This is a genomic window from Streptomyces sp. NPDC104371, from assembly GCF_055583785.1.
Genome location: NZ_JBVJNF010000006.1, coordinates 113,182 through 343,049, shown reverse-complemented (window position 1 = coordinate 343,049; position 229,868 = coordinate 113,182). Strand labels below are relative to the sequence as shown.

Here is a 229,868-nt window from a genome sequence, read left to right as displayed (position 1 = left end):
AGCGGGAGGGTGTGGGTCCACGCTGCCCCTGGTAGCGCGAACCGTACCGCTCACTGCCGTACGGGTACTCGGCCGGCGAGCTGAGCCGGAACATGCAGAGCTGCCCGATCTTCATGCCCGGCCAGAGCTTGATGGGGAGGGTCGCGAGATTGGACAGCTCGAGCGTCACATGCCCGGAGAAGCCGGGGTCGATGAACCCGGCCGTGGAGTGGGTCACAAGCCCGAGCCGCCCGAGGGAACTCTTCCCCTCCAGCCGCGACGCGAGGTCGTCGGGCAGGGTGATGACCTCGTACGTACTGGCGAGGACGAACTCCCCGGGGTGGAGGATGAAGGGCTCGTCGCCCTCCGGCTCGACGAGCCGCGTGAGGTCGGCCTGCTCGACGGAGGGGTCGATGTGGGGGTACTTGTGGTTCTCGAACACCCGGAAGTAGCGGTCGAGCCGCACGTCGATGCTCGAGGGCTGCACCATGGTCGGATCGAACGGGTCGATCTGGACCCGCCCCTTGTCGATCTCGGTCCGGATGTCCTGATCTGAGAGAAGCACCCCCCGAGAATACGCAAGGCGCGCGGAGCCACCACAATCGTGACGACTCCGCGCGCCCGCACCGCTATGTCGCTACTGCTTCTCCAGCGTCACCGGCACCGCACTGCGGAGCCGGGCACAGCGCGGACACCGGACGAGCCGACCGGGCCCGAGACGGCCGGCCTGCTGCATCGGGAACGAAGCGGTAGTGAACACGTGCCCCTCGGCACAACGGACGACGGTGCGCTCCATCAAGTCCTCAGAGTCCCTTCCCCAAGAGCTTTCGTCCCACTGGCGTGACGGACGATGAAAGCCACATTACGGGAACAAAGGGACGAGTCTCCAGGGGGCACTCCGACCCCGCACGACCCCTCTGCCGAACCCCCACCGTACGCCCCAACTCCGGCCCCCCGCAGGCCGATCCACCCCCCGAAACAACACCGGACCCGACGGCTTCGACACCGGGGGTCCGACATGGGGTACAGTGAGCGAACATCGCGACGCCAGCTCCACAAGGCGTCTTACGCGGGTGTAGTTTAATGGTAGAACATCAGCTTCCCAAGCTGAGAGCGCGAGTTCGATTCTCGTCACCCGCTCCATGCGAAACCCCCAGGTCATCGACCCGGGGGTTCTTTGTTGTCTAGGCCTGTCGGGGCACCGTCTCATCCAGGCCGGTGGCGACCTCACTCGTCATACCCAGGTATGACACCGGGCACTCCGGTACATCCCGAGTCTGCCCCGGAAACCGGGATTTCGGCTTACCAGTTGGCGCGATCGAGGCCTGAGCATGGAAGTCAGTCCTCACTCGTCGCACCAAGCAGGAGCGCCATCCCGTGACCACCACCCCTTACGCCGCCCGCGCCACCGCCGTGGCCGCCCGCGCCTCGGAACTCTCCAAGGTCTACGGACAGGGCGAGACCCAGGTGGTCGCCCTCGACCGCGTCTCCGTGGACTTCCGGCAGGGCGAGTTCACCGCGATCATGGGCCCCTCGGGCTCCGGCAAGTCGACGCTGATGCACTGCGTGGCGGGGCTCGACAACTTCTCCAGCGGTTCCGTGCGCATCGGTGACGTCGAGCTGTCCACGCTGAAGGACAAGCAGCTGACCAAGCTGCGCCGGGACAAGATCGGCTTCATCTTCCAGGCGTTCAACCTGCTGCCGACACTGACCGCCCTGGAGAACATCACGCTGCCGATGGACATCGCGGGCCGCAAGCCCGACAAGGAGTGGATGGAGCAGGTCATCTCGATGGTGGGGCTCTCGGACCGTCTGAGCCACCGCCCGACCGAGCTGTCCGGCGGTCAGCAGCAGCGCGTGGCCGTCGCCCGTGCGCTCGCCTCGCGGCCCGAGATCATCTTCGGTGACGAGCCGACCGGCAACCTGGACTCGCGCTCGGGCGCCGAGGTCCTCGGCTTCCTGCGCAACTCCGTGCGCCAGATGGGCCAGACCGTCGTCATGGTCACGCACGACCCGGTGGCCGCCTCGTACGCGGACCGCGTCATCTTCCTCGCCGACGGGCAGATCGTCGACGAGATGGTGCAGCCGACCGCGGACCGCGTCCTGGACCGGATGAAGGACTTCGACGCCAAGGGCCGTACCAGCTGAGGCCGTTGAGGCCCCCACCCGCTCTTTGAGACCTCACCACCAGGACGCGTAGACCCATGTTCCGTACCGCCCTGCGCAACGTACTCGCGCACAAGGCACGGCTGTTGATGACCGTGCTCGCCGTCATGCTCGGCGTGGCCTTCGTCTCCGGCACCCTCGTCTTCACCGACACCTTCGGCAACGCCTACAAGAACAAGTCGGCCAAGAGCTTCGACCACGTCTCGGTCGCCATGACCGCCCACGGCGGCTCCTACCTCGACGACGGCACGCAGAAGCCGCCGCTCACCGACTCCGTCCTCAAGAAGGCGCAGGCGCTGCCCGGCGCGGGCGACGTACTGGGCGGGGTGACCGGGTTCACGGCACTCGCCGGCAAGGACGGCAAGCTCGTCGGCGGCAACTGGGGCACCACCGGCGCCAACTACTTCCCCGGCAAGGACGGCAAGGACCCGCGCTACACCTTCACGTCCGGCCGGGCCCCCAAGGGCTCCGATGAGATAGCCCTGGACAGCGGGACCGCCGACCGTACCGGCTACAAGGCCGGCGACTCGGTCCGCTTCTCCACCGACGGCCCCGTCAAGACCGCACGGATCAGCGGCCTCTTCGACACAGACGACGGCAGCGTCACGGCGGGCGGCAGCATGGTGCTGTTCGACAACGCCACGGCCCGCGCGGTGCTCGGCAAGACCGGCTACGACGAGATCGACATCAAGGCGGCGCCCGGCACCTCCGAGTCGGCGCTCATGACCCAGGTCGACAAGATCCTGCCGGACGACGCCCAGGCGTCGACCGCCGCCACCCTCAAGGCGGACCAGGACCGGATGATCTCCGAGCAGACCAGCTCGATGAGCCAGGTCCTGCTGATCTTCGCCGGCATCGCGCTGTTCGTCGGCATCTTCATCATCGCCAACACCTTCACGATGCTGGTCGCCCAGCGCACCAAGGAGATCGCCCTGATGCGCGCCGTCGGCGCCTCGCGTCGGCAGGTGACCCGGTCCGTGCTGATCGAGGCGGGCATCGTCGGCGGCATCGCGGCCGTGACGGGCTTCGTGCTCGGCATCGGTGTGGCCGTGGGACTGCGCTCGCTGATCAACGCCGGCGGCGCTTCGCTGCCCGAGGGCCCTCTGGTCGTCGCCCCGACCACGGCGGTCGTGGCCTTCGTCATCGGTGTGGTCGTCACGATGCTCTCCGCCTGGCTGCCCGGCCGCCGCGCCGCGAAGATCCCGCCGGTCGCCGCGATGAACAGCGTGCACGCGACACCGACGACGCGCGGCCTGGTCGTGCGCAACACCATCGGCTCCCTCATCGTCGCCTTCGGCGCGGCCCTGCTGTTCCTCGACGACAACTACGCGAAGGCGGGCGGCGCGGGCGTCATGCTCGTCGGCGTCATCGTTCTCACACCGCTCCTGTCGCGGCCGTTCATCGCCGCGTCGGCACCACTGCTCAAACCGTTCGGCGTCACCGGCAAGCTGTCGCGCCTCAACTCCCTGCGCAATCCGCGCCGCACGGCGTCGACCGCGGCGGCCCTGATGATCGGCCTCACCCTGATCACGGCGATGACAGTGATCGCCACGTCCATGGGCTCCGCCATCAACAAGATGGCCGTGGGCTCGATGAAGGCCGACTACATCGTCTCGATGGCGAACTACCAGCCGCTGACCCCCGAGGTCCGCACCAAGCTGGACGCGCTGCCCGAGGTCGAGACGTCGAGCCCGCTGCGCGACGTCTCCGCGGAGGTCTCCGGCTCGTACACGCCCGTCTCCGGCGTGGACGCCAAGGCCCTCGGCAAGCTGTTCTCCCTCGACTTCACCAGCGGCTCGATGGACGCGTTCAAGGGCAAGTCGGTGCTCATCGACAAGAAGACCGCCGACAAGGAGCACGTCACGGCGGGCGACACCGTCCCGGTGAAGTTCTCCGAGGACGACAGGACGGAGCGCCTGAAGATCGCCGGTGTCTACGAGGGCAACGCCATGATCAACGGCCTGTTCGCGCCGACGTCCGTCGTGGACCCGCACCTGACGAAGGTCGCCGACAGGCAGGTCCTCGTGAAGATGAAGGACGGCCCGTCCGAGAAGGCCGAGGACAGCATCGTCAAGGCTCTCGGAGACAACCCCGCCATCAAGATCCAGGACAAGCAGGGGGTGAGCGACGAGATCGGCGGCGCCATCAGCATGATGCTGAACATCCTGTACGGGCTGCTCGCCATGGCCGTCCTGATCGCGGTCCTCGGCGTCATCAACACCCTCGCGATGTCGGTGTTCGAGCGCAAGCACGAGATCGGCATGCTGCGGGCCATCGGCCTGGACCGCGCGAAGGTCAAGCAGATGGTGCGCCTGGAGTCGATCGTGATCTCCCTGTTCGGCGCGGTGCTCGGCATCGGCCTCGGCCTCTTCCTCGGCTGGGTCGGCGGCCGCGGCTTCGGCGAGCAGATCAGCACCTACTCCATGGAGATCCCGTTCGGCCGGATCGTGACCTTCCTGGCCGTCGCGGCCCTGGTCGGCGTCCTGGCCGCCCTGTGGCCGGCCCGTAGCGCGGCGCGCCTGAACCCGCTCATGGCCATCAAGAGCGAGTAGCCGCCCACGAGTCGGGCCCCGGACGCGAAGTCTGTGCGTCCGGGGCCCTTCGCGTATACACGGTGGGTGCGGACAAGCCGTCCTACGACGGCCGGCGTCCGCCCTGGACCAACGCCCACGCGTGGGCGAACAGCTCGGGCAGCGTGCGGGTGGGAAGGGGAGGCGGGTTCTCCAGTCGGCCGTTGTACGAGCGTCTCACCCCGAGCAGTTCCGCCTTCCACGCCTCCATGGGCTGGTAGGGCTTGCGTGCGTGGATCCACTCGCCCGGCAGGAAGAGTCGCCGTCCCGCCCGGGGGCGCTTGTCCTCGACGACCAGGCCGCGCTCGACCAGCACAGCGCCGGCCTTCTGCTGCCGGGCGGCCGTCCAGCCGTTCCACATGCGGATGTTCCGGTCGCTCGGCGCGCGCAGGGTGAGCAATTGCAGATAGAGCGCTGCCGCGTCCTCGTCCATGCCGAGCGCGTCGACGACCTGACCCACGACGTCGGGCGCGGAGAGCACCGGGTTCGTCTCGTACGCCCCCGCGGGAAGTGAAGAGCCCTCGATCCTCTCGACGACGCGCGCGCAGGTCGGCCCGCGCAGCCAGTCGATCATCTCGACCTCGGGGTCGTAGGGGGAGCCCGCTCGGGCCGCCAGCAGCGTCCGGCTGCGGTCGTCGTCGCCGTAGAGCGCCGGGCGGAAGTAGAGCCGGGGCTGGGATCGCACGCCATAGCGGTCGACGATGCTGTCCACGACCACGGTCAGCCCGTCGTCGACGCTCGCGACGTCCAGCGGCTCCGGGCCCGCGTAGGGACGCGAGCCGAACAGGTGGTGCACATCGGCCACCGCACGCCCCACCCCACTGCTGAGCACGCCGCCGTCCAGCAGCAGGCCCGGGTGGTCCAACCGCTCCCGCAGCGCCCGTACGAGGCCGGGTGTTCCGGCGCGGACCGGGTCACCGGCGGGAAGCTCCGCGTAGGCCCAGAAGAGGTTCGGGACGACGGAACGCAGGGTGTCCTTGAAATCGACCAGGTCCCAGCCCTCGGCGGTCGCGAAGGCCCCGAAGTCGCTGTTCCGCACCCAGGTGTCGAGGTTCGACCCGAGACCGCGGATCACCGCGTGGTCGGTGAACGCCGCACAGAACCGGCCCGCCGACATGAGGGGCAGCAGGTGCAGGTCCAAGGCGGCGTCGAAGGTGCGCTCCGGAACCACGGTCCGTCGGCCGTACCGCTCCCGCCACGCCTGCGCGATCCGCTCCGCGACCGTGCGCATGCCCTGCGGCTCCCACAGTTCGGCGGGGTCCTCCGGAAGCACGTCCGCCACCAGGTCGAGGCGGTCCCGGGGGCTCATCCGGCCGGGCTCGTGGGCGCCGTCCTCGGCCTCGGCCACCTTGAGCCGGTGGATCTTCCGCTCCCGGTCGTCGAGGCGCGGGAGGTACCCGACCGCGAGCATCCCCGCCAGCGCGAAGGACGCCGCCGCCCGGCCCATCCCCGTACCGTCCCTCAGCACGGCCACCGCGTCGAGGTCCCACGGCACCGGCCCGCGCTCCTGGACGAGGTCGACCAGTCGGCGCACCTGCTCGGCACTGCCCCATCCCTCGCGCGGGACCTCGGCCACCTCCTCGATCGCCCCCAGGCTCGGCGGCTCCCCTTCCCCTGTGCGCAGGTCGACGAACCTCCGGAGGTCGCCCTCGGCCCAGCCGACGACGACGGCCGCCCCTCGCTCGTCCCGGACGGCCGTGGGGGCTCCCTCGGCTATGCGCACCACACCGGTACGGATCCGGGACCGCGGATCGGCGAAGGGGCTGTCCGCCCAGATCCGCAGCAGCGTGAGCAGTCGTCGGCGCCGCTCGTCGCGCGTGGGCTCCACCGCGGCACGCAACGCCACCGCCCCGATACACCCCATGAACCGCGTCCAGGACCCCTCGCCCCCCATTCCCGGACCTTCGTCCGGCGTGGCCGGACCCCACGTCCCGGCCAGATAGCGCCCCGTCCGCTCGATACCGGCCAGCGACCCCTCGCGGCTCCAGTGCCCCAAGCCGTTCACGAGCCCGTCGAGCGCGACCCCCACCGAGTGATCGTCCAGGGCCGCGACCTCGGCCCGCGCCGTCATCAGCTCGCCTGCCGCCACCCGCTCGTCTGCCGCCATCCTGTCCCCCCGTACCCGCACGAACGACCTATGCGGAGATCATCGCGTACGGGTCTGACAACGAAGCGTGACGTCCACCCGTCATCGATGCCGGGCCCCACCCGGTAGTGCGCGCACCCACAGACCCGGCCGACGCGCAAGTCGGTACGGGCAAGTCACTCGTTCGGCCTAATGGCGCTGTTGGCCGCATGCCCCGAGGAGTCGGCTCAGGGCCGCTCCAGGAGGGGCTTTCGCCGTCGTCGGAGTTGCGCGGCGCTCTGACGTCGCGCGACATAGGAGTGAGACCCGTCCATGGGTCATGCAAGGAGGAACTATGCGTCGCACGACAATCGGTGCTCTCCTGTCCGTCGCTCTCCTCGCGGGACCCGCGGCGGTCACCGCGGAGGCGCAGGCACAGCCGGTGGCCCGGACAGCCACCGTGCAGGCCGCACAGAGCCAGACCCAGAACCCGACACAGGTCGACCGCAACAAGGACGATGGCGGCGGAGGTTGGGGGCTTTGGGGACTCGCCGGTCTTCTCGGTCTGCTCGGTCTCGTCCCTCGCGGGCGGAAGGGCGGCCACGACACGGGGACCTATCGGGGCACAGGAGGTACCGGAACCGGCACGCGCACAGACCGTCCTTGAGCCGTCGCGTTCCGCCTTCCTTGCTGGCAGCAGTGTCGAGTGGGCGGTGCACCCCGCCGAGGGGTGCACCGCCCGACTGCTGACACCCCGCTGACGTACTTGTCCGAACAGCCCCCTGCGGCGCCGTCGATGGGCACACTTGGGGCATGTCCCGACAAGACGATCTGGCACAGGAGATCCGCGCACTCTCCGAAGCGGAGGCGGTGCGGGCGCTGGCGGTACTGGTGGAGGACCGGGGGCTGCTCGCCTCGGCCGCGGGGATGCCCGTGACGGACGACGAGTTACGTGTCGCCCTGGGTGCGGCTGGGGTCGTGGGGAGCCTGTCCGCGCCGGAGGGTTCTTCGGTCGGCGCGGGGGAGGTCGCGCGGGATGCGCTCCAATACGCCGCAGCCCAGGAGGACTTGGCGGGCGTGGTCGGTGAGGCCGTCGAGTATGCGCGGTCGCCGCTCGATCGGTTCGACCCCGTGGCCGTCTCCGTCGGTGTTCTGGTCGTCACGCTGCTCCAGACGGAGGTCATGGTCAAGCGGGACCCCCGTGGCAGATGGAGTCTGACCGTCCACAAGCGGGCCCTCGGGGACTCCTCGCTCGGGCGTCTGCTGGCGACGCTTCTCTCCCACCTCACCAACGGCAAGTAGCGCGGGGGTACTTGACGTGTCGGTGTCGGTGAGGGCGCCCTACTCGTGGCGCTGCGAAGCGTGTGACAGGCAGTGCCAGGTTCCGGTGTGGCGCGTCGTCGACGGACGTGAGCGCGCCGATGTGCTGGAGGGGCGCGGTACGCCGCCGGACGGGTTCGAACCCGGTCTGTGCTGGGTGGACTGCCCCGGCTGCGGCAGCCGGGCACCGATCGAGGCGCCGCTGTTGGTCCTGCGGCCCGACGCGTCCGTACCGACGCTGTTCGCGACCTCCGTCGCCGAGCTTCAGCAGGACGCCACGGCGACCGCGGCCGACCTGGTGGCGCAGGCGGCGCGGGCCGGTGCCTTCGACGGCGCCCCTTTCGGCGGGCAGGTGATCCCGCTGCCCCGCAGGCTGCTGCCGCACGTACTGAGCCGCGACACCGACCGCGATCTGGCCGATCCCGAGGCCGCCTTACGGGAGTTGACGGCGCACGGGCCGCCGACGGTCGCCAACTACCGGTACTTCTTGCGGTCCGTCGCCGAGAACCAGGACGAGGCACGCCTCGGGGAGCTGCTGCACACCATTACGGTGACCCCGCCGGATCGGCTGGCCGAACTGGTCCGTGCGCACCCCGAGTTCACCGACAGCAGCCGCGTACACGACGCCGGTGAAGAGGAGTTGCGCGCGGCTCTCGGTACCCCGCTGGAAGCGACGCTGCGCCTACGCCAGCAGCTTCTGGAGGATCTGTGCGGCGGCCGTATGCCCGTCCGTACGGCGATCGACCGCTATGCCGCGTCGCTGGGCGCCTTCGCCCACGACCTGCGGGCCCACCTGCACACGATGTACGCCACCGTGCGTGCCGCCGACGACCTGGGCGTGATCCCCCTGGCCCGCGAGGCGTTCGAGCTGGCCGGGCAGCTCGGCGAGGAGGGGATGGAGACGGAACTGGCCGCCCGGCTCGGCGAGCGTCTGGTGGTCGCCGTACGCACCGGGCTCGACGCCGATCTGTCCGAGGCGCTGCGCGTCCTGGAACACGCCCTGGCCCGGCTGCCCGAAGGCAGCCTCCAGTGGGCCGAGGTGGCGAACAACCTCGCCGCCGCCCAACATCTTCGCGACGACGGCGACCGCCTCGAGTGCTGGGAGACCGCCCGCGACCTGCTCGCCCGCGCCACCGCGCTGGACCGCCGCGCCCAGCCTGAATCCTGGGCGCGGATCCAGACCAACTACGGGCTGCTGCTCGCCGAACGGCCCGGCGGCGACCGTACGGATCTCACCCTGGGCATCGACCACGTCAACGCCGGACTGGCGGAACGCTCCCCCGAGCGGAACCCGGTCGACTGGGCGTACTCCCTGCTCAACCTGGGGCTCCTGCTGTTCCGGCGCGCCGAGCCGGACGACTTCGCGCAGGCGGAGCGGTGCTACCGGAACGCCCTGCGCCGTCTGCGCCCGGACGACGACCCCGTGCTGTGGTCGCAGATGCGGTGCAACCTGGCCGATCTGCTGCTCTCCCGCGAACCGGCGGACCCGCGTGGCGCTCGCGAAGTGGCCGTCCCCGTGGTCGAGTTCGACGCCGTCCGTCCGGGTCTCCTCGACACCGGACGCGCCACCTGGCTGCTGGCCAGAGCCGCCGACCTGCTCGACGGTCCGGGCAGCGCCGAGAGCGTACGACTGCGCCGTGCGGCCCTGGCCGCCGCACCGCCGCGTGTCGCGCCGTCCCTGCATCTCTCCATCGCCCGGGAAGCGGTCAACTCCCTTGCGGCGCACGGGGACTGGGACGGCGCGGCGGAGGTCGCGTCGGGCATGCTGTCCGCCGTCCACGCGCTCTACGACGCCCAGGTCACCGCCGCCGGTCGCCGGAGCGTACTCGCGCAGGCGAACGGGATCGCCCGCCGGGCCGCCTTCCTGCTGGCCCGCGCGGGGCATCCGGAGCGTGCGGTGGAAGCGATCGAACGTGGCCTGGCCTGCGAGTTGTCGGTGACGACCGGGCGGGACACGGTGGATCTGGAGGCGCTGGAGCGCGTCGACCCCCTGCTGGCCCAGCGCTATCGGCGGGCGCGCGAGCGGTACCGGGTCCTGGTGGCGCAGGCGCCTGCGGGCCCGGACGGCGGTACGTCCGCGGGGCCCGCCCTCGGGGCGGCGGCGGCCGAGCGCGCCGTGCGCCAGGTGGTCGAGGAGATCCGTACGATCCCCGGCTTCGAGGGCTTCCTGCGCACCACGGAGCTGGCGGACATCGTCCGGGCCGCCGGTGGCACGCCGCTCGCCTACCTGGTGAACGCGCCCTGGGGCAGCTACGTCCTCGTGATCCCCCGCGACGTGGACGCGCTCGCGCGGCCTCGTGTGCACGCCTTCTTCGTCCCCGAGGTGAGCAGCACCTCGATCGTCCGCCTGCTGACGCTGGACCCGGACGTCGAGGGCGCGGGACTGCTTCTGGTCCAGCAGGCCGGTGTCCTCAAGCGGCGTCGGCTGCTCCCGGCGGCCGTGGACCGTCTCCGGGGTCTCGCGCCGCTGCTGCGTCCCGTGGCCCGGCTCCTGGCGCGGGACCCGAGGCACGAGGCGGTCGTCGTGCCGACCGGTCTGCTGGGACACGTCCCGCTGCACGCCGTACCGCTCGGCCCGGAGACGGATGCCGCCGTACCGCTCGGCCCGGAGACGGACGCCGTACTCGATGACACCGGCACGCTGACGCTCGCCCCGTCGGCAGGCGTGTACGCCGCCTCGCGCGCGGCTGCCGCACGGCCGCCGCTGCCGGTGCCGCGCCTGGTCGCCGTCACCGACCCGGACGGTTCGCTTCCCGGCGCCCGTAGCGAACTGGCCGAGCTGCGCGACCTGTTCGCGCCGCAGGGCGAGACCTGCCACGCGATCGGGTCCGATGCCACCGTCGGGTGGCTGCTCGATCACCTCGCCGACGCCTCGCACCTTCACCTGAGTTGCCACGGCAGGGCGGAGTTCGCGGGCCGGGGAGGCTCACTGGCCCTCGCGGACGGGCAGTTGGACCTGGACACCGTGGTGCGCCGCCGACTCCCGTCCTGTCGACTCGTGGTGGCGAGCGCCTGTCAGTCCGGTCACTACGAGATCAAGGAGGCGCCCGACGAGTTCATCGGCCTCCCGGGCGGCTTCCTTCAGGCCGGGGCCGCCTGTGCGATCACCAGCCTGTGGCAGGTGAACGACATGGTGACCGCGCTGCTGATGACACGCCTGTACGAGCTGCTCGCCCCCGCGGGCCCCGCGCCGGGCGAACCGCCCGCGTCCGCGCTGCGCCGCTCGCGGACCTGGCTGCGCGGTCTGACCTGGGACGACCTGGCGCGGTACGCCGCGGCCCACCCGCATCTCGCGGACCTGATCGGACAGTACGGACCGGCCGCCCGGCCGACACCCGACCGGGACGAGCGTCCGTTCGCCTCGCCCGTCCACTGGGCCGGGTTCACCGCGTGGGGGGCGTGAGCGGTCGCTCAGCTTCTGCGCGTCGGGCCCATCGCGTCGAGCGTGTAGTGGGCGTAGGGGCTGACGGGCGAACTCGGTGCGCTGACGTCCATGACCGTGTAGCGCCCGCCCGCCAGCCCTGAGACGGTCACCGTGGCCGGGGTACTTACTTCGTGGCCGTTGACGCAGCTCGGCTCGCAGACCACCTCGACCAACGACCCCCGAGCGGTGGCCGAGGGCTCTCCCCACGCGGTCCAGGTCAGATTCTGGAGCGTGGCGGCGCCGTCACCGCAGGCGATCAGGAGCCAGTCCGGCTCGCTCAGGGCCTTCCCCTCGCAGTCGGCGATCGCGCCGGGCTGTCTGGTCTGCCGCGTGGTGACGGAGGTCGGCTCCTGATCGGCGGCCGTCTCCTGCTCCGTGGCCTGGCCCTCGTCCTCGTCCTGGCTTCGGCCCTCGTCCTGGTTCTGGTCCGGAGCCGGTGGCCGTGGCGCCTCGCTGGGTGTCGCCTCACGCGTCGGCTCACTCGGTGTCGACTGGATCGACGGGGGCGCTTCGGCGATGTCGGTGTCGGGGTCGCTGTCGTGGTGCGGCACCGTGATGACCAGGGCCGTGACGATCGAGCTGACGACGGCCACGGCCCCGAGAAGGGCGACGCGGCGAGGCCATGTACGCCTGGGCGGCAGGGACTCCGTTCCGGTCGGAGGGACCGGTGGCGGGGTGAGGTCGGTCACGTCCGTCCGGGTGGGCGGCGCGTCAGCAGGCGTACCGGTCAACGCCTCGGCCCCAGAGGCCAGTTGCGGACTCTCGACCTGTCTGCGCGCGATCAGCTCGTCCACCTCCGGCGGCCAGGTGCGCGGTGCGGGCACGAGCGGGCCGATGGCGTCGAGCAGTTGGACGGTGGTCGGCTGGCCGCCCGGCTCCTTGGCCAGACACACGCCGACGACTTGGCGCAGCCTTACGGGGAGGTTGCTGATGTCGGGCTCGCCTGACCCGGCGTGGGCGCCTCTGCCGGTGTACGCGGTGACCAGCAGCAGTCCGAGGGCGACCAGGTCGGCGGACGGTTCGTACGGTCGGCCGGTCTGCCCCGGCTGACGGGCCGAATCACCTTTGCCGAGCGCCCTGTTGGCGTCGGAGTCGGCCAGCCGAGGACCGCTCTGGGTCAGCAGCACGCTGGCGAGCTGGATGTTGCCGTGGGCGAGGCCCGTCTGATGCAGCCCCGACAGCGCGACGGCCAGCCCCGCCGCGATCCGGAGCACGGACTCCTCCGGAAGCGCGCCGACGGCGTCCACGATCTCCGCGAGCGAGAGCCCGGAGGCGGGTCTCTCCACCGCCGTGCCGGTGTCCTTGCGGAGCCTGTTCCCGAAGCGGGACGTACCGACTGCCTTCGTGTTGTCTCCGGCCCAGCGCTTCATCCTGTCCCCTTCGCCAGAAGAAGTCCCAGGGCAGGCCCGAGCGGCTCCGACCCCGCGACAAGACGTCGCTCGCAACTGCGTCGAACGTACACCGCGAACCCCCTTGCCCACAGGCGTCTTTGCCCCATGTTGTCCGGCAGCCGTTGATCGTTTCGCCGTGTGTGTCCGCAAGAGCGGCCGGGCTTCGGCAGCTCAGGAGCGCTACCGCCACGTCGGCGTCGTTACCCCCCACGGGTATATTGGCGACACACCCGTTGATGACCTCTTCGAGCGCGGACGGAAGCATGACGACAGCCGAGGGAAGAAGGGGCGCCGCAGGCGCCGTCCTTCGCGGTACGCGTGCTGCCGTCCTCGTCCTGGTCGCGGTGCTCGCCGTGCTGGCGCACCACGAGCTGGTCGCGCCGATGGTCCATGTCCCGGCCGCACGGACGGTCGCCGCCGCCCCGGCAAGCGACATGACCGGCATGGATCACGGGTCCGTCCCGCTGATCGGCGCCTCGGACTCGGTCGCCATGGACCTCGACGGCGCCTGCACCGGCGTAGGAACGCACCACTGCACCGCCGCCGGTGTCGACACGGTCAAGACGGTGCCTCCGACCGAGGTCGCCGTCGGCGACGCTCCGGCCGTCCCCTCGCACGCCGTCGCCGGGCGGGACGTCCCCGGAACCGTCGGCCGGGCTCCACCCGATCTCTCCCTCCTCTCCCGGTTGCTGCTGTAGGCCGCGCCCACGGTCGCGCGTGTTCTCGTACGCGCGCTGCCGTTCCCGCACGCCGTATTCGGCACTCAGCGTGAACAACCGTGAGATGAGGACTACTTCGTGAACACCGTGAACCGCCGATCCGTGCTCCTGGCCGGACTCGGTATCGCAGGCGTGGGCGCGCTCGCCGCGTGCGGCACCGGCTCCGACGCCGCCCCCGCCCTGGTCGACCCGTCCGGCTCGGCGGTCGCCGCGGCCGAGAAGAAGCGCGCCCGGACCGGCAGGACCCATGAGACGACCTTGGTCGCCGCCCCGGCCACGGTGGAGCTGGGCGCGGGCATCACCGCCAAGACCTGGGCGTACGACGGCCGGACCCCCGGCAAGGAGCTACGCGTCTCGGCGGGCGACCGGATCGCCGCCACGCTCTCCAACCAGCTCCCCGGCAACACCACCACCTCCGTCCACTGGCACGGCCTCGCCCTGCGCAACGACATGGACGGCGTCCCACCGGCCACCCAGGCCGCCGTCAAGGCCGGGCGCACCTTCACCTACCGCTTCCTCGCCGACGCCCCCGGCACCTACTTCTTCCACCCCCACGTCGGGGTGCAGATCGACCGCGGTCTGCATGCCCCGCTGATCGTGGAGGACCCGAAGGAGCCGCTGTCGTACGACGAGGAGTGGGTCGTCATGCTCGACGACTGGCTGGACGGTGTCACCGGCACTCCTGACGAGGTCCTCACCGAACTGTCGCGGGGGATGGGCGACATGCACCACGGCGGCCATGACATGGGGCACATGGGCGGCATGGAGATGGACGGCATGGACATGAGCGGCGGCTCGGGCGGCTCCGCGTCCGCCTCGCCCTCCGATGGCGGCATGTCGATGAAGTTCATGATGATGGGCGCCCGGAGCGCGCTGCTCGGCGGCGACGCGGGCGATGTGAAGTACCCGTACCACCTGGTCAACGGCCGGGTCGCGACCGATCCGCAGGTGTTCCGCAGCAAGCCGGGCAAGCGGGTCCGGATCCGGCTGGTCAACGCCGGGGGCGACACCGCGTATCGCGTCGCCCTCGGCGGGCACCGGCTGACCGTCACCCACACGGACGGCTTCCCCGTACGGCACCAGGAGGCCGACGCCCTGCTGATCGGCATGGGGGAGCGCTACGACGTCCTGGTCACCCTCGCCGACGGTGTCTTCCCGCTGGTCGCGTCGGCCGAGGGGAAGAACGCGAGCGGTATGGCCGTGGTCCGCACCGGCTCCGGGGGCCGTCCCGAGGCGACCGTCCGCCCGAAGGAACTGGACGGCGAGATCATGTCCGCGGCGCGGCTGAAGGCGGCGGACGACGTGCGGCTGGCGGCGCGGAAGACGGACCGGGTCCACCGCATCGAGCTGACCGGCAGCATGGCGGCGTACGACTGGTCCATCAACGGCAAGCGGTTCGACATGAGCGACCCGGCCGCCGATCCGATCATGGTGGAGCGAGGTCAGCGCGTCCGGCTGGACTTCGTGAACAACACGACCATGTGGCACCCGATGCATCTGCACGGTCACACGTACCGAATCGGCGGCGACGGGCCCCGCAAGGACACCACGATCGTGGTGCCCCGGCAGACGGTGTCGGTCTTCTTCGACGCGGACAACCCCGGCCAGTGGATGCTCCACTGCCACAACGCGTACCACGGCGAGGCCGGGATGATGGCGCTGGTGGCCTACCCGGCCTGAGCCGTCGGTCCACGGGCCCACGGGTCCCTCGGCAGTGCGCCGGTCAGGAGTGCGAGGGCACCCGGCAGGCGCAGGGACCCGTCCGGCCCGGGGAGTTGCCCGCCTGGCCGAGATACGAGGCCATGGCTTGCAGCACCGCCGCGGTGACCACCTGGGTCAGCGGGTGGGTAACTCCCTTGCGGAATCGGGTCCATGAGGTCCCTCGTACGCTCTGCGGTCCCGCCTGGTCCGGCAGTTCCGGTGGGTACGTCATGACCGTGCTCCCTTCGGTACGGACGGGTCCGCCCGAGGCTCGACGGCCTTGCTGAGCCGTCGAGCCTCGGGCGATCCGCTGGGCCGGGTCTGCGTCGAGCGCTTACCGGTCGGTGGGCTGGAAGCCGCGCAGTCGCAGGCTGTTGCCGACGACGAAGACGGAGGAGAAGGCCATGGCGGCTCCGGCGATCATGGGGTTGAGGAGGCCGGCGGCGGCCAGGGGGAGGGCGGCGACGTTGTAGGCGAAGGCCCAGAACAGGTTGGCCTTGATGGTGCCCAGCGTCTTGCGGGACAGGCGGATCGCGTCGGCCGCGACGCGCAGGTCTCCGCGGACCAGGGTCAGGTCACCGGCCTCGATCGCGGCGTCGGTGCCGGTGCCCATGGCCAGGCCGAGGTCGGCCTGGGCCAGAGCCGCCGCGTCGTTGACACCGTCACCGACCATCGCGACCGAACGTCCCTCACCCTGAAGGCGCTTGATCACCTCGACCTTGTCCTGCGGCAGCACTTCGGCGATCACATGCTCAGCGTCGATCCCCGCCTCCGCCGCGACCGCCTCGGCCACCTTCTTGTTGTCACCCGTCAGCAGGATCGGGGTGAGACCGAGGGCGCGCAGGCGGCGGATGGCCTCGGGGCTGGTCTCCTTGATCGCGTCGGCGACCTCGAGGACGGCGCGTGCCCGGCCGTCCCAGGCGACCGCGATCGCGGTCCGCCCGGCGGTCTCGGCCTTCGCCTTCGCTTCCCGCAGATCGGCGGGCAGTTCCATCGCCCACTCGGCGAGAAGCTGTTCGCGGCCGACCAGGACCGCGTGTCCGTCCACGATGCCCTGCACGCCCAGCCCTGCCAGGTTCGCGAAGTCCTCCGGCACGGGCAGGGTGCCGACACGGGCGGCGGCGCCCGCGGCCACGGCCTGGGCGATGGGGTGCTCGGAGGAGTGCTCCAGCGCACCCGCCAGCCGCAACACCTCGGCCTCGCTGGTGTCCTCGGCGGTGTGGACGGCCAGCAGCGTCATCTTGCCGGTCGTGACCGTACCCGTCTTGTCCAGCACGATGGTGTCCACCTTCCGCGTGGACTCCAGCACCTCAGGACCCTTGATCAGAATGCCGAGCTGCGCACCACGCCCCGTGCCGACCATCAGCGCGGTGGGTGTGGCCAGGCCCAGCGCGCAGGGGCAGGCGATGATCAGGACGGCGACGGCGGCGGTGAACGCGGCCGTCAGACCCGCGCCGTTGCCCAGCCAGAAGCCCAGCGTGCCCAGCGCCAGCGCGATCACGACCGGGACGAACACCCCGGAGATCCGGTCGGCCAGCCGCTGGGCCGCGGCCTTGCCGTTCTGCGCGTCCTCGACCATCTTCGCCATCCGCGCCAACTGCGTGTCCGCACCGACCCGGGTGGCTTCGACGACCAGGCGTCCGCCCGCGTTCAGGGTCGCGCCGGTGACCGCGTCACCGGCCCCCACCTCGACCGGCACCGACTCACCCGTCAGCATCGAGGCGTCCACCGCGGAGGAACCCTCCACGACCGTCCCGTCCGTCGCGATCTTCTCGCCCGGACGGACCAGGAACCGGTCTCCGACCTTCAACTCCTCGACCGGGACGAGCACTTCACGCCCGCCACGGATGACGGTGACTTCCTTCGCGCCCAGCTCCAGCAACGCCTTCAGCGCCGCACCCGCACGCCGCTTCGAACGCGCCTCGAAATACCGGCCCGCCAGGATGAACGCGGTCACCCCCGCGGCGGCCTCCAGATAGATGTTCCCCGCGCCGTCACCCCGCGCGATCGTCAGCTCGAACGGATGCCGCATCCCCGGCATCCCCGCCGACCCGAAGAACAGCGCCCACAACGACCACAGGAACGCCGCCGACGTTCCCACCGAGATCAGCGTGTCCATCGTCGCCGCGCCGTGACGGGCGTTCGTCCAGGCCGCCTTGTGGAACGGCCACGCGGCGTACGTGACCACGGGCGCCGTCAAGGTCAGGGACAGCCACTGCCAGTAGTCGAACTGCAACGCCGGGACCATCGCCAGAACGATCACCGGCACCGCCAGCACCACCGCCGTGACCAGCCGCTGCCGCAACGGCACCAGCTCATCCACCGGCTCGCCGCGGCCCGCCTCCGGTTCAGCGCGTACCGGCTCCGGCTCACGCGCCGTATAGCCCGTCGCCTCCACCGTCGCGATCAGATCCGCCACCGACACGGCCGCGTCGAAGGAGACCTTCGCCTTCTCCGTCGCGTAGTTGACCGTGGCCTCGACCCCGTCCATACGGTTCAGCTTCTTCTCGATGCGCGCCGCGCACGAAGCACAGGTCATCCCGCCGATAGCAAGCTCGACCTCAGCGGCACCAGACGTAGCGGTGGTCATGTCTGCTCCTCGCAGCTCACGGACAGGGCGGGCGAAGAGGATGCTGCTCCCTCGCAGGCTCCCTCTCATACCCCCTAGGGGTATCCCTTACCTCATGTATACCCCTCCCCCGTACGGGACGCAAGGCGATGCACCGTTTGATACCCCACAGGGGTATCCGCAGGACGGAGATCCGCGCACCGGACCCACGCACGGCCATCACCCGAACGGCGCAACATGACTCAGTGCGCCGGGCTCTCAGGGGGTTTGCTGGCTCAGAGGGCGTCCGTCCTGGGAGGCCGGTCATGTATGAGATGTGCGTAGGCCCCGACGGGGCAGGCGAGACGTTGGTGTGGCACGTGATGGCCAAGCAGGCCACCACCACTCTGTGCGGGCGGCAACTCGACGAACGGATCGAGGCGTCCGGTGCCGAGCGGGCGGAGCACTGCACGCCCTGCATGGCCTCGTTCGCGAAGCTGATGGCGGACGCCCGGCCCTGAGGCGCGCGGAGCGGGTCCTCGCGCTCACACGTTCAGGTGAACGTCGTTGATCGTCCTGTGGGCGTGCGCCCCGGCGCCCTATGCAGTGACGTATGGATCAACTCCGTACCCCGGACAGTCATCAGCCCTTCTCCCGGCGGCAGTTCACCACCGTGGCCGGTACGGCCACCGCCGTGACCGCGCTCGGTCTCGCCGCGCCGGAGCCCGCCGCCGCCGCGCCCGCCGCACCCGTCCTTCCCCGCCAGGCCGCCCCCTGTCCGCCGAGATCCACCGCCGACTGGGACACCTGTCTCGCGGTCGCGCGGGCGCTGCTGGTCGTGGACGACCACGACGCGTCCCTCGTCCCCGCCTACCAGAAGATCCTCGACTCCGGGCTGCCCCGCGCCAGGTCCACGGCCGCCAAGAAGATCCTGGTGGTCGGCGCCGGACCGGCCGGTCTCGTGGCCGCCTGGCTGCTGAAGCGGGCCGGGCACCACGTCACGGTGCTGGAGGCCAACGGCAACCGCGTCGGCGGCCGGATCAAGACCTTCCGTACGGGCGGGCACGAGCACGCGGCCCAGCCGTTCGCCGACCCCAAGCAGTACGCCGAGGCCGGGGCCATGCGGATCCCCGGCAGCCATCCGCTGGTGATCGGCCTGATCGACCGGCTCGGCGTCCAGCGGCGGCCGTTCTACCTCGTGGACGTCGACGGCGAGGGCAAGCCCGTCAACCACGCGTGGCTCCATGTCAACGGCGTCCGGATGCGCCGCTCCGACTACGCGAAGTCGCCTCGCAGGATCAACCAGTCGTTCGGCGTCCCGAGCAAGTACCTGGACAAGCCCTCCTCCCAGATCCTGCGCGAGGCCCTGGACCCCGTACGCGACGAGTTCAGCACGGTCGGCGCGGACGGCAAGCGCGTCGACAAGCCGCTGCCCGAGCGGGTGCGGGGCTGGGCCCGGGTGATCCAGCGGTACGGCGACTGGTCCATGTACCGCTTCCTGAGCGAGCAGGCGGGCTTCGACGAGCGCACGCTCGATCTCGTCGGCACCCTGGAGAACCTGACCTCGCGGCTGCCGCTGTCGTTCATCCACAGCTTCATCAGCCAGTCGCTGATCAGCCCGGACACCACGTTCTGGGAGCTGGTCGGCGGCACCGCGACGCTGCCGGACGCGCTGCTGCGGAAGGTCGAGGGCCTCGTACGCCTGGACCGCCGCGCGACGCACATCGAGTACTGGTCCCCCGACCGGCACGGCAGCGACGACACCTCGCAGGTCCGCGAGGGCGGTCCGCACGTATGGATCGACACGGTGTCCGAGGGGCGCGACGGCAAGGTCGTCCGCGAGCAGTTCACGGGCGACCTGGCGATCGTCACCGTGCCGTTCTCCGGGCTGCGGCAGGTGCAGGTCAGCCCGCTGATGTCGTACGGCAAGCGGCGTGCCGTCGCGGAGCTGCACTACGACAGCGCGACCAAGGTGCTGCTCGAATTCAGCCGCCGCTGGTGGGAGTTCACCGAGAGCGACTGGAAGCGGGAGCTGGAGGCGGTGCGCCCCGGGCTGTACGAGGACTACCGGCGGGGCAAGGCGCCCGCCGACGGAAGCCTGCTCGGCGCGCACCCGTCGGTGCCGCGCGGGCACATCAGCCCGGCGCAGCGCGCCCACTACGCGGCCAACCGCTGGGCCACCCGCGACCAGCCCGAGGCGGCGCACATCGTCGGCGGCGGCTCGGTCTCCGACAACTCCAACCGCTTCATGATCCAGCCCTCGCACCCGGTGCCCGGCAGCAAGGGAGGCGTCGTCCTCGCCTCCTACAGTTGGGCCGACGACGCCTCCCGCTGGGACTCCCTGGACGAGGAGGCCCGCTACCCGCACGCGCTGCGGGGGCTACAGCAGGTCTACGGGCAGCGCGTCGAGGTCTTCTACACGGGCGCCGGGCGCACACAGAGCTGGCTGCGTGACCCGTACGCGTACGGCGAGGCGTCCGTCCTGCTCCCCGGCCAGCACACGGAACTGCTCGCGTCGATCCGCACCCCCGAGGGCCCGCTGCACTTCGCCGGGGACCACACCTCGGTGAAGCCGTCGTGGATCGAGGGCGCCGTGGAGTCGGGCGTCCGGGCCGCGCTCGAAGCGCACCGGGCGTAGGCGCCCGCGGACGGACGGTCCGGCGCCCCTTCTTCGGGGCGCCGGACCGTCCGTCCCCTTACATGCCCCCGGACTCGTCGCACTTCTCCGGCGGCTCCCGGTTGTGGCGGCGCGGTTCGGCGGCCTCGACGAGCAGATGGGCCAGGTCGGCGGGCAGCGAGAGGTGCTTCTCCAGCCCCGCGGCGTCCATGCCGTGGACGGCCAGCACCCAGGCGGCATAGACACGGTCGGTGGGCGGCGCGCCGGGGGCCCTCAGGCGGGCGCGGACGGCGGCCTCGGGGAAGCCGTCCAGCGTGTGGGTGGTGAACCACGACGCGTCCACCGGCTCGGCCGCCCTGCCTCGTGGGCCCCGGAACCGCCGGACGCGGCCCTGCCGTGCCCGCGTGCCGATCACGAGGGCGAGGGCGGCGAAGGCCAGGACGGCGGCGGCCACGCCGGGGCGAGTGGCGAGCGGGACCGTCCTCCAGACCGGCGGTATGCCGAGGGCCATCAGGTACACGCAGAAGTGAGGGTGCAGGGTTCGCATCGCGTACCTCCCTCCACTCCTCCATCCTCACGCCGCACCCACCGCTGTCGAAAGGCCGTGCGGTCAAGATCCGTTAGTCTGACTGCCGGCCGCGCCCGGACACGTGCGGTGACCCAGGGGGAGAGATGTTCAGCAAGCAGCGACTGCTGGTCGCCGGGGTGACGGCGGTCCTCATGGCCGGGCTCGCCGCGTGCGGTGGCGGAGGGAACAGCGACGCCGCGGGGTACAAGGGCGGCACGGGTCCCGGCAGCGGGAACGTCAGCACGCAGTCCCCCGCGGACCCGGACCGTGTCGTCGGGCTCCGGGACAGCGTCCGCCATGTCTCCCGCAAGACCGTCCGGGACACCCGGCCGCATCTGGTCAAGGAGTGCACGCCCGCCACCAAGCGGGTCAAGCACACCCAGCGCACGGGAACGGGCACCCGGAAGAAGACGCGCACCTGGTACACCACCGAGCGGTACCGCGACTGTCACAAGGTCCGCCAGGGCACCGAGAGCTACCGGCGGGTGGTCCGGCAGGAGCGGTGGTGCGTGATGCTGGACGACGTGAACGGCGACACCGCGCGGGACGACGTCTGGTACCGGGTCACCAGCACCACGTACCACGAGGCCCTCGGCATGGAGCCGCAGGCGCGGATCGAGTTCGTTCCGACCGGCCTCGGGTGCTGAACCGGAGACCATGATCGAGCCGGGTCGCGGCGGCCAGTAGGCTGGGACCCGCTGCGGCACCCCCACCATCACCCGCCCCGGCGAGTCATGGCCGACAGCGGCCGAGAGGTCTCACGGCATTCGTCGTACGGATTCGTCTTTCGGCGTGCGCCTCAACGGCGTTCGCCTCGCGGCATGAGGATGTAACAACAGGTGCTGATCGCGGGCCGGTACGAGCTGCACACTGCCATCGGGCGCGGCGCGATGGGGGAGGTCTGGGCTGCCTACGACCAGATGCTCGGCCGCCCCGTCGCCGTCAAGGTGCTGCGCACCGAGAACACCGATCCCACCGCCGAGTCCCGGTTCCGGCTGGAGGCCCAGACGGCGGGCCGGCTGCATCACCCCCATGTCGTGGGCGTCCTCGACTTCGGGGAGCACGAGGGCCGGCTGTTCCTGGTGATGGAGCTGGTGGACGGCGACAGCCTCTCCGGGGTGCTCTCCGACGACGGGCCGCTGCCCGCCGAGCGGGTCGCCCTGATCGCCGCGCAGGCGGCGGCCGGGCTCGCCGTCGCCCATGAGCAGGGCATCGTGCACCGCGACATCAAGCCCGGCAATCTGCTGCTCGACGCGGACGGCACGGTGAAGATCGCCGACTTCGGTATCGCCCGCTTCATGGACGACCCGTCGGCGGCGCTCACGGCGACCGGGCAGATCGTCGGTACGAGTCTGTACATCGCGCCCGAGCGGGCCCTCGGCAAGCCCGCGGGACCGCCCAGCGACGTGTACTCGCTCGGGTGCGTGCTCTACCAACTCCTCACCGGACACCCGCCGTTCCGCGCGGGCACCCCGATCGCGATCCTGCACCAGCATCTCGACGCGGCCCCCGTGCCGCCGCGCGAACTCGGTGTCGACCTGCCGCCCGCCTTCGAGAACTACCTGCTCAGCCTGCTCGCCAAGCGGCCCGAGGACCGGCCCTCGGCACGGCAGACCGCCGACTGGTTCGGCTCCGGTTCCTGGCGGGGCCGCGCCGAGCCGCTCCCGACGGCGACCCCGGCACCGCCACCCGTCGCCCCCGCCCCGCCCCGTACCGAGACGGGCCCCGCGACGACGTACAAGCTCCCGACCGCGGCCGGGGGCACGGGGCACCGGGCGGCCCACCGCCAGCGGCCCGCCCCGGCCGTTCCCCGCGAGCGCGTGGCCTCCGGGGGCCGACGCGGCCGGGCGGCGCCGACCGGGGGCGGGCTCGACCTGCGCGCGCTTCTCGCGCAGCGACCGCGCGTGGTGGGGATCGCCGCCGCGACGGTGCTGTTCGTCGTGGCGGTGTTCGTGGGCATGGCGCTGTTCTCCCCGGACGACAGCTCGGCGGAGACCCCCACGGAGACCGAGCAGTCGAGCCCGGCCGATCCGACGCCCTGACCGCGCCCAACGGCCAGTGTTCTACGGGTCGTTGAGCGCCGGGCCACCCAAGGCGCGCCGTCGGCCGGGCGCCGGGGCCCCTCGAACGGTCCCCCACCGCTGGCCCCCGGCGGTCCGCGCGCCAAAGCTGGCCCCATGGACGCCGCGCCCCCTGACGGACTGCCGCCCTTCGAGGACCGGACCGACATCGAGAACGCCGACCGGGGGTTCGTCGCCGCCCTCGCCCCCGGGGTGGTGAGCGCCGAGGACGGGCGGGTGCTGTGGGACGGGGACGCGTACGGGTTCCTCGCCGAGGCCTGTCCCGGCACCGCGCACCCGAGTCTGTGGCGGCAGTCGCAGCTCTGCGCGCGGCAGGGGCTGTACGAGGTGGTCGAGGGCGTCTACCAGGTGCGCGGGCTCGATCTCTCCAACATGACGCTGATCGAGGGCCAGGACGGTGTCCTCGTCATCGATCCGCTGATCTCCGCCGAGTGCGCGGCGGCGGCCCTCGCCCTCTACCGGCACCATCGCGGACAGCGGCCCGTCACCGGGCTGATCTACACCCACTCCCATGTCGACCACTTCGGCGGCGCCCCCGGGGTGCTGCCGCGCGACGACGCGACCGTGCCGATCCTCGCGCCCGCCGGGTTCCTGGACCACGCGGTCAGCGAGAACGTCTTCGCCGGGCCCGCCATGGCCCGCCGCGCCGACTTCGTGTTCGGCACCCGGCTGACCAAGGCGCCCGACGGGCACATCGGCAGCGGGCTCGGCATGGCCCGGTCCACCGGCACGGTCGGCCTCGTCCCGCCGACCGTCGACATCACGCACACCGGGCAGACGGAGACCGTGGACGGGATCCGCATCCTGTTCCAACTGACGCCCGGCGCCGAGGCACCCGCCGAGATGAACTTCCTCCTCCCCGAGCAGCGCGCCCTGTGCCTCGCCGAGAACGTCACGCACACCCTGCACAACATCCTGACGCTGCGCGGCGCCCTGGTCCGCGACGCCCACGCCTGGTCGCGCCATCTCGGCGAGGCCGTCGACCTCTTCGGCGACTCCTACGACGTGGCCTTCGCCTCGCACCACTGGCCGACCTGGGGGCACGACAACGTCGTCCGGCTGCTGGTGGAGCAGCGGGACCTGTACGCGTATCTGCACGACCAGACCCTGCGCCTGCTGAACAGCGGTCTGACGGGCCCGGAGATCGCGGAGGAGCTGCGGCTGCCGCCCGCCCTGGAGCGCGTCTGGCACGCACGGGGCTACTACGGGTCCCTGAACCACAATGTCAAGGCCGTCTACCAGCGCTACATGGGCTGGTACGACGGCAACCCCGCCCATCTGTGGGAGCATCCGCCGCGCGCGCTCGCCGAGCGGTACGTGGAGGTGGCGGGCGGTCCGGAGGCGACGCTCGCGGCGGCCCGGCGGTACGCGGACGCCGGGGACCCGCGCTTCGCCGCCACCCTCCTCAACCACCTCGTCTTCGCCGACCCGGAGAACGAGGAGGCGAAGGAGGCGCTGGCGGGCGTGTACGAACGCCTCGGGTACGGCGCGGAGAACGGGCCCTGGCGGAACATCTATCTGACCGGCGCGCTGGAGCTCCGCAAGGGCGCGGGAGCCCATGACCCCACGGACACCAGCGGGATGACCTCGGCGCTCACCGTGAGCATGCTGCTGGACTCGATCGCGATCCGTGTCGACGGGCCGCGCGCGGCCCGGGAGCCGCGGATCATCATCGACCTGGTGCTGATCGACGAACAGCGCCGCCACCGGATCAACCTGGAGCACGGCGCGCTCACCCACCGCAGCCTGCCGCTGCACCGCACCCCGAAACAGCACGCGGGCCTCACGCTCACGCTGACCCGCGCCGAACTCCTCGGGCTGCTCGCGGGCAAGGGCCTCGCGGGCATCGAGACGGAAGGGGACCGGGCGCTGCTCAAGCGACTGTTCTCGTACGTCACCCAGCCGGACCGGGGCTTCGCGATCGTCACCCCTTGAGCGGCCGGGCGGTCGTCGTACGGACCGCTCCTACAGCGGCGGTTGAGCCGGGGCGGGGCCGAGGGTCGTCGTGCCGGGGGCCGTGCGGTGGCCGAGGCCCGTGCGGTACGCGTCCAGGGCCGCCTCCACCCGGCCCGTACGGCGCAGCAGATCGCCGAGCAGCCGGCACAGGTCCGCCAGGTCACCGGCCGCGCCCGCCCGCTCCAGCAGGCTCAGCGCGCGGACGTAGTGCTCCTCGGCGGCCTCCGTGTCGCGGGCGTCCTCCGCGATGATGCCGAGGAGACGGTGAGCGCCCGCGGAGTGCACGGCGCCGCGCTCGGGGCCGATGTCGCCGAGGACGCCGCGCAGCAGCCCGGCGGCCTCCTGGGACTTCCCGCGGCGGTGCAGCACGTCCGCCAGCTCCACGGCGACCTGGCTGCTGTAGAGGGCGGCCCGCTGCTCGGAGAGCATGGTGAGCGCCTCGCGCAACTCCCGCTCCGCGCATTCCAGTTCGCCGTTCTGCACATACAGGTACCCGCGCATCCAGTGGCAGTTGGACAGCTCGGTGCGTATCTGGAGCTGGCGGTACATCTCGGCGGCCTTGGCCAGGGAGGCGTCCGCCTCGGCGATCCGGCCCTCGGCGATCAGCGTGCGCGCCACCGACCGGTGCATGCGCGCGACCAGCGCCGGGTCGCCCACCTGGGGCGCGAGCGCCAGCGCGAACTCGGCGGCCTGGGCCGCGCGCGCATGGGCGCCCATGTCCATGTACGGGCCGATCGCGCTCGCGTAGAGCAGCAGCAGGGCGTCCGGGTCGTGCAGTCCGGAGCGGTTCAGTTCGTCGAGGGTCGTCTCCAACAGGTAGCAGGCGTAGCGGAGTTCACCGGCGAGGTAGTGGGAGACGGCACGGCCGCGCAGGGCCGGGACGCGGCTGGTCAGCGGCGCGTCCCGCAGATGCTCCTCCGAGCGCTCGAAGTGGCGCCGCCCGGTGATCAGATCGCCCCGCTCCAGGGCGCACTCGCCGAGCCCGAGCAGCGCGGCGGCCTGCTCGCCGACGAGCCCGTGCTCCTCGGCCTCCGCGAGCAATGCGCCGTACTGTTCGGCGGCGGCCTCGGCGTCGCCGGTCGCGAGGGTGCGCTGGGCGTCGGTCAGCCTGAGGCGCAGGCCGGTGGCGAGATGGGGCGGGCGGCCGGTCAGCAACTCCTCGTAGGCGATGCCGAGTTGCTCCGCGATATGCCGCAGCGCCGGTTCGGAGGCGCGGACCCGGCCCGCCTCCACGGTGGAGATGTACGCGGGCGTGTACGCGGGTTCGGCCAACTGCTTCTGGGTCAGCCCGCGTTCGGTCCGCAGCCGCTGCACCCTGCGTCCGATGGTCTCCGGATCGTCACGCTCCGCCATGTATCAAGCATGCCATCAACTGCACTTATCTCCCTGCCCAGTTGCGCGGATTCCCCGCGCCTCCTGAAGCACAGCGCACTTGACGCAGGTGGGCGCGGACCGGGAACCTCCGCGCACCCCCTTGCACCACCCCTCGGGACGGCCTACGTTAAGCCGGACGTTAAGCCCACTTAACAAGCCGCTGATGCGAGGCGAGGTCGCCGTGCTCCGACGAACAGCCGCCCGCTACTCCCGAAGCGTCGCCGCCGCCCTGATCGCCGTGGCCGCCCTGACCATGGCCGCCCAGCTCGGCCCGGCGGAGACCACGGAGTCGGGGAACCCGTCGTACGTCCCCTCGGCCAGCCCCTGATCGGGCGTCTACCCCGGCACGTGCTGGGTCTGCCTCAACTCCTCCAGCCGCATGCGCACATGCCGGAGCGCGCCCTCGCGGCGGCCCGGCACCCGCGCGCGCAAGTCCGCCAGGGCGGGCCCCAGTTCGCAGGCCAGGGCCGGATCGCTCAGGCGGCTCCACTGGTGGTGGGCGCGGTCGACGGCGGCCTCCACGGCCGGGTCCTCGGGGTGCTGACCGGCGTCCAGCCGGGCGGCGGCCACCGCCAGCCAGGCCCGGCAACTGCGACCGGCGTCCCCCGCGAGCATCGCGAGGTCGGCGCCGACCTCGCCCCAGTGCAGCGCCTCCTCGGAGCCGGGCCCGCGCTCGCGCACCGCGGCCTCCTCCCACCGCGCCGCGAGCGCCGCCGCGTCGGCGTGCCGACCCTCCCGGACGGCAGCCGTGAGGGCGCTGTGCGGGTCTGGGGGCGTGGACGGGGGCGTGGCTGGGGGTGACGTCCGGGAGGAGGCCCAACTCCCGTCCGTCGCCTGCTCGTCGGGGCTGAGGATCAGCTCGTCGGGCGTGCGGCCCTTCGCGAACGCCCGTGCCAGGGCCTGGCGGTGGAGGGCCGCCGGTTCCGGCCGATGGCCGCTGCGCAGGATCGTCGCCAGCGCCTTCGTGTACACCGGGGTCGCCCGCGTGCGGCGCGGTGGCGGCGGGCCGAAGCGGCCGTAGAGGGCGACCCCGGGGCCGCAGTCGAGGGAGAGCGCGTGCCGGGCCCGCCAGGTCTCCGCGTCCGCGTGCAGATCCGCGAACACCATGGTCGTACCGGGCGTACGCAGCCGCAGTTCCTCCCGGAACCAGTGCCAGGGGAAGCCGGTGCAGCGGACCGTGGCCGGGGTGGTGCGGGCCAGCGCCAGATGCGGCAGACGCTGGCGGCGGTCGAGCTGGAGCTGCCCGGTGAGGAACACCGTCAGCGGGCCGGGGGCGGTCGCGGCGCTCCGCAGCCAGGTCAGAACGGCCTGCGGCTCCAGGGGGTCGGCGAGTGCGACCACGTTCGCCGTGTCGGTCCCGGACAGCACGGGCGGGGTGACCGCGGCGAGCACCGGGAGCACGGACGTCGCGTCCACCAGGCTCCCCTTGCCCGCCGGTGACGCCGCGAGCAGCAGCACGGTTCCGGGCATCGTTGCCTCCCCGATCGACCACGTACATCAGCACCGTAACCGCTGCGTCTGTGCGCTCACTCGCCTCCGTGCTCACTCGCCTCCGCTGCTCGGGATCGGCGTACCGCGAGGATCGCCGTGTCGTCGTCGAGGTAGCCCGCGCAGTGCCGCAGGGTGCCGTCGCGGACGAGGCGGACCAGCGGGCCCGGCTCGACGGCCCGCGGGTCCTCGGCGACCGCTTCGGCCACCCGTTCCAGCAGCGGGAAGAACTCCCCGGCGGCGTCGCGCGCCTCGGAGACCCCGTCCGTGACCAGCAGCAGCGTCTCGCCGAGTGCGAGCGGTACGCGCCGTACGGGCGGCAGTCCTTCGTCGCTCAGGTCGGCGAGGCCCAGCGGCAGCCCGTCCCCCGGCGGCAGCGGCCGTACGCCGTCGGGGGCCACCACCAGCGGCGGTTCGTGCCCGAAGTTGACGACCTCCACGTACGAGCTGTCGGCCGGGGGGAAGGCGACCAGCACGAGGGTGGTGAAGCGCGGGTCGTCCTGGTAGCCGAGGCCCACGCGGTAGCGCACATGCCGCTCCATGCGCAGCTCCAGCCGCTGGGCGAGCACGTCGAGGGCGGGCTCGTGGTACGCCGCCTCGCGGAAGGTGCCGAGCAGCGCCAGGGCGGCGGTGACGGCGCCGAGCCCCTTGCCCTGGACGTCGCCGAGCACGACCCGGGTGCCCTGCGGGCCGGGCTGGATGTCGTAGAAGTCGCCGCCGACGCGGGCGACGCTGTCGGCGGCGAGGTAGACCGCGGCCTGGTCGAGGCCGCCCCAGCCGTCCGGCAGCGGGCGCAGCACCGTGTGCCGGGTGATCTCGACCAGGTCCTGCATATGCACCATGCGCCGCTCGCCGCGCACCCGGACCACGCAGGCCAGCACGGCGAGCGCGCCGCCCACGACGACCAGGATGAAGCCGGGCAGCCCGGTCCGCAGCTCGTGCGGCCAGGTGTGGTCCTCGACCTCGTAGACGGCGGCGGCCAGCACGGCGGCGCCCACCGTGCCCCACACCCCGCAGAGGGCGGCGGCGATGGCCGGGGCCAGCACGACCCAGGAGATGGTCCGGAACCCGCCGGCCATGGTCCAGTCGAGCAGCGCGATGATCAGAAGCAGCGCGAGCGGCAGGAGCCAGGTGACGCTGTGCCCACGGTCCCGTCCTGGCTGCGGTCCTCGGGCCGGTCGTGCGGTGATCGACAGATGGGCACCCGGCGCCGCCGTTCATCAGGACGCGCCCGGCACGCGGGCGCGTGGAGCCGTCGCCCCGAGCAGCTCGATCCTCATGTGCCCCAGCGAAACACGGCCCCCGTGGCCCCGCATCCCGACTTGCCGACCGCCCCGGCCAGGTGTGCTCTGGAGGGCGGGAACGAGGAGAGAGGAGTGCTCTCATGGCTCACGCGGCACGCGCCTCGGGGACAGCACGCACACCCGTCACCAGATCCCCCGGCAGGGTCACGAGATACCCCGGCATGACCACGGCACAGCGCCCGCCCGACCTCTTCGACCGGCGGACGCACGCCGTCGGGCGGTTCGCGGTGCCCGTCGTCCTCGGTCTCGTCTACGGCTACTGGGCCGCGACCACCCGGCGCCACGGCGGCCCGCTCACGGGCTGGAACATCCTCTTCGGCTTCATGACCGCGCTCGTGTTCGCGGTGGTGAGCATCGCCCTGTTCTTCGCGACACGGCATATGCGACGCGGACAGCACGCGCTGCTGTGGGCGATGTTCGCGGGCATCGCAATCGGCTTCCTGTTCAGCCAGAGCGGCCACAGCGTGTTCAGCACGGTGGGCCTGGGACTCGTGATCGCCGCGGCCGTGTTCCTGCTCAACTACTACCGCTACTACACGCACGAGCCGAAGAGACCGGAGGAGCGGGCGGGTTGGCGCGCGGCGCGGTGAGTTGCCCGTCGGGGCCGGTGGTTGCCCGTCGGGTCCGGCGCACGAGACCCCGGCGTATCGGCCGAGCCGACGTCGGGGCCTCATGCGTCTCCCTCACTCACCCGCCCCGGGACCCGCTCCCGGGGACCGGCAGCCCTCCCCTCACCAGGTAACACCCGTTCGGGTGAAGCCTCCACCGGAGAGCGCGGCGGGCCCTGTTCGCCACCCCCACCCGTTTGCAGGCGATCGGCTCGCCGGTCGTGGGGCGGCGCGATTCGCTGAGGGCGTGTCCCAACGTGTCCGGAGCGTGCTCTCCGCCGTGCTCGTCGGCCTCGCCTGTCTGCTCGCACCACTGGGCGTCCTCGCCGTGTGGTCGACGTACGGCATCGAGGACGGCGCGCGCTACGCCGCCACCACCGAGCCGCTGGTCTCCGACGCCGGGGTCCAGGACGCCATCGCCGCCGCCGTCACCGACGGCATCATGCGCGAAGTGCACGTCGGGCAGCCCCTCCAGGGCTCCGTGCACGCCTTCGTGCACGACGCGGTGCGTTCGTTCACCGACACCGACGCCTTCCGCAGCGCCTGGGACACCGCGAACCTCACCGCCCACGACGCCGTGATCCGTGCCCTGCGCGGGGACGACGACCACCCGGTGATCATCGACCTCGCTCCCGCGACCGAGCGGCTGAAGCGCCGACTGACCGACGACCACGTGCCGTTCGCGGGCCGTATCCCCGTGGCGCACACGGAGATCACCCTGCTCGAGGCCGAGGATCTGACGAAGCTGCGGAAGGGGTTCCACGTGCTCGAGGTCACCGGCTTCTGGCTGCCCGGCGCGGCGGTCGGCTTCGCGCTGACCGGCATCCTCGTCGCCGTGTGCCGCCGCCGGGCGGTGCTCGTGACCGGTCTCGGCACGGCACTGGGCGCCGGGCTGCTCGTCGTCGCGATCGAGGTGGGCCGCCGGATGACGCTCCGGGACCTCCCGGCGGGCGTCTCGCAACCGGCCGCGGGGGCGGTCTACGACGCGCTCACCCACTCCCTCCGCACCGTCTCCTGGCTGCTGTTGGCGCTCGGCCTCGCGGTCGCCCTGGGCGCCTGGGTCACCGGCCTGATCCTCCGCCGACGGCGCGCGGCGGCGGGGGACGACGCGGTCGCGACGGAAGGGACGGAGGGGACGGAGCGCGTACAGGCCTGACCGGCCTGCCGGGTCCGGCAACCCTCTCCCCGCCCGCCCCGTCCTTGGGGGAAGATGCGGACCCCAGGCCACCGAGGGAAGGCGGTACGTACGTGGAGACGGCGACCGCGCAGGGGACCGAGCCGACCACTACCGGGCACCGGTCCCGGGGGCGGACCGTGGCCGCCTGGTTCGCCGGGGTGCTGCTCGCGGGGGTGAGCGCCGTCGTCGGCTGTCGCGCCGCCGACACCGACGCGATCAGCCCCGTCCCCCAACTGCTCGCGTTCCTCCCCTGGTTGATCGCCCCGGTCGGCGTCGCCCTGCTGTTCGCCCTGCTCGCCCGCTGGCGCACCGGCCTGGCCTGGGGCGTCCTCGTCCTCGCGCCGCTCGCGTGGTTCATGGAGCCGTACGGCAAGAGCGACGAACCCACCGGCACGCCGCTCGCCGAGTTCCGCGTGCTGACGTCCAATGTGCAGTACGGCCGGGGCACCGCCGCTCTCGTGACCGCGATCCGCCGTGAACGCCCCGACATCGTGTTCGTCGAGGAGTGCGAGCACCACTGCTCGGCCACGCTGCGACAGACCTTCGGCGGCCCGGACGGCGTCTACCGCTACCGGCAGGCGGTCGAGGGCGCCGGTTCCGACGGCTCGGTCCTGCTCAGCCGGTTCCCGCTGAAGGCCGCGTCCGGCGTGCCCGGCACCATGGGGATGCCGGGCGCCGTCGCCGACGTCCGCGGACACCGCGTACGCCTCCAACTCGCGCACCCCATGCCTCCGCTGATGGGTCAACTGGCGCTGTGGCACCGCGAGTTGGGAGCACTGCGCTCCTACGCTGCGGCCGGTGGCGACACCCCGACGATCCTCGCCGGCGACTTCAACGCATCCCAGGACCATGCCGAGTTCCGCCGCATCCTCGACACCGGCCTGCACGACAGCGCCCGGATCACCGACAGCGCCCGTACGCCCTCCTGGCCCGCCCACGTCCCTTCGCCGTTGGGCGTGCAGATCGACCATGTCCTCGTCTCGCGCGAGGACTTCTCGGTGAACTCGGCCCGCTTCCTGGACATCGCCGACACCGACCACCGCGCGCTGCTCGTGGATCTGACGCTACGTCAGCGCGGGTAGGCGTTCGGCCTGCTGGGGGCGGGGGGAGTTGCGCCGAAGAGGTGGCAGCGGTGGCCTCGGGGGCGGCGGGAGGGAGTGCGAGATCGGCGGTGGCGGGATCGTGGTGTTGACATCGGGCGCTTCCGATGGTTGGACCCTGCCCAAGATCACTGCCCGTGGCCGCTAACCTTACGTGTCCGTCCTGGCCAGGGATTGACGGGCTTCACCTCATGCGAAGGGTTGCGCACATGGGCATTCTCACTCTCCTGCGGAACGCGTTCGGCCGCTCACGCAAGGGTCGCGCCGCCGAGGGGGAGCCCTCGGAGGAGCCGACCACCTCGCCGGTGGCAACGGCAGAACCGGAGCCGCCCGTCACGGAGCCCGCGGCCGACATCCCGGAACAGTCGCCGGAGTCGGAGGCGGAGGCGCCGGGGGCGCAGGAACACGAGCTGGTGAAGGCGGCCTTCGAGAACGTGACGGTGCCGCGCCAGGCCTCGCCTGCGACGGATCCGGAAGCCACGGTTGAACCGCAGCCCGAGCCGCAGGCAGACGTCACCCCGGAATCGGAGCCCGAGTCTGAGTCCAAGGCCGGCCCCGAACGGGAGGCCACGGGACCGCAGTCCAAGGAAGAGACCGAGCCCGTAACCGAGGCCGACCCGGAACCGGAGACGAGCGCGGACCCCGAGCCGCAGCCCAAGGCCGAGGAGAGCCCGAAGCCCGAGGCCGACGTCGCCCCCGAGCCGCAGGCCACGGCCCCGGAACCCGAGGCCACCCAGCCTGAGACGCAGACGACGGCCACCGCGGACGAACCGCAGACCGAGGTCACGGCCACGCCGGAAGCCGCCGTTGAACCGCAGGCCGAGACCACCCCGGAGCCGGAGGCCACGAACCCGCAGCCCGCGGCGGAGACGAGCACCGACCCCGAGCCGCAGCCCACCGCTGAGGCCATGGCGGAGCCCGAACCGCAGACGACGGTCACCGCAGAAGCCGAGCCCGAAGCCGCGGACGAACCGCAGGCCGAGCCCACCCTGGAGTCGGAGGCCACGGCAGAGGCGAGCCCGGAGCCCGAGCCCGCATCCGAACCGGAGACGGCGAACACCCCGGAGCCGCAGCCCACCGCCGAGGTCTCGGCGGAGCCCGAACCCCAGATCGACGTCACCCCCGAGTCGGAGCCCACGGACCCGGAACCCGAGGCCACCCAGGCACCGGAGACCACGACCCCGCAGCCCGAAGCTGAGACCAACGCAGACCCCGAGCCGCAGCCCGAGCCCGAGGTGGCGGACGCACCGGAGCCCGAGCCCACCGCTGAGGTCACGGCCGACCCCGAGCCGCAAGCCTCGACCGAGACGACCCTCGAACCCGAGCCCGCCACGGACGCCGCGCCGCAGCCCACGGAGCCGGAGCCCACCCCCGAGCCCGAGCCGCAGGTCACGGCCGACGTGGCAGCCGCGCCCGAAGCTGAGCCCCAGCCTCAGAGCCCCGTCGCGGACGGCGCGGCTCAGCCCGCCGTCCCCCACGACCGCGTCACCTCCCTCGCCCCCGGGCTCGCCACCGCCTACCAGGCCGCCGGTGCCGTGCTCGGTCGGCGCGAGTTCGCCGGTGCGCGGGCCAAGGTGTACCTCGTGCTGGACCGTTCCGCGTCCATGCGCCCGTACTACAAGGACGGCTCCGCGCAGGCCCTCGGTGAGCAGGCCCTCGCTCTCGCCGCGCACCTCGACCCCGAGGCCTCGGTCCACGTCGTGTTCTTCTCCACCGACCTGGACGGCACCGGCGAACTCACCCTCGCCGCGCACGAGAACAAGATCGACGAACTCCACTCGGCCCTCGGTCGCATGGGCCGCACCAGCTACCACGCGGCGGTGGACGCGGTCGTCGCCCACCACGAGCAGTCCTCGGACCCGGCCCTGCCCGCCCTGGTGATCTTCCAGACGGACGGCGCCCCGGACACCAGGACGCCCGCCACCCAGGCGCTCACGGCCGCCGCGAAGAACCACCCCGCCGTCTTCTTCTCCTTCGTCGCCTTCGGTGACCCGGAGCACAAGGCCTTCGACTACCTCCGCAAGCTCAAGGCCGCCAACACGGCACACTTCCTCGCCGGCGAGACCCCCCGGGAACTCACCGACACGGAGGTCTACGAGGGCGTACTGGCGAACTGGCGCCCGTGAGCCCGTAGCTCGTAAGCCCTCGGCCATACGCCGCCCGCGTCCCACCCCCAAGGCCTCCTGAGGCAGCCGTACAAGCCCCCTCAGGAGCGCCGGGCTTCTCAGCTCATAAAACGGGACGCGGGCGGCGTACCCATGTCGGCTACGATTTCAAGGTTCGTAGACGATCCAGCCGACCCGAAAATCCGATTGATCGTCACCCCGCGTAGCGACTTGGGAGCAGCCCGCGATGGCTCGACACCTCATCACCAGCGCCCTTCCGTACATCAACGGGATCAAGCACCTGGGCAACATGGTGGGGTCCATGCTCCCGGCGGACGTGTACTCCCGGTACCTCCGCCAGCGTGGCCACGACGTCCTGTACATCTGCGCGACGGACGAGCACGGCACCCCCGCCGAGCTGGCCGCCAAGGAGCAGGGCATCCCGGTGGACACGTTCTGCGCGCAGGCCCATGACGCCCAGAAGGCGGTCTACGACGGCTTCGCGCTCTCCTTCGACTACTTCGGCCGCAGCTCCAGCCCCGAGAACGTCGAGATCACGCAGCACTTCGCCCGCAAGCTGCACGAGAACGGCTTCATCGAGGAACGCTCGATCCGCCAGGTGTACTCGCCCACGGACGGCCGCTTCCTCCCCGACCGCTACGTGGAGGGCACCTGCCCCCACTGCGGCTACGACAAGGCCCGCGGCGACCAGTGCGAGAACTGCACCCGGGTCCTCGACCCCACGGACCTGATCGACCCGCGCAGCGCCATCTCCGGCGCCACGGACCTGGAGGTCAGGGAGACCAAGCACCTCTTCCTCCTCCAGTCCAAGCTCCAGCACGAGGTGGAGGAGTGGGTCGCCCGCCACGAGCGGCACTGGCCGCACCTGGCCTCCTCGATCGCCCGCAAGTGGCTGACCGAGGGCCTGCACGACCGGGCGATCACCCGCGACCTGGACTGGGGCGTCCCGGTCCCCGCGGACACCTGGCCGGAGCTGGCGGCGGAGGGCAAGGTCTTCTACGTCTGGTTCGACGCCCCGATCGAGTACATCGGCGCGACGAAGGAGTGGTCGGACCAGGCCCCGGAGAACCGGGACTGGAAGTCCTGGTGGTACGAGGCGGACGACACCGTCCGCTACACGCAGTTCATGGCGAAGGACAACGTCCCGTTCCACACGGTGATGTTCCCGGCCACGCAGCTCGGCGTGCGCGAGCCGTGGAAGAAGGTCGACTACGTCAAGGCCTTCAACTGGCTGACGTACTACGGCGGTAAGTTCTCCACCTCCCAGAAGCGGGGCGTCTTCACCGACCAGGCCCTGGACATCCTCCCGGCCGACTACTGGCGCTACTTCCTGATCGCCAACGCGCCGGAGTCGGACGACTCGTCGTTCACCTGGGAGCACTTCACGGCCACGGTCAACAAGGACCTCGCCGACACCCTCGGCAACTTCGTCAACCGCGTCCTGTCCTTCTCCAAGAAGCGCTTCGGCGAGGAGGTCCCCGACGGCGGTACGCCGGGCGAGCCGGAGGCGAAGCTGGGCGAGGAGATCGCGCGGCTCCTCGCCGAGTATGAGGAGCACATGGAGGCGCTCCAGTTCCGCAAGGCGGCGGCGGCGCTGCGCGCGCTCTGGTCGGCGGGCAACTCCTACCTGGAGGAGAAGGCCCCCTGGCTGGAGATCAAGACCGACAAGGACGGCGCGGCCCTCACCCTGCGCACGGCGATGAACCTGATCCACCTCTACGCGGTGGTCTCCGAGCCGTTCATCCCCGCCACGGCGGCGACGATGCGCGCGGCGTTCGCCCTGCCGGACGACACGGCGAGCTGGGTCACGCCCGACGAGGCGAAGTCCCTGACCGCGGTGGCCCCCGGCACGCCCTTCACGGTCCCGCCGGTCCTGTTCGCCAAGCTCACGGACGAGGACCTGGAGACGTACAAGGAACGCTTCGGCGGCACCGAGGGCTGACCCTCAAGAGCGGCAGAGCTCTCGCGCCGAGGAGTTCGCGAGCCGAAGAGTTCTTGATGAGTTCTTCATCGGTTCTTCATAGCCGCGGTTCTACCGTCGTCGTCGCCGGGCCGGAGCAGGCCCGGCGGCGACGGACGCGGGGAGCCGATGGTGATGAGCGCATGGGGGCGGGCCCGGAGCCGGGTGTGGCTGGCGGGGACGGCGGCGGCGGTGGCGCTGGCCGTGGCCGGTTGCGGGAGTGGCGGCGGGGGTGATGACGAGGTCGCGTCCGCGGGGAGCCGCAAGCCGTCCGCCGGATCGTCCGGGAACTCCTCCGGCGAGCTGTCCGACTACATCGAGGCACAGCGCAAGTGGGTCGGCTGTCTGCGCGGCGCCGGTCTCGACGCACCTGACCCGGACGCGCACGGCAGGGTCGACCTCGGCGACCAGTCGAAGTGGAAGCGGGATCCGAAGGCGCTCAAGGCCCAGGAGAAGTGCGCCGAGTTGAGCGTGCCGGTCCCGGAGAGTGTGGAGCGGGCCCAGCAGCCGGAGCTGTCCAAGGACGAGATCGGCAAGAACGAGAAGTACGCCTCCTGTATGCAGGAGCACGGCGCTCCGGACTTCCCCGACACCGACGAGACCGGTCACTTCCGGGACGTCACCTGGGACTCGACGTCGGCGGGCGCCAAGCGGGCCACGCGCGCGTGCGCGTCGATCATCGGTGTGCCGGCCGACGCCCCGACGCCTCAGGGCTGACCGGCCGGGGCGATCGATGGACGTCACGAAGAACACGCACACCGGCACCCCGGAGCCTTCGGCGGAGCGCGGACGGCGCGGTCCGCTCCTCGTCATGGTCGGCTTCCTGCTGGTCGCCGTGGTGAGCACGATCGGTGCGCTGGGCCTCGGCGGAGGCGGCGGTGGAGACGACAAGGCACCCGGTCGCGGCGGACGGACCGTCCAGGTCACGCGGGCCACGCTGACCGACCAGACCGAGATCGACGGTCAGCTCGGCCACGGCCCGGAGGTCCCGTTCCCCGTCAAGGCGCAGGGAACGGTGACCGAACTGCCCGCCACCGGCAGCGTCGTACGACGGGGCGGCACCGTACTGCGCGTCGACGACCGGCCGGTGGTCCTGCTCTACGGCAGCCTGCCGATGTACCGGGGGCTCGGGGTCGTGGCGCCCCCGAAGTCCCCTGATGCGACGAAGACTTCGGAGTCCCCGGACTCCCCGGACTCCTCGAAGTCGACGAAGGCCCCGGAATCTTCGGACTCCCCGGCGCCCCCGGCGCCGACGCAGGCCCCCGCCCCGGCGACGCCCCTGCACGGCATGGACGTCAAGCAGTTCGAGACGAACCTCAGCGCGCTCGGCTACTCGGGCTTCACCGTCGACGAGTCGTACACCGAACTGACCGCGAACGCGGTCAAGCGCTGGCAGAAGGACCTCGGGCTGCCGCAGACCGGCCGGGTCGGCGTCGGCGACGTCGTGTACGCGCCCGGCCCGGTCCGGATCGCCGGTACGAGTGTCCGGGTCGGCGACGCGGTCTCCGGCAGTCCGGTGACCTACACCAGCACCTCGCGCATGGTCACCGTGAACGCCCGCGCGGACGAGACGAGTTGGGCGCGGCGCGGCGGCAAGGTCACCGTGGACCTGCCGGACGGGCACACGGTTCAGGGCACCGTGGCGAGCCTGGGTTCGGACGCCACCGCGTCCGGTACCGACGGCGCCGAGGGCGGGAAGCCCGCCGCAGGTGGCGACAGCGGGTCGGACGGCGGCGGATCGGACGGCAAGGTGGCCACCGTCGCCGTGGTGATCACCTTCGGTGAACGGGCCTCGCTGGGCAGGCTCCAGAGCGGTCCGGTCACCGTCCGCTACACGGTCAAGCAGCGCAAGGACGTCCTGACCGTCCCGGTCGCCGCCCTGACCGCGCTCGCCGAGGGCGGCTACGGCCTGGAGCCCGCGGGTGAGGGGAACGGCGGCCGGAGCGAGGGCGAGCCGGGCCGCTTCGTGGCGGTGAAGACCGGTCTGTTCGCGGCCGGCAAGGTCGAGGTGAGCGGCCCCGATCTGCGCGAGGGCATGAAGGTGAGGATCCCCGAGTGACGGCAGACGCAGCCGCGGCGGACACCCGTGGACCGGTCGTCGCGTTCGCGGGGGTGGCCAAGGCGTATCCCGGCGGGGTGAGAGCGGTCGACGGGGTCGATCTGACCGTCCGGTACGGCGAACTCGTGTGTGTGGTCGGGCCGTCCGGGTCAGGCAAGTCCACGATGCTGCATCTCATGGGCACCCTCGACCGCCCGTCCGCGGGCCGGATCGCGATCGACGGTCACGAGGTCGCGGAGCTGTCCGACCGCGAACTGTCCGCGCTGCGCGCGCAGCGCATCGGGTTCGTGTTCCAGCAGTTCCATCTGGCCGTCGGCGTACCGGTGTTGGACACCGTCGCCGACGGGCTGCTGTACGCGGGCGTCCCCTTGCGCGAACGGCGACGACGGGCCGCGCGGGCCCTGTCCCGGGTGGGGCTCGACCACCGGCTCGGCCACCTTCCGCATCAACTGTCCGGCGGCGAACGGCAGCGCGCCGCCGTCGCCCGTGCCGTGATCGGCGAACCGACGCTGCTGCTCGCCGACGAGCCGACGGGCAACCTCGACTCGGTCTCCGGCGCGGCCGTGCTCACCCTGCTGCGCGAACTGCACGCCTCGGGCACCACGGTCGTCGTCATCACCCACGACCGGGAACTGGCCGGGGCGTTCGACCGCCGGGTGGAGATGCGGGACGGCCGGATCATCGCCGACACCGCGGTCCCCGCCGCGTCCCCGTCGTCCTCTGCGGGAGGCCTCGGATGAGCCGACGGCAGCGGAGCGCGCTGCGCCCGGCCCGGCTGCGGCCCGCCGACTTCCTGCGCCTCGGCGGCACCGGGTTGCGTACCCGGCCCCTTCGGGTGTTCCTGTCGGCGCTGGGCATCGCCATCGGGGTGGCCGCCATGGTCGCCGTCGTCGGCATCTCCAGCTCCAGCCGCGCCGAGGTCGACCGCAGACTCGACGCGCTCGGCACGAACATGCTGCGGGTCGCGCCCGGCCAGGCCCCGGACGGTACGACGACCCGGCTGCCGCAGGAGGCGGCGGCGATGATCCGCCGTATCGGCCCGGTACGGCAGGTGGCGGCGGTCGGCGAGGTCAAGGGCGCCGCCGTCTACCGCAACCGCCATATCCCCGCCGGACGGACCGGCAGCGTGGCGGTGGCCGCCGCGGATCCGGGGCTGCTGCCCGCCGTGGGCGGCACGGTCCGTATCGGCCGCTGGCTGGACCCGGCCACGCAGACGTACCCGGCGGTGGTGCTCGGCGCCCAGGCGGCCCGCAGGCTCGACGTCTACACCCCAGGGAACCGGGTGTGGCTGGGCGGGCAGTGGTTCTCCCTGGTGGGCGTCCTCGAACCGGTGGCGCTCGCCCCGGAGCTCGACAACTCGGCGCTGGTCGGCCGCGGGGCGGCCCGGACGTACCTGGGCTTCGACGGCCGCCCGTCCACCGTGTACGTACGGGCCCGCGACGACCGGGTCGGTGCGGTCCGCGCCGTCCTCGCCGCCACGGCCAACCCGGAGAAGCCGAGCGGGGTACTGGTCTCCCGGCCCTCCGACGCGCTGGCCGCCCGCGAGGCCACCGAGTCCACGCTGACCGGGCTGCTGCTCGGCCTCGGCTCGGTCGCGCTCCTGGTGGGCGGGGTGGGGGTCGGCAACACGATGGTCATCTCGGTGCTGGAGAGACGCCCCGAGATCGGACTGCGTCGCGCGCTCGGCGCCACCAGTGGCCAGATCAGGGGCCAGTTCGTCGCCGAGTCGCTGCTGCTGTCCGCGCTGGGCGGACTCGGCGGCACCGTACTGGGCACAGCGATCACCGCCGCGTTCGCCGCCGTACGGGACTGGCCGACCGAGGTGCCGCTGTGGGCGACCGCGGCCGGTGTCGGCGTCACGCTGGCGATCGGCGCGCTGGCGGGCCTGTACCCGGCGGTGCGGGCCGGCCGCCTGGCCCCGACGCAGGCCCTGGCCGGTCCCTGAGGTCAGCCGTCGGCCACCGGCTCCCCGGCCGCGTCGAGCGTGACCGTGAACGTCGTCCCCACCCCCACCGTGCTGCGTACCGCGATCGTCCCCCCGTGGTCGGTCACGATCTGGCGGGCGATCGACAGGCCGAGGCCGCTGCCGCCCGTGGCGCGGCCCCGCGAGGGGTCCGCCCGCCAGAAGCGGTCGAAGAGGTGGGGCAGATCGTCGGCGGAGATCCCCTTGCCGGTGTCACGGACCTCGACGACGGCGCGGGCGCCGCGCCGGACGGCCGCCAGGGTGACGGTGCCGCCCCGCTCGGTGGCGCGCAGCGCGTTGCCGACCAGGTTGCCGAGGACCTGCCGCAGCCGGTCGGCGTCCGCGTCGACCGGGACGGGGCCCGCGCTCTCCACCCGGAGCGTCACGCCCGCGGTGTCGGCCTGGCCACGATGCGCCGTCCGGCACGCCTCCAGCAGATCGCCGAGGTCGACCGTGGCCCGGTGGTAGGTGAGCGCGCCCGCCTCGGCCAGCGCCAGGTCCCTGAGGTCGTCCACGATCCGCTGCTGGAGCAGGGCCTCCTCGTGCAGCGAGGCGAGCAGCTCGGGGGTCGGCTCCACGATGCCGTCGACCATGGCCTCCAGATAGCCGCGCACGTTGGCGAGCGGCGTACGCAGCTCATGGGCGATGTCACCGGTCAGCCTGCGCTGCCGTTCCTCGGCGGCCTGCAAGGAGTCCGCCATCCGGTTGAAGGCGCGGCCCAGTTCGGCGATCTCGTCCCGCCCGGACACGGGGACACGCCGCTCCGACTCCCCTTCGCCCAGCCCCCGGGCGGCCGAGGTCAGGGCGCGGACGGGGCGCAGCACGGCCCGGCTCAGCAGCAGCGCGCCGCACAGGGCGACGAGGGCGACCCCGGCGGCGACGGCCACGGTGGGCGCCGCGGCGAGGGTGGCCGGTGACTCGTCGCGGACGCCGAGGCGCACGGTGAGCCGGGGCGGCGCGACCGAAGCGGTCCGCTCGGTGAAGACCCGTTGCAGACAGGCGGTGAAGCGCTGTTCCTTCTCGCACACCGCCGCGGCCTTGTGGTCCGCACCGGTCCGCGGATCGTTGCTCGGGTCCGCCTTCGCGCACTGCGCCGAGCGCGGGGCGGCGCGCACCACGGGCAGGCCGAGGGGGTCGGCCTCGGCGCTCACCCGGGCACCGGCCCGGGTGAGACAGGCGGCGTAGGCGGCGGTGGCGCGGTACTCGGCGATCGCGGTCACCGTGCGCTTGACCGAGGCCAGCGGCACCTGGCCGGACGGCAACCGCAGCACGGGGCGCGGGTCGACCAGGACGGGGGGCTGCCCGCTGACGACCCGTGGCGTACGGCCCGCCAGGGCGTCGGAGTCGACGAGGAGCACCTCGGTCTCGGTGGTGACGCGGATCCGCTGCCCGGTGTCCTTGGCCAGTTCGCCCACCGTGGGGCCCAGCCCGTCCCAGGTGCCGTGCGCGAAGCCGTACGCGTGCAGTTCGCCGGTGATCCGGGCGACCTCCTCGCGCCCCGCGGCGACGGAGTCCCGTATCTGACTGGTCGCCTGACGGAGCGTAAGCCACGCTGTGGCGGCCGTGGCGGTGACGGCGATCAGCGCGAGCAGACCGAGCACGCGTAACCGGAAGCTCATCGCCCGGCGCCGTCCGCCGCGAGCCGGTACCCGCGCCCGTACACGGTCTCGACATAGCGCGCGCCCGGCCGGCCCTTCTCCAACTTCCGCCGCATATGCATGACATGGGCGTCGACCGTGCGCTCCAGTACGTTCTGGTCGAAGCCGAAGACGCGGTCGATGATCTGCGCCCGGGTGAAGACCCGTCCGGGTTCCTGCGCGAGCAGCGCGAGAATCGCGAACTCCTTTCCGGTGAGGGGTACATGGCCGCCCGCGACCCGTACTTCGAAGCGGGCCGTGTCGATCTCCAGGTCGCCCGCGGTCAGGACGTCCGCCCGCGCGCCCTCGGCGGCGCGCGAGCGCCGCAGCAGGGCCCGGACCCGGGCGGTCAACTCCCGTGGGCTGTAGGGCTTGGTCATGTAGTCGTCGGCCCCGAGGTCGAGGCCGAGCAGCATGTCCTCCTCGGTGGAGCGTGCGGTGAGCAGCAGGATCGGCACCTGGGACTCGGCGCGCAGGATCCGGCAGACGTCGAGACCGTCGACGTTCGGCATCATCACGTCGAGCACGATGAGGTCGGGCCGCGTGCTGCGGGCCCGCTCGATCGCGGAGCGCCCGTCGGCCACGACCTGGACGTCATTTCCTTCGCGCGCCAGGTAGATCCGAATGAGCTGCGCCTGTTTCACGTCATCCTCGGCGACGAGTATCCGAGCGGGCAACGCGACTCCTTCGACTGGGATTCCGCAGGCTGCCGGAGGCGTTCGGGGACTTCAGGGATCGGAATTCCGGAATCCACCGAAGGCGCGTGGTGGAATTCGGCCAACTCCCCGTCTTCTACGGATGGTTGTACGGCCCGCCGGAATCACCCCAGGAATGTCCTGTTCCCCCATCGATCCAATTCTGGCCGAACACGAATCAGAAAGAGACATCCATGTCGGAATCATTTCTTCAGTTCGATTCGCTCGAAATCGTACTCGTGCCACTCACGCACCAGGCACCGCGGGGCGCTGTGTGGCCGGACACGACACAAGAGCATCGATGATGGGGGATCAATGAAGCGTAGATTCGCGGCGGTTGTGCCGGCGCTCGTGGCGGTGGCCGCGAGCATTCCGATCGCGCTCGCCACCACCCCGGCGTCGGCAGCCGCCTCGTGCGGCACCGGCGTCTCGGACAAGGACGGCAGCGCCTGGAACAAGACGGCCGACGGGGCCAACATGCGCAGCGGCTCCAGCACGAACTGCGCGATCAACGGCATCGCGTACAACACGCACCGGCTCGACTACCACTGCTACACGGTCGCGGGCGACTACACCTGGACCTACGCGCGCAACGACAGCACGGGCGTGTACGGCTGGATCCGCGACGACCTGCTGAGCGACTACGGCAGCGGCGTGCCCTGCTGACGAACGCGGCTTCCTGACGCCGCCGCGCAGGAGCGCGGGGCATACGGAGAGGGACCTGGAATCGGCGCCGATTCCAGGTCCCTCTGCCGGTCGTTCTGTCGCGAGGCCGCTCGACCGCCCTGCTGCCGGGCCTACTTGGCCTGCGGCTTGCGCACCGTCAGGTGCAGCTCCCGCAGACGGGCCTCCTCCAGCTCGGTCGGCGCGCCCATCATCAGGTCCTGGGCGTTGCCGTTGAGCGGGAAGGCGATCGTCTCGCGGATGCTCGGCTCGTCGGCCAGCAGCATGACGATGCGGTCGACGCCGGGCGCGATGCCGCCGTGCGGCGGGGCGCCGAAGCGGAAGGCGCGCAGCATGCCCGCGAACTTCTCCTCGACCGTGTCCCGGTCGTAGCCCGCGATCTCGAACGCCTTGAGCATGATCTCCGGCTCGTGGTTCCGGATCGCGCCGGAGGACAGCTCGACGCCGTTGCAGACGATGTCGTACTGCCAGCCCAGGATGTCCAGCGGGTCCTGGTTCTCCAGCGCCTCAAGACCGCCCTGCGGCATCGAGAACGGGTTGTGCGAGAAGTCGATCTTGCCGGTCTCCTCGTCCTTCTCGTACATCGGGAAGTCGACGATCCAGCAGAAGCGGAAGACGCCGTCCTCGAAGTGCCCGGCGCGCTTGGCGGCCTCGACCCGCACCGCGCCCATGATCTTCGAGACCTCGTCGAACTCGCCCGCGCCGAAGAAGACCGCGTGCCCGGCGGCCAGCGACAGACGCTTGGTCAGCTCGGCGACGTTGTCCTCGGTCAGGAACTTCGCGATCGGGCCGGTCAGCGAGCCGTCCTCGGTCACGCGGACCCAGGCGAGACCCTGGGCGCCGAGCGAGACGGCGAACTCGCCGAGCTGGTCGAAGAACTTACGGGGCTGCGCGGCGACGTCCGGCACCGGCAGGGCGCGTACGTGCTTGCCCGCGAAGGCCTTGAACGCCGAGCCCTCGAAGATGTCGGTGATGTCGACCAGTTCGAGCTTGGCGCGCAGGTCCGGCTTGTCGGAGCCGTACTTCGCCATCGCCTCGCGGAACGGGATACGGGGGAACGGCGAGGTGACGTGCCGGCCGCCGCCGAACTCCTCGAACAGCTCCGTCATCAGCTTCTCGATCGGCTGGAAGATGTCCTCCTGCTCGACGAAGCTCATCTCGACGTCGAGCTGGTAGAACTCGCCCGGCGAGCGGTCGGCGCGGGCGTCCTCGTCGCGGAAGCAGGGCGCGATCTGGAAGTAGCGGTCGAAGCCGGAGATCATCAGCAACTGCTTGAACTGCTGCGGGGCCTGCGGCAGGGCGTAGAACCGGCCGGGGTTCAGCCGGGAGGGCACGACGAAGTCGCGGGCGCCCTCGGGGGAGGTGGCGGACAGGATCGGCGTCGCCATCTCGTTGAAGCCCATGGCCACCATCTTGTGGCGGATGGCCGAGATCACGGCCGTGCGCAGCATGATGTTGCGGTGCATGCGCTCGCGGCGCAGGTCGAGGAAGCGGTACTCCAGGCGCCGCTCCTCGTTGACCCCGTCCTCGGTGTTGATCGTGAAGGGCAGCGGGGCGGCGGCGCCCAGCAGCTCCACCTCGCCGACCTCGACCTCGATCTCGCCGGTGGGCAGGTCGGGGTTCACGTTCTCGGCGCCGCGGGAGACGACCTTGCCGTCGACGCGGACCGTCGACTCCTTGGTCAGCTTGTCCAGGGCGGCGTAGGCCGGGGTGCCCGGACGGGCGACGAGCTGCGTGATGCCGTAGTGGTCGCGCAGATCGATGAAGAGGATGCCGCCCAGGTCGCGCCGATTGTGCAGCCAGCCGCTCAGCCGGACGTCGCTGCCGACGTCAGAGGCGCGGAGCTGGCCGCAGGTGTGGGACCTGTACCGATGCATCGTCGTTCATCCAGTCTTCACGGATCGGGGTCTTTCCGGGGGTGCTTCTCCCCGGCGCCTCCGGGCGGACAGGGCCCGGACCCACCCAGCCTACCGGCCAGGCCAAGATCGCCTCTTCCTCATTCGGCGCCACCGTCCGCGGATCTCGCCCGACGCCACCGAATGCGACCAATATCACCCGAAACCGTCCCCAGGTCACTCTCTTCTTACCTTCGGTGGCACCCAGCGATCACCTCTTCTTACAGTGGGGCAATGCGTACTGCCGAGCCCCTGCCCGCCGTAGGGGACGTCCTGGCCGTTCTCGCGACCGGCCTGTGGCGCTACGACACCGCCGCCGGGCTCGTCACTCTCGACGCCGAGGCCGCGCGGCTGGTCGGACTGCCCGCGGAACCGACGACGCTCACCGAGGCCGGGATCCGCGCCCGCTTCCACCCCGTCGACTGGAACGAGGTCGACGGCGTCGTCCAACTCGCCCTCGCCGAGGGCACGCTCGCCGAGGCCCGGATGCGGATCATGGACGAGCGGGGGCGAGTGGTCCGGGTCGTCCGCAGCCGCTCCAAGCCGTCGTTCCACCCGCAGACCGGGAAGTACGAGCTGGTCGGCACCCTCCAGGAGGTCACCGACCCCGCCCCCGGCGCCACCGCGCACTGCGCCGTCATCGGCGACTGGCGCCGCTCCCGCGAGGCGTTCCTGCTGGACGCGGGCCGCGCGCTGGCCGAGGCGCGCTCCACCCAGGAGGTGCTGCGGGTCGCGGCCGGCCTCTCGATGCCCGGGTTCTCCCCGGACGGCCTCGCGGTCTTCGGCACCGAGGACGAACGGCTGACGGTGGTCGGCCACCACGGCCACCGGCCGGGCGACGAGAGCCCGTTCACCCAGATGCCGCGGGAGGCGGACTACCCGGCCGCCGAGGTCGTCCGCACCGGCCGCGCCGTCTATCTGTCCTCACCGGCGGAGTACAAGAACCGCTACCCCGGCTCCTGGCCGCTGGCCGCGCAGTTCGGCCGCCAGTCCTGGGCGTTCCTGCCGCTCACCGTGGCGGGGCGCACGATGGGCGCGTGGATGGCGGCGTTCAAGCACCCCGTCGCGTTCTCCCCCGACGAGCGCTCGGTACTGACCACGGTCGCCCGCATGCTCGCCCAGGCGCTGTCCCGCGCGGGCGCCGCCGAGACCGAGCGCGAGCTGACGGACGGACTCCAGCGCTCGATGCTGCCCGTCCTCGGCCCCCGGATACCCGGCATGACCGTCGCCGCGCGCTATGTCCCGACCGGCGGCGGGCTCCAGGTCGGCGGCGACTGGTACGACATGATCCAGTTGCCCGGTGAGGGCCGCTTCGCGCTCACCATCGGCGACGTCCAGGGCCATGACGTACGGGCCGCGGGTCTCATGGGCCAGCTCCGGATAGCCCTGCGCGCCTACGCCTCCGAGGGCCACCGCCCGGACGCGGTCCTCTCCCGCGCCTCGCGCTTCCTGCACGGCATGACCTCCGGCGAGGACGGCGCCGACCTGCGCTTCGCGACCTGCCTCTACGTCGAGGTGGACCCCGCCACCGGCACGCTGGAGATCGCGCGGGCGGGCCACCCGGACCCCGCGATCCGCATGGCCGACGGCACGGTCCTGACCCGGCCGACCGCGGGCGGGCTGCCGCTCGGCATCGACCCCGACTCGGACTACCCGACCACGCGCCTCGTCCTGGAGCCCGGCGAGACCATGCTGCTGTGCACGGACGGCCTGATCGAGACCGGCGGGCACGACCTCGACACCGGCTGGCTGCGGCTGCGCCACATCCTCGAACAGCATGACGGCGACCTGGAGAAGCTGGCGGACTCACTGGTCCAGGCCGTCCACGGCCCCTCCTCGCACCACGCCACCGGCCCGCTGACCGACCGGCGCGAGGACGACATCGCGCTCCTGCTGCTGTGCCGGGCGGGCGAGAACTGCGGCTGCGCGGGCCCGCGCACCGGGATACGGCCGACCGTGCGCCGCTCGGCCATGACCGTCGCGCAGGCCGAACCCGAACGGATCGCGGAGGCCCGGCAGATGCTGCGCGAGCTGTTGCACGACTGGTCCGGCGCGGACCAGATCGACTCGGCGGTGCTCCTGACCTCGGAGATGCTCGCGAACGTCCTCGTGCACACCGACAGCGACGCGCTCCTCGTCGCCGAGGTCTCCGGCGCCGCGGACCGCTCCGGCGGACGCCGGATGCGCGTGGCGGTGACCGACGCCAGCGACGATCTGCCGCATCGGCGCCACCCCGGCGAACTGGCCTCCTCCGGGCGCGGTCTGGTCCTCGTGGAGATGCTCGCGGACGCCTGGGGGGTGGATCCGCGCGGCGAGGGCAAGACCATCTGGTTCGAACTAGCCGAGGACTCCGCGCAGGAGCACGAGGAACGGCAGGAGGCCGGGGAACGCTAGAGCGGGCCGCCCGGTACGGACGGCCCGCTCCAGCGGTCAGAACTCCGAGGTCAGTCGCCCTGCGGGCCGGCCTCGGTCATCCCGTGCGCCGCCGGGATCGAGCCGAGGCGCCCCTTCTGGAAGTCCTCGAAGGCCTGCTGGAGCTCTTCACGGGTGTTCATGACGAACGGCCCGTAATGCGCCATCGGCTCGCGGATCGGCTGTCCGCCGAGGAGGAGGACCTCCAGGTCCGGCGTGTGGGAGTCCTGCTTCTCGTCCGCGCGGACGGTCAGCGAGGAGCCCGCGCCGAAGACCGCGGCCTGCCCCAGCTTGATCGGACGGCGCTCGGCGCCGACCGATCCCCGTCCGGCCAGGACGTACGCCAGACCGTTGAAGTCCTCGCGCCAGGGCAGGGTGATCTCCGCACCCGGTGCCACCGTCGCGTGGACCAGGGTGATCGGCGTATGGGTGACACCGGGACCCTGGTGCCCGTCCAGCTCACCGGCGATGACACGCAGCAGCGCGCCGCCGTCGGGGGTGGTCAGCAACTGGACCTGGCCACCGCGGATGTCCTGGTAGCGCGGGGCCATCATCTTGTCCTTGGCGGGCAGGTTGACCCAGAGCTGAATGCCGTGGAACAGACCGCCGGACACGACGAGCGACTCCGGCGGCGCCTCGATGTGCAGCAGACCCGAGCCCGCCGTCATCCACTGGGTGTCGCCGTTGGTGATGGTGCCGCCACCGCCGTGCGAGTCCTGGTGGTCGAAGACGCCGTCGATGATGTAGGTGACGGTTTCGAAGCCGCGGTGCGGATGCCACGGCGTCCCCTTGGGCTCGCCAGGTGCGTATTCCACCTCGCCCATCTGGTCCATCATGATGAACGGGTCGAGATGGCGGTAGTTGATCCCGGCGAACGCACGGCGCACCGGGAAGCCCTCGCCCTCGAAGCCGCTGGGCGCGGTCGTGACACCGAGCACGGGACGGGCCACGGCGTCGACGGGCGCGGCCACACGGGGAAGGGTCAGCGGGTTCTCGACGGTCACTGCGGGCATGGTCGGTACCTCCTTGTGCTCCGACTTTAGTTGACGATTGAACTTTCTGCCACCCGGAACACAGAGAGCCCGGAGGGTATTCCCCCCGGGCTCTCACCAGTACGACGCCAGGCGTGCGGCCTGCGACCGCCGTAGATCCGTCAGCCGTACATCCGGCGCATCGCGAAGTCGACCATCTGCTCGACCGCCTTCGCGTCGAACACCATCCGGTGCTCCCCCTCCATGTCGAGCACGAACCCGTACCCCGTCGGCAGCAGGTCGATCACCTCCGCGCCCGTGATCACGAAGTACTTCGACTCCTTGCCCGCGTACCGCCGCAGCTCCTTCAGCGAGGTGAACATCGGGATCACCGGCTGCTGGGTGTTGTGCAGTGCCAGGAAGCCGGGGTTGTCGCCGCGCGGGCAGTACACCTTGGACGTGGCGAAGATCTGCTGGAAGTCCTCGGCGGACATCGACCCCGTCGTGAAGGCGCGGACCGCGTCCGCGAGCGACGGCGGCGACGGCTCGGGGTAGAGCGGCGGCTGCTGACCGTAACCACCGGGCATCTGCCCGCCCGGCATCGGACCGGGCATCTGCTGCGACGAGGCGTACTGCTGCTGCGTGCCCGCGTTCTGGTAGCCGTACATGTCCCAAAGAGTAGTGGGCCACACATAGGCCACCAGGGGTTGCTTCTTATTACCGACGGGTAGCATCATCGGTGTTACTAGTTGGTACGTGAACCGTTCGCGAGGAGTCAGTGCCTCGCCGATCCCTCTACGGAGCCGTCGCCATGGGGCACTACAAGTCGAATCTCCGCGATATCGAGTTCAACCTCTTCGAAGTACTCGGCCGCGACAAGCTGTACGGCACCGGCCCGTTCGCCGAGATGGACGTCGACACCGCCAAGAGCATCCTCGAGGAGCTGACCCGCCTCTCGGAGAACGAGCTGGCGGAGTCCTTCACGGACGCCGACCGCAACCCGCCGGTCTTCGACCCGGAGACGAACACCGCTCCGGTCCCGGAGTCCTTCAAGAAGAGCTACAAGGCCTTCATGGACTCCGAGTACTGGCGCCTCGGCCTGCCCGAGGAGGTCGGTGGCACCACCGCCCCGCCGTCCCTGATCTGGGCGTACGCGGAGCTGATCCTCGGCGCGAACCCGGCGATCTGGATGTACTCCTCCGGCCCGGCGTTCGCCCGCATCCTCTTCGACGAGGGCACCGAGGCCCAGAAGAAGATCGCCGAGATCGCGGTCGAGAAGACCTGGGGCTCCACCATGGTGCTCACCGAGCCGGACGCCGGTTCGGACGTCGGCGCCGGCCGCACCAAGGCGGTCCAGCAGGAGGACGGCTCCTGGCACATCGAGGGCGTGAAGCGCTTCATCACCTCCGGTGAGCACGACATGGAGGAGAACATCCTCCACTACGTGCTGGCGCGTCCCGAGGGCGCCGGTCCCGGCACCAAGGGCCTGTCCCTCTTCCTCGTCCCGAAGTTCCTCTTCGACTTCGAGACCGGCGAGCTGGGCGAGCGCAACGGCGTCTACGCCACGAACGTCGAGCACAAGATGGGCCTGAAGGCCTCCAACACCTGCGAGATGACCTTCGGCGACCGCCACCCCGCCAAGGGCTGGCTGATCGGCGACAAGCACGACGGCATCCGCCAGATGTTCCGCATCATCGAGTTCGCCCGCATGATGGTCGGCACGAAGGCGATCTCCACGCTGTCCACCGGCTACCTGAACGCGCTGGAGTACGCCAAGGAGCGCGTCCAGGGTCCCGACCTGGCGAACTTCATGGACAAGACCGCGCCCAAGGTCACCATCACGCACCACCCCGACGTGCGCCGCTCGCTGATGACGCAGAAGGCGTACGCGGAGGGCATGCGCGCGCTCGTCCTCCACACCGCCTCGGTCCAGGACACGATCGCGGTCAAGGAGGCGAACGGCGAGGACACCTCCGCCGAGCACGCGCTCAACGACCTGCTCCTGCCGATCGTCAAGGGCTACGGTTCCGAGAAGGGCTACGAGCAGCTCGCGCAGTCGCTCCAGACCTTCGGTGGCTCCGGCTTCCTGCAGGAGTACCCGATCGAGCAGTACATCCGCGACGCCAAGATCGACACCCTCTACGAGGGCACGACCGCGATCCAGGGCCAGGACTTCTTCTTCCGGAAGATCGTCCGTAACCAGGGTGCCGCGCTGAACTCGGTCGCCGAGGACATCAAGGAGTTCCTGGCGCTCGGCACGGGCGGCGAGCAGCTCGCGGGTGCCCGCGAGTACCTGGCCAAGGCCGCCGCGGAGCTGGAGGCGATCGTCGGCGTGATGCTGACCGACCTCGCGGCCACCGAGCAGGACGTCAAGAACATCTACAAGGTGGGCCTGAACACCACCCGCCTGCTGATGGCCTCCGGTGACGTGATCGTCGGCTACCTGCTGCTGAAGGGCGCCGCGATCGCCGCCGAGAAGCTGGAGACCGCCTCGGCCAAGGACCAGGCCTTCTACACCGGCAAGATCGCGGCGGCGCGGTTCTTCGCAGCCAACGTCCTGCCCGGCGTGACCCTGGCCCGCAAGGTCGCCCAGGGCGTGGACCTGGACCTCATGGAGCTGGACGAGGCCGCGTTCTAAGATCCCGCCAAGCCTCCACAGCCTCCTTACGAGGGCCCGCTACCCGGCACGGGGAGCGGGCCCTCGTCCGTCGTTAAGGTGAATCCATGCGCACACGTCCCCGCTTCGACCGCGGTCACACCGACGACCTCATGTCCTTCCTCGCGGCGAGCCCGTCGCCGTACCACGCGGTGGCGAACGCCGCCGAACGGCTGGAGAAGGCCGGCTTCCGGCAGGTGCTGGAGACCGACGCCTGGGACGGCACGAGCGGCGGCAAGTACGTCCTGCGCGCCGGCGCGATCGTGGCCTGGTACGTCCCCGAGGGCGCCGACGCGCACACCCCCTTCCGGATCGTGGGCGCGCACACCGACTCCCCGAACCTGCGGGTGAAGCCGCGCCCGGACAGCGGCGCGCTCGGCTGGCGCCAGCTCGCCGTGGAGATCTACGGCGGCCCGCTGCTCAACTCCTGGCTGGACCGCGACCTCGGCCTCTCCGGCCGGCTGACCCTGCGCGACGGTTCGACGCGCCTGGTGAACATTGACAGACCGCTGCTGCGCGTGCCGCAGCTCGCCATCCACCTGGACCGCTCGGTCTCCTCCGAGGGCCTGAAGCTCGACAAGCAGCGCCATCTCCAGCCGATCTGGGGCCTGGCGGACGAGGTACGGGACGGCGATCTGATCGCCTTCCTGGAGGAGGACCTGGGCCTGACCGCCGGTGAGGTCACGGGCTGGGACCTGATGACCCACTCCGTCGAGCCGCCCGCCTATCTGGGCCGCGACAAGGAGCTGCTGGCGGGCCCGCGCATGGACAACCTGCTCTCGGTGCACGCGGCCACCGCGGCGCTCGCGGCCGTGGCGGCCTCCGACGCCTCGCTCTCCTGCATCCCGGTGCTCGCGGCCTTCGACCACGAGGAGAACGGCTCCCAGTCGGACACCGGCGCCGACGGGCCGCTGCTCGGCTCGGTGCTGGAGCGCTCGGTGTTCGCCCGGGGCGGCTCCTACGAGGACCGGGCGCGCGCCTTCGCCGCCACGGTCTGCCTGTCCTCCGACACCGGTCACGCCGTCCACCCCAACTACCCGGAGCGGCACGACCCGACGCACCAGCCGCGCGTCAACGGCGGCCCGATCCTCAAGGTCAACGTCAACAACCGCTACGCCACGGACGGTTCGGGCCGCGCGCTCTTCGCGGCGGCCTGCGAGAAGGCGAACGTGCCCTTCCAGTCCTTCGTCTCGAACAACTCGATGCCCTGCGGCACCACCATCGGCCCCATCACGGCGGCCCGCCACGGCATCCGGACCATCGACATCGGCGCGGCGATCCTGTCGATGCACAGCGTCCGTGAGCTGTGCGGCGCCGACGACCCGTATCTGCTGGCGAACGCGCTGACGGCCTTCCTGGAGGGCTGAGCCGACGCCCGGTGTGCGAGCCCCCGCCGAGCCGCGGGGGCTCGCGCGGGTCCGTCCCCTCGGCCTATGGGCGGCGTTTGGGACCCGACAGGGGGGAAGGCCTGAGCGTATGAGATTCCAGGTACGCGATCGACTCCTCGGCTTCGGCGACGACTACTGGATCGAGGACCAGCACGGCACCAAGGTGTTCCTCGTCGACGGCAAGGCGATGCGGCTGCGGGACACCTTCCAGATCAAGGACCGGCAGGGGCGCGTCCTGATCGACATCCACCAGAAGATGTTCGCGCTGCGGGACACGATGATCATCGAGCGCGACGGCGACCGGCTGGCCACGATCAAGCGCAAGCGTCTGTCCCTGCTCCGCAATCACTACCGCGTGCTGCTGGCGGACGGGACAGAACTCGATGTCAGCGGCAAGATCCTCGATCGCGAGTTCGCCGTCGACCGCGACGGGGAGCTGCTCGCGCAGATCTCACGCCGCTGGCTGCATCTCCGCGAGACGTACGGCGTCGACATCGTGCGCGACGACGCGGACCCGGCGCTGGTGATCGCGGTGGCGGTGTGCGTGATCCATCTGGCGGAGAAGGAGCGCGAGGACGGCTGAGCGGGCCCTCGCGGGCGGGTGCGGGGGCGCGGGCCTGCCGCCGCCCCCGTCACCGGTCGTCCGAACTGAGCCTGTCACAAGCCTAGTTGGTCACCGCGAACACCCGCAGGAGCGCCGCCGTCAGGTCCTCGTCGCCCTCCGTCTTGATGCGGTCCGCCACCGCGTCCGCCGTGACCCGGCCGCAGGCGAGACGGACGTACGTCTCCCAGTCGAGCGTGAGCGACACGGCGGGGCCCAGCGACGGCGCGCCGTCGATCGAGCCGCGGCCCTCCGCGTCGACCCGGACCGTGCGCAGGAACTCGATCGGGCCGTGGACATCGAGGACGATCGCCGAACCGGCCGGTGCCCCGGCGTCCTTCGCGACGACGTCCGGCAGCGCGGCCAGCAGCTCGTCCCGCGCGATGTGCGCGCCCGGCGAGTCCAGGTTCCCGGGGACGCCGAGCGCCGCGCGCAGGTCCTGCTCGTGCACCCATACGTCGAACGCGCGGTACCGCATGGCCTCTTCGAGGGTCTGCTCGGTGCTGAGCGGGCCGCGCACCTTGGCCTCCGGGTCCCGCGACTCGTTCCGCAACTGGCGGTTGCGGCGGATGATCGTGTACTCCAGCTCGGACGTCATCTCCGGCGCCGTGTGGTGGCGGCGCACATCGACCTGCATCTCCATATAGCGCTGGTGCTCGTTCGTGACGTGGAACAGATCGCGCGGGAGCGAGTGGATGGGGCGCGGGTCGCCGAGCATCTCGCAGTCCAGACCGATGACATGGGAGACCACGTCGCGTACCGACCAGCCGGGGCAGGGCGTACGCCGGTTCCACTCGCTCTCCACGAGCGGCTGCACCAGCTCCGATATCGCTTCGATGGAGTGGGTCCAGGCGTCGGCGTAGGGCTGAAGAGTGGGATGCAGACTCACGGAACGGGACCCCTCAAGCGGTCGGTGCACGGGCGATGGTGACGGCAGTGTCGACGGGAGGCGACTGTCGGCGGGTGTCTTGGAGCGTTAAGTTACGCTGCTGTCAGGCACCCCGGCAGTGCTTTCGTATGACGATCGTAGGCCCGTAGCGTCGGGCCCGAATGCCAGGACGGTGGTAGCGTGCGGGCCTCCCTCATCCAGATCCGGGTAGACGAACAGGAATCGGTCGATTCGCGCAGGCGACGGGCCGCCTCGCTCGTCCGTGAGCAGGCCGGGGCCGATCTGGTGGTGCTTCCCGAGCTGTGGACGACCGGAGCGTTCGCCTACGAACAGTTCGCTGTCGAGGCCGAACCGGTCGACGGGCCGACGTACGAGGCGATGGCCGAGGCCGCGAGCGACGCGGGCGTGTGGCTGCACGCCGGGTCGATCCCGGAACGCTCGGCGCCGGACAGCGGCTCCGCCGCGGGCACCCTCTACAACACGTCGCTCATCTTCTCCCCCTCCGGCGAACTGGCCGCCACCTACCGCAAGATCCACCGCTTCGGCTTCGACGAGGGCGAGGCCGTGCTGATGGGCGCGGGCGACCGGCCGGTGACGGTCCGTCTGCCGGAGACGACCGTCGGCGTGGCCACCTGCTACGACCTCCGCTTCCCCGAGCTGTTCCGGTCGCTCGTGGACGCGGGGGCCGAGACGCTCGTGATCCCGGCGGGCTGGCCGGAGCGCCGCCGGTCCCACTGGACGCTGCTGGCCCAGGCGCGGGCGGTCGAGAACCAGGCGTACGTCCTTGCCTGTGGAACGGCCGGTACCCACGCGGGAGTTCCGCAGGCGGGTCACTCGATCGTGGTGGATCCCTGGGGCGAGGTCCTCGCCGAGGCGGGGCCCGACGAGGAGGTCCTCACGGTGGAGTTCGACCCGGCGAAGGTCGCGACCACGCGCGAGCAGTTCCCGGCGCTGAAGGACCGGGTGCTGGGGCTGGAGCGCCCCCGCCGCTGACGGCGGTGCCCCGCACACGGGACGGGCGGCGCCCTGGCCCGGCACCGCCCGTACGTCTACGTCCGCCCGCGCACCCCTACACGGCGGGCACGTGCACCGTCTCCACCCGGCTCTCCACCAGCCGCTCCCGCTCCCGGCGCGCGGCGCGCCCCCGCAGCCGGAGGATCTGGCTCAGCCCCAGCGCCTGGAGGACGAACACCGCGGAGAACGCCACGCTGTAGTCGTCGCCCGTCGCGTCCAGCAGCAGTCCGATCGCCAGCAGGGTCGTCATGGAGGCGATGAATCCGCCCATGTTGGTGATGCCGGCGCCGGTGCCCTGACGCTCCGGCGGGTTCGCCGGGCGGGCGAAGTCGAAGCCGATCATCGAGGCCGGGCCGCAGGCGCCGAGCACGACGCACAACACGGCGAGCAGCCACATCGGGGCGTGGTCCCCGGGGTAGAGGAGCGTGGCGGCCCACAGCACGGCCGTCGCCCCGATCGTGCCGAGCGCCAGCGGCAGCCGCGCCGTGTGGTGCCGGGCGATGATCTGCCCGTACACCAGGCCGACGGCCATGTTCGACAGCACGACGAGCGTGAGCAGATCGCTGGCGGTGCCCCGCGAGAGCCCCTGCCCCTCGACCAGGAACGGCAGGCCCCACAGCAGCAGGAACACCATCGCCGGGAACTGCGTCGTGAAGTGCACCCACATCCCGAGCCGGGTGCCGGGCTCCTTCCAGGACGCCGCGATCTGGCGCCGTACGTACGCCGATCCGTGGTGCGGGAACGGCTCGGGCTCATGGCCCTCGGGGTGGTCCTTGAGGAAGAGGAGGAGCAGGACGAAGACGACGACTCCGGCGAGCGCGCTGCCGCCGAACGCCGCTGTCCAGCCCACCCCGTGCAGCAGCCGGGCCAGGACGAGCGTGGAGACCAGGTTGCCCGCCATGCCCACCAGACCGGCGAGCTGCGCCACCACCGGTCCGCGGCGGGCCGGGAACCAGCGCTGGCCGAGCCGCAGCACGCTGATGAACGTCATCGCGTCACCGCAGCCGAGCAGCGCGCGCGAGGCCAGCGCCATGCCGTACGAGGCGGAGATCGCGAACCCGAGCTGACCGACCGTGAAGAGGATGCCCCCCATGGCCAGCACCTTCTTGGTGCCGAGCCGGTCCACCAGCAGGCCGACGGGTATCTGCATGCCCGCGTACACGAGCAGTTGAAGTATGGAGAAGGTGGACAGCGCGGAGGCGCCCACATGGAAGCGGTCGACGGCGTCGAGTCCGGCCACGCCCAGCGACGTACGGAAGATGACGGCGACGAAGTAGACCGAGACGCCTACGGACCACACGCCGACGGCGCGCGCACCGCCCGGCGGATCGCCGGGCAGGGACACGGAGCGGGAGCTCATCGCACCTCCCCGCGAGCCAGGTGGGAGAACCAGCTCACGTGCCCGTGGACGAGGGCGACGGCCGCCTCGGTGTCACCGGACCGCAGCGCCTTGAGGATCTCCTCGTGCTCGGCGAGCGTCTTGGCGACCCGGTCGGGGTGGGAGTTCAGCACGGCGACGCCCATCCGCAACTGGCGGTCGCGGAGCTGGTCGTAGAGCCGGGAGAGGATCTCGTTGCCGGCGCTGCGCACGATCGCGGCGTGGAAGGCGCGGTCGGTGGCCGCAGCACCCGCGAGGTCACCGGCGGCGGCCTGCTCCTTCTGCCGCGCGAGCAGCTCCTCCAGGCGGGCGATCAGCGCGGGTGGGGCGGTCACGGCCTTGCGGACCGCGTACTCCTCGACGAGCTGGCGGGTCTCCACCACGTCCGCGATCTCCTGGGCGGAGACCGGCAGGACGAGCGCGCCCTTCTTCGGATAGAGCTTGATCAGCCCTTCCATCTCCAGCCGGAGCAGCGCCTCGCGCACCGGCGTCCGCGAGACGCCGACCTCCTCGGCCAGCTCGCCCTCGGTGAGCAGGGTCCCGCCTTCGTAGCGGCGTTCCAGAAGACCCCGCTTGACGTGCGTGTACACGCGATCGGCGGCGGGTGGTTGCTTGGCGGGCGGCTTCTCGGGGGCAGGGGCGGCGGACGGCGCTGAAGACATGCGTACATCATAGATACAACACGTACACATCGCCGAGGGCAGTCCACGATGCGGACTCCGACTTCCATCGCCGCCCCGCCGGAGGCCCTCACATTCCTCGCCGGATTACCCCCCGGCATCGGTACATCCTTTTGCGTCGCCGACGCGTCTCACCTGAAAGCGGTCCTTCCCTCCGGGCCGCTCATTCAGGGGGATTCAGATGCATCACCGCATCAGAGACGCAATCGGAGCGTTCAACTTGAATACCGGCATTAAGGGCGCACGAGTACGCAAGGCAGCCGCGGCGGTGGTCACCACCGCCGCCGTGCTCACCTCCGCCGCTCTCACCGCAGCGCCCGCGCAGGCCGCGACCAAGCCGTCCATCACGGCCAAGGGCGGCTTCGTGATGAACAACGGCACCGGCAAGAGCCTGTACACCAAGGCCGCGGACACGCGGCTGTCCACCGGCTCCACCACCAAGATCATGACGGCCAAGGTGGTGCTGGCCCAGCCGAAGCTGAACCTGGACGCGAAGGTCACGATCGCCAAGGCGTACAGCGACTACGTCGTCGCGAACAACGCCTCCCAGGCGCATCTGATCGTCGGCGACAAGGTCACTGTCCGCCAGCTGCTGTACGGGCTGATGCTGCCCTCCGGCTGTGACGCGGCCTACGCGCTCGCGGACAAGTTCGGCAGCGGCTCCACGCGTGCCGCGCGCGTGAAGTCGTTCCTCGGCAAGATGAACAGCGACGCCAAGAAGCTCGGCCTGAAGAACACGCACTTCGATTCCTTCGACGGCATCGGCAAGGGCAACAACTACTCGACGCCGCGTGATCTGACCAAGATCGCGAGCAGCGCGATGAAGAACTCGACCTTCCGGACCGTCGTGAAGACGAAGTCCACGAAGCAGAAGGTGACGACCAAGAGCGGTGGCTACCGCTACTACAACTGGTCCAACACCAACCCGCTGCTCGGCGGTTACAGCGGCGCGATCGGTGTGAAGACCGGCTCGGGCCCGCAGGCCAAGTACTGCCTGGTCTTCGCCGCGACCCGCAAGGGCAAGACGGTCATCGGCACGGTCCTCGCGTCCTCGTCGGTCGCAGGCCGCACGGCCGACGCCAAGAAGCTGCTGAACTACGGCTTCGCCGTCTGAGCCGCTTCGACCACATGCCAAGGGGCCGGCCGCTTCGAGCGGCCGGCCCCTTCGCCTTGTGTGTCCGGGCTGCTCAGCCCCAGGTGATCAGCCGCTTGGGCTTCTCCAGGACCGCCGCCACATCGGCGAGGACCTTGGAGCCCAGCTCGCCGTCGACCAGGCGGTGGTCGAAGCTGAGCGCCAGGGTGGTGACCTGGCGGGGCTTGACCTTGCCCTTGTGGACCCAGGGCTGGAGCTTGATCGCGCCGATCGCGAGGATCGCCGCCTCGCCCTGGTTGAGGATCGGCGTGCCCGTGTCGACGCCGAACACGCCCACGTTCGTGATCGTGATCGTGCCGCCCTGCATCGCCGCCGGGGACGTCTTGCCCTCGCGGGCGGTCGCCACCAGGTCGCCCAGCGCCTCGGCGAGCTGCGGAAGCGTCTTGTCGTGCGCGTCCTTGATGTTCGGCACGATCAGACCGCGCGGCGTGGCCGCCGCGATGCCCAGGTTCACGTAGTGCTTGCGGACGATCTCCTGGTTGGCCTCGTCCCAGGACGCGTTGATGTCGGGGTTCCGCCTGATCGCCACCAGCAGGGCCTTGGCGATCAGCAGGAGCGGGTTCACCCGCAGACCCTCGAGGTCCTTGTCCTGCTTGAGTTCCTCGACCAGCTTCATCGTGCGCGTGACGTCGACCGTCACGAACTCCGTGACATGCGGCGCGGTGAACGCCGAGCCGACCATCGCCTGCGCGGTGGCCTTGCGGACGCCCTTGACGGGGACACGGGTCTCCCGCCGGTCGTCGTACGTCACCGCGGGCGCCGGCGCCTGGACGGCGGCGGGCGCCTCGGCCGGGGCCGTGGTCGGAGCCGCCGGGGCCGGAGCCACCGCCGCGTGCACGTCCTCGCGCGTGATGATGCCGTCCGGACCCGAGGGGGTCACGGTCGCCAGGTCGACGCCGAGGTCCTTGGCGAGCTTGCGCACCGGCGGCTTCGCGAGCGGACGGCTCCGCAGGCCGTGCCCGTTCAGCTCGCCCTGGAGCGCCGTGGCCGCGTGGAGCGTGTCGCCGGAGGGCGCCGGGATCCCCTTGCGGGGGCGGCGCTTGGTGGACGACTCGGCCACCCCGTAGCCGACGAGGACGGGCTGGCGGCCCTCCGGCTTCGGCTCCTCCGCGGGCTCCTGCGCGGGCGCGGGCTCCTCCGCCGGGGCGGGCGCCGCCTCGGCCGGGGCGCCCCCGGCGACGTCGACCGCGATGATCGAGGTGCCGACGTCCACCGTGGTGCCCTCGGGGAAGTGCAGCGCGCGGACCACGCCGTCGTAGGGGATGGGCAGCTCTACGGCCGCCTTCGCCGTCTCCACCTCGCAGACGACCTGCCCGTCGGTGACCGTGTCACCGGGCTGGACGTACCACTTGAGGATCTCGGCCTCGGTGAGCCCCTCGCCCACGTCGGGCATCTTGAACTCGCGTACGGACGCGTCAGTCATCGTCGTCACGACCCTCTCCTCAGTACGCCAGGGCGCGGTCGACGGCGTCCAGCACCCGGTCCAGGCCCGGCAGGTACTCCTCCTCCAGCCGCGCCGGCGGGTACGGGGCGTGATAGCCGCCCACGCGCAGCACCGGCGCCTCCAGGTGGTAGAAGCACCGCTCCGTGATGCGGGCGGCGATCTCCGCGCCCGCGCCGAAGAACACCGGCGCCTCGTGCACCACGACCAGGCGGCGGGTCTTCTCCACCGACGCCTGGACGGAGTCGAAGTCGAGCGGCGAGACCGAGCGCAGATCGAGCACCTCGAGGGACTTGCCCTCCTCGGCGGCGGCTGCGGCGGCCTCCTGGCACACCTTCACCATCGGCCCGTAGGCGGCGAGCGTCAGGTCCGTGCCCTCGCGCACCACCCGGGCCCGGTGCAGCGGGTCGGGGATGGCCTCGCGGTTGACCTCGGCCTTGTCCCAGTAGCGCCGCTTGGGCTCGAAGAAGATCACCGGGTCGTCGCTCTGGATGGCCTGCTGCATCATCCAGTACGCGTCCGACGCGTTGGACGGGGAGACGACCTTCAGACCGGCCACATGCGCGAACAGCGACTCGGGCGACTCGCTGTGGTGCTCCACCGCGCCGATGCCGCCGCCGTAGGGGATCCGCACGACGACGGGCATCTTGACCTTGCCCAGCGAGCGGGCGTGCATCTTCGCGAGCTGGGTGACGATCTGGTCGTAGGCCGGGAAGACGAACCCGTCGAACTGGATCTCCACCACCGGCCGGTACCCGCGCAGCGCGAGGCCGATCGCCGTGCCGACGATGCCCGACTCGGCGAGCGGGGTGTCGATCACCCGCTCCTCGCCGAAGTCCTTCTGGAGGCCGTCCGTCACCCGGAACACGCCGCCGAGCTTGCCGACGTCCTCGCCCATCACCAGGACCTTGGGGTCCGACTCCAGGGCCTTGCGCAGCGATTCGTTGATCGCCTTGGCGAGTGCCATCTTCTCCGCCATGTCACCGGCCCCCTTCGCCCGCGGCGACGCCGCTCTCGGTCTCCGTCGCGAACGAGGCCTGGTAGGCCGCGAACTGGGCCCGCTCCTCGTCGACGAGCGCGTGCCCGTCCGCGTACACGTTCTCGAAGATGGCGAAGTGGTCCGGGTCCGGCATGGCACGGACCGCTTCACGCACCCGCCTTCCCAACGCCTCGCTCTCCGCGTCGAGTTCCGCGAAGAACCCCTCGTCCGCGTGGTGCGAGGCCTCGAGGTACGCGCGCAGCCGCGCGATCGGGTCCTTCGCCTCCCAGGCGGCCCGCTCGTCGTCGTGGCGGTAGCGGGTGGGGTCGTCGGAGGTGGTGTGCGCGCCCATGCGGTACGTGAACGCCTCGACCAGGGTCGGGCCCTCGCCGTTGCGCGCCCGCTCCAGCGCCCACTGGGTCACCGCGAGGCACGCCAGGACGTCGTTGCCGTCGACGCGCACGCCCGGGAAGCCGAAGCCCTGGGCGCGCTGGTACAGCGGCACCCGGGTCTGCTTCTCGGTGGGCTCGGAGATCGCCCACTGGTTGTTCTGGCAGAAGAACACCACCGGGGCGTTGTAGACCGCCGCGAAGGTGAACGACTCCGCGACATCGCCCTGGCTGGAGGCGCCGTCGCCGAAGTACGCGATCACGGCCGAGTCGGCGCCGTCCTTGGCCACGCCCATCGCGTAGCCGGTGGCGTGCAGCGCCTGCGAGCCGATGACGATCGTGTAGAGGTGGAAGTTGTTGCTGTTCGGGTCCCAGCCGCCGTTGTTCACGCCGCGGAACATGCCGAGCAGATTGGTCGGGTCGACCCCGCGGCACCAGGCGACGCCGTGCTCACGGTAGGTCGGGAAGACGTAGTCGTCGTCCTTCAGCGCCCGGCCCGAGCCGATCTGGGCGGCCTCCTGGCCGAGCAGCGACGCCCACAGGCCCAGCTCGCCCTGACGCTGGAGCGCGGTCGCCTCGGCGTCGAAGCGCCGGGTCAGCACCATGTCCCGGTACAGGCCGCGCAACTGCTCGGGGGTGATGCCCTTGACGTACGGGTCGTACGTGGGGTTCTTGACCCGCTTGCCCTCGGGCGTCAGCAGTTGGACGATCTCGGGCTCGTCGCCCTTCCTGGGCGTCGTGCTGGTGCGCTTGGTGCCGGTGGTGCTGGCTTTGCTTCCGGCGCTGCGTCGCGGCTTGCGCGCGGCAGTGCTCTCCACGGTCACGTGTGCTCCTCCGTCGGTCCGGCCCCCGGGGTTGCCGGGTGCCTGGGTCCCCCGTACCCGTTCTGGGCTCGGGAGATCGGCTCGCCCGCGGCGCCCGGACTCACACAGGGTGGGTGCGGCCCGATCACAGCAGGCGTGACAGGTGCCCCGGCGAGCGCCCTGCTGTAGGCACGTTACCCAGTGCTCCACATTTCTGTGAAACCCCTCCTGACCTGGGATTTTCCTTGGATTTCCAAGTAAATCGAGTAAGTCGGGCACCACGCGCTGGTCACGGCCTTGCAGGGGGCCGGAACAACCGCACGTTATCCCGCTGACCTGGGGCTCGGGAAGACATCATCCGGGGCCGTTCGGACGACGCGTCGCAGGGGGCTCGGGTCCTGGTCGAAGAAGGGCGGTCAAAGAAGCACACGGCGCCGCACGATCCACCGAGATCGCCCACAGCCCATCATGACCCGGGTCCCGACGACGTGCCCCGCGCAAACGCCACGCGCGCGTGCGGCCCTGGGAACGGGCGCACGCGCGCGTGGCGGTCGTATGCGGACGGTGACGGTCAGGGCGCCGGAGAGCCGCCCTGGTTGTCCCCGCTGGTGCCGCCGTCCGTCGCCGGCGGCTGCTCGGTGTCACCGTTGCCGCCCGTGGGCGGCGTGACCGGCGGCTCCTCCGTGGTCGGCTGCTCGGTGGCCGGGTCGGTCGGCTCCTGCGGCTCCGTCGACTGCTGGAAGGTCGGCTCCTGGGACCAGTTCTGCGTCGGCCGGTACGAGGGCCGGTAGTCCGAGCCGCTGCCCGTCTGCGAGTTGTCGTCGCTGGACTGGTCGCTGTCGTCGGTGGCTTCCTCGGTCGGCTCTTCGCTGGCCTTCTTGTCCTTGTCGGACGCCGTGGGGGAGGGCGACTGCGTCGTGCTGGTCTCACCGCCGGGCTTCTCGTTCCCGCCGTTCATCGCGAGGGCGACGCCTCCGACGATCGCGATGATCGCGAGGACGGCGAAGATCAGCAGCTTGCCCCGGCCGCTGCCCTTGTTGCCGTGCCCCTCGAAGCCGCCGTCGTCCCCGCTGCCGTAGCCCGAGGGCAGGATCGGCTGCGGGATCTGGGTCGTACCGGAGTCGGGGTGCGCCATCGCCGTCGTCTGGGCGAAGCCCGCCGCCGGAGTGTGCCGACCGTCGTGCGCCTCCACCGGACCGGTGTTCCAGGTGCCCGTGTGGCTGCCCTGGTCGTACAGCATCTGGAGGGCGTACTGGACCAGCCCGCGCATCTCCTCGGCGGTCTGGAACCGGTCGTCCGGCTCCTTCGCGAGCGAGCGCATGACAAGCCCGTCCAGCTCCGGGGGCGCCCCGTCCGAGACCTGGGACGGCGGCACCGGGATGTCCTGGACGTGCTGGTAGACCACGGACAGCGGGGTCTCGCCGACGAACGGGGGCCGCAGCGCGAGCAGTTCGTACAGCAGGCAGCCGGTCGCGTACAGGTCGGAGCGGTAGTCGACGGCCTTGCCGAGGGCCTGCTCCGGGGAGAGGTACTGCGGCGTACCCATGACCATGCCGGTCTGGGTCATCGTGGTGGACGCCCCGTGCAGCGCGCGGGCGATGCCGAAGTCCATCACCTTCACCGCGCCGTTGTCGGTGATGATGACGTTCGCCGGCTTGATGTCACGGTGCACGATGCCGTGCTGGTGCGAGTAGGCGAGCGCCTCCAGGACGCCGGAGACGATGATCAGGGCCTGTTCGGGGCCCGGCGCCTCGGCGTTGAGCAGCAGATCGCGGATCGTGCGGCCCTCGACGATCTCCATGACGATGTACGGCACCGCCTGGCCGTTCACCTGGTCCTCGCCGGAGTCGTACACGGCGACGATCGCGTGGTGGTTGAGCCCGGCCACCGACTGGGCCTCACGCGTGAAGCGGGCCTTGGACGTCGGGTCCTCGGCGAGGTCGGCGCGGAGCAGCTTGACCGCGACGGTCCGGCCGAGGCGCACGTCCTCGGCGGCGAAGACCTCGGCCATGCCGCCCCGGCCGAGTCTGCGGGTCAGCCGGTACCGCCCGTCCCCGACCAGTCCGCCGTTGCCCCACGTCTCCGGCGCGTCCGACATCCCGCCGCCAGTCGCCTCGGGGTCGGACGGGCCCTGGGCGCGCTGCGTCTGTGCCATCAGTCCTCGCCGTCGTTTCTGCCCGCGTCTGCGCGGTGGTTGTCACGGTCTTTGACAGGCCACGCTACAGGCTTTGCGCAGGGCCTCGTTCCGGGATGGAGCCCAGAGGGAGCGGCCATCCAACCGTCCACCGAAGGCGGGTGCAAATTCTGTGTACCGGCCGTACGTCCCCCGTAACGCTTCCGCGACGGTTCTTTCGCGAACGGTCACGGAACGGGCACCGAACTTGACCTGTCACCACCCTCGGGCAGACTTGGCCGGGAATAGGCCAGTCGATCACGGAACAATCGCAACCGATCGCCGAAGAGATGACACCGATCACGGACCGCGGGAGCACAGCCAGTCGCTGTCGCCACGCCGATGGGGGACGCAGAACATGAGCCAGGACGGCGCGCAGGGCCGGTACGGGGAGCGTTCGTTCGCCGGTGGCCGCTACCAGTTGCGCGACTTGCTCGGCGAAGGCGGCATGGCCTCGGTGCACCTGGCTTACGACAGCGTGCTCGACCGCCAGGTCGCGATCAAGACACTGCACACCGAGCTGGGCCGCGAACAGGCCTTCCGCGAGCGGTTCCGGCGCGAGGCGCAGTCCGTGGCGAAACTCACGCACACGAACATCGTCTCGGTCTTCGACACGGGCGAGGACGACTTCGACGGGATGACGACCCCGTACATCGTCATGGAGTACATCGAGGGCAAGCCGCTCGGCTCGGTCCTCGACGCGGACATCCACCAGTACGGCGCGATGCCCGCCGACAAGGCGCTGAAGATCACCGCGGATGTGCTGGCGGCCCTGGAGATCAGCCACGAGATGGGCCTGGTCCACCGGGACATCAAGCCGGGCAACGTGATGATGACGAAGCGCAACATCGTCAAGGTGATGGACTTCGGCATCGCCCGCGCCATGCAGTCCGGTGTCACGTCGATGACCCAGACCGGCATGGTGGTCGGCACCCCGCAGTACCTGTCGCCGGAACAGGCCCTCGGCCGGGGCGTGGACGCGCGCAGCGACCTGTACTCGGTCGGCATCATGCTCTTCCAACTGGTCACCGGGCGGCTGCCGTTCGAGGCCGACTCGCCGCTCGCGATCGCGTACGCGCATGTGCAGGAGGAGCCGGTCGCTCCTTCGTCGATCAACCGCTCGCTGCCGCCCGCGGTGGACGCGCTGGTCGCCCGCGCGCTGAAGAAGAACCCCAACGAACGCTTCCCGAACGCCGAGTCCATGCGCGACGAGTGCCTGCGCGTGGCGGCGTCCTTCACGGCCGCGGCGCCGAGCATCGTGCCGGGCGCGCAGACGTCGAGCGGCGCCGGTGTCAGCTCGGTGGTCTTCCCGCCGGTCGACCAGTCGGCGACGGGACCGACGGGCCCGGTGCAGACGCCGTACCAGCCCGGTCCCTACGGCAGCCCCACCCCGGCCCCGTCGGCCCCGTCGCCGTCGTACGGCTATCCGCAGCAGAACGGCTATCAGACGCCGCAGCCGACCTCCGCGTACGCGCCGCAGCAGTACGCGTCGACCCCGCCGCCCTACAGCGCCACCCCGCAGACCGCGGTGCCCGCCACGGGCGACTCGGGCGGTCGGAAGAAGAACAAGGCCGTGCTCATCGGCTCGATCGCGGTCGCCCTGGTCGTGGTGGGCGGCCTGGTCACGGCACTGACGCTGAACAAGGGCGACGGCGGCGGGGGCGGCGGCGGTGACACGAGCCCGTCCCCGACGGTGGTCGCGGGCCACCGGGGCCCGGACACGACGAAGACGATCGAGACGACGGAGTGCACCGAGCCGGAGGAGTCGTACAACGACCCGAAGAAGATCGAGGTGCCGAACTTCACGTACAAGAACCTGGCGTCGGTCAAGTCCTGCTTCCAGGCCGCGGGTTGGACGATGAACGTCGAGCACGAGGACGAGAACACGTTCGGCGAGGACATGGTGCTGCGCCAGTTCCCGTCGGCCGGCACGGATGTCGATCCCGAGAAGATGCCGGACATCACGCTGCGCGTGTCGACCGGCAACCCGCCGTGATCCGGACCTGACCTCCGCTCCCGCACGTGCGAGGGGCCCGGCACCTCGGTGGTGCCGGGCCCCTCGTCAGTAGTAGCTCTGCGGTGCCGGATACGGGCCTGATCCGGAATTGGAGTTACAGATACGGGCCGCCCGCGCGGCCTCCTGCGCGAGGGTCCTCCTCGCCGTCGGGGCCGCCGACGCCCGGCGGGAGGGCGCGGCGCATCTGCTCCAACTGGGCCCGCGCCGCCATCTGCTGAGCGAACAGCGTGGTCTGGATCCCATGGAAGAGACCCTCCAGCCAGCCCACCAACTGGGCCTGCGCGATGCGCAGTTCCGCGTCGCTCGGGGTCGTGTCGTCCGTGAAGGGCAGGGAGAGCCGCTCCAGCTCCTCGACCAGTTCGGGCGCGAGACCGTCCTCCAGCTCCTTCACCGAGCTGGCGTGGATCTCCTTCAGACGCTGTCGGCTCGCCTCGTCCAGAGGAGCGGCGCGCACCTCCTCCAGGAGCTGCTTGATCATGCTTCCGATGCGCATGACCTTCGCGGGCTGCTCCACCTGTTCCGTGATCGGGATCTCGCGCGAGTCGTCGTCCGCGCCGCCGCCGAGAGCCATTCCGTCCTGGCCGACGACCAGGATCTTCTGGGCGTTCTCCGACGACCTCTCGTTCCTCGGCATCTCCATGCCGCCATTCTCTCGCACGCGGAACCTCACCACCCAGGTGCCCTCCAGTCCCCGGCGGACCGGCGTGTTCCGTCGAACGGACGTACCGCCCCCGTGGCCGGGATGCCGGGTGTCAGGGGCCGTGTGAGGCTGATGACGTTGATCTCGCAGCCCGAGCGACGGGAGGGGGTCACCCGCGTGACTCCATGGCTCCGTACACCGTTTCTCATATCCCGCATATCCCGTATATCGCGTACGGCCCGCGCGGCTCCCCGGCCCGGTCCGCCGTGTTCGTTCCGCATACTCCGGCTGGCCGTCCTGCCGCCCGTCCTCACCACGACCGCCGTCATCGGCGCGTGCGGCATGGCCTCCGCGGACGGGGCGCCCTCCGGGTACGGGATACGGTCCGCGCAGGGGGTCCGGCCCGCCGCCTGCGCCGTTCAACCCGCGTACGGCCCCCGGGGCCCGCGCCCGGCCACCGAGCCGATGGACGCTCTGCGGCCGATGTGCCGCACCGCCCCCACCTCCGTCTCGCCGCCCACGGCCCCTTCGCGGCCCCTGGGGCCCACGGCCTCCCCCACGCCGACCCGCGCGTCCGCCGCCGGGCCCACGGCGTCCGCCGTCCCCGCGCGTCCGCAGGCGTCCGCTTCCGCTTCCTCCGCCCGGCCCTCGCCCGACCGCTCCTTCGCCGGCAGCCGAGCCGGTGAGGGACGTACGCGGCCCGGTCGGCAGGAGAGCGCGACGGCCGATCCGCCGTACACCACGCCCACCCCCGCACCCACACCGACGACCTCGCCCGCCGAGGAGCCCGGCACGGGCCCTGACGCCTCCGTGGGCGGCTTCGGCCCCGGGGACGGCTCCCCGACGCCACCGAAGGCCTCCGCCAGCCCCTCCCGGCAGACCGCCGCGTCCAGGCCCGACCCCGAGCTGTTGCCCCTCGGCAGCGGCCTGGTCCTCGTAGGGCTGGGCCTCGGGCTCGCCCTGCTCGCGCTGCGCCTTCGACGGGGATAGCCGAGACGCTCGCGGGGGTGGCCGCTCGCGGGGGTGGCCAACACCCGCTGGGGATACGCGCGCGGGCCTACGACACCAGCAGCACCTTCCCGATGTGCCCGCTCTCGTCCAGCACCCGATGGGCCGTGGCCGCGTCGCGCAGGGGGAGTTCACGGTCGACGACCGGGCGGACATGCCCGGCGGCGATCAGCGGCCAGACATGCTCCCGCACCGCCGCCACGATCGCCGCCTTCTCCCCGAGCGGGCGCGCGCGCAGCGAGGTCGCGGTGATCGCCGCCTGCTTCCGCAGCAGCGTGCCGAGGTTCAACTCGCCCTGCACACCGCCCTGCAGGCCGATGATCGCGAGCCGCCCGCTCACCGCGAGCGCCTGGACGTTGCGGTCCAGGTACTTCGCGCCCATGTTGTCGAGGATGACGTCCGCGCCCGCCCCCGCCGTGGCCTGCCGGATCTCTTCCACGAAGTCCTGTTCGCGGTAGTTGATCAGCACATCCGCGCCCAGTTCCGCACAGCGCTCCAGCTTCCGCGCGCTGCCCGCCGTGACCACGACCCGCGCGCCCACCGCCTTGGCGAGCTGGATCGCCATCGTGCCGATGCCGCTGGAACCGCCGTGCACGAGCAGCGTCTCGCCCGGCCGCAGGTGGGCGACCATGAACACGTTGGACCAGACCGTGCAGGCCACCTCGGGCAGGGCCGCCGCCTGCCGCAGTGCGAGCCCCTTGGGCACGGGCAGTAACTGCCCTGCCGGGACAGCCACCTTCTCGGCGTATCCGCCGCCCGCGAGCAGCGCGCACACCTCGTCGCCGACCGCCCATCCCGAGACCCCCGGGCCGAGCCCGGCGATCCGTCCGGAGCACTCGAGTCCGGGGTACGGGGACGCGCCGGGCGGCGGGTTGTAGTGGCCCTGCCGCTGGAGAAGGTCGGCACGGTTGACGGCACTGGCCGCCACCTCGACGAGCACCTCGCCCTCGGCGGGTACGGGATCGGGGACCTCGGTCCACACCAGCGCCTCGGGCCCACCGGGTTCAGGAATCGTGATCGCGTACATGAGGGGGACGCTACTCCTCGCGGCGACGGCGCTCGGGGCGCCGTCGCCCGGCCCCCGCGAGGGACGCGCCTCAACCCCGGGGCAGCGGGCGGGTGTCCGGTACGTCCTGGGTTCCCGACGTCACCCGTACGATCGTGATCAGACGGTCCGTCAACTGGAGCCTGCCGATGGCCGGATCGTCGTAGCCGAGCACCCGATGGCCGCGTACGACGCTCACCACGAGGTCCTCCGTCTCCCGCACCCCACGGCCCGCCTCGGCCTTGGTGACGGGCCGTTCGACCAGGTCGAGCCCGCTGCCCTGCTGGATGAGGTCCTCCATCACCATGCCGACCGCGGGGCTGAACACGGAGAGCCCGAGGAGCCGCCCGGCGGCGCTGGCGCTGGTGATCACCGCGTCGGCGCCGGACTGCTGGAGCAGCGGCGCGTTCTCCTCCTCCCGTACGGCGGCCACGATCTTCGCCGACTGGTTGAGCTGGCGCGCGGTCAGCGTGACGAGGACGGCCGTGTCGTCCCGCTGGGTGGCGACGATGATCTGCGCCGCCCGGTGCACCTCGGCCCGCATCAGCACATCGCTGCGGGTCGCGTCACCGACCACGCCCGTGTACCCCTTGGCGACCGCCGCGTCGACGGCCTTGGAGTTGGGGTCCACCACCACGACCTGCTCCTTCTTCAGGCCGGTCGCGCACACGGTCTGGATCGCGGACCGTCCCTTGGTCCCGAAGCCGACGACGACGGTGTGATCCCTCAAGGCCACCCTCCAGCGTTGTGACGTACCTGATGCCCCGGCACGGACGCACGAGTGCCCACCCGACGCGCACCGGAACAGGGTCGACCGTATCGAGACAGGCACCGCGTACGAGCACCGCGTCTCAGCAGCCGTGAGCGGCGCGGCCCGCCTCGCCGCCGGGGGCAGCCGCCCTTCCGGCCCGCCGGTCCGGGAACATGGTCCCCAGCAACCCCCCACACGCCACCACCGACCCCGACACGTCACCACAGAGGAAGCGCGGGATGAGCCTCCCCAAGCAATCACTGTCCGACCGGACCCGGCTCCCGATCTTGCAGTCGCTCCGGCAGCGGACACGGACCGACGGCTTCTCCCCCGACGGAGACCAGTCCGTCAAGCTGCCCGCCGGGGTGAGCGTCCCGCCCTTCCGGCAGGTGCTCCGGCGCCTGGCCATGGCCTTGCTGGTGCTCGCCGCCACCACGGTGATCGTGTGGGCGGACCGCGCGGGCTACCAGGACAACACGGGCAACAACGGCGTCGACCTGCTCGACTCGACCTACTACGCGACCGTCACCCTCTCCACGACCGGATACGGCGACATCACCCCGGTCAGCGACTCCGCCCGGCTCACCAACGTCCTGGTCATCACGCCGCTGCGCGTGCTGTTCCTGATCATCCTGGTCGGCACCACGCTCGAGGTGCTCACCGAGCGCACCCGCCGGGAGGTCCGCGTCCACCACTGGCGCACCCGGATCCGGGAACACGTGGTCGTCGTCGGCTACGGCACCAAGGGGCGGTACGCCGTGGAGACCCTGCTGGGCCAGGGGACGCCGAAGGAGCGGATCGTCGTGGTCGACCCGCAGCCCAAGGCGGTCGAGGCCGCGGGCAGTGACGGTCTGGTGGCCGTCCTCGGCGACGCCACCCGCGCCGACACGCTGCGCAAGGCGGAGTTGCAGAGGGCCTCGCAGGTCATCGTCGCCCCGCCGCGCGACGACACCGCGGCCCTGGTCACCCTCACCGCGCGGCAGCTCAACAAGCGTGCCTCGATCGTGGCGGCCGTCCGCGAGGACGAGAACGCCCCGCTCCTCAAGCAGTCCGGCGCCAATACGGTGGTGACCAGTTCGAGCTCTGCCGGACGCCTGCTCGGCGTCTCGGTGGCCAGCCCGAACACCGCGGTCACACTGGAGAACCTCATGACCTACGGCAGAGGGCTGGACCTGGTCGAGCGCCGGATCACCCAGGCCGAGGTGGGGCGTCCACCACGCGAGAGCGAGGACCTGGTGGTCGGCGTCGTCCGCGGCCGGGTGTTCCTGGACTACCGGGCGCCCGAGGTGGAGCTCCTCCAGGCCGGAGACCGCCTGATCACGATCCAGCGGTCCGTGAAGGAGCACGCACCCGAGGAGTGACAGACGGCCCGTGTCGGCCGGGTTGTTTCACGTGAAACGCTCCCCGGTCCGGCTCACCCCACCACGGCCCAGGGCAGATCGAGGAGTTCCACGTCCTCCCCGAGCCGCGCGCCGCCCGGCGGGACGACGGCCAGGCCGTCGGCGGCGGCGATGCCCCGCAGCATGGCCGGACCCTGGTAGCGCAGCGGCACGGCCCGCTCACCTCGTACGACGACGGGGACGAGCCGTGTGTCGTACGGGTGCCCCTGGACGGAGTCCTGCAACGGCAGGACGTACGGCTCCGGGGCCGCCCGGCCCGCGAGGATGCGCAGCAGCGGTTCCGCGAGCGTGAGCAGGCCGGAGACAGCCGCCAGGGGGTTGCCGGGCAGCCCGACGAGGTGCTGGTCCTCGCGGGTGCGGGCGAGCAGCATGGGATGTCCTGGCCGCACCTTCACCCCGTCGACGAGGAGTGCGGCGTCGATACGGCGCAGGGTGGGGTGGACATGGTCGACGGGCCCCGCGGCCGTGCCGCCCGTGGTGACGATCAGGTCGGCCCGGGAGGAGACGACCGCCTGGCGCAGCGCCTCGGCGTCGTCGCCGAGCCTGCGGACGCTCAGCACGTCCGCGCCGAGCGCGCGCAGCCATGGCGGCAGCATGGGGCCGAGCGCGTCCCGGATCAGACCGTCCTCGGGCAGCCCCCGCGTGAGCAGCTCGTCACCCAGGACCAGGACGTCGACCTGCGGACGCGGCAGCGTGCGGAGGGTGTCGTACCCGGCCGCCGCGGCGAGCCCCAGCACGGCCGGGGTGACGCGGGTGCCCGGAGGAAGAAGCTGGTCACCGGCGTGGCACTCCTGGCCGCGGGGCCGGATGTCCTGCCCGTGCGCGACCGTCGAGGTCGTCCCCCCGCCGCGACCGGGGCCGAGAGCCGGGGCAGTGGCGTGCAGCCGCCCCTTGTCGTCCGTGCGCCCGTGTTCGCTGCGCAGGACGGCCGTGGTGTCCGGTGGGACACGCGCGCCGGTGGCGATCCGCGCGGCCTCGCCGTCCCCGAGGGGCGCCGCTTCCGCGTGCCCGGCGAGGATGCCCTCCTCCCGTACGGCCCAGGGGCCGGGTCCCGCGACGGCCCAGCCGTCCATGGCCGAGGTGTCGAAGGCGGGGAGGTCGGTGAGGGCGGTGAGAGGTGCGGCGAGCACCAGCCCGAGCGCGTCGTCGAGGGGGACGGCGACGGATTCGCGTTGTCGCACGGAGTGTGCGGCTCGCTCGGCGGCGGCGCGGGCCTCGGGCCAGGAGGTGGCGCTGTGCCCGGACCCGGTACGGGAGGGGTCGGCCCCGGCCTGTCGCACGTGGACGGAGTCCTCGGCGCCCGCGGCGCGCGGGCCCAGGTTCCGTACGAGGGCGAGGGCCTCTTCGACGTCGAGGTCGTGCTGCTCCAGCACGCGCCGGTCCTCGGACCGGCGGCCGGGGCGGACCTCCTGACGGCCGCGCCCACCGCTGTCGTCGACCACGGCCAGGGCCTCCTCCACGTAGCGTTCCTCGGTGTCCGGGACGTCCGGGCGCCCCGGGACACCTCGACGGGTCATCCGGCGTCCGGCGCGGCCTCGGCGGCGGCCTCGTCCGCCCATCGCCGGGCCAGCGCGGCGGCCTTGCGCACGGCCTCGGCGACCGCCTCGGGCCCGCCTCCGGCCTGTGCGGCGGCGTAGCCGATGAGGAAGGTCGTCAGCGGGGCCGCGGGGCGCGCGACACCGTGCGCGGCGTCCCGCGCGAGATCGAGGAGAGCGGCGGTGTCGACGTCGAGGTCGATGCCCAACTCGTCCTTGGCTGAGGAGATCCATTCATCCAACACGTGCCCATGCTCCCTGATCCGTGATCGGGCGGCGGCGATATCGCCCCAGGTGTCGCAGTCGAAGGACGCGAGCGCGTCGCGGACGCGGGTGAGGTCGAGGCCCGCGACCAGACGCCGCAAGGGGAGACCGGCGAGCCCGCGCCGCCCGATGCCTGTGGCGGGCTCGCCAGGACGGGAACCGCCGGGGTCCGCGGTGGTGAGTCGGTCCAGCTCCCGGCGCAGCGCCGCAGCGCGGTAGGCGGCGACCAGCGGCTGATCGCGCCCCTCGGGATCGGTGAGCAGCGCCCCTTCGGCGTCGCTCGCCCGCAGGGCGTCCGACAGCCGCCGTACCGTCGCCTGTTCCAGGAACGGCAGGTCGGCGGAGAGCACGACCACGTGCGCGGCGGTGGTCCGTCGCAAGCCCGCGTCGAGCGCGGCGACCGGACCGCCGCCCGGCGGCTCCTCGCGGGCCCAGACCACGGCGTGCGCGGTGGGCCGGGGCTCGGCCACGACCACCGTGGTGGCCGCGCCGGAGCACGCCGTCAGTACGCGGTCGAGCAGCGCCCGCCCGCCGACCCGCACCCCGGGCTTGTCGACCCCGCCGAGCCGCCGCGCCGCGCCGCCCGCGAGCACCACGGCGTCGAACTCCTCGGCGCCCGCTGTCCCGTACGACGTCATGCACCGAGTATGGGCGCCCCGTGGATCACCGCCACCCCGCCCCCCTCAGCACCTGTGCTCAGAGCGTGCGCAGCAGCACCGCCGGCTGTTCCACGCAGTCCGCGACGTACCTCAGGAAGCCGCCCGCCGTGCCGCCGTCGCACACCCGGTGGTCGAAGGTCAGCGAGAGCTGCACGACCTGCCGTATCGCCAACTCCCCGTCGTGCACCCAGGGCTTGGGGACGATACGGCCGACGCCGAGCATGGCCGCCTCGGGGTGGTTGATGATCGGCGTGGAGCCGTCGACGCCGAACACCCCGTAGTTGTTCAGCGTGAAGGTCCCGCCGGTGAGTTCGGACGGCGCGAGGGTTCCGGCGCGCGCGGCCTCGGTCAGCCGCGCGCACTCGGCGGTCAGCGCCTCGGCGTCCCGCGTGTGCGCGTCCCGTACGACCGGGACGACGAGCCCCCGCTCGGTCTGCGCGGCGAACCCGATATGCACCCGGTCGAGCCGGACGACCTCCCTGGCCTCCATGTCGACGGTGGAGTTGAGTTCGGGGAACCGGGCGAGCGCGGCGGTGCAGATCCGGGCGAGCAACGCGAGCAGGGAGATCTTGGGCCCCGTCGCGTTCATGGCCGCCCGCGCGCGCAGGAGCTCCGTGGCGTCGGCGTCCACCCAGCAGGTGGCGTCGGGGATCTCGCGCCGGCTCCGGGAGAGCTTGTCGGCGACAGCGCCGCGCACGCCCCGGAGAGGGACCCGGGTGCCTGCGTCCTGCGCGGCCGGGGTGGCGGGTGCTCCCGGTGCACGGGTCCCTGCCGTGTCCGCGGCCTGTCCGTTCCCGTTCCTGAGGGCGCCCTCCACATCCGCCCGCAGGATCAGCCCGTCGGGGCCCGAGCCCGCCAACCGCCGCAGATCCACGCCGTTCTCGCGCGCGAGCCTGCGCACGAGCGGGGAGATCACCGGGACGGGCCCGTCGGGGCGCCTCGGGTCGGCCGCATGCTCCGGGGCGGGCGGGCTGGGTGTGGTGGACATCGGCGTCTCGGCGACCGCCACCGCGGTGGGTTCGTCCGCGCGAGGCGCCCCGTCCGTGAGCCGTGCGCCGGGCTGCGGTGCCCGTACCCGGCGGCGCCGGGCCGAGGGCGCCGATGTGCCGTACCCGACCAGTACGTTCCCGGAGGGCTCGTCGGCCGCTTCGTCGGGGGCGCCGACGGCGACCGTCACCAGCGGTGCGCCGACGGGCAGTTCCGTGCCCTCCTCGCCGAAGCGGGCCGTGACCACGCCCGCGTAGGGGCAGGGCACCTCGACCATCGCCTTGGCCGTCTCGACCTCGACCACCGGCTGGTCGATCGCGACCACGTCCCCGACCCGCACCAGCCAGCGGACGATCTCCGCCTCGGTCAGCCCCTCGCCGAGGTCCGGCAGCTTGAACTCCAGCACCTGAGCCATCAGTTCTCCGCCTCCCACTGCAGGCGTCCCACGGCGTCGAGGATCCGGTCGACCCCCGGGAGGTGGTGGCGCTCCAGCATCGGCGGCGGATAGGGGATGTCGAACCCGGCCACCCGCAGCACCGGCGCCTCCAGGTGGTGGAAGCAGCGCTCGGTCACGCGCGCGGCGATCTCGCCGCCCGGCCCGCCGAATCCGGTCGCCTCGTGCACCACCACGGCCCGGCCCGTCCGGCGTACGGACGCGGTCACCGTCTCGTCGTCGAAGGGCACCAGGGAGCGCAGATCGACGACTTCGAGGTCCCAGCCCTCGGCCCGCGCCGCCTCGGCCGCCTCCAGACAGACCGGCACCGAGGGGCCGTAGGTGATCAGCGTGGCGCTGCGGCCCGGTCGACGCACCACCGCGCGGCCCAGCGGGGCGACCGCCTCGGGCTCCTCGGGGTTCCACGTGTCCTTCGACCAGTACAGCCGCTTCGGCTCCAGGAAGACCACCGGGTCGTCGGAGGCGATGGCGGCGCGCAGCAGCCCGTACGCGTCGGCGACGGTCGCGGGCGTGACGACATGGAGCCCCGGAGTGGCCATGTAGTACGCCTCGGAGGAGTCGCTGTGGTGCTCGACGCCGCCGATGCCGCCCCCGTAGGGGACGCGGATGGTGATCGGCAGCGGCATCGCGCCGCGCGTGCGATTGCGCATGCGCGAGACATGGCTGACCACCTGCTCGAACGCGGGATAGGCGAACGCGTCGAACTGCATCTCCACGACCGGCCTGAGGCCGTACATCGCCATGCCGACGGCGGTGCCGAGGATGCCCGCCTCGGCGAGCGGCGTGTCCGTGCAGCGGTCCTCGCCGAACTCCGCGGTGAGCCCGTCGGTGATCCGGAAGACACCGCCGAGCGCGCCCACGTCCTCGCCCAGGACGTGCACGGACGGGTCGGCCGCCAGAGAGTCGCGCAACGCGCGCGTGATGGCCTGGGCCATGGTGGCCGGCTTGAGGGCAACGGTCGTCATCGTCCGGCTCCTTCCGGCCCCGCGGCCTCGGCGTCCAGCTCGGCCCGCAACTGGGCCCGCTGCTCCAGGAGCTGGGGGGTGGGCTGTGCGTACACCTGGGCGAAGAGCTCCATGGGGTCGAGCACCGGGTCCTGGTTCATCCGCGCCCGCAGGTCCGCCGCCATCGTCTCCGCGTCCTCGCGCGCGGTGTGTATCGCGTCCTCGTCCAGCAGCTCGCGTTCCGTCAACTCCCGCTCCAGCAGCAGGATCGGGTCGTGGTCGCGCCAGGCCTCGACCTCGTCCTCGCCGCGGTAGCGGGTCGCGTCGTCGGCGTTGGTGTGGGCGTCGATGCGGTACGTCACCGCCTCGACGAGCGTGGGGCCGCCGCCCTCACGCGCGCGCCGTACGGCCTCGGCGAGGACCTCGTGCACGGCCGCCGCGTCGTTGCCGTCGACCAGGCGGCCCGGCATGCCGTAGCCGACGGCCTTGTGGGCCAGGGTGGGCGCGGCCGTCTGCTTGGCGAGCGGGACCGAGATCGCGAAGCCGTTGTTCTGGACCAGGAAGACGACCGGTGCCTGCCAGACCGCGGCGAAGTTCAGGGCCTCGTGGAAGTCGCCCTCGCTGGTGCCGCCGTCGCCGACCATCGCGAGCGCGACCACGTCGTCGCCCTTCAGACGCGCGGCGTGCGCGAGGCCCACCGCGTGCGGAAGCTGAGTGGCCAGCGGGGTGCTCAGCGGCGCCACGCGGTGCGTGTAGGGGTCGTAGCCGGTGTGCCAGTCGCCGCGCAGCAGGGTCAGGGCCTCGACGGGGTCCACCCCGCGCGCGACGGCGGCGAGCGTGTCGCGGTAGCTGGGGAAGAGCCAGTCGCGCTCCTCCAGGACGAGCGCGGCGGCGACCTCGCAGGCCTCCTGCCCGGTGCTGGAGGGGTAGACGGCCAGTCGGCCCTGCTTGGTGAGCGCCGTCGCCTGCGCGTTGTAGCGGCGGCCCCGCACCAGGTGGGAGTACAGCCGGCGCAGCAGCTCGGGGTCGGTCCTGGCCGCCGCCTCGGTGCCGAGAACGCGGTGGGGCAGCGCGTCGGGCAGCAGCGGCGCGGGGTCCGTGCGGGGCTGCCAGGCGGGCGGCGGCGTGGGCCGGTAGGCACCCCGCTGCTCCATGACCGTCATGACGGCACCTCCTCGTGGGAGCGGCTTCGACGCGCCACGGGTGTGATGCGCCTCACCTACCGATTGTTCGGTCGACGGCACATTTTGGCTACAGGTGCCTCCAGGCTGTGGACAAACGGTTCTCCACAGCCTGAGATGGACGCAGTACGTCCATGGTAAAGAGGCGGGGGCACATGGCATCTGAACAAATGGCCGAACCTCCTGAGCCGGGCATGGCGCCGCCCGCGCGGCCCCTCGACGGCATCGATCAGGACATCCTCCAGATCCTCCAGGCGGACGGCCGCGCCTCGATACGGTCGGTCGCCGAGCGCGTCCATGTCTCGCGCGCCAACGCGTACGCGCGGATCAACCGCCTCATCGAGGACGGCGTGATCCGCGGCTTCGGGGCGCGCGTGAACCACGAGCGCGCGGGCCAGGGCACGTCGGCGTACATCACGCTGAAGATCGTGCAGAACTCCTGGCGCGCGGTGCGCGAGCAGCTCCGTCTGCTGCCCGGCGCCTCCCATATCTCCCTCGTGGGCGGCGACTTCGACGTCCTGCTGCTGGTGCACACGACCGACAACAGGGCACTGCGCGAACTGGTCCTCACCAAGCTCCAGGCCATCCCCGAAGTACTCAGCACACGCACCCTGCTGGTCTTCGAGGAGGAGGACCTGGACCCGGAGAACTGACCTCGGCGGACGGCCGCCCTCAGCGGCTCCTGTGCAGCCCCGAGAAGACCAACTGCACGACGGCGTCGGCGACTTCCCGCTCACCCATGCCGCGCCCGTCCGGCCGGTACCACTCCACGATCGAGTTGATCATCCCGAACACCAGCCGGGTCGCGAGCCGTACCTCCACATCGCCGCGTACGTCCCCGTCGGCCGCCGCCGCCTTGAGCAGCTCGGCGACGCGGTGGTCGAACTCGCGGCGCCGCTCCAGGGCCCACCGCTCGGTGGCGGTGTTGCCCCGTACGCGCAGCAGCAGCGTCACATACGGCAGTTCGGCCGTGAGCACCTCGACCATGCGCCGGACGACGTACTCCAGCCGCTCCACCGCGCGCCCCACGCGCGCGTGCTCCTCGTCGAGGATGCCGAAGAGGCCGTCCAGCGCCCTGCTGACGGCGCGGCGCAGCAGCTCCTCCTTGCCCGCGACATGGTGGTAGATCGACGACTTGGAGATGCCGGCGGCCCGGGAGAGATGCTCCATGGAGGTGCCGTCGTAGCCGCGGTCGTTGAAGACCTGCACGGCGACCGAGAGCAGGCTCTCCGGGGTGTACGTGTCGCGCTTGGCCGTGGTCATGAGGTGCCCTCCCGGTCCTCGGAGGCGTAGGCGTGACGGTAGAGCGCGAGGGACGGCGCGTACCGGCCGCCGGGGTCGCGCGGGTGCAGGTCCTCGAGCAGGCTGTAGGCCCAGCCGCGGCCGAGCCTGCGGCCCCACTCGAAGGGGCCGAGGGGGTAGTTGACGCCCAGGCGCATCGCGGTGTCGATGTCCTCCTCGGTGGCCACGCCCTTGGCGACCGCGTCGTGCGCCAGGTCGATGATCCGGGCCACCGTCCGGGCGACGATCATGCCGGGCAGGTCCCCGATGACGCTGACGTCCTTGCCGAGTGCCTGGAAGAGCCCGGTGGCCTCGGCGAGCGTCTGCGGGGAGGTGTCCTGGGAGGCGGACAGGGCGATACGGGTGGCCTCGCGGTAGTCGAGCGCCAGGTCGAAGTAGACGACGTCGCGGAACTCGACGGAGGTCTGTCCGTCGGCGAGGACCAGTTGGCCGCCGCTCGGCAGCACCAGGCGCGTCCCGTGGTCCTCCCCGTCCTCGCGCACGGATATGCCCGCCTCACGGATCAGCGCGAGGAGGTCCGCGGCGGGCCCGAGGTCGCCCTCGACGACGACGTACGCGGGCGCCTGCGCCTTCTCCGCGGTGTGCGGCTCGGGGCGCTCGGCGCCGTCCCCGTACGCGTACCAGCCCTGCCCGGTCTTGCGGCCGAGGCGGCCCGACTCGACCAGCCGTCGCTGGACGAGCGAGGGCGTGAAGCGCACGTCCTGGAAGAAGGACTCCCACACCGAGTGGGTGACGGACTGGTTGACGTCCTGGCCGATCAGATCGGTCAGTTCGAAGGCGCCCATCCGGAAGCCGCCCGACTCGCGCAGGATCGCGTCGATGGTGGCCGGGTCGGCGGCCTGTGTCTCGTAGGCCGCGAACGCCTCGGCGTAGAAGGGCCGCGCGATGCGGTTGACGATGAAGCCGGGGGTGTCCGCGCAGGCGACCGGCGTCTTGCCCCAGGCGCGGGCGGTCTCGTACGCGCGCGTGGCCGAGGTGACGTCGGTGGCGAACCCGGAGACGACCTCCACGAGCGGCAGCAGCGGCGCCGGGTTGAAGAAGTGCAGGCCGACGAGGCGACCGGCGTGGCGCAGCGCGCCGCCGATGGCGGTCACGGACAGGGAGGAGGTGTTGGTGGCGAGCAGGCAGTCCTCGCCGACGATGTCCTCCAGCTCCCCGAACAGGCGCTGCTTCACCTCGAGGCGCTCCAGGACCGCCTCGATGACGAGCGAGCAGTCCGCCAGCTCGGTCAGATGCCCGGCGGGCACCAGGCGGGCCCGCGCCGCGTCACGCCCGGCGCCGGTGAGCCGGCCCTTCTCGACGAGCCGGTCGAGGCGGGCGCCGATCGCGTCGGCCGCCTCCTGGGCGCGGCCGGGCGCGGCGTCGTACAGCCGCACGGGGTGGCCCGCGACCAGCGCGACCTGGGCTATGCCCTGGCCCATGGTGCCCGTGCCGACTACGGCCACGGGGCTGCTGAGGTCGAGTGCTGTCATGAACGCGATCCTCCCGCACAGGGTTTTCCACAGATGCGGCGGACCCCCTTGTCCCGACCGATCGTTCGGTTACTCTAACTCTGTCCGGCTGTTCCTGCCCAGGTCACGAGCTTCATGAGAAGAGCTCACAAGACGAGGAGTTGGTCCCCGACATGGCCGCCGAACTCACCGCGCACGAGCTGATCGCCCAGCACCGCCCCACCCTCGACCGGGCCCTGGACGCGATCCGGACCCGCGCGTACTGGTCCCCGCACCCCGAGCATCCCAAGGCCTACGGGGAGAACGGCAGCCTGGACGCCGCGGCGGGCAAGGCCGCCTTCGACGCCCTGCTCGGCACCCGTATGGACCTCGGCCAGCCCGGCACGGACGACTGGACCGGCGAGGAGCTGTCGCCGTACGGGATCGAGCTGGGCATCAGCTATCCCCACGCGGACATCGACGTCCTGCTGCCCGCCATGCGCGCGGGACAGCGGGCATGGCGCGACGCGGGCGCGGAGACCCGCGCGGTGGTGTGTCTGGAGATCCTCAAGCGCATCAGCGACCGGACGCACGCATTCGCGCACGCGGTCATGCACACCAGCGGCCAGGCCTTCATGATGGCGTTCCAGGCGGGCGGCCCGCACGCACAGGACCGAGGCCTGGAGGCGGTGGCGTACGCGTACGCGGAGCAGGTCCGCACGCCCGGCACCGCGGAGTGGACCAAGCCCCAGGGCAAGCGCGACCCCCTGGCGCTCACCAAGGAGTTCACGCCCGTCCCGCGCGGCATCGCGCTGGTCATCGGCTGCAACACCTTCCCGACGTGGAACGGCTTCCCGGGCCTGTTCGCGTCCCTGGCCACGGGCAACGCGGTCCTGGTGAAGCCCCACCCGCGCGCGGTGCTGCCGCTCGCGCTCACCGTGCGGGTGGCCCGTCAGGTCCTGGCCGAGGCGGGCTTCGACCCGAACCTGGTGGCGCTGGCCGCCGAGCGTCCCGGTGAGGGCATCGCGAAGACCCTGGCCGTGCGCCCGGAGATCCGGATCATCGACTACACGGGCTCCACGGCGTTCGGTGACTGGCTGGAGGCCAACGCCCGCCAGGCCCAGGTCTACACGGAGAAGGCCGGCGTCAACACGGTGCTCGTGGAGTCCACCGACAGCTACAAGGGGATGCTGTCGAACCTCGCGTTCTCCCTGTCGCTGTACAGCGGCCAGATGTGCACCACCCCGCAGAACCTCCTGATCCCGCGGGCGGGCATCACCACCGACGAGGGCCCGAAGTCGTACGACGACGTGGTCGCGGATCTCGCGCGGGCGGTCGGCGGCCTGCTCGGCGACGACGCGCGCGCGAACGGTCTGCTCGGCGCGATCGTGAACCCCGACGTCACGGCCCGCCTGGAGGCGGCCACCGGTCTCGGCGAAGTCGCCCTGGCCTCACGGGAGATCGTCAACCCGGACTTCCCGAAGGCGGTCGTCCGCACCCCCCTGATCGTGAAGCTCGACGGCGCGAAGCCGGAGGCCGAGGCCGCCTACCTGAGCGAGTGCTTCGGCCCGGTGTCCTTCGCCGTCGCGGTCGACTCGGCCCAGGACGCGGTGGAGTTGCTGCGGCGCACCGTCAGGGACAAGGGCGCGATGACCGTCGGCGCGTACACCACCTCCGAGGAGATCGAGCGGGCCGTCGAGGAGGTCTGCCTGGAGGAGTGCGCCCAGCTCTCGCTCAACCTCACCGGCGGGGTGTACGTCAACCAGACGGCCGCCTTCTCCGACTTCCACGGCTCGGGCGGCAACCCCGCGGCCAACGCGGCCCTGTGCGACGGGGCGTTCGTGGCGAACCGCTTCCGGGTGGTGGAGGTGCGCCGGGAGGCGTGAGGCCGCTCAGACCGGTGCGCTCCCGGTCATGCTCCAGTGGTACAGCGTCATGGCCACGCTGGTCGCGAGGTTGTAGCTGGAGACTTGGGGGCGCATCGGCAGCGACACGAGATGGTCGGTGCGGGCGCGCAGGTCGGCGGACAGGCCGGTGCGCTCGGAGCCGAACGCGAGCACGGCGTCGTCCGGCAGCTTCAGCCCCCGGATGTCGTCGCCCTCCGGGTCCAGCGCGAACACCGGCCCCGGCGGCAGCTCGGTCACGGCCAGCCGCTCCACGGCGGTGGCGAAGTGCAGCCCGGCGCCGCCGCGCACGACCGTGGGATGCCAGGGGTCGAGCGTGCCGGTCGTGACGACTCCGGTCACGCCGAAGCCGGCCGCGAGCCGGATCACCGCCCCCGCGTTGCCGAGGTTGCGCGGGTTGTCGAGGACGACGACCGGGGCGGTGCGGGGGATGCGCCGGAGCGTCTCCAGGGCGGCCTCACGCGAGGGGCGCACGGCCAGCGCGGCGACCCCGGTGGGATGCGGGCGCGGCACCAGCGCGCGGTACGTGGCCTCCGGGACCTCCGTCAGGAGCGCCTCCAGGGACTCCCGTACGTCGGGGGCCAGTTCACCGGCCAGGGCGAGCGTCGCCGCCCGGTCGGTGGTGACGGCGACGGGCACGCGCGCCGCGAAGCGCAGCGCGTGCTTGAGCGCGTGGAAGCCGTCGAGCAGGACCGAGGCGTCGGCGAGCCGGTGCCACAGGCTCAGCGGGTCGGTGCTGCGGGACGGATCCATCATGCAGTGCAGCCTACGGGGCTCAGACGGCCGAGCCCACCTGCGCGGGGTCGGCCTGCGCGGAGTCCGCCGCCTCCTCGGCCTGCGGCTGCGGGCCGCCGGGCCGCTCACGGCGTACGAGCGCGGCGACCGCCCGTCTCCTCACGCGCGCCGTCCAGCCGCCCAGCCGTCGCAGGAAGGACGTCGGCAGGAACACGGCGTCCGCCGCGATCATCGTGAGCGAGAAGAACGGCAGCCCGAGCACCACGGCGATCACCAGGTGCTCGGTCATCAAGAACGCCAGCAGCACGTTCTTCACCCGCCGGTTGAACAGGGTGAACGGGAAGGCGACCTGCGCGACGACCGTCGCGTACGTCACCAGCAGCACCATCACCCCGTGCGAGGACAACAGGTCGGACAGGGCGGGCCAGGGCGAGAAGGCGTCGAGGTGCAGCGGGTAGTAGACGGCCGTGCCGTCCTGCCAGCGCGAACCCTGGATCTTGTACCAGCCGGCGGTCGAATAGATCAGACAGGCCTCGGCCATGATCATCAACAGGGCGGCGTTGTGGACGAGGTTGCCCACGATGTCCAGCAGGATCCGCGGCTCGGCGTGCGGCGCGCGCCGAGCGACGTACCACCACAGGGCCTGCACGGCCCACAGCCCCCAGAAGAGAGTCAGCCAGCCGCCGCTCATCCGGCCCGCCACCGTCGCCAGGGCCAGCACACAGCCGAGCATCCCCCACAGGGCCGGTCCGACCCGGTCGGGACGGAGCCGCTCGTCCCCCGCGCGGGCCCGCCGGGCGCGCCGCTCGTCCAGCGACCACACCTGCCCGCAGCGCGTGAACACCAGATAGATCGACATCAGGTGGAGGACGTTGTCGCCCCCGTCTCCCATGAAGACGCTGCGGTTCTCCAGCGACAGGACACCCACCATGAACAGCACGGACATCGTGCGGGTGCGCCAGCCGACCAGCAGCAGGGCGCTCGAGAGCAGGGCGAGGAAGTACACCGCCTGGAACCACACCTGGCTGTCGGACCACAGCAGGACCGTGAACGCGTGGTTGCCGGCGACGAGTTGCCGGGCCAGGTCCCAGCTCCAGGGGCCGTCGGGCCCGTACATCTCCTGCCGGTGCGGGAACTCGCGCAGCAGAAACAGCAGCCAGGTGGTGGCGAAGCCGATGCGGACGACCGCGCTCTGGTACGGGCCGAGGGGCGCGTCGGTGAGACGGCTGATGCCGCGTGCGGCGGAGCGGACGACGCGGTTCACCGGGCACCCGCCCCCGTCCCGTCGTCGGCGGGCAGCGGCCACCAGGGCAGATGCCGGTACACGGGCGCGGTGGGCACTCGCTCGTCGCTCCATCGAGGGGAGGGCACGTTGGTGGTGCGGGAACGGACCTGGACGCGGTCGACGGTCTCGCCGGGGCGCAGGGCGCTGCGCTCACGGTCCAGACGCAGCAGGACGACACGGCGCAGATAGCTCTCGGAGAGGGCACCGCGCGGGCCCTGGGGCCGGTTCCGGCCGTCGTGCGAGGTGACGTAGAAGTCCCAGGCGCGGCGCAGTTCGTTCTGCTGGGTGTGGCTCGGCAGGAGGTTGCCCGCGATGGCCTCGCCGTCGCGCGCGGACAGGTCGTACCAGCCGGTCGTCCGCCCGCCGCCGTCCGGGGTGAGCACCTCGGCGCGGACCTGGACGTCGATGTTCTGCTGCAGGGGATTGGGCGCGAACAGCTTCCAGTTCTGCTCGAACTCCGGGTAGATCCAGTCGTCGATCGCCTTGCTGTGCTGCTTGGTGACGGTGTTCGGGGGCGCGACGTGCAGGAACACCATGCCGAGGTGCACGGCGGAGACGGCGGCGATGGCCACGAGCGCCAGCGCGGCGGCGACGCGGTAGTGCGGGGACAGGGCGGCTATACCGGTGCTCCCCTCCCGCGGACCCGCTGAGTGTTCACCCGGCGGGACCGGGGGGACGTCGCGCGCACCGTCCTCGGGCGGCGGGGGCACCGGGGCGTCGGAGCCGTCCGGCTCGGCCTCCCGGGCGCCCGGTTCCTCGTCGTACGCGTCCATCCCGTCCCGTCTTTCGAGCTTCCCCGCCCCGGCGCCGTCGGCCCGGGTCCGTCCGCCGTCTCCGCCATGGGCGGCGCGGTCGGCCCCCGCCTGTGCGCGGTTCCCACCACGGTGTCCGCACCGGAACGGTACTCAGCCCCACCCGCCCCGCACAGCCGGATGGACACAGCGGCCCAACAGGACTCGGAGGTTATCCACAGCGGTTGACACCCTACGTGGCTCACCGCACCATGGAATCGACCGGACCGAACGATCGGTCGGGAGACAGAGAGTGGTCGAGGGGGACCGCATGGCGTCAGCAGCAGCCCACCGCACGGCCCGCGTGGACGGCGCGGTACCAGAGGCCGACACGACGGTGTACGAGGCCGTCTTCGACGCCGCCGTGGCCGCCGACGAGCGCATCGAACCGCGCGACTGGATGCCCGATGCCTACCGCTCCACCCTGGTCCGGCAGATCGCCCAGCATGCGCATTCCGAGATCATCGGCATGCAGCCGGAGGCCAACTGGATCTCGCGCGCGCCCTCCCTGCGCCGCAAGGCGATCCTGATGGCCAAGGTCCAGGACGAGGCGGGCCATGGGCTGTATCTCTACAGCGCCGTGGAAACGCTCGGCGTCAGCCGCGAGGAGCTGCTCGACAAGCTGCACACCGGCCGCCAGAAGTACTCGTCGATCTTCAACTACCCGACGCTGACCTGGGCCGACGTCGGCGCCATCGGCTGGCTGGTGGACGGCGCCGCGATCACCAACCAGGTGCCCCTGTGCCGCTGTTCCTACGGCCCGTACGCCCGCGCGATGGTCCGCGTCTGCAAGGAGGAGTCGTTCCACCAGCGCCAGGGGTACGAACTGCTGCTGGCCCTCAGCCAGGGCACCCCCGAGCAGCACGCCATGGCACAGGACGCCGTGGACCGCTGGTGGTGGCCGTCCCTGATGATGTTCGGCCCGCCCGACGACGAGTCCGCGCACTCCGCGCAGTCGATGGCCTGGAAGATCAAGCGGCACTCGAACGACGAGCTGCGCCAGCGCTTCATCGACATCTGCGTCCCCCAGGCGAAGTCGCTGAACCTCACGCTCCCCGACCCCGACCTGCGCTGGAACGAGGAGCGCGGGCACTACGACTTCGGCCCCATCGACTGGGCGGAGTTCCGCGAGGTCATCAAGGGCAACGGCCCCTGCAACGACCAGCGGATATCCCAGCGCAGGAAGGCCCACGACGAGGGCGCGTGGGTACGGGAGGCCGCCGCGGCGTACGCGGCGAAGCACAACGGCGCGACAGGCGCGGCCGTCGAACCGTCGGCGGACACGGCCGACATGAACGGGAAGGCGTGACGATGACGACCGAGCAATCGCCCCTGTGGGAGGTCTTCGTGCGCTCGCGCCGCGGCCTCTCGCACACCCACGCGGGCAGCCTGCACGCCCCCGACGCGGAGCTGGCCCTGCGCAACGCCCGCGACCTGTACACACGGCGCGGCGAAGGCGTCTCGATCTGGGTCGTGCCGTCCACCGCGATCACCGCGTCCTCACCCGACGAGAAGGACGCGTTCTTCGAACCGTCCGCCGACAAGCCCTACCGGCACCCGACGTTCTACGAGATCCCGGAAGGGGTGAAGCACCTGTGACCGTCACCGCGCACACCGGGGCCGCTCTGGCCCTCGGCGACGATGCCCTGGTGCTCTCGCACCGCCTGGGGGAGTGGGCAGGACATGCCCCGGAGCTGGAGGAGGAGGTCGCCCTCGCCAATATCGCGCTGGATCTGCTGGGCCAGGCGCGAGTGCTGCTGTCCCTGGCGGGCGACGAGGACGACCTGGCCTACCTCCGCGAGGAACGCTCCTTCCGTAACCTCCAGTTGGTCGAGCAGCCCAACGGCGACTTCGCCCACACCATCGCCCGTCAGCTCTACTTCTCCACTTACCAGCGCCTGCTCTACACCCAACTCGCAGCGCAGGAGAGTGAGTTCACGGGCCTGGCGGCCAAAGCGGTCAAGGAGGTCGCCTACCACCAGGACCACGCCGAGCAGTGGACCCTGCGGCTCGGCGACGGCACGGCGCAGAGCCATGAGCGGATGCGCCGCGCCTGCGACGCGCTGTGGCGGTTCACCGGAGAGATGTTCCAGCCGATCGAGGGCGTGGAGGTCGACTGGGCCGAGATGCAGGCCGCCTGGCTGGCGTCGGTGAGTGACACGCTGCGCCGCGCCACCCTGGAGGTCCCCGAGGGTCCGCGGTCCGGGGCGTGGACCGCGGGCGCGGGACGGCAGGGGCTGCACACCGAACCCTTCGGGCGGATGCTCGCGGAGATGCAGCATCTGCACCGCAGCCACCCGGGGGCGTCATGGTGACGGTCACGGCTCTCGAAGAGGAACTGCTCCGGCTCGCCGGTTCCGTCCCCGATCCGGAGCTGCCCACGCTCACGCTGGCGGACCTGGGCGTCGTACGGGCCGTCCACGCGCGCGGTACGGACGCGGTGGAGGTAGAGCTGACCCCGACCTACACGGGCTGCCCCGCGGTCGAGACGATGTCCCAGGACATACAGCGGGTGCTGCGTGAGCACGGCATGCGCGAGGTCGTCGTGCGCACGGTACTCACGCCCGCCTGGTCGACGGACGACATCACCGCCGAAGGCCGCCGCAAACTGCGGGAGTTCGGGATCGCGCCCCCGCGCCCGAACCGCCCGCAGGCGTCCGGACCGGTGGCGGTGCGACTGGGCCCGACGCATACGGTCGCCGCCTCCCCCGAGCCGGACGGTCCCGTGTGCTGCCCGCACTGCGGGTCCGCCGAGACCGAACTGCTCAGCCGCTTCTCGTCCACCGCGTGCAAGGCCCTGCGCCGCTGTCTGACCTGCCGCGAACCGTTCGACCACTTCAAGGAGCTGTGATGGCTCGGTTCCACTCGCTCCCCGTGGCCGCGGTCGACCGGCTCACCGAGGACTCCGTGGCCCTGACCTTCGCCGTGCCGCCCGGCCTGCGCGAGGAGTACCGGCACGCGCCCGGCCAGCATCTCGCCCTGCGCCGCATCGTCGACGGCACGGAGATACGCCGCACCTACTCGATCTGCTCCCCCGCACCGACCCCGGACGAGGAGGGCCCGCGCACCCTGCGGGTCGGGGTGCGGCTGGTGGAAGGCGGCGCCTTCTCCCCGTACGCGCTCAAGGAGATCGCGGTCGGCGACGAGCTGGAGGTGATGACCCCGGCCGGAGGGTTCACGCTGGAGCCCGCACCCGGGCTGTACGCGGCCGTGGTGGGCGGCAGTGGGATCACGCCCGTGCTGTCGATCGTGGCGACCCTGCTGGACCGGGAGCCCGGGGCGCGGTTCTGCCTCGTCCGCAGCGACCGGACGTCCGCCTCGACCATGTTCCTGGAGGAGGTCGCCGATCTGAAGGACCGATTCCCCGACCGGTTCCAGTTGGTGACCGCGCTCTCCCGGGAGGAACAGCAGGCAGGCCTGCCGACCGGGCGGCTCGACGAGGAGCGGCTGTCCGGGCTGCTGCCGACGCTGCTGCCGGTGGAGAGCGTCGCGGGCTGGTTCCTGTGCGGGCCGTTCGGACTGGTGCAGTCCGCGGAGCGCGCGCTGCGGGGGCTCGGGGTGCGGCGGACCCGTATCCACGAGGAGATCTTCCATGTGGACGACGGCTCCGTGGCCGCACCGCCCGTACCGTCCCTCGCGCACAGCACGGTGACCGCGCGGCTGGACGGACGCGGCGGAACCTGGCCGGTCGACGACGGTGAGTCGCTGCTGGAGACGGTGCTGCGCAACCGCCCTGACGCGCCCTACGCCTGCAAGGGCGGGGTGTGCGGGACCTGCCGGGCCTTCCTGGTCTCGGGCGAGGTGCGGATGGACCGCAACTTCGCGCTGGAGCCGGAGGAGACCGAGGCGGGCTATGTACTGGCCTGCCAGTCGCATCCGCTCACGGAGACGGTGGAGCTGGACTTCGACCGGTAGGACCCGCGACCGGAAGGACAAGGACGCGCTCGCTGCGGACACCGGTCGGGCCCCTCCGGGAGGGGCCCGCGGGCCGGGCTACAGCACGATGCCCGGCGCACCCTTGTCGTCCAGGACAGGGCGGCCCGCGGCGGCCCAGACCTGCATGCCGCCGTCGACATTGACCGCCTCGATGCCCTGCTGGACCAGGTACATCGTCACCTGGGCCGAACGGCCACCGGAGCGGCAGATCACATGGACCCGGCCGTCCTGCGGCGCGGCCTGGGTGAACTCGCCGTAGCGCGCGGCGAATTCACTGAGGGGAATGTGCAGCGCCCCCTCGGCATGACCCGCCTGCCACTCGTTGTCCTCACGGACATCCAGCAGGAAGTCGCCGTCCTTGAGGTCCGCGACCTCGACCGTGGGCACACCAGCTCCGAAACGCATACCCCCGACGCTACCCGACACCGCGACCGACGGACCCGGCCCCGACGGACCTGGCCCTGGCCGAGGCGCACGGTGCACGGCCTCTCAGCCGCGCAGCGCCGCCAGCTCGGCTTCCTTCTGCGCGACCTGGACCAGCAATTGCTCCGCGATCTCTTCGAGGAGACGGTCGGGGTCGTCGGGGGCGAGCCGGAGCATCGAGCCGATCGCGCCCTCCTCCAGCTCGCGGGCGACGACGGAGATCAACTCCTTGCGCTGGGCGAGCCATTCGAGGCGGGCGTACAGCTCCTCGCCGCGGCTCGGCCCGCGCACCTCGGGGGCGGGCCCGGCCTCCCACTCCTGCGCGAGCTCCCGCAGCAGCGCCTCGTCACCGCGGCCGTAGGCGGCGTTGACCCGCGCGATGAACTCGTCGCGCCGCTTGCGCTCGTCCTCGCCCTGGGCGAGGTCCGGATGGGCCTTGCGGGCGAGTTCGCGGTAGAGCCTGCGGGCCTCCTCGCTGGGGCGGACGCGCTGCGGGGGCCGTACGGGCTGGTCGGTCAGCATGGCCTGGGCCTCCGGGAACAGACCACCGGAGTCCATCCAGCCATGGAACAGCTCCTCGACGCCCGGAATCGGCATGACCCGGGCGCGTGCCTCGTGGGCGCGGCGTATGTCCTCGGGGTCGCCGGTACGGGCGGCCGTCGCCTCGGCGATCTCCGCCTCCAGCTCATCGAGGCGCGCGTACATCGGCCCGAGCTTCTGGTGGTGCAGCCGCGAGAAGTTCTCGACCTCGATGCGGAAGGTCTCCACGGCGATCTCGTACTCGATCAACGCCTGCTCGGCGGCCCGTACGGCCCGCTCCAGCCGCTCTTCGGGGCGCGTCTCCGCGCCGTCCGCTCCGGTGTCCCCGGCGTCCCCCGGGCCGCCGCCGACCGGCTCCTCGACGGCGGACACGGATTCGCTCTGCTCGGCTTCGGGCGTCGTCACCGGACCAGCGTATGACACGGCGCGGAGGGCCGACGCGCGCGTACAGCCCTCTGCGACAAGCGGAGTCAGAGGCGTCACCGTGCCGACGCACGCGGTGGCTGGAACACCGCGCTCCGTGGCCGATTGTCGCTCAACGTAATGCCGTGGCGAGACGGCGGATGACATCATCTGCGGACAGTCGCTGCCGCCCCGGGCCATGGGTCCGCAGCGCGAGTGCCGGGCCGCACACGCCAAGGGGGAGCCCGGCTCGCCCTCCGCCTGCCCGAGGGCCCACCCGTCCATGCATGACTTGGGGCCGTTCATGACCTGGAATCACCACGGCTGGCTTGCCGGTTACGTGTTACCGGCCGCTCTCGGCGCCGGCCTCGCGTGGGTCGGTCTGGCCCGCAATTCCGTCGGCAAGGGCCGACTCCTCGGCAGTTGGCGATCCGCCGGCCTGACCTTCCTGGTCCTCGCGCTGACCGGCGCCGTCGGCGTCGCCGCCGGGCTCGCGCTTCCACACCTGGCGAAGCTGCCTCCGGCCGCCGCCGGCCTGGCCACCGGTGTCACGACCATGCCGCGCAAGAGGCCCGACGACACGACCCAGCCCTACGTCAAGTACATGACGCTCGGCCTCGCCTGGTTCAGGGAACGCCTCGAGTACCGCATGCAACTCGACGCCCGCACCTGGTCCGACCGGTTCCTGGAAGGCTTCGAGAGGACGACACATCTGCGTGTGTTCGTACACGAACTCAAGAACTATCTGATGGACCGGCATCCCACGCGCGTCAAGGCGATCGTCGGCCTCTTCGAAGAGGCGGACCGGGCCATGGTCCACGCCCTTGATGTGCAGACGAGGACCGACGAGGCCTGCGGGGACCTCCGCAGCGGCTGGATGCGCAAGCCCACCGCCGAGGAGGTCTATCAGTGCCGCAGCGCTCTCGGCGAGGCCTTCAACCGCTGTGGAGACCTGTTGCTGTTCGCCTATGTGCACGGTCGCCGTACGGAACAGCCCGAACTCGAGACCCTGCGCGCCAAGTCGCTGTCCGACGACGCCTTCCACAGCTCACCGCTGCCTCGGCAACGCCGACGGTTCGGCCTCCGTCGCGCCTCATCGACGCGTAGCGACGCCGCTTCCACGGAGCGGCGTTGACTCTCCGCGGCTCGCGGAAGGCTCATCCGCGGCACAGGGAAGGCGGGGAGAGAACCTGATCTCGACGTCGGCCCCCAGCGCTTCCGCGGCCGCGGCCAAGGTGCGCACCGTCAGATTCGCGTCCCCCGACATGATCTGACTGACCCGACCGGGGCTCACGCCCATCGCTTTGGCAAGGTCCGTACGCGACTTCCCGAGCCCTGCCAGCAAGCCCGCGAGAGAGGCCGACGCCTGCCGTGCCAGATACCCACCGGCCGGCTCGGCGTTGCTCTCGCTACGAGCGAAGATGCTCATGACATGACCCCCAACTCACGTCAGGGCAACGGTTGTTGCCGCTGCCTCAAGGATGCCACCTTTAGCTCTAGCTAAAAACTCGGTTGCCGCAAAATCTGTGGGTGCGGCGTTGCGATCTGATCCGTCGATGTGCCGGTGACCTGCGACTTGTCGGCTTCTGACGGCAACCGATGCCTGGCTGGAGCGCGTACCGCAATGGAGCAGGGACCGACCCCCGACGACGGACGCCGAACACCTGATGGACGACGACTGACGACGGACGCCCGATGGACGTCGGACACCGGACGCCGCCCGAGCACGCTTCGTGAGATAGCTCACGGCCGACTTCGCCGCCGTCGCCACTCTCCGCCTCCGCCGCACCCGCCTTCCGGCTGTGCGATGACTCACATCTGCGGGCATACGAGAAACGGGCCCCTGTCGTGACTTCCGTCACGGACAGAGACCCGTCTCGTGTGGTGCGCGAGGGGGGAGTTGAACCCCCACGCCCTTGCGGGCACTGGAACCTGAATCCAGCGCGTCTGCCTATTCCGCCACCCGCGCATTGGGTGTGTCTCCGGCTCCTGCCCTTGCGGTGCTGGCGCCTTCCGACATCGAGAACATTAGCACGGTGGACAGGGTGACTTCACATCCCTTTTCCCGCCCGCCCCCCTCGCCCGCCCCGCCCATCCCCGGCCCGACCAGCGACGACCCGGCAGCAGGGGCCCACGGCCGGGGAGGGACGGGCCCTCGGACCCGGTCCCGGGAGCCGCCGGGTGCGATCAACGCCCCCTACGACCCCGGCCACGGCGGCCCCGCCACCGCTCTTCACTCCCCACCCCACGCCACAACACCGCACACCACACCGCCGCACACCCCACACGCAACAGTCCGGCAACGACTCGACGTGAACCGGTTCACGTATCAACCTCGTACCGGTCCAGCTCATCTCTACAGATGACGGGCAGGGCCCGCACTCCGGTGCGGGACACTGGTCTCCGGCCGCCTCTACGATCCATGCCAGGACTACGTGCACAAGGAGTTCGAAGGGGGCCTGTGGAGGGAACTCCGCAGGCGTCGACACCCTTCGACAGGGCCGACAGGGGGAACCAGCCGATTTTCCGGCGCGTAGATACGATCAGTGAGCAGTACCAGGTAAGCAGTACGCAGGACGGCAACGAAGGAGGAGGTGCCCCATGGGAGTCCTGAAGAAATTCGAGCAGCGTCTCGAAGGTCTGGTCAACGGCACCTTCGCCAAGGTGTTCAAGTCCGAGGTCCAGCCAGTGGAGATCGCCGGAGCGCTCCAGCGGGAGTGCGACAACAACGCGACCATCTGGAACCGCGACCGGACCGTCGTCCCCAACGACTTCATCGTGGAGCTGAGCGCCCCGGACTACGAGCGCCTCAGCCCCTACTCCGGCCAGCTCGGCGACGAGCTCGCCGGCATGGTGCGCGACTACGCCAAGCAGCAGCGCTACACCTTCATGGGCCCCATCAAGGTCCACCTGGAGAAGGCCGAGGATCTCGACACCGGCCTGTACCGGGTGCGCAGCCGTACGCTCGCCTCCTCCGCCGACCAACAGGCTCCCCAGTCCGCCTCTCCGGCCGGACGGCAGAGCCCCGGCGGCTACGGCTACCCCCCGGCCGCCTCGCCCGCGCCCACGGGCGCGGGTGCCCCTCCCCTGCCGTCCACGCCGCCACCCGGCGGCGGACGTCCCGGCGCCGCCCCCTACGGCCAGCGGCCGCCCGCCGCACCGACGAGCGGCGGGCGCACGCGCTACTGGATCGAGATCAACGGCACCCGCCATCAGATCTCCCGCCCGACGCTGGTGCTGGGCCGCAGCACCGACGCCGACGTGCGGATCGACGACCCCGGCGTCTCGCGCCGGCACTGTGAGATCCGGACCGGAACGCCCTCGACGATCCAGGATCTCGGGTCCACCAACGGCATCGTGGTGGACGGGCAGCACACCACCCGCGCTACGCTCCGCGACGGCTCGCGGATCGTCGTGGGCAGCACCACCATCATTTACCGGCAAGCCGAAGGGTGAAGCGGGGGCAATGTCAGAGCTGACCCTCACGGTCATGCGGCTGGGTTTCCTGGCCGTACTGTGGCTGTTCGTGATCGTGGCCGTGCAGGTCATCCGCAGCGACCTGTTCGGAACGCGTGTCACACAGCGCGGCTCACGCCGGGACGCGGGGCGGCCCCAGCAGGCCGCCCGGCAGAACCGCCAGGCGGCGGCACCCCCGCAGCAGCGCCAGCAGTCGAGCGGCGGCCGTCAGCGCCGTGGTGCCCCCACGAAGCTGGTCGTCTCCGAGGGCTCCCTCACGGGCACCACGGTCGCGTTGCAGGGCCAGACGATCACGCTCGGCCGCGCGCACGACAGCACGATCGTGCTGGACGACGACTACGCCTCCAGCCGCCACGCCAGGATCTACCCCGACCAGAACGGCCAGTGGATCGTCGAGGACCTCGGGTCCACCAACGGCACCTACCTCAACCGGTCCCGGCTGACGACCCCCACACCGATTCCGCCGGGCGCGCCGATCCGCATCGGCAAAACCGTCATCGAGCTGCGGAAGTAGTACGACAATGAGCGAGCGGAGCGAGCACGCGGCAGCGGCCCAGACGACGGGCCTCGGCGCGCTCCCGACCGGAGGGTGGGCACCGTGCGGATGTACCCGGAGCCGACGGGCGAGGTGCACATGAGTCTGTCACTGCGCTTCGCCGCCGGATCGCACAAAGGCATGATCCGCGAGGGCAACGAGGACTCCGGCTACGCCGGTCCGCGCCTGCTCGCGATCGCCGACGGAATGGGCGGCCAGGCCGCCGGTGAGGTCGCCTCCTCCGAGGTGATCTCCACCATCGTCGCGCTGGACGACGACGTCCCCGGATCCGACATCCTCACCTCGCTCGGCACCGCCGTGCAGCGCGCCAACGACCAGTTGCGCGCCATGGTCGAGGAGGACCCCCAGCTCGAAGGCATGGGGACCACCCTCACCGCCCTGCTGTGGACCGGCCAGCGACTCGGGCTCGTCCATGTCGGCGACTCCCGCGCCTATCTGCTGCGCGACGGCGTCCTGACGCAGATCACCCAGGACCACACCTGGGTGCAGCGGCTCGTCGACGAGGGCCGTATCACCGAGGAAGAGGCCACCACCCACCCGCAGCGCTCGCTCCTCATGCGCGCGCTCGGCAGCGGCGACCGCGTCGAACCCGACCTGTCGATCCGCGAGGTGCGCGCCGGTGACCGGTATCTGATCTGCTCGGACGGCCTGTCCGGCGTGGTCTCCCACCAGACGATGGAGGAGACCCTCGCCAGCTATCAGGGCCCGCAGGAGACCGTGCAGGAGCTGATCCAGCTCGCGCTGCGCGGCGGCGGCCCCGACAACATCACCGTCATCATCGCCGACGTCCTCGACCTGGACACCGGGGACACCCTCGCGGGGCAGTTGTCCGACACCCCCGTCGTGGTGGGCGCGGTCGCCGAGAACCAGCAGTACGCGCAGGACAACGGCATCATGCAGACCCCCGCGGGCCGCGCCTCCGGCCTCGGCCGCCCCGCGCCCGGACAGGGCGGCGGAGGCGAGTTCGGGCCCCCCGGCAGCGGCGACGGCGCGGATTACGACTCGGCGGGCAGCTTCGACTCCTACAGCGACGAGGACTTCGTCAAGCCGAAGAAGGGCCGCAAGTGGCTCAAGGGGTCGCTCTACTCGGTCCTGGCGCTCGCCCTCGTCGGGGGCGGGCTGTACGGCGGCTACCGCTGGACGCAGACGCAGTACTACGTCGGCGCCGAGGGCGAGCACGTCGCGCTGTACCGCGGCATCAGCCAGGACCTGGCCTGGGTGTCGCTGTCGAAGGTGCAGAAGGACCACCCGGAGATCGAACTCAAGTACCTGCCGCCGTACCAGCAGAAGCAGGTCAGGGCGACCATCGCCCAGGGCAACCTCAAGTCGGCCCAGTCCAAGGTCACCGAGCTGGCCGTGCAGGCGTCCGCGTGCAAGAAGGACGCCGAGCGCCGGGCCACGGAGGACCGGACCGCCAAGTCCAAGGCCACCCCGACCAAGACCCAGACCGCACCCACGTCCACACCCGGCCCCACCCTCTCGGAGGAAGAGCAGAAGGTCGTCTCACTGTGCGGTAAGCAGTAAGCGAGCCGTGAGAGGGCCTGTCACACCCATGAGCAGCAGCACGAACTCGACGACGCACCACACGTCCACGATCGGCGCGATCGGCGCGCCCAGCCGCCGCAACACCGAGCTGGCGCTGCTGGTGTTCGCCGTCGTCATCCCGGTGTTCGCCTACGCCAACGTCGGCCTCGCCATCAACAACACGGTGCCGCCCGGCCTGCTCAGCTACGGCCTCGGCCTCGGTCTGCTGGCCGGCGTGGGCCATCTCGTCGTACGGAAGTTCGCCCCGTACGCGGACCCGCTCCTGTTGCCGCTGGCCACCCTGCTCAACGGGCTCGGTCTGGTGGTCATCTGGCGCCTCGACCAGTCCAAGCTGTTGCAGCACATCCACCAGGCCGGCAGCGCGGCGCCCCGCCAGCTTCTGTACACCGCGCTGGGCATCGGCCTGTTCGCGGTCGTACTGGTCTTCCTCAAGGACCACCGGGCCCTCCAGCGCTACACGTACATCTCCATGGTCGGCGCGCTGATCCTGCTGCTGCTGCCGCTGGTACCGGGCCTCGGCGCCGACCTCACCTACGGCGCCAAGATCTGGATCTCGGTCGCCGGATTCTCCATCCAGCCCGGTGAGTTCGCGAAGATCGTCCTGGCGATCTTCTTCGCCGGCTATCTGATGGTGAAGCGGGACGCGCTCGCGCTCGCCAGCCGCCGCTTCATGGGCCTGTACCTGCCGCGTGGCCGCGACCTCGGCCCGATCCTCGTCGTCTGGGGGATCTCGATCCTCATCCTGGTCTTCGAGACCGACCTCGGTACGTCGCTGCTGTTCTTCGGAATGTTCGTCATCATGCTGTACGTGGCGACCGAGCGGACGAGCTGGATCGTCTTCGGTCTGCTGATGTCCGCGGCCGGTGCCGTCGGTGTGGCGAGCTTCGAACCGCACGTGAAGTCGCGTGTGCAGGCCTGGCTCGACCCGATGCACGAGTACCTGCTCAGCCGGTCCGGGGTCCAGGACGGCGTCATGCACTCCGAGCAGCTCCAGCAGGCCCTGTGGGCGTTCGGCTCCGGCGGCACCCTCGGCTCCGGCCTCGGCCAGGGCCACTCCGACCTCATCCGGTTCGCCACCAACTCCGACTTCGTCCTCGCCACCTTCGGTGAGGAGCTGGGCCTGGCCGGCCTCATGGCGATCCTGCTGGTCTACGGTCTGATCGTGGAGCGCGGCGTGCGCACCGCCCTCGCCGCCCGCGACCCGTTCGGCAAGCTGCTGGCGGTCGGCATGTCCGGCGCCTTCGCGCTCCAGGTCTTCGTCGTCGCCGGCGGTGTCATGGGGCTCATCCCGCTGACCGGTATGACGATGCCCTTCCTGGCCTACGGCGGATCCTCCGTCATCGCCAACTGGGTGCTGATCGGCATCCTCCTGCGCATCAGCGACACGGCGCGCAGACCCGCCCCGTCCCCCGCTCCCAACCCCGACGCCGAGATGACCCAGGTGGTCCGCCCGTGAACAAGCCCGTGCGCCGAATCGCGATCTTCTGCGGCCTCCTGGTCCTCGCGCTGCTCGTCCGCGTCAACTGGCTCCAGTACGCCAAGGCCGACAGCCTCAAGAACGCCACCGACAACCGTCGCGTCAACATCACCCGCTACGCCTCGCCGCGCGGCGACATCATCGTGGGCGGCTCCCCGGTCACCGGGTCGGTGGAGACCAAGACCGACGCGCTCAACGACCTGAAGTACAAGCGCACGTACAAGGACGGCCCCATGTGGGCGCCCGTCACCGGCTACGCCTCGCAGGTCTACGGCGCGACCTTCCTCGAGGGCGTCGAGGACGGCATCCTCACGGGCACCGACGACAAGCTCTTCTTCCGCAACACCCTGGACATGCTCACCGGCAAGCCGAAGCAGGGCGGAAACGTCGTCACCACACTCAACGCCGCGGCGCAGAAGGCGGCGTACGACGGGCTCAAGGGCCACGGCAAGGGCGCCGTCGTTGCCCTGGAACCGTCCACGGGCAAGATCCTGGCGCTGGCCTCCTACCCGTCCTACGACCCCGGATCGATCGCCGGTAGCAACGACGGCGAAGCCTGGCAGGGGCTGCAGAAGAAGAACAACTCCGACGACCCGATGCTGAACCGGGCGCTGCGCGAGACCTACCCGCCGGGCTCCACGTTCAAGGTGGTCACCGCCGCCGCCGCGCTGGAGAACGGCAAGTACTCCTCGGCCGACCAGCACACCGACTCCCCGCTGCCGTGGATCATGCCCGGCACCACCCAGCCGTTGCCGAACGAGGGCAACCTCCCCTGCGAGAACGCCAGCATGCGCGAGGCGCTGCGCGTTTCCTGCAACACCGTCTTCGGCAAGATCGGCGCGGACCTCGGCAACGACAAGATGCTCGAGGAGGCGGAGAAGTTCGGGTTCAACAAGCAGCAGTTCGTCCCGACCCGCGCCGACGCCTCCGTGTTCTCCAAGGACATGAACACGTCGCAGACGGCCATGTCCTCCATCGGCCAGTTCAACACCGCGGCGACCCCGCTCCAGATGGCCATGGTCGTCTCGGCGATCGCCAACGACGGCAAGCTGATGAAGCCGTACATGGTCGACAAGCTCCAGTCGCCGAGCGTCGACACCCTGGAGCAGACGCAGCCGGAGGAGCTGAGCCAGCCGCTGTCCTCGAACAACGCCCAGATCCTCCAGTCGATGATGGAGACGGTCGTCAAGAGCGGCACCGGCACGAACGCGCAGCTCGGCAACGGCGTCACCGTGGGCGGCAAGACCGGTACCGCCCAGCACGGCGTCAACAACTCCGGCAAGCCGTACGCCTGGTTCATCTCCTACGCGAAGATGAGCGACGGCAGCTCGCCGGTCGCCGTGGCGGTGGTGGTCGAGGACGAGAACGCCAACCGCGGCGACATCTCCGGCGGTGGCCTCGCCGCCCCCATCGCGAAGAACGTCATGAAGGCTGTCATCGACAGCAGGCAGTGACCCCCGTCACGTCCCCTTCACATCGGTGCACGTTGCGATACCGGTCCTGTATCGGGTGGCGGATGTGGCCAGGTCACGCAGAGCGAGCCGGGTAGCGTATGCCCGGACAGCACACCGCCGGACCACACGCGGGTGTGGTCGGGACCGACGGAGAGGGCTGGTAGGAAGCTATGGAAGAGCCGCGTCGCCTCGGCGGCCGGTACGAGCTGGGCCAGGTGCTCGGCCGTGGTGGCATGGCCGAGGTCTACCTCGCGCATGACACCCGTCTCGGCCGCACCGTGGCAGTGAAGACCCTGCGCGCCGACCTGGCGCGCGATCCTTCCTTCCAGGCCCGGTTCCGCCGGGAGGCCCAGTCGGCCGCCTCGCTCAACCATCCCGCGATCGTCGCGGTGTACGACACGGGCGAGGACTACATCGACGGGGTCTCCATCCCGTACATCGTCATGGAGTACGTCGACGGCTCCACGCTCCGAGAACTGCTGCACAGCGGCCGCAAGCTGCTGCCGGAGCGGTCCATGGAGATGACCATCGGCATCCTCCAGGGCCTGGAGTACGCCCACCGCAGCGGCATCGTCCACCGCGACATCAAGCCGGCGAACGTCATGCTGACGCGCAACGGCCAGGTCAAGGTGATGGACTTCGGCATCGCCCGCGCCATGGGCGACTCCGGTATGACGATGACGCAGACCGCGGCGGTCATCGGCACCGCCCAGTACCTCTCGCCGGAGCAGGCCAAGGGCGAGCAGGTCGACGCGCGCTCCGACCTGTACTCGACGGGCTGTCTCCTCTACGAGCTGCTGACCGTCCGTCCCCCCTTCGTCGGCGACTCCCCGGTCGCGGTCGCCTACCAGCACGTGCGCGAGGAGCCCCAGGCCCCGAGCGTCTTCGACCCCGAGATCACGCCCGAGATGGACGCGATCGTGCTGCGGGCCCTGGTCAAGGACCCGGACTACCGCTACCAGAGCGCCGACGAGATGCGCCAGGACATCGAGGCCTGCCTCGACGGACAGCCCGTCGCGGCGACGGCGGCGCTGGGCGCGGTCGGTGCGGGCGGCTACGGCGGCTACCCCGACGAGCAGCCCACGACGGCCCTGCGCCCGGACCCGAGCGGCGGAGCCACGACGATGCTGCCGCCGATGAACCCGGACGACGGCGGCTACGGCTACGACGACCGCCCGGCCCGGCGCCGCCAGAAGAAGTCGAACCTGTCGACGATCCTGCTCGTCGTCTCGGCCGTGCTGGTCCTGGTCGGCGCGGTCTTCATCGGCAAGTGGATCTCCAGCGGCAGCGGAGGCGCGGGCAACGACATGGTGCCGACGCCCAGTTTCGTCGGCCTCTTGCAGAAGGAGGCCGAGCGGCAAGCCGAGAACGCCGATCTGAAGCTGGCCATCACGAAGAAGCCGTGCGAGAAGGAGCGGAAGGGCTACGTCTGCTCCCAGGACCCCGTGGGCAGGACCGAGGTCAAGAAGGGCGACACGATCAAGCTCGTGGTGTCCACGGGCGCGCCGAAGGTCGCGGTGCCCGATGTCGACGGGCAGAACGTCGACGACGCCAAGGCCAAACTCGAGGGCGAGGAGTACGGGTTCAAGGTCGAACTCAAGCCCCAGGAGTCCGGCCAGGCCGCCGCGAACACGGTCCTCGGAACCGACCCCGCGGCAGGCGAGAAGGTGCAGAAGGGCTCCACGATCACGATCACCTACGCCCAGGAGCCGTCCCGGGTCACCGTTCCCGACCTCTCGGGCAAGTCGGCCGACGACGCGCGGACCTATCTCCAGTCCAAGGGCCTCCAGCTCGGCACCCAGACGGAAGAGGAGTCCGGCGACCAGCCCGAGGGCACGATCTTCTGGCAGAGCCAGGGCGCCGGTTCGGAGGTCGCCCGTGACACCACGATCGACGTCAAGATCGCCAAGGCCCCGCAGGAGCAGCCCTTCGCGATGCCGAAGGTGAGCCAGATGACGCTCGGCCAGGCCAAGCAGGTCCTCGCGGGGGCCGGCCTGGAGCTCGAGAAGGCAGTGGGCCCCGGCGCGAACGACGACAACGCCATGGTCGTGAAGAGCGATCCGACGGAGGGCGCACAGGTCAAGAAGGGCGACAAGGTGACCCTCTGGGCCATCGGCACCGGCGGCCCGCAGCAGTAGAACGGCAGTAGGAACTCACCGCGGCCCGCGAAGAGTTCACCAAGGGGCCTGGAATCCACCACGGATTCCAGGCCCCTTGACATGTATCGAGGTCGAGACTGACGGCAGGTCGATGCCGACCGGACTCCGACGTCCACCCGTTATACGAACTTCGACCATATCTTCATACACCCTGGCTCGTTGTACAGGCGGGCGGGAATCGAATCGCTGCCCCATCACTCCGCAACGGCACACACGGAGGGGGCAGTCAGAAGTGATCCAGGAAGCGGCTCTGCTGGAATCGAGGGCTCTGCGCAGCAGCGTGCTCGACCGCACGGATGTACTCGACCGAGTGAAGGCACTGTCGCTGCTACCGGACGGGATGCATGTGACTACGGCGATGGTGGCGGCGTATTTCGGTGTCACGGCCGAGGCCGTCCGACAACTGGTCCACCGCCATCGTGAAGAACTGGAAGTCAACGGCCTGGTCGTACTGCGAGGCTCTGACCTGCGGAGATTCGAGAGTGACAACATGTCACTCTCGCCGGGAAGTTATCCACAGGCCCGTCGAAGCCTCACCATCTACTCCCGGCGAGCCATCCTCAACGTCGCCATGCTCCTACGCGACAGCGAGGTCGCCCGCCAGGTGCGTGCGTACCTGCTGGATATGGAATACCTGGCCCGTACGCGGCCTGTGGACACCCCTGCCCCGGCCGACATCCTCGCCCTCGACGACCACATCGACCAGCGCATCGCCCACATCCTCGGCAAGACCGTCGTCCCCTTGTTCAACGCCCTGATCGAGAGCTCGAGCGAACACCGTCGCGAACTCATCGCTCTCCGCGCCGACATCGAGAACGTCGAGCGCAGACTCTGCTGGCATCACCAACGGCTCAGCGGGCTGGAGGGGAACGAGCCCAGGAACCAGATCAGCGCGTCCGTCGACTCCATGACCTGGCAGGCGTTCGAACGCCACGTCGCCGCCCTGCTGCAACGCGACGGCTGCACCAAGGTCGTCGTACGGCAGTCCCAGAGCGACCGCGGCATCGACGTCACCGCGCGCACGGCCGACGGGCGCACGGTCGCCGTTCAGTGCAAGAAGCTCAACCGTCGGCCGTACGTATCGAGCGCGGACATGCAGAAGTTCGCCGGCGCCGCCCGGACCGTCGAGCCCGCGGACATCGCACTCTACGTCGCCACCTGCGCCTTCTCCCACGAAGCACAGGCGATCGCCCGGCTCAGTGGCATCGACCTCGTGGATCGCGGCGAACTGGAGGCCTGGAGTTCCGGAGTGCGGCTCACGGCCCTCGGTTAGCGTGGCGTGGCAAAGGCCCGAAGTCGCAAGAGGAAGTTGCGGCTTCGGGCCTTCGGCATCCTACTCAGCGCAGCTCCTTCGGCGGTGTGCGCTTGCTGTCCACCTTCTCCACCCGCTCCAGTTCGCCCCACACGATGTACCGGTACTCCGACGTATAGATCGGCGTGCACGTCGTCAGCGTGATGTAGTGGCCCGGCTTCTTCACGCCCGCTTCCTTCGGGACGGCGGTGAGGACGTCCACGTTGTACTTCGAGGTCTCCGGAAGGGTCGCGAAGACCTTGTAGACGTACCACTTGTCCTTCGTCTCGAAGACGATCGGGTCGCCGTCCTTCAGCTTGTGGATGTTGTGGAACTTCGCCCCGTGTCCGTCCCGGTGCGCGGCCAGCGTGAAGTTGCCGTTCTTCCCCGTCGTCGGCAGCGTCGCCTTGACCGGGTCCGTGTAGTACCCGGCCACACCGTCGTTGAGGATGCTCGTCGACGTGCCCTTCTCGACCAGCACCTCGCCGTTGTGCATCGCCGGCACATGCAGGAAGCCGATGCCGTCCTTGGTGTCCAGGGCGCCGGGCCCGCCGTCCTTGCCCGCCGCCCAGTGGTCGCGCACCTTGTCGCCCTGCCGGTCGGCCTGGCGGTCCGCGAGTATGTTCGTCCACCACAGCGAGTAGACGACGAACAGTCCGAGCACCAGGCCCGCCGTGATCAGCAGTTCGCCGAGGAAGCTGACCGCCAGCGCGATCCGGCGCCGCCCTCGACGCCGCGGCACCGAGGAGGGGGCGAGGCCCGGTGACGGCGCGCCGTTCTGCTCGTCCTGGTCGGTCGTCACTCCCACTGCGTCTGCCCCGCCTGTTCCACGTGCTCGTGCGTCCACATGCCCTACCGAATGAGCGCGTCCGGTTTGCCCTTGCTGCGCGGCCGTTCCTCGACCATCTTGCCCCAGACGATCAGCCGGTACTTGCTGGTGAATTCAGGCGTGCAGGTGGTCAGTGTGATGTAACGGCCCGGCTTGGTGAAACCCGACCCCTTCGGAACGGGATCGAGGACGCTCGTGTTCGCCGGTGATGTCACCGGAAGGAGGGACGTCATCGTGTAGACGTAGTACTCCTCCTGGGTCTCCACCACGATCCTGTCCCCCGGCTGCAGCCGGTTGATGTACCGGAACGGCTCCCCGTGGGTGTTGCGATGGCCCGCGAGCCCGAAGTTGCCCGTCCTGGCGTCCGGCATCGCCGTCTTCAGGCCCTCCTCGCCGTAGTGCCCGACCATCCCCTTGTCGAGCACCGCGGACTTGCTCGTGCCCTCCGCGATCGGCACGGCCACGTCCAGCTTCGGGATGTGCAGGATGGCGAAGCCCTGCCCCGGCTCGAACTCCCCCGGCTCCCGCTTGCCGCTCGCCCAGTCCTGCTGGAGATGCTGAGCGGCTCGGTCCGCCTGCTGGTGCGCCCGTACGTTCGACCACCAGAGCTGGTAGGTCACGAACAGCAGCATCAGGACACCGGTGGTGATGAACAGCTCGCCGAGCACCCGGCTCGCGATGACCCCCGCGCTGGGCTTGCGCGCCCGTGCGGCCCGTCGGGCCTCCACCCGGGACAGGGGCGCGCCTTCCGCGCTCCCAGCTGGCTTCTCGGCCGTCTGTGGCCTGCTTGCGCGCCGTCCCTGCCTCTTGGCCGCCTTGCGCCGGGCGGCCCGGCCGCCGAGTGGCGGCCCGAAGGACTCGCCGGGACGCTCTGCGGCCCGCGACATCTCCGCGATATCCACGGTGCGCAGCGCGACGGTCTCGCTGTCCCTGGGCGCGGAGGCGCCCCGCCGGTCCGGTGCCTCGTACGTCTCGGGGCCCCCGTGGCCGGAGAGGACGGGAAGGACCGCCGTCGCCTCGTACGACGACTGCGGCGCCTGCTGCTCGTACGACGCCCGGTCGCGCCCCGCGCCCGTGCCCGCGTACCCCTGCCGCCCTTGCTGCCCCTGCCATGGGCCGAAGCCCTCGTACGGCTGCTCCCCGTACGGGGCCCCGTCGTCCGTGGCACCCCCAGGAGCCGCGCCGCTGTCGCGCTCGGGGCGCAGCGCGGTCACGCCGTGGCCCTGCCCACCACCGGGGCAAGCCCCGTCGACCTCGCCACGGCCTCCTGGTCGCCGCACTCCGCCAGCCAGTTGGCCAGCATCCGGTGGCCGTGCTCGGTCAGCACCGACTCGGGGTGGAACTGCACGCCCTCGACCGGGAGTTCACGGTGCCTGAGCCCCATGATGATCCCGTCGTGCGTCCGCGCCGTGATCTCCAGTTCGGCCGGCACCGTCTCCGGTGCGGCGGCCAGGGAGTGATAGCGGGTCGCGGTGAACGGGGAGGGCAGCCCGGCGAAGACGCCCTTGCCCTCGTGCTCGACCGGTGAGGTCTTGCCGTGCAGCAGCTCGGGCGCCCGGTCGACGACACCGCCGTACGCCACCTGCATCGACTGCATGCCCAGGCAGACACCGAAGACGGGGACGCCGGTCGCGGCGCAGTGCCGCACCATCTCGACGCAGACGCCGGCCTCCTGCGGGGTCCCGGGGCCGGGGGACAGCAGCACGCCGTCGAACCCTCCGCCCTGGGCGTGCGCCGTCGACACCTCGTCGTTGCGCAGCACCTCGCACTCGGCGCCCAACTGGTACAGGTACTGGACCAGGTTGAAGACGAAGCTGTCGTAGTTGTCGACGACGAGAATGCGCACACTCACTGGTTGTCCACCGTCACATCGTTGAAGGGCAGCAGCGGTTCGGCCCACGGGAAGACGTACTGGAACAGGACGTAGACCACGGCCAGCGCCAGCACCACCGACAGCAGCGCCCTCACCCACGCGTTCCCCGGCAGATGCCGCCAGATCCAGCCGTACATGCCGTCCCTTCCGTCTCACCACGGCACCGGACTCACGCCGTACTCCACCAGACTAACGGCGCCGAGCCGCCTGTTTCGTGGTTCCGGTATCGGATCGACAAAGGCCCGTACAATTCCGCCGGACCGTCGGGGCCGCCCTACTGCACGGGCTGCGCGTAGTGCAGATCCACCGTGCCCGTGTAACCGGGAAGGGTCACCGTCCCGTCGTCGGTGACCTTCCAGCCGAGGCCGTAGACGTTGACGTAGACCATGTAGTTCTGGATCGCCGGTGAGTCGGTGAGCGCCTTCTTGAGCTTCTCCGGGTCCCCGACCGCGGTGATCTTGTACGGAGGCGAGTAGACGCGGCCCTGGAGGATCAGGGTGTTGCCGACGCAGCGCACGGCGCTGGTGGAGATCAGCCGCTGGTCCATGACCCTGATGCCCTCGGCGCCGCCCTGCCAGAGGGCGTTCACCACGGCCTGGAGGTCCTGCTGGTGGATGACCAGGTAGTCGGGCTGGGGCTCGGGGTAGCCGGGGAGCTTGGCGGTCGCGTTCGGCGGGGCGTCGTTGAGCGTGACGGTGATGGCCCTGCCGGTGAGCTTCCGGGTGCCCGCGTTCTTCTCCAGCGCCGCCAGCCGCGCCTGCTCCGCCTTGCCGGTGTTGCCGCCGGTCCGCTTGGCCAGGCCCTCGACGTCGTCACGCAGCGCGGCGTTGGACTCGTCGAGCCGGGCGTTCTTGTGGCTGCGCTCGTGGATGAGGTCCGAGAGCTTCAGCAGCGAGGAGTCCGTACGGATGTTGGTCCCCTTCGCCGTGTCGAAGCTCGTGAAGAAGATGAGCCCCGCGAGCGCGAAGACACCCACCGTGAGCACGCGCACGGGCCGGAACCGGTGCCCGGAGGAGAACGTGGACTTCGATTCCGGCGAACCGGAACCCCCCTGGGGGGAGTCGGCCGTATCGCTCACGTACCCTTATCTCCTTCGGCGCCTCGGAAGCACTACGCTAACGGACGCCCGGGGGAGCGCCGGTGTCCCCTTGTACGCTGCCCCGGAACGCGCCCCCGTTCCCTGCGTGGCCACGCAGCGCATCGACAGGAGAGACTCTCGTGCCGAAGTCACGTATCCGCAAGAAGGCCGACTACACGCCCCCGCCGTCCAAGCAGACGACGACCGTCAACCTGAGCAGTCGCCGCTGGGTCGTACCGGTCATGCTGGCGATGTTCGTCATCGGGCTCGCCTGGATCGTCGTCTTCTATGTGACCGACGGTTCCCTGCCGGTGGACGCGCTGGGCAACAAGAACATCATCGTGGGCTTCGCGTTCATCGCGGCGGGCTTCGGCGTCTCCACGCAGTGGAAGTAGCGGCCTAGTTATCCACAGCCCTGTCCACAGGAGGGTGGGGCGGTGGAAAAAGAACGACGATCTGTGGATAACTCATGGGGGTCGTGACGTCGGTATGACGGAATCACCGGGCCTCGTAAATCTGTTCGCCCCCTGTCCCACCTGGGAAAACTCCAGTCGGTGACAGGGGGCACGCGTGTTCTCCGCACTGTGCACAAGATCATCTGCGGGCTGTGGACAACACTGGGTACAACCTCGGGCTACGGCGTGTGCACACCCGCCACTCAGGTGAGCTGGGCGGTCCTCACCAGGGTCATGACGATCACCGCGGCCAGCACCACCGCGCAGGTCCCGTACTGCACGAGCGTCCGCCGCTCGCGGGGCGCGTGCACCATCGCGTATCCGACCACGACACCGCCGACGAGGCCGCCGACGTGCGCCTGCCAGGAGATGTTGAACCCCGGGCTGAAGGTGATGATCAGGTTGACCGCCAGCAGCGCGAGGACCGGGCGCATGTCGTAGTTGAGGCGGCGCAGCAGCACGGCCGTGGCGCCGAAGAGCCCGTAGATCGCGCCGGAGGCCCCGAGCGACGGCTGGTTGGGCGCGACCACCAGGTAGGTGAGCGCGCTGCCCGCCAGTCCGGCGCTGAAGTACAGCGCGAGATAGCGGGCGCGGCCCAGGGCCGCTTCCAGCGGAGCGCCGACCCACCACAGGCTGAGCATGTTGAACAGGATGTGGAAGTAGCTCTGGGGGTCGTGCAGGAACATCGCGGTCAGCAGCCGGTACCACTCGCCCTGCGCGACACCCACGATCTCGCCGTGCTGCCAGTAGGAGGCGGCCCGGCCGAAGAGTTCGAATCGCTCGGTGAAGCGGTCACCCAGGGAGAGCTGGACCAGGAACACGGCCAGATTGACGCCGATCAGCAGCTTCGTGAGCAGCCTGGGGTCGGCGGTGATGGCACCGCCCGCGAGCGTACGGGGCCGGTTGGCGGCCGGGGAGTGGCCTGTGCCGGAGCCGCCGCTGACGCACTGCGGGCACTGGAAGCCCACGGCGGCGTCGACCATGCACTGCGGGCAGATGGGGCGCTCACAGCGGGCGCAGCGGATGCCGGTCTCGCGGTCCGGGTGCCGGTAGCAGACCGGCAGCTCCCGGGCGCCGTGCGGACCCTGGCTCTGCGGGCCCTGCGGGGTGCCTGGCGCCTCGTCCATGCGGTTCCCTCACTTCTCCGTACGACGGGGTGCCCCGCCCTTCCTTGTACGGACGGGCGGGGCCGATTTGTTCCCTCGTGCGGTGTCCCGCGGGACTCAGCCCTCGCGGGTCTCGACGACGACGGACTCGATGACGACGTCGTTGACCGGACGGTCCGTGCGCGGGTTGGTCGGGGCCGCGGCGATGGCGTCCACGACCTTCGTGCTGGCCGCGTCGACGACCTCGCCGAAGATGGTGTGCTTGCGGTTCAGCCAGGCCGTCGGAGCGACCGTGATGAAGAACTGCGAGCCGTTGGTGCCGGGGCCGGCGTTGGCCATGGCCAGCAGGTAGGGCTTGTCGAAGCCGAGGTCCGGGTGGAACTCGTCCCCGAACTGGTACCCCGGGCCACCGGTGCCGTTGCCCAGCGGGTCGCCGCCCTGGATCATGAAGCCGCTGATCACCCGGTGGAAGACCGTGCCGTCGTAGAGCTTCTTCGTGGACTTCTCGCCGGTCGCGGGGTGGGTCCACTCACGCTCGCCCTTGGCGAGTTCGACGAAGTTACGGACCGTCTTGGGCGCGTGGTTCGGCAGGAGCCGGATCACGATGTCGCCGTGGTTGGTCTTCAGGGTGGCGTAAAGCTGCTCAGCCACGATCTGCCTTCCGTTGTCCTCTGTGACTCCCCGATCCTCGCACGGGACGGGCGGTGCGTCGTCCGGCTACGACCGAGTCGTCCCGCTCGCGGGGCGCGGTGCGACGATCCATGGCATTGTCGTCGGAAAGGGGCTTGTTGCCCCGAATCATCCCTGAAAGCTCCTATGACCCGGATGCCCGCGCTCGCATGCCCGCGAGCGCTGCCCGAGGCATGATCCGTTCAAGGCTGGAAAGTCGAAGTTCTGTACGCCACCGAGGAGGAGGAAGCCGTGACCCGCATCGACAGCGTGCGCGCCGCGACCGGCTCGGCGAGGGACAGCGTGCTGCATGCCGCGGAAGTGGTGGCGCCCTACGCCGACATGGCCAGGACCAAGGCAGCACAGTATGCGCGCGAGGCAGGTGTCCGTCTCGCGCCGAAGATGTCGCAGGCCGCCGACCAGGCCCGCGTCCAGTACGGCACCTATCTCGCCCCCCGCCTGGTGCAGGCGCGCTCCCATGTGCCGCCCAGGGTGGACCAGGCGGCCCAGAACGCCGCCAGAGCCTATCGTCAGGCGGCCGAGTACTCCCGGCCGATGATCGAGCAGGCGATGGCCGTCGCCGGCCCCGCGCGAGAGGAGGCCGCGGCTCGTAGCACCGCCGCACTGGCGGCCCTGCGCGGCCAGGTCACCCCGAAGCAGATCCAGAAGCTGGTACGCCGGCAGCAGCGGCGGGCCACGGCCGCTCGCGCCGTGAAGGGCCTGGCGTTGCTGGGTGTGCTGGCCGGCAGCGCGTGCGCCGCCTGGAAGTGGTGGGACAAGCAGACCAACCCCGACTGGCTGGTCGAGCCGCCTGCCGCGACCGAGGTCCCGCAGGGGGACCGTCTGGCGTCGGTGGACGGCAGCGGCGCCAACCCGCTGGATCCCGACGTGCAGACGATGCGGGCCGACGACGAAGGGGAGGACGGCGGCCGTCGCGGCCGTCTCTGAGCGTTCCCCCATCACCGCTGTGGGGCAGAGGACTTGAGGTCTTCTGCCCCACAGTCATGTTTCACGTGGAACACCGCGCCCCTCGCGGGAGCGTTTACGCACACGCCCCTTGATGACGTTTGCAATGCGCCAACTGTGCGGGTTCGGTGGAGACTTCCCCTACGGGATGCGTCATCTCGTGCACACATACCCGGACATACTCACCCAGACTTGACCTCTTACGTCACCGCACATCACTCTGCGACCACATCGGACGCCTGCGCGAGGGCCGTGAATCCCCCGGCCGTCACGAGTGTTTGCGCAAAGAAGTGCAACGCCTGCAAAGGGTTTGATGTGACATGGGTCACCGCATACGAGAAACCGGCCAGCCGCCGCGTGGGCACCTGACCGGTCCGAGGTGTGGAGCCTAGGGGAGTCGAACCCCTGACATCTGCCATGCAAAGACAGCGCTCTACCAACTGAGCTAAGGCCCCGGAGGACTGCGTCCGACCGGCGGTGAAGCGGACCGGCGGGCGCTGCGGACCAGCGTACCGGGTCTTCGGCTGTATCTCACAAAAAGAGGGGGGTCCCGGTGGACAAACACTCTCCGTAAGATGCTCGTCGTGGTTCGCTACAGCGAACCGCGGTATTTGGGGAAGCGATGGGGAGACGCAATGGACACCGCACAGCAGGAAGCCACCGCAAGAGCGCGGGAGCTTCAGCGGAACTGGTACGGGGAGCCGCTGGGGGTGCTCTTCCGCAAGCTCATCGACGATCTCGGTCTCAACCAGGCCCGTCTCGCCGGTGTACTGGGGCTGTCCGCTCCGATGCTGTCGCAGTTGATGAGCGGTCAGCGCGCCAAGATCGGTAATCCGGCGGTGGTCCAACGGGTGCAGTTGCTGCAGGACTTGGCGGGCCAGGTCGCGGACGGCAGCGTGAGCGCGGCCGAGGCGACCGAGCGGATGGACGAGATCAGAAAGTCGCAGGGGGGCTCGGTGCTCAACAACTCCACGCACGCGACGATCACTTCGGGCGCTCCCACGGTCAAGCGCGTGGTCCGCGAGATCCAGTCGCTGATGCGCTCGGTGGCGGCGGCGGGCGACATCATCGAGGCGGCGGACACCCTCGCCCCGACCCACCCGGAACTGGCGGAGTTCCTCCGGGTCTACGGGGCCGGCCGCACCTCCGACGCGGTCGCCCACTACCAGTCCCACCAGAGCTGATCCGACGCCTCGACCACCGGGGACTCCCGCGCCCGGGGCACGCGGGAGTCCACCCTCGGTGACGTCGTCACCCACAGCACACCGGGAACACCGTCCGGCATTCCCGAGCCGTACCCGGCCCGGGGATCCGGACGGACCGTAAGCCCCCTGCGAGCCCCCACGGGCCGCGCGGCCGCAGAAGAGGGCGCGGCACCACCACAGCCCCGTCACACGGCCTCCTGGCCCCCGGCACACCCCGCCCACGGCCATGACCGAGCAGTCGCTCACCCGCCCCGCGTCGGCAGGGAACACAAAGCCCCGACCGCCACTGCGATCGGGGCCTGCTCTGAATCTGCTGTCTGTCGACTCAGGAACTCGTGGGCACGGAGTCAGTCGCCTCCGTCCACAGATCCTGCTCGGCGCGATCCGCCTGGATCTGGCGGTACACGAGGAGCCCGCCGATGGCGGCCAGTGCGACCAGGAGAAGCTTCTTCACCGCGCGACCTCGTCTTTCCTTGACGTAGGGGACCTCTGGCGCCCGACTATACACACCGATCGATATCGATCGGTGACCTGGATCGGCTTCCCAACTCCGGTCCTGGGCAGGGCGATACGGCCCGAATCGACCAGAGGGCGCCGCTCCGGACCGTCGGCGACCACGGCACCACAGAATGTGACGTTCGCCGCTCTCCGGCCCATTTCCCGAGTTTTCCGGGCTCTCTGCGCCCATCCGAGTGGTGTTCATCCGAAGATCGATGCGCCACGGCCGTAGGTCCACCACTTCCGGGTCCACATACACATCATGAGCAAAGTACGCAAATCGCCCAACCCGAAAGTGAGGGGCCATGGCCGAGAACAAGGTCATGACGCTGTGGACCGCTATCGTCACCGCCTTCCTTGCTCTGTGCACCGCGCTCGGACTCATCACCCCGGCCGCCGCGGCGGCCGTACCTCAGCCCCAGCCGGAGCACAACAGCAGCACGCGCCTGACGCCGCCGAAGCAGAGGCCCCTGCAGCGCAGAGCGGCCCGCGAACGGTCCCTGCCCCCCACGATGAAACAACGCATCCACGCGGAGGCCCACAACACCTCCCCGTCCTGCCGCCGCGACCCGCTCATGGATCTCATCGCCGCGGACCCGCTTCCCCCCTCGGTCCCCCGGCCCCGTACCGAACCCATGGCCCCGCACAAGGGGACCACGCCCCTCCAGAGCTGATCCGGCCCCTTCTGACCTCACCGCTCCCCTGGGGAGCCCCCATCACTCCAGCGGCGAACTTGCGTACCAAGCCCCGCACGAGAACACGAGAACGGCCCGGCACCTGTCCACGGTGCCGGGCCTTCGCTGTCCGTCTTCGTCACACTCACGCGGTTCCGGTGTCCTCCGGCCGCTCCCCCTCCGCCTGGGACGGCTCGGTCCTGGGGACGTCCGGATGCTCCTCCATGGCCGTACGCGCGGCTGGTTCGTCGCGTTCGCCCTCGGCCTGGGACGGGGTGTGGGAGTACGGCGAGCTGTCGTAGCCCGAGGCTCCGGTTCTCATGATGGCCTCCCTCGGTCGCTCTCCTCCCATGCTGCTCCCCGTACGGCAGCAGGGCGAGACCAAGCCGGCGGACGGCTACGCCCCCGCTCCACCCCACAACGCGGAGCGGGCGCTTCCCACCAGGGGAAACGCCCGCTCTCTGCGATCTTCATCTGTGGGGCTAACAGGATTTGAACCTGTGGCCTCATCCTTATCAGGGATGCGCTCTAACCAACTGAGCTATAGCCCCGCCGCGCTCTGCGGTGTGTGTCCCGCGCGCTGACTCCTGAAGATTAGCGCACGACGTGGGAAGTCCCAAAATCGATAACGGCGCCGGGCTCCGGCCCGCCGGGAACGATCCGGGCACGAGAAGAGCGCACCCCGGGCCGGGATGCGCTCTGTCGTACGAAGTCGCTTTCAGAGCAGGCCAGTTGGGCCGCCCCTGGGTCGCTACTCGTCCTCCGCCAAGGTCAGCTCGACACCGCCGACGAAGCCCGCCGAGATGTTGTAGATGAACGCGCCCAGGGTCGCGAGAGCCGTCGCCAGGACGACGTCGATGACCGCGATGATCGTCGTGAACGTCAGCACACGCGGCAGGGACAGGAACGACTGGAGATCGAATCCCTTCGAGTCGGTCGAGCCGGTGGCCTCCGAGATCGTGTCGCCGACCGTCGAGAAGACGCCCATCGCGTCCATGACCATCCACAGCACCGCCGACGCGACGATCGTGCAGATACCGAGGGCTATGGAGAGCAGGAAGCTGACCTTCATCACCGACCAGGGGTCGGCCTTCGACACCCTCAGACGGGCCTTGCGGGTGCGCGGTGTGGTGCTCGCGCCGGTCCGGGGGCGGCGCACGCCACCCGTCGACGGCTGCGCCTGATAGGCCTGCGGCGGGTGGTAGGGGCCCGCGGGCTGCTTCGGGCGCTGGCCCGGCAGCGGAGAGGCGGGCGCGTCGCCCGCCTGTGCCGCGCTCGGCTGCGCGCCGGCGGCGGCCGGGCCCGCTCCAGCCGCGTACTGCTGCTGCGGGCCTCGGGTGTCCGTCACAGTTCCCCCCTGGGATCCATGAAAGTCATGGGAGTGCGTGGCGGAGCCACGGCCGCCGCCGTCCGTGTCCGTACCGGTCGATCCGGCGCCCGTGGCTCCGCTCACGCTGACTCACTTCCTAGTGCTACTCGGCGGAGGGCGCCTCGCCCTCGTCCGTGCTGGTGCTCGCGGCACCTTCGGCGGTCTCGTCCACGGCCTCGTCGCCGTCGACTTCCTCCGCCTCGCGCCCCGCCTCGGCGTTCCGCGCGATGCCGACCACGGCATCTCGCTTGCCCAGGTTGATCAGTTGGACGCCCATGGTGTCACGGCCCGTCTCCCTGACCTCACTGACCCGGGTACGGATCACACCGCCGCCCAGCGTGATGGCGAGGATCTCGTCGCTCTCCTCGACCACCAGCGCGCCGACGAGCGAACCGCGGTCCTCCACGATCTTGGCGGCCTTGATACCGAGGCCACCGCGCCCCTGGACGCGGTACTCGTCGACGGCGGTCCGCTTCGCATACCCGCCGTCGGTGGCAGTGAACACGAACGTACCGGGTCGGACAACATTCATCGAGAGCAGCTCATCGCCCTCGCGGAAGCTCATCCCCTTCACACCGGAGGTGGCGCGGCCCATCGGGCGCAGGGACTCATCGGTCGCGGTGAACCGGATCGACTGCGCCTTCTTGCTGATCAGGAGCAGATCGTCAGCGGCGGAGGCCAGCTCGGCGCCGATCAGTTCGTCGTCCGAACCGTCTTCCATCTGGCGGAGGTTGATCGCGATGACACCGCCGGAGCGCGGCGAATCGTAATCCTTCAGAGCCGTCTTCTTGACCAGACCGCCCTTGGTGGCGAGCACCAGATACGGCGCGGCCTCGTAGTCGCGGATCGCGAGGATCTGGGCGATCGCCTCGTCCGGCTGGAAGGCGAGCAGGTTCGCCACGTGCTGGCCGCGCGCGTCCCGGCCGGCGTCGGGCAGCTCGTAGGCCTTCGCCCGGTAGACGCGGCCCTTGTTGGTGAAGAACAGCAGCCAGTGGTGCGTCGTGGACACGAAGAAGTGGTCGACGATGTCGTCTTCCTTGAGCTTCGTGCCGCGGACGCCCTTGCCGCCGCGCTTCTGCGCGCGGTAGTCGTCGGTCTTGGTGCGCTTGATGTAGCCGCTGCGGGAGACCGTGACGACGATGTCCTCCTCGGCGATCAGGTCCTCGATGGACATGTCGCCCTCGAAGGGCACCAGTTGGCTGCGGCGGTCCTCGCCGTACTTCTCGACGATCGCCGCGAGCTCCTCGCTGACGATGCCGCGCTGGCGGACCGGGGAGGCGAGGATCGCGTTGTACTCGGTGATCTTCGCCTGGAGTTCGTCGTGCTCCTGGACGATCTTCTGCCGCTCCAGGGCCGCCAGCCGCCGGAGCTGCATCTCGAGGATCGCGTTGGCCTGGATCTCGTCGATCTCCAGCAGGCTCATCAGGCCCCCGCGCGCGACCTCGACGGTCTCGCTGCGCCGGATCAGCGCGATGACCTCGTCGATGGCGTCCAGGGCCTTGAGCAGACCGCGCAGGATGTGGGCGCGCTCCTCGGCCTTGCGCAGCCGGAAGCGGGTCCGGCGGACGACGACCTCGATCTGGTGCGTCACCCAGTGGCGGATGAACGCGTCCAGCGACAGCGTGCGCGGCACGCCGTCCACCAGCGCCAGCATGTTGGCGCCGAAGTTCGTCTGCAGATCGGTGTGCTTGTACAGGTTGTTCAGGACGACCTTGGCGACCGCGTCCCGCTTGAGGACGATCACCAGGCGCTGGCCCGTACGGGAGGACGTCTCGTCACGGACATCCGCGATGCCGCCGATCCTGCCGTCCTTCACCAGATCGGCGATCTTCTGCGCCAGGTTGTCCGGGTTGACCTGGTACGGAAGTTCGGTGACCACCAGGCACTGGCGGTTCTGGATCTCCTCGACCTCGACCACCGCGCGCATCGTGATCGAGCCGCGGCCGGTGCGGTAGGCCTCCTCGATACCCTTGCGGCCCACCACCAGGGCACCGGTCGGGAAGTCCGGGCCCTTGATGCGCTCGATGAGCGCGTCCAGCAGCTCCTCGTGCGAGGCCTCGGGGTTCTCCAGGCACCACTGGGCGCCGGCCGCGACCTCGCGCAGGTTGTGCGGCGGGATGTTGGTCGCCATACCGACCGCGATCCCGGCCGAGCCGTTGATCAGCAGGTTGGGGAAGCGGGAGGGCAGGACGGTCGGCTCCTGGGAGCGGCCGTCGTAGTTGTCCGTGAAGTCGACGGTCTCCTCGTCGATGTCGCGGACCATCTCCATCGACAGCGGCGCCATCTTGCACTCGGTGTAGCGCATGGCCGCCGCCGGGTCGTTGCCCGGAGAGCCGAAGTTGCCGTTGGAGTCCACCAGCGGCATCCGCATCGACCACGGCTGCGCGAGGCGCACCAGGGCGTCGTAGATCGAGGAGTCGCCGTGCGGGTGGTAGTTGCCCATGACGTCGCCGACGACACGGGCGCACTTGTAGAAGCCGCGCTCGGGGCGGTAGCCGCCGTCGTACATCGCGTACAGGACGCGGCGGTGGACGGGCTTGAGGCCGTCCCGGACGTCAGGCAGCGCACGGGACACGATGACGGACATCGCGTAGTCCAGATACGAGCGCTGCATCTCCGTCTCGAGCCCGACGGGCTCGACACGCATCGCGAGTTCGCCGCCCTCTTCCGGGGTGACGGGGGTGTTCTCGTCGGCCATTGCTGGTGAAGATCCTTCCTGGTGCGGTCAGCCGAGACCGACTCAGATGTCGAGGAAGCGGACGTCCTTGGCGTTGCGCTGGATGAACTGGCGGCGGGCCTCCACGTCCTCGCCCATCAGGACCGAGAACAGGTCGTCCGCCTGCGCGGCGTCGTCCAGGGTGACCTGGCCGAGGACCCGGTGGTCCTGGTCCATCGTGGTCACGCGCAGTTCCTCGGCGTTCATCTCGCCGAGGCCCTTGAAGCGCTGGATGGAGTCGTCCTTGATCCGCTTGCCCTGCTGGCGGCCCTGTTCGACCAGGGCGTCCCGCTCGCGGTTGGAGTACGCGTACTGGAAGTCGTCCCGGCCCCACTTGATCTTGAACAGCGGGGGACGGGAGAGGAACACGTGCCCCGCCTCGACCAGCGGCCGCATGAAGCGGAACAGGAAGGTCAGCAGCAGGGTGTTGATGTGCTGGCCGTCGACGTCGGCGTCCGCCATCAAGATGATCTTGTGGTAGCGGAGCTTCTCGATGTCGAAGTCCTCGTGCACACCCGTGCCGAAGGCGGAGATCAGCGCCTGGATCTCCTGGTTCTGCAGGATCTTGTCGATCCTGGCCTTCTCGACGTTGAGGATCTTGCCGCGGATCGGCAGGATCGCCTGGTACTCCGGGTTGCGGCCGGACTTGGCCGAGCCGCCGGCGGAGTCACCCTCGACGATGAAGATCTCGCACTTGGTGGGGTCGTTGGACTGGCAGTCCGACAGCTTGCCGGGCAGGGACGCCGTCTCCAGCAGGCCCTTGCGGCGGGTGAGGTCGCGGGCCTTGCGGGCCGCCACGCGCGCGGTGGCCGCCTGGATCCCCTTGCGGACGATGTCCGCGGCCTCGACCGGGTTGCGGTCCAGCCAGTCGGTGAGGTGCTCGTAGACCGCCTTCTGCACGAAGGTCTTGGCCTCCGTGTTGCCCAGCTTGGTCTTCGTCTGGCCCTCGAACTGCGGCTCGCTCAGCTTGACCGAGATGATCGCGGTCAGACCCTCGCGGATGTCGTCACCCGTGAGGTTGTCGTCCTTGTCCCGCAGCAGCTTCTTGTCGCGCGCGTACTTGTTGATCAGCGAGGTCAACGCGGCGCGGAAGCCCTCTTCGTGGGTACCGCCCTCATGGGTGTGGATGATGTTCGCGAAGGAGTACACGCCCTCGCTGTAGCCGCTGTTCCACTGCATCGCGACCTCGAGGGACAGGCTCTTGTCCTTGTCCTCGGCCTCCAGGTCGATGACCGTGGGGTGCACCACCTCTCCCTTGCGGGAGTTGAGGTACTTCACGAAGTCGACGATGCCGCCCTCGTAGTGGTACGTGACGGACTTGACCTCGGCCTTCTCGTCCGCCCCGGCCTCGTCCGCCCCGGTGACGGCCTTGGCCTGCTCGCGCTCGTCGGTGAGCCGGATCGTCAGGCCCTTGTTGAGGAACGCCATCTCCTGGAAGCGCCGGGACAGCGTCTCGAAGGAGTACTCGGTGGTCTCGAAGATCTCCGAGTCGGCCCAGAAGGTGACCGACGTACCGGTCTCCTCGGTCGCCTCGTGCTCGACCAGCGGTGCCGTCGGGACGCCCATCTTGTAGTCCTGCGTCCAGCGGTGACCGTCGGTCTTGACCTCGACGGAGACCTTGGACGACAGGGCGTTCACGACGGAGACGCCGACGCCGTGCAGACCGCCGGAGACGGCGTAGCCGCCGCCGCCGAACTTGCCGCCCGCGTGCAGCACGGTCAGCACGACCTCGAGGGCCGGCTTGCCCTCGGAGGGCACGATGCCCACGGGGATGCCACGGCCGTTGTCGATGACGCGTACGCCGCCGTCGGCGAGGATCGTCACGTCGATGGTGTCCGCGTAACCGGCGAGCGCCTCGTCGACCGAGTTGTCGACGACCTCGTACACCAGGTGATGCAGACCGCGCTCACCGGTGGAGCCGATGTACATACCGGGTCGCTTGCGGACCGCGTCCAGACCCTCGAGGACGGTGATCGCGCTCGCGTCGTACGAGGCGGCGGCCTCGCCGCTCGGAGCGACGGCCGCGTCGTTCACGTCGGCATCGGTGGACGGGATGTTCTCGTTGGGGTTGCCGGAATCGGCCACGAAGCGCCCTTTCTGGCACAGCACTAGCCAGGCTCCTGGGGGTGCCCCCTCTGGGGGAGGGTTGCCGGAGCGGCTGCGGCATGTTGCGTTTGGTAAGCCTTGATCAGCGTTGCTCAGCTTTTCCCGGACGGTCCCCACGTTTGGGGCGGGATCGGCTTCCAGTCTACCGGTAGCACTGACAGTGATGGGGGTTTGCCGGTACCTGAGTACGCATGTGCCGCCCTCAACCGGTCTCGCCCGACTCCCCATATGCGGAGCGGGGCTCCAAGAGCCTCTGAGCGGCACTCAGCGCTTCCGCCTGTCAACCCTTGGCTACTTCGGAGTCAGGTCGATCTTCATGGGCGCGCGCGACCGTGCTGACAGGGCCGCCGACGCCCGTTCCAGCGGCCCCGGAGTGATGTCGGTCACCCGTAGGTGTCACCGGGTCCCGTGCTCCCAGGGGCGCGCAAGCGGCCGTAGCGCTGGGTGGGACCGCTGGGGCCCTGGACCTTGAGCAGCCGCACCGTGCCGTGCCCGAGGTCCTCGTTGAGGCGCGCGACGAGTTGCGGGGCCAGCAGCCGCAACTGCGTCGCCCACGCCGTGGAGTCGCACTGCACGGTCAGGACGTGTTCGTCCTCGTCGTACCGCTGGGGAACGCAGTGCTTGGCGAGGTTCTCGCCGACGATCTGCGGCCAGCGCCCCATCACCCCGCCCACCGCGGCCGGGGTCTCCCAGCCGCGCTCGGTGATCAGACGGTTGATGGCCGCCCCCAGCTCCATCGGGTCGCGGCGGTCGGCGCGGGCGCCGGAGCGCAGTCCGCCGCGCCGGGCCTGCCGCTTCTGCTGGGCCGCGTCGCCACGCGCGCGTGCCTGCTCCTTCGCGGCTCTGAGCGCCACGCGCGCGAGGTCCACGCCCGAGAGTTCAGGGGTCTTCGGGGCCGGTGCCGGTTCGTCGGTGCTCATGCGCGTTCCACCGTGCCGTCGGACACGGCGTACCGCGTCCCCGCCAGAACATGCGGTACGTCGTCGTCGACCGCCGCGGTCACCAGGACCTGCTCGCCGGGCGCGACCAGCTCCGCCAGGCGCTCGCGGCGGCGGGCGTCCAGTTCGGCGAAGACGTCGTCGAGGACGAGCACCGGCTCGTTGCCCTCCGCGCGCAGGAGTTCGTACGAGGCCAGGCGCAGCGCCAGCGCGTAGGACCACGACTCGCCGTGGGAGGCGTACCCCTTCGCGGGCAGCCGGCCGAGGCTCAGCAGCAGATCGTCGCGGTGGGGTCCCACGAGGGTGACGCCGCGCTCGATCTCCTGCTTGCGGACGTCGGCGAGGGCGGCCATGAGCTGCTCGTAGAGCGCCTCGCGCGTGTGGGCCTCGCCGGGCGCCGACGGCTTGTAGTCCAGGGTGACCGGGCCGCCGCCGGGGGCGAGCTGGTCGTAGGCCTTCTCCGCGAGCGGCTGGAGCGCGGAGATCAGATCGAGGCGCTGGGCGAGCAGTTCGGCGCCCGCGCGCGCGAGGTGCTGGTCCCAGACGTCCAGGGTGGAGAGGTCCGCCCCCACGCTCGAATCCGCTCGCGCGGGAGGTGCCCCCCGCCGTCCGCCGTGCCGACGGGCCAGCGCGGCCGTCTTGAGGAGGGTGTTGCGCTGCTTGAGGACCCGGTCGTAGTCGGAGCGGACACCGGCCATGCGCGGGGAGCGGGCGGTGATCAGCTCGTCCAGGAAGCGGCGGCGCTCACCGGGGTCGCCCTTGACCAGGGCGAGGTCCTCGGGCGCGAACAGCACGGTCCGTACGATGCCGAGCACATCACGCGGTCTGACCTGCGAGGACCTGTTGATGCGGGCGCGGTTGGCCTTGCCGGGGTTCAGCTCCAGCTCGACCAGTTGCTGGCGCTCGCCCTGCCGGACGGCGGCCCGGACGATGGCGCGGTCGGCGCCCATGCGGACCAGGGGCGCGTCGGAGGAGACGCGGTGGCTGCCGAGCGTGGCGAGATAGCCGACCGCCTCGACGAGGTTCGTCTTGCCCTGGCCGTTGGGTCCGACGAACGCGGTGACGCCCGGGTCGAGGGGGACTTCGACCCGGGCGTACGAGCGGAAGTCGGCCAGCGACAGATGCGTGACGTGCATGGTCGTTTCGCCGATCTCCCCGAGGTTGTGGACCGCCGGGCGGTCCTGTGGATTACTTCTTCTCGACCGCGTGGCCGCCGAACTGGTTGCGCAGGGCGGCGATCATCTTCATCTGCGGGGAGTCGTCCTGACGCGAGGCGAACCGGGCGAACAGCGACGCCGTGATGGCCGGGAGCGGCACGGCGTTGTCGATGGCCGCCTCGACGGTCCAGCGGCCCTCGCCGGAGTCCTGCGCGTAGCCGCGCAGCTCGTCCAGGTGCTCGTCCTCGTCCAGGGCGTTGACCGCCAGGTCCAGCAGCCAGGAACGGATGACCGTACCCTCCTGCCAGGAGCGGAAGACCTCGCGGACGTTCTCCACGGAGTCGACCTTCTCCAGCAGCTCCCAGCCCTCGGCGTAGGCCTGCATCATCGCGTACTCGATGCCGTTGTGGACCATCTTCGCGAAGTGGCCCGCGCCGACCTTGCCCGCGTGCACCGCGCCCAGGTCGCCCTCGGGCTTGAGGGCGTCGAAGATCGGCTGCACCCGGGCGACGTGCTCGGCGTCGCCGCCGTACATCAGCGCGTAGCCGTTCTCCAGGCCCCAGACGCCGCCGGAGACACCGCAGTCGACGAAGCCGATGCCCTTGGCCGCCAGCTCCTCGGCGTGCTTCTCGTCGTCCGTCCAGCGGGAGTTGCCACCGTCCACGACGATGTCGCCGGGCTCCAGGAGTTCGGCCAGCTCGTCGATCGTGGACTGCGTCGGGGCACCGGCCGGAACCATCACCCACACCACTCGGGGACCGGGGAGCTTGCCCACAAGCTCTTCCAGGCTCTGGACGTCGGCGAGGTCAGGGTTGCGGTCGTATCCGATGACGGTGTGGCCTGCGCGGCGGATCCGCTCGCGCATGTTGCCGCCCATCTTGCCGAGGCCGACGAGACCGAGCTCCATCAAGTGTTCCTTAGGTTGCGATGTGGCATGAGAGGCACGTTCGTACCTGTGTCCGAGCGTAAACCCGGGCGGTCATGCACATCCGAGAGCGCGGACGCTCGCTCGCGCACCCCGGTCCACAGCGTCGGTCCCGGGCCTGTGCGATCGCCGATCGCACAGGCCCGGGACACGCTTCGGACGGTCGTCAGCCGCTCAGCCGCACCGGCATGATCAGGTACTTGTACGTCTCGTCCGCCTCGGCGTCCACGGCCGGCTTGCCGCCCAGCAGCGCGGGCTTGGTGGACGTCGTGAACGAGAGCTGGGCCACCGGCGAGTCGATCGCGCTCAGACCGTCCAGCAGGAACGTGGGGTTGAAGGCGATCGAGATGTCGTCGCCCTCGAGCTGGGCGTCGACCCGCTCCACAGCCTGTGCGTCGTCGCTGGAACCGGCCTCCAGGATCAGCACGCCCTGCTCGAAGCTGAGTCGCACCGGGGTGTTGCGCTCGGCGACCAGCGCGACACGCTTGACGGCCTCCACGAACGGGGCGGTCTCGATGGTGGCGACCGAGTTGAACTCCGTCGGGAACAGCGTGCGGTACTTCGGGAGGTCGCCCTCCAGGAGGCGGGTCGTCGTCCGCCGCCCGGCGCCCTCGAAGCCGATCAGGCCCTCGCCCGCGCCCGAGCCGGACAGCGCCAGCGTCACCGTGTCACCGCTCGTGAGCGCCTTGGCGGTGTCCAGGAGCGTCTTGGCGGGCACCAGGGCGACCGCGGACGCGTCGGGGTTCTCCGGCTTCCACAGGAACTCGCGGACCGCGAAGCGGTAACGGTCGGTCGAGGCCAGGGTCACCGTGTCGCCCTCGATCTCGATGCGCACACCGGTGAGGACGGGCAGCGTGTCGTCGCGGCCCGCGGCGATGGCGACCTGGGCGGCGGCAGCGGCGAAGACCTCACCGGGGACCGTGCCCGTCGCGTTCGGCATCTGCGGCAGTGCCGGGTACTCCTCCACAGGCAGGGTGTGGAGGGTGAAGCGGGAGGAGCCGCAGACCACCGTCGCCCGTACACCGTCTGTGGAGATCTCCACCGGACGGTTGGGGAGGGCGCGGCAGATGTCGGCGAGGAGGCGGCCGGAGACGAGGACCGTGCCCTCCTCCTCGACCTCGGCGTCCACGGAGACCCGCGCCGAGACCTCGTAGTCGAAGCTCGACAGGCTGAGCTGACCGTCCTCGGCCTTCAGCAGCAGGCCGGCGAGGACCGGCGCCGGCGGACGGGCCGGGAGGCTGCGCGCAGCCCAGGCCACTGCCTCCGCGAGTACGTCGCGTTCCACCCGGATCTTCACCGTAAGCCGCCTCCTGCTGTTGCCGGCGCTCTCGCCCTGCCTGGCCTTCGTCGTCTGACTGGTGTCGCGGCTCCCGGAACGGGGCAGGACACCGGAACCAGTCTGACGCACCGCACTGACAGTAGGTGCCTCTCGGGGTCAAGTCGTGACGAGGGACAGCCGTGAACCGGAGCGCGAGTTGTGCACAGGCCCCACTTCGAAACGGATTCCCTGCTCTCTCTGAGTGGAAGTAGTAGTAGGGCCTGTGGAAACCGTGGATAACCACGTTGTCCCAGCTCAGCGGCCAGATTTTGTCCACCGACCCTGTGGGTGGAGCCGGTGGACAACCCGGCCTGTCTGTGGAGAACAGAAAGTTCTGCACACCCCATGCACAGGTTGGGCCTAGTTCTCCCCAGCCTTGTCCCCAGATTTCGCGGCCTTTCCCACAGGCCTCTCCGGCACCTTGATGTGACGCCTTTCACTCGCCCCGGTGAGAGGGCACGTCGCGTTGCCGAACAGTGGACAACGATGTGGAGAACCGGGAGATCGCTGGGGACAACCCGCCCCATCCTGTGGGTTGCCGGTGGATAACCCGACGCACAGCCTGTGGATCATCATCTTGTCCACAGCCTGTGGAGATCGTTTGTCCACCGATCCACAGGTGACTGAGCTGGGCTGATCGTCGTTCAACAGCACAGCCTGTGGACACAGTCTGGATAACTTCGCAGTCCCCAGGATGTGGATGGAAGAAAGTCACCGGATCTGTGGAGGACGACCGTAACCCCGGCAAGTATTCGAACACCGGTTGTCGCTGGAGAGCGTCGGAGATCGTGAGGGCGGCGCGGTGAGAGGGGTGGCGGCGGTGCCGAGTGGTCCCGAAAGACGGTCTGCGGGTGCGGGTGCGGGTGCGGCGAGCGAGGGAGAGGGCGAGGGCTCGTGAGGCCGCCATGGGGCTGCCGTGGCGCGACCGCGGGTCCGCCGGGACACCTGCCGGAAACGGCGAGAGCGCCCCTGGGAAGCCTTCCCGGGGGCGCTCTCGGTGGTCCTGCGACCAGGTCCGCCGTCAGCCGTTCTTGATGCGGTTCGTCAGCTCGGTGACCTGGTTGTAGATCGAGCGCCGCTCGGCCATCAGCGCACGGATCTTGCGGTCGGCGTGCATCACCGTCGTATGGTCCCGGCCGCCGAACTGCGCCCCGATCTTCGGCAGCGACAGATCGGTCAGCTCACGGCACAGATACATCGCGATCTGCCGGGCGGTCACCAGGGCACGTCCGCGGGAGGTGCCGCACAGGTCCTCCACCGTCAGCCCGAAGTAGTCGGCGGTGGCGGCCATGATGGCGGGCGCGGTGATCTCGGGCGCCGTGTCCTCACCGCCGGGGATCAGGTCCTTGAGGACGATCTCCGTCAGTCCGAGGTCCACCGGCTGCCGGTTGAGCGACGCGAACGCCGTCACCCGGATCAGCGCGCCCTCCAGCTCGCGGATGTTGCGCGAGATACGGGAGGCGATGAACTCCAGCACCTCCGGCGGTGCGTTGAGCTGCTCCTGCACCGCCTTCTTGCGCAGGATCGCGATCCGCGTCTCCAGCTCGGGCGGCTGGACGTCGGTGATCAGGCCCCACTCGAAGCGGTTGCGCAACCGGTCCTCCAGAGTGACCAGTTGCTTGGGCGGCCGGTCCGAGGACAGCACGATCTGCTTGTTGGCGTTGTGGAGCGTATTGAAGGTGTGGAAGAACTCCTCCTGCGTCGACTCCTTCTGCGCGAGGAACTGGATGTCGTCGACCAGGAGGATGTCCATGTCGCGGTAGCGCTTGCGGAACGCGTCCGCCTTGCCGTCGCGGATGGAGTTGATGAACTCGTTGGTGAACTCCTCGGAGCTCACGTACCGCACGCGCGTGCCGGGGTAGAGGCTGCGCGCGTAGTGCCCGATCGCGTGCAGCAGATGCGTCTTGCCGAGCCCCGACTCCCCGTAGATGAACAGGGGGTTGTACGCCTTGGCCGGTGCCTCGGCGACGGCGACGGCCGCCGCGTGCGCGAAGCGGTTCGACGCGCCGATGACGAACGTGTCGAAGAGGTACTTCGGATTCAGGCGCGCGGTGGGCTCGCCCGCACCGGCCGCCGGCGCGGGCTTCGCGGCCAGCGGGCCGGGGGCGCCGGTGGCCGATCCCGGCCCGGCCGGACCGCCGCGGTGTCCCGAGCCGTCTCCGGCGGAGGACTCGGGGAGTTCGCGGCGGTGCTGGTCGAAGTCGGGGCGCGCGCTCTCGTAGTCCGGGCGCTGCTGCTCGTACGGCGACCGCTCCAGCGACTGCGCGCGGTAGTCCGGCGCCGGTGTGGCGTACGGGTCGCGCTCGGGGAAGCCGAGCCGCTGCTGCTGCCAGCCGTAGTCGTCCTGGGACGCGCGCGGCCAGGCGCCGGGCTCGGGGCGCTGGTACTCGCCCGGGTAGGCGGGGCGGACAGCGGGGAGCTGGTCGCCGGAGCCGGGGGGCAGTTGGTCGGGGCGCGGCGCGCGGTGGTCGTCGGCGCGGTGGCGGCCGTATCCCTCGTAGCCGTTCTGGGGGTCGTACGCGTCACGGCGCGGGGACGCGGAGAGATCGGGCTCGTCGTAGCGCGGCTGCGGGGCCGGGGGCTCGCCCGCGGAGTCGTCGACGGTGATCGCGATACGGATCGGGCGACCGCACTCACGGCTCAGGGTGTCGCTGACGACCGGCGCGAGCCGACCCTCGAGAACGCCCTTCGCAAATTCGTTCGGGACGGCGAGGAGGGCGGTGTCGGCGACCAGCGCGAGCGGCTGGCAGCGCTTGATCCAGTGCTCATCCTTGGCCTCGACCCCGGGCCCGCGCCCTTCACCGAGAAGCTGCTCGAGTACGCGCGGCCACACTGCGGCAAGATCGGCAGGTACGTCAGCCACAGGGCACGCTCTCTCACAGGTCCCGCGAGGGGCTCGCGGAAAGTCGGGGTGGATCGAGGCGGGGCGGAACCGCCGGGTGGGGACAAGGGAACGAATCGGAGTCCGGCCACGGTAGTCAGGGCGACCGGCGTGGTTCAAGTCGTTGTCCCCAGCCTGTGGACAAGTGTCCCTCACGGGGCACGGGTTTGACCGGACGGTGCGGCCCCACGTACCGTAGCGAGGTCGAGTTGTCGATGGCTGCTGCCGCCTGCCTCCGATGGGCGTAGATCACGCACAGTGTCCACCTAGGGCGCATTTCGGTGATCGGAAAGCGGTGCACTCGGGCGTAATGCGAGCTACTCGTGGGCGCACGGTGACAGCCAGGTGACACCCCGCCACCCACCGAATCATTACTGGAGCCCCCGAGTGAGCAAGCGCACCTTCCAGCCGAACAACCGTCGTCGCGCGAAGACCCACGGCTTCCGGCTGCGTATGCGCACCCGTGCCGGCCGCGCCATCCTGGCGTCCCGCCGCAGCAAGGGTCGCGCCCGCCTGTCCGCCTGAATCGCGAACAGGTCATGACGTGCTGCCTACCGAACATCGGCTGAGGCGGCGCGAGGACTTCGCGACCGCGGTACGCCGAGGACGTCGGGCCGGACGCCCGCTTCTCGTCGTCCACCTTCGTAGCGGTGTCACGGACCCGCACGCGCCTGGGGAGAGCGCTCCCCCGACGCGTGCGGGTTTCGTCGTGAGCAAGGCTGTGGGTGGAGCGGTCGTCCGCAACAAGGTCAAGCGCAGGCTTCGGCATCTGATGCGTGACCGAGTCGCCTTGGTGCCCCCCGGTAGCCTGGTAGTCGTACGAGCGCTGCCCGGTGCGGGCGACGCCGACCATGCACAGCTAGCCCAAGACCTGGACGCCGCTCTTCAACGGCTGACGGGAGGAGGGGGCGCGCGATGAAGTACCCGCTGCTGGCCCTGATCAAGCTCTATCAGTGGACGATCAGTCCGCTGTTGGGGCCGGTATGTAAGTACTACCCGTCGTGTTCCCACTACGGCTATACGGCCATCGACCGGCACGGTGCGATCAAGGGGACGGCGCTCACCGCCTGGCGGATCCTACGGTGCAATCCGTGGTCGTTGGGCGGCGTGGACCATGTTCCGCCGCGCAAGCGTCCGCGGTGGCACGAAATGTTGCGTGACGCCTGGCGTGCACGCAAGGGCGGGCCCTCCGCCGCCGAACCGGTCATCGAGGGGAACGTTCCTTCGAGCCCGGCCGCAGAGACCTCGTCCCATGCCCAAGGAGCATGATTAGTGGACACGATTGCCAGCCTCTTCAGTTTCATCACCTGGCCCGTCTCCTGGGTCATCGTCCAGTTCCACAAGGTGTACGGAGCGATCTTCGGGCCTGACACCGGGTGGGCCTGGGGCCTGTCCATCGTGTCCCTGGTGATTCTGATCCGTATCTGCCTGATCCCGCTCTTCGTGAAGCAGATCAAGGCGACCCGGGCCATGCAGACGCTCCAGCCCGAGATGAAGAAGATCCAGGAGCGCTACAAGAACGACAAGCAGCGTCAGTCCGAAGAGATGATGAAGCTGTACAAGGAGTCGGGTACCAACCCGCTCTCCTCGTGCTTTCCCATCCTGGCGCAGTCCCCGTTCTTCTTCGCCCTGTACCACGTGCTCAACGGCATCGCGTCGGGCAAGACCATCGGCGTCATCGACGACAGCCTGCTCGCCAGTGCGCAGAAGGCCCATATCGTCGGCGCACCGCTGGCCGCCAAGTTCACGGACAGCGCGGACAAGGTCTCCCAGCTCGGTGCTTCGCTGACCGACGTGCGGGTCGTCACCGCCATCATGATCATCCTGATGTCGGCGTCGCAGTTCTACACGCAGCGTCAGCTGATGACGAAGAACGTCGACACGACGGTGAAGACGCCGTTCATGCAGCAGCAGAAGATGCTGATGTACGTCTTCCCCATCATCTTCGCCGTCTTCGGTATCAACTTCCCGGTCGGTGTTCTCGTCTACTGGCTGACCACCAACGTGTGGACCATGGGCCAGCAGATGTACGTGATCCACAACAACCCGACCCCGGGGTCCAAGGCTCAGGCCTCCTACCTGGAGCGTCTGCACAAGCACATCACGCACCACGGCAAGACCCGCAACCGGCGTGAGAAGGTCATCGTCAAGGCCATCGTCGCCAAGGGCCGTGACCGCAACGAGTTCGAGCGCAAGTTCATCAACGGTCTGAGCAAGGCGGGTCTCGCGGCCCAGTCCGACGGTTCTGTGATGAAGAGCGACGCCGTGGCCGTCGAGACCGCCGAGGACGGGACGACCACCGCCGCCCCCAAGCGTCAGCAGCCCAAGCGGCAGAGCAAGGCGCAGCGCCAGTCCGGCGGTCCCAAGGCCGCGGATGACTCTTCCGAGAGCGAGTCCGACGAGCCGCAGGAAGCCCAGCAGAAGGAAGCCAAGCCGGCCGGTGGCGCCAAGAAGGCGACGTCCAAGCCCGGTGACGGCACCCGCAGCAGGGCCCAGTCCGGCCAGCGCAAGGGTCCGCAGCGGCCCAAGTCCCCGTCCAAGAAGTAAGAAGGAGTCCATCCCGTGACGGAAGGCACCACCTCCGCCGCTGCCGAGGGCGCAGACACCCTGACTCGCCTGGAGCAGGAGGGTGAGATCGCGGCGGACTACCTGGAGGGTCTGCTCGATATCGCCGATCTCGACGGCGACATCGACATGGACGTCGAGGCCGACCGCGCCTCCGTGTCGATCATCAGTGACACGGACAGCCGCGACCTCCAGAAGCTGGTCGGCCGCGACGGCGAGGTGCTCGAAGCCCTCCAGGAGCTCACGCGCCTGGCCGTGCACCGGGAGACCGGCGACCGCAGTCGGCTGATGCTCGACATCGCCGGCTACCGCGCCAAGAAGCGCGCGGAGCTCTCGAAGCTCGGCGCCCAGGCGGCGGCCGAGGCCAAGAGCACCGGCGAGCCCGTGAAGCTCAAGCCGATGACGCCCTTCGAGCGCAAGGTCGTGCATGACGCGGTCAAGGCCGTGGGCCTGCGCAGCGAGTCGGAGGGCGAAGAGCCGCAGCGCTTCGTCGTCGTGCTGCCCGCCTGATTCGGCCCGTACGCTTCTCCGGCCCCGTCTGTTGCGCAGGCGGGGCCGAACTTTGTCAGCCTGGTAGTTCCTCACGGCTGTGGTCATGGCAGCCGGGAGCCCTGATAGCCCTGGTTCTGCGCTCAGTGCGCTCATGCGGTACGGAAGGACGGTCCCCGTGACGGAAGCAGCAGAGCTTCCCCCTGCTCCCGAGCAGGCGCGCGAGGTGTTCGGTGATCGCTACGCGGACGCGGTCCGCTATGCGGAGCTGCTTGCCGAGGCAGGTGTGCAGCGCGGTCTGATCGGACCGCGGGAAGTGCCCCGTCTGTGGGAGCGGCACCTGCTGAACTGCGCGGTCCTCTCGGAGGTCGTGCCCGAGGGCGTGACCGTGTGCGATGTCGGTTCGGGCGCCGGTCTGCCCGGCATCCCGCTCGCGCTCGTCCGTGAGGACCTGAAGATCACGCTGCTCGAGCCGCTGCTGCGGCGGACCAACTTCCTCACCGAGGTCGTCGAGATGCTCGGCCTCGACCATGTGACGGTCGTCCGTGGCCGTGCCGAGGAGGTCATGGGCAAGATTCCGCAGGTCCATGTCGTGACCGCCCGCGCCGTGGCCCCGCTGGACCGTCTGGCCACCTGGGGCATTCCGCTGCTGCGTCCCTATGGGGAGATGCTCGCGCTCAAGGGCGATACCGCGGAGGAAGAGCTGAAGAGCGCTGCGTCCGCTCTGAGCAAGCTCGGCGCCGTGGAGACGTCCATCCTGCATGTCGGTGACGGGATCGTGGATCCGCTGTCGACCGTGGTGCGGGTGGAGGTCGGAGAGAGCCCCGGCGGTGTGCGGTTCGCGGCGAAGCGGGCGAAGGCGGCTCGGGCCGGACGGGTCCGCCGCCGTCGCTGACGGTAGACGTCCGGGCACGTTCGGGTACTCCACCCCAGCACCCAAACCTGCCCGACACGGAGTGTCGCGGGGGTTCGGTCAGGGCTGCTGTGCATCGTGTTTCACGTGAAACGTCGCTCACTGCTGCACGGCATCATCAGTCGTGGCCGGGCTGCGGCCGAACCCCGTGACCGTAGGCCCCTCGGATCCCTCGAAGAACCATCGCCTCGCGGAGCCTTGTCCCCCGTAGAGGGAACGGAGTTGTCCACAGAGGTGGATTTCTCCACAGAAGACCGGACCTCACTGGTTCACGACCCTGAAGGCATGGGAGGCTCTGATCACTGTGAGCCTGAAGTCGAGGAGAGTGAATCCTTGCGGTCCGACGCCAACATCGCGGGACCGATGACCGATCCGGTCCCCGGCCCCCGTACCGAGTCGATGGGGGAGGGTGTTTCACGTGAAACACCGCCCCTGATGGACGAGACACCCATCGGTCGTGCTGCCCAACGTGCGGTGGACGCGATGGGCCGGGTCGGCGAAGGCCTGCCACGCCCCAGCCAGACCCGTGTCATCGTGGTGGCCAATCAGAAGGGCGGGGTGGGGAAGACCACGACGACGGTCAATCTCGCCGCCTCCCTCGCTCTACATGGTGGCCGCGTCCTGGTGATCGACCTCGATCCTCAGGGCAACGCGTCCACAGCACTGGGGATCGACCATCACGCGGATGTCCCCTCCATCTACGACGTGTTGGTCGAGAGCAAGCCGCTCGCGGAGGTCGTTCAGCCGGTCTCCGATGTCGAGGGTCTCTTCTGCGCCCCCGCCACGATCGATCTCGCCGGTGCGGAGATCGAGCTGGTGTCCCTGGTCGCGCGAGAGAGCCGACTGGAACGGGCGATCCAGGCCTATGAGCAGCCGCTGGACTACATCCTCATCGACTGCCCGCCCTCACTCGGCCTGCTGACCGTCAATGCGCTGGTCGCCGGTCAGGAGGTACTCATCCCGATCCAGTGCGAGTACTACGCACTGGAGGGTCTCGGACAACTGCTGCGCAATGTCGACCTGGTGCGGGGACATCTCAACCCCACTCTGCATGTGTCGACCATCCTGCTCACCATGTACGACGGCCGGACACGCCTGGCGTCCCAGGTCGCAGAAGAGGTGCGCAGCCACTTCAGCGACGAGGTGCTGAGGACGAGCATCCCGCGCTCCGTCCGTATCTCCGAGGCGCCGAGCTATGGGCAGACGGTGCTGACCTACGATCCAGGATCAAGCGGTGCTCTCTCCTACCTTGAGGCGGCACGCGAAATCGCGCTGAAGGGCGTGGGCGTCGCGTACGACGCACAGCACGCTCACAACGGCGCCCAGACGGAACAGAGCATGGTGGAGGGGATGCAGTGAGCGAACGACGGAGGGGTGGACTGGGTCGTGGTCTGGGCGCACTGATCCCTGCTGCCCCGACAGGAGAGAAGTCGGCAGCCGCGGGTGGGCTGGGTGGCGGTGCGTCCGTCTCCTCGACGCCCCTGCTGGCGACGGACCGGGGAGTGGCGGCTGCGAAGGTGGCCACGCTCCCGCCTGTTTCACGTGAAACCGAGGAGTCGTCGGCACACCGCCCCGTGGGGACGCCCGCGCCGCCCGTGGGTGCCCACTTCGCCGAGTTGCCCCTCGACTCCATCACCCCGAACCCCCGGCAGCCCCGCGAGGTGTTCGATGACGACGCGCTCGCCGAGCTGATCACCTCCATCAAGGAGGTCGGGCTTCTCCAGCCCATCGTGGTCCGGCAGATGGGCCCGGGACGCTACGAACTCATCATGGGCGAGCGGAGGTGGCGAGCCTGCCGAGAGGCCGGACTCGAAGCCATCCCGGCCATCGTGCGCGCGACGGAGGACGAGAAGCTCCTTCTGGACGCCCTTCTGGAGAACCTGCACCGGGCGCAGTTGAACCCGCTGGAAGAGGCCGCCGCCTATGACCAGCTCCTCAAGGACTTCAACTGCACGCACGATCAGCTCGCGGACCGTATCGGCCGGTCCCGTCCACAGGTCTCCAACACTCTGCGGTTGTTGAAGCTGTCACCGGCGGTGCAGCGTCGCGTGGCCGCCGGTGTCCTGTCCGCAGGACACGCTCGGGCCCTGCTCTCTGTCGAGGACTCGGAGGAGCAGGACAGGCTGGCCCACCGCATCGTGGCCGAGGGGCTGTCCGTGCGGGCCGTCGAGGAGATCGTCACCCTCATGGGGTCGCGCCCCCAGAGCGCCATCCGGTCCAAGGGGCCGCGTGCCGGGAGCAGGGTCTCTCCCGCGCTCAATGAGTTGGCCACGCGGCTCTCCGACCGCTTCGAGACCCGGGTCAAGGTCGACCTCGGTCAGAAGAAGGGCAAGATCACCGTCGAGTTCGCGTCGATGGAGGATCTGAAGAGGATCCTGGGCACGCTTGCTCCGGGCGAGGGGCCGGTCATTCAGCAGGGCCTGGACGGCGGTGTCGAGGAGTCCGAGGACTGAGCCGACGAAGCGTGTCGATGTCCGAACGACCGACCGCCAGGCGGGTCGTGTCCGGTGCACACCGGACACGACCCGCTCTTTGCGTTCAGGCGGTGTCGAGGGAATCGCATCCTGGATACGATGCGATCAGGTAGGGTGCATCCACCCCGGCAGGGCCATGATCGGGGAGGCGGGGCCATGCGAACCGTGAGCCGTGGCGGTCTGGTGACCGCAGGCCTGAGCCTGGGGGCGGTCGGCGGGTTCGTCGGCAGCCTGCTCCGGGAGCGGAGCGCTCTGACAGCCGCCCGCGACGCGGCGGGCGAAGGAAGCGAGGAACTGCCTTCATGGGGCGTCGGCTCGTACCGCTCACGCTGGACAACCTTCCGGACCTCCCCCATCGCTGCGGCTCATGCGTCTTCTGGGAGCTGGACCCGGTCAGTGGCGAAGCCGCGGTAAAGGACGGTACCGCTGCTCTGGAGAAGGAGGCCTGGATCTCCGCCGTGCTGCTGGACTGGGGCTCCTGCGGCCGGGTGGTCTACGTGGCCGACGTACCGGTGGGCTTCGTGCTGTATGCGCCGCCCGCCTATGTCCCCCGCTCCACGGCGTTTCCCACAAGTCCGGTGTCGCCGGATGCGGTCCAGTTGATGACCGCCTTCGTCATGCCGGGCTATCAGGGGCAGGGGCTCGGCCGTGTGATGGTTCAGACGGTTGCCAAGGATCTGCTGCGCCGCGGCTTCAAGGCGATCGAAGCCTTCGGCGATGCGCGCTGGAAGGAGCCCGCGTGCCTGCTGCCCGCCGATCACCTCCTGGCGGTGGGATTCAAGACCGTGCGCCCGCACCCCACGTACCCGAGACTGCGGCTGGAGCTGCGGACCACGCTCTCCTGGAAGGAGGACGTGGAGCTGGCGCTGGACCGCCTTCTCGGAGCCGTACAGAAGGAGCCGGCGCTGCGGCCGTTGTGACCGTCGCTTCTCTTCCGCATGACGATGGGCCAGCCCCGAAGGGCCGGCCCATCCGTGTTTCACGTGAAACATGCCGCCATGCCGAGGCGGCGGTCACCGGGTCACTTGGCGGTGATGAAGTCCTCGAGGTCGCGGACGATCGCGGCCTTCGGCTTGGCGCCGACGATGGTCTTGGCCACCTCGCCACCCTGGTAGACGTTCAGGGTCGGGATCGACATGACGCCGTACTTGGCGGCCGTGGTCGGGTTCTCGTCGATGTTGAGCTTGACGACCTCGATCTTGTCGCCGTACTCGGCGGCGATGGCCTCGAGGGACGGGGCGATCTGGCGGCACGGGCCGCACCAGGCGGCCCAGAAGTCCACCAGGACGGGCTTGTCGCTCTTGAGGACGTCCTGCTCGAAGGAGTCGTCGGTCACGTTCTTCAGGGTGCCGGCCACGGTGGGCTCCTTAACTTCGGTGGTGCGGTGGGGGAAGAGGGGGGTCAGACGGTGGTCTTCTCGGGCTCGGCCTGCTGGTCGCTGTCGGCGAGAGCGGCGAGGAAGCGCTCGGCGTCGAGAGCGGCGGAGCAGCCGGTACCGGCAGCGGTGATCGCCTGGCGATAGGTGTGGTCCACCACGTCGCCAGCGCCGAAGACGCCGGTGAGGTTGGTACGCGTGGAGGGGGCGTCCACCTTGAGGTAGCCCTCCTCGTCGAGATTGAGCTGACCCTTGAAGAGTTCGGTCCGCGGGTCGTGACCGATGGCGATGAACAGGCCGGTCACCGGCAGCTCGCTGAGCTCCCCGGTCTTCAGGTTCCGCAGCGTGAGACCCTCCAGCTTCGGGTCACCCTTGATCTCCGCGACCTCGCTGTCCCAGATGAACTTGATCTTCGGGTCGGCGAAGGCGCGCTCCTGCATCGCCTTGGAGGCACGCAGGCTGTCGCGGCGGTGGACGATCGTCACGGACTTGGCGAAGCGGGAGAGGAAGGTCGCTTCCTCCATCGCGGTGTCGCCACCGCCGATCACGGCGATGTCCTGGTCCTTGAAGAAGAAGCCGTCACACGTGGCGCACCACGAGACGCCGCGTCCGGAGAGCGCGTCCTCGTTCGGCAGGCCCAGCTTGCGGTGCTGGGAGCCGGTGGTGACGATGACGGCCTTCGCCCGGTGGACCGTACCGGCGGTGTCCGTGACGGTCTTGATCTCACCGGTGAGGTCCACGGAGACGACATCGTCCGGAACCAGCTCGGCACCGAAGCGCTCGGCCTGCGCGCGCATGTTGTCCATGAGCTCGGGGCCCATGATGCCGTCCTGGAAGCCGGGGAAGTTCTCCACCTCGGTGGTGTTCATCAGCGCGCCACCCGCGGTGACAGCGCCCTCGAACACCAGCGGCTTCAGCGACGCGCGCGCGGTGTAGAGCGCCGCCGTGTAGCCGGCGGGCCCGGAGCCGATGATGATCACGTTACGAACGTCGCTCACGGCCTGATTCCTCGTCTCTGGAGACTGCTGCTACTGCCGGTGGGAGCCTGTATCAGTACTCTCACCCCACCCAACGGATCCTAAGGGGCACGCATTCCCGGTGTGGCGGGGCACACGAGCGCAGCGGAGGGATGCCTCAGGAGCGGGTGTACGAGTGGGTCAGCAGCACCCGGCCCGGCGATGCCGAGCCCTGCTTCACACATGCCGCGTCGACGAGGTAGGCCGTGACCTTCGAGGTGTCGGAGGCGTCGGGCGTGACCACGAGATAGACAACCGTCCCCTGATACACACCCTTGTCGGCGGCGATCACGGTCTCGTTGCTCCGGATCCCCTGCTCTATGCAACTGGGCACGGGGACGATGGCGCCCTGGGACATCGTGTTCTGCCGCCCGGTCGCGGCCCCCGTCGGGTCGGGATCGGACTCGATACCCCAGGGCTTGGCGCTCCCGGAACGCTTCTCGCTCGGCCTGCTCGCGGCGAGCAGGCCGGCCACCTGACTCTTCAGAGTGCCCTCGGAGTAGGTGTGCGCCGCGTCGGTGTGCTGCCGTGTGGCCGTCGACGAGGCAGCGGTATTCGTGTCGTCGCTCAGCGTCCGCACCAGGAGCGTGCCCAAGCCCAGGGCAGCGGCGGTGAAGACGGCTCCCAGGGCGACCACCCTGCGAGCGCCCCGCCGGGTGCGCTTCGTACGACCCGGCCCGGTGGCCGCACGGGCATGACCCGAGGGGCGATCGGACGGAGAAGAGGGCGATGTTTCACGTGAAACAGGGGCGACGGCAGGATCCTGGGAGGCAACGGTCGCGGTGTCGGAGGAAGGCGCGATCGCATCCGGGAGGGGCTCCGCGGCGAGAGCGGCGTCGATGCGCAGCGCTACGTCGTCAGGCATCCGTGGTGGGTCCGCGAGCGTGCTCATCAGGCCACGGATCTCTGCCAGGGAGTCGTAGACGTCGGCACAGGGGACGCAGTCGCCCAGATGCCGTCGTACGTCAGCGTCGCGGGAAGGCGGAAGGATGCCTTCGCTGAGGTCGGAGAGTTCCTCGACCTCCGGGTGCTCGGCCATGTCGGTCGTGGATGTCACGCTCGCTCACCTCCGCCCTTCGCAGCCGCTGAATCGCTCGCTCCCGCGTCACGTGGTCCCGCCGGGGGTGGGACGGATGCCCCGTGCACCCGGTTCCGTCCGCCGTCCGACGCCCCGGCTTCCTCGCCGCCGTCCGCTGTCCGCAGATGCGTGAGCAGCGGCAGCAGCCTGGCTCTGCCCCGAGCGCAACGGCTCTTCACCGTTCCGGTCGGTACGTCGAGGATGCAGGCGGCTTCCGCCACCGGGTAGCCCTGCATGTCCACGAGGACAAGGGCGGCCCGCTGGTCGGGGGGAAGGGTGCCCAGGGCCTTGAGTAACTCGCGGTGCAGATCATTGCGCTCGGCCGGTGCGGACGCCGATTCGTGCGGCTCCATGAGCTGCTCCAGCCGTTCCGCGTCGTCGACCGGCGAGGTCCTTCTGGACGCGGCCTTGCGGGCGCGGTCCAGGCAGGCGTTCACCGTGATCCGGTGGAGCCAGGTGGTGACGGCCGACCGTCCGCGAAAGGTGTGGGCGGCCCGGTAGGCGGAGACGAGGGCGTCCTGGACGGCGTCGGCGGCTTCCTCGCGGTCCCCCAGCGTCCGCAGCGCCACCGCCCAGAGCCGGTCGCGATGCCGTCGCACGAGCTCACCGAAGGCATCAGGGTCGCCTTCGACATGGCGGGCGAGCAGATCGGGGTCGCTCACGTCGACGTATCCGGTGCCGTCCGCCATCGGCCCCCTCCCCTTCGGTGAGACGTCAGCCCAAGAACTTCACGTCGGTGATGGCCTGCTTGTAACCGGGGTCGGAGTAACTGCTCGGGTCCTGACCGGAGTACGGCACCGCGGTGAGCCATACGAGGACGTGCTGAGTCTTCACCGGCTTGGTCAGCTTCACCGTGGCGGTGGTTCCGCTCGTCGTGACGCTGCCGATCTTCTTCGACGACGTCGGTGATTCGGCGGCGTACAGGTCGACCGTCGTGTGATCGCCTCCGTACCGGAGTCCGATGGTCGCCGAATCCAGCTCCTGCGCCGATCCGAGGTCGTAGACGATCCCGACGCCTGGCTTGTACGGCGCGAGGGTCGGACCGTCCAGGAAGGTGTTGGTCTTCCAGTACGTCGAGGCGTTGCCGTCGTACGTCTTCCCGACGTCATTGGGGTGCTGGGCCTCGCCCTTCGCGACGTACTCCTGCGCGCCGTGGATCTTCAGCGGGGCGGCCTTCTTCTTCTCGTCCCCCGACTTGCCGTCGTCGTCCTGCGTCTGCGTCTGGTTCGTGTCGGACTTCTTGCCCTGCTCCATGAGCGCTTCGGCGAGCTGCCAGCTACCGAGGCCCAGCGCGGCGATGAGCAGCGCCGAGACGGCCCACTTGAGGGCCTTGCCGGTGCGGCTCTGCAGTGGCGGCGGCGGGGTCGGCACCGGCTGTGTGGCGCCGAGCGGGGGCGCGGGGCGGCCGTAGGTGCCCTGCTGGTACGTCGTGCGCTGGTACTCGGGCGGCGCGGTGAACGTGGGCTCCGGCGGGCGGACGCGGGGCATCTCACCGATCGCCTTCACGAGTTCCTCGGGCGTGGTGCACGGGGACTCATGGCGGGAGGCGGTGGCGCCGTCGTTGGCGAGAGCGCGCATGGCCAGTTCCGACAGGCCGCGGTGGATGCCCGCGCGCACCTGGTCGGGCGCGATGAGGCCCACGCCCTTGGGCAGCCCGGACAGGCCGTAGGCGTCGTCCTCGTACGGCCAGCGCTGGGTGAGAGCGGCGTACAGAAGCGCGCCGATGGCTTCCGTGTCGGTGCGCTGCGGGGTGTCGGAGCTGATGCCGCGCAGCGCGGCGTTCACGGCGAGGCCGCGGATGCGCCACTGACCGGTGGAGGCGCGCAGGACGGTACCCGGGTTCAGGCGCAGATGGGAGAGGCCCTCGCGGTGGGCGGCGGCCATCGCCTGGGAGACCTGGGTGACCATCTGGTAGGCGTCGTGGGCCTCCAGGGGCCCGGCAGCGAGCAGCGCGGTCAGCTCGGTGGCGTCGGGCAGCCACTCGTGGACGACATAGACGAGGTCGTCCTCCTCGACGGCGTCCAGGACCTGTACGAAGCGAGGGTCCCCGAGCAGCGCGGAGGCACGGGCCGCGGCCAGCACGGAACGGGCCCGCGCATGGCTCGCGGGCAGGATGTGCACCCCGACGGCGCGGCGGAGCTTCTCGTCCACCGCGCGCCAACTGCTGAATCCGTCCAGACGGGTGACGCACTCCTCGAGGCGGTAGCGCCTGGCGAGCTTGTGGCCGCTGTGCAATTCGGGCGATGAGGCCTCCCCGGGCCGCTCGGGCCCGCCGTTCCCGCGCGCCTCGTCGGTGTCCGTGTCCCGTTCCTGGGCCACCCCGTCGGACGTGGACTGGTCCGCCTTGGCGGTCAGCGACTCATCGCCGCTGGTGTCTGCCACGTCGACGGCAGCCGTGCTCCGTTCCGCCACCGTCGTTCCTGCCTCCCCATCCGTTGCGCGCTCTCCGACGCAGAAACCAATTGTGCCCACAGTCCGTCGGTATGCACGACACACAGCGGCGGACGATGGTTGTGCGCCTACCCCCGCCTCAGCGCCCCAGACGCCCGCGGACCATGCCGACCATCGAGTTGAGTTCCTCGATGCGCATCTTCCGTGCGGCGACGTAGAAGATCCCGAGGAGAAGAACTCCACCGCCGACCAGGGCGGCGAGCGAGCCGCCGACGCCCTGGCCCAGTGTGTGCCCGATTCCGTAGCAGGCCGCGCCGCTCAGCAGCGCGGCCGGTACCGAGGCGATGCACAGCCGCGCGTACGTCCGCAGGACGCGGGAGCCGTCGAGGTCGCCGCCGATCCGCTTGCGCAGGCGGCTCCAGGCGACACCCACGCCGGTGGCGTAGGCGAGACCGTAGGCGGCGGCCATGCCGATCACGGCCCAGCGGGCCGGGAGCAGGAAGTAGCACAGAGCCGAGGCGCCCGCGTTGACCGCGGCCACGATGACCGTGTTGTAGAAGGGCGTCCGGGTGTCTTCGTAGGCGTAGAAGGCGCGCAGGACGACGTACTGCACGGAGTAGGGGATCAGGCCGAGGCCGAAGGCCATCAGCATGTATCCCATGTTGGTGGCCTCGCTGGTGCCTGAGGAGCCGAACATCAGCGTGCACATCGGAACACCGAGCGAGACGAAGCCGAAGGCGACCGGCACGATGGCGACCGCCGTGGTGCGCAGGCCCTGGGAGACGTCGTCACGGATCGCGCCGTGGTCGTTCTCGGCGGCCGAGCGGGAGAGGCGGGGCAGCAGGGCGGCCATCAGCGAGACGGTGATGATGGCCTGCGGCAGGCCCCAGATCAACTGGGCGTTGGCGTAGGCGGCGTAGCCGGTGCCGTCGACGGGCGACTGCTTGCCCGCCGAGGTGGACAGCTGACTGACCACGATCAGGCCGGCCTGGTTGGCGAGGACGAAGAGAAGCGTCCACTTGGCGAGGGCCGCGGCCTTCCCGAGTCCGTGTCCCCGCCAGTCGAAGCGCAGGCGCAGCCGGAATCCGCTCTCGCGCAGGTAGGGGAACATCGCGAGGGCCTGGACGACCAGACCCAGCAGGATGCCGACGCCGAGGAGTTGCTGGCCTTCGGCCGGAATGGTCGACACCTTCATGCCGGAGTCGGCGGCGGTGCCGTACACCCAGATGAACATGCCGAGCGTCACGATGATGACGATGTTGTTCAGGACCGGCGTCCACATCATCGCGCCGAACCTGCCGCGCGCGTTGAGGATCTGTCCCATCACCACATGGATGCCCATGAAGAAGATCGAAGGCACGAAGTAGCGGACGAAGGTGACACCGACCTCGTTGGCCGCCGGATCGGCGGCCACGGACGGGGACATCAGACGCACCAGCAGCGGTGCCGCGAGGACCGCGAGAGCGGTGAGGGCGCCCAGCGCCACCATGACCAGGGTCAGCAGCCGGTTGGCGTACGCCTCTCCGCCGTCCTCGTCCTCCTTCATGGCCCGCACGAGCTGTGGGACGAAGACGGAGTTGAGGCCGCCGCCGACGGTCAGGACATAGATCATCGTCGGCAGTGTGTAGGCGACCTGGAACGTGTCGCCGAGCAGGCCGACCCCGAGTGCGGCGACGACCATCGCGGAACGGACGAAGCCCGTGAGGCGGGAGACCAACGTGCCCGCCGCCATCACCGCGCTGGACTTCAGCAGGCCCGAAGCCCGCCCGCCCTTCTTCGCCTCCGCGGGCGCGGGAGCGGCTGCCGGTGCGGCTTCCGCCGCTGACGGAGGCATGGGGGTGTACGGCGCGGCCGACGCGGGTGCGGGAGCGTAGGCGGGGCCGGGGTAAGGCCCTGGTGCGGGGCCCGAGCCGGGTGCGGACGGCGGCTGCATGGCGTAGGGCTGCCCACCGCTCTGCTGCTGGTCCCGGAAGAGATGAGCGAAGGCGTCCGGTTCGGGGCTCTCCTCACCGGCCTGGGCGGCCGGGCCGTCGACGCCCCCGAACTGCGTCGTACGGGGAGCCTCCCCGTACGGCAGATGCTGCGCGGGACCGGCAGACGTCGGCGGCTGGGTCCATACGCGCGGGTCGTGGGCGTACTGCGGCGTCGGCTGTCCGTGCGACGGCTGCTGCGGCTGGTACGCGCCCGCAGGCGGCGGAGGGGGCGCGGCGTGGTCGTAGAGCGCCTCGGTCACCGGATCCTGCGCGGACAGGTCCTGCGCCCGGTAGGGGTCCTGGGCGTAGGCGTCCTGGACATACGCGTCTGCCGGAGGCGGCCACGGCACCTGACCGGAGCCGTGCGGCGGCGGACCCTCGGGGTAGCCCGAGCTGCCCGCGGCGCCCTGCCCGCGGTCACCGTCGTACGGCGCGTTCATGGTTACCCCACCTCATCGTCCCTGGCCCACCGGCCACGACATCGCTCAACGCTCCACCTTCTCACCCGTGCCGGACGGGTCGGAGCTTCCCGGAGCGGTGTCCGGGGCCGGGTCACCCTGGTGCTCCGGGTCGTCCTCCCCGGCCCGCGCGGCCGATTCCTTCTCGGGTGCCGCCGTGGATCCTGAGGTGTCGTCAGTGTCCACCGCACTGTCCGCGGCCTCGCTCGGCGCCCCGTCCTCCGTCGCGGAGTCCGGGCTCTTGGACTTCTCCTCGGCCTGCCGTGCGGCGATGCGCTTGCGCTGGGTGTACATGCGGAATCCGGCGAGCACCAGCAACAGGACACCGCCGGCGATGACGAGCATCACCGTCGGCGTGATCTCGGTGACGTTCACATCGAAGGTGACGGCGGGACCGTAGGCCTGGCCGTCCTCCGTGTAGAGCTGGGCTACCACGGCGGCCCGGCCGTTGGCGTTGGCCGCCGTGGGGAACTTCACCGACTGGCTGTGCCCGCCCGAGATGGTGATGGGCTGCTCCAGATACGGCCCGTCACCGATCTTCAGCCGGGTCGGCTGCTTCGAGGTGAGCCGCAGGACCAGGTGGTCGACCCCCTGCATGAGGTTGTTCTGCACCGTCACGGGGATCGTGGCACTGCGGCCCGAGAGCTTGGTCTCCGACTTCTCGATCAGCCGGACCCGGTCGGCCAGTACATCGAGGTAGGACTCCACACCTTGGCGGAAGGTGGACGCCTCGGTGGCGTGCCCCCGCCAGGACGTGGACATGGCGCGGTCTATGGCCCGCCCGAAGGGGGTGACGACCCGCGCGGGGTCGGTGAGGATCACCTTGAAGTTGTCGAGCTTGCCCTGCGTGTCCTCGATCTGCTGGAACGCGGACTGCGGCAACTGCGCCTTGCGGAGCGAGGAGGGGTAACCGGACGCGGGCACCTTCGTCGTGGCATTCGGGTCCGGCCTGGCGTCGACGGCCGCGGACAGCTCGTCCGGCTGCGACCAGCCGCTGCTCTGGAGCGCGGTGAGCGCATCGGCCATCGACCGGGCCTGTCCGGCGGACGGCATCCGCTGCGGCGCGACCACGATGCTGCGCTGCTTCTGCGGTTCCTCCAGGCTGATCATCAGGCTCTGGGCCAGGAACTTCTGCACGGCGAGCGTGGAGTCACCGGCCGCGTCCATGTCGCCCTGGAACGCGGTCGAGAGCCGGGCGTCCGCGACCACCGCGGTGGTGCCGCCGCCGATGGGGCGCGCCGCGGTGGGCGTGTAGAACAGGCCGCCCGTCTCCTTGAGGCTGTCGCTGCGGGCGATCACCTTGTCGGCACCCGCGGACGTGGCGACCTTGATGATCGAGGGGTCGACCGCGCCGTCCACGGGCCAGGCGAAGTCCGTGTCCGGTTTCACATGGAGGATGGTCTCCACGGTGCTCGCGGCGACGTTCGTGGCGTCCTTGAGGTGGCTGAGGGAGCCCGTGACGTTCTTGCCGTTGTGGGCGAGCGAGGCCAGGTCGGGGTCGGCGAAGGGGAGGGCGACGACCTCCTTGTGCTGGACCGTCTTCTCGAGGTCGGCGAGCCACTGCTTGGCGACGGCCTGGTGCTTGCCCGCCGTGACGGAGTCGCCCTCTCCCTTGATGCTGTAGCTGTCCGTCATCGCGTCGACGGAGGCGAGCAGATCGGGGTCGACGACCCAGGTGACGTCGAGGTCCTTGCCCAGCGACAGAAGCTGGGAGAGACGGCCGCCGGGAGCGATCTCCTTGGCGAGGTCGTCGTTCTGGAAGACGGGCGTCTGCTCTTGGTTGGGAAGGGTCTCCGAAGCCAGGTGGACCGAGGAGATCAGCGGCCAGAGGTAGGTCGTCTTCGTCTTGGCGCCGGCGTCGCCGGACTGCCAGGGCAGGAACGTCCGCTGGATACCGAGCACCTGCTCGTAGGGCTGCGCGGCCGTCTGGCCGGAGAGCGAGACGCCCAGTTCGTAGACCCCGGCGGAGCCCAGGTCCAGCTCCTTGACGGGCACCGAGATGCTGAAGTCCTGCTTGGCGCCCGGGGCGAGCCGGGCGAGGTCGGTGACGTACTTGCCGCCGACCTCGGGGCCGTCGACACCCGCCAGGTATCCGGTGCGCCGGGTGGCGTCGTCGATGGACGTGCGACTGGTCAGGCGCTGGCCCATGCGCAGCCCCACATGGGCGTCCGTGACCGCCTGCTTGCTCTTGTTGGTGACCGTTCCCGAGACGGTGAGGCTGTCGCCTTCGGTCGGCAGGCTGGGGCTGAGCGAGTTGAGAGAGACAGCGACCGTACGAGAACCGCCGACTTCCGTCACCGCGCTCTGCTCGGCGGCATGGGCCACCGCACCGGTGGGTAGCTGTACGAGACCGGCCAGCAGGGGCGCGCCCGCGAGCAATGCTCCGGTGCGCCGCAGCCACCGGCGGGCAGGTGAGGGACTCATCCCCTGGAAGTCTGCCGCCTCGGCCACGCGCTCGCCCGTCCCTCGTCTTCAGTGGTCGTCGGAATGTGCGTCCCCGCATCGTAACGATGTGCGCGCAGGCGCAGTGCCGTGGTCCGCCCCACAAGATCGAAACGAAGCCCCCGGCCGCCCTTTATTTCCCGTAACAAGCCGTATCAAGCATTTCCGGCACCGAGCCGTATCAAGAGAACCACGGATACGGCATGCACAGGGACGCGTACAGAACGCTTCCACAGGGTTAATGCAGGCGCCCGTGCCCGTCGGGGCCACGTACCCTTTTCTGTTGTGCCGAACGCCAATGAAGACAATCCCAGTGCCCTGAGTCAGGTGCAGCACCGCGCGGTGACGGAACTGCTGCGGGTCTCCCCTGTCGCCGACGACCTCGCCCGCCGTTTCCAGAGCGCGGGCTTCTCGCTCGCCCTGGTCGGTGGCTCGGTGCGGGACGCTCTCCTCGGCCGGCTCGGCAATGACCTGGACTTCACGACCGATGCCCGTCCCGAGGACGTCCTGAAGATCATGCGGCCGTGGGCGGACGCCATCTGGGAGGTCGGGATCGCCTTCGGGACCGTCGGTGCCCAGAAGGACGCTCGCGTCGGCGACGCCGTTCAGCGCTTCCAGATCGAGGTGACGACCTACCGGTCGGAGGCGTACGACCGCACGTCGCGCAAGCCCGAGGTGTCGTACGGCGACTCCATCGAGGAGGACCTGGTCCGCCGTGACTTCACGGTCAACGCGATGGCGGTCGCGCTGCCCGAGAAGGAGTTCATCGACCCGCACGGCGGGCTCGGCGACCTCGCGGCCCGGGTGCTGCGTACCCCGGGCACCCCCGAGGAGTCGTTCTCGGACGACCCGCTGCGGATGATGCGCGCCGCGCGTTTCGCGGCTCAGTTGGACTTCGAGGTCGCTCCCGAGGTCGTGACGGCCATGAAGGAGATGAACGGCCGTCTGGAGATCGTGTCCGCCGAGCGGGTGCGGGACGAGCTGAACAAGCTGATCCTTTCCGCGCACCCCCGCAAGGGGCTGACGCTGCTGGTCGAGACCGGACTCGCGGACCATGTCCTGCCGGAGCTGCCCTCGCTGCGACTCGAGCGCGATGAGCACCATCGGCACAAGGACGTCTACGACCACACGCTGATCGTGCTGGAGCAGGCGATGGCGCTGGAGGAGAGCGGCCCCGACCTGGCTCTGCGGCTGTCCGCGCTGCTGCACGACATCGGTAAGCCGAGGACGCGGCGCTTCGAGAAGGACGGCCGGGTCTCCTTCCACCATCACGAGGTGGTGGGCGCCAAGATGACCAAGAAGCGTATGACGGCGCTGAAGTACCCCAATGACCTGGTGAAGGATGTCTCGCGCCTGGTCGAGCTGCATCTGCGCTTCCACGGTTATGGCACGGGTGAGTGGACGGACTCCGCGGTACGCCGTTATGTCCGTGACGCGGGCCCGCTTCTCGAACGCCTCCACAAGCTGACCCGCTCCGACTGCACGACTCGCAACAAGCGCAAGGCGGCGGCGCTCTCCCGTGCGTACGACGGCCTGGAGAACCGCATCGCCCATCTGAAGGACCAGGAGGAACTGGACGCGATCCGCCCCGACCTGGACGGCAACGAGATCATGGAGATTCTCGATGTTCGCCCCGGTCCGGTCGTCGGCCAGGCCTACAAGTTCCTGCTGGAACTCCGCTTGGAGCATGGCCCGATGGGGCGCGACGCGGCAGTGGCGGCGCTCAAGGAGTGGTGGACCGAGCAGGGGGCCTGAGGCAGAAGCCGCGGCCACGTTTCACGTGAAACATGACCGCGGGAGCACTGAAGGGGCGTTGTTTCACGTGAAACAACGCCCCTTCGGCACATACAGACCAGCGTGTTACTTGTTCGTCTTCAGGCAGAGCACCACGTCGTGGCCGCCGCCGGACTGGAAGTAAGCGAACTCCGCGTCTTCGACAGGCTTGCACTTCTCCTGGTCATCGGTGCCGTCGAACTTCTCGACCACCTTGTACTCGGCGTCGCTGGACGAGCAGTCGACTTCATCAAGGTTGATTTTGTTACCCGTGCCCGTCTTGTGCATGCAGGCGCCCACCGACGTGGTCTCCGCGTCGTTGCGGTTCAGGAACCAGCCCGCGCCGAACTTCAGGCCGAGGACGAGGACGGCGACGATGACCGTGCCAATGATGCGCATGGCCTTCTTGCTGACGCGCTTGCCCGGACCGGCCTGCGGCGGCATCGGCGCGGGCGCACCCTGGTTCGGGAACGGTGCGTACGGACCCTGCGGCGGAACCCCCGGCTGGCCGGGCTGCTGCCCCATGGGCGGGGTGGGCTGCTGGGCGTAGGGATTCTGGCCCTGGGGCGGCGGAGTGGTCACTTTTGGGGGTCCCCCTCGGATACGGGTGCGCGTGACGCAAATTGAGACGCCCGTAAGGTATCGGCTCGTACTGACAACCCAGAAGCCCCGTGAGGCTCCGTTTCCTTGATGTGACACTTACTGGTGTTCGAACCGGGACATAGCCGTAGCAACTGCCGCGTAGATAACGGCGACTGTGACCACCAGCGTGGCTGAGCGGCCGTCAGGCGGCAGCATCAGGGCCGCGACCCCGGCCGCGCCCACGAAGGCGACGTTGAAGAGGACGTCGTAGACCGAGAAGATCCGGCCACGGAAGCCGTCGTCCACGGTGGACTGGACGATCGTGTCCGTGGAGATCTTCGCGCCCTGGGTGACCAGCCCCAGCACGAACGCCGCGACCAGCATCGGGGCGGTGGCGAACGGCAGGCCGAGCGCAGGCTCCAGGACCGCCGCGACCGCGGCGCACAGCGCGATCCAACGGCCGGGACCGAGCCGCTTCGCCATCCACGGAGTCACCACGGCCGCGGCGAAGAACCCGGCACCGGAGATTCCCAGGGCCAACCCCAGCAGGGCGAGTCCCTCCTCCGGGGTCGAGGACAGGGCGTACCGGCACAGCATCAGCACCAGGACCAGGAGCGCGCCGTAGCAGAACCGCATCAGCGTCATCGCCGTGAGCGCCCAGACGGCCTCCCGCCGCGCGGGCTCCGCGAGATGCCGTATGGCCGCCACCAGGTCGCGTGTGGTGCCGACCAGGGCCGTTCTCAGCCGCAGGGGTGGCGATCCCCGGTCGGGCCCCAGCAGATCGGGTGCCAGGCTCAGCGCGGTGAGGGCCGCTCCCAGATACAGGGCCGCGCTCAGCAGCACCACCGGCGCGTCGGAGCCCGTGGCCACCAGGCGCACGGCGAAGGCGAGGCCACCGCCCACGCTCGCGGCGAGCGTACCGGCTGTCGGAGAGAGCGAGTTGGCCATCACCAGGCGCTCGGCGTCGACGACCCGGGGCAGCGCCGCGGACAGACCCGCGAGGACGAAGCGGTTGACCGCGGTGACGCACAGCGCGGCGGCGTAGAAGAGCCAGTCCGGGACCTGGCTCACCATCAGGACGGCCGTCGCACAGGCCAGCAGGACGCGCAGCAGATTGCCGTAGAGGAAGACCTGGCGGCGGCGCCAGTGGTCCAGCAGGACGCCCGCGAAGGGGCCGACGAGGGAGTACGGCAGGAGCAGGACGGCCATCGCGGAGGCGATGGCCACGGCCGAGGTCTCCTTCTCCGGTGAGAAGACGACGTACGCGGCGAGTGCGATCTGGTAGACGCCGTCGGCCCCCTGGGAGAGCAGCCGCAGCGCGAGCAGGCGTCTGAAGCCCTGGAAGCGCAGGAGAACGCGCAGATCACGCACGACGGACATGGCGCACAGCCTCACATACGCGTGGGGTCCCCGGGCACACGGCCCGGGGACCCGTCAGAACCAGGGATCGACGGTCCTAGCGCGCGACCTCGCCGCGGATGAACTTCTCGACGTTCTCCCGGGCCTCGTCGTCGAAGTACTGGACCGGCGGGGACTTCATGAAGTACGACGACGCCGACAGGATCGGGCCGCCGATGCCGCGGTCCTTGGCGATCTTCGCGGCGCGCAGGGCGTCGATGATGACACCCGCCGAGTTCGGGGAGTCCCAGACCTCGAGCTTGTACTCCAGGTTCAGCGGGACGTCACCGAAGGCGCGGCCCTCGAGGCGGACGTAGGCCCACTTTCGGTCGTCCAGCCAGGCCACGTAGTCGGACGGGCCGATGTGGACGTTCTTCTCGCCGAGGTCCCGGTCGGGGATCTGGGAGGTGACGGCCTGCGTCTTGGAGATCTTCTTGGACTCCAGGCGCTCGCGCTCGAGCATGTTCTTGAAGTCCATGTTGCCGCCGACGTTCAACTGCATCGTGCGGTCCAGGATGACACCCCGGTCCTCGAACAGCTTCGCCATGACGCGGTGCGTGATGGTGGCGCCGACCTGGGACTTGATGTCGTCACCGACGATCGGAACGCCCGCCTCGGTGAACTTGTCGGCCCACTCCTTGGTGCCGGCGATGAAGACCGGAAGGGCGTTGACGAAGGCGACCTTGGCGTCGATGGCGCACTGCGCGTAGAACTTCGCCGCGTCCTCGGAACCGACGGGCAGGTAGCAGACGAGGACGTCGACCTGCCTGTCCTTCAGGATCTGGACGACATCGACCGGGGCCTCGGCGGACTCCTCGATGGTCTCGCGGTAGTACTTGCCGAGACCGTCGAGGGTGTGACCGCGCTGGACCGTCACGCCGGTGGACGGGACGTCGCAGATCTTGATGGTGTTGTTCTCCGACGCGCCGATGGCATCGGCCAGGTCGAGGCCGACCTTCTTGGCGTCCACGTCGAAGGCGGCGACGAAGTCGACGTCACGGACGTGGTAGTCGCCGAACTGGACGTGCATCAGGCCCGGGACCTTGGACGCCGGGTCGGCGTCCTTGTAGTACTCGACTCCCTGCACCAGCGATGCGGCGCAGTTGCCCACGCCGACGATGGCTACGCGAACCGAACCCATTCCGGTTGCTCCCTGTGTGTGCGAGGTGAAGCCCCGACTGGACCTCACGCGGTGGTGTCGTCGGACGGATCCGGCCGGGTGCTGTCCCGGTGCCGGGGCAGGCCGCCCGTCTCTCCAGATGTGCTGTTCCGAGTGGAGCCGTCGCCGGCGGAACCCCTGAGGTCCCGTCCGGCCCGCTCGCTCTCGATGAGCTCGTTCAGCCAGCGCACTTCGCGCTCCACGGACTCCATCCCGTGGCGCTGGAGCTCGAGGGTGTAGTCGTCCAGGCGCTCCCGGGTGCGTGCCAAGGAGACACGCATCTTCTCCAGGCGCTCCTCCAGCCGGCTGCGGCGGCCCTCCAGCACGCGCATGCGCACATCGCGGGACGTCTGGCCGAAGAAGGCGAAGCGAGCGGCGAAGTGCTCGTCCTCGTACGCGTCGGGACCTGTCTGTGAGAGCAGTTCCTCGAAGCGTTCCTTACCTTCGGCCGTCAACCGGTAGACGATTTTGGCGCGGCGCCCCGCTCGGGTGGCGGCGAGGGCCTCCTCGGAGGTACTGCCCGATCCCTCGGTCAACCAGCCGTTGGCGACCAGCGTCTTGAGGCACGGGTAGAGCGTTCCGTAGCTGAACGCGCGGAAGACACCCAGTGATGTGTTGAGTCGTTTGCGCAGCTCGTAGCCGTGCATCGGGGACTCGCGGAGCAGGCCGAGGACGGCGAACTCGAGGATGCCGGAACGCCGGCTCATGAGCGCCTCCTTCCTGCGACTGTCTCGTCCACACGGTCATTATGCCGAGCTGATGTATCGACTCGATACATCAAGACGATAGAACGCGCCCTCTGCGGCGACAAGAGGGTCCATGGTGAACGGGGTCACATCGCTGATTCGTAGGAAGCAAGTTGCCCTTTTTAAGACGAAGTTCGGGACTAGGCAGTCTTTGACGGTGCGTAGTCTGTGCGCCATGCACACCACCGGGAACCGAGTGGCGCCTGGGGACGTCCTCGTCCCTGGTGCAGTACGGGTGAGAGCTGACGCGACGCCATCCGTACGTCGGGGGGACCGGAAACCAGCCGCCGTTTCCAGGCGCGCGAGGATGCGCCTGCCCGAGGAGTAGTCGTTCGATGAGCGAGCACCGTCGCAAACCGCCGCAGCCGCAGGGAGGCGGACGTGCCGCGGCCCGACGCGGTCAGTCGGCGTCCTCCGGCCGCCGTGCGGCACCGCGAGGCGCCACTGGATCACCTTCCGACTCCCATGGAGGGGGAGGTGAGGACCGTCCGTACACAGGCCGTGCCGAGGCCCGGCGGGCGGCACAGAAGAATGGAGGCGGCCGTCGCAGAGCGGCCGAGGCCGCGGGACGCGGTCGCGGGCCGGGCAGAGGGCGGGGTGCTCCTCCCGGCAAGAAGCGCTTCATCGACTACCCGCGTGCCGGCAAGGATGGAGTCGGACGCTGGCTTCCTTCCTGGAAGTTGGTGACAGGGCTGTTCGTCGGCTTCATAGGAAGCCTCGTGGCCGTCGCGGGCATCGGGTACGCCATGGTGAGCGTCCCGGACATCAACAAGACGGCGACCGCGCAGAACAACGTCTTCTACTGGTCCGACGGCAGCCAGATGGTCTCCACCGGTGGTGAGATCAACCGGCAGAACGTCAACATCTCCCAGATCCCCAAGGCGATGCGATACGCCGTCATCTCGCAGGAGAACAAGACCTTCGAGACCGACAGCGGCATCGACCCCAAGGGCATCGCGCGCGCCTTCTTCAACATGGCCAAGGGCGGTCAGACGCAGGGTGGATCCACGATCACCCAGCAGTACGTCAAGAACGCGATGCTGAACGACCAGTCACAGACGATCTCGCGGAAGTTCAAGGAGATCTTCGTCGCGATCAAGGTGGGTGCCAAGGTCCCCAAGGACAAGATCATGGCCGGCTATCTGAACTCCGCGTACTACGGCCGCGGTGCCTACGGCATCCAGGCAGCCGCGCACGCGTACTTCGGCAAGGAAGCCGACGAGCTCAACGAAGGCGAGTGCGCCTTCCTGGCGGCGATGCTCAAGGGCGCCGTGTACTTCGACCCGGCGGGCGCGACCTCCGTCGATCCCGCCGCCACCGCACAGGACAACCAGCGGCGGGCCCTGCGGCAGATGCAGGACACCCTCGACAAGATGGTCGAGTACGGCCATCTGGACGCCCAGACGCGGCAGAAGTACACCACCCTGCCCAAGACCGAGAACCCGCGGTCGAACGGCCGGCTGAGTGGCCAGGTCGGCTACCTCGTCGACCTGGCCAAGGCGTATCTGATCCGCAACACGAAGATCACCGACATAGATCTGCAGCGGGGCGGCTACTCGATCTACACGACCTTCGACAAGAAGAAGGTCAACGCGCTCGAGGCCGCGGTCAAGAAGGTCCAGAAGGCCAACATCAAGCCCAAGGAACGCCCGGACAAGGACACACATGTCCAGTTCGGCGCGGCCTCGGTGGACACGCAGACAGGTGCCATCAAGGCCATCTACGGCGGCGAGGACGCCACCAAGCACTTCACCAACAACGCCGACCAGACCAATGTCCAGGTGGGATCGACGTTCAAGCCGTTCGTGCTGGCGGCGGCGATGAAGTGGGGCGTCCGCAACCCCGACCTCGGGGCGGAGCAGACGTTGGACCAGCGCACGATCGTCTCTCCCAAGAGCCTGTTCAGCGGTCAGAACAAGTTCAAGGTCAAGGAGTACAACGGGGCGATCTGGAGGAACGAGAAGGGCGAGGAGTGGTCGCAGACCAATGACGGTAATGAGTCGTACGGCACTCCGCCGGACTATCAGATCGACATCCGCGAGGCGATGAGGCAGTCCGTGAACTCCGCCTTCGTCCAGCTGGCCATGGATGTCGGTCTGGACAAGGTCAAGGAGGCGGCACTCGAGGCAGGTCTGAAGGAGGGGCAGCTCACCGGTACCAGCTACCCCTCGTTCGCGATCGGTACCTCCGACCCCAGCGCGATCCGCATGGCCGGCGCGTACGCCACCTTCGCGACCAGCGGCAAGCAGAACGAGCCGTACTCCGTCGAGAAGGTCACCAGCAAGGACGGGACGGTCTTCACCCACGAGGCCAAGCCCAAGCAGGCCTTCACCTCGCTGGTCGCCGACAACGTCACGGACGTCCTGAAGACCGTGGTGGAGAAGGGTACGGGTAGCAACGCCCAACTGCCCGGCCGCGAGGTGGCGGGCAAGACCGGTACCACTGACGGGAACAAGTCCGCCTGGTTCGTCGGCTACACCCCGCAGCTCTCCACCGCGGTCAGCATGTTCCGGATGGACGACAAGGCGAAGGCCGATTCGCGCAAGTTCCTGAAGATGTTCGGAACGGGTGGCCAGGCGAAGATCCACGGTGCCTCGTTCCCGTCCGAGATCTGGCACGACTACATGGCCGAGGCGATGCGGAACATGCCGGTGAAGGCGTTCCCGACGCCGCAGCCCATCGGTGAGGTCGTCAACGCCCGGCCCACCCCGACGCCGACTCCCACGCCCACCCCGACCGAGGAGACGAGCCCGACACCGACTCCGACGGAGAGCGAGTCGCCCACGAATTCGCCGTCGCCGACTGATTCCTGTGGCTACTTCGACTGGAAGTGCGGCAACGACAACGGTGGACCCGGTGGAAACAACGGACCGGGCGGGAACGGGCCCGGTGGACCTGGCGGCGGCCCCGGCGGAACAGGTGAGGAGACACCACCCTTGCCGACCGATACGGCCGACCAGGGAAATCCCCGGGGTAAGGGCAATGGCCCTGGAGGGATCTTCGCAGGCTCGAACGGATAGCCGTCATTGAGCGTGTTTCACGTGAAACAGGGCGTTTCACGTGAAACACCGATCGTCGAGGGGCCGTCGTACCGACCGGGTACGGCGGCCCTCGGCGTTTCCCCGGGCGGATGCGGCAGGATGACTCTCATGCCCAGTGCAGAGACGACACGAGCGAGCGTGCCCGAGCCGGATCACGTGCGGCCGACCAGGGAGGACGAGGTTGCCGCAGCCGGCAGTGAGCTGATCGGCGGTCCCGTCGGGCGGCGCGCATTGCTCGGGACCTCCTGGTGGACCCCCGTGCGGATCGTGGCGCTCGTCGCGATCGGCATGTTCGCCCTGGGGATGGTCCAGAAGCTGCCCTGCTACGACAGCGGCTGGTTCTTCGGCGCCGGTGCGCAGTACACGCACGCGTGCTACTCGGACATCCCGCACCTCTATCAGGGGCGCGGTTTCGCCGACGGGCTCGTGCCCTACTTCGACAAGCTCCCCGGCGACATGGACTACCTCGAGTACCCGGTGCTCACCGGCGTGTTCATGGAGGTCGCCTCCTGGCCGGTCCTGGGCGGCGGCGCCCTCCAGGACCGTGAGCAGGTGTACTGGATGGTCAATGCCGGGATGCTCATGGTGTGCGCCGCGGTCATGGCGGTGTGCACCGCGCGTACGCACCGTCGGCGCCCCTGGGACGGCCTCCTGGTCGCCCTCGCGCCCGCCTTCGCGCTGACGGCCACCATCAACTGGGACCTGCTCGCTGTGGCCCTGCTGGCCGCCGCGATGCTGATGTGGTCGCGCGGCCGGGCCCTCGCCTTCGGCATCCTGGTCGGGCTTGCCACGGCCGCCAAGTTCTATCCGTTCCTGGTCCTCGGACCGCTTCTCGTCCTGTGCTGGCGGGCGGGTAAATGGCGGGAGTACGGGGTGGCCCTGCTGGGTGCCGTGGGCGCGTGGCTCGTCGTCAACCTGCCGGTGATGTTCCTCGCCCCCGAGGGCTGGGCGAAGTTCTACAGCTTCAGCAGGGAGCGCGGCGTCGACTTCGGCTCGGTGTTCCTGTTCATCTCGCGCTGGTTCGACATCGAGATCACGGCGGACGCGGCCAACGCCTCCGCGATGATCATGATGGTGGCCGCCTGCGTCGCCATCGCCGGGCTCACCCTGACGGCGCCGCGGCGCCCGCGCTTCGCACAGTTGGCGTTCCTGATCGTCGCGGTGTTCATCCTCACCAACAAGGTCTACTCACCGCAGTACGTCCTGTGGCTCGTGCCGCTGGCCGCGCTCGCCCGGCCCCGCTGGCGGGACTTCCTGATCTGGCAGGCCTGCGAGGTGGCGTATTTCCTGGGGATCTGGATGTACCTCGCGTACACGACCAGCGGAGAGGCCCACAAGGGCCTGCCGACGGACGGATACCAGGTGGCCATCGCCGTCCATCTGCTGGGCACGCTCTACCTCTGCGCCGTCGTCGTACGCGACATCCTCCTGCCGGAACGGGACATGGTGCGCCGGGCCGGTGACGACGATCCGTCCGGCGGGGTGCTCGACGGAGCCCCGGACGCCTTCGTCCTGGGCTCCGCCGACCAGCGTCGGCACATGGCGCGGGCCGACGGGCCGCAGGTGGACTGGGGCAGCCGGGACGCGGGGGCCGCAAAGAGCCGTTCGCTCTGAGCGAACGACGTCGAAGGGCGTCAGACGAAAGGCCGTACACAGATGCTGTGTACGGCCTTCGTGCGTCTCCGCGGGTGTCTCCGCGCCGGGCTCAGCAGTCGACGAGGCGGTCGAACTGTGTGGTGGTGTGGCGCAGATGGGCCACCAGTTCGTCGCCCACCTGCGGCTCGGTGGCGTCCGCCGGGACGAAGAGGATCGAGACCTGCATGTGCGGGGGCTCGGCGAACCAGCGCTGTTTGCCCGCCCAGACGAACGGCGAGAGGTTCCGGTTCACCGTCGCGAGGCCGGCCCGCGCGACGCCCTTGGCACGCGGCATCACGCCGTGGAGGGCCTTGGGAGCCTCCAGGCCCACGCCGTGCGACGTTCCGCCCGCCACGACTACCAGGAACCCGTCGGACGCCACCTTCTGCTGCCGGTAGCCGAAGCGGTCGCCCTTGGCGACGCGCGTGACGTCCAGGACGGCCCCGCGGTACTCGGTGGCCTCGTGGTCACCCAGCCACAGCCGGGTGCCGATGCGCGCGCGGAAGTGGGTCTGCGGGAACTGCTGCTGAAGCCGGGCCAGTTCGTCGGCCTTGAGGTGGCTGACGAACATCGTGTGCAGCGGCAGCCGGTTCGCCCGCAACCGGTCCATCCAGCCGATGACCTCCTCGACGGCGTCGGAGCCGTCGGTGCGGTCCAGCGGCAGGTGGATGGCGAAGCCTTCGAGGCGGATGTTCTCTATGGCGGCGTGCAGGTGCGGCAGGTCCTGCTCGCTGACACCGTGCCGCTTCATCGAGGACATCACCTCGATGACCACACGGGCGCCCACGAGGCCGTAGACGCCGTCGATGGACGACACCGAGCGGATGACGCGGTCGGGCAGCGGCACGGGCTCCTCGCCCCGGCGGAACGGCGTCAGGACCAGCAGGTCACCGCTGAACCAGTCCTTGATGCGGGCTGCCTCGTACGTCGTGCCCACGGCGAGAATGTCCGTGCCCAGACGGGTGGCCTCCTCCGCCAGCCGTTCATGGCCGAAGCCGTAGCCGTTGCCCTTGCAGACCGGGACGAGTCCCGGGAACTGCTCCTGCACGTGCTTGTGGTGTGCCCGCCAGCGCGCGGTGTCGACGTAGAGCGTGAGCGCCATGGCCGGTCCCGGAACCTTTCTAGTGGCTGCCGTGTATCAGAGGTCTGAGAGGGAATTGTGACGGATCCGTCGGACCGACGGGTGGTGCCGGGCTGTCGGAACGGCCGGGCACGGGTGATCCGGTCGGGTCAGCGGCGGGACATGTAGATGTCGAGCGCCTTGTGGAGCAGCTTGTTGAGCGGGAAGTCCCACTCGCCGAGGTACTCGGCGGCCTGACCGCCCGTACCCACCTTGAACTGGATCAGGCCGAAGAGGTGGTCGTTCTCGTCCAGCGAGTCGGAGATGCCGCGCAGGTCGTAGACGGTGGCGCCGAGCGCGTAGGCGTCACGCAGCATCCGCCACTGCATGGCGTTCGAAGGCCGCACCTCACGGCCGATGTTGTCGGACGCGCCGTAGGAGTACCAGACGTGTCCGCCGACGACCAGCATGGTCGCCGCCGACAGGTTCACCCCGTTGTGCCGGGCGAAGTAGAGGCGCATGCGGTTGGGGTCCTCGGTGTTGAGGGCCGTCCACATGCGCTGGAAGTACGACAGCGGGCGGGGGCGGAACTGGTCGCGCACCGCTGTGATCTCGTACAGCCGCTGCCATTCCTCGAGGTCGTGGTAGCCGCCCTGGACCACCTCGACACCGGCCTTCTCGGCCTTCTTGATGTTGCGGCGCCACAACTGGTTGAAGTTCTTGTGGACTTCTTCCAGGGAGCGGTTGGCGAGCGGCACCTGGTAGACGTAGCGCGGCTGGACGTCGCCGAAGCCGGCGCCGCCGTCCTCGCCCTGCTGCCAGCCCATGCGGCGCAGCTTGTCGGCCACCTCGAAGGCGCGCGGCTCGATGAAGTCCGCCTCGATGTCGCGCAGACGCTTCACGTCCGGGTTCTGGATGCCCTGCTTGATGGAGGGGGCCTCCCAGCGCCGGATGATCACCGGCGGTCCCATCTTCACGGAGAAGGCGCCCTGCTGCTTGAGGTGCGTGAGCATCGGCTGGAGCCAGTCGTCGAGGTTCGGCGCGAACCAGTTGATGACCGGACCCTCGGGGAGGTACGCGAGATAGCGCTTGATCTTGGGCAACTGGCGGTAGAGCACCAGTCCGACGCCCACCAGGGCGCCGTTCTTGTCGAACCAGCCGAGGCTCTCCGAGCGCCACTCCGCCTTGACGTCTGCCCAGGCCGGAACCTGCATGTGGCTCGCCGCCGGCAGGCTCTGGATGTATGCCAGATGCTGCTCGCGGCTGATCGTCCTCAGGGTCAGGCTCATTCGGGGCGCTCCTCGGGCTGGTGTGTCCCCATGGGTTCAGGGGCTCCGGCTCTCGCGCCGAAGCCTACTGCGCCCTGCGAGCGCCCCGTCTGGCCGTATGGGACCTGTGGGCCCGTCAGGTCGTTCAACAGACCCTTCGGGCCCGCCCGGTCGACGTCGTGTCAGCTGCCGATGAGCCCTCCGAAGAGGCCGCCGTGGGCCATGCCGAGGAAGAATCCGATGGCGGAGGCTCCCAGCCCCAGGATCAGGCCGAAGCGCTCACGGGTCGTGACCGAGACGAGCTGTCCGTACGCGCCGGTGAAGATCCCCACCAGGCCGGCCCAGGAGCTGATCAGATGCAGGTGGTGGAACATCGCCGTGACGAAGGCCGTGATCCCCAGCACCAGAGTCACCGCGAGCAGCGTGGTCTGGAGGGGGTGGGCCTTGCCGTCCGTGGCGAAGAGGGAACCGGTGGTGTTGGGTCGGAATACCTGTGCCATGGGGCACCTCCTGCGGAAGGCGGCGCATCGTAGCGCCGTACACACCCGATGTGTACAGATTGACGGGCCTCACGGGCGGATTTCAACCGGAAGCTCGTGTGCGGGTACTCTGTACCGTCTGCACCGGTGTCTGCCCAGGCTGAGCCGGGGAAACCGCCGACTGGCCTCGATTGTCAGTGGCGGCCGATACCGTTGCGAACGCATCACGACCCTCCTGCCACGGAACGACCGTGGCCGCTGAGTCCAAAGGAGGTGGGTTCCACATGCGTCACTACGAGGTGATGGTCATCCTCGACCCCGATCTCGAGGAGCGCGCTGTCTCCCCGCTGATCGAGAACTTCCTCTCTGTCGTCCGTGACGGCGGCGGAAAGGTCGAGAAGGTCGACACCTGGGGCCGTCGTCGTCTCTCGTACGAGATCAAGAAGAAGCCCGAGGGCATCTACTCGGTCGTCGACCTGCAGGCCGAGCCTGCGGTCGTCAAGGAGCTCGACCGCCAGATGAACCTGAACGAGTCGGTCCTCCGGACCAAGGTCCTCCGCCCCGAGACCCACTGAGCTTCCGCTCAGCGGATCCCGGGATTCGAGTAGCAGCACAAGCAGCCAGCAGCAAACCCGCCGAGAGGTTCCCCCATGGCAGGCGAGACCGTCATCACGGTCGTCGGCAACCTTGTCGATGACCCCGAGCTGCGCTTCACCCCGTCCGGTGCGGCGGTCGCGAAGTTCCGCGTCGCGTCCACTCCCCGCACCTTCGACCGTCAGACGAACGAGTGGAAGGACGGCGAGAGCCTGTTCCTGACCTGCTCGGTCTGGCGTCAGGCGGCGGAGAACGTCGCCGAGTCGCTCCAGCGAGGCATGCGCGTCATCGTGCAGGGCCGCCTGAAGCAGCGGTCCTACGAGGACCGCGAGGGCATCAAGCGCACGGTCTACGAGCTCGATGTCGACGAGGTCGGCGCGAGCCTGCGCAACGCCACGGCCAAGGTCACCAAGACCTCCGGCCGCGGTGGCCAGGGCGGTTACGGCGGCGGTGGCGGCCAGCAGGGCGGCGGCTGGGGCGGTGGCCCCGGCGGCGGTCAGCAGGGCGGCGGTGCTCCGGCCGACGACCCGTGGGCGACCGGCTCTCCGGCCGGTGGCCAGGGTGGCGGCCAGCAGGGCGGCGGCTGGGGCGGCGGCTCCGGCAGCGGCGGCGGCTACTCGGACGAGCCCCCCTTCTAGGCCTTCGGGCCGGGCCTTGCGCCCGGACCAGGTCAAGAGCGGGGCGTATCCCACACTTCTTGATCACACAGGAGAAACACCATGGCGAAGCCGCCTGTGCGCAAGCCGAAGAAGAAGGTCTGCGCATTCTGCAAGGACAAGGTCACGTACGTGGACTACAAGGACACGAACATGCTGCGGAAGTTCATTTCCGACCGCGGCAAGATCCGTGCCCGCCGCGTGACCGGCAACTGCACGCAGCACCAGCGTGACGTCGCCACGGCCGTGAAGAACAGCCGTGAGATGGCGCTGCTGCCCTACACGTCCACCGCGCGCTAAGGGAAGGGTGACGACATCATGAAGATCATCCTCACCCACGAGGTCTCTGGCCTCGGTGCCGCCGGCGACGTCGTCGACGTCAAGGACGGTTACGCTCGCAACTACCTGATCCCGCGGAAGTTCGCGATCCGCTGGACCAAGGGTGGCGAGAAGGACGTCGCGCAGATCCGTCGTGCGCGCAAGATCCACGAGATCCAGACCATCGAGCAGGCCAACCAGATCAAGGCCCAGCTCGAGGGTGTGAAGGTCCGTCTGGCCGTCCGCTCCGGCGACTCCGGCCGTCTCTTCGGTTCCGTCACCCCGGCTGACATCGCCTCGGCGATCAAGGCCTCCGGTGGCCCCGAGGTCGACAAGCGCCGCATCGAGCTGGGCGCGCCGATCAAGACGCTGGGCTCTCACGAGACGTCCGTGCGTCTGCACCCCGAGGTGGCCGCCAAGGTCAGCCTCGAGGTCATCGCGGCCTGATTGCCGCAACTCGGCTTGAAGAGCTGAGAGAAGGGCCGTACCCCTTGGGTACGGCCCTTCTTCGTCGGTGTTCAGGCTGTGAAGGCGGCCCGTGCAACCGTGGTGTTTCACGTGAAACACCACGAATCGGTGTCAGGGGTCGGTGGCTCCGGTCAGCGCGTCGCGCCCGTCACGAGCCAGCGGCCCGAGCGGGTACGCCACCACAGGGTGAGCATCCGTACGGTCATCATCAGCGTCATCGCCGCCCACACGGCGGTCAGTCCGCCGCCGAGGACCGGGACGAGCAGCGCTACGGGGGTGAAGACCGCCAGTGTCAGCAGCATCGCCCAGGCCAGATACGGCCCGTCCCCGGCCCCCATCAAGACCCCGTCGAGTACGAAGACGATGCCGCAGATGGGCTGGCCGAGGGCCACGAGCATCAGGGCGGGCAGGGCGACATGGTGGACAGAGGTGTCGCTGGTGAACAGCGGCAGGTACAGCGGGCGGCTGACGAGGACCAGCAGTCCGAGCACGAGCCCGGAGACGAAGCCCCACTGCACCATGCGGAGGCATGCGGCCCGAGCGCCCCGCGGGTCGTCCGCACCGAGATAGCGCCCGATGATGGCCTGCCCGGCGATGGCGATCGCGTCCAGGGCGAACGCGAGCAGGTTCCACAGCGACAGGACGATCTGGTGTGCGGCGATGTCCGCGTCTCCGAGCCGGGCGGCGACAGCGGTGGCGATCACCAGGATCGCCCGCAGCGAGAGCGTGCGGACCAGCAGGGGCGCTCCGGCCTGCGCGCAGGCCCGTATACCGGCCGCGTCCGGCCGCAGCGAGGCGCCGTGGCGGCGGGCACCGCGCACGACGACGTACAGGTACACGGCGGCCATGCCGCACTGGGCGATGACGGTGCCCCAGGCGGAACCGGCGATGCCCAGGCCGGCGCCGTAGACAAGGGCTGCGTTGAGGACGGCGTTGGCGACGAAGCCCGCGATGGCGACGTACAGGGGGGTCTTCGTGTCTTGCAGACCGCGCAGGACACCCGTCGCGGCGAGTACGACGAGCATCGCCGGGATGCCGAGTGCGGAGATCCGCAGGTACGTTGTCGCGGACGAGGCCGCGTCCGGCGAGGCGCCGAAGAGGTCGACGATCGTGGGAGCCGTGGGCAGGACGAAGACGACGACGGCCGCTCCGAGCAGCAACGCCAGCCAGATACCGTCCATCCCCTGGCCGATGGCGGCCCGCAGATCGCCTGCGCCGACCCGGCGGGCGACCGCGGCCGTGGTGGCGTACGCGAGGAAGACGAAGACGCTCACGGCGGTGGTCAGCAGCGCCGAGGCGACGGCGAGACCGGCCAGTTGCGTGGTGCCGAGATGGCCGACGATGGCGCTGTCGGCTATCAGGAAGAGGGGCTCCGCGACTAGGGCGCCGAAGGCTGGAACGGCCAGTGCCACGATCTCCCGGTCGTGCCGGCGTCGGATGGCGCGGGGTGTCGCGGGAGCCTGTGTCATGGCCTCCAATCTAACCGTCCACAGGTAAGAGATGCAATGGAAGATTGCCCCTTACGTTGCCGCGTGTGGGCCGGAGCACTGTGCACGACTGGCGATGATCTTGATCCTGTCGGGCAAGTTTTTCTTCTACACAGCCAGTGGACGGGAAAGGCGCAGGTCAGAGATGATTCGGGAAAGGGTGTGAGGGCTTGTTCACAGGGCTGTCCACCGTGTCGTGCACAGGTTTTGAGGAGTTGTCCACAGAGTAGGGGCAGTCATCCACATGCCCTGTGGATAACCAGATTGGCTGACGGTGCCGACAGGCCTAACGTGGTCCGGCGTCCGCTCCGCGCGCGTCCATGGAGAACGCGCAGAATCGACGCGTCCGAAATCGGAGATGCGACTCACTTGTCAGTGTCGTGGCCTGGAAACGAGGTGCACGGCGGAGTCCGCCATGGCGGACGGGAGGAGGCGGCCCGGTGAGCATTTCCGAGCCCTTGGACGATCCGTGGGCCGACAGCAGCCCCAACGGTCGTGTACCCGCCTCCCGTCGGCGCCGCGACGGTGATCAGGGCCGCGACGAGCAGCATGACCGCGGCCGGGACAGCGAGGCGTGGAGCGAGTCGGGTGCCTCCTTCGAGCGCGTCCCGCCACAGGACCTGGACGCCGAGCAGTCCGTCCTCGGTGGCATGCTCCTGTCCAAGGACGCGATCGCCGACGTCGTGGAGATCCTCAAGGGCCATGACTTCTACCGGCCCGCGCACGAGACGATCTACCTGGCGATCCTCGACCTGTACGCCAAGGGCGAGCCCGCCGACCCCATCACGGTCGCGGCCGAGCTGACCAGGCGCGGCGAGATCACGAAGGTCGGCGGGGCCCCCTATCTGCACTCGCTCGTGCAGACGGTCCCGACCGCGGCGAACGCCGAGTACTACGCACAGATCGTGCACGAGCGCGCGGTGCTGCGCCGCCTCGTCGAGGCCGGAACGCGCATCACGCAGATGGGATACGCCGCCGACGGCGACATCGACGAGATCGTCAACAGCGCCCAGGCCGAGATCTTCGCGGTCACCGAACAGCGCACGGCCGAGGACTATCTGCCGCTCAGCGAGATCATGGAGGGGGCCCTCGACGAGATCGAGGCGATCGGCTCGCGCTCGGGAGAGATGACCGGTGTACCGACCGGCTTCACCGATCTCGACCAGCTCACCAACGGTCTGCACCCCGGCCAGATGATCATCATCGCGGCCCGTCCCGCCATGGGTAAGTCGACGCTCGCACTGGACTTCGCACGGGCGGCCTCCATCAAGCACAACCTGCCGAGTGTGATCTTCTCGCTCGAAATGGGCCGCAACGAGATCGCGATGCGTCTGTTGTCCGCGGAAGCGCGGGTGGCCCTGCACCACATGCGGTCCGGCACGATGACGGACGAGGACTGGACCCGGCTCGCGCGCCGGATGCCGGATGTGTCGGCCGCCCCGCTCTACATCGACGACTCGCCGAACCTGTCGATGATGGAGATCCGCGCCAAGTGCCGCCGCCTCAAACAACGCAACGACCTGAAGCTGGTCGTCATCGACTACCTGCAACTGATGCAGTCCGGCTCCAAGCGGTCCGAGAGCCGGCAGCAGGAAGTCTCCGACATGTCCCGGAACCTGAAGCTGCTGGCCAAGGAGCTGGAACTGCCGGTGGTCGCGCTCTCTCAGCTCAACCGAGGGCCTGAACAGCGCACGGACAAGAAGCCCATGGTGTCCGACCTGCGTGAGTCCGGCTCGATCGAGCAGGACGCCGACATGGTGATCCTGCTGCACCGCGAGGACGCGTACGAGAAGGAGTCACCGCGCGCGGGCGAGGCGGACATCATCGTCGGCAAGCACCGAAACGGCCCGACGGCGACGATCACGGTCGCCTTCCAGGGCCACTACTCCCGTTTCGTGGACATGGCGCAGACCTGATCCCGCGGTGATGCGTCGGCGATGTCCACGGGCCTGGGAAAACGCTCGACGTGAGGTGCGGGCTCGGGTGGACTGGGGGCATGACGACATCTCAGGAAGAACTGCTTCCCGCGACGCGCCGGGCCCTGCTGCACCGTATCGCCGTGGCGCAGGCAGAGGGGCGGGCGCCGTCGCTGGTGGCGGCGGTCGTTCGGGACGGGCGGACGGTGTGGCACGGCTCGCGCACCTCGGTGGACGGCCACGGCCCGGACGAGAACGTGCAGTACCGGATCGGCTCGATCACCAAGACCTTCACCGCGGTCCTCGTCCTGCGGCTGCGCGACGAGGGCCTCCTGGACCTCGGTGACCCGCTGGAGAAGCATCTGCCGGGCACCGGTGCGGGGGAGGCCACCATCGCCGAACTCCTCGCGCACACGGGCGGCTTGGCGGCCGAGTCGCCCGCGCCCTGGTGGGAGCGCACACCGGGCACGCTGCGTCCCGAACTCTCGGATGTGCTGGGCGAGCAGCCCCTGCGGCACCCGGTCGGCCGCCGGTTCCACTACTCCAACACCGGCTATACGCTCCTGGGCGCGCTGGTCGAGGAGGTGCGCGGGGCTCCCTGGGAGGACGTCCTCCGGCGCGAGGTGCTCGAACCGCTGGGGTTGCACCGCACGAGCGGTCGGCCGCAGGCACCGCACGCCGGTGGCTGGGCCGTGCATCCCTGGGCGGATGTGATGCTGCCGGAGCCGGTCGAGGATCTGGGCCGGATGGCACCCGCCGGTCAACTCTGGTCGACCACAGGAGACTTGGCGCACTTCGCCGTCTTCCTCTCCCGGGGCGACGACCGGGTGCTGAGCGCGAAGTCCGTCCAGGAGATGCGCAGGCCCGCCGCGCCGCCCTCGGCCGCGGATGTGGCGGACGGATACGCCTACTGCCTCGGCCTGGAGACCCGGCACCACGACGGTCGCCTCCTCGTCGGTCACACCGGCTCCCTGCCGGGGTTCCTCGCGGGCCTCTTCTTCAGCGTCGAGGACGACGTCGCGGCCGTGGTCCTCGCCAACTGCACCTCCGGGCCGCAGCTTTCGGCTGTGGCCGCCGATCTCGTCGGCACCGTGGCCGAGGCGGAACCCCGGATCCCCGAGCCGTGGCGACCGCTGCCCGACGTGGACCGGGCGGTGCTGGAACTGGCGGGGCAGTGGTACTGGGGGACACAGGGCTACGCGCTGCGTCTGACCGCGGACGGCGGTGTCTCTCTGGAGCCGTTGTCCGGCAAGGGGCGTCGCTCACGCCTGCGGCCGAACGGAGACGGCACCTGGACGGGGCTCGACGGCTACTACACAGGGGAGATTCTGCGGGTTGTCCGTCGACCGGACGGCTCCGTGAGCCACCTTGATCTGGGGTCGTTCGTGTTCACCCGCCAGCCGTATGACGAAGCGGCTCCGGTGCCGGGTGGCGTGGACCCGGAAGGGTGGAGGGGGCTTCCGTAGGCCCTCCCACTACCGAAAGGGGCATGTTTCACGTGAAACATGCCCCTTTGGGGTGGCTGGTGTCAGAGCGGCAGTTTGAAGCCGACATGGGACGCCTCGAAGCCCAGGCGTTCATAGAAGCGGTGGGCGTCGGTACGGGTGGTGTCGGACGTCAGTTGGACCAACTGGCAGTTCTGGCGCCTGGACTCGTCGACGGCCCACTCGATGAGCCGCGCTCCGAGACCGTTGCCGCGCTCGTCCGCGTGGATCCGCACGCCCTCGATGATCGAACGCGTCGCTCCCTTGCGGGACAGCCCCGGGATGATCGTGAGCTGGAGGGTGCCGACGATCCGCCCTTCCCGTACCGCGACCATGAGGTGCTGGTTCGGATCGCTGCTCAGCCTCTCCAGTGCGCTCAGGTACGGCGCCAGGTCGTCCGGAGACTCGCGCTGGGCACCGAGTGGGTCATCGGCAAGCATGGCGACGATCGCAGCAACATCATCCGCGACCGCGCGACGTATCTCAAGATCTCCCATGTGCGCACCCTATAGCGGCAGTTGAGGGCAGGAATCAGCCGGCGGCCACCGTCACGGGGGCGAAGCGCCGCGTCCAGTCACCGGGCAGGTCCGGGATGCCGTACGCCATCATCGCGTTCAACATGACGGAGGCGAGGCCGCGCTCCTTCAGCCAGGCCAGCAGCTCTTCGTGCCGTACATCGACATCGGTGCGCAGCGGACGGTCGGTGTGGGCGGCCAGGGAAGCGACGAGTGCCTTCGCCGTCTTCGTGTCACGCGCGATGAGCGGGCCCACGACATGGGTGTCCATATTCGGCCAGGCGGCGGCGTATCCGGTGATCTTCCCGTTCTCCTCGGCGACCCGTACCTGGTCGGCGAAGGCGGGCAGCCGCGTGAGCACATGCGTGCGATCGACGCCGAAGACCTCTTCGTCGAGCCGGACGAGGGTGGCGAGGTCCTCGGCGGTGGCGGCGCGCGTGGCGACGGTGGGAGACGGTCCTCCCGCCGTGAAGTGCCCGCGCACCATCTCGGAGTGGCCGATGACCTTGAAGCCGAGTTCTTCGTAGAGGGGGCGGCCGTTCGGCGTTGCGTACAGCGTGAGGGGAGCGGCGCCCATCTCGCTCACCACATGGTGCATCAGCCGTCGGCCGACTCCCTGACGAGCGTGCCGTTCCGCGACGAGCACCATGCCGATGCTCCCCAGCTCCGGACGGTACTGGGGCCCGTACTCGGTGACGACACAGGCGGTCACGAGTCCGCCCTCGGGGTCGTCGATGCCGTAGCCCGTTCCGGCGGCGAGGAGCAGTCCCCACTTGTGCTCCTCGCGGGGCCAGCCCCGATCCTCGGACAGGTCGGCGCAGGCGAGGAGATCGCGGTGCGTCAGACGACGGATGGGAAGAGCAGCGAGAGAAGGTGTCGACACGCTGATCAGGCTGTCTGACAGAGGGCACTGGCGTCCACTCGATTGGAGATCGACATACCGGCTTTTGGCCATGCCGTGCCGCCAAGGAGCGCATGGGCAGGGGTTTCACGTGAAACAACAAGCGGCCCGAGTGTGACCGGTCGGCAGTCGGCAGATGAAAGGTCGCGGCCGGAGATGATCCGGGGGCTCTCTGTACCGATGAGGGGAACAGTCGCTAGCCTCCTCGCCCATGGCGAGACTTCATCTCTTCGATCTCGACGGGACACTGCTGCACGGAAGCACCGCACCAGTGGAGATCTCACGGCAGCTCGGTCTGGAGGCGGAGACCGTGGCACTGGAGCGGGCGCTCTCCGCCGGGCACATCGGCCCCCCGGAGTACGCCGTACAGGTGCACGCCCTGTGGGAGCAGCTCACGGACGACCATGTGGCGGCGGCCTTCGCCGCGGCCCCCTGGCTGTCCCGTATCGAGGAGGTATGGGCAGCGATCCGCGAGAACGGTGACTACTGCGCCGTCATCTCGCTCTCGCCCTCCTTCTTCGTGGAGCGGCTGACGCGGTGGGGCGCGCACGCGGCCTATGGATCGCGCTTTCCCGCACTGCCCTTCACGGAACCAGTGGATCCGGCGAGGATCCTCAGCGCGGCCGCCAAGGTGCGGATCGCGGAGCGACTCTGCGCGGAGTTCGGCGTTCGGTCCGCCGATTGCGTCGCCTATGGCGACTCGATGTCGGACAAGGACCTGTTCGATGCCGTGCCGGTATCCGTCGCGGTCAACGCGGACCATCATCTGGCGGACCGGGCGACCCACTCCTACGCCGGGCGGGATCTGTGGGATGCCTATGAACTGGTGCGGTAGGCCGGGCAGATGAGGGTCGACCGGGCGGCGGTGGGGAGCGGAGCCCTGGAGGGAATCTCCTCCTCCGGGTATCAGCCCAGGTCAGGCGCGTGCATGGCCCGTACGCCCTCGATGTTTCCGTCGAGGTAGTGCCGCAGCGACAGCGGGACGAGATGGACGGACGCGATGCCGACCCGGGTGAAGGGCACCCGCACGATCTCGTAGGTGCCGGTGGGCTGTTCCACCTCCGGGCCGTGCCGTAGATGCTCGTCCATGGACTCGAGGTGGCAGACGAAGAAGTGCTGGACCTTCACACCGGTCGCGCCACCGTCTTCGCCGATGTGCTCGACGGTGTCCACGAAGCAGGGCACCACATCGGTGATCTTGGCGCCGAGTTCCTCGTGCACTTCACGGTGGAGTGCGTCGATGACGGTCGTGTCCGACGGCTCGACCCCACCCCCCGGTGTGACCCAGTAGGGATCGACGCCTGGCTTGGTCCGCTTGATCAGAATCAGGTCGTCGCCATCGAGCAGGATGGCGCGGGCGGTGCGCTTGACCACAGGGCGAACGGTCATGGGTGAAATGTGGCCCAGCATGTTCCACGTGAAACATCGCGTGCCTCACAAGGCGCCGAACCCGGGCAGACCTCGGGCAGTTGCCGATCAACTCCAGTTCGCTGCGGCCCGGAGCAACCACTCGTGCGCCCGCGCGATGTGCGGCATGGCCATCGTGCCGGTGCGGACCACGAGGAAGTACGTCCTCAGCGGGGGCACCGCCGGTTCATGGAGGGCCACCACATCGCCTCGTTCCAGCGCGGGGGTGCAGAGATAGCGCGGCAGCACGGCGAGGCCCGCGCCGGTGGCGGCACAGGCGAGGACCGCGCGCAGATCAGGGACGACGACGGTGCCGGAGGCGGCCGGACGGGAGTCGAAGACAGACGCCCAGTAGCGGGCGACGAACGGCAGCGACTCATGCACCTCGACCACGGGGAAGTCCTCGAGTACACGCGCGCTCATACGGCGCAGTTCGCCGGGGTCCAGGCAGGAGGTCCAGCGCGGGGAGGCGACCAGGATGTGCTCCTCGTCGCAGAGCGGGGTCGCCGTGAGCAGCGCGCCGCGCGGCCGGGCCGTGGTGATGGCCAGGTCATGGTGCCCGGCGGCGAGCCCTTCCAGCGACTCGTCGGCGTTCCCGAAGGAGGCGCGCAGGGCAAGCCCCTGGCCGTCGTCGCCGGTCAGCTCCGCAAGTGCGGGCAGGGCGCGTTCGGCGGTGAATTCGGGCGGGCCCGCGAGATGGAGAGTGCGCGGCGTCGCATGCTCGTCGAGCTCCGTCTCGGCGATCTCCACCAGGGCGTCCAGATGGGGCGCCGCCTTGTGCGCGAGTTCGTCGCCGATGGTCGTGGGGGTCACCCCGCGGGCCTGGCGCAGGAAGAGAGGGCGGCCCAACTGCCGTTCCAGGGTACGGATCTGGGACGTGACGGCCGGCTGCGAGAGGCCGAGCAGCGCCGCGGCGCGCGTGAAGGAGCCGGCCCGGTGCACGGTCACAAAGGTGCGCAGGAGGGCCACATCCATGGTGCCCCTCCCCTCCCCGCACCTTCGGCCGCGCTCAACTATAAATAAGTCGATAGGTCTCTGTCGCTACTGTGATTGGACACTGACATAGAGTCAACTAGCCTTGGTCGCACGGTTCTTCGCGCGCAGAACCGGGACGGTCCGAGCCACGAGGGGGGAGGCTCGGACCGTCTGCTGTGCGGAGAAGGGCTCCCAGGGCGCACGCCGCCCCGTCGAAGGGCGCCTCCCCGCGGCGGTGGTGGCGGCTCAGAGCGTGGCCGACTCGTCCAGCGCCCGCAGCACATCGGCGACCAGGTCCTCGGGGTCCTCGGCGCCCGCCGAGAGACGGACGAAGCCTTCCGGCACCGCGTCGCCGCCCCAGCGCCCCCGCCGCTCGGCGGTGGACCGGACGCCTCCGAAGCTGGTCGCGTCGTCGACGATGCGCAGCGCCTCGAGGAAGCGGTCGGCACGCGCGCGCGTGGGCAACGTGAACGACACCACGCAGCCGAACCGGCGCATCTGCCGCGCGGCGATCTCATGGGAGGGGTCCTCGGGCAGGCCCGGATACCGCAGCCCGCTCACCTCGGACCGGCCGCGCAACGCCTCGGCGATCGCGAGCGCGTTGGCGGTCTGCCGGTCGGCACGCAACTGGAGCGTGGCCAGGGAACGATGCGCGAGCCAGGCCTCCATGGGCCCCGGGATCGCCCCGACGATCTTGCGCCAGCGGCGTACGGCGGCCATCGGCCCGGCGTTCCGGCCCACCACGTAGCCGAGCAGGAGGTCGCCGTGCCCGGTGAGCATCTTGGTGCCGCTGGCCACGGAGAAGTCGGCGCCCAGTTCCAGGGGCCGTTGGCCGAGCGGGCTCGCCAGGGTGTTGTCGACGGCGACCGACGTGCCCTGGGCGTGCGCCGCCGCGACGAGCCGCCGTACGTCGCAGACGTCCAGCCCGGGGTTCGAGGGGGTCTCGATCCACAGCAGCTTCGCGCCGTCGAGGACGCCGAGCTGGGCGTCGGCCCCCGTCGGCGCGGTGCGTACCTCGATGCCGTACGCGGTCAGTTGCTCGCGGACCAGGGGTAGTACCTGGTAGCCGTCGGCGGGCAGCACCGCGATGTCGCCGGCGCGGAGCTGGGAGAAGAGGACCGCCGAGATCGCCGCCATGCCGGAGGCGAAGGCGAGCGTCTCGACGCCCTCCCGGCCGGGCGCCTCGAGCTCGCCGATGGCCTGCTCCAGCCGGGTCCAGGTGGGGTTCTCGTCCCGCCCGTAGGTGTACGGGCCTGTCGGCTCGCCCGGCAGATGGTAGTGGGCGGCGAAGACGGGCCCCGGGAGCGTCGGCTCGTACTTGACCGGCTCGGGCAGCCCCGCCCGCACCGCGCGCGTACCGTCACCCGGCGCGCCGGAGGTGTCGAAGTCCGGTGCCGTCATGCGGTCCTTCCCTTCAGGTGTTCTCTCACCGCGGCGAGCAGGCCCGTACTGGCCGCCTCCACCATCTCGAGGCACTCCTCGAAGCCGTCCGTCCCTCCGTAATACGGGTCGGGAACGTCGAGGTCCTCGTGCGCGGCGGGATCGTACGAGCGCAGGAGCCGGACCTTCGCCGCGTCCTCGGGGCCGGGGGCCAGGCGGCGCAGGGCCTTGAGATGGCCGGAGTCGAGCGCGATCACCAGGTCGAGACGGGAGAACCACGAGGGATCGAACTGCCGCGCGGTGTGATCGCCGGCGTATCTGTTCGCCTCGAGGACGGCGACGGTCCGCGGATCCGCGCCCTCCCCCGCGTGCCAGCCGTCCGTACCGGCGCTGTCGACCTCGACCAGACCGTCGAGGCCAGCCTCCTCGATACGCGCGCGGAAGACGGACTCGGCCATCGGGGAGCGGCAGATGTTGCCGGTACAGACGAAGCAGATACGCCAGGACATACGGCTCACCCGATCAATCCTTGCCGTCCGGCAGGGCCACGTTCAGGGCCCAGGAGACGATCGAGACGATCAGGGCACCCACCACGGCGGTCCAGAAGCCCGAGACATGGAAGCTCAGATCCAGCTTGCCCGCGATCCACGAGGTGAGCAGCAGCATCAGGGCGTTGACGACCAGGGTTATCAGGCCGAGCGTCAAGATGAACAGCGGGAAGGTCAGCACCTTGAGGACCGGTTTGACCAGGAAGTTCACCAGGCCGAAGAGCAGCGCGACGACGAGCAGCGTGCCGATCTTCTTACCGGTGCTGGAACCCGTCAGGGAGATCTTGTCGAGCAGCCCGACGGCTACGGCCAGGGCCCCGGCGTTGGCGATCGTCTTGACTACGAATTGCTTCATGTGTCTGATCGTGGCAGACGGGGCCGACTGCGAGCGAGCAAGGGCGGAACAAGGACGATGAAGGCATTCCGACTGGACGAACTGGACGCGGAGCGCGCCGCCCATGACGGCGCCTACCTTCAGTTCCTACGGGAGCGGAACATGTCGGTGGGCCTGTACGCACTCGACGCGGGCGCCTTGGACCCCCAACAGCCGCACCGCCAGGACGAGGTGTACTTCGTCGTCAGCGGCCGGGCCGCGATCACCGTCGGTACGGAGACCACCCAGGTCGCGCGGGGCAGCGTCGTCTATGTGCCCGCCGGGGTCGCCCACAAGTTCCACCACATCACCGAGGACCTGCGGGTGTTGGTGGTGTTCTCTCCGCCCGAGAGCTGAGGCCCGTCTCGGGGTTCCCTAGGGGGACGATCAGGGGAGGACAAGGGGTGCGGAGCGCCCCGTCCGCCCCCTCGCGCCCCTAGCATCGAAGGCAGGACACCGAAGAGCCCGGAAGCGGAGCCCCCGAACAGGACGCGGGGCGGCGGGTGGAGAGACAAGGACAAGGCGATGCGAGAGATCTTCGCGAGTTTGCCGTGGTGGGTGAAGTGGATCGCGGTGCCGGTCATCGCTCTGGTCGTGTTCGGCAGCGTGATAGCGAGCGTCGTCGGCTTCGTCATCGCGCTCCTCTTCAAGGTGCTGCTCTTCGTCGCGCTGGTCGGCGGACTCATCTACGTCGTACGGAAGTTCATGTCGAACTCCTCGTCCCGCGGTGACTGGTGAGCAAATCGGAGCGCGCCGCGCCCTCGTCGCGCGGGCGGGGAACGGCGCGTCAGGGGCGAGCGGTGACGGCCGGTCGATAACGGGGCGGCGAGGTTCGCTCGGCCGAGGGAAGTTTTCCCCCGAGGGCCATCGGCGGGCGGCGGTGGACCGTTAGAGTCCGAGTTCGGCGCGCGGCCGGCGCCGCGCGTGGCGCATCCACCTCCCGTGTCCCCGCACGGGCGGCCCTCCTCGCGCTTCGGGAGTGATCCTTGGCCACGGCCCGCCCCGCACCCCCAGTTCCCCCCGCCCCGCCCGCACAGCGGCGCACCTCACCGGCGGAGGCCTGCCTCCCGCGCGTGCAGCCGCACTCCACCACGCTCATCGGATCCGTGCAGCGGGCGATGAGGCTGCTGGAGGCCGTCGCCGACCACGCGTACGGGGCGCCCGCCAAGCAACTGGCCCGCGAGGTCGGCCTGGCGCTTCCCACGGCGTACCACCTGCTGCGCACCCTGACCCACGACGGCTATCTGCGCCGCGAGAAGGGTCTGTTCTTCCTCGGCGAGGCGGCCGAGCGGCTGAGCAGCGACGCGGTCCGGCAGAAGACGTCCCAGCACGAGGGATGACGCCCTGCATGGATGCCTTGAGTGAAGGGTGACGCCCTCTGACGTCGACGCCCTCTGATGCCGTCGCACGCCTTCGCATGCCCTCGCACAATGGCGTGATCCGATCGCCTCCGCTGCCTCACATGGTCTACTGCGTCTCCGGCGGAGCGGGATCCAGATCCGCGACGTCGCCTACTCCCCGGGCCGCCCGCCGCCGTCGAGCGGATCGGGTTCCGCAGGGGCATGCCTCCGCGATCGGCCCGTGCCTCTGGTCCCGGCCCGACGAAGCGATCGAATCCGGCCGGGGCCCTGTCGACCGTTACCCCGTTCGGGCGATCCCCCCTATGCGGTACGTGACGTGGCCGTCATGATGGGTCTCTGTCCGCCCGCGCGCCAGGCCAACGACCGCTGCTCGGCGCAGGTAGGGCGCAGGGGGAGGCCGGGAAGGCCTCAAGGGCGCGCGCCTTCTCTATCAGCATCTGAAAACTCACGCCTTGTGATCTGCTGTGCACTTTCAGCAAACTTCCAGCAGGTGTCAGGGGGACGATTCCTGGCCAGTCGACGGCAACTGACGGGGTAGGCGATGCGTGAGTCGGTACAGGCAGAGGTCATGATGAGCTTTCTCGTCTCGGACGAGCTCTCGTTCCGTATCCCGGTGGAACTGCGCTACGAGACATGTGATCCCTATGCCGTGCGGCTGACCTTTCACCTTCCCGGTGATGCGCCCGTGACCTGGGCGTTCGGGCGTGAGCTGCTGGTCGACGGGGTGGGGCGGCCGTGCGGTATCGGAGATGTGCACATCGCACCCGCCGAACCGGACTCCTTCGGCGATGTGCTGATCCGGCTTCAGGTGGGCGCCGACCAGGCCCTGTTCCGGTCGGGCGCGGTGCCGCTCGTGGCGTTCCTCGACCGTACGGACAAGCTCGTACCGCTGGGGCAGGAAGGATCCCTCTCGGGCTTCGACGCCCGTCTGGACGAAGTCCTGGACCGGATCCTGGCGGAGGAACAGAGCGCGGGCTGAGGGCGATCCTGGCGCCGTAACGGTTCGCCTCCCACGGCCCTTCGCGCGGTGCGGGCCGCTTCAGCGCTTGCGGCGGCGCCTCTTCCCGCCGCGTGCCGGTGCCGAGGCGGCGGCGGTCGCCGAGGGGCGGTCGGCCGAGACCACGAGGGCGGCCAGCGCCGTCGTCACCGGCACAGAGGCGACGAGCCCGATCGAGCCGACGAGAGTGCGCACGACCTCCTCGGCGACCAACTCACTGGTGGCGACCGTGGCGACGCTGCTCTGGGCGATCGAGAAGAGCAGCAGCAGGGGCAGCGCGGCGCCCGCGTAGGCCAGGACGAGCGTGTTGACGACCGAGGCGATGTGGTCACGGCCGATGCGGATGCCCGCGCGGTACAGACCGCGCCAGCCCATCGACGGATTCGCCTCGTGCAGCTCCCAGACGGCCGAGGTCTGGGTCACCGTCACATCGTCGAGCACCCCGAGCGAACCGATGATGACACCGGCCAGCAGCAGACCGCTCATGTCGATGTGCGGATACAGCCCGTGGATCAGGCCCGTGTTGTCGTCCGTGTTGCCGGTCAGCGCGGCCCAGTCCATGAACAGCGAGCCCAGGACGCCGATCAGGGACAGCGAGATGAGCGTGCCCAGGACGGCCACGGAGGTGCGCGCCGAGAGGCCGTGGCACAGGTAGAGGGCGATCAGCATGATGGCGCTCGCGCCGATCACCGCCACGAGCAGGGGATTCGAGCCCTGGAGGATCGCGGGCAGGATGAAGAGGCTCAGGATCAGGAAGCTGACCGCCAGCGCGATCAGCGCCATGACGCCGCGCATCCGGCCCACGACGACCACGGCGACGGCGAAGATCCCGGCGAGCAGCGCCATGGGGAACGAGCGGTTCACATCGGTCACCGAGTACTGCAAGTCCCTGGGCGCGGAGGGTTCGTACGCGACCACGACCTTCTCGCCCTGGTGCAACTGCCGTGACTGGTCCGGCCGGACGACCTCCGTGAACGTACGGCCCTTGCCCTCGCCGGTGTCGACCCGGATCGTCGCCTTCTTGCAGTCCCCGGCCTGCTGTTGAGGCGAGGCGCTCTCGGTGGTGGAGGTGCCGCCGGAGCCGGACGCGGGGTCGGTTCCAGGGGCCGTGTTCGCGGACGCGCAGGGCATGTCCGTGACGGTGGTGACGGTGGCCTGCTGGGTCTGCCGGTCGAAGCCGACGCCGCTGCGCGGGTGCGCGGGGAGGCCGTCGGGCCAGAGCACGGCGAGTCCGACGACGACCGCCGCGGTGAACGGGACGAGGACCGCGGCGATGACCCGGCGCAGATGCCGCGACACAGGGGCGGCGGGGCCATGGCTGTGGGAGTGGCCGTGCCCGCCGCCCGATCCATGAGCACGGCCGTCCTCCGGGCCGTGCCCCGCACCCGAGTCAGGTCGGTGTGGTCGGCCCGGACCGGGGACCGGGGACGGCTCGGCGGGTGGGAAGGGCGGCGGATGCTGCGGCGCGGTCATCGCCCGATCATTGCAAGAACGCGCGGCCCCGGACGGCACGGCCCGCGCGCGCCGGACGTACGCGCGCCCGTGCCGGACGTACGCACGCCCGCGCCAGACGTACCGGTACCGCCCTCGGCGGCGGCACCGGCACCGGCGACGGGCGGATGGACGACGTACGTCACTCCGGCCGGTGCTCGGGCCCCCCGAAGTCCGGGCTGGTGAAGTCCGGGCTGCTGAAGCGGGGGCGCGGGCCCGACGTGGGGCCGTTCTCCGGGCTGCTGAAGCCCGGCCGGTCATAGCCGAGGTGCGGCATACGGCTGGAGGTCGGTTCCGGCTCCTTCCGGCTCGTCACGGTCGTGTCCGGGACGACGAGGGCGCGGCGGAGGAACGGCAGGATGCCGCGCTCCCGCAGCGCCTTGTGCCAGGCCTCCCTGGCGCGGGCCACCTCCGCCGCCAACGCCTCCCGGGCCACGGCCTCCTCGGTGGCGGAGCCGTGGCGCAGCGCGGTGAGCAGCAGTCCTGTCGCGGCGACCAGCATCGCCGCCGCGGTCACCGCGCCGAAGACCCACCCGGTGGTCAGGAGGGTCCGGACGAACGTCTCGTCGGGATAGATCATCTTGAGGAGGTAGCCCACGAGCAGGAAGATCGCCGCGGCGGCACCGGCGAGGACGGGGGCGAGCACCGTGACGACAGCACCGGCTCCGGCGCTCGCCGCGGCCTCTCCCACCGAAGCGGCGAGCCCTGGACCGTCCGGCTCCGGGGCCGAGTTCGGGCTCGAGTCCGGGTCCGGGTCCGGTTCGGGAGAGGCGGTGGCGCTCTCCTGGATGCGCGGGGCGGACGGCGTCGGCCGCCGCAGTTCCTCGCGGACCTCCACGTAGTGCTGGTACTCGGTGGCCGCCGCCGCGGTGATCAGAGCGGTGGCGTCCAGCGCCATGGTGCGGAGCTGGTCGAAGGTGAGTCGCTGTCCGGCAACGGTCGGTTCAGGGCGGTGTGCGGCGGAGCGCAGCGCCTCATCGAGGATCCGCTCGTAGTCCTGGCGGTCCTCGCTCAGCAGGTGCTGCGGAACGCTGTTCATGTGCATCCCCCGATGCTCCGTAGGGCTTGGGGCTCGGCATGCTGACGAGCCGTCGGGCAGAAACGGAGGGGAGCCTGCTACGGATAAGCAGATGGTAGAGCGGTGACGCCATAGGGTGACAGGGGGTTTCCGGAAATTGCCCCGGCCGTCACCGTTCTCCGACGGCCGTCACTCCGGGGAATTCCCTACGTCTGAACGCTCAGCCGCCCAGCGGAAGTTGCTGGACCAGCAGCTTTCCGTTCATGGTCACGCCGCCGTCCATCGCGATCGCCAGTCCGTCCGCGTAGACATGCGGACCCTCGACCACCGGACCCGTGTCGTCCTCGCCGTCCTCCGAACCGACCTGGCCCAGCAGATAGGGGATGGGGCTGTGGCCGTGGACGATGCGCGTACCGCCGTAGGTGTCCAGCAGGGACCGTACGGCGTCGGCGCCGCCCTCGTCGCGGAAGGAGAAGCGCTTGGTGAGCTTGCGGAACAGGTCCCAGACCTCGTCCGGGTCATTACGCGTGAGCGTCTCGCGGATGGTGTCGTTGACCGCTTCGATGGAGTCGCCGTAGTCGAGGTAGGCGGTGGTGTCCGAGTGCACCAGCAGATACGTGTCGACCTTCTCGACGGCGTCCAGGCGGGCCATCCACTGCAGATGGTGGTCCTGGAGCCGGTCCATGTCGCTCTTCTGGCCGCCGTTGAGCAGCCAGGCCGCCTGGAACGTGGCAGTGCCCGCACCGGAGTTGACGGGGGTGTCGCCGAACCGCTTGGCGCCCAGCAGCAGCAGCTCGTGGTTGCCCATGAGCGCCTTGCAGTAGCCGCCGGCCGCGGCGGCCTCCGCGGACAGCCGCATCACCAGGTCGATGACGCCGATGCCGTCGGGCCCGCGGTCGGTGAAGTCGCCCAGGAACCACAGCCGCGCCGTGCCCGCGGACCAGTTCCCCGAGGCGTCGATGAGCCCCTTCTCCTGGAGCGCCGAGACCAACTCGTCGAGATAGCCGTGGACATCCCCGACGACGAACAGCGGACCGGGTCCGTCGGAGGTCTGCGGGGCGGGTACGGGCATCGGGTCGACGCTCACCTGGATCGTGTCACCACGGTTGATCACCGGCAGATCGCGCTCGGTGGGCGTGTACTCGGCGGAGTACCCGCGGGCGAACGACTTCTGCGCGGCCACCGGTTCGGCGGCCTCGCCGGGGGACGTGCTCTGTGCGTACGGACCGGCCTGGTGGACATACGCGGGCACCCGGAAGTCACGCACCGTCGCCGTACGCTCCACCTCGGGTCCCTGACCGGCCCCCTGAGTCATCGACCCCTCCACCATCGCGCCGCATCCGCACCGCATCGGACTGCCTGTGCACCGCATCGGACTGCCTGGTCGCAGCGGCCCGCGGTGTCGTGGGCCCATCATAGGAATGCGGATCGCGCCGTGTGATGACCCAGGGGTGGTGAATCGGGGACGGACCAGGGTCCACCGCGGCATTCGCCCCGATTGGGCAGGGCTTTCACCGTCGGGACACCGGTCGTCGTTCCCGGGCGTGTGCGGGTGACCTGTGTGTCCCCCGCGGGTCATCGTCGGCCTATCCCTTCTCCGGCGACCGGGGCGGGCTGATCGTCGTACGGGGCGGACGCCGCTCGGACGACGTACGCACGATCAGCTCCGTCGGTATCACCCGCTCGATGGGCTGCTCCGTCTCGACGCCCTCGATGGCGTCGATGAGGAGTTGCACCACCGCCGTGCCGATCCGACGCGGCTTGAGGGAGAGCGTGGTGACGGGCGGTTCGGTGTTGGCGTACACGGTGGACTCGCTGCAGCAGACGAGCAGCAGGTCGTCGGGCACGCGCAGGCCGTAGCGGCGGGCGGCGGCCAGCAGGTCCGTGCCGTTCGGGTCGAAGAGCCCGTAGACCGCGTCGGGGCGGTCGGGACGGGCCAGCAGCCGGTCGGCGGCGACGGCGCCCGCGCACGGGTCGTGGGCCGGGTAGGCCTCGTAGACAGGGTCCTGCCCGACGCGCTCGCACCACCTCAGGTACGCGGTCGTGGACAGGTGGGTGTACGTGTCCGTCGTGGTGCCGGTCAGCAGGCCGATCCGGCGGGCGCCCGCCTCCGCCAGATGGTCGAGGATGCCGAGGACCGCGGCCTCGTGGTCGTTGTCGACCCACGCGGTGACCGGGAGGGCACCGGCCGGGCGGCCGTCGGAGACGACCGGTAACCCCTGGCGCACCAGCTCGCTGACCACGGGGTCCTGGTCGGACGGGTCGATGACGACCGTGCCGTCCAGGGCGACGTTCGACCACACGTCGTGGCGCGAGGTCGCGGGCAGGATGACCAGGGCGTAGCCGCGGGCGAGCGCGGCCGAGGTGGCGGCTCTGGCCATCTCCGCGAAGTACGCGAACTCCGTGAAGGTGAAAGGTTCATCCCCGTAGGTCGTCACGGTCAGGCCGATGAGGCCCGACTTGCCGGTACGGAGCGTGCGGGCCGCGGCCGAGGGGCGGTAGCCCAGCCGTTCGGCGACCTCGCGGACATGGCGTCGGGTGGCGTCCGGCAGCCGGCCCTTGCCGTTGAGGGCGTCGGAGACGGTCGTGATGGAGACCCCGGCGGCAGCCGCCACGTCTCTGATGCCCGCTCGGCCCGGCCGGTTGCCTCGGCGGGAGGTCTCCGCCTGGCTCACCTGGTGCTTCCCTGCTGCTGTCATGGCGAGCCGATAGTAGGGCGCATACGGTGGCGGGGTGCGGACGCATATGCACCCCTCGGCAGGCACGTTTCTGCATGGTCAACAAGCGTCAAATACCGTGAACAGCAAGGGAATTGAGCGTCCTCGCATCCGTACGCGATGTGTTGGTGCGCGTGCGCCCGCCCAGGCGCCGGGATGCCGACGCGGTCTCAACTCACCTTCACGAGGGATGCGCGCTACGGCGTGAGCCACCCGCGCACACGAAGTGCGGCAATGCGCCCCCCTGGCGTGCCGGTGCGGAGTCGGTTGTCCACAGCCCATTCGCAGCGGCGCCGAATCCTCATAAGGTGAGAAGCATTGGAAGCCGGTGGCGGCCATGAGCCGGCGCGTGTGAGGAGGACTGCGGTGAGCGAGACGAGCCCGAGGCTGCGTACCGAGCTGGAGGGTATCCCCACTTACAAGCCCGGCAAGCCTGCGGCGGCCGGCGGACCGGTGGCCTACAAGCTGTCCTCGAACGAGAACCCGTACCCACCGCTGCCGGGCGTGATGGAGAGCGTGACGGCGGCGGCCCTGTCGTTCAACCGCTACCCGGACATGGCGTGCACGGGGCTGATGTGCGAGCTGGCGGAGCGCTTCGGAGTACCCGAGTCGCACATCGCCACGGGCACGGGCTCGGTCGGTGTCGCCCAGCAGTTGGTGCAGGCCACGAGCGGTCCGGGCGACGAGGTGATCTACGCCTGGCGGTCCTTCGAGGCGTACCCGATCATCACGCAGGTCAGTGGTGCGACCTCGGTGCAGGTGCCGCTGACCCCCGGCGATGTGCACGACCTGGACGCGATGGCGGACGCGATCACCGACCGGACGCGGCTGATCTTCGTCTGCAACCCCAACAACCCGACCGGCACCGTGGTGCGCCGAGCCGAGCTGGAGCGCTTCCTCGACCGGGTGCCCCGCGATGTGCTGGTGGTGCTCGACGAGGCGTACCGGGAGTTCAACCGCGACATCGAGGTGCCGGACGGCGTGGAGCTGTACCGCGAGCGTCCGAACGTCTGCGTGCTGCGCACGTTCTCCAAGGCGTACGGCCTCGCCGGGCTGCGGGTCGGCTTCGCGATAGCCCATGAGCCGGTGGCCGCGGCGTTGCGCAAGACGGCGGTGCCCTTCGGCGTCAGCCAGTTGGCCCAGGAGGCGGCCATCGCCTCGCTGCGCGCGGAGGACGAACTGCTCGGCCGGGTCGGCTCGCTGGTGTGCGAGCGCACGCGTGTGCTCGAGGCGCTGCGGGCCCAGGGCTGGACGGTGCCCGATACGCAGGCGAACTTCGTGTGGCTGCGGCTGGGGGAGCGCACGACCGACTTCGCGGCGGCGTGTGAACAGGCCGGTGTGGTCGTGCGGCCCTTCGCGGGCGAAGGCGTGCGCGTGACGATCGGCGAGACCGAGGCGAACGACATCTTCGTGAAGGTGGCGGAGGCCTTCCACCGGGATCTCTAGAGATCGCCAGGGATCGCTCAGGGGTCGCCCGAGGGATCCCGCGGACCGCCTGTACCGCCCCCAAGATCTTCAGCTCGCGTTGCTGATCTTGGGGGCGGAGTCATGTCCGGGGCCGCGTGAGCCAGGTCGGGACCGATGGCCGCACTTAGGGACCCCCGCCTATCCGGGTCGAAACCACCATGCGTCATAATTTCTTGTGAATGTGAACGCGTTCACAAGCGTGTCCCGGTTGATCCCGCGGTGTGCGTGGCAAAAGGGGCAAGCTGGCCGCTGACCACGGCGAGTAAGGAGAGACGACGTGGACATGGCGTTGGCGCCAGAGACTCTGGCGCGATGGCAGTTCGGTATCACCACCGTCTACCACTTCCTGTTCGTTCCACTGACGATCTCGCTCGCTGCCTTGACCGCAGGCCTGCAGACCGCCTGGGTGCGGACAGAGAAGGAGAAGTACCTCCGGGCGACGAAGTTCTGGGGCAAGCTCTTCCTGATCAACATCGCGATGGGTGTCGTCACCGGCATCGTCCAGGAGTTCCAGTTCGGCATGAACTGGTCCGACTACTCGCGCTTCGTCGGCGACATCTTCGGCGCCCCGCTGGCGTTCGAGGCCCTGATCGCCTTCTTCATGGAGTCCACGTTCATCGGGCTGTGGATCTTCGGCTGGGACCGGCTCCCCAAGAAGATCCACCTCGCCTGCATCTGGATAGTCTCCGTCGGCACGATCCTGTCGGCGTACTTCATCCTCGCGGCCAACTCGTGGATGCAGCACCCCGTCGGCTACCGGATCAACAAGGCCAGGGGGCGCGCCGAGCTCACGGACTTCTGGCAGGTCCTGACCCAGAACACCGTGCTCGTCCAGGTCTTCCACACGCTGTCGGCGGCCTTCCTGACCGGTGGCGCCTTCATGATCGGCATCGCCGCCTTCCACCTGCTGCGCAAGAAGCACATCGCCGTGATGAAGACCTCGCTGCGGCTCGGTCTGGTCACGATCATCGTCGGCGGCATGCTCACCGCGATCAGCGGTGACCGGCTCGGCAAGGTGATGTTCGACCAGCAGCCGATGAAGATGGCCGCCGCCGAGGCGCTCTGGGACGGCCAGCACGCCGCGCCGTTCTCGATCTTCGCGTACGGAGACGTCAGCAAGGGCCACAACACCGTGGAGCTGTCCGTCCCCGGCGTGCTCTCCTTCCTCGCCCACGACGACTTCCACTCCTTCGTCCCGGGCATCAACGACACCAACAAGGCCGAGCAGCAGAAGTTCGGCCCCGGCGACTACCGGCCCATCATTCCCGTCACCTTCTGGGCCTTCCGCTGGATGATCGGCTTCGGCATGGCGTCCTTCGCCATCGGCCTGGTCGGGCTCTGGCTCACCCGGAAGAAGTTCATGCTGCCGGAGCACCTGCGGGTCGGTGAGGACGAAGTGCCCCATCTGGTGCTCTTCAAGAACAAGGCGCTCGGCCCTCAGCTCACCACCTGGTACTGGCGGATCGCGATCCTGACCCTGGGCTTCCCGCTGATCGCCAACTCCTGGGGCTGGATCTTCACCGAGATGGGACGGCAGCCGTGGGTCGTCTACGGCGTGCTGCAAACCCGTCACGCCGTCTCCCCCGGTGTCTCCCAGGGTGAGGTCATCACCTCGATGACCGTGTTCACGCTGCTGTACGCGCTGCTGGCCGTCATCGAGATCAAGCTGCTGCTGAAGTACATCAAGGCCGGCCCGCCCGAGCTGACCGAGGCCGATCTCAACCCGCCCACCAAGATCGGCGGCGACTCCCGTGACGCCGACAAGCCGATGGCCTTCTCGTACTAGGCCGAGGGAGCGCTGACATCATGGAACTTCACGACCTCTGGTTCGTCATCATCGCGGTTCTCTGGATCGGCTACTTCTTCCTGGAGGGCTTCGATTTCGGGGTCGGCATCCTGACCAAGCTGCTGGCCCGCGACCGCACCGAGCGGCGCGTGCTGATCAACACGATCGGCCCCGTCTGGGACGGCAACGAGGTGTGGCTGCTCACCGCGGGCGGCGCGACCTTCGCCGCCTTCCCCGAGTGGTACGCCACGCTCTTCTCCGGCTTCTATCTGCCGCTGCTCCTCATTCTGCTCTGCCTGATCGTGCGCGGCGTCGCGTTCGAGTACCGGTCCAAGCGCCCCGAGGAGCACTGGCAGCGCAACTGGGAGACGGCGCTCTTCTGGACCTCGTTGATCCCGGCGTTCCTGTGGGGTGTGGCCTTCGCCAACATCGTGCGGGGCGTGAAGATCGACAAGAACCTGGAGTACGTGGGCAACGTCTGGGATCTGCTCAACCCGTTCGCCCTGCTGGGCGGCCTGGTGACACTGACCCTGTTCACCTTCCACGGAGCGGTGTTCACCGCGCTCAAGACTGTCGGGGAGATCCGGGAGCGCGCACGGAAGACGGCCCTCATGGTCGGTCTCCTGACCGCCGCGCTGGCGCTGGTCTTCCTGGTCTGGACACAGCTCGCCCATGGTGGCGGCAAGAGCCTGGTCGCCCTGATCGTCGCGGTCCTGGCCCTCATCGCGGCGCTCGCGGCGAACCAGATCGGACGCGAGGGATGGGCGTTCGTGTTCTCCGGCCTCACGGTCGTGGCGGCGGTCGCGATGCTCTTCCTGACGCTCTTCCCGAACGTCATGCCGTCCACGCTCAACCCGGCCTGGAACCTGACGGTGTCCAACGCCTCGTCGAGCCCCTACACCCTGAAGATCATGACGTGGGACGCCGTGATCGCCACACCGATCGTTCTGCTCTACCAGGGCTGGACGTACTGGGTGTTCCGCAAGCGCATCGGCACGCAGCACATCGCCGCTGACGCAGCGCACTGATTCCGGCCGGTGGGTGTGTTTCACGTGAAACACACCCACCTGGAATCGACGAGCACGTTTCACGTGGAACGTGCTCCGTGAGAAGAGAGTGTGTTTCACGTGAAACCGATCGATCCGCGACTGCTCCGCTACGCCCGCGCCACGCGCCTCTTCCTGGTGGCGGTCGTCGCCCTGGGTGCCGTCGGGTCGGTCCTGGTCATCGCCCAGGCGATGCTGATCGCCGACGTGGTGGTCGGGGCCTTCCAGCACCACCACTCGGTCGCCGAACTGCGGACCCCTCTGCTGCTTCTGGTGGCCGTGGCGGTCGGTCGGGCGCTGGTCTCCTGGCTCACCGAACTGGCCGCACACCGGGCCGGCGCGGCGGTGAAGTCCGAGCTGCGGGGGCGGTTGCTGGAGAAGGCGGGGGCCCTTGGCCCCGGATGGCTCAGCGGGCAGCGGACCGGCTCGCTGGTCACCCTGGCCACCCGAGGCATCGACGCCCTCGATGACTACTTCTCGCGCTATCTGCCCCAGTTGGGGCTCGCGGTCGTCGTACCGATCGCGGTGCTCGCCCGGATCGTGACCGAGGACTGGGTGTCGGCGGCGATCATCGTCGTCACGCTGCCACTGATCCCGCTCTTCATGATCCTGATCGGCTGGGCCACCCGCGCCCAGATGGATCGTCAGTGGCGGCTGCTGTCCCGGCTGTCCGGGCACTTCCTCGATGTAGTCGCCGGGCTGCCCACGCTCAAGGTGTTCGGCCGGGCCAAGGCGCAGGCCGAGTCCATCAAGCGGATCACCGGGGAGTACCGCCAGGCGACCATGCGGACGCTGCGGATCGCCTTCCTGTCGTCTTTCGCCCTGGAGCTGCTGGCCACGATCTCGGTGGCGCTCGTCGCGGTGACCATCGGTATGCGGCTCGTCCAGGGCGACATGGATCTGTACATCGGTCTGGTCATCCTCGTGCTCGCGCCGGAGGCCTATCTGCCGCTGCGCCAGGTGGGCGCGCGGTTCCACGCGGCGGCCGAGGGGCTGGCCGCCGCCGAGGAGATCTTCGCGGTACTGGAGACACCGGTGCCCTCCTCCGGCACGGAGCGTGTTCCGCAGGGGGAGATCGCCGTCGAGGGCGTGACCGTGCGCTACCCCGGGCGGTCGAGCGACGCGGTGTCCGACGTGTCGCTGACGGTCCGCCCCGGTGAGACCGTCGCCCTGGTCGGATCGAGCGGCTCGGGCAAGTCGACCCTGCTGGACGTCCTGCTCGGATTCGTGCCGCCCACCGCCGGGCGCGTACGGGTCGGGGGAGTCGATCTCGCCTCGGCCGATCTGGAGGAGTGGCGCTCGCGGATCGCCTGGGTGCCGCAGCGGCCCCATCTGTACGCGGGCACCATCACGGACAACGTACGGCTGGCGCGGCCGGACGCGGACGATGCCGCCGTACGGCGGGCGCTGGCCGACGCCGGAGCGCTGGAGTTCGTGGACGCGCTGCCCGCCGGAGCGGACACGGTGCTCGGCGAGGACGGCGCGGGGCTCTCCGCCGGGCAGCGGCAACGGCTCGCCCTGGCACGGGCGTTCCTCGCCGACCGGCCGGTGCTGCTGCTCGACGAGCCGACGGCGTCCCTGGACGGGGCGACCGAGGCCGAGGTCGTGGAGGCCGTGCGGCGGCTGGCCGTCGGGCGGACGGTACTGCTGGTCGTGCACCGGCCCGCACTGCTCGCGCTGGCGGACCGGACGGTGCGGCTGGACGCGAAGGAGTACGGCACCGAGGACGGCCCGACCCGGAACGTGACCGTGTCGCCGCCCCGCCCGGAAGCGTCGGAGGAGCCCCAGGGCGCCGACGAGCGGATGCCCGCCCTCTCTCCCGTACGACGCGGTGGCGTACTCGCTCGCGTCCGCGCGATGGCCGGTCCCCGACGAGGGCGGCTCGCTCTCGCGCTGCTGCTCGGCAGTCTCGCGCTCGGAAGTGCCGTCGGGCTGATGGCCACCTCGGGGTGGCTGATCTCACGGGCGTCCGAGCAGCCTCCCGTGCTGTATCTGATGGTCGCCGTGACGGCCACGCGGACGTTCGGCATCGGCCGAGCCGTGTTCCGGTACGCGGAGCGGCTCGTGTCCCATGACGCCGTGCTGCGGATGCTGGCCGACACCCGGGTCGCCGTCTACCGGCGTCTGGAGCGGCTGGCCCCGGCCGGGCTGCGCACCACGCGGCGCGGCGATCTGCTGTCGCGGCTGGTGGCCGACGTGGACGCGCTGCAGGACTACTGGCTGCGCTGGCTGCTGCCCATGGGCTCCGCGCTCGTCGTCTCCGTCGGCGCGGTCGGCTTCATCGCCTGGCTGCTGCCCGAGGCGGGTGCGGTTCTCGCGGTCGGGCTGCTGGCGGCCGGTGCCGGGGTGCCCCTGGTGACCGGTGCCGTCGCGCGCCGCGCGGAACGGAGGCTGGCACCCGCCCGGGGTGTGCTGGCGACCCGGGTGACCGATCTCCTCACCGGGACCGCCGAACTGACCGTCGCCGGGGCGCTGCCCGCGCGGACCGCCGCGGCCCGCCGCGCCGACAACGCGCTGACCCGCATCACCTCCCGCGCCGCCACCGCCACCGCGCTCGGTGACGGACTCACCGCGCTCGTCACCGGTCTGACCGTCGCCGCCGCCGCGCTCGTGGGCGCCCAGGCCGTCGCCGACGGGCGGCTCGGCGGCGTGACCATGGCGGTCGTGGTGCTCACCCCGCTGGCCGCCTTCGAAGCCGTCCTCGGGCTGCCGCTCGCCGTGCAGCACCGGCAGCGGGTGCGCAGGAGCGCCGAGCGCGTGTACGAGGTCCTGGACGCCCCCGAGCCCGTACGCGAGCCGGAGCGGCCGCGGCCCGCGCCCGCGTCGCCCTTCCCTCTCGTCCTTGACGGTCTGACCGCCCGGTACGACGGGCAGCGGCGGGACGCGCTCGCCGGGCTCGACCTCGTGCTCGAACAAGGCCGCAGGGTCGCCGTGGTCGGCCCCTCCGGGTCGGGCAAGACGACGCTGGCTCAGGTGCTGCTGCGGTTCCTGGACGCGAGCGCCGGTACGTACACGCTCGGCGGCACGGACGCGTACGCGCTCGACGGCGACGACGTACGGCGTCTGGTCGGGCTGTGCGCTCAGGACGCGCACCTCTTCGACAGCTCGGTACGGGAGAACCTCCTGCTCGCGCGGAAGGACGCGAGCGAGGCGGAGGTGCGCGACGCGCTCGCCGGGGCGCGCCTGCTCGACTGGGTCGACGGGTTGCCCGAGGGCCTGGACACGCTGATCGGCGAGCACGGCGCGCGGCTGTCGGGCGGCCAGCGGCAGCGGCTCGCACTCGCCCGTGTCCTGCTCGCGGACTTCCCCGTCCTCGTCCTCGACGAGCCCGCGGAACATCTCGACCTGCCGACGGCCGACGCGCTCACCGCGGACCTGCTGGCCGCCACCGAGGGGCGTACGACGCTGCTGATCACCCACCGGCTGGCCGGACTCGACGCGGTCGACGAGGTGATCGTGCTGGCCCAGGGGCGGGTGGTCCAGCGCGGTGCGTACGCGGAGCTGGCGGCGGTGGCGGGACCGCTCCGGGAGATGGTGGAGCGGGAGGCGCAGGGAGATCTGCTGGGACAGCGGACGGGACATCAGGGAACGGCGGCCTTGGCCCAGGCGTAGGAGCGTTGCCACGACCGGCCTCAGGGGTCGCCTCGGCAGACCTCAGGGGTGAAGGCCCCGGACACCGCCCGGACGAGGGATGTCCTGGACCATTCGTGGTCGTCCGTTCCCCCAGCCGTACGACCTGAGCAGGACGCCGTGCCGCGCGTGGGCAACGATCGCTGACATGCGCTCACCTCGTCGCAGTCCGCTGCATGTTCCGGTGTTCCTGTGCGCGGTCGCCCTGCTCCTGGCGCGGCCCGCCGCCGCCGACGGCGGGTCGGGCGGCGGTGAGGCGGACTCCGGTGTCAGCGCCCGGGTGGTGCGGCTGTACGAGGACGCCGCCGCGGCGACGCAACGGTACGAGGCGGTGCACCGGGAAGCCGAGAAGCAGCTCGCCGAGGCCCGGCGCTCGCAGCGGCTCCTCGCCCGGGAGCAGAAGCGCATCGCGGGCCTGCACGACGACCTCGGCCGGATCGCGCGCGCCCAGTACCGGCAGGTCGGCGGGGTTCCGTACGCGGCGCAGATCATCCTCGCCGACACTCCGGAGGAACTGATGCGCAGTCAGCATGTGTTCTCGCAGGCGAACCTCGCGGTGGAGACCATGGCCGCCAAGAGCCGCCGGGCGGAGTCCCGGCTCGCCGCGGACCGGGCGCGGTCGTCCGCGCTCTGGCGGGACCTGGAGAAGCGGAACCGCAAGCTGGCCGGGATGAAGAAGGCCATCCAGGCGAAGCTGGACGAGGCGCGCCGGGTGCTCCAGAAGCAGGCCGACGCCTCCGCCGCCGCGGGGACATGCCGCAGCGCCGTCCGCCTGGACGAGGCGTCCCCGAGGACCGGGCGCCCCTGGGTCGCACCGGTACGGGAGTATCGCCTCTCCGCGCCCTTCGGCAGCGGCGGCACTCACTGGGCGAACCGGCACACCGGCCAGGACTTCGCGGTGCCGATCGGGACACCGGTGCGGGCGGTCGGGGCGGGCAAGGTGGTGAAGGTGACCTGCGGGGGCGCGTTCGGCATGGAGGTCGTGATCGAGCACCCGGGCGGGTACTGCACGCAGTACGCCCATCTCGCCGCCGTCACGGTCAACCAGGGCGACCGGGTGGCCACCGGGCAGTGGATCGCCCAGTCGGGCACGACGGGCAACTCCACCGGTCCGCATCTGCACTTCGAGGTACGGGTCACCCCGCAACTGGGGTCGGGCATCGACCCGGTGCCCTGGCTGACGGCGCGGGGCGTGAAGTTGTAAGGGAACCGCCCCGCCCCGGCTCGCTCGGCGAGCCCTACAGCCGCTCGGCGAGGATCCGTTCGATCACCACGGCGACCCCGTCGTCGTTGTTGGCGACGGTCTGCCCGGACGCCGCGGCCAGCGCGTCCGGGTGCGCGTTGCCCATCGCGTACGACCGGCCGGCCCAGGTGAGCATCTCCACGTCGTTGGGCATGTCGCCGAAGGCGACGACCTCCTCCTGGGAGATGCCGCGCTCGGCGCAGCACAGCGCGAGCGTGCTCGCCTTGGAGACGCCGGGGCCGCTGATCTCCAGCAGCGCGCTGGGGCTGGAGCGGGTGATGCTGGCGCGGTCGCCGACGGCCAGCCGGGCCAGCGTGAGGAAGGCGTCCGGGTCCAGCTCGGGGTGGTACGCGAGGATCTTGAGCACGGGATGGTGGGCGCCCGGGGCGTCTCCCGCCAGCAGTTCCTCGGCGGGGGCGCGGAGATCGGGGGTCTCCATGAGGAGCTTCGGGTAGGCCGGCTCCTGGTAGAAGCCGTAGGTCTGCTCGACGGCGTAGGTCGTGCCCGGCGCCGCGTCCCGCAGGAGGCCCACGGTGTCGAGGGCGTTCTCCCGGGCCAGCTCCCGGACCTTGACGAAGCGGTGGGCGCCGGGGCCGCCGTGCAGGTCGACGACGGCCGCGCCGTTGCCGCAGATCGCCAGGCCGTGCCCGTGGACATGGTCGCTGACGATCTCCATCCAGCGCGCGGGGCGGCCGGTGACGAAGAACACCTCGATTCCGGCCTCCTCGGCGGCGGCCAGCGCGGCGACCGTGCGCGCGGAGACCGACTTGTCGTCCCGGAGGAGGGTGCCGTCGAGATCCGTCGCGATCAGCCGGGGCGCGACGGTGCTGGTGGGGGTCTCGGGCTCTCGGGTCGCTGAGGTCACGGGCCCATTCTGGCGCATATGCCCGCACGGGCGTGCGGGAGTCCGCACATCTGAGTGGTGACGCTCCTCACCAGAAGCGTCACGTCCCGTCATGATCAAGCGACCTTCCGCACGATCGGTCCGCGACGCCCGGACCCCTGCCACGATCAGCCGAGCTGCGCCAGGGCCTCCATGGCGATCTGCTCGAAGACCTTCTCGTCCGCCGCGAAGTCCGAGTCGGGGATGGGCCAGTGGATCACGAGGTCGGTGAAGCCCAGCTCCGCGTGTCGCCCGGCGAAGTCCACGAACGCGTCGAGGGACTCCATCGGACGGCCACGGTCCGGGGTGAAGCCGGTGAGCAGGATCTTGTCCAGTTCCGCCGCCTCACGGCCCACCGCGGCGCACGCGTCGGCCAGCCTCTCGGTCTGTGCGCGCAGGGCCAGCCGGGACTGCTCGGGGGTCCCGTGCTCGTACAGCTTCGGGTCGCCGGTCGTCACCCACGCCTGGCCGTGGCGCGCGGCGAGCGCCAGGCCGCGCGGGCCGGTCGCGGCCACCGCGAACGGCAGCCGGGGGCGCTGGACGCACCCGGGGATGGTGCGCGCCTCGTGCGCGGAGTAGTGGTCGCCCTGGTACGAGACGGAGTCCTCGGTGAGCAACCGGTCGAGCAGCGGGACGAACTCGCCGAACCGGTCGGCGCGCTCGCGCGGGCTCCAGGGGTCCTGGCCGAGCACGGTGGCGTCGAAGCCGGTGCCGCCCGCGCCGATGCCCAGGGTGATCCGGCCGCCGGAGATGTCGTCGAGCGAGATCAGCTCCTTGGCGAGGGTGACCGGGTGCCGGAAGTTCGGCGAGGTCACCAGGGTGCCGAGACGCAGTCGCTCGGTGACGCCGGCCGCGGCCGTCAGCGTCGGCACGGCGCCGAACCAGGGGCCGTCGCGGAAGGACCGCCACGACAGATGGTCGTAGGTGAACGCGGTGTGGAAGCCCAGCTGTTCCGCACGCTGCCATGCGGAACGCCCGCCCTCGTGCCAGCGGACGTACGGCAGGATCACGGTGCTCAGACGCAGACTCATGCTCCGAGCGTACGGGGGCGCTCAGTGCGGTTCCGAGAACCGCAGGTAGCGCGGCGGCACGGCCTCGGTCAGCCACACCCCGTTCGCGCTGACGCGGAAGACATGCCCGTCGCGCCGCATGGCACCGGCGTCCACGGCCAGGACGACCGGGCGACCGCGGCGGGCACCCACGCGGGTGGCGGTCTCGCGGTCCGGCGAGAGGTGCACATCGTGCCGGTTCATGGGCCTGAGCCCCTCCGCGCGGATCGCGTCCAGATGGCGGGCCACGGTCCCGTGGTAGAGGTGGGCGGGCGGGGTCGCCGGGGGCAGCCCGAGGTCGATCTCGATGCTGTGGCCCTGGCTGGCGCGGATGCGGGTGCCCTCGATCGCGAAGCGCTTCTTGTCATTGGTGGCGACCACATGGTCCAGCTCGGCGCGCGTGATGCGGAAGCCGTGCGCGCCCGCCGCGGTGAGCAGGGCGTCGATCTCGACCCAGCCGCCCTCGTCCGGCGTGAGCCCGATCCGCTCGGGCTGGTGCCGCAGGTGTTTCGAGAGGTACTTCGACACCTTCACGGTGCGTCTCTCGTCGTTTCCTTCCTTCATCCCTCCAGCGTGCGGGAGAGACACGGATCACGCACCTGAATTGGATTCCGATGTTTGATCCACAAGCAAGTGCGGTTATCCACAGGCAGATTGACGATTCTGTGGACAACTCAGCGCCGAGCTGGGGATGTTGGGCACCGATCGGACGCCGTACGGAGTCATGTAGCTGACAAGTGCACGCCGTACAGCGCCTGTTCGTCGCCCGTTCGTCACAGGGGCGGACGCAGCCGTGCGACCGCGCGCAGCACCCGAGGGGCGAAGCGGGACATCAGCAGGGCGCCGCGCGCCTCCGGGGTGACCGGCACCACGGCCTGATCGCGCGCGACGGCGCGCAGGATCGCCTCCGCGACCTTCTCCGGCGGATACCCGCGCCGCCCGTACAGCCGCGTCACCTTCTTCTGGAGGCGCCTCTCCTCCCCGTGGCTCACGCCCGCGAAGCGAGCGGTCGACGTGATGTTCGTGTGGACGAAGCCGGGGCAGACCGCCGACACCCCGATGCCCCGCTCCGCGAACTCCGCGCGCAGACACTGGCTGAGCATCAGGACCGCCGCCTTGGAAGTGCTGTAGGCGGGCAGCGCCCGCGAGGGCTGGTACGCCGCCGCCGACGCGGTGTTGACGATATGGCCGCCCTGGCCGCGCTCGGCCATCTGCCGCCCGAAGACCCGGCAGCCGTGGATGACACCCCACAGATTGACGTCGAGGACCTTGCGCCAGTCCTCGGCGGTCGTGTCCAGGAAGGAGCCGGAGAACCCGATCCCGGCGTTGTTCACGAGCACGTCCACCACCCCGTACTCGGCGGCGACCTTCTCGGCGAGCTTCTCCATGGCCTGCTCGTCGGTGACGTCGACCGTCTCGGCCCAGGCCTGCGGGGCACCGCTCAGCCAGGCCGTCTCCGCCGTCCGGGTCACGCCCTCGGCGTCCCGGTCGACGGCCACCACGCGCGCGCCGGCCTCGGCGAACGCGATCGCCGTGGCCCGCCCTATGCCGCTGGCCGCCCCGGTGACCAGCACCAGTCGGCCGCCGAACTGTTCCGCGTACCGCCCGCTCGCCGTGGACGGCGCGGGCCGGCCGCCGTCCACGGCGGTCACGAACTCCCTGATCCATGCCGCCAGTTGATCGGGCCGGGTGCGCGGGATCCAGTGGCCCGCGGTCAGCGTGCGCCGCGTCAGCTGCGGGGCCCACCGCTCCAGGTCGTCGTAGAGCCGCTCCGACAGGAAGGTGTCCCCCAGGGGCGTGATGAGCTGCACGGGCGCGTGCGCGTACGCGTCGGGGCGCGGACGGTTCAGCCGCGGCCGTACGTTGTCGCGGTACAGCCAGGCGCCATGGGCCGCGTCCGTGCGCAGCGACGGGGTCGGGTAGCCGTCGGCGGGCACCTTCTCGACGCGTTGCAGGATCTTGGGCCAGCGCTTGCCGAGCGGGCCGCGCCACGCGAGCTCCGGCAGGACCGGGGTGTGCAGCAGGTAGACGTACCAGGACTTGGCGCCCTGGCCGAGCACCTGACCCACCCGGCGCGGGGTGGGCCTGCGGACCCGCTCCTTGATCCAGTGGCCGAAGTGGTCCAGGGACGGCCCGGACATCGAGGTGAAGGACGCGATCCGGCCCTTGGTGCGCGCGACCGTGACGAACTCCCACGCCTGCACCGAGCCCCAGTCGTGCCCCACCAGGTGCACCGGCCGGTCGGGGCTGACCGCGTCCGCGACCGCCAGGAAGTCGTCCGTCAGCTTCCGCAGCGTGAACCCGCCGCGCAGCGGCTTCGGCGCCGTCGAGCCGCCATGGCCGCGGACGTCGTACAGCACGACGTGGAAGTGCTCGGCGAGGCGGACGGCCACCTCGGACCAGACCTCCTTGCTGTCCGGATAGCCGTGTACCAGGACGACCGTCGGCCGCGCCGGGTCCCCCAACTCGGCCACGCACAGCTCGATGCCGCCCGTACGCACCTGGCGCTCGCGCGCCCCCACGACCGTCACTTGTCCTCCACCCAGTGCCGTACCGCCGTGAACACCCGCTGTTCAGGCGGGAGGTCGCCCGTCACCGCCGTCGTCATGCCCTCGCCCGCCCGTCCGCGGCGACCGCGGTGAGGCTGCGGTGATGACTGCGGTACGTGCTCGTAACGTGACACCCGCGAATCTCGCAGTTGTTAGAGCGCGCGTCAATAGACCTGCCCGTGCCTGTGGACAACCCTGTCGGCGACCCCGCTGCCGACCCGCCGTGTTCGACCTCAGGGGGACCCCTAGGGACTCGTACGCCTGGAGTCTGATGCCAAGACTGCTCTGCGGTCTGACGACGTGCGGGGCCCGGCTCACTACCGTCGAGGACGTGACTGTGATCGCGACCGAAAGCCTGAGCAAGCGGTTCCCGAAGGTGACCGCGCTTGATCGGCTCTCCGTGGACGTCGGACCCGGTGTGACGGGGCTCGTCGGTGCCAATGGGGCCGGCAAGTCCACCCTGATCAAGATCCTGCTGGGGCTGTCCCCCGCCACCGAGGGCCGGGCCGAGGTGCTCGGGCTCGACGTCGCCCGTGAGGGCGGCGCCATCCGTGAGCGCGTGGGGTACATGCCGGAGCACGACTGCCTGCCGCCCGACGTGTCGGCGACCGAGTTCGTCGTCCATATGGCGCGCATGTCCGGGCTGCCGCCGACGGCCGCCCGTGAGCGCACCGCGGACACGCTGCGGCACGTCGGCCTGTACGAGGAGCGCTACCGCCCCATCGGCGGCTACTCCACCGGCATGAAGCAGCGCGTGAAGCTCGCCCAGGCCCTGGTCCACGACCCGCAGTTGGTCTTCCTGGACGAGCCGACCAACGGCCTCGACCCGGTCGGCCGCGACGAGATGCTCGGCCTGATCCGCCGTATCCACACGGACTTCGGGATCTCGGTTCTGGTCACGTCCCATCTGCTGGGCGAACTGGAGCGCACCTGCGACCACGTCGTGATCGTCGACGGCGGCAAGCTGCTGCGCTCCAGCTCCACCCGGGACTTCACGCAGAACACCACGACCCTCGCGATCGAGGTCACCGACACCGACGACCACCCGGACGGCACCCGCGCGGTGCGTGACGCGCTCCACGCGCGCGGGGTGACCACACACGACGGCAGCGGACTCCCGGGTGCCGGACACATCCTGCTGCTCACCGCGGAAGGCGACCAGACGTACGACCTCGTACGGGACGTCGTCACCGACCTGGGCCTCGGCCTGGTCCGCATGGAGCAGCGCAGGCACCACATCGCCGAGGTCTTCAAGGACGGCGACGAGCAGCGCAAGGAGGCGGCCGTCCATGGCGGTTGAGCAGCCCGCGGCCCGCGAGGCCGAACAGACCCGGATCCACAACATCGGCTACCGCTCCTACGACGGCCCGCGCCTGGGACGCGCGTACGCCCGCCGCTCGCTCTACTCGCAGTCCCTGCGCGGCGCCTACGGCCTCGGCCGCTCGGTCAAGTCCAAGGTGCTGCCGATGCTGCTGTTCGTGGTGATGTGCGCGCCCGCGCTGATCATGGTGGCGGTCGCGGTCGCCACCAAGGCGAAGGACCTCCCGCTCGAGTACACGCGCTACGCGATCTTCATGCAGGCCCTCATCGGCCTGTACGTCGCCGCGCAGGCGCCCCAGTCGGTGTCGCGCGACCTGCGCTTCAAGACGGTGCCGCTGTACTTCTCGCGCCCCATCGAGACCGTCGACTACGTGCGCGCCAAGTACGCGGCCCTGGCCTCCGCCATGTTCATCCTGACGGCCGCACCGCTGCTGATCCTCTACGTGGGCGCGCTGCTGGCCAAGCTGAACTTCGGCCATCAGACGAAGGGATTCGCCGAGGGAATGGTCTCCGTGGCCCTGCTGTCCCTGCTGTTCTCCGGAATCAGCCTGGTCATCGCGGCGACCACCCCGCGGCGCGGCTTCGGCATCGCGGCCGTCATCGCCGTCCTGACCATCTCCTACGCGGCCGTCTCCGCCGTCCAGGCCATCGCCGACGCCCACTCCGGCAACTCCGCGGCGCTGGTGTGGTCGGGTCTCTTCTCGCCCGTCACGCTCATCGACGGGGTGCAGACCGCCTTCCTGGGCGCGAGTTCCTCCTTCCCCGGCGGGCAGGGCCCCTCGGCCGCGCAGGGAGTCGTCTTCCTCCTCGTCGTCCTGGGGCTCATCGCGGGCAGCTACGGCCTGCTGGCGCGCCGCTACCGAAAGGCCGGACTGTGACAACGCTCACCATCGACCATGTCTCGCGCTGGTTCGGCAACGTGGTCGCCGTCAACGACGTCACGATGACGGTCGGCCCCGGCGTCACCGGCCTGCTGGGCCCGAACGGCGCGGGCAAGTCCACCCTCATCAACATGATGGGCGGCTTCCTCGCACCCTCCACGGGCTCCGTCACCCTCGACGGAGAGCCCGTGTGGCGCAACGAGCGGATCTACCGGCACATCGGCGTCGTGCCCGAGCGCGAGGCGATGTACGACGTCCTCACCGGACGCGAATTCGTCGTCGCCAACGCCGAGTTGCACGGGCTGGACGCCAAGGCGGCCCAACGCGCGCTCGCCACCGTCGAGATGGAGTACGCGCAGGACCGGAAGATCTCCACGTACTCCAAGGGCATGCGCCAGCGCGTGAAGATGGCGTCCGCCCTGGTGCACGACCCGTCCCTGCTGCTGCTCGACGAGCCCTTCAACGGCATGGACCCGCGCCAGCGTATGCAGCTCATGGACCTGCTGCGGCGCATGGGCGCCGAGGGACGCACGGTGCTGTTCTCGTCCCACATCCTCGAAGAGGTCGAGCAACTCGCCTCGCACATCGAGGTGATCGTCGCCGGACGGCACGCGGCGAGCGGCGACTTCCGCAAGATCCGCCGTCTGATGACCGACCGGCCGCACCGCTATCTGGTGCGCTCCAGCGACGACCGGGCGCTCGCGGCGGCACTCATCGCGGACCCGTCGACCGCGGGCATCGAGGTGGACCTCGCGGAGGGCGCGCTGCGCGTCCAGGCGGTCGACTTCGGCCGGTTCACCACTCTGCTGCCGAAGGTCGCGCGCGAGCACGGCATCCGGCTGCTCACGGTCTCGCCGTCGGACGAGTCCCTCGAGTCCGTCTTCTCGTATCTGGTCGCGGCGTAGGAGGCCGAAGATGTACGACCCCACAGTCGCCCGGCTCACCTACCGGGGGCTCCTCGGCCGCCGCCGGGCCCTCATCCTCGGCGCGCTGCCCGCCCTGCTGCTCGTGCTCTCCATCGTCGTACGGACCCTGACCGGCGCCGACGACCAGGTGGCCCACGACCTCCTCGGCGGGTTCGCGCTCGCCACGATGGTGCCGATCATCGGCGTCATCGCGGGCACCGGCGCCATCGGCCCCGAGATCGACGACGGCTCGGTGGTGTATCTGCTGGCCAAGCCGGTGAAGCGGCCCACGATCATCGTCACCAAGCTGATCGTCGCGATCGCGGTCACCATGGCGTTCTCGGCCCTGCCGACGCTCGTCGCGGGCCTGATCCTCAACGGCAACGGCCAGCAGATCGCCGTCGCGTACACGGTCGCGGCCCTGGTCGCCTCCATCGCGTACGCCGCCCTGTTCCTGCTGCTCGGCACGGTCAGCCGGCACGCGGTGGTCTTCGGCCTGGTCTACGCGCTGATCTGGGAGGCGCTCTTCGGATCGCTGGTCTCCGGCGCGCGCACCCTCAGCGTCCAGCAGTGGTCGCTCGCCGTGGCCCACAAGGTCTCCGACAGCGCCCTCGTCACCTCCGACGTCAGTCTGACCACCGGGGTGGTGCTCCTGGTCGTGGTGACCGTGGCCGCCACCTGGTACGCGGGACAGAAGCTGCGGACGCTGACGCTGGCGGGCGAGGAGTGACCGACCGCGCGTGACCGCGCGCGTCCGTCGGCCTTCTTGACCGTGGCTTCATCTCCGCCCGCGCACACTGGAACGGGGGATGCGCAGTGGAAAGGAACAACGGGGATGACAGCGCAGACACCGCAGGGAGAAGGCGGTCCGGCCGAGAGCGGGGGCGACTGGGACGGCGTCGTGTTCGACGAGGACTTCATACGGTCCGCGGCGAACACGGAGCCGTCCGCGCGCGCCCGGATGCTGACCGCGCGCTGGCGGCGGGAGGCCCCCGACCCGCAGCCGTGGCGCTCCGACGAGCCGCCCGCCGGCTGGTTCTTCAGCAAGGCCCGCCGCCGCAGATGGCGCCGCCGGTAACGGCCGACCGCGCCCGGCCCGCGACCGCGGGGATATTCAGTGGCGCCCGATCCGGCGGACGGGGCACAGTGGTCACGTCCACGACGCCGGATCGAGTCGGCGCCACCGTCTGGGAGAGGAGCTGGGCGATGTCCCTGCACGACAGTACGCCGAGCTCCCGACAGGGCAGTCCGCGGCAGACTCCGGAGTAGTCAGCTCCGTCGAGCCCGCCCGCAGGAACTGCCCGGGGCGGCCGCTTCGAGCGCGCGATCCACATCGCGCGGGCCGCCCACCCGGAGGATTGGCCGAGTGGTAAGGCACCGGCTTGCTAAGCCGTGGTCGGGGTCATCCCCCGCGCGCGTTCGATCCGCGCATCCTCCGCGAGACACCACTACCCGAGCAGTCAGCCCTGTCCGAGCAGTCCTTCCAGGACGACGGCGATCCCGTCGTCGTCGTGGGAGAGCGTCACCTCGTCCGCGACCGTCTTCAGGTCCTCATGGGCATCGGCCATGGCCACCCCGCGGGCGGCCCACGTGAACATGGGGATGTCGTTGGGCATGTCGCCGAAGGCGATCGTGTCCGCGGCCTTCAGCCCCAGCCGACGGGCCGCCAACGACAGACCCGTCGCCTTGGTCAGGCCGAGCGGAAGGATCTCCACGATCCCCTCGCCCGCCATCGTCACGCCGACCAGGCCCCCGGCCGCCTGCCGCGCCGCCTCGGTCAGTTCGTCGTCGCTCAGCGTCGGGTGCTGGACGTACACCTTGTTCAGCGGCGCCGACCACAGCTCCGCCGGGTCCGTGACCGGGCGGTACGGAAGCGGCCAGCCGTCGATCCGGTAGCCGGGGCCGACCAGGACCTCGCCGTCCAGCCCGTCCCTCCCGGCGGCCAGCAGCAGCGGACCCACCTCGGCCTCTATCTTCGCCAGCGCGAGGCCCGCGAGCTGCCGGTCCAGCGTCAGCGACGTCAGCAGCCGGTGCTCCCCCGCGTCGTAGACCTGCGCCCCCTGACCGCAGACCGCGAGGCCCCGGTAGCCGAGGTCGTCGAGGACATGCCGCGTCCAGGGGACCGCGCGCCCGGTGACGACGATATGGGCGGCGCCCGCCGCGGTGGCCGCGGCGAGCGCCTCACGGGTGCGCTCCGAGATGGTCCCGTCGGAGCGCAGAAGCGTTCCGTCGAGGTCGGTCGCGATCAGTGGGTAGGGGAATCCGGCGGGCTTGCCCGTGCTCACTTGGCCACGGGCTCCAGCAGCTCCCGGCCGCCCAGGTAGGGGCGCAGCACCTCGGGCACCCGTACGGAGCCGTCGGCGAGCTGGTGGTTCTCCAGGATCGCCACGATCGTGCGCGGCACGGCGCACAGCGTGCCGTTCAGCGTCGACAGCGGCTGCACCTTCTTGCCGTCCCGCATACGGACCGACAGACGGCGGGCCTGGAAGCCGTCGCAGTTGGACGTCGAGGTCAGCTCGCGGTACTTGCCCTGGGTCGGGATCCACGCCTCGCAGTCGTACTTGCGGGACGCCGACGCGCCGAGGTCGCCCGTCGCCACGTCGATGACCTGGAACGGCAGTTCAAGCGCGGTCAGCCACTGCTTCTCCCACTCCAGGAGCCGCTGGTGCTCGTTCTCGGCGTCCTCGGGGGCGACGAACGAGAACATCTCGATCTTGTCGAACTGGTGCACACGGAAGATGCCCCGCGTGTCCTTGCCGTACGTACCGGCCTCACGGCGGAAGCACGGCGAGAAGCCCGCGTAGCGCAGCGGCAGCTTCTCCGCGTCGAGGATCTCGTCCATGTGGTACGCCGCGAGAGGGACCTCGGAGGTACCGACCAGATAGAAGTCGTCCTTGTCCAGGTGGTACACGTTCTCGGCGGCCTGGCCGAGGAAGCCCGTGCCCTCCATGGCGCGCGACCGGACCAGGGCCGGGGGCAGCATCGGGGTGAACCCGGCGGCCACGGCCTGCGCCATCGCCGCGTTGACGAGCGCCATCTCCAGCAGGGCGCCGATACCGGTCAGGTAGTAGAAGCGCGAGCCGGAGACCTTCGCGCCGCGCTCGACGTCGATCGCGCCGAGCGCCTCGCCGAGCTCCAGGTGGTCCTTGGGCTCGAAGCCCTCGGCGCCGAAGTCGCGGATGGTGCCGTGCGTCTCCAGGACGACGAAGTCCTCTTCGCCGCCGATCGGGACGTCCGGGTGCACCACGTTGCCGAGCTGGAGCAGGAGGCGGCGGGTCTCCTCGTCGGCCTCGTGCTGCTCGGCGTCGGCGGCCTTGACGTCGGCGGCGAGCCGGCTCGCCTTCTGCAGCAGTTCGGCCTTCTCGTCACCCGAGGCCTTGGGGATCAGCTTGCCGAGCGCCTTCTGCTCGGAACGAAGCTCGTCGAAGCGGACGCCGGACGACCTGCGCCGCTCGTCGGCGGAGAGGAGGGCGTCGACGAGCGCGACGTCCTCACCACGGGCGCGCTGGGAGGCGCGAACACGGTCGGGGTCCTCACGGAGCAGGCGAAGGTCAATCACCCCTCAAGGCTACCGGTGTCACGTTCCGGCCCACGACACAGTATTTGGATCCGCGGTCCGTGAGCCGTCATGAAGGAATGACGCTGCGTGTCAATTACCCGGCCGGTGCTTCTCGGGAGGGGCAGCCCGGCGGTCGCCGGTTGACTCGACTTCCTTGCGCGGAAGGGGACTTGGGGCGCGCTTGTCCACAGGCATCCACAGCTTCGCAGAGTTATCCACAGGCTGTGTGGAAGGTCTGTGGATGCCGGAGGTGATCATTCCGAATGTCGCGAGCGAACAGAGGATTTCCCGGTCCAAACCCGCACTACACACTCTTTCGGGCGGAAAGGGTTCGCTTCAAAGGGTGGGTCGAAAGAAACAAGTGGACAACTGTGACGGATGTGGCGGTGGACCGGGGGTGGATGCGCGGTGCGGGTTCCCGGCATCCGCCGCGCAATGGTGTCGACTTGTCCCCAGATCGAGAAGCTGACCTGTGGATAACCTGGGTGGGTGGTGAAAATCCGCAGGTAGGACAGGACGATATGACCGGCCCTCCCACAAGCGCTCAGGGCTCCGGGAGAACCGGCCTCTAGAACCGGCCGTCCTGGCAGCGCGCCACCCAGTCCGCCGCGCTCATGAACGTGTCGTCCGACGTACCCGGATGCAGCGCCCGGACATCGGCCGGCGTGATGTCCGCGCGCGGATACGAGCCGAGGAAGCGCACCTCCCGGCAGATCCGCTTGAGCCCCATCAGGGCCTCGGCGACCCGGCGGTCGGAGATATGACCCTCGGCGTCGATGCAGAAGCAGTAGTTCCCGATGCCCGCCCCCGTCGGGCGGGACTGCAGCAGCATCAGGTTGACGCCCCGTACGGCGAACTCGCCCAGCAGATCGCGCAGGCCACCGGGGTGGTCGGTGCGCTGCCACAGGACGACGGAGGTCTTGTCCGCGCCGGTCGGTGCCGCCGGTCGGGCCGGACGGCCGACGAGGACGAACCGGGTCTGCGCGTTCTCCGCGTCGTGGATGTTCGTCTCCAGCGGCACGAGGCCGTAGCGCGCGGCGGCGAACTCGCCCGCGAACGCGGCGTCGTAGCGCCCCTCCTGGACCAGGCGGGCGCCGTCCGCGTTGGACGCGGCCGACTCCCAGACCGCGTCCGGGAGGTTGGCCTTCAGCCAGTTGCGCACCTGGGGCTGCGCGGCCGGGTGCGCGGTGACGGTCTTGATCTCCGAGAGCGCGGTGCCGGGCCGGACCAGGAGCGCGAAGGTGATCGAGAGGAGCACCTCGCGGTAGATCATCAGCGGCTCGCCCGCGACCAGTTCGTCGAGCGTGGTCGTGATGCCGCCCTCCACCGAGTTCTCGATCGGTACGAAGGCGGCCTCGGCCTCGCCGCTGCGGACGGCGTCGAGGGCCGCGGGGATCGAGACCATGGGGACGAGTTCCCGGGTCGCCGCCTCCGGCAGCGTACGGAGCGCCACCTCGGTGAAGGTGCCCTCGGGGCCGAGATACGCATAGCTGGCTGGCATGGCCTCACCCTAATGCGCGGGACCGGACCGGGCCCGCGCTCCAGGACGCCATGGCCCCTGCGGGGGACACGCGCGCCCGCTCACCCCTCCAGCAGCCGCTGCCCCACGTACTCTCCCTTCGCGGCCCCGCCCGGCACCGCGAACAGACCGCTCGCCTCATGGCGGATGTACTGCGACAGCGCGTCCCCCCGGTCGAGCTTGCGCTGCACCGGTACGAAGCCGCGCAACGGATCCGCCTGCCAGCAGATGAACAGCAGCCCCGCGTCGGGCGTCCCGTCCGCGGCGATGCCGTCGTGGTACGAGAAGGGGCGGCGGAGCATCGCGGCGCCGCCGTTCTGGTCGGGCCGGGTGATGCGCGCGTGCGCGTTGAGCGGCACGACCAGCTTGCCGTCGCGGCCGGTCTTCTCCAGGTCCATGGCGGTCGTCTCGGTGCCGCCGCTGAGCGGTGCCCCGGTGGACTTGCGGCGCCCGATGACCTCCTCCTGGGCCGGGAGCGCGAGCTTCTCCCAGTCGTCGAGGAGCATGCGGATCCGGCGTACGACGGCATACGAACCGTTCGCCATCCAGGCCGGTTCGCCCTCGGCGGCCACGAAGATACGCCGGTCGAAGTCGGCGTCGTCCGGCTTCGGGTTGTTCGTCCCGTCGACCTGGCCCATCAGATTGCGCGCCGTCATGGGCCGCACGGTCGCGCCCGGTGAGCGGTTGAAGCCGTTCATCTGCCAGCGGATCCGGGCGGCTCTCCCGGCGTCCTTCTGGATCGCGCGCAGGGCGTGGAAGGCGACCAGCGCGTCGTTGGCGCCGATCTGCACCCAGAGGTCTCCGTTGCTGCGGGACGCGTCGAGCCGGTCGGAGGAGAAGGCGGGCAGCGGGTCCAGGGCGGCGGGGCGCTGCTTCTGAAGTCCCGTACGGGAGAAGAAGCTGTTCCCGAACCCGAAGGTGATCGTCAGGGACGACGGTCCGGCGTCCCGGGCGACATCGGTGTCGTCGTGCGGGGCGCCCTCGCCCGCCATCAGCCGCTCGGCGGTCGCCGACCAGCGGCGCAGCAGCGCGGCGGCCTCCTTGCGGCCCGCGCCCGACGCCAGGTCGAAGGCGACGACATGGCCGCGGGACTGGAGGGCGTCGGTGATCCCGGCCTGATGTTTCCCGTGAAACATCGCCCGGTCCGCGCCGAGCGAGGCCAGCGGTGTTGTGGCCTTCTCGGACGGCGCGGCGGCGTATCCGGTGGCCCCGCCGACGGCCCCGAGCGCGAGCCCGGTGGCGCCTGCGGTCCCGAGGAGCCGCCGCCGCGAGATCCCCGCCGCAGGGGTGGAGCGGTCGGCCTCGGCGGCCGTCGGAGCGTCGGGGACGGAACCGGCGTCCTCGGCGCCTTCGGCCGGGCGACGGCCCCGGCCCTGCTGAGAGGGGACGCTCTCGCGGGACGCGCGGGGCGTGGTCTGGTCAGCCATGGTGATTCAGCCGATCTTCGCGTTCTTGTTCACGGTCACTTGGTCGATGTCGGAGGTGCGGACGGTCACCGCGATCTCCCAGTCGCCCGCCATGGGGATCTGCACACCGCTCTTCGACCAGTGACCGGTGGTGATGTGTTCGGGGGTGATGGGCAGGGGGCCGATGCCCTTCGCCTTGAGCGTGAAGGCGATCTTCACCTCGGGGACGTCGAAGGCCTTGCCGTTCGGCCGCACCACGAAGACATGCAGGTCGTTGCCGCCCACGCGGGCCGGGTCCAGGGTGAGGTCCACCGTGCCCTTGCCGTTCTGGCCGCCCGTGTCGAAGGGGAGGCGCAGCGACACGGGACCCGAGGCCTGCGCGGTGGCGGGGGTGGCCGCCCTGACCGCCTCCTCGGTGCGTCCCGGTTCGGTGCTCGTCAGCACGGTGGTGACGGCGAGCAGGACGACCGCGACGCCCGCCTCGGCGAGTACGGAACGGCGCAGTCCGGAGCGGAGCGGGTCGGCGTCCCGGAGTTGCTTGGTGCGTGCCGCGGCCATGGCGGCCTGCTGCCGGGCCAGTTGGGCGGCGCGCCGGGGATCACGGGAGCCCGAGGCCCCGCCCTTAGGCCGGGCCTTGGCCGCCGCCGGCGCCGACTTGGGGCGTGCCACCTGCGCCGGTTGCTGCGCGAGCTGTGCCGTCCAGCGCCGGGAGATCCGGGCGATGCCGACGAGGACGGCGATCAGGCCGACCTTCGCGAGCAGGAGCTGTCCGTACGTCGTCCCGGTCAGCGCCGACCACGAGCCGACCTGGCGCCACGACTGGTAGATCCCGGTCGCGGCAAGGACGATCACGCTGGTGAACGCGACCTGCGAGAAGCGCCGTACGGCCACCGCGTCGATCGACGGTCCCCGGTACAGCGCCACCAGCAGGGCCGTGAGCCCGCCCAGCCAGGTGGCGACCGCCAGCAGATGCAGGACGTCGACCGGCATGGCGACACCGGCCTGGATCCCCGTCGAGGCGTGCTCGGCCACCGCCCAGGTCGTCGCGATACCGGCCGCGACGGCCGTGCCGCCGAGGGCGAGTCCGAGGGTGAGGTCCCGCTGCTCGACGGTCCCGGAGGCCTCCGCGTCCCGCTTCGCGTACGCCCCGAAGAGCACCGCGAGGAACAGGGCCGCCACCGCGAGCAGCAGCAGCCGGGAGACGAGCGCCGCCCCGGACTTGGTCTCCAGGACCTGTCCGAGCAGGGACAGATCGAAGACGTCGGCCGCCTTCCCTGAACCGGTGTACGAGCCGCGCAGCAGCAACAGCGCGAGCGTCGCCGCGGTGAGCGCCACCCACCCGCCGGCCACGAGCCGTTGCACCGCCCGCACCCCGGCGCCCCGCGGCCAGCAGGCCAGGACGAAGGCCGCGCCGCCGACCAGGACGATGAACCCCGCGTACGCGACGTACCGCGCGAGCCCGTAGAGCCCGCCGACGACTCCGCCGCCCACGGCCTGACCGGAGGCCTGGACCGTGGTCGCGGAGGGGGCGCCGATGGAGAACGTGAAGGCGCCCGCCACCGGATGGCTGTCCGCGGAGACCACCTGGTACGTGACCGTGTAGGTGCCGTCGGACAGCCCCGCGCGCAGCTTCACGCCGTACGTCGTCCCCTTCAGGGCGACCGGCTTGCCCGTGTCGACGCGCCCTCCCTTCGGGTCGAGGACCCGCAGCGAGCTGTCGGAGAACGCGACCTGCTCGGAGAAGGTGAGCGAGATCTGGGCGGGCGCCGTGTCGACCACCGCTCCCTGTGCGGGGTCGCTGCCCGTCAGCGCGGCGTGCGCGGAGGCGGGGGCGGCCCCGCCCAGCAGCGCGCCCGCGACGGCGAGCAGCAGGACCAGCAGCCCGCGGACCGTCCGGAACCGCCGCGGGGGCCGGGTGGCCGCGCGCGCGGTCCGTCGTACGGGGCTGTCGGGAGCGATGGTCGGCGTCACAGCGGTCTCTCCCTCAGTGCCCGGTCTTCGGGGCGTAGGTGGCCGGTTTCACCGGCATGTCGACCGTGATCGTCCCCGAGGTGGCGAAGTGCAGCCGCAGCGACACCTTCTCGCCCTCCTTCGGCTTGTGGGCGAGCATGTCGAACATGAGGTGGTTGCCGCCGCGCTCCAGTCGGAGCGCGCCGTCGGCGGGCACGGCGAACGACTTCTGTTCGCGCATCGCGCCGTCCTCGGTGGAGTGCATCGTCACGTGTTCGGCGAGGTTGCTGGTGACGGAGGTGAGCGTGTCGGCGCCCCCGGAGTTGGTGACGGTGAAGAAGCCGGCCGCCATGTCGCTGCTGACGGGCACGGGCATATAGGCACCGGTGATCTTCAGCTCCGGCTTGTCCGAGGACGAGCCCTCCGCGCTGCCGCAGCCCGCGAGGAGCACCCCCGCCGCCGTGATCGCGGCCGCGCGGCCGAGGAGGCGGTGGTTCACGGCTTCTCTCCCTTGATGATCTTGGGCAGGTCCTTGGTGTAGTCGTCGACGGTGGTGTCCTCGCCGTACACCACATAGCCCGCGTCGGTCTTCGGCGAGAACGCGATGACCTGGGAGCCGTGCATGGAGACGATCTTGCCGTCCTTCTCCTTCTTCGGCGCCTCGATGCTGATGCCGAGCGTGCGGGCGCCCGCCTGGATGGTGGGGAAGTCACCCGTCAGGCCCACCACGTCGGGGTCGATGCCCTTGAGCCAGGTGCCGAGGGCGGAGGGCGTGTCGCGCTGGGGGTCGGTCGTGACGAACACGATCCGCAGCGAGTCCTTCTGGGCTTGCGTGAGCTGCTTGTTCTGCTCCACCGCCTTCTTGGCGACGGCGAGGTTGTTCATCGTCAGCGGGCAGACGTCGGGGCAGTGCGTGTAGCCGAAGTAGATCAGCGTCGGCTTGCCCTTGGTCTCCGCACGGAGGTCGTACTTCTTGCCATGGGTGTCCGTGAGGACGAGATCCGGCTTCTCGAACGGCTGGTCGAGGACCGTTCCGGGCTTGTCGGAGCCGGACTCGGCGGAGACCTGGGTGACCGGACTGTCGCTTCCGCTGTCGGCGCCGCAGGCCGAGACGGTGAGGGCGACGGCGGCGAGAAGGCCGGCCAGGGGGAGTGTCTTCTTGGTGCGCATAGAGAGATGTTCCAGAGGTGAGGGGGCCGGTGGGCGCCGGGGTCGTACGCGCTGCCTCACAGCGGTGGTCGTACGGCCCGGCGCGGGCCCGGGGACGAGTCGGTCGTCAGACGGTGTCGGAGGTACGCCGACGCCCGGCCAGTACGCCGTAGGCGACGCCCGCCGCGCCGATGACGATGCCGACGAGGCCGAGGACCCGGGCGGTGGTGTCGCTGTTGCTGCCTGAGGTCGCCTTGGTGCCCTGGTCCCCGGAGGTGGAGGCGGCCTCGGCGGTGGCGCCGTGCTGCCCGGAGGCGGCGGTCAGTTCGAGCGCCGGGGCGGGGTTGGCGGGTTCGGGCTGGCCCTTCTGCTGCGGCTCGATCCAGCGCACGACCTGGTCGTCGGAGTACGTCTGGAGGGCCTTGAAGACGAGCTGGTCCGTGTTCTCCGGGAGCGGGCCGATCGAGAGCGGGAACTTCTGGAAGTAGCCCGGCTCGATGCCCTTGCCGGTGGAGGTCCAGGTGACCTTGGTGACGGCCTCGTCGATCCGCTGTCCGTGCAGCGAGACCGGCTTGTCGAGCTTGGACTTGGTGACCTCGGCCTTCCAGCCGTCGACCGGCTGCGGCATCACCGAGGGGAGCGGATGGTCGGCCGGGAAGCTGACCTCGAGCTTCTTGGTCGAGGCGTTGTCCCGCTCGTTCGGGACCTTGAAGTCGACCACCGCGTAACCGCCCTTGGTGGCCTCGCCCTCCGGCTGCACGCTCACATGCGCGAACGCGGGCCCGGACAGGACGAGAACGGCCGCCGCGGCCGTGGCACCGACGGCGGCCAGGCGGGACAGCTTCGAGGAGGGCGTGAGGATCTTCAGGGCAGGGCTCTTCATGACAGGGCACTCCACTTCGAGTGAGAAGTCCGTTGACGGAGGAGAAGGACGCGTGCGCGCGGCCCCACCGCGGGAGCGGGCCACGGGTACGCGCGCGTGCCGCACGACGGCGGCCCCTCGGCGAAGACGAGTGGGGTGAGCGGCGCGGCGCGTCAGGCAGCGAGGGCGAGGGAAGTGGAGGACGGCGGTCCGCGACGGACCACCGTGTGCTGCAGCGCGGTCGTCCGCGGCTTCAGGGGTACGAGGAACCAGGCGCGCGGGAGACGCGGCCCCGTCCCGGACCCTGCGGGGAGCCCCGCCAGCAGGGCGCGCACCAGCGCGCACACGGACCGCAGGGACCGTACGAGCGTCCCGTCCGCGATCTCCTGCGTGGACAGCCGGATGATCCGCAGCAGCGCCAGGTCCCCGCGGCGCAGCACCCAGCCGGCCGCGACGCCCGCGAGCACATGGGCGAGCAGCATGGGCACGGACGGCAGCACCGCCGCCCATGAACCGCCCGCGGCGGACAGGGCGTCCGGGTGGTGCGGGGCGGTCGCACCCGTCCCCGTACCGATCCGCGCGTCGGTGAGGATCTTCTGGGCCTGTGCGGGGGAGAGCGTTCCCGCGCCGCACATGATGCGCGCGGCCCGCTCCACCAGCGTGGCGTCGGGCGTGGCACCCGGCGTCATCGGGACGGCCGTGGAGTGCTGCCCCAGCCCGAACAGCATGTGCAGCATCGTCTGGCCCGCGACGAGGAGCGCGGCGATACCCGGCAGCGAGCGCTCGCGTCCCGCCAGCGCGGCGGCGACGACGAAGATCCCGAGGAACCCGGCGCCCAGCGTCCACAGCGGGACGGCGGCGCAGGAGGCGAGCCCGTGCCCGGCCGCGGCCAGCGCGACACAGACCGCGGCGAACACCGCGGCCCGCAGGACCCGGAGATCGCATCCGGTGCGCGCCGTGCGCTGGGGAAGGGCACTCATGGCGGCCTCATCATCCCACTGGCCCGACCGGCTTCGTACGGCAGGTCCACAAGTTGGCGCAGATGCGGTCATCGCACCGCGGGCCCGGAAGATCACGTTCTGGCGGGCCGCCCGTCCATACACCGATCCGGCTCCCGGCACATCCGCCGCACGGGCGGGATCTCCTCGCTCGGGTGATTGCGCCGGGGCACTCGCGGCAATACGTAACGGTATGTCGAGCCACGGCCAGGAGGCTGGAGCATGAGCATCTGGTGGTCACTCCATCTGCCGTGCGAAGCCGCGAGTGTGCCCTTCGCCCGTCGGCTCCTGCTGGGCACGATGGAGTCCGCGGGCGTCGATCCGGACGTCTCCCACGATCTGTCCGTGGCCCTCAGCGAGGCCTGCGCCAACGCGGTCGAGCACGGCGGCGACCCCGCCTGCGGCGAGCGGCCCGAGGTGTACCAGGTCACGGCCTACCTCGACGGCGAGACGTGCCGCATCGAAGTCGCCGACTCGGGCCCGGGGTTCGCCCCCGAAAGATCCCGCCCCGTGTTCCGGCCCGTCCACGCCGACGCCGAGCACGGCCGGGGCCTCGGCCTCATCCGGGAACTCGCCGATCACGTCCACATCGGCAACACACCGGACCGGGGCGGAGCCGTGGTGAGCTTCGACAAGATCCTGAAGTGGGTGGACGGCACCCCCGCGGTGGCCGTCTGAGCAAGGGCGCCCGACCGGGCGGAAGGGCACCGGACACACGTCGGCCGACCGCGGGCGACGTGATCGCCCGCGATCGGCCTCCCCTCATGACGCCGTGGTCATGAGGGCCGTGTCAGCGGAAGTGTCAGCCCTTCAGGGACGCCATCCACGTCTCGACCTCGTCGGAGCGGCGCGGCAGACCGGCCGACAGGTTCCGGTTGCCGTCCTCCGTGACCAGGATGTCGTCCTCGATCCGGACGCCGATCCCGCGGTACTCCTCCGGGACGGTCGTGTCGTCCGCCTGGAAGTACAGACCCGGCTCGACCGTGAGCACCATGCCGGGCTCCAGCGTTCCGGCCACGTAGGTCTCCGTCCGCGCCGCCGCGCAGTCGTGGACATCCATGCCGAGCATGTGGCCCGTGCCGTGCAGCGTCCAGCGGCGCTGCAGGCCCAGCTCCAGGACCCGCTCCACCGGGCCCTCGACCAGGCCCCACTCGACCAGCTTCTCCGCGAGCACGCGCTGCGCGGCGTCGTGGAAGTCGCGGTACTTGGCGCCCGGCTTCACCGCGGCGATACCGGCCTCCTGGGCCTCGTACACGGCGTCGTAGATCTTCTTCTGCAGCTCGCTGTAGGTGCCGTTGACCGGCAGCGTGCGCGTGACGTCGGCGGTGTAGTACGTGTGCGTCTCCACACCGGCGTCCAGCAGGAGCAGGTCACCGGAGCGGACCGGGCCGTCGTTGCGCACCCAGTGCAGCGTGCAGGCGTGCGGGCCGGAGGCGCAGATCGAGCCGTAGCCGATGTCGTTGCCTTCCACGCGCGCGCGGAGGAAGAACGTTCCCTCGATGTAGCGCTCGGAGGTGGCCTCCGCCTTGTCGAGGACCTTCACCACGTCCTCGAAGCCGCGCACGGTCGAGTCGACGGCCTTCTGCAGCTCGCCGACCTCGAACGCGTCCTTGACCAGACGCATCTCGGAGAGGAAGACGCGCAGCGCCTCGTCCCGCTCGGCGGTCACCTTGTCGCGCAGGGCGGCCTCGATACCGGCGTCGTACCCGCGGACCACGCGGACCGCGCCGGTGGCCTCGGCCAACTGCTCCGGCAGTTCGCGCACGTCCGACGCCGGGATGCCGTAGAGCTGCTCGGCCTCGGCCAGCGAGTGGCGGCGGCCCACCCACAGCTCGCCCTGGCCGGAGAGCCAGAACTCGCCGTTCTCACGGTTGGAGCGCGGCAGCAGATAGATCGTCGCCCGGTGGCCGTCCGTCCCGTCCGCGGCGGTCTCCGGCTCCAGTACGAGGACGCCGTCCTCGGTCTGGTTGCCCGTGAGGTACGCGTACTCGACGGAGGCGCGGAAGGCGTACTCGGTGTCGTTGGAGCGGGTCTTCAGATTGCCCGCGGGGATCACCAGGCGCTCGCCGGGGAAGCGTGCGGAGAGGGCGGCGCGGCGGGCCGCGGTCTCGGCGGACTGGGCGATCGGCCGCAGGTCGTGCAGCTCGGTGTCGGCCCAGCCGGACTGCATGTTCTCGGCCAGCTCGTCGGACACGCCCGGGTACAGGCCGTTCTTGCGCTGCTTGATCGGCTCTTCTTCGGCAGTCTCCGGGGTCTCCGGGAGCTCTTCTGCCACGGTCATCCTCCTTGCTACGGCACTGGGCCTTCCCCATCGTACGGTCGTACGGAAGAGGGCCCAGAGCCGGACGGACTGTGACCAAATGATCAAGCGTGGGGCCGGGGACTCACTCGAACCGGGCCGCCAGCAGCACCACGTCCTCGGTGCCGTCCGCCCCGTCGAGCCCGCCCGGCAGCATGCTGTGCAGGACGTGGTCGGCGACGGCTCCGGGGTCGCAGCGCATCGGCCGCGGCACGCTCGCCGCCGCCGCGTGCAGCCGGGCGAAGGCGCGGTCCATGGGGTCGCCGGTGCGACGCAGCAGACCGTCGGTATAGAGGAGCACGGTCTCGCCGGGCTCCGCGGCCAGTTCGATGCTCGGCGCCTCCCAGCACGCGAGCATCCCGAGGGGCGCCGACAGGGAGGTCTCCACGAACTCCGTGCGCCGGGCGCCGATCACCAGGGGCGGGCTGTGCCCGGCCCCGGCGAGGGTGACCTTGCGCAGCGCGGGCTCGCAGTAGGCGAACAGGGCGGTGGCCGAACGGGCGGGCTCGGTGAGCCGCAGCAGCAGTTCCAGATCGGACAGGACGGCGACGGGGTCCTCGCCCTCCATCACGGCGTACGCGCGCAGAGAGGCCCGCAGTCGGCCCATGGCGGCGACCGCGCTGGGCCCGGACCCGGTCACGGACCCGACCGCGAGTCCGAGCGCGGCGTCGGGCAGCGGCAGCGCGTCGTACCAGTCGCCGCCACCGCGCGCACCGCTGCGGCGCCGGGCGGCGAGCTGGACCCCACAGACCCGGGGCAGCCGGGAGGGAAGCAGTTCCGCGCAGATCGTCGTCATGGCCGCGCGAGCGCGCTCGGTCTCGATCAGCCGCGCCAGATGCTCGGTCGCGTAGCGCGCGTACAGACCGACGAGATGGCGGCGGCGGTCGACCGGCTCGGCGGGCTCGTCGTAGAGCCAGACGGCGGCGCCGAGCCGGCCCGCGGCGTCGCTGGACAGGGGCAGCGCGTAGCTCGCGGCATAGCCGAGGCGGGCGGCCACCTCGCGGTGGCGGGGGTCGAGCCCGTCCTCGGAGAACAGGTCGGGCTGGGCGATCTCGCGTTCGCCGCCCGGCAGTCCGTCGAGGATCCTGCCGTACGACAGGGAGCTGCGCGGCACGGTCTCGATGTGCCCGAGGTCGGCGCGGCCCAGGCCGAGGCCGATGGTGGTGTCGGGGCCGAGGCCGTCGCACGGTTCCAGGACGACGAGACCGCGCCGGGCGCCCACGAGGGCGGCTCCGGCGCGCAGCAGTTCCTGGAGCGCTTCAGTGAGGCAGTCGGTGCGCGCGAGGCGTTCGGTGAGTTCGTGCAGGGTCGTCAGGTCGGAGACCCAGCCGGCGAGTCGGTCCTGGACGGCCGCGGGGTCCGCGGGGGCCGATGAGGCGGCCGAGAGGGCGGATGCCGGCGCGACAGTGTGTGCGGGTGAGGGAACCGTTGAATCGATTCCGGCCACTTTCGATGGGTGAGGGGCAGTCATGGCGTCCGGCCTTCGAACCGACGCACAGTGCTCGATAGCATCGCAAAACCCCCATGTCATTCTGCGCCGCGAGCAGTGGCTCCACATGTACACGCACTTGTAAGGGGATGTCCAGCATTGTCCTGCGGGGATTCCTGGTGTCCGTGTGGCGCTCCTGTGTTCTTACAGAGAAGGGAAGTTGGCCGGAAACAGCCTCGGGTGGCGCCCTCTTGCGGTCGACTGACCTTGTTCGACAGAGCGTCACAACGGTCGTGATGGGTACGTACTCGGTGAAGGCCAGGGCGGTTGGGGGTCACCCGGAACCTGGCGCCGGACCCGGGCGTCCTAACCATCGACGGCCGAGCCCCACCCCTCCCGTGACGGAGGCGGCGAGCACGAGCGGGACGGCGAAACGCCAGGTGCCGCCACCCCGCGCCAAGCCCATGTTGCTGATGGGCGCAGTACGGACACGAACGCAGTCACAGCTCGACCTCAGGGGTTCCCCTTGTCCGGCGCAGGGGCGTGATGCACCGGCAGGTACGCACAGCGAAGTGATCGACACATGGTGTGATGTGGCCCTCGGTGTTGCCAGGCGTGCAACGGAAAGGAACGAGCGCTCATGCGCGAGATCCTCGGAAGGCGACGCAGGCTCCTGTCCGGGCGGAACGGCGGGAGACCTGAGGTGATCGGCGCGGCCCTGACCTTCGCGACCGAGTGGCAGTGGCCCGTTCTCCCGGGGGTGGCCCCGAGTACGCGCGGCCGGGCCCGCTGCGGGTGCCCCGACCCGGAGTGCACGGTGCCCGGTGCCCACCCCTTCGACCCCGGACTGCTCGCGGCCACCACCGACGAGCGCATGGTGCGCTGGTGGTGGACCAACCGGCCGACCGCGCCGATCGTGCTGGCCACCGGGGGCACGGCGCCCTGCGCGGTGAGCCTGCCCGCCCTCGCGGCCTCGCGCGCGCTCGCCGCGCTCGACCGTACGGGCATGCGCCTCGGCCCGGTCGTGGCGGCACCGCATCGCTGGGCGATCCTGGTGGCGCCGTATTCCATGGAGCAGCTCGGCGAGTTGCTCTACGCCAAGGACTTCGTCCCCGGGTCGCTGCGCTTCCACGGCGAGGGCGGCTATCTGGCGCTGCCTCCGTCCCGGACGGGGCACGGGGAGGTCCGTTGGGAGCGGGCGCCGCTGCCCGGTTCCGCCGCGCCCTGGGTCCCCGACGTGGAGGCCGTCGTGGACGCGGTCGTCACGGCCCTCACTCGTACGGGTGTGAGCGCTCCGGAGTTCTAGGGGTGTCGGGCGCGCGGCGGACCGGGCGCCCGTGAACGGTCGATATCTTCGGCCCCATGCTGTTTCGTCCTGGTGGGTGCGGGGAGCGGTGTTCGCCGGTTCGCGTCGCCGGTCGGCCCGACCCCCGCAGGGCCCGGCTGCACGCGCTGTTGGGTCTGGTGGCGACCTTGGCCGTGCTGCCGCTCGCCATGGCGTCCGCCCGACCGGCCGACGACGCGGACCGCACGGTCGCCCTCCCGCCGCCGCAGGATGACGCGAAGCTTGCGGTCCTCGCCCCCTCCCGGCCGTGGGGACTCGGTCTGTCCACCACCGTCCGCTGCGGCCCGGAGCTCACCTCTGTCGACGGCGTCGAGGCGCAGACCTGCGTCCTCGTCCAGGGGCGCGACATCTGGGCGCGCGCGTACTACCGCAACGCCACGGGCAGGAAGCTGAGTTCGTATCTGAGCTTCATGGGACCCGGCGGCCGTGCCGTCGAGACGCGGTGCGCGGTGGGCGCGGGGGACGTCCGGGAGATGTGCGATACGCCCCGGCTGCTCATGACGGGCGACGCGGCGCGGTACTCGGCGGTCGCGGAGTTCGCCCGCGGTGACGGCGGCGGACCACTGCTGCTGCGCTCGGGAAGTGACCCGGGCGGGCCGGGCGGGGAGTGATGCGGCGGCCTCGTACGTCAGTTGACGGAGTTCCGTGCCGCACATCGCGTATGGAAAGGCCCGGTTGCTGGCGACGGGGGATGCACCAGCAACCGGGCTAATGGAACGGTAACAAGAGATCGGCTTTTCGCAAATTCGATCTCGGCTATTCGGACACCGGCTCACCTGTCACAGCGGTGCGGTGTGACAGGTCTCACCCGTCCCGGATGCCGTGGGCCGAGGGCGCGGTCGGCCGCGCCGGGCGTCAGCTCAGCGTCACCTGGCGGTTGGTCAGTCCGCCGCGCGCCCGGCGCTCCTCCGCGGTGAGCGGCGCGTTTGAGGCCAGGGCGGTCGCGAGGCGCTCGGCGAACTCGGCCACCGGCTTCTCGAGGTCCTCCGCCACCGTCTCGCCCGGCAGATCCCAGACCGGCACCGTGAGCCCGTGCGCGCGGAAGGAGCCGACCAGGCGCGTGCCCTCGCCGAGGCCGGACTGCCCTGCCGCGTGCAGCCGGGCCAGCGCGTCCAGAAGCCGCTCCTCGGGGTGCGGCATGACCCACCGCAGGTGGTTCTTCTCCGGGGTCTCGCACCAGTACGCCGCGTCCGCGGCCGCGAGCTTCGCGGTCGGGATGGCGGCCTCGTTGGCCCGCTCCAGGGAGGCGGCCACCTCGGGCGTCGCGTTCTCCGGGTCGGGGACCCAGAACTCGAAGCCGCTGTGGACGACCGGCTCGAACGCGCCTTCGGGGTCCAGCAGATCCTGGAGCCGGGGGCCGTCGGCGGGCGCGCGACGGCCCTCCACGGGCGAACCGGGTGCCACGGTGAGGGCGCGCTGGAGCGTGTCCGCGAGGTCGCGGCTGAGGTCGCCCGACGCCGTGTCGTTCTGCAGGCCGAGCAGGACCGAGCCGTCCTCGCGGCGCAGCGCCGGCCACGCCATCGGCAGGACCGTCGCGAGCGTGACGGACGGGACACCCTCGGGGAGGGCGTCCTTGAGCTTCAGCTCGACGGTCGCCGCAGGCACCAGCTCGCGCAGCGCCACCCAGTCGCACTCACCGGGAAGCCCCTCGAACGGGCGCTGCACCAGCTCGGTCACCGCGTGGGCCGCGGCCCGGCCGTGACAGGCCTTGTAGCGGCGGCCACTGCCGCAGGGGCAGGGCTCGCGGGCGCCGACGACCGGAACGGTCCCCTCGGTGCCCGCGGCAGGGGCACCGGTGGCGGGCTGCGGGCGCTTGCCCTTGGTCTGGGGTCGCTTCTTGGCCATCTGGGTGTCTCCCGGTTACGGCTCGTTTCGTACGGGCGCGAGCCTAATGCCTCGTACGGCGGCCGACGGGATCTTGTGGACAACGCTCCGGGGGCGCCCCGGTGAGGAGGCCCGGCTCCGGGCCGTATCGCTTGTCGTACTGCCTGCCGTATCGGTCGCGGTGCCTCAGTCGACCTCGTCGAACGCGTCCGCGAAGTCCAGGTCGGCCGACACGGAGGGCGCCGTCACCCGCGCGGCGAAGTCCTCGCGGCGGTGTGCGGAGCCGAGGTCGTCCTGGACGACGACCCAGACCGTGACCTCGCCGCGCGCGTCGTCGCGGACACCCCAGTCCTCGGCCAGCGCCGTGATGATGTTCAGCCCGCGACCGCCGCGCGCGGTGACCGAGGGGGTCGCCGGGACCGGGCGGGTGGGGCCCCCGCCGTCCGTGACCTCGACCGTGAGCCGGCCCGAGGTGTCGACGCGCCACGCGGCGCGCACATCACCGTCCCCGGCCGGGCGGTCGCCGAGCGGCCTGCCATGTCGGCAGGCATTGCTGAGCAGTTCCGAAAGGATCAGTACGGCATCGTCGATGACCGATTCCGACACGCCACCCGTCCGCAGGTGCGCGCGCATCCGGTGTCTCGCCTCCCCCACGCCCGCAGGACCATGGGGTACGGCCATGCACGACGACGTGGGCACCTCCTGTGCCACCACCAACGCCACCCCCGAGACCTCCTTCGCCCCACGCCACGGTGTGAATGCCCCACCGGACTGGGCCGGAAACCGCCCCCTGTACGTGTGGTGACGCACTAGTGACGGTCGGACACGGACCGAACGCGCCGGTGCACTCCCTGTAGTCATGTGGCCGCATATCGGCCCGTACAGCGGGGTCTGTGGTGGAAGGAGTCGTTCCGCTCAGCGGCCGAGCTGGTGCAGCACCGCGCGCGGGCGGTTGGTGATGATGGCGTCGACGCCCAGCTCGACGCAGAGATCGACGTCCTCGGGCTCGTTCACGGTCCATACGTGGACCTGGTGTCCGGCCCGCTTCAGACGCTGGATGTAACCGGGGTGACTGCGCACGATCCGGATCGCGGGACCCGCGATCCGGACCCCGGCCGGCAGCCGTCCGTCACGCAGCCGAGGAGAGAGGAACTGGAGCAGGTAGACCGTCGGCAGCGTCGGCGAGGCGGCCCGCACGCGGTGCAGCGAGCGCGCCGAGAAGCTCATGATCCGTACCGGCGACCGGTCCGGTGACTGCGGGGCGTCCAGGCCGAATCGCTTCAGCAGGACCAGCAGCCGCTCCTCGACCTGCCCGGCCCACCGCGTCGGATGCTTCGTCTCGATGGCCAGATCGATGGGCCGCCCGGCGTCGGCGACGAGTTCGAGCAGCCGCTCCAGGGTGAGGACGGAGGTGTCCCCCGGGTCCTGCGGCCGGTGCTCCCAGTCGGGCTCCTCGTCGCGGCTCTTCCAGGAACCGAAGTCCAGGCTGGCGAGGTCCGCGAGTTCCAGGGCGGAGACCGCGCCGCGGCCGTTGGACGTGCGGTTGACGCGCCGGTCGTGGACGCAGACGAGGTGGCCGTCCGCGGTCAGCCGGACATCGCACTCGAGGGCGTCGGCGCCGTCCTCGATCGCCTTCCGGTACGCGGCCAGAGTGTGCTCGGGTGCTTCTTCGGAGGCTCCGCGATGGGCGACCACCTGGATCGAATGCTGTCGTGCGTGGCTCACCGCGTCATGGTGTCACCGCAGGGAAGAGCGTGCGGAGCCGGGAGGCGGCGTCGAGGCGTCGGCAAGGTGTCGGGAATGCAGAATTGTGTTCGGAAGGGTCCGATATAAAGGACGGTCAGAGACCCACAGTTACCGCTTACGGTGGCCTGACGTCCTGTGGGAAAAGCTTGACGGCGTACCCCAGCACCATGCACAGCCGAAGCGCGCCCGGCACCGCGCGGAGCGAGCGAGTGCGGCCGAGTGCGATCCAGAACAACCAGCCGTGGAACGAGGAGAAGAGCTGTGAGCACCGAGAACGAGGGCAACGCGGTACCCCCGGCCCCGTCCGCACCTCCCGTGCCGGTGGACGCTCCCGCTCCCGCGCCGGGCGCCGCCGGGGAAGAGCACGCGCCGGCCGGTGGGACGCCGACTCCGGCCGCGCAGGACACCCCGCCCGCGGCTCCGGTCGCGGAGGGCACCACCCCGCCTGCGGCCCCGGCCGTGGAAGGCGCCACTCCGTCTGCGGCCCCGGCCGCCGAGGGCACTCCGCCCGCGGCTCCGCCCGTGGGTAGTGCACCGGCCGCACCGGCAGCGGTGGGCGCGCCGCAGCCGCACGGCGCGCAGGCGGGTCCGGTCCCGCCGATGCCCGCCGCGCAGTCGGGTGGCTTCCCGGCCCCCGAGGCGGGATGGCCGCCACACGCTCCGGTCGGTCCGGCTCCCGCCCCCGGGTACGGGGGCGGAAGTGCGAGCGGTGTGTGGGGCGCGTCGTACTACCAGCCCGCGCCGCAGCCGAAGAAGAGGGGACGTGGCGGACTGGTCGCCGCGATCCTGGTCGCCGCGCTGGTGGCGGGCGGCGTGGGCGGCGGTATCGGCTACCGGTTCGCCAAGAACGACAACGCCGACGGCTCGACGACGGTCTCCGCCGCCACCAGCGGCGGTGACGTCAAGGTCCGCTCCGGCTCGATCGCGGGTGTGGCCGCCAAGGCGCTGCCGAGCACGGTGACCATCGAGGCCGCGGGCAGCAACGGCCAGGGCGGCACGGGCACGGGCTTCGTCTTCGACAAGCAGGGCCACATCATCACCAACAACCACGTCGTCGCCGAGGCCGTCGACGGCGGCAAGCTCACGGCGACGTTCCCCGACGGCAAGAAGTACGACGCCGAGATCATCGGGCACGCGCAGGGCTACGACGTCGCCGTCATCAAGCTCAAGAACGCCCCGTCGGACCTCAAGCCGCTCCCGCTCGGTGACTCCGACAAGATGGTGGTCGGCGACACCACGATCGCGATCGGCGCCCCCTTCGGCCTGTCGAACACGGTGACGACGGGCATCATCAGCGCCAAGAACCGCCCGGTGGCCTCCAGCGACGGCAGCTCCGGCAGCAAGGCGTCGTACATGAGCGCCCTGCAGACGGACGCCTCGATCAACCCGGGCAACTCCGGCGGCCCCCTGCTGGACGCACGGGGCGCGGTGATCGGGATCAACTCCGCGATCCAGTCCACGGGCAGCGGCGGCGGGTTGGGCGGGGGCGGTCAGTCCGGCTCGATCGGCCTGGGCTTCGCGATCCCGATCAACCAGGCCAAGTACGTCGCCCAGCAGCTCATCAAGACGGGCAAGCCGGTGTACGCGAAGATCGGGGCCTCGGTCTCGCTGGAGGAGTCCGCGGGCGGAGCGAAGATCACCGACGAGGCCGCGGGCGGCTCCGCCTCGGTCGAGGCGAACGGACCCGCGGCCAAGGCGGGCCTGAAGCCGGGTGATGTGATCACCAAGCTCGGCGACCGGGTGATCGACAGCGGCCCGACCCTGATCGGTGAGATCTGGACCCACAAGCCCGGTGACAAGGTCACGGTCACCTACCAGCGCGACGGCCGGTCCCACACGACCGACGTCGTCCTGGGCTCCCGCGTCGGCGACAGCTGAGAACGACGGAGACGCGAGAGGGGCTGCCGAGGATCTCGGCAGCCCCTCTCCCTTGTCGCGGCGACCGCGCGGGCAGTGCCCGCCGCGTCCGGCGCCGGTCCCTCCCCTCGTGGGGACCGGTGCCGAACGGCGGGCGGCGTAGATCGCTCCGTACCCGTACGGAGGGGACACGGCCGGACCGTGGTCGGTGCGGCAGAGGTTCCGTCGGGACCGGCTCCACGGCTCTCTCGAAACTCTCGCGACGAGACTGCCGCCACTGTTCTGTCAGTTCGGCGAAATCCGGCCGAGAACATGCGGCGCGGTGAGTGTCTCCGCTGGAGTCGGCAACCTGACCCGGCGGCGCCCGGTTGATGCGCTCCTGCGTCGAGATCTTGCCATCTGAGCCGTCCGGTGAGGAGATCCCGACCTTGCCTCACAGGTGAAACCGCAGGTCAGCCATATAGAGTGGGTTTTCCGGTCCGGACGTCCAGATGCAGGGGGAGTTGAGGAGTGGAGGCCTTGAGTTCCGGCTCAGGGGCGCGCACAGCCTTCGCGGAACGTCTGGCGCTGCTGTACAAGGAGGCCGGAAATCCTCCCCTCAAGCGTGTGGCCGAAGCGGTCGACCGGCTCCAGTGGGTGGACGACCGAGGGCGCCCCGTACGGGTGTCCGCGCAGCGCATCAGTGACTGGCGGCGCGCCAGGAACGTGCCGGCCCAGTTCGTCGCACTCGCGGCGGTCCTGCACATCGTGATCCCCCAGGCGCGGCGCTCGCGGCCGACGCCGGTGTCCGAGGGGCTGTACGACCCGGCGCGGTGGCAGTACTTGTGGGAGCGCGCGCTGGCCGATCGCTCCACGACAGCGGCACCGGCCACGCCGCCCGCGGCAGCCACGACACCCTCGGCGGGCGCCGAACGGCCGCCGCCCAAAGCCCCGAACGACGTCCCCGTCGTCTGTCCCTATCGGGGCCTGGCCTCGTACCGTCAACAGGACGCCCGATGGTTCTTCGGCCGCGCGCGGAGCACGGACGCCCTCGTCGCCCAGCTCCGTGCGGCGGAGACGACCGGCGGGCTGGTCATGCTCGTGGGCGCTTCGGGGGCGGGCAAGTCCTCCCTGCTGAGCGCCGGTCTGGTGCCCGCCCTGCGGCGCGGCCTGCCGGGCGAGGAGACGGGCCGGGCGGGAGAAGCGGCCCTGCACCTCGTACCGGGCAGCGATCCCTGCGCCGAGTTGGCCCGGCACATCCCCGAACTCGCGCGCCTCGTCCCGGCCGAGAAGGAGCCGACGGCGCCGGAGCCCGGCACTCCGGAATTCGACCGTGCGGTCCGGGAGGCCGTCACCGCATGGGCGCGGCGCGAAGCTTCCGCCGTCGCGCGGCCGGTGGTCATCGTGGACCAGTTCGAGGAGGCCTTCACCCTCTGCTCCGACGAGGCGGACAGACGCGCCTTCGTCCGGCTTCTGCACGCCGCGTGCACGCCCGCCGCCCCCGGTGACCCGGCCCCCGTACGCGTCGTCCTCGGCATACGCGCCGACTTCTACGAGCAGTGCCTCGGGTATCCCGAGCTCGCCGACGCGCTGCAGCACCGTCATATGGTGCTCGGCCCGCTGACCACCACGGAGCTGCGGGAGGCGGTGACCGGCCCGGCCAAGGCCGTCGGGCTGGAACTCGAGCCGGGCCTCGCGGAGTTGATCGTCCGGGAAGTCGGCGCCGACGGCCCGCGCGGGGCGCACGACGCGGGAGTGCTGCCGCTCCTGTCCCACGCGCTGCTCGCCACCTGGCAGCGGCGGAAGGCGGGCCGGCTGACGCTGGCCGGCTATCGCGCGGCGGGCGGCATCCAGGGCGCGGTGGCGGCGACCGCCGAGCGGGCCTGGTCCGGCCTCGATCCCGCGGCGCGTACGGCCGCGCGGCTGCTCCTTCTCCGGCTGGTCCGGCTCGGCGAGGACACCCAGGCCACCCGGCGGCGGGGGACGCGGCGTCGGCTGACGACGGAATCCGCGGACCCCGAGAGAACGGAGGAGGCACTCGAAGCGCTGGTGCGCGCCCGGCTGCTGACCCTCGACGCGGAGACCGTGGAGATCACCCATGAAGCACTGCTCCACGCCTGGCCGCGCCTGCGCGACTGGATCGACGAGGACCGGCACGGCCATCTGCTGCGCCAGCGGCTGGAGGAGGACGGCAGGGCCTGGGAGGGTTCGAACCGCGACACCTCGCTGCTGTACCGGGGCTCGCGCCTGGAGCAGGCCCACCGGTGGGCGCATGCCGCGGGGGTCCCCTCGCTGACCCGTGGCGCGGTGGAGTTCCTGGCCGCTTCCGTGCGGCTGCGCAGGCGTACGGTCTGGATCAGTCGCGGCGCGGTGTCGGCCCTCGTCGTGCTGGCGGTGCTGGCCGGTGGTTCGGCGTCGCTCGCGTGGCGCCAGCGGGACGACGCCGTCTTCGAGCAGGTGCTCGCCGAGGCCGACCGCGTCCGGGACACGGACCCCTCCCTGTCCGCCCAACTCGACCTGGTGGCCCACCGCTTGCGGCCGCACGACAAGGGCGCGAGCGGCCGCTTGGTGTCGACCGTCAACGCGCCGCTGGCCACGCCGCTGCTCGGGCACACCGGAGCCGTCTACCTCACCTCGTTCAGCCCCGACGGGCGGACCCTGGCCACCGCCAGCTACGACCACACCGTCCGGCTGTGGAACGTGACGGACCCGACCCGGCCCGAGCGCCTGGGCAAGCCCCTCACCGCCCACACGAGTTGGGTGAGCAGCGCCGTCTTCAGCCCGGACGGCCGCATCCTCGCCAGCGCCTCGGACGACGGCACCGTCCGGCTGTGGGACGTACGCGATCCCGGTCACCCGCGCCCCCTCGGCGCGCCCCTGACCGGCGGCCCCGGCACGGTCTACCTGCTCGCCTTCAGCCCGGACGGCCGCACGCTGGCCGCCGCCGACGAGGACCACACCGTTCGCCTGTGGGACATGGCCGACCCACACCGGCCGACGGCGCTGCGTGTGCTGACCGGCCACACCGACGCCGTACGCTCCGTGGCGTTCAGCCCCGACGGGACGACGCTGGCGTCCGGCGGCGACGACCACACGATCAGGCTGTGGGACGTGGCCGATCCGGCACATGCGCGACGGATCGGCGCGGCGCTCACCGGCCACCAGGGCACGGTCCACTCCGTGGCCTTCAGCCCCGACGGCCGCACGCTCGCCAGTGGCAGTACGGACAACGCCGTGCAGTTGTGGAACGTGGCGGATCCCGGGCACGCGACACCGCTCGGCGTGCCGCTCTCCGGTCACACCGGTCCCGTATGGTCCGTGGCCTTCAGCCCCGACGGAACCATGCTCGCCGCAGGCAGCGCGGACAGCACGGCGAGCCTGTGGAACGTCAGCGATCCCGCCTACCCGTCACAGGTCGGCGAGCCGCTCGCGGGCAGCAGCGGAGAGATGTACGCCGTGAGCTTCAGCCCCGACGGGCACACCCTCGCCACCGGGAGCGGCGACAACAAGGCCCGCCTGTGGTCGATACCGACCTCGGACATGACCGGCGGCATCGGAGCGTTCCGCCCGGACGGGCGGGTACTGGCCACGGCGGCACGCGACGAGAAGGTCCGGCTGTGGAACGTGGCCGCTCCCCACCGCCCCGTCCTGCTCGGCAGACCGTTCGTACCCAGGGAAGGCGATGTGGCGCGCTCGCTGACGTTCTTCCCCGACGGCCATACCCTCGCGATGCTGACGGGAAGCAGCGCGGTCCAGTTGTGGAACGTCGGCGATCCGGCCCGTCCCGTCCCGTACGGGCCGCCCGTCGCCCTGCGCACCCGGTTCGCCGGTCCGGGCGCGCTGGCCATCAGCCCGGACGGCCGCACGCTGGCAACGGCGTACGACGACCACACCGTCCAACTGTGGGACGTCGGCGACCCGTCCCGCCCGCATCGGCTCGGCGCGCCGCTCACCGGTCACAAGGGCTACGTCAACGCCCTCGCCTTCAGCCCGGACGGCCGCACCCTGGCCAGCGGCAGCGCGGACGCCACCGTCCGGTTGTGGAAGGTGTCCGACCCACGCCGTGCCACCCGGCTCGGCGCACCGCTCAGGGGGCATCTGGGCCCCGTCAACGTGCTCGCCTTCAGCCCGGACGGCCACACGCTGGCCAGCGGCAGCGACGACGACACCGTCCGGCTCTGGAGCATCACCGGGGCCACCGCGCGCCCGGCCTCCCGCCTGAAGGGCCACACCGAGGCGGTCGTGTCGCTGACGTTCAGCAAGGACGGCCGCACACTCGCCAGCGGCGGCGACGACAACACGGTCCGGCTGTGGAACGTCACGGTGCCCGACGCCGCCGCCCCCATCGGCCCGTCGATGAGCCCCAACGCCAGGACGGGCAACTTCCTGTCGTTCAGCCCCAACAGCCATCTGCTCGGGGTCTCGAGCGGTGCCGACACCGTCCGGCTGTGGAACCTCGACGTCGACGAGGCGATCCGCCGTGTCTGCTCGACCACGAGGGGCGTACTGACCCCGGAGAAGTGGCACGAGTACCTGCCCCGCCTCTCGTACGCGCCCCCGTGCGACCCCTGACGGGGATCCGTACACCGTGATCCCGATCACAGCACCTGACAGCAGTCGAGCAGTCCGCCCCCACCGCGCAACCGGCCTTGTTACGCTGGCGGCAGCCCGGTCGCTGGTGCATCCCCCGTCGCCAGCGACCGGGCACTCGCATGCACGGCACCGCGCGATCCCGAGGGCTGATCCCGTACGGACCACGCCAGCACGATGCGCCCCGATCCCGGTACGCTGTACCCGCTCCGCTCCTGGTGAGCGGCGCCGAGGTGGGTTGCCCGAGCGGCCTAAGGGAACGGTCTTGAAAACCGTCGTGGCGCGAGTCACCGTGGGTTCAAATCCCACACCCACCGCAGCGATCTACGGCCCCTGACCAGTCCTTATGGTCGGGGGCCGTTGCACGCGGGGGGCATGGCTCATGGTCAGGTCCTCGCCGCGAATCGGGGGCTCCGCAAGGGCTGTTGTGGCCTTGACCGTCTTTGTCAGCGCTGGGTCATCTGAAGAACTGCGGCTCGGGACAGATCTCCAGAACTTCGTCCGGCCGGTCCGCCCATTTCCACCAGGCGTGCCCATCGGCACACCTCCACAGCGACCGGCATGCCCGCCCATCGCCGTCCCGCCCGACCAGGACCAACCCGCCCGACTTCAGCGGCTGAGCGCACCTGGGACAGGGCATGGTGTCGGCCATGTGATGCGCACTCCGAATCGGGATCATCGACTGATGGGGATCTCATAGATGATCTCGCAGTGCGCGGCAGGCACCACGATGTCCGCCGTCTCCACGGGCCGCCTCTGGTCGCTGTAGTACGTCCGCCGAATCGGCCGATAGGGTCGTGGCCATGGGGGATGTGAAGACTCGTAAGTGCGTTTGGTGCGAGAGGCAATTCACGCGGCGTTCGATGTGGCGGCCGAAGCGCTACTGCAAGCGATGGCACCAGTGCGTGCACTACGGCGCGATACTGGTGGGCGCCTTGTTCTCCTGAACGTTCGCGCAGTGCACTGAGCGGCGGAGTCGGCGCAGAGCACGCCAGCGGGCTTCAGCAGCGTCCGTGGGGCACGTAGCGGGCACGACGACGATGACGATGGCTGTGGGTTCACATCCCACACCCACCACACGAGTTGACGGCTCCTGACCAGGTCCTGGCTCAGATGACGGTGTGCGCATGGTTCCGGAGGGACCACTTGGCGTCGGCCGTCAACCAGGGAGACGGAAACGTGGTCATCACCTTCGGCGATCTGTGTGAGGACCAGCCGATGCTGGGGCATGACACGTCCCCGCGTGGCGGTCTGCCCGCTCTGTTGTCCTTCCCTCAGGGGTGAACCCTCAGGGGGCACGCGTGCTCGTCCACCTTCAGGAGGTGGGGGCAACCCCCCACCTACAACCTGAGGCGGAGACCGCTTCGCGACCTGCGGCCGATCCGCCGAAGGAGGCGTCGAACCTAGCGTGGAGACATGACCACACCCGTCTGCACCAGCGCTTCGAACGCCAAGACGCGGACCCTTTCGTACCCGTCGTTCACGTCGTATGTGAAGGCCCGGCAGCCGGTGCTGCTGCGCACCGCCCGGTCGCTGACCGCGAACCCGAGCGACGCGGAGGACCTGTTGCAGACCGCGCTGGCGAAGACGTACGTCGCCTGGGACCGGATCGAGGACCACCGTGCGCTCGACGGGTACGTACGGCGTGCGCTGCTGAACACGCGGACCTCGCAGTGGCGCAAGCGCAAGGTCGACGAGTTCGTGTGCGACGAACTGCCCGAGCCCGAGGGGCTCCCGGCCGCGGACCCGGCGGAGCAGCAGGCGCTGCACGACGCTATGTGGCGGGCCATCATGAAACTGCCCGCACGCCAGCGCGCGATGGTGGTCCTGCGCTACTACGAGGATCTGAGCGAGGCCCAGACGGCGGAGGTGCTCGGCGTCTCCGTCGGCACGGTCAAATCGGCGGTCTCCCGGGCCCTGGGCAAGCTCCGCGAGGACCCAGAGCTGGAGCCTGTGCGGTAGGAGCGCCCGGCGTCCAGGATCGCGCCTTGATCGATATCCCGAGGGCTAGTGACATACCGCATGGTATGTGCGCAGAATCAGCGCAACCCACTACCGCGCAGGCCGCCCCGCCCGCGCACGCCACCCCGCTCCGGGAGGACCGCCGTGCTGAGCACCATGCAGGACGTACCGCTGACCGTCACCCGCATCCTCGTCCACGGGACGCTTGTGCACGGACGCTCCCGGATCACCACCTGGACCGGGGAGGGCGAGCCGCAGCGGCGCACCTTCGCCGAGACGGGCGCCCGCGCGATACGGCTGGCCAATGCCCTCCGCGACGACCTCGGAGTCAGGCGCGACGACCGGGTGGCAACGCTCCTGTGGAACAACTCGGAGCATGTCGAGGCGTACTTCGCGGTCCCCTCCATGGGCGCGGTGCTGCACACCCTCAATCTGCGGCTGCCCGCCGAACAGCTCGCCTGGATCATCAACCACGCCGCCGACCGCGTGATCATCGTCAACGGCTCGCTGATCCCGCTGCTCGCCCCCTTGCTGCCCCATCTGAAGACGGTCGAGCACGTCGTCGTCTCGGGGCCCGGTGACCGTACCCCGCTCGACGGCTCCCCCGTTCCTGTGCACGAGTACGAGGACCTGATCGCCGACAAGCCGACCACCTACGACTGGCCCGAGCTGGACGAACGCCAGGCCGCCGCCCTGTGCTACACCTCCGGCACCACCGGTGACCCCAAGGGCGTGGTCTACAGCCACCGTTCGATCTACCTGCACTCCATGCAGGTCAACATGGCCCAGTCGATGGCGCTGACGGACCGGGACACCTCGCTCGTCGTGGTCCCGCAGTTCCATGTGAACGCCTGGGGCCTGCCGCACGCCGCCTTCATGTCCGGCGTCAACCTGCTGATGCCGGACCGCTTCCTCCAGCCCGCCCCGCTCGCCGAGATGATCGAGGGCGAGCGGCCGACGCACGCCGCCGCGGTCCCCACCATCTGGCAGGGGCTGCTCGGCGAACTGACCGCCCGGCCCCGCGACGTCTCCTCCCTCGCGAACGTCACCATCGGCGGCGCGGCCTGCCCGCCCTCCCTCATGGAAGCCTTCGACAAGCTGGGGATGCGTGTCTGTCACGCCTGGGGCATGACGGAGACGTCCCCGCTGGGCACGGTGGCCCACCCTCCGGCCCATGCGATCGGCACGGAGAAGGAGTTCGCGTACCGGATCACCCAGGGCCGCATCCCGGCCGGCGTCGAGGCCCGCATCATCGGACCCGACGGCGACCGACTCCCCTGGGACGGTGTCGCGGCGGGCGAACTGGAGGTGCGCGGACCCTGGATCGCGGGTGCCTACTACAACGGCCCGGACGCCGAACCCCTGCGCCCCACCGACAAGTTCAGCGAGGACGGCTGGCTCAGGACCGGTGATGTGGGCACCATCGACCCCGAAGGCTTCCTCACTCTCACCGACCGCGCCAAGGACGTCATCAAGTCCGGTGGGGAATGGATCTCGTCGGTTCACTTGGAGAACGGGCTGATGTCCCACCCGGACATCGCCGAGGCCGCCGTCGTCGCCGTCCCGGACGACAAGTGGGGCGAACGTCCGCTGGCCATCGTGGTGCTGAAGGACGGCGCCACCGCCGACTACACCGCCCTGCGCTCCTTCCTCTCGGACGAGGTCCAGGTGGCCAAGTGGCAGCTCCCCGAGCGCTGGACGACCGTCCAGACCGTGCCCAAGACGAGCGTCGGCAAGTTCGACAAGAAGGTGCTGCGACGACAGTACGCCGCCGGGGAACTGGAGGTCACCCACCTGTAGGGCCGAAGGCAAGGCGATCGGGGCGCTGTTTCACGTGAAACAGCGCCCCGCGGCCGTGCTCAGTTCGTCCCGATCCTCGCCAGGAGATCCACGATCCGCTCCTGCACCTCGGTGCTCGTCGAGCGCTCCGCCAGGAACAGGACCGTCTCCCCCGACACCAGACGCGGCAGATCGGCCTGGTCGACGGCGGCGGTGTAGACGACGAGCGGGGTGCGCTTGAGCAGGTTGTTCGCGCGCAGCCAGTCGACCACCCCGGCCTGGCGGCGATGCACCCGCATCAGGTCCATCACCACGAGATTCGGGCTCATCTGCGCGGCGAGCGCGACCGCGTCCGCGTCCGAGGCGGCACGGGCGACCTGCATCCCGCGCCGCTCCAACGACGCGGTCAGCGCGAGGGCGATCTCCGTGTGCTCCTCCACGAGCAGCACACGGGGCGGGTGCTGCTCGGAGTCACGCGGAGCGAGCGCCTTCAGGAGTACGGCCGGGTCGGCGCCGTACGCCGCCTCGCGCGTCGCCTGCCCGAGCCCCGCGGTGACCAGTACGGGAACCTCGGCGGCCACCGCTGCCTGGCGCAGCGACTGGAGCGCGGTCCGCGTGATCGGGCCGGTGAGCGGGTCGATGAAGAGCGCGGCCGGGAAGGCGGCGATCTGCGCGTCGACCTCCTCGCGGGAGTTGACGACGACGGGCCGGTAGCCGCGGTCGCTGAGCGCCTGCTGCGTCGTCACATCCGGCGCGGGCCACACGAGCAGTCGGCGCGGGTTGTCGAGCGGCTCCGGAGGCAACTCGTCGTCCATCGGCCGGTTCTGGGGGTGGTCGGCGATCTCTACGGCACCGCCGGGACCGTCGAGCGGCTCGGGGCCCTCGTCGGCGTTCGCGTCCGGGGCTCCTATGGCGTACGACCGCCCCGCGCCCTCACTGGGGGCGACCAGACGGGACTGCCCGGCCAGGGAGGGCTGCGGCGGCAGGGGCGCCGACGCGGCCTGCGGATGCGGGCGCGCCGCGGTCTCCGGGCGCTCGCCCGCGGGCTCGGGAGGTGTGCCGAGCTTGCGGCGTCGGCCCGAGCCGTTCGGCTGGTGCGGGGCGGACGGGGACGACTGGGGCCGGGGCTGGGCCTGCGGGGAGGCCGCCACCTGACGTGCGAAGGGCACCCCCTGGCCGAGCGTCCGCACGCTGATCGCCTGCCCCTGCGTCGCATGGGGATCGACGGGCATGGCCGTCTCGGCGGGCAGGGGCTGAGCGATCCGCGGCGGGGCGGTGCGCTCCGGGGGCAGCGGGGTGCCTGCCGACGGAGTGGGCTGCGGTACGGGCCGCCCGGCGCCGGACGTGTCAGGGGAACCGGAGCCGGAACCGGGGGCCCCAGAACCAGAACCAGAACCAGAACCGGGCCAGGGCTGCGGCTGGGCGGCCTGCGGCGGCACCGGCGTTCCGGAAGGAGGCGTGGTGGCCGCGGGCAGGGGCTGCGCGTGCTGAGTACCCGGCTGCGCCTGCACCGCGCCGACGGGCAGGGCCTGCTCGAGCGCGGCCGGAACCGGCTGAGGGGCCGCCGACGGCGCGGGCACGGGCTGACCGACGCCCGACTGCGCCGACGGCTGCGGTACGGCCACGCCGCCCGGCCCGCCCTGAGCCGGAATCCCCTGCGGGGGAACGGACTGTGAGGCAACGGCCTGCGGAGCAACGGCCGGTGGGGCCGCCGCGGGTGCGGGTACGCCCTGTGCCGGGACAGGCTGCGGGCCGTCCGGCGCGGGCATTCCCTGAGGAGCGGCGAGCTGCGCGGGCACGCCATGAGCGGGCGTCGCCTGCGCGGGCACGCCATGAGCGGGCGTCGCCTGCGCGGGCACGCCCTGCGGCGGCGTCGCCCCGGACATGTCCACCTCGCCCGTCTCGTCCGGCAGTTGCCGTACGGGCGCGACGGCCCGGCGGGCACGACGGCCCGTGGACACGGGCACCGGATGCGGCTGCGGCGGCGTGTGACCCTCGGCCTGGTCGTGCGGTGCCGTGTCATGGCGCCCCGTGTCGGCCTGGGCGGCGGGCAGCGGGCTCTGCTCGGGAGTGCGGTCGGCCTCGGCCGGCGGCAGCGCGAACACCGGCCGGGCACCGGGTTCCTCGGCCGCGGCCCGCTCGTTGGCGGCGGCGAGGGCGCGTCGGCGGCGTCCGGTCGGCTCCGGTGTCGCGTCGGCGGCCGTGGGCACGGCGGGCGGCAGCCCCGGCTGTTCGGCGTCCCGGCGGGCGCGCCGTCCGGTCGGGGCGGGCACGCCCTGCGGCGGCAGTGCCACGGCTCCCGTGTCGGGCCCGGCCGCGGTCATCACCATCGCGCCCTCGGTGGCGCCTTCGGCTCCGCCCTCGACGGGGTTCGGTCGGCCGTGCCGCCGTCCCGGGCCTTCGGGCACCGCGGTCTCCGCGCCCGCCTCGTGCGCGGTCGCCTGAACCGGCCCGGACGCCTCGGCGGCGGGTTCCTCCGCCGCGCGCCGCCGGCGCCGTCCGGTCGGCGCTGTCGCGGCCGTCTCGGAGGACGCGGCCGCCCCGCCCACCTCGCTCTCCAGGAACGCGTCCACGGAAGACCGACGGGCCCGCCGCCGACCACCGCTCTGGTGGGCAGCCTCCGGGACGGGCTGTAGCGCGGGCTCTGGGACGGCCTGCTGGACGACGGGCTGCTCGGGCGTACCCGCCTCGACGCCGGGCTTCTCCACGATCGCCACCGGAGCCGGGGCGAGCGCACCCGCGCCCCCGCCGAGCGGCACCTCCAGCACATACGCGTTGCCGCTCATGCCGGGCACCTGGTGGGTCTGGAGCACGCCGCCGTGCGCCCGTACGACACCGCAGACGATCGGCTGGTGCACCGGGTCGCCCCCGGCGTACGGGCCGCGCACCTCGATGCGGACGACCTCGCCGCGCTGGGCGGCGGCCACCACGACGGTGTTGTCCATGTAACCGCCCGCCGAGACAGGCGCGTTGCCCGTGGAGTCGACGCCCGCCACATCCGCGATCAGATGCGCGAGCGCCTGGGCGAGCCGCCGCGCGTCGACCTCGGCCTCGATGGGCGGGGCGTGCACGGCGAACTGCACACGGCCGGGCCCGATCAGCTCGACGGCGCCGTCGACACCGGCGGCGATGGCCGCGTCGAGCATCACGGGCGTCCGTACGATCTGGTCCTCACCGGTGTCCAGGCGCTGGTAGCCGAGGACGTTGTCGATGAGCGTGGTGATGCGCGAGTAGCCGGCCGCGAGGTGGTGGAGCACCTGGTTGGCCTCGGGCCACAACTGCCCGGCGTCGTCCGCGGCGAGCGCGGACAGTTGGCCCCGCAGCTCGTCGAGCGGCCCGCGCAAGGAGCGGCCGAGTACGGCGAGCAGTTGCTCATGGCGGGCCGCCAGGGCGTCGAAGCGGTCCTTCTCGCGCTCACCGAGCGCGGCGTAGCGCTCGTCGCCCGCCGCGATCTCCTCCGTGTGCCGCTCGCGCAGGGCGTCCAGCTCGGCGGTGTGCTCCGCGCGCAGCCGCTCCAGCTCCTCCTTGTGCTCCGCGGCGAGCCGCTCCAGCTCCTGCTGGTGCTGCTGGTCGGCCTCGTCCTTCTCCGCGACGAGCGTGTCGAACGGGCGCCGGTCGGTGAACGTCATCACGGCGCCGACGATCTGGTCGCCGTCGCGCACCGGAGAGGTCGTCAGGTCGACCGGCACCTGGGCGCCGCTCTTGGACCACAACACCTGCCCGCGCACCCGGTGTTTGCGTCCGGAGCGCAGGGTGTCGTGGAGCGGGGACTCCCCGTACGGGAAGGGGGAGCCGTCCTCGCGGGAGTGCAGTACGAGGGTGTGCAGCTCCTTGCCGCCCAGATCGCTGGCCCGGTAGCCGAGGATCTGCGCGGCGGCGGGGTTGACGAGCACGATCCGCCCGTCCGTGTCCGTGCCCACCACGCCCTCGGCCGCGGCCCGCAGGATCATCTCGGTCTGCCGCTGGGAGCGGGCGAGTTCGGCCTCGGTGTCGATGGTGCCGGACAGGTCGCGGACGACGAGCATGAGGAGTTCGTCGCCTGTGTAGCTCTGGCCGTCGTACGCCTGCCGGCCGTCCTCGAGGTTGGCGCTCGTGACCTCGACGGGGAACTCGCTCCCGTCCGTCCGACGGGCGGTCATCCGCGTCGGCTTGGTCCGCCCGCTCGTGTCCGTGGCGTCGGGCCGCCGCATGGACCCGGGAATCAGCCGCGAGTCGAAGTGCGGCAGCAGATCGAGCAGTCCACGCCCGACCAGAGCCGTTCCCGGCGCCTCGAAGGCTTCCAGGGCGATGGTGTTGGCGTTGACGACGGTTCCGTTCGCGTTGACCAGCACCAACGCGTCGGGCAGCGCGTCGAGTATCGCTGCGAGGCGAGCAGCGCCTCGGGATGGCCTGCTGCTCACGAGACGCTTCCTCCCTGTTACCGCACCTTGCCGACCGCGGGGGACATCTTGCCAACCGGCCCGCCGCGTGTCACGCGAGGGAGTCTACGGGCAGTGGTCCGGCCCGCGGCGGCGGATGAGCGGGAAGGCCGGATACGGAACCGCTCCGGAACGCGTGACCGTACGGGTCCCTCCCGCGCGGAGCCCGAACACCCCCCAGCGGGGCGGGCGTTACGAACGAAGGTCCGGCAGCACGGGCACCAGGTCGTTCCAGCGGGCGATCTCACAGCCGTTCTTGCGGTTGTACCGCGCGTCGACCGGCCGCCCGGCCCAGGTTCCGGTGATGTGCGCGGTGGCCGGGCCGCCGTACACCATCGTGCACGGGCGCCGCGGTGGCACCGGGGCGAACGGGTCCCGGCCCCAGACGGTCCGTCGGTCGAGTGCGTCGCATGCGGCGGCAGGGTGCGGGTGGTTGCCGCGCGCGGGGTGACAGCGCAGCAGGTACGTCCCGTCGGCGCGCCCGGCATGGCTGACGGAGACGACGAGCCGGTCCCCGGAGCGGGACGGGCTGCCGTGGTCGTACGCCGCGGCCGGCGTGGCGGCCATGGACAGGAGGGCGGCGGCACCGAGGAGCACGCGGCGCGAGGTGATCTGAACCATGCCGTGACTAACGGCGGTGGGGCGTCGCGGTTGCGGGTGGGGCGGAGAAGGAGAGGAGGGAGAGGCCGGGAACGGCCGGGGCGTCGCCGAGGCGGAAGAGGGTGCGCGCGGTGCTCCCGGCCACCGCGCGCATCCCGCCGCGCGAACCCCTCTCCACGGATCCTGGCCCAGTGCTTTGCCCTGTGGCCTTCCTGCCTAGTACCGTGGGGGGCGATTGGTGACACCGCACTTGTCTGTGTCATCATCTGCACGCACCACTCGCGCTCGCGCGGGGGGTTGTGCTGGAGGCGTCGCCTAGTCCGGTCTATGGCGCCGCACTGCTAATGCGGTTTGGGCCTTAAAGCCCATCGAGGGTTCAAATCCCTCCGCCTCCGCTCTCTGACCAGGGAGTTCAGCCAATCGCGGCTGGACTCCCTGAGTCATGTTCAGGGCGACTTCGACCCGCTCCGACGATCTCGAAGCCCGACGCTCCTGATGCCTGACGCTCCCGATGCCTGACGGATGGCATCCGGATCGGTGCGCGATGCCATGACGGCTGAGACGGAAGCCCACCTACGGCCCCGGATATCCCGCCCTCAGCTCCCCGGCCCCGCCCCTGGCCACCCTGCCCCGTCACGCATTTCCGCAGGTCAGAGGGGGTGTGGCAAACGGATTTCACATGGCGGCGGCAGTCATGTAATGTTCTTCCTGTCGCCGGGAACGAGCCGAAAGGAACGGGAACGGAGACGAAAACAAATCACAAGCACTCGTAGCTTAACGGATAGAGCATCTGACTACGGATCAGAAGGTTGCAGGTTCGAATCCTGCCGAGTGCACATAGAAAAGAGGCCCGGACGAGAGTCCGGGCCTCTTGCGTTTGGTGCGGTCGGGAGGGGTCGTATGAGGTGCGGAGCCGGCGCGCGACGTGTGGTTCCTGGCCGGAGAGCAGCGCGGCGTTTGCCTCGACGGCCGTGGCGACCGGGAGTTGGGCGCGGATGTGGTGATCGGCCGCATTAGGTCAGGATCTGACCTCTATGGCTTCTAGTGTGCTCTCTGGATCGACCGGACGGAACGACGGAAGGCAGAGATCATGACCCGTAGCGAGTTGCGTACTCAGGACCTGACCGACGCGTCGGCTGCTCAGGGTGAGCGGGCCGATCTGTTGGAGGCGTTGGCCAAGCAGCGGGGCTTCCTGCGCTTCACCACCCGCGATCTCACGGACGAGCAGGCCCGGGAGCGGACCACAGCCGGTGAGCTGTGCCTGGGTGGGCTGATCAAGCACGTCACCGCGGTCGAGCGCACGTGGGCGGACTTCATCGCGAAGGGGCCCGAGGCGATGCCCGACTTCACCGCCATGACCGAGGACGACTGGGCCCGGCGCGCCGATCAGTTCCGGTTGCTGCCCGACGAGACGCTGGCGGGCGTGCTCGCCGAATACGCCGAAGCGGCCCGCGGGACCGATGAGCTGGTCGCCTCCCTGCCCGACCTGGGCGCCACCCAGCCGCTGCCGAAGGCGCCGTGGCACGAGCCCGGCACCAGTTGGTCGGCTCGCCGGGTGCTGATGCACGTCATCGCCGAGACCGCACAGCACGCCGGGCACGCCGACATCATCCGGGAGTCCCTGGACGGCGCGAAGACCATGGGCTGACCGGCTCCGCGCGCCCGCCGCGTTGTCAGTGGTCCCCTCTACCCTCGAAGCGATGACTCAGGTGTGGCGGTGCACGGGGCTGCGGTGGGGTGACGGCATGCCCGTGCTCGGCTGGGAAGGCGGGCGGCGCAGTGATCTGCGACGGGGGAAGCGCGTGGCCTTCGCCATCGTGGCGGGAGGCGTACGGACCTGCGTGGGCGCGCGGGGGCACGCATGTCCGGCGCGGACCGCGGTCTCCGGGCGGAGCACCGGAGCACGGTGCGAGGAGTGCGCGCGGCTGGACCGGGCGCACTCCGTCGCCGCGGATACCGTCGCCGACGACCCGCGGCCGTACCACGTCTATCTGGCATGGTTCGGGCCCGGCATGGTCAAGGTCGGGATCACCGCGGTCGAGCGCGGCCCGGCGCGACTGCTGGAGCAGGGTGCCGTCTCCTTCAGTTGGCTGGGGCGCGGGCCGCTGATGGCGGCGCGGCGTGCGGAGGAGTTGCTGCGGGCCGCGCTGCGGGTGCCCGACCGGATTCCGTACGCCGACAAGCGGGCGGTACGGGCCGCGCTGCCGCCGGTCGAGGAGCGGACCGCCGAGCTGGCGGACGTGCATGCGCGGGCGGTCGCGCTCGATGCCTGGCCGGAGTCGCTGGAGCGGGCGCCGTTCCGGGCCGCCGACCACAGCGGGGTGTTCGGGCTCGACGGGCTGGCGCGGGCGGACGGTGTGGTGGGAGAGCTGGTCGCGGGCGGGGCGGTGAGCGGTGACCTGCTGGCCGCCGCCGGACCCGATCTCCACCTGGCCACGGGGCGCGGGATCGTCGTACTGG

At 70.5% G+C, this 229,868-nt stretch carries 192 protein-coding genes, 8 tRNA genes and 3 pseudogenes (2 of these 203 only partly in view); 99 read left to right on the top strand and 104 right to left on the bottom strand.

All coding sequences use genetic code 11. The features are described from left to right. Positions 1–544: the 5' portion of a dCTP deaminase gene (gene dcd / locus ACZ60T_RS20850; RefSeq protein WP_365628417.1), read on the bottom strand. It extends 32 nt beyond the left edge of the window; only the first 544 of its 576 coding nucleotides appear in the window; the start codon lies at positions 542–544; the stop codon falls past the left edge of the window. 504 nt (positions 545–1,048) lie between these two features. On the opposite strand from dcd, the gene ACZ60T_RS20845 reads away from it, so the two are divergent. The 3 genes from ACZ60T_RS20845 (at position 1,049) to ACZ60T_RS20835 (ending at position 4,697) form a co-directional block, all read left to right on the top strand. Next, positions 1,049–1,122: transfer RNA gene (locus ACZ60T_RS20845), tRNA-Gly, on the top strand. Positions 1,123–1,356: 234 nt separating this feature from the next. Further along, the gene (locus ACZ60T_RS20840; protein WP_365628461.1) at positions 1,357–2,127 is read left to right on the top strand and encodes an ABC transporter ATP-binding protein; all 771 of its coding nucleotides are present in this window, start codon (positions 1,357–1,359) and stop codon (positions 2,125–2,127) included. A 56-nt stretch (positions 2,128–2,183) separates the two neighbouring features. Next, on the top strand, positions 2,184–4,697 hold the full coding sequence (locus ACZ60T_RS20835) for an ABC transporter permease (RefSeq protein WP_469667195.1): 2,514 nt from the start codon (positions 2,184–2,186) through the stop codon (positions 4,695–4,697). An 82-nt stretch (positions 4,698–4,779) separates the two neighbouring features. Here ACZ60T_RS20835 and ACZ60T_RS20830 read toward each other — a convergent pair whose 3' ends face one another. Beyond that, on the bottom strand, positions 4,780–6,822 hold the full coding sequence (locus tag ACZ60T_RS20830) for a hypothetical protein (RefSeq protein ID WP_469667193.1): 2,043 nt from the start codon (positions 6,820–6,822) through the stop codon (positions 4,780–4,782). A gap of 298 nt (positions 6,823–7,120) precedes the next feature. Here ACZ60T_RS20830 and ACZ60T_RS20825 point away from each other — a divergent pair, with 298 nt between their 5' ends. The 3 genes from ACZ60T_RS20825 to ACZ60T_RS20815 all read left to right on the top strand — a co-directional run bounded on the left by ACZ60T_RS20825 (position 7,121) and on the right by ACZ60T_RS20815 (position 11,503). Beyond that, positions 7,121–7,447 (top strand): WGxxGxxG family protein, encoded by a 327-nt coding sequence (locus ACZ60T_RS20825; protein WP_469667192.1) that lies wholly within the window; start codon positions 7,121–7,123, stop codon positions 7,445–7,447. A 146-nt stretch (positions 7,448–7,593) separates the two neighbouring features. Continuing rightward, the gene (locus ACZ60T_RS20820) at positions 7,594–8,082 is read left to right on the top strand and encodes a hypothetical protein (protein ID WP_469667191.1); all 489 of its coding nucleotides are present in this window, start codon (positions 7,594–7,596) and stop codon (positions 8,080–8,082) included. Positions 8,083–8,167: 85 nt separating this feature from the next. Next, the gene (locus tag ACZ60T_RS20815) at positions 8,168–11,503 is read left to right on the top strand and encodes a CHAT domain-containing protein (RefSeq protein WP_469667190.1); all 3,336 of its coding nucleotides are present in this window, start codon (positions 8,168–8,170) and stop codon (positions 11,501–11,503) included. A gap of 8 nt (positions 11,504–11,511) precedes the next feature. On the opposite strand, the gene ACZ60T_RS20810 is transcribed toward ACZ60T_RS20815, so the two are convergent. After that, the gene (locus ACZ60T_RS20810) at positions 11,512–12,894 is read right to left on the bottom strand and encodes a serine/threonine-protein kinase (RefSeq protein WP_469667189.1); all 1,383 of its coding nucleotides are present in this window, start codon (positions 12,892–12,894) and stop codon (positions 11,512–11,514) included. A 284-nt stretch (positions 12,895–13,178) separates the two neighbouring features. Here ACZ60T_RS20810 and ACZ60T_RS20805 point away from each other — a divergent pair, with 284 nt between their 5' ends. After that, positions 13,179–13,613, top strand: coding sequence for a DUF6153 family protein (locus ACZ60T_RS20805; RefSeq protein WP_469667188.1), 435 nt, complete (start codon positions 13,179–13,181; stop codon positions 13,611–13,613). A 99-nt stretch (positions 13,614–13,712) separates the two neighbouring features. Beyond that, positions 13,713–15,314, top strand: coding sequence for a multicopper oxidase family protein (locus tag ACZ60T_RS20800; RefSeq protein WP_469667187.1), 1,602 nt, complete (start codon positions 13,713–13,715; stop codon positions 15,312–15,314). Positions 15,315–15,357: 43 nt separating this feature from the next. On the opposite strand, the gene ACZ60T_RS20795 is transcribed toward ACZ60T_RS20800, so the two are convergent. Both ACZ60T_RS20795 and ACZ60T_RS20790 read right to left on the bottom strand, forming a co-directional pair. Beyond that, entirely contained in the window at positions 15,358–15,567 is a 210-nt protein-coding gene (locus tag ACZ60T_RS20795) for a hypothetical protein (protein WP_469667186.1), read from the bottom strand. Between the two features lie 102 nt (positions 15,568–15,669). Continuing rightward, positions 15,670–17,925, bottom strand: coding sequence for a heavy metal translocating P-type ATPase (locus tag ACZ60T_RS20790; protein WP_469667185.1), 2,256 nt, complete (start codon positions 17,923–17,925; stop codon positions 15,670–15,672). A 284-nt stretch (positions 17,926–18,209) separates the two neighbouring features. On the opposite strand from ACZ60T_RS20790, the gene ACZ60T_RS20785 reads away from it, so the two are divergent. After that, positions 18,210–18,404, top strand: a complete 195-nt coding sequence (locus ACZ60T_RS20785; RefSeq protein WP_365628494.1) for a hypothetical protein — start codon at positions 18,210–18,212, stop codon at positions 18,402–18,404. A 92-nt stretch (positions 18,405–18,496) separates the two neighbouring features. After that, the gene (locus ACZ60T_RS20780) at positions 18,497–20,521 is read left to right on the top strand and encodes a flavin monoamine oxidase family protein (protein WP_469667184.1); all 2,025 of its coding nucleotides are present in this window, start codon (positions 18,497–18,499) and stop codon (positions 20,519–20,521) included. Between the two features lie 58 nt (positions 20,522–20,579). Here the strand turns inward: ACZ60T_RS20780 and ACZ60T_RS20775 are convergent, their stop codons facing one another. Beyond that, positions 20,580–21,047, bottom strand: coding sequence for a hypothetical protein (locus tag ACZ60T_RS20775; protein ID WP_469667183.1), 468 nt, complete (start codon positions 21,045–21,047; stop codon positions 20,580–20,582). Between the two features lie 125 nt (positions 21,048–21,172). Here ACZ60T_RS20775 and ACZ60T_RS20770 point away from each other — a divergent pair, with 125 nt between their 5' ends. From ACZ60T_RS20770 to ACZ60T_RS20760, 3 genes are all read left to right on the top strand, one after another. After that, positions 21,173–21,715: a hypothetical protein gene (locus ACZ60T_RS20770; RefSeq protein WP_469667182.1), complete on the top strand. Its 543-nt coding sequence runs from the start codon at positions 21,173–21,175 to the stop codon at positions 21,713–21,715. Positions 21,716–21,907: 192 nt separating this feature from the next. After that, the gene (locus ACZ60T_RS20765; protein WP_469667181.1) at positions 21,908–23,110 is read left to right on the top strand and encodes a serine/threonine-protein kinase; all 1,203 of its coding nucleotides are present in this window, start codon (positions 21,908–21,910) and stop codon (positions 23,108–23,110) included. A gap of 135 nt (positions 23,111–23,245) precedes the next feature. Then, entirely contained in the window at positions 23,246–25,084 is a 1,839-nt protein-coding gene (locus ACZ60T_RS20760; RefSeq protein WP_365628510.1) for an alkyl/aryl-sulfatase, read from the top strand. A gap of 30 nt (positions 25,085–25,114) precedes the next feature. Here the strand turns inward: ACZ60T_RS20760 and ACZ60T_RS20755 are convergent, their stop codons facing one another. After that, positions 25,115–26,458, bottom strand: a complete 1,344-nt coding sequence (locus tag ACZ60T_RS20755) for a helix-turn-helix domain-containing protein (RefSeq protein ID WP_469667180.1) — start codon at positions 26,456–26,458, stop codon at positions 25,115–25,117. A gap of 184 nt (positions 26,459–26,642) precedes the next feature. Between ACZ60T_RS20755 and ACZ60T_RS20750 the strand changes: the two genes are divergently transcribed. Next, positions 26,643–26,807: a hypothetical protein gene (locus ACZ60T_RS20750; protein ID WP_365628516.1), complete on the top strand. Its 165-nt coding sequence runs from the start codon at positions 26,643–26,645 to the stop codon at positions 26,805–26,807. A gap of 8 nt (positions 26,808–26,815) precedes the next feature. On the opposite strand, the gene ACZ60T_RS20745 is transcribed toward ACZ60T_RS20750, so the two are convergent. Beyond that, positions 26,816–27,949: a hypothetical protein gene (locus ACZ60T_RS20745; protein ID WP_469667179.1), complete on the bottom strand. Its 1,134-nt coding sequence runs from the start codon at positions 27,947–27,949 to the stop codon at positions 26,816–26,818. Positions 27,950–28,005: 56 nt separating this feature from the next. After that, on the bottom strand, positions 28,006–29,157 hold the full coding sequence (locus ACZ60T_RS20740; RefSeq protein ID WP_469667365.1) for a PP2C family protein-serine/threonine phosphatase: 1,152 nt from the start codon (positions 29,155–29,157) through the stop codon (positions 28,006–28,008). Positions 29,158–29,351: 194 nt separating this feature from the next. Between ACZ60T_RS20740 and ACZ60T_RS20735 the strand changes: the two genes are divergently transcribed. The 9 genes from ACZ60T_RS20735 to ACZ60T_RS20695 all read left to right on the top strand — a co-directional run bounded on the left by ACZ60T_RS20735 (position 29,352) and on the right by ACZ60T_RS20695 (position 40,246). After that, positions 29,352–29,861 (top strand): hypothetical protein, encoded by a 510-nt coding sequence (locus ACZ60T_RS20735; protein WP_469667178.1) that lies wholly within the window; start codon positions 29,352–29,354, stop codon positions 29,859–29,861. Between the two features lie 265 nt (positions 29,862–30,126). Beyond that, positions 30,127–31,035 carry a hypothetical protein gene (locus ACZ60T_RS20730; protein WP_469667177.1) on the top strand — a complete coding sequence of 303 codons (909 nt, stop codon included), beginning with the start codon at positions 30,127–30,129 and terminating at the stop codon, positions 31,033–31,035. A 92-nt stretch (positions 31,036–31,127) separates the two neighbouring features. Further along, positions 31,128–32,138 (top strand): endonuclease/exonuclease/phosphatase family protein, encoded by a 1,011-nt coding sequence (locus ACZ60T_RS20725; RefSeq protein WP_469667175.1) that lies wholly within the window; start codon positions 31,128–31,130, stop codon positions 32,136–32,138. Between the two features lie 227 nt (positions 32,139–32,365). After that, the gene (locus tag ACZ60T_RS20720) at positions 32,366–34,282 is read left to right on the top strand and encodes a VWA domain-containing protein (RefSeq protein ID WP_469667174.1); all 1,917 of its coding nucleotides are present in this window, start codon (positions 32,366–32,368) and stop codon (positions 34,280–34,282) included. A 226-nt stretch (positions 34,283–34,508) separates the two neighbouring features. Next, entirely contained in the window at positions 34,509–36,224 is a 1,716-nt protein-coding gene (gene metG / locus ACZ60T_RS20715) for a methionine--tRNA ligase (protein ID WP_469667172.1), read from the top strand. A 153-nt stretch (positions 36,225–36,377) separates the two neighbouring features. Continuing rightward, positions 36,378–36,959 (top strand): hypothetical protein, encoded by a 582-nt coding sequence (locus tag ACZ60T_RS20710; protein ID WP_469667171.1) that lies wholly within the window; start codon positions 36,378–36,380, stop codon positions 36,957–36,959. Between the two features lie 16 nt (positions 36,960–36,975). After that, positions 36,976–38,301, top strand: coding sequence for a peptidoglycan-binding protein (locus tag ACZ60T_RS20705; RefSeq protein WP_469667169.1), 1,326 nt, complete (start codon positions 36,976–36,978; stop codon positions 38,299–38,301). Then, the gene (locus tag ACZ60T_RS20700; protein WP_469667168.1) at positions 38,298–39,041 is read left to right on the top strand and encodes an ABC transporter ATP-binding protein; all 744 of its coding nucleotides are present in this window, start codon (positions 38,298–38,300) and stop codon (positions 39,039–39,041) included. The genes ACZ60T_RS20705 and ACZ60T_RS20700 overlap by 4 nt, the downstream gene beginning before the upstream one ends. Next, positions 39,038–40,246 (top strand): ABC transporter permease, encoded by a 1,209-nt coding sequence (locus tag ACZ60T_RS20695; RefSeq protein ID WP_469667167.1) that lies wholly within the window; start codon positions 39,038–39,040, stop codon positions 40,244–40,246. The genes ACZ60T_RS20700 and ACZ60T_RS20695 overlap by 4 nt, the downstream gene beginning before the upstream one ends. A 2-nt stretch (positions 40,247–40,248) precedes the next feature. On the opposite strand, the gene ACZ60T_RS20690 is transcribed toward ACZ60T_RS20695, so the two are convergent. Further along, complete coding sequence (locus ACZ60T_RS20690; protein ID WP_469667166.1) at positions 40,249–41,883, bottom strand: sensor histidine kinase; 1,635 nt, start codon at positions 41,881–41,883, stop codon at positions 40,249–40,251. After that, on the bottom strand, positions 41,880–42,578 hold the full coding sequence (locus ACZ60T_RS20685) for a response regulator transcription factor (protein ID WP_469667165.1): 699 nt from the start codon (positions 42,576–42,578) through the stop codon (positions 41,880–41,882). Before ACZ60T_RS20685 ends, ACZ60T_RS20690 begins: the two co-directional genes overlap by 4 nt. A gap of 333 nt (positions 42,579–42,911) precedes the next feature. Here ACZ60T_RS20685 and ACZ60T_RS20680 point away from each other — a divergent pair, with 333 nt between their 5' ends. Beyond that, positions 42,912–43,262, top strand: coding sequence for an SH3 domain-containing protein (locus ACZ60T_RS20680; RefSeq protein ID WP_469667164.1), 351 nt, complete (start codon positions 42,912–42,914; stop codon positions 43,260–43,262). Positions 43,263–43,393: 131 nt separating this feature from the next. On the opposite strand, the gene aspS is transcribed toward ACZ60T_RS20680, so the two are convergent. Then, positions 43,394–45,157, bottom strand: coding sequence for an aspartate--tRNA ligase (gene aspS / locus ACZ60T_RS20675; protein ID WP_365628594.1), 1,764 nt, complete (start codon positions 45,155–45,157; stop codon positions 43,394–43,396). 252 nt (positions 45,158–45,409) lie between these two features. On the opposite strand from aspS, the gene ACZ60T_RS20670 reads away from it, so the two are divergent. Beyond that, positions 45,410–47,569 carry an ATP-binding SpoIIE family protein phosphatase gene (locus ACZ60T_RS20670; RefSeq protein WP_469667162.1) on the top strand — a complete coding sequence of 720 codons (2,160 nt, stop codon included), beginning with the start codon at positions 45,410–45,412 and terminating at the stop codon, positions 47,567–47,569. A 50-nt stretch (positions 47,570–47,619) separates the two neighbouring features. Here the strand turns inward: ACZ60T_RS20670 and ACZ60T_RS20665 are convergent, their stop codons facing one another. After that, on the bottom strand, positions 47,620–48,600 hold the full coding sequence (locus ACZ60T_RS20665) for a pirin family protein (protein ID WP_365628600.1): 981 nt from the start codon (positions 48,598–48,600) through the stop codon (positions 47,620–47,622). Between the two features lie 140 nt (positions 48,601–48,740). Beyond that, positions 48,741–49,226 carry an SseB family protein gene (locus ACZ60T_RS20660; protein ID WP_365628604.1) on the bottom strand — a complete coding sequence of 162 codons (486 nt, stop codon included), beginning with the start codon at positions 49,224–49,226 and terminating at the stop codon, positions 48,741–48,743. A 143-nt stretch (positions 49,227–49,369) separates the two neighbouring features. On the opposite strand from ACZ60T_RS20660, the gene ACZ60T_RS20655 reads away from it, so the two are divergent. From ACZ60T_RS20655 to ACZ60T_RS20645, 3 genes are all read left to right on the top strand, one after another. Next, a complete protein-coding gene (locus ACZ60T_RS20655; RefSeq protein ID WP_469667364.1) occupies positions 49,370–51,196 on the top strand; it encodes an acyl-CoA dehydrogenase in 1,827 nt (608 codons plus the stop codon). A gap of 86 nt (positions 51,197–51,282) precedes the next feature. Continuing rightward, positions 51,283–52,581: a M18 family aminopeptidase gene (locus ACZ60T_RS20650; RefSeq protein ID WP_469667161.1), complete on the top strand. Its 1,299-nt coding sequence runs from the start codon at positions 51,283–51,285 to the stop codon at positions 52,579–52,581. A 109-nt stretch (positions 52,582–52,690) separates the two neighbouring features. Beyond that, a complete protein-coding gene (locus ACZ60T_RS20645) occupies positions 52,691–53,185 on the top strand; it encodes an LURP-one-related/scramblase family protein (RefSeq protein ID WP_365628610.1) in 495 nt (164 codons plus the stop codon). Between the two features lie 82 nt (positions 53,186–53,267). Here ACZ60T_RS20645 and ACZ60T_RS20640 read toward each other — a convergent pair whose 3' ends face one another. Then, positions 53,268–54,092 (bottom strand): maleylpyruvate isomerase family mycothiol-dependent enzyme, encoded by an 825-nt coding sequence (locus tag ACZ60T_RS20640; RefSeq protein WP_365628613.1) that lies wholly within the window; start codon positions 54,090–54,092, stop codon positions 53,268–53,270. Positions 54,093–54,272: 180 nt separating this feature from the next. Between ACZ60T_RS20640 and ACZ60T_RS20635 the strand changes: the two genes are divergently transcribed. Next, positions 54,273–55,085, top strand: a complete 813-nt coding sequence (locus tag ACZ60T_RS20635) for a carbon-nitrogen family hydrolase (protein WP_469667160.1) — start codon at positions 54,273–54,275, stop codon at positions 55,083–55,085. Positions 55,086–55,161: 76 nt separating this feature from the next. Here ACZ60T_RS20635 and ACZ60T_RS20630 read toward each other — a convergent pair whose 3' ends face one another. After that, on the bottom strand, positions 55,162–56,466 hold the full coding sequence (locus ACZ60T_RS20630) for an MFS transporter (RefSeq protein WP_365628619.1): 1,305 nt from the start codon (positions 56,464–56,466) through the stop codon (positions 55,162–55,164). Next, positions 56,463–57,146: a GntR family transcriptional regulator gene (locus ACZ60T_RS20625; protein ID WP_365628622.1), complete on the bottom strand. Its 684-nt coding sequence runs from the start codon at positions 57,144–57,146 to the stop codon at positions 56,463–56,465. Before ACZ60T_RS20625 ends, ACZ60T_RS20630 begins: the two co-directional genes overlap by 4 nt. A 238-nt stretch (positions 57,147–57,384) precedes the next feature. Here ACZ60T_RS20625 and ACZ60T_RS20620 point away from each other — a divergent pair, with 238 nt between their 5' ends. Beyond that, on the top strand, positions 57,385–58,278 hold the full coding sequence (locus ACZ60T_RS20620) for a D-alanyl-D-alanine carboxypeptidase family protein (protein WP_469667159.1): 894 nt from the start codon (positions 57,385–57,387) through the stop codon (positions 58,276–58,278). Between the two features lie 73 nt (positions 58,279–58,351). On the opposite strand, the gene ACZ60T_RS20615 is transcribed toward ACZ60T_RS20620, so the two are convergent. From ACZ60T_RS20615 to ACZ60T_RS20600, 4 genes are all read right to left on the bottom strand, one after another. Continuing rightward, on the bottom strand, positions 58,352–59,749 hold the full coding sequence (locus ACZ60T_RS20615; protein ID WP_469667158.1) for a dihydrolipoamide acetyltransferase family protein: 1,398 nt from the start codon (positions 59,747–59,749) through the stop codon (positions 58,352–58,354). 10 nt (positions 59,750–59,759) lie between these two features. After that, positions 59,760–60,737, bottom strand: coding sequence for an alpha-ketoacid dehydrogenase subunit beta (locus ACZ60T_RS20610; protein ID WP_365628631.1), 978 nt, complete (start codon positions 60,735–60,737; stop codon positions 59,760–59,762). 1 nt (position 60,738) lies between these two features. Then, entirely contained in the window at positions 60,739–61,950 is a 1,212-nt protein-coding gene (gene pdhA, locus ACZ60T_RS20605) for a pyruvate dehydrogenase (acetyl-transferring) E1 component subunit alpha (protein ID WP_365628634.1), read from the bottom strand. Positions 61,951–62,500: 550 nt separating this feature from the next. After that, positions 62,501–64,084, bottom strand: coding sequence for a protein kinase domain-containing protein (locus tag ACZ60T_RS20600; RefSeq protein ID WP_365628638.1), 1,584 nt, complete (start codon positions 64,082–64,084; stop codon positions 62,501–62,503). Between the two features lie 376 nt (positions 64,085–64,460). On the opposite strand from ACZ60T_RS20600, the gene ACZ60T_RS20595 reads away from it, so the two are divergent. Beyond that, positions 64,461–66,098 carry a protein kinase domain-containing protein gene (locus ACZ60T_RS20595; RefSeq protein ID WP_469667157.1) on the top strand — a complete coding sequence of 546 codons (1,638 nt, stop codon included), beginning with the start codon at positions 64,461–64,463 and terminating at the stop codon, positions 66,096–66,098. Positions 66,099–66,213: 115 nt separating this feature from the next. Here ACZ60T_RS20595 and ACZ60T_RS20590 read toward each other — a convergent pair whose 3' ends face one another. Continuing rightward, positions 66,214–66,759 carry a bacterial proteasome activator family protein gene (locus ACZ60T_RS20590; RefSeq protein ID WP_365628644.1) on the bottom strand — a complete coding sequence of 182 codons (546 nt, stop codon included), beginning with the start codon at positions 66,757–66,759 and terminating at the stop codon, positions 66,214–66,216. A 177-nt stretch (positions 66,760–66,936) separates the two neighbouring features. Here ACZ60T_RS20590 and ACZ60T_RS20585 point away from each other — a divergent pair, with 177 nt between their 5' ends. Next, positions 66,937–67,749: a hypothetical protein gene (locus ACZ60T_RS20585; protein WP_469667156.1), complete on the top strand. Its 813-nt coding sequence runs from the start codon at positions 66,937–66,939 to the stop codon at positions 67,747–67,749. Positions 67,750–67,816: 67 nt separating this feature from the next. Here ACZ60T_RS20585 and ACZ60T_RS20580 read toward each other — a convergent pair whose 3' ends face one another. Both ACZ60T_RS20580 and ACZ60T_RS20575 read right to left on the bottom strand, forming a co-directional pair. Continuing rightward, entirely contained in the window at positions 67,817–68,794 is a 978-nt protein-coding gene (locus tag ACZ60T_RS20580; protein ID WP_469667155.1) for an NAD(P)H-quinone oxidoreductase, read from the bottom strand. 70 nt (positions 68,795–68,864) lie between these two features. Then, positions 68,865–69,557 (bottom strand): annotated as a pseudogene (locus ACZ60T_RS20575) (potassium channel family protein); the annotation flags it as partial. Positions 69,558–69,802: 245 nt separating this feature from the next. Here ACZ60T_RS20575 and ACZ60T_RS20570 point away from each other — a divergent pair. After that, a complete protein-coding gene (locus ACZ60T_RS20570; RefSeq protein ID WP_365628653.1) occupies positions 69,803–70,924 on the top strand; it encodes a potassium channel family protein in 1,122 nt (373 codons plus the stop codon). A 53-nt stretch (positions 70,925–70,977) separates the two neighbouring features. Here ACZ60T_RS20570 and ACZ60T_RS20565 read toward each other — a convergent pair whose 3' ends face one another. The 5 genes from ACZ60T_RS20565 to pdhA (ACZ60T_RS20545) are packed head-to-tail and all read right to left on the bottom strand — an operon-like array spanning position 70,978 to position 76,969. Beyond that, positions 70,978–72,480 (bottom strand): molybdopterin molybdotransferase MoeA, encoded by a 1,503-nt coding sequence (locus tag ACZ60T_RS20565; RefSeq protein WP_469667154.1) that lies wholly within the window; start codon positions 72,478–72,480, stop codon positions 70,978–70,980. After that, the gene (locus ACZ60T_RS20560) at positions 72,477–73,400 is read right to left on the bottom strand and encodes an NTP transferase domain-containing protein (RefSeq protein WP_469667153.1); all 924 of its coding nucleotides are present in this window, start codon (positions 73,398–73,400) and stop codon (positions 72,477–72,479) included. The genes ACZ60T_RS20565 and ACZ60T_RS20560 overlap by 4 nt, the downstream gene beginning before the upstream one ends. A 58-nt stretch (positions 73,401–73,458) precedes the next feature. Further along, complete coding sequence (locus ACZ60T_RS20555; RefSeq protein WP_469667152.1) at positions 73,459–74,823, bottom strand: dihydrolipoamide acetyltransferase family protein; 1,365 nt, start codon at positions 74,821–74,823, stop codon at positions 73,459–73,461. Beyond that, on the bottom strand, positions 74,823–75,827 hold the full coding sequence (locus tag ACZ60T_RS20550) for an alpha-ketoacid dehydrogenase subunit beta (RefSeq protein ID WP_469667150.1): 1,005 nt from the start codon (positions 75,825–75,827) through the stop codon (positions 74,823–74,825). Before ACZ60T_RS20550 ends, ACZ60T_RS20555 begins: the two co-directional genes overlap by 1 nt. Continuing rightward, a complete protein-coding gene (gene pdhA, locus ACZ60T_RS20545) occupies positions 75,824–76,969 on the bottom strand; it encodes a pyruvate dehydrogenase (acetyl-transferring) E1 component subunit alpha (RefSeq protein ID WP_469667149.1) in 1,146 nt (381 codons plus the stop codon). The genes ACZ60T_RS20550 and pdhA (ACZ60T_RS20545) overlap by 4 nt, the downstream gene beginning before the upstream one ends. 188 nt (positions 76,970–77,157) lie before the next feature. Between pdhA (ACZ60T_RS20545) and ACZ60T_RS20540 the strand changes: the two genes are divergently transcribed. Then, entirely contained in the window at positions 77,158–77,640 is a 483-nt protein-coding gene (locus tag ACZ60T_RS20540) for an Lrp/AsnC family transcriptional regulator (protein ID WP_252425461.1), read from the top strand. A 19-nt stretch (positions 77,641–77,659) separates the two neighbouring features. Here ACZ60T_RS20540 and ACZ60T_RS20535 read toward each other — a convergent pair whose 3' ends face one another. Together ACZ60T_RS20535 and ACZ60T_RS20530 are read right to left on the bottom strand one after the other, a co-directional pair. Further along, complete coding sequence (locus tag ACZ60T_RS20535) at positions 77,660–78,250, bottom strand: TetR/AcrR family transcriptional regulator (RefSeq protein ID WP_469667148.1); 591 nt, start codon at positions 78,248–78,250, stop codon at positions 77,660–77,662. Next, positions 78,247–79,761 (bottom strand): 3-hydroxyacyl-CoA dehydrogenase, encoded by a 1,515-nt coding sequence (locus ACZ60T_RS20530; protein ID WP_469667147.1) that lies wholly within the window; start codon positions 79,759–79,761, stop codon positions 78,247–78,249. Before ACZ60T_RS20530 ends, ACZ60T_RS20535 begins: the two co-directional genes overlap by 4 nt. 152 nt (positions 79,762–79,913) lie before the next feature. On the opposite strand from ACZ60T_RS20530, the gene paaN reads away from it, so the two are divergent. After that, complete coding sequence (gene paaN / locus ACZ60T_RS20525; protein ID WP_469667146.1) at positions 79,914–81,605, top strand: phenylacetic acid degradation protein PaaN; 1,692 nt, start codon at positions 79,914–79,916, stop codon at positions 81,603–81,605. Positions 81,606–81,611: 6 nt separating this feature from the next. On the opposite strand, the gene ACZ60T_RS20520 is transcribed toward paaN, so the two are convergent. The 3 genes from ACZ60T_RS20520 to ACZ60T_RS20510 are packed head-to-tail and all read right to left on the bottom strand — an operon-like array spanning position 81,612 to position 84,416. Further along, entirely contained in the window at positions 81,612–82,379 is a 768-nt protein-coding gene (locus tag ACZ60T_RS20520) for a TrmH family RNA methyltransferase (RefSeq protein ID WP_469667145.1), read from the bottom strand. A 19-nt stretch (positions 82,380–82,398) separates the two neighbouring features. Continuing rightward, positions 82,399–83,622, bottom strand: coding sequence for an HTTM domain-containing protein (locus ACZ60T_RS20515; RefSeq protein WP_469667144.1), 1,224 nt, complete (start codon positions 83,620–83,622; stop codon positions 82,399–82,401). Beyond that, positions 83,619–84,416 (bottom strand): DUF5819 family protein, encoded by a 798-nt coding sequence (locus ACZ60T_RS20510; protein ID WP_469667143.1) that lies wholly within the window; start codon positions 84,414–84,416, stop codon positions 83,619–83,621. The genes ACZ60T_RS20515 and ACZ60T_RS20510 overlap by 4 nt, the downstream gene beginning before the upstream one ends. Positions 84,417–84,705: 289 nt before the next feature. Here ACZ60T_RS20510 and paaA point away from each other — a divergent pair, with 289 nt between their 5' ends. Genes paaA through ACZ60T_RS20485 form a run of 5 tightly spaced genes read left to right on the top strand, consistent with a single transcriptional unit; the run spans position 84,706 to position 88,349 of the window. Further along, a complete protein-coding gene (gene paaA / locus ACZ60T_RS20505; protein ID WP_469667142.1) occupies positions 84,706–85,743 on the top strand; it encodes a 1,2-phenylacetyl-CoA epoxidase subunit PaaA in 1,038 nt (345 codons plus the stop codon). 2 nt (positions 85,744–85,745) lie between these two features. Continuing rightward, positions 85,746–86,033: a 1,2-phenylacetyl-CoA epoxidase subunit PaaB gene (gene paaB, locus ACZ60T_RS20500; protein ID WP_469667140.1), complete on the top strand. Its 288-nt coding sequence runs from the start codon at positions 85,746–85,748 to the stop codon at positions 86,031–86,033. Further along, a complete protein-coding gene (paaC, locus tag ACZ60T_RS20495) occupies positions 86,030–86,749 on the top strand; it encodes a 1,2-phenylacetyl-CoA epoxidase subunit PaaC (protein ID WP_469667139.1) in 720 nt (239 codons plus the stop codon). The genes paaB and paaC overlap by 4 nt, the downstream gene beginning before the upstream one ends. Beyond that, positions 86,743–87,285, top strand: coding sequence for a 1,2-phenylacetyl-CoA epoxidase subunit PaaD (gene paaD, locus ACZ60T_RS20490; protein ID WP_469667138.1), 543 nt, complete (start codon positions 86,743–86,745; stop codon positions 87,283–87,285). Before paaC ends, paaD begins: the two co-directional genes overlap by 7 nt. Beyond that, positions 87,285–88,349 (top strand): 2Fe-2S iron-sulfur cluster-binding protein, encoded by a 1,065-nt coding sequence (locus tag ACZ60T_RS20485; protein ID WP_469667137.1) that lies wholly within the window; start codon positions 87,285–87,287, stop codon positions 88,347–88,349. The genes paaD and ACZ60T_RS20485 overlap by 1 nt, the downstream gene beginning before the upstream one ends. 78 nt (positions 88,350–88,427) lie before the next feature. Here the strand turns inward: ACZ60T_RS20485 and ACZ60T_RS20480 are convergent, their stop codons facing one another. Together ACZ60T_RS20480 and ACZ60T_RS20475 are read right to left on the bottom strand one after the other, a co-directional pair. Further along, complete coding sequence (locus ACZ60T_RS20480; RefSeq protein ID WP_469667362.1) at positions 88,428–88,757, bottom strand: rhodanese-like domain-containing protein; 330 nt, start codon at positions 88,755–88,757, stop codon at positions 88,428–88,430. A gap of 102 nt (positions 88,758–88,859) precedes the next feature. Further along, on the bottom strand, positions 88,860–89,738 hold the full coding sequence (locus tag ACZ60T_RS20475) for a J domain-containing protein (protein ID WP_469667136.1): 879 nt from the start codon (positions 89,736–89,738) through the stop codon (positions 88,860–88,862). 301 nt (positions 89,739–90,039) lie between these two features. Between ACZ60T_RS20475 and ACZ60T_RS20470 the strand changes: the two genes are divergently transcribed. Continuing rightward, the gene (locus tag ACZ60T_RS20470) at positions 90,040–90,870 is read left to right on the top strand and encodes a hypothetical protein (protein ID WP_469667135.1); all 831 of its coding nucleotides are present in this window, start codon (positions 90,040–90,042) and stop codon (positions 90,868–90,870) included. Here ACZ60T_RS20470 and ACZ60T_RS20465 read toward each other — a convergent pair. After that, positions 90,829–91,164, bottom strand: coding sequence for a helix-turn-helix transcriptional regulator (locus tag ACZ60T_RS20465; RefSeq protein WP_365628707.1), 336 nt, complete (start codon positions 91,162–91,164; stop codon positions 90,829–90,831). The two genes, ACZ60T_RS20470 and ACZ60T_RS20465, sit on opposite strands and share 42 nt — an antisense overlap. 453 nt (positions 91,165–91,617) lie before the next feature. Then, a tRNA-Leu gene (locus ACZ60T_RS20460) sits at positions 91,618–91,704 on the bottom strand. Between the two features lie 632 nt (positions 91,705–92,336). Here ACZ60T_RS20460 and ACZ60T_RS20455 point away from each other — a divergent pair. The 7 genes from ACZ60T_RS20455 to ACZ60T_RS20425 all read left to right on the top strand — a co-directional run bounded on the left by ACZ60T_RS20455 (position 92,337) and on the right by ACZ60T_RS20425 (position 101,676). Then, positions 92,337–93,191 (top strand): FhaA domain-containing protein, encoded by an 855-nt coding sequence (locus ACZ60T_RS20455; RefSeq protein ID WP_469667134.1) that lies wholly within the window; start codon positions 92,337–92,339, stop codon positions 93,189–93,191. 10 nt (positions 93,192–93,201) lie between these two features. Further along, positions 93,202–93,726, top strand: coding sequence for an FHA domain-containing protein FhaB/FipA (locus ACZ60T_RS20450; RefSeq protein ID WP_365628713.1), 525 nt, complete (start codon positions 93,202–93,204; stop codon positions 93,724–93,726). Between the two features lie 120 nt (positions 93,727–93,846). Then, entirely contained in the window at positions 93,847–95,292 is a 1,446-nt protein-coding gene (locus ACZ60T_RS20445) for a Stp1/IreP family PP2C-type Ser/Thr phosphatase (RefSeq protein WP_469667133.1), read from the top strand. 28 nt (positions 95,293–95,320) lie between these two features. Further along, the gene (locus ACZ60T_RS20440) at positions 95,321–96,769 is read left to right on the top strand and encodes an FtsW/RodA/SpoVE family cell cycle protein (RefSeq protein WP_365628716.1); all 1,449 of its coding nucleotides are present in this window, start codon (positions 95,321–95,323) and stop codon (positions 96,767–96,769) included. Then, entirely contained in the window at positions 96,766–98,244 is a 1,479-nt protein-coding gene (locus ACZ60T_RS20435; protein ID WP_365628719.1) for a peptidoglycan D,D-transpeptidase FtsI family protein, read from the top strand. Before ACZ60T_RS20440 ends, ACZ60T_RS20435 begins: the two co-directional genes overlap by 4 nt. 170 nt (positions 98,245–98,414) lie before the next feature. Continuing rightward, entirely contained in the window at positions 98,415–100,382 is a 1,968-nt protein-coding gene (gene pknB, locus ACZ60T_RS20430) for a Stk1 family PASTA domain-containing Ser/Thr kinase (protein WP_469667132.1), read from the top strand. A 253-nt stretch (positions 100,383–100,635) separates the two neighbouring features. After that, a complete protein-coding gene (locus tag ACZ60T_RS20425; protein ID WP_469667131.1) occupies positions 100,636–101,676 on the top strand; it encodes a restriction endonuclease in 1,041 nt (346 codons plus the stop codon). Positions 101,677–101,740: 64 nt separating this feature from the next. Here the strand turns inward: ACZ60T_RS20425 and ACZ60T_RS20420 are convergent, their stop codons facing one another. The 5 genes from ACZ60T_RS20420 to ACZ60T_RS20400 form a co-directional block, all read right to left on the bottom strand. After that, positions 101,741–102,502 carry a class E sortase gene (locus ACZ60T_RS20420; protein ID WP_469667130.1) on the bottom strand — a complete coding sequence of 254 codons (762 nt, stop codon included), beginning with the start codon at positions 102,500–102,502 and terminating at the stop codon, positions 101,741–101,743. Between the two features lie 44 nt (positions 102,503–102,546). Then, a complete protein-coding gene (locus ACZ60T_RS20415; protein WP_469667129.1) occupies positions 102,547–103,737 on the bottom strand; it encodes a class E sortase in 1,191 nt (396 codons plus the stop codon). Continuing rightward, on the bottom strand, positions 103,734–104,375 hold the full coding sequence (locus tag ACZ60T_RS20410; protein WP_469667128.1) for an aminodeoxychorismate/anthranilate synthase component II: 642 nt from the start codon (positions 104,373–104,375) through the stop codon (positions 103,734–103,736). The genes ACZ60T_RS20415 and ACZ60T_RS20410 overlap by 4 nt, the downstream gene beginning before the upstream one ends. Continuing rightward, positions 104,372–104,533: a hypothetical protein gene (locus ACZ60T_RS20405; protein ID WP_365628737.1), complete on the bottom strand. Its 162-nt coding sequence runs from the start codon at positions 104,531–104,533 to the stop codon at positions 104,372–104,374. Before ACZ60T_RS20405 ends, ACZ60T_RS20410 begins: the two co-directional genes overlap by 4 nt. Positions 104,534–104,670: 137 nt before the next feature. Next, positions 104,671–105,474 (bottom strand): DUF881 domain-containing protein, encoded by an 804-nt coding sequence (locus ACZ60T_RS20400; protein ID WP_365628740.1) that lies wholly within the window; start codon positions 105,472–105,474, stop codon positions 104,671–104,673. Positions 105,475–105,614: 140 nt separating this feature from the next. Between ACZ60T_RS20400 and crgA the strand changes: the two genes are divergently transcribed. Continuing rightward, positions 105,615–105,869 carry a cell division protein CrgA gene (gene crgA / locus ACZ60T_RS20395; RefSeq protein WP_365628743.1) on the top strand — a complete coding sequence of 85 codons (255 nt, stop codon included), beginning with the start codon at positions 105,615–105,617 and terminating at the stop codon, positions 105,867–105,869. A 263-nt stretch (positions 105,870–106,132) separates the two neighbouring features. Here crgA and ACZ60T_RS20390 read toward each other — a convergent pair whose 3' ends face one another. Together ACZ60T_RS20390 and ACZ60T_RS20385 are read right to left on the bottom strand one after the other, a co-directional pair. Further along, a complete protein-coding gene (locus tag ACZ60T_RS20390) occupies positions 106,133–107,056 on the bottom strand; it encodes a rhomboid family intramembrane serine protease (protein WP_365628746.1) in 924 nt (307 codons plus the stop codon). Positions 107,057–107,152: 96 nt separating this feature from the next. Beyond that, positions 107,153–107,686: a peptidylprolyl isomerase gene (locus ACZ60T_RS20385; protein WP_365628749.1), complete on the bottom strand. Its 534-nt coding sequence runs from the start codon at positions 107,684–107,686 to the stop codon at positions 107,153–107,155. 270 nt (positions 107,687–107,956) lie between these two features. Here ACZ60T_RS20385 and ACZ60T_RS20380 point away from each other — a divergent pair, with 270 nt between their 5' ends. After that, complete coding sequence (locus ACZ60T_RS20380; protein WP_365628752.1) at positions 107,957–108,652, top strand: DUF5324 family protein; 696 nt, start codon at positions 107,957–107,959, stop codon at positions 108,650–108,652. Positions 108,653–109,052: 400 nt separating this feature from the next. Here the strand turns inward: ACZ60T_RS20380 and ACZ60T_RS20375 are convergent. Next, positions 109,053–109,125, bottom strand: a tRNA-Ala gene (locus tag ACZ60T_RS20375). A gap of 180 nt (positions 109,126–109,305) precedes the next feature. Between ACZ60T_RS20375 and ACZ60T_RS20370 the strand changes: the two genes are divergently transcribed. Beyond that, the gene (locus ACZ60T_RS20370; protein WP_365628755.1) at positions 109,306–109,854 is read left to right on the top strand and encodes a DNA-binding protein; all 549 of its coding nucleotides are present in this window, start codon (positions 109,306–109,308) and stop codon (positions 109,852–109,854) included. 346 nt (positions 109,855–110,200) lie between these two features. On the opposite strand, the gene ACZ60T_RS20365 is transcribed toward ACZ60T_RS20370, so the two are convergent. After that, positions 110,201–110,329: a DLW-39 family protein gene (locus ACZ60T_RS20365; protein ID WP_365628758.1), complete on the bottom strand. Its 129-nt coding sequence runs from the start codon at positions 110,327–110,329 to the stop codon at positions 110,201–110,203. A 349-nt stretch (positions 110,330–110,678) separates the two neighbouring features. Here ACZ60T_RS20365 and ACZ60T_RS20360 point away from each other — a divergent pair, with 349 nt between their 5' ends. Then, entirely contained in the window at positions 110,679–111,047 is a 369-nt protein-coding gene (locus ACZ60T_RS20360; protein ID WP_365628761.1) for a DUF6344 domain-containing protein, read from the top strand. Positions 111,048–111,192: 145 nt separating this feature from the next. Here ACZ60T_RS20360 and ACZ60T_RS20355 read toward each other — a convergent pair whose 3' ends face one another. The 10 genes from ACZ60T_RS20355 to dnaA all read right to left on the bottom strand — a co-directional run bounded on the left by ACZ60T_RS20355 (position 111,193) and on the right by dnaA (position 124,439). After that, a complete protein-coding gene (locus ACZ60T_RS20355; RefSeq protein WP_365628764.1) occupies positions 111,193–111,369 on the bottom strand; it encodes a hypothetical protein in 177 nt (58 codons plus the stop codon). 155 nt (positions 111,370–111,524) lie between these two features. Continuing rightward, positions 111,525–111,598 (bottom strand) — tRNA-Ile (locus ACZ60T_RS20350). 200 nt (positions 111,599–111,798) lie between these two features. Next, complete coding sequence (locus ACZ60T_RS20345) at positions 111,799–112,500, bottom strand: DUF3566 domain-containing protein (protein ID WP_365628767.1); 702 nt, start codon at positions 112,498–112,500, stop codon at positions 111,799–111,801. Positions 112,501–112,519: 19 nt separating this feature from the next. Beyond that, a complete protein-coding gene (gene gyrA / locus ACZ60T_RS20340) occupies positions 112,520–115,114 on the bottom strand; it encodes a DNA gyrase subunit A (protein ID WP_365628770.1) in 2,595 nt (864 codons plus the stop codon). Positions 115,115–115,156: 42 nt separating this feature from the next. Next, positions 115,157–117,241 carry a DNA topoisomerase (ATP-hydrolyzing) subunit B gene (gene gyrB, locus ACZ60T_RS20335; protein WP_365628773.1) on the bottom strand — a complete coding sequence of 695 codons (2,085 nt, stop codon included), beginning with the start codon at positions 117,239–117,241 and terminating at the stop codon, positions 115,157–115,159. 380 nt (positions 117,242–117,621) lie between these two features. Beyond that, positions 117,622–118,158 (bottom strand): DciA family protein, encoded by a 537-nt coding sequence (locus ACZ60T_RS20330; RefSeq protein WP_365628775.1) that lies wholly within the window; start codon positions 118,156–118,158, stop codon positions 117,622–117,624. After that, positions 118,155–119,312, bottom strand: coding sequence for a DNA replication/repair protein RecF (gene recF, locus ACZ60T_RS20325; RefSeq protein WP_469667126.1), 1,158 nt, complete (start codon positions 119,310–119,312; stop codon positions 118,155–118,157). The genes ACZ60T_RS20330 and recF overlap by 4 nt, the downstream gene beginning before the upstream one ends. 52 nt (positions 119,313–119,364) lie before the next feature. Further along, entirely contained in the window at positions 119,365–120,240 is an 876-nt protein-coding gene (gene gnd / locus ACZ60T_RS20320) for a phosphogluconate dehydrogenase (NAD(+)-dependent, decarboxylating) (protein ID WP_252425368.1), read from the bottom strand. 184 nt (positions 120,241–120,424) lie between these two features. Further along, positions 120,425–121,555 carry a DNA polymerase III subunit beta gene (gene dnaN / locus ACZ60T_RS20315; RefSeq protein WP_252425367.1) on the bottom strand — a complete coding sequence of 377 codons (1,131 nt, stop codon included), beginning with the start codon at positions 121,553–121,555 and terminating at the stop codon, positions 120,425–120,427. A gap of 1,042 nt (positions 121,556–122,597) precedes the next feature. Next, positions 122,598–124,439, bottom strand: coding sequence for a chromosomal replication initiator protein DnaA (gene dnaA / locus ACZ60T_RS20310; RefSeq protein WP_469667125.1), 1,842 nt, complete (start codon positions 124,437–124,439; stop codon positions 122,598–122,600). Between the two features lie 405 nt (positions 124,440–124,844). Between dnaA and rpmH the strand changes: the two genes are divergently transcribed. The 9 genes from rpmH to ACZ60T_RS20265 all read left to right on the top strand — a co-directional run bounded on the left by rpmH (position 124,845) and on the right by ACZ60T_RS20265 (position 131,818). Then, complete coding sequence (gene rpmH, locus ACZ60T_RS20305; protein WP_003956500.1) at positions 124,845–124,982, top strand: 50S ribosomal protein L34; 138 nt, start codon at positions 124,845–124,847, stop codon at positions 124,980–124,982. A gap of 19 nt (positions 124,983–125,001) precedes the next feature. Next, positions 125,002–125,376, top strand: a complete 375-nt coding sequence (rnpA, locus tag ACZ60T_RS20300) for a ribonuclease P protein component (RefSeq protein ID WP_365628786.1) — start codon at positions 125,002–125,004, stop codon at positions 125,374–125,376. After that, complete coding sequence (gene yidD, locus ACZ60T_RS20295) at positions 125,373–125,726, top strand: membrane protein insertion efficiency factor YidD (RefSeq protein ID WP_365628789.1); 354 nt, start codon at positions 125,373–125,375, stop codon at positions 125,724–125,726. The genes rnpA and yidD overlap by 4 nt, the downstream gene beginning before the upstream one ends. 3 nt (positions 125,727–125,729) lie before the next feature. After that, complete coding sequence (gene yidC, locus ACZ60T_RS20290) at positions 125,730–127,004, top strand: membrane protein insertase YidC (RefSeq protein ID WP_365628792.1); 1,275 nt, start codon at positions 125,730–125,732, stop codon at positions 127,002–127,004. 15 nt (positions 127,005–127,019) lie between these two features. Continuing rightward, positions 127,020–127,532, top strand: a complete 513-nt coding sequence (locus ACZ60T_RS20285; protein WP_252425363.1) for a Jag family protein — start codon at positions 127,020–127,022, stop codon at positions 127,530–127,532. A gap of 157 nt (positions 127,533–127,689) precedes the next feature. Beyond that, positions 127,690–128,406: a 16S rRNA (guanine(527)-N(7))-methyltransferase RsmG gene (gene rsmG, locus ACZ60T_RS20280; RefSeq protein ID WP_365628795.1), complete on the top strand. Its 717-nt coding sequence runs from the start codon at positions 127,690–127,692 to the stop codon at positions 128,404–128,406. A gap of 303 nt (positions 128,407–128,709) precedes the next feature. Then, positions 128,710–129,783: a ParA family protein gene (locus ACZ60T_RS20275; RefSeq protein WP_469667361.1), complete on the top strand. Its 1,074-nt coding sequence runs from the start codon at positions 128,710–128,712 to the stop codon at positions 129,781–129,783. Further along, positions 129,780–130,877 carry a ParB/RepB/Spo0J family partition protein gene (locus ACZ60T_RS20270; protein ID WP_469667124.1) on the top strand — a complete coding sequence of 366 codons (1,098 nt, stop codon included), beginning with the start codon at positions 129,780–129,782 and terminating at the stop codon, positions 130,875–130,877. Before ACZ60T_RS20275 ends, ACZ60T_RS20270 begins: the two co-directional genes overlap by 4 nt. 323 nt (positions 130,878–131,200) lie before the next feature. Further along, a complete protein-coding gene (locus ACZ60T_RS20265; RefSeq protein WP_365628801.1) occupies positions 131,201–131,818 on the top strand; it encodes a GNAT family N-acetyltransferase in 618 nt (205 codons plus the stop codon). 101 nt (positions 131,819–131,919) lie between these two features. Here ACZ60T_RS20265 and trxA read toward each other — a convergent pair whose 3' ends face one another. The 7 genes from trxA to ACZ60T_RS20230 form a co-directional block, all read right to left on the bottom strand. Then, positions 131,920–132,255, bottom strand: a complete 336-nt coding sequence (gene trxA / locus ACZ60T_RS20260) for a thioredoxin (RefSeq protein WP_252425359.1) — start codon at positions 132,253–132,255, stop codon at positions 131,920–131,922. Between the two features lie 44 nt (positions 132,256–132,299). Further along, the gene (gene trxB, locus ACZ60T_RS20255; protein ID WP_365628805.1) at positions 132,300–133,271 is read right to left on the bottom strand and encodes a thioredoxin-disulfide reductase; all 972 of its coding nucleotides are present in this window, start codon (positions 133,269–133,271) and stop codon (positions 132,300–132,302) included. Positions 133,272–133,407: 136 nt separating this feature from the next. After that, a complete protein-coding gene (locus ACZ60T_RS20250; RefSeq protein WP_469667122.1) occupies positions 133,408–134,346 on the bottom strand; it encodes an anti-sigma factor family protein in 939 nt (312 codons plus the stop codon). Beyond that, positions 134,343–135,056, bottom strand: coding sequence for an RNA polymerase sigma factor SigM (gene sigM, locus ACZ60T_RS20245; RefSeq protein WP_469667121.1), 714 nt, complete (start codon positions 135,054–135,056; stop codon positions 134,343–134,345). Before sigM ends, ACZ60T_RS20250 begins: the two co-directional genes overlap by 4 nt. A 25-nt stretch (positions 135,057–135,081) precedes the next feature. Then, a complete protein-coding gene (locus tag ACZ60T_RS20240; protein WP_469667119.1) occupies positions 135,082–136,779 on the bottom strand; it encodes a protein kinase family protein in 1,698 nt (565 codons plus the stop codon). A gap of 118 nt (positions 136,780–136,897) precedes the next feature. Next, positions 136,898–139,171 carry a murein biosynthesis integral membrane protein MurJ gene (murJ, locus tag ACZ60T_RS20235; protein ID WP_469667118.1) on the bottom strand — a complete coding sequence of 758 codons (2,274 nt, stop codon included), beginning with the start codon at positions 139,169–139,171 and terminating at the stop codon, positions 136,898–136,900. A 45-nt stretch (positions 139,172–139,216) separates the two neighbouring features. Next, on the bottom strand, positions 139,217–141,640 hold the full coding sequence (locus tag ACZ60T_RS20230; RefSeq protein ID WP_469667117.1) for a DUF6049 family protein: 2,424 nt from the start codon (positions 141,638–141,640) through the stop codon (positions 139,217–139,219). A gap of 276 nt (positions 141,641–141,916) precedes the next feature. Between ACZ60T_RS20230 and ACZ60T_RS20225 the strand changes: the two genes are divergently transcribed. Continuing rightward, positions 141,917–143,386, top strand: coding sequence for a CCA tRNA nucleotidyltransferase (locus ACZ60T_RS20225; RefSeq protein WP_365628824.1), 1,470 nt, complete (start codon positions 141,917–141,919; stop codon positions 143,384–143,386). A 105-nt stretch (positions 143,387–143,491) separates the two neighbouring features. Here ACZ60T_RS20225 and ACZ60T_RS20220 read toward each other — a convergent pair whose 3' ends face one another. The 4 genes from ACZ60T_RS20220 to ACZ60T_RS20205 all read right to left on the bottom strand — a co-directional run bounded on the left by ACZ60T_RS20220 (position 143,492) and on the right by ACZ60T_RS20205 (position 147,250). Beyond that, positions 143,492–143,986, bottom strand: coding sequence for an LppU/SCO3897 family protein (locus ACZ60T_RS20220; RefSeq protein ID WP_469667116.1), 495 nt, complete (start codon positions 143,984–143,986; stop codon positions 143,492–143,494). A gap of 117 nt (positions 143,987–144,103) precedes the next feature. After that, positions 144,104–145,366 (bottom strand): MFS transporter, encoded by a 1,263-nt coding sequence (locus ACZ60T_RS20215; RefSeq protein WP_469667115.1) that lies wholly within the window; start codon positions 145,364–145,366, stop codon positions 144,104–144,106. Positions 145,367–145,442: 76 nt separating this feature from the next. Beyond that, complete coding sequence (locus ACZ60T_RS20210) at positions 145,443–146,525, bottom strand: inositol-3-phosphate synthase (protein WP_365628833.1); 1,083 nt, start codon at positions 146,523–146,525, stop codon at positions 145,443–145,445. A gap of 44 nt (positions 146,526–146,569) precedes the next feature. Further along, a complete protein-coding gene (locus ACZ60T_RS20205) occupies positions 146,570–147,250 on the bottom strand; it encodes a PadR family transcriptional regulator (protein ID WP_365628837.1) in 681 nt (226 codons plus the stop codon). A 374-nt stretch (positions 147,251–147,624) separates the two neighbouring features. Between ACZ60T_RS20205 and ACZ60T_RS20200 the strand changes: the two genes are divergently transcribed. Continuing rightward, a complete protein-coding gene (locus tag ACZ60T_RS20200) occupies positions 147,625–150,309 on the top strand; it encodes a transglycosylase domain-containing protein (protein ID WP_469667113.1) in 2,685 nt (894 codons plus the stop codon). A 129-nt stretch (positions 150,310–150,438) separates the two neighbouring features. Beyond that, positions 150,439–151,944, top strand: a complete 1,506-nt coding sequence (locus ACZ60T_RS20195; protein WP_469667112.1) for a glycosyltransferase family 87 protein — start codon at positions 150,439–150,441, stop codon at positions 151,942–151,944. Positions 151,945–152,035: 91 nt separating this feature from the next. On the opposite strand, the gene ACZ60T_RS20190 is transcribed toward ACZ60T_RS20195, so the two are convergent. From ACZ60T_RS20190 to ACZ60T_RS20180, 3 genes are all read right to left on the bottom strand, one after another. Further along, on the bottom strand, positions 152,036–153,067 hold the full coding sequence (locus ACZ60T_RS20190) for an alanine racemase (protein WP_469667111.1): 1,032 nt from the start codon (positions 153,065–153,067) through the stop codon (positions 152,036–152,038). 128 nt (positions 153,068–153,195) lie between these two features. Beyond that, positions 153,196–154,314 (bottom strand): peptidoglycan bridge formation glycyltransferase FemX, encoded by a 1,119-nt coding sequence (gene femX, locus ACZ60T_RS20185; RefSeq protein WP_252425344.1) that lies wholly within the window; start codon positions 154,312–154,314, stop codon positions 153,196–153,198. Positions 154,315–154,475: 161 nt separating this feature from the next. Next, positions 154,476–154,793: a hypothetical protein gene (locus ACZ60T_RS20180; protein WP_469667110.1), complete on the bottom strand. Its 318-nt coding sequence runs from the start codon at positions 154,791–154,793 to the stop codon at positions 154,476–154,478. Positions 154,794–155,056: 263 nt separating this feature from the next. Here ACZ60T_RS20180 and rpsF point away from each other — a divergent pair, with 263 nt between their 5' ends. The 4 genes from rpsF to rplI all read left to right on the top strand — a co-directional run bounded on the left by rpsF (position 155,057) and on the right by rplI (position 156,787). Further along, positions 155,057–155,347 (top strand): 30S ribosomal protein S6, encoded by a 291-nt coding sequence (gene rpsF / locus ACZ60T_RS20175; protein ID WP_365628854.1) that lies wholly within the window; start codon positions 155,057–155,059, stop codon positions 155,345–155,347. A 75-nt stretch (positions 155,348–155,422) separates the two neighbouring features. After that, positions 155,423–156,004, top strand: coding sequence for a single-stranded DNA-binding protein (locus tag ACZ60T_RS20170; protein WP_365628857.1), 582 nt, complete (start codon positions 155,423–155,425; stop codon positions 156,002–156,004). Between the two features lie 81 nt (positions 156,005–156,085). Continuing rightward, the gene (gene rpsR, locus ACZ60T_RS20165; RefSeq protein WP_003949403.1) at positions 156,086–156,322 is read left to right on the top strand and encodes a 30S ribosomal protein S18; all 237 of its coding nucleotides are present in this window, start codon (positions 156,086–156,088) and stop codon (positions 156,320–156,322) included. 18 nt (positions 156,323–156,340) lie between these two features. Next, the gene (gene rplI / locus ACZ60T_RS20160) at positions 156,341–156,787 is read left to right on the top strand and encodes a 50S ribosomal protein L9 (protein ID WP_252425341.1); all 447 of its coding nucleotides are present in this window, start codon (positions 156,341–156,343) and stop codon (positions 156,785–156,787) included. Between the two features lie 152 nt (positions 156,788–156,939). On the opposite strand, the gene ACZ60T_RS20155 is transcribed toward rplI, so the two are convergent. Further along, positions 156,940–158,277, bottom strand: a complete 1,338-nt coding sequence (locus ACZ60T_RS20155) for an MATE family efflux transporter (protein ID WP_469667107.1) — start codon at positions 158,275–158,277, stop codon at positions 156,940–156,942. A gap of 458 nt (positions 158,278–158,735) precedes the next feature. On the opposite strand from ACZ60T_RS20155, the gene dnaB reads away from it, so the two are divergent. Further along, positions 158,736–160,211, top strand: a complete 1,476-nt coding sequence (gene dnaB, locus ACZ60T_RS20150) for a replicative DNA helicase (RefSeq protein ID WP_365628867.1) — start codon at positions 158,736–158,738, stop codon at positions 160,209–160,211. A gap of 80 nt (positions 160,212–160,291) precedes the next feature. Further along, positions 160,292–161,677 carry a serine hydrolase domain-containing protein gene (locus tag ACZ60T_RS20145; RefSeq protein WP_469667105.1) on the top strand — a complete coding sequence of 462 codons (1,386 nt, stop codon included), beginning with the start codon at positions 160,292–160,294 and terminating at the stop codon, positions 161,675–161,677. 62 nt (positions 161,678–161,739) lie between these two features. Here ACZ60T_RS20145 and ACZ60T_RS20140 read toward each other — a convergent pair whose 3' ends face one another. Continuing rightward, the gene (locus tag ACZ60T_RS20140; protein ID WP_365628873.1) at positions 161,740–162,192 is read right to left on the bottom strand and encodes a GNAT family N-acetyltransferase; all 453 of its coding nucleotides are present in this window, start codon (positions 162,190–162,192) and stop codon (positions 161,740–161,742) included. A 34-nt stretch (positions 162,193–162,226) separates the two neighbouring features. After that, on the bottom strand, positions 162,227–163,093 hold the full coding sequence (locus tag ACZ60T_RS20135; RefSeq protein WP_469667103.1) for a GNAT family N-acetyltransferase: 867 nt from the start codon (positions 163,091–163,093) through the stop codon (positions 162,227–162,229). Positions 163,094–163,322: 229 nt separating this feature from the next. On the opposite strand from ACZ60T_RS20135, the gene ACZ60T_RS20130 reads away from it, so the two are divergent. Next, positions 163,323–163,946, top strand: coding sequence for an HAD family hydrolase (locus ACZ60T_RS20130; protein WP_469667101.1), 624 nt, complete (start codon positions 163,323–163,325; stop codon positions 163,944–163,946). 71 nt (positions 163,947–164,017) lie between these two features. On the opposite strand, the gene ACZ60T_RS20125 is transcribed toward ACZ60T_RS20130, so the two are convergent. The 5 genes from ACZ60T_RS20125 to ACZ60T_RS20105 all read right to left on the bottom strand — a co-directional run bounded on the left by ACZ60T_RS20125 (position 164,018) and on the right by ACZ60T_RS20105 (position 167,776). Then, complete coding sequence (locus ACZ60T_RS20125) at positions 164,018–164,500, bottom strand: NUDIX hydrolase (RefSeq protein WP_365628882.1); 483 nt, start codon at positions 164,498–164,500, stop codon at positions 164,018–164,020. Positions 164,501–164,587: 87 nt separating this feature from the next. Further along, complete coding sequence (locus ACZ60T_RS20120) at positions 164,588–165,493, bottom strand: LysR family transcriptional regulator (RefSeq protein WP_469667099.1); 906 nt, start codon at positions 165,491–165,493, stop codon at positions 164,588–164,590. A gap of 246 nt (positions 165,494–165,739) precedes the next feature. Next, entirely contained in the window at positions 165,740–166,894 is a 1,155-nt protein-coding gene (locus ACZ60T_RS20115; RefSeq protein WP_469667098.1) for a cystathionine gamma-lyase, read from the bottom strand. Then, entirely contained in the window at positions 166,891–167,382 is a 492-nt protein-coding gene (locus ACZ60T_RS20110; RefSeq protein WP_469667360.1) for a low molecular weight protein-tyrosine-phosphatase, read from the bottom strand. Before ACZ60T_RS20110 ends, ACZ60T_RS20115 begins: the two co-directional genes overlap by 4 nt. A 13-nt stretch (positions 167,383–167,395) precedes the next feature. Continuing rightward, positions 167,396–167,776, bottom strand: coding sequence for a phage holin family protein (locus ACZ60T_RS20105; RefSeq protein ID WP_365628891.1), 381 nt, complete (start codon positions 167,774–167,776; stop codon positions 167,396–167,398). A gap of 57 nt (positions 167,777–167,833) precedes the next feature. Between ACZ60T_RS20105 and ACZ60T_RS20100 the strand changes: the two genes are divergently transcribed. The 4 genes and pseudogenes from ACZ60T_RS20100 to ACZ60T_RS20085 all read left to right on the top strand — a co-directional run bounded on the left by ACZ60T_RS20100 (position 167,834) and on the right by ACZ60T_RS20085 (position 170,134). Further along, positions 167,834–168,151 carry a cupin domain-containing protein gene (locus tag ACZ60T_RS20100; RefSeq protein WP_252425330.1) on the top strand — a complete coding sequence of 106 codons (318 nt, stop codon included), beginning with the start codon at positions 167,834–167,836 and terminating at the stop codon, positions 168,149–168,151. Between the two features lie 168 nt (positions 168,152–168,319). Then, the gene (locus ACZ60T_RS20095; protein WP_252425329.1) at positions 168,320–168,532 is read left to right on the top strand and encodes a DUF5326 family protein; all 213 of its coding nucleotides are present in this window, start codon (positions 168,320–168,322) and stop codon (positions 168,530–168,532) included. Between the two features lie 248 nt (positions 168,533–168,780). Next, positions 168,781–169,113, top strand: a pseudogene (locus ACZ60T_RS20090) (helix-turn-helix domain-containing protein); the annotation flags it as partial. Between the two features lie 583 nt (positions 169,114–169,696). After that, positions 169,697–170,134 (top strand): SsgA family sporulation/cell division regulator, encoded by a 438-nt coding sequence (locus ACZ60T_RS20085; protein ID WP_252425328.1) that lies wholly within the window; start codon positions 169,697–169,699, stop codon positions 170,132–170,134. 60 nt (positions 170,135–170,194) lie between these two features. On the opposite strand, the gene ACZ60T_RS20080 is transcribed toward ACZ60T_RS20085, so the two are convergent. The 4 genes from ACZ60T_RS20080 to ACZ60T_RS20065 form a co-directional block, all read right to left on the bottom strand. Next, the gene (locus ACZ60T_RS20080) at positions 170,195–171,625 is read right to left on the bottom strand and encodes a YibE/F family protein (RefSeq protein WP_469667097.1); all 1,431 of its coding nucleotides are present in this window, start codon (positions 171,623–171,625) and stop codon (positions 170,195–170,197) included. 160 nt (positions 171,626–171,785) lie between these two features. Next, positions 171,786–172,688, bottom strand: a complete 903-nt coding sequence (locus tag ACZ60T_RS20075) for a hypothetical protein (RefSeq protein ID WP_469667096.1) — start codon at positions 172,686–172,688, stop codon at positions 171,786–171,788. Positions 172,689–172,881: 193 nt separating this feature from the next. After that, complete coding sequence (locus ACZ60T_RS20070) at positions 172,882–173,976, bottom strand: metallophosphoesterase (protein ID WP_469667095.1); 1,095 nt, start codon at positions 173,974–173,976, stop codon at positions 172,882–172,884. A gap of 271 nt (positions 173,977–174,247) precedes the next feature. Next, positions 174,248–175,360: a LacI family DNA-binding transcriptional regulator gene (locus ACZ60T_RS20065; RefSeq protein ID WP_252425324.1), complete on the bottom strand. Its 1,113-nt coding sequence runs from the start codon at positions 175,358–175,360 to the stop codon at positions 174,248–174,250. Between the two features lie 384 nt (positions 175,361–175,744). Between ACZ60T_RS20065 and hisC the strand changes: the two genes are divergently transcribed. From hisC to ACZ60T_RS20040, 5 genes are all read left to right on the top strand, one after another. Further along, positions 175,745–176,824 carry a histidinol-phosphate transaminase gene (hisC, locus tag ACZ60T_RS20060; protein ID WP_365628909.1) on the top strand — a complete coding sequence of 360 codons (1,080 nt, stop codon included), beginning with the start codon at positions 175,745–175,747 and terminating at the stop codon, positions 176,822–176,824. Positions 176,825–177,122: 298 nt separating this feature from the next. After that, positions 177,123–178,631 (top strand): cytochrome ubiquinol oxidase subunit I, encoded by a 1,509-nt coding sequence (locus tag ACZ60T_RS20055; RefSeq protein WP_365628912.1) that lies wholly within the window; start codon positions 177,123–177,125, stop codon positions 178,629–178,631. A 20-nt stretch (positions 178,632–178,651) separates the two neighbouring features. After that, entirely contained in the window at positions 178,652–179,659 is a 1,008-nt protein-coding gene (cydB, locus tag ACZ60T_RS20050; protein ID WP_469667094.1) for a cytochrome d ubiquinol oxidase subunit II, read from the top strand. Between the two features lie 99 nt (positions 179,660–179,758). Next, the gene (cydD, locus tag ACZ60T_RS20045; RefSeq protein WP_469667092.1) at positions 179,759–183,289 is read left to right on the top strand and encodes a thiol reductant ABC exporter subunit CydD; all 3,531 of its coding nucleotides are present in this window, start codon (positions 179,759–179,761) and stop codon (positions 183,287–183,289) included. A 166-nt stretch (positions 183,290–183,455) separates the two neighbouring features. Continuing rightward, positions 183,456–184,511, top strand: coding sequence for a M23 family metallopeptidase (locus ACZ60T_RS20040; RefSeq protein ID WP_469667091.1), 1,056 nt, complete (start codon positions 183,456–183,458; stop codon positions 184,509–184,511). 34 nt (positions 184,512–184,545) lie between these two features. Here ACZ60T_RS20040 and ACZ60T_RS20035 read toward each other — a convergent pair whose 3' ends face one another. From ACZ60T_RS20035 to ACZ60T_RS20020, 4 genes are all read right to left on the bottom strand, one after another. Next, positions 184,546–185,433, bottom strand: coding sequence for an HAD hydrolase family protein (locus tag ACZ60T_RS20035; RefSeq protein WP_469667090.1), 888 nt, complete (start codon positions 185,431–185,433; stop codon positions 184,546–184,548). Positions 185,434–185,561: 128 nt separating this feature from the next. Then, positions 185,562–186,464, bottom strand: coding sequence for an LLM class flavin-dependent oxidoreductase (locus ACZ60T_RS20030; RefSeq protein WP_365628927.1), 903 nt, complete (start codon positions 186,462–186,464; stop codon positions 185,562–185,564). Between the two features lie 21 nt (positions 186,465–186,485). Beyond that, positions 186,486–187,046: an RNA 2'-phosphotransferase gene (locus ACZ60T_RS20025; protein ID WP_365628930.1), complete on the bottom strand. Its 561-nt coding sequence runs from the start codon at positions 187,044–187,046 to the stop codon at positions 186,486–186,488. Positions 187,047–187,255: 209 nt separating this feature from the next. Then, positions 187,256–189,013, bottom strand: coding sequence for an SDR family oxidoreductase (locus ACZ60T_RS20020; protein WP_469667089.1), 1,758 nt, complete (start codon positions 189,011–189,013; stop codon positions 187,256–187,258). A 355-nt stretch (positions 189,014–189,368) separates the two neighbouring features. Here ACZ60T_RS20020 and ACZ60T_RS20015 point away from each other — a divergent pair, with 355 nt between their 5' ends. The 6 genes from ACZ60T_RS20015 to ACZ60T_RS19990 all read left to right on the top strand — a co-directional run bounded on the left by ACZ60T_RS20015 (position 189,369) and on the right by ACZ60T_RS19990 (position 193,575). Next, positions 189,369–190,331, top strand: coding sequence for an ABC transporter ATP-binding protein (locus tag ACZ60T_RS20015; RefSeq protein ID WP_365629199.1), 963 nt, complete (start codon positions 189,369–189,371; stop codon positions 190,329–190,331). Next, a complete protein-coding gene (locus ACZ60T_RS20010) occupies positions 190,321–191,229 on the top strand; it encodes an ABC transporter permease (RefSeq protein WP_469667087.1) in 909 nt (302 codons plus the stop codon). Before ACZ60T_RS20015 ends, ACZ60T_RS20010 begins: the two co-directional genes overlap by 11 nt. Next, a complete protein-coding gene (locus tag ACZ60T_RS20005; RefSeq protein ID WP_365628939.1) occupies positions 191,226–192,137 on the top strand; it encodes an ABC transporter ATP-binding protein in 912 nt (303 codons plus the stop codon). Before ACZ60T_RS20010 ends, ACZ60T_RS20005 begins: the two co-directional genes overlap by 4 nt. Before the next feature lie 10 nt (positions 192,138–192,147). After that, a complete protein-coding gene (locus tag ACZ60T_RS20000; RefSeq protein WP_365628942.1) occupies positions 192,148–192,867 on the top strand; it encodes an ABC transporter permease in 720 nt (239 codons plus the stop codon). A 105-nt stretch (positions 192,868–192,972) separates the two neighbouring features. Further along, positions 192,973–193,215 carry an SGM_3592 family protein gene (locus tag ACZ60T_RS19995; RefSeq protein ID WP_469667086.1) on the top strand — a complete coding sequence of 81 codons (243 nt, stop codon included), beginning with the start codon at positions 192,973–192,975 and terminating at the stop codon, positions 193,213–193,215. Between the two features lie 274 nt (positions 193,216–193,489). After that, positions 193,490–193,575 (top strand) — tRNA-Ser (locus tag ACZ60T_RS19990). 22 nt (positions 193,576–193,597) lie between these two features. Here ACZ60T_RS19990 and ACZ60T_RS19985 read toward each other — a convergent pair. The 9 genes from ACZ60T_RS19985 to ACZ60T_RS19945 all read right to left on the bottom strand — a co-directional run bounded on the left by ACZ60T_RS19985 (position 193,598) and on the right by ACZ60T_RS19945 (position 203,562). Continuing rightward, on the bottom strand, positions 193,598–194,422 hold the full coding sequence (locus ACZ60T_RS19985) for an HAD family hydrolase (RefSeq protein ID WP_365628948.1): 825 nt from the start codon (positions 194,420–194,422) through the stop codon (positions 193,598–193,600). Then, complete coding sequence (serS, locus tag ACZ60T_RS19980) at positions 194,419–195,696, bottom strand: serine--tRNA ligase (protein ID WP_469667085.1); 1,278 nt, start codon at positions 195,694–195,696, stop codon at positions 194,419–194,421. The genes ACZ60T_RS19985 and serS overlap by 4 nt, the downstream gene beginning before the upstream one ends. 568 nt (positions 195,697–196,264) lie before the next feature. Beyond that, positions 196,265–197,197 carry a prephenate dehydratase gene (pheA, locus tag ACZ60T_RS19975; RefSeq protein WP_252426491.1) on the bottom strand — a complete coding sequence of 311 codons (933 nt, stop codon included), beginning with the start codon at positions 197,195–197,197 and terminating at the stop codon, positions 196,265–196,267. Positions 197,198–197,277: 80 nt separating this feature from the next. Continuing rightward, positions 197,278–198,642, bottom strand: a complete 1,365-nt coding sequence (gene efeB, locus ACZ60T_RS19970; protein ID WP_469667084.1) for an iron uptake transporter deferrochelatase/peroxidase subunit — start codon at positions 198,640–198,642, stop codon at positions 197,278–197,280. A 6-nt stretch (positions 198,643–198,648) separates the two neighbouring features. Then, the gene (locus ACZ60T_RS19965; RefSeq protein ID WP_469667083.1) at positions 198,649–200,592 is read right to left on the bottom strand and encodes a copper resistance CopC/CopD family protein; all 1,944 of its coding nucleotides are present in this window, start codon (positions 200,590–200,592) and stop codon (positions 198,649–198,651) included. 13 nt (positions 200,593–200,605) lie between these two features. Continuing rightward, positions 200,606–201,070 (bottom strand): copper chaperone PCu(A)C, encoded by a 465-nt coding sequence (locus tag ACZ60T_RS19960; protein ID WP_365628960.1) that lies wholly within the window; start codon positions 201,068–201,070, stop codon positions 200,606–200,608. After that, positions 201,067–201,741, bottom strand: coding sequence for an SCO family protein (locus tag ACZ60T_RS19955; protein ID WP_469667082.1), 675 nt, complete (start codon positions 201,739–201,741; stop codon positions 201,067–201,069). Before ACZ60T_RS19955 ends, ACZ60T_RS19960 begins: the two co-directional genes overlap by 4 nt. Positions 201,742–201,847: 106 nt before the next feature. Further along, on the bottom strand, positions 201,848–202,603 hold the full coding sequence (locus ACZ60T_RS19950; protein ID WP_469667081.1) for a YcnI family copper-binding membrane protein: 756 nt from the start codon (positions 202,601–202,603) through the stop codon (positions 201,848–201,850). Between the two features lie 152 nt (positions 202,604–202,755). Next, the gene (locus ACZ60T_RS19945; RefSeq protein ID WP_469667079.1) at positions 202,756–203,562 is read right to left on the bottom strand and encodes a hypothetical protein; all 807 of its coding nucleotides are present in this window, start codon (positions 203,560–203,562) and stop codon (positions 202,756–202,758) included. Positions 203,563–203,802: 240 nt separating this feature from the next. Here ACZ60T_RS19945 and ACZ60T_RS19940 point away from each other — a divergent pair, with 240 nt between their 5' ends. Next, positions 203,803–204,258, top strand: a complete 456-nt coding sequence (locus tag ACZ60T_RS19940; protein WP_365628972.1) for an ATP-binding protein — start codon at positions 203,803–203,805, stop codon at positions 204,256–204,258. A gap of 124 nt (positions 204,259–204,382) precedes the next feature. Here ACZ60T_RS19940 and ACZ60T_RS19935 read toward each other — a convergent pair whose 3' ends face one another. Beyond that, complete coding sequence (locus tag ACZ60T_RS19935; RefSeq protein WP_469667078.1) at positions 204,383–205,855, bottom strand: aminopeptidase P family protein; 1,473 nt, start codon at positions 205,853–205,855, stop codon at positions 204,383–204,385. A gap of 109 nt (positions 205,856–205,964) precedes the next feature. After that, complete coding sequence (locus ACZ60T_RS19930; protein ID WP_365628978.1) at positions 205,965–207,326, bottom strand: PP2C family protein-serine/threonine phosphatase; 1,362 nt, start codon at positions 207,324–207,326, stop codon at positions 205,965–205,967. A gap of 622 nt (positions 207,327–207,948) precedes the next feature. On the opposite strand from ACZ60T_RS19930, the gene ACZ60T_RS19925 reads away from it, so the two are divergent. Both ACZ60T_RS19925 and ACZ60T_RS19920 read left to right on the top strand, forming a co-directional pair. Next, entirely contained in the window at positions 207,949–208,614 is a 666-nt protein-coding gene (locus ACZ60T_RS19925; protein ID WP_469667077.1) for a bifunctional DNA primase/polymerase, read from the top strand. A gap of 56 nt (positions 208,615–208,670) precedes the next feature. Further along, entirely contained in the window at positions 208,671–209,264 is a 594-nt protein-coding gene (locus ACZ60T_RS19920) for a hypothetical protein (RefSeq protein WP_469667076.1), read from the top strand. A gap of 244 nt (positions 209,265–209,508) precedes the next feature. Here ACZ60T_RS19920 and ACZ60T_RS19915 read toward each other — a convergent pair whose 3' ends face one another. After that, positions 209,509–210,498, bottom strand: coding sequence for a DUF5926 family protein (locus ACZ60T_RS19915; protein WP_365628987.1), 990 nt, complete (start codon positions 210,496–210,498; stop codon positions 209,509–209,511). Positions 210,499–210,663: 165 nt separating this feature from the next. Beyond that, on the bottom strand, positions 210,664–211,200 hold the full coding sequence (locus ACZ60T_RS19910; RefSeq protein WP_365628989.1) for an ATP-binding protein: 537 nt from the start codon (positions 211,198–211,200) through the stop codon (positions 210,664–210,666). Here ACZ60T_RS19910 and ACZ60T_RS19905 point away from each other — a divergent pair. Beyond that, complete coding sequence (locus ACZ60T_RS19905) at positions 211,157–211,282, top strand: hypothetical protein (RefSeq protein WP_365629221.1); 126 nt, start codon at positions 211,157–211,159, stop codon at positions 211,280–211,282. The genes ACZ60T_RS19910 and ACZ60T_RS19905 overlap by 44 nt on opposite strands. 110 nt (positions 211,283–211,392) lie before the next feature. Here ACZ60T_RS19905 and ACZ60T_RS19900 read toward each other — a convergent pair whose 3' ends face one another. Further along, positions 211,393–212,202, bottom strand: coding sequence for a glycerophosphodiester phosphodiesterase (locus tag ACZ60T_RS19900; protein WP_469667074.1), 810 nt, complete (start codon positions 212,200–212,202; stop codon positions 211,393–211,395). Positions 212,203–212,484: 282 nt separating this feature from the next. On the opposite strand from ACZ60T_RS19900, the gene ACZ60T_RS19895 reads away from it, so the two are divergent. The 3 genes from ACZ60T_RS19895 to ACZ60T_RS19885 all read left to right on the top strand — a co-directional run bounded on the left by ACZ60T_RS19895 (position 212,485) and on the right by ACZ60T_RS19885 (position 218,966). Next, positions 212,485–214,101, top strand: coding sequence for a S1C family serine protease (locus ACZ60T_RS19895; protein ID WP_469667072.1), 1,617 nt, complete (start codon positions 212,485–212,487; stop codon positions 214,099–214,101). Positions 214,102–214,590: 489 nt separating this feature from the next. Next, complete coding sequence (locus ACZ60T_RS19890) at positions 214,591–218,631, top strand: NACHT and WD repeat domain-containing protein (protein WP_469667070.1); 4,041 nt, start codon at positions 214,591–214,593, stop codon at positions 218,629–218,631. Positions 218,632–218,881: 250 nt separating this feature from the next. Next, positions 218,882–218,966: transfer RNA gene (locus tag ACZ60T_RS19885), tRNA-Ser, on the top strand. A 358-nt stretch (positions 218,967–219,324) separates the two neighbouring features. On the opposite strand, the pseudogene ACZ60T_RS19880 reads toward ACZ60T_RS19885, so the two are convergent. Further along, positions 219,325–219,432, bottom strand: a pseudogene (locus tag ACZ60T_RS19880) (GntR family transcriptional regulator); the annotation flags it as partial. A 633-nt stretch (positions 219,433–220,065) separates the two neighbouring features. Between ACZ60T_RS19880 and ACZ60T_RS19875 the strand changes: the two are divergent. Both ACZ60T_RS19875 and ACZ60T_RS19870 read left to right on the top strand, forming a co-directional pair. Then, positions 220,066–220,611, top strand: coding sequence for a SigE family RNA polymerase sigma factor (locus tag ACZ60T_RS19875; RefSeq protein WP_469667069.1), 546 nt, complete (start codon positions 220,066–220,068; stop codon positions 220,609–220,611). Between the two features lie 144 nt (positions 220,612–220,755). Further along, positions 220,756–222,411: a long-chain fatty acid--CoA ligase gene (locus tag ACZ60T_RS19870; RefSeq protein WP_469667068.1), complete on the top strand. Its 1,656-nt coding sequence runs from the start codon at positions 220,756–220,758 to the stop codon at positions 222,409–222,411. A gap of 59 nt (positions 222,412–222,470) precedes the next feature. Here the strand turns inward: ACZ60T_RS19870 and ACZ60T_RS19865 are convergent, their stop codons facing one another. Both ACZ60T_RS19865 and ACZ60T_RS19860 read right to left on the bottom strand, forming a co-directional pair. After that, entirely contained in the window at positions 222,471–226,790 is a 4,320-nt protein-coding gene (locus ACZ60T_RS19865) for a hybrid sensor histidine kinase/response regulator (RefSeq protein WP_469667066.1), read from the bottom strand. Positions 226,791–227,000: 210 nt separating this feature from the next. Continuing rightward, a complete protein-coding gene (locus ACZ60T_RS19860; protein WP_469667065.1) occupies positions 227,001–227,429 on the bottom strand; it encodes an SSI family serine proteinase inhibitor in 429 nt (142 codons plus the stop codon). 283 nt (positions 227,430–227,712) lie between these two features. Between ACZ60T_RS19860 and ACZ60T_RS19855 the strand changes: the two genes are divergently transcribed. The 4 genes from ACZ60T_RS19855 to ACZ60T_RS19840 all read left to right on the top strand — a co-directional run. After that, positions 227,713–227,803 (top strand) — tRNA-Ser (locus ACZ60T_RS19855). 368 nt (positions 227,804–228,171) lie between these two features. Beyond that, positions 228,172–228,244 (top strand) — tRNA-Arg (locus ACZ60T_RS19850). Positions 228,245–228,498: 254 nt separating this feature from the next. Continuing rightward, positions 228,499–229,056: a DinB family protein gene (locus tag ACZ60T_RS19845; protein ID WP_469667064.1), complete on the top strand. Its 558-nt coding sequence runs from the start codon at positions 228,499–228,501 to the stop codon at positions 229,054–229,056. Between the two features lie 52 nt (positions 229,057–229,108). Beyond that, positions 229,109–229,868 carry the 5' portion of a DUF2797 domain-containing protein gene (locus ACZ60T_RS19840; RefSeq protein ID WP_469667063.1) on the top strand. It continues 110 nt past the right edge of the window, so only the first 760 of its 870 coding nucleotides appear in the window; the start codon lies at positions 229,109–229,111; its stop codon lies beyond the right edge, outside the window.

What these genes read in the sequence shown, in the direction of transcription:
- ACZ60T_RS20835 (WP_469667195.1), top strand. Translation starts at nt 2,184, where the DNA reads ATGTTCCGTACCGCCCTGCGCAACGTACTCGCGCACAAGGCACGGCTG.
- ACZ60T_RS20830 (WP_469667193.1), bottom strand. Translation starts at nt 6,822, where the DNA reads ATGGCGGCAGACGAGCGGGTGGCGGCAGGCGAGCTGATGACGGCGCGG.
- ACZ60T_RS20825 (WP_469667192.1), top strand. Translation starts at nt 7,121, where the DNA reads ATGCAAGGAGGAACTATGCGTCGCACGACAATCGGTGCTCTCCTGTCC.
- ACZ60T_RS20820 (WP_469667191.1), top strand. Translation starts at nt 7,594, where the DNA reads ATGTCCCGACAAGACGATCTGGCACAGGAGATCCGCGCACTCTCCGAA.
- ACZ60T_RS20810 (WP_469667189.1), bottom strand. Translation starts at nt 12,894, where the DNA reads ATGAAGCGCTGGGCCGGAGACAACACGAAGGCAGTCGGTACGTCCCGC.
- ACZ60T_RS20805 (WP_469667188.1), top strand. Translation starts at nt 13,179, where the DNA reads ATGACGACAGCCGAGGGAAGAAGGGGCGCCGCAGGCGCCGTCCTTCGC.
- ACZ60T_RS20795 (WP_469667186.1), bottom strand. Translation starts at nt 15,567, where the DNA reads ATGACGTACCCACCGGAACTGCCGGACCAGGCGGGACCGCAGAGCGTA.
- ACZ60T_RS20790 (WP_469667185.1), bottom strand. Translation starts at nt 17,925, where the DNA reads ATGACCACCGCTACGTCTGGTGCCGCTGAGGTCGAGCTTGCTATCGGC.
- ACZ60T_RS20785 (WP_365628494.1), top strand. Translation starts at nt 18,210, where the DNA reads ATGTATGAGATGTGCGTAGGCCCCGACGGGGCAGGCGAGACGTTGGTG.
- ACZ60T_RS20780 (WP_469667184.1), top strand. Translation starts at nt 18,497, where the DNA reads ATGGATCAACTCCGTACCCCGGACAGTCATCAGCCCTTCTCCCGGCGG.
- ACZ60T_RS20775 (WP_469667183.1), bottom strand. Translation starts at nt 21,047, where the DNA reads ATGCGAACCCTGCACCCTCACTTCTGCGTGTACCTGATGGCCCTCGGC.
- ACZ60T_RS20770 (WP_469667182.1), top strand. Translation starts at nt 21,173, where the DNA reads ATGTTCAGCAAGCAGCGACTGCTGGTCGCCGGGGTGACGGCGGTCCTC.
- ACZ60T_RS20760 (WP_365628510.1), top strand. Translation starts at nt 23,246, where the DNA reads ATGGACGCCGCGCCCCCTGACGGACTGCCGCCCTTCGAGGACCGGACC.
- ACZ60T_RS20755 (WP_469667180.1), bottom strand. Translation starts at nt 26,458, where the DNA reads ATGGCGGAGCGTGACGATCCGGAGACCATCGGACGCAGGGTGCAGCGG.
- ACZ60T_RS20750 (WP_365628516.1), top strand. Translation starts at nt 26,643, where the DNA reads ATGCGAGGCGAGGTCGCCGTGCTCCGACGAACAGCCGCCCGCTACTCC.
- ACZ60T_RS20745 (WP_469667179.1), bottom strand. Translation starts at nt 27,949, where the DNA reads ATGCCCGGAACCGTGCTGCTGCTCGCGGCGTCACCGGCGGGCAAGGGG.
- ACZ60T_RS20735 (WP_469667178.1), top strand. Translation starts at nt 29,352, where the DNA reads ATGGCTCACGCGGCACGCGCCTCGGGGACAGCACGCACACCCGTCACC.
- ACZ60T_RS20720 (WP_469667174.1), top strand. Translation starts at nt 32,366, where the DNA reads ATGGGCATTCTCACTCTCCTGCGGAACGCGTTCGGCCGCTCACGCAAG.
- metG (WP_469667172.1), top strand. Translation starts at nt 34,509, where the DNA reads ATGGCTCGACACCTCATCACCAGCGCCCTTCCGTACATCAACGGGATC.
- ACZ60T_RS20710 (WP_469667171.1), top strand. Translation starts at nt 36,378, where the DNA reads ATGAGCGCATGGGGGCGGGCCCGGAGCCGGGTGTGGCTGGCGGGGACG.
- ACZ60T_RS20705 (WP_469667169.1), top strand. Translation starts at nt 36,976, where the DNA reads ATGGACGTCACGAAGAACACGCACACCGGCACCCCGGAGCCTTCGGCG.
- ACZ60T_RS20695 (WP_469667167.1), top strand. Translation starts at nt 39,038, where the DNA reads ATGAGCCGACGGCAGCGGAGCGCGCTGCGCCCGGCCCGGCTGCGGCCC.
- ACZ60T_RS20690 (WP_469667166.1), bottom strand. Translation starts at nt 41,883, where the DNA reads ATGAGCTTCCGGTTACGCGTGCTCGGTCTGCTCGCGCTGATCGCCGTC.
- ACZ60T_RS20680 (WP_469667164.1), top strand. Translation starts at nt 42,912, where the DNA reads ATGAAGCGTAGATTCGCGGCGGTTGTGCCGGCGCTCGTGGCGGTGGCC.
- aspS (WP_365628594.1), bottom strand. Translation starts at nt 45,157, where the DNA reads ATGCATCGGTACAGGTCCCACACCTGCGGCCAGCTCCGCGCCTCTGAC.
- ACZ60T_RS20670 (WP_469667162.1), top strand. Translation starts at nt 45,410, where the DNA reads ATGCGTACTGCCGAGCCCCTGCCCGCCGTAGGGGACGTCCTGGCCGTT.
- ACZ60T_RS20665 (WP_365628600.1), bottom strand. Translation starts at nt 48,600, where the DNA reads ATGCCCGCAGTGACCGTCGAGAACCCGCTGACCCTTCCCCGTGTGGCC.
- ACZ60T_RS20660 (WP_365628604.1), bottom strand. Translation starts at nt 49,226, where the DNA reads ATGTACGGCTACCAGAACGCGGGCACGCAGCAGCAGTACGCCTCGTCG.
- ACZ60T_RS20655 (WP_469667364.1), top strand. Translation starts at nt 49,370, where the DNA reads ATGGGGCACTACAAGTCGAATCTCCGCGATATCGAGTTCAACCTCTTC.
- ACZ60T_RS20650 (WP_469667161.1), top strand. Translation starts at nt 51,283, where the DNA reads ATGCGCACACGTCCCCGCTTCGACCGCGGTCACACCGACGACCTCATG.
- ACZ60T_RS20645 (WP_365628610.1), top strand. Translation starts at nt 52,691, where the DNA reads ATGAGATTCCAGGTACGCGATCGACTCCTCGGCTTCGGCGACGACTAC.
- ACZ60T_RS20630 (WP_365628619.1), bottom strand. Translation starts at nt 56,466, where the DNA reads ATGAGCTCCCGCTCCGTGTCCCTGCCCGGCGATCCGCCGGGCGGTGCG.
- ACZ60T_RS20625 (WP_365628622.1), bottom strand. Translation starts at nt 57,146, where the DNA reads ATGTCTTCAGCGCCGTCCGCCGCCCCTGCCCCCGAGAAGCCGCCCGCC.
- ACZ60T_RS20610 (WP_365628631.1), bottom strand. Translation starts at nt 60,737, where the DNA reads ATGGCGGAGAAGATGGCACTCGCCAAGGCGATCAACGAATCGCTGCGC.
- ACZ60T_RS20600 (WP_365628638.1), bottom strand. Translation starts at nt 64,084, where the DNA reads ATGGCACAGACGCAGCGCGCCCAGGGCCCGTCCGACCCCGAGGCGACT.
- ACZ60T_RS20595 (WP_469667157.1), top strand. Translation starts at nt 64,461, where the DNA reads ATGAGCCAGGACGGCGCGCAGGGCCGGTACGGGGAGCGTTCGTTCGCC.
- ACZ60T_RS20590 (WP_365628644.1), bottom strand. Translation starts at nt 66,759, where the DNA reads ATGGAGATGCCGAGGAACGAGAGGTCGTCGGAGAACGCCCAGAAGATC.
- ACZ60T_RS20580 (WP_469667155.1), bottom strand. Translation starts at nt 68,794, where the DNA reads ATGTACGCGATCACGATTCCTGAACCCGGTGGGCCCGAGGCGCTGGTG.
- ACZ60T_RS20570 (WP_365628653.1), top strand. Translation starts at nt 69,803, where the DNA reads ATGAGCCTCCCCAAGCAATCACTGTCCGACCGGACCCGGCTCCCGATC.
- ACZ60T_RS20565 (WP_469667154.1), bottom strand. Translation starts at nt 72,480, where the DNA reads ATGACCCGTCGAGGTGTCCCGGGGCGCCCGGACGTCCCGGACACCGAG.
- ACZ60T_RS20560 (WP_469667153.1), bottom strand. Translation starts at nt 73,400, where the DNA reads ATGACGTCGTACGGGACAGCGGGCGCCGAGGAGTTCGACGCCGTGGTG.
- ACZ60T_RS20555 (WP_469667152.1), bottom strand. Translation starts at nt 74,823, where the DNA reads ATGGCTCAGGTGCTGGAGTTCAAGCTGCCGGACCTCGGCGAGGGGCTG.
- ACZ60T_RS20550 (WP_469667150.1), bottom strand. Translation starts at nt 75,827, where the DNA reads ATGACGACCGTTGCCCTCAAGCCGGCCACCATGGCCCAGGCCATCACG.
- pdhA (WP_469667149.1), bottom strand. Translation starts at nt 76,969, where the DNA reads ATGACGGTCATGGAGCAGCGGGGTGCCTACCGGCCCACGCCGCCGCCC.
- ACZ60T_RS20540 (WP_252425461.1), top strand. Translation starts at nt 77,158, where the DNA reads ATGGCCGAACCTCCTGAGCCGGGCATGGCGCCGCCCGCGCGGCCCCTC.
- ACZ60T_RS20535 (WP_469667148.1), bottom strand. Translation starts at nt 78,250, where the DNA reads ATGACCACGGCCAAGCGCGACACGTACACCCCGGAGAGCCTGCTCTCG.
- ACZ60T_RS20530 (WP_469667147.1), bottom strand. Translation starts at nt 79,761, where the DNA reads ATGACAGCACTCGACCTCAGCAGCCCCGTGGCCGTAGTCGGCACGGGC.
- paaN (WP_469667146.1), top strand. Translation starts at nt 79,914, where the DNA reads ATGGCCGCCGAACTCACCGCGCACGAGCTGATCGCCCAGCACCGCCCC.
- ACZ60T_RS20520 (WP_469667145.1), bottom strand. Translation starts at nt 82,379, where the DNA reads ATGATGGATCCGTCCCGCAGCACCGACCCGCTGAGCCTGTGGCACCGG.
- ACZ60T_RS20510 (WP_469667143.1), bottom strand. Translation starts at nt 84,416, where the DNA reads ATGGACGCGTACGACGAGGAACCGGGCGCCCGGGAGGCCGAGCCGGAC.
- paaA (WP_469667142.1), top strand. Translation starts at nt 84,706, where the DNA reads ATGGCGTCAGCAGCAGCCCACCGCACGGCCCGCGTGGACGGCGCGGTA.
- paaB (WP_469667140.1), top strand. Translation starts at nt 85,746, where the DNA reads ATGACGACCGAGCAATCGCCCCTGTGGGAGGTCTTCGTGCGCTCGCGC.
- paaD (WP_469667138.1), top strand. Translation starts at nt 86,743, where the DNA reads ATGGTGACGGTCACGGCTCTCGAAGAGGAACTGCTCCGGCTCGCCGGT.
- ACZ60T_RS20485 (WP_469667137.1), top strand. Translation starts at nt 87,285, where the DNA reads ATGGCTCGGTTCCACTCGCTCCCCGTGGCCGCGGTCGACCGGCTCACC.
- ACZ60T_RS20470 (WP_469667135.1), top strand. Translation starts at nt 90,040, where the DNA reads ATGACCTGGAATCACCACGGCTGGCTTGCCGGTTACGTGTTACCGGCC.
- ACZ60T_RS20465 (WP_365628707.1), bottom strand. Translation starts at nt 91,164, where the DNA reads ATGAGCATCTTCGCTCGTAGCGAGAGCAACGCCGAGCCGGCCGGTGGG.
- ACZ60T_RS20455 (WP_469667134.1), top strand. Translation starts at nt 92,337, where the DNA reads ATGGGAGTCCTGAAGAAATTCGAGCAGCGTCTCGAAGGTCTGGTCAAC.
- ACZ60T_RS20450 (WP_365628713.1), top strand. Translation starts at nt 93,202, where the DNA reads ATGTCAGAGCTGACCCTCACGGTCATGCGGCTGGGTTTCCTGGCCGTA.
- ACZ60T_RS20445 (WP_469667133.1), top strand. Translation starts at nt 93,847, where the DNA reads ATGAGTCTGTCACTGCGCTTCGCCGCCGGATCGCACAAAGGCATGATC.
- ACZ60T_RS20440 (WP_365628716.1), top strand. Translation starts at nt 95,321, where the DNA reads ATGAGCAGCAGCACGAACTCGACGACGCACCACACGTCCACGATCGGC.
- pknB (WP_469667132.1), top strand. Translation starts at nt 98,415, where the DNA reads ATGGAAGAGCCGCGTCGCCTCGGCGGCCGGTACGAGCTGGGCCAGGTG.
- ACZ60T_RS20405 (WP_365628737.1), bottom strand. Translation starts at nt 104,533, where the DNA reads ATGTACGGCTGGATCTGGCGGCATCTGCCGGGGAACGCGTGGGTGAGG.
- ACZ60T_RS20390 (WP_365628746.1), bottom strand. Translation starts at nt 107,056, where the DNA reads ATGGACGAGGCGCCAGGCACCCCGCAGGGCCCGCAGAGCCAGGGTCCG.
- ACZ60T_RS20370 (WP_365628755.1), top strand. Translation starts at nt 109,306, where the DNA reads ATGGACACCGCACAGCAGGAAGCCACCGCAAGAGCGCGGGAGCTTCAG.
- ACZ60T_RS20360 (WP_365628761.1), top strand. Translation starts at nt 110,679, where the DNA reads ATGGCCGAGAACAAGGTCATGACGCTGTGGACCGCTATCGTCACCGCC.
- ACZ60T_RS20355 (WP_365628764.1), bottom strand. Translation starts at nt 111,369, where the DNA reads ATGAGAACCGGAGCCTCGGGCTACGACAGCTCGCCGTACTCCCACACC.
- gyrA (WP_365628770.1), bottom strand. Translation starts at nt 115,114, where the DNA reads ATGGCCGACGAGAACACCCCCGTCACCCCGGAAGAGGGCGGCGAACTC.
- ACZ60T_RS20330 (WP_365628775.1), bottom strand. Translation starts at nt 118,158, where the DNA reads ATGAGCACCGACGAACCGGCACCGGCCCCGAAGACCCCTGAACTCTCG.
- recF (WP_469667126.1), bottom strand. Translation starts at nt 119,312, where the DNA reads ATGCACGTCACGCATCTGTCGCTGGCCGACTTCCGCTCGTACGCCCGG.
- gnd (WP_252425368.1), bottom strand. Translation starts at nt 120,240, where the DNA reads ATGGAGCTCGGTCTCGTCGGCCTCGGCAAGATGGGCGGCAACATGCGC.
- yidD (WP_365628789.1), top strand. Translation starts at nt 125,373, where the DNA reads ATGAAGTACCCGCTGCTGGCCCTGATCAAGCTCTATCAGTGGACGATC.
- ACZ60T_RS20275 (WP_469667361.1), top strand. Translation starts at nt 128,710, where the DNA reads ATGGGAGGCTCTGATCACTGTGAGCCTGAAGTCGAGGAGAGTGAATCC.
- ACZ60T_RS20265 (WP_365628801.1), top strand. Translation starts at nt 131,201, where the DNA reads ATGGGGCGTCGGCTCGTACCGCTCACGCTGGACAACCTTCCGGACCTC.
- sigM (WP_469667121.1), bottom strand. Translation starts at nt 135,056, where the DNA reads ATGGCGGACGGCACCGGATACGTCGACGTGAGCGACCCCGATCTGCTC.
- murJ (WP_469667118.1), bottom strand. Translation starts at nt 139,171, where the DNA reads ATGAACGCGCCGTACGACGGTGACCGCGGGCAGGGCGCCGCGGGCAGC.
- ACZ60T_RS20215 (WP_469667115.1), bottom strand. Translation starts at nt 145,366, where the DNA reads ATGTCCGTCGTGCGTGATCTGCGCGTTCTCCTGCGCTTCCAGGGCTTC.
- ACZ60T_RS20210 (WP_365628833.1), bottom strand. Translation starts at nt 146,525, where the DNA reads ATGGGTTCGGTTCGCGTAGCCATCGTCGGCGTGGGCAACTGCGCCGCA.
- ACZ60T_RS20205 (WP_365628837.1), bottom strand. Translation starts at nt 147,250, where the DNA reads ATGAGCCGGCGTTCCGGCATCCTCGAGTTCGCCGTCCTCGGCCTGCTC.
- ACZ60T_RS20200 (WP_469667113.1), top strand. Translation starts at nt 147,625, where the DNA reads ATGAGCGAGCACCGTCGCAAACCGCCGCAGCCGCAGGGAGGCGGACGT.
- ACZ60T_RS20195 (WP_469667112.1), top strand. Translation starts at nt 150,439, where the DNA reads ATGCCCAGTGCAGAGACGACACGAGCGAGCGTGCCCGAGCCGGATCAC.
- ACZ60T_RS20190 (WP_469667111.1), bottom strand. Translation starts at nt 153,067, where the DNA reads ATGGCGCTCACGCTCTACGTCGACACCGCGCGCTGGCGGGCACACCAC.
- femX (WP_252425344.1), bottom strand. Translation starts at nt 154,314, where the DNA reads ATGAGCCTGACCCTGAGGACGATCAGCCGCGAGCAGCATCTGGCATAC.
- ACZ60T_RS20180 (WP_469667110.1), bottom strand. Translation starts at nt 154,793, where the DNA reads ATGGCACAGGTATTCCGACCCAACACCACCGGTTCCCTCTTCGCCACG.
- rpsF (WP_365628854.1), top strand. Translation starts at nt 155,057, where the DNA reads ATGCGTCACTACGAGGTGATGGTCATCCTCGACCCCGATCTCGAGGAG.
- ACZ60T_RS20170 (WP_365628857.1), top strand. Translation starts at nt 155,423, where the DNA reads ATGGCAGGCGAGACCGTCATCACGGTCGTCGGCAACCTTGTCGATGAC.
- rpsR (WP_003949403.1), top strand. Translation starts at nt 156,086, where the DNA reads ATGGCGAAGCCGCCTGTGCGCAAGCCGAAGAAGAAGGTCTGCGCATTC.
- rplI (WP_252425341.1), top strand. Translation starts at nt 156,341, where the DNA reads ATGAAGATCATCCTCACCCACGAGGTCTCTGGCCTCGGTGCCGCCGGC.
- ACZ60T_RS20155 (WP_469667107.1), bottom strand. Translation starts at nt 158,277, where the DNA reads ATGACACAGGCTCCCGCGACACCCCGCGCCATCCGACGCCGGCACGAC.
- ACZ60T_RS20145 (WP_469667105.1), top strand. Translation starts at nt 160,292, where the DNA reads ATGACGACATCTCAGGAAGAACTGCTTCCCGCGACGCGCCGGGCCCTG.
- ACZ60T_RS20140 (WP_365628873.1), bottom strand. Translation starts at nt 162,192, where the DNA reads ATGGGAGATCTTGAGATACGTCGCGCGGTCGCGGATGATGTTGCTGCG.
- ACZ60T_RS20130 (WP_469667101.1), top strand. Translation starts at nt 163,323, where the DNA reads ATGGCGAGACTTCATCTCTTCGATCTCGACGGGACACTGCTGCACGGA.
- ACZ60T_RS20125 (WP_365628882.1), bottom strand. Translation starts at nt 164,500, where the DNA reads ATGACCGTTCGCCCTGTGGTCAAGCGCACCGCCCGCGCCATCCTGCTC.
- ACZ60T_RS20120 (WP_469667099.1), bottom strand. Translation starts at nt 165,493, where the DNA reads ATGGATGTGGCCCTCCTGCGCACCTTTGTGACCGTGCACCGGGCCGGC.
- ACZ60T_RS20115 (WP_469667098.1), bottom strand. Translation starts at nt 166,894, where the DNA reads ATGACGGCACCGGACTTCGACACCTCCGGCGCGCCGGGTGACGGTACG.
- ACZ60T_RS20110 (WP_469667360.1), bottom strand. Translation starts at nt 167,382, where the DNA reads ATGTCCTGGCGTATCTGCTTCGTCTGTACCGGCAACATCTGCCGCTCC.
- ACZ60T_RS20105 (WP_365628891.1), bottom strand. Translation starts at nt 167,776, where the DNA reads ATGAAGCAATTCGTAGTCAAGACGATCGCCAACGCCGGGGCCCTGGCC.
- ACZ60T_RS20100 (WP_252425330.1), top strand. Translation starts at nt 167,834, where the DNA reads ATGAAGGCATTCCGACTGGACGAACTGGACGCGGAGCGCGCCGCCCAT.
- ACZ60T_RS20095 (WP_252425329.1), top strand. Translation starts at nt 168,320, where the DNA reads ATGCGAGAGATCTTCGCGAGTTTGCCGTGGTGGGTGAAGTGGATCGCG.
- ACZ60T_RS20085 (WP_252425328.1), top strand. Translation starts at nt 169,697, where the DNA reads ATGCGTGAGTCGGTACAGGCAGAGGTCATGATGAGCTTTCTCGTCTCG.
- ACZ60T_RS20080 (WP_469667097.1), bottom strand. Translation starts at nt 171,625, where the DNA reads ATGACCGCGCCGCAGCATCCGCCGCCCTTCCCACCCGCCGAGCCGTCC.
- ACZ60T_RS20075 (WP_469667096.1), bottom strand. Translation starts at nt 172,688, where the DNA reads ATGCACATGAACAGCGTTCCGCAGCACCTGCTGAGCGAGGACCGCCAG.
- ACZ60T_RS20070 (WP_469667095.1), bottom strand. Translation starts at nt 173,976, where the DNA reads ATGACTCAGGGGGCCGGTCAGGGACCCGAGGTGGAGCGTACGGCGACG.
- ACZ60T_RS20065 (WP_252425324.1), bottom strand. Translation starts at nt 175,360, where the DNA reads ATGACAGCAGCAGGGAAGCACCAGGTGAGCCAGGCGGAGACCTCCCGC.
- cydB (WP_469667094.1), top strand. Translation starts at nt 178,652, where the DNA reads ATGGAACTTCACGACCTCTGGTTCGTCATCATCGCGGTTCTCTGGATC.
- ACZ60T_RS20040 (WP_469667091.1), top strand. Translation starts at nt 183,456, where the DNA reads ATGCGCTCACCTCGTCGCAGTCCGCTGCATGTTCCGGTGTTCCTGTGC.
- ACZ60T_RS20035 (WP_469667090.1), bottom strand. Translation starts at nt 185,433, where the DNA reads ATGCGCCAGAATGGGCCCGTGACCTCAGCGACCCGAGAGCCCGAGACC.
- ACZ60T_RS20030 (WP_365628927.1), bottom strand. Translation starts at nt 186,464, where the DNA reads ATGAGTCTGCGTCTGAGCACCGTGATCCTGCCGTACGTCCGCTGGCAC.
- ACZ60T_RS20025 (WP_365628930.1), bottom strand. Translation starts at nt 187,046, where the DNA reads ATGAAGGAAGGAAACGACGAGAGACGCACCGTGAAGGTGTCGAAGTAC.
- ACZ60T_RS20010 (WP_469667087.1), top strand. Translation starts at nt 190,321, where the DNA reads ATGGCGGTTGAGCAGCCCGCGGCCCGCGAGGCCGAACAGACCCGGATC.
- ACZ60T_RS20000 (WP_365628942.1), top strand. Translation starts at nt 192,148, where the DNA reads ATGTACGACCCCACAGTCGCCCGGCTCACCTACCGGGGGCTCCTCGGC.
- ACZ60T_RS19995 (WP_469667086.1), top strand. Translation starts at nt 192,973, where the DNA reads ATGACAGCGCAGACACCGCAGGGAGAAGGCGGTCCGGCCGAGAGCGGG.
- pheA (WP_252426491.1), bottom strand. Translation starts at nt 197,197, where the DNA reads ATGCCAGCCAGCTATGCGTATCTCGGCCCCGAGGGCACCTTCACCGAG.
- efeB (WP_469667084.1), bottom strand. Translation starts at nt 198,642, where the DNA reads ATGGCTGACCAGACCACGCCCCGCGCGTCCCGCGAGAGCGTCCCCTCT.
- ACZ60T_RS19955 (WP_469667082.1), bottom strand. Translation starts at nt 201,741, where the DNA reads ATGCGCACCAAGAAGACACTCCCCCTGGCCGGCCTTCTCGCCGCCGTC.
- ACZ60T_RS19950 (WP_469667081.1), bottom strand. Translation starts at nt 202,603, where the DNA reads ATGAAGAGCCCTGCCCTGAAGATCCTCACGCCCTCCTCGAAGCTGTCC.
- ACZ60T_RS19945 (WP_469667079.1), bottom strand. Translation starts at nt 203,562, where the DNA reads ATGAGTGCCCTTCCCCAGCGCACGGCGCGCACCGGATGCGATCTCCGG.
- ACZ60T_RS19940 (WP_365628972.1), top strand. Translation starts at nt 203,803, where the DNA reads ATGAGCATCTGGTGGTCACTCCATCTGCCGTGCGAAGCCGCGAGTGTG.
- ACZ60T_RS19925 (WP_469667077.1), top strand. Translation starts at nt 207,949, where the DNA reads ATGCGCGAGATCCTCGGAAGGCGACGCAGGCTCCTGTCCGGGCGGAAC.
- ACZ60T_RS19920 (WP_469667076.1), top strand. Translation starts at nt 208,671, where the DNA reads ATGCTGTTTCGTCCTGGTGGGTGCGGGGAGCGGTGTTCGCCGGTTCGC.
- ACZ60T_RS19915 (WP_365628987.1), bottom strand. Translation starts at nt 210,498, where the DNA reads ATGGCCAAGAAGCGACCCCAGACCAAGGGCAAGCGCCCGCAGCCCGCC.
- ACZ60T_RS19905 (WP_365629221.1), top strand. Translation starts at nt 211,157, where the DNA reads ATGCACGACGACGTGGGCACCTCCTGTGCCACCACCAACGCCACCCCC.
- ACZ60T_RS19875 (WP_469667069.1), top strand. Translation starts at nt 220,066, where the DNA reads ATGACCACACCCGTCTGCACCAGCGCTTCGAACGCCAAGACGCGGACC.
- ACZ60T_RS19860 (WP_469667065.1), bottom strand. Translation starts at nt 227,429, where the DNA reads ATGGTTCAGATCACCTCGCGCCGCGTGCTCCTCGGTGCCGCCGCCCTC.
- ACZ60T_RS19845 (WP_469667064.1), top strand. Translation starts at nt 228,499, where the DNA reads ATGACCCGTAGCGAGTTGCGTACTCAGGACCTGACCGACGCGTCGGCT.